A 229,466-nucleotide genomic window follows, 5' to 3' on the forward strand; every position below is an offset into this window, starting at 1 on the left:
CCGAATACCTACAAGTGCCGAGCATGGGAGACACACGGCGGGTGCTAACGTCCGTCGTGAAAAGGGAAACAACCCAGACCGTCAGCTAAGGTCCCAAAGTTATGGTTAAGTGGGAAACGATGTGGGAAGGCTTAGACAGCTAGGAGGTTGGCTTAGAAGCAGCCACCCTTTAAAGAAAGCGTAATAGCTCACTAGTCGAGTCGGCCTGCGCGGAAGATGTAACGGGGCTCAAACCATACACCGAAGCTACGGGTATCACTTAGGTGATGCGGTAGAGGAGCGTTCTGTAAGCCTGTGAAGGTGAGTTGAGAAGCTTGCTGGAGGTATCAGAAGTGCGAATGCTGACATGAGTAACGACAATGGGAGTGAAAAACTCCCACGCCGAAAGACCAAGGTTTCCTGCGCAACGTTAATCGACGCAGGGTTAGTCGGTCCCTAAGGCGAGGCTGAAAAGCGTAGTCGATGGAAAACAGGTTAATATTCCTGTACTTCTGGTTATTGCGATGGAGGGACGGAGAAGGCTAGGCCAGCTTGGCGTTGGTTGTCCAAGTTTAAGGTGGTAGGCTGAGATCTTAGGTAAATCCGGGATCTTAAGGCCGAGAGCTGATGACGAGTTGCCATTAGGCGACGAAGTGGTTGATGCCATGCTTCCAAGAAAAGCTTCTAAGCTTCAGATAACCAGGAACCGTACCCCAAACCGACACAGGTGGTTGGGTAGAGAATACCAAGGCGCTTGAGAGAACTCGGGTGAAGGAACTAGGCAAAATGGCACCGTAACTTCGGGAGAAGGTGCGCCGGTGAGGGTGAAGGACTTGCTCCGTAAGCTCATGCCGGTCGAAGATACCAGGCCGCTGCGACTGTTTATTAAAAACACAGCACTCTGCAAACACGAAAGTGGACGTATAGGGTGTGACGCCTGCCCGGTGCCGGAAGGTTAATTGATGGGGTTAGCTAACGCGAAGCTCTTGATCGAAGCCCCGGTAAACGGCGGCCGTAACTATAACGGTCCTAAGGTAGCGAAATTCCTTGTCGGGTAAGTTCCGACCTGCACGAATGGCGTAACGATGGCGGCGCTGTCTCCACCCGAGACTCAGTGAAATTGAAATCGCTGTGAAGATGCAGTGTATCCGCGGCTAGACGGAAAGACCCCGTGAACCTTTACTATAGCTTTGCACTGGACTTTGAATTTGCTTGTGTAGGATAGGTGGGAGGCTTTGAAGCGTGGACGCCAGTCTGCGTGGAGCCATCCTTGAAATACCACCCTGGCAACTTTGAGGTTCTAACTCAGGTCCGTTATCCGGATCGAGGACAGTGTATGGTGGGTAGTTTGACTGGGGCGGTCTCCTCCTAAAGAGTAACGGAGGAGTACGAAGGTGCGCTCAGACCGGTCGGAAATCGGTCGTAGAGTATAAAGGCAAAAGCGCGCTTGACTGCGAGACAGACACGTCGAGCAGGTACGAAAGTAGGTCTTAGTGATCCGGTGGTTCTGTATGGAAGGGCCATCGCTCAACGGATAAAAGGTACTCCGGGGATAACAGGCTGATACCGCCCAAGAGTTCATATCGACGGCGGTGTTTGGCACCTCGATGTCGGCTCATCACATCCTGGGGCTGAAGCCGGTCCCAAGGGTATGGCTGTTCGCCATTTAAAGTGGTACGCGAGCTGGGTTTAGAACGTCGTGAGACAGTTCGGTCCCTATCTGCCGTGGACGTTTGAGATTTGAGAGGGGCTGCTCCTAGTACGAGAGGACCGGAGTGGACGAACCTCTGGTGTTCCGGTTGTCACGCCAGTGGCATTGCCGGGTAGCTATGTTCGGAAGAGATAACCGCTGAAAGCATCTAAGCGGGAAACTTGCCTCAAGATGAGATCTCACTGGAGCCTTGAGCTCCCTGAAGGGCCGTCGAAGACTACGACGTTGATAGGTTGGGTGTGTAAGCGCTGTGAGGCGTTGAGCTAACCAATACTAATTGCCCGTGAGGCTTGACCATATAACACCCAAGCAATTTGCGTCGAACGACCAGATTGCGGTGTTGTGAAGACACAGTAAGCCGAAGATTTGTAACTCACGAACATCACATACCCGATTCGCTGGAGTGTCTGAACAAGACCTTCTGGCAACAGAATTTCTTGACGACCATAGAGCATTGGAACCACCTGATCCCATCCCGAACTCAGTAGTGAAACGATGCATCGCCGATGGTAGTGTGGGGTTTCCCCATGTGAGAGTAGGTCATCGTCAAGATTAAATTCCGAAACCCCTATCTGCATCTGCAGGTAGGGGTTTTGTCTTTGTGGGCCGAAAAGCTGCAGGCCCTCGGTCTGTACGCAGACCGTGATAAGGTTCCCCCCAAAATCCGCACAGCCCAAGGGATGCCCCATGCCGCATGCAAGCACGCTTCAACCGGGATTCATGGTCGTTCACGGCAACCACCTGGATGAACTGCGTGGCCTGGTGGTGAGCCTGATGCGGCGTTACCCGCTGGCACCCCTGGAAAACGAGATGGTGCTGGTGCAGAGCAACGGTATCGCCCAGTGGCTCAAGCTGGCCCTGGCCGAAGACCCGCAGGACGATGACCAGGGCGGTTGCGGCATCGCGGCCGCCATCGATGTGCAATTGCCTGGTAGCTTCATGTGGCAGCTGTACCGCCGGGTACTTGGCCGCGAAGAGATTCCTGAAACCTCCCCGCTCGACAAGGCGCCCTTGACCTGGCGCCTGATGCGCCTGCTGCCGGAAGTGATCAACCAGCCGCATTTCGAGCCGTTGCAGCGCTTTCTTACCGATGACAGCGACCTGCGCAAGCGCTACCAGCTGGCCGAGCGCCTTGCCGACCTGTTCGACCAATACCAGGTGTACCGTGCCGATTGGCTGAAGGACTGGGCAGCCGGACGTCACGTGCTGAGCAACGCTCGTGGCGACTCCCGTGCGCTGGCCCCCGCCAACTGCTGGCAGGCAGAGCTGTGGCGTGCCTTGCTGCTGGATGTGGGGGAGGAAGGCATGGCCCAGAGCCGTGCCGGCGTGCACCAGCGTTTCGTCGAGCGCATCAATGCACTGGAACAAGCCCCCAAGGGCCTGCCATCGCGGGTCATCGTGTTCGGCATTTCTTCGTTGCCGGCCCAGGCCCTTGAAGCGCTGGCAGGCCTGGCACGTTTCAGCCAGGTGCTGCTATGCGTGCACAACCCCTGCCGTCACCACTGGGCCGATATCGTCGCCGACAAGGACCTGCTGCGCCATCAGTACAAGCGCCAGCAGCGCAAGCAAGGCATGCCCAGCCTGATCGACGCCGACACCCTGCACCAGCATGCCCATCCGCTGCTTGCGGCCTGGGGCAAGCAGGGCCGGGACTACATCAACCTGCTCGACAGCTACGATGACCCGGGCAGCTATCGCAATGTGTTCAGTGACGGGCGCATCGACCTGTTCACCGAAAACGGGCAGGCCACTCTGCTCAACCAGTTGCAGGACGACATTCTCGAACTGCGCCCATTGGTCGAGACCCGCGCCTTGTGGCCCGCCGTCGACCCGGCCAAGGACCGCTCGGTGCGTTTTCATGTGGCCCACAGCGCGCAGCGCGAGGTCGAGATCCTGCACGACCAGTTGCTCGCCCGCTTCAGCGCCGATCCCGGTCTGCGCCCGCGCGACGTGATCGTGATGCTGCCGGACATCAACACCTATGCGCCCCACATCCGCGCCGTGTTCGGCCAGCTTGGGCGCAACGACCCGCGCTACATTCCCTTCACCCTGACCGACCAGGGCCAGCGCGGCCGCGACCCGCTGCTGATTGCCCTGGAGCACCTGCTCAAGTTGCCGGACAGCCGCTTCCCGGTGAGCGAGATTCTCGATCTGCTGGATGTTCCCGCCCTGCGTGCCCGCTTCGCGATCAAGGAAAGCGACCTGCCCACGCTGCACCGCTGGATCGAAGGGGCCGGCGTGCGCTGGGGCCTCAATGCACAGCAGCGTGCCGGCCTGGGCCTGCCCGATGACCTCGAGCAGAACAGCTGGCGATTCGGCCTGCGCCGCATGCTGCTGGGCTATGCGGTGGGCACGGGCGACAGCTGCGACGATATCGAACCCTATGATGAAATCGGCGGCCTCGATGCTGCCCTGATCGGCCCGCTGGTGGCCCTGCTCGATGCGCTCGAGGTGGCCCATGCCGAGCTCTCGCAGCCGGCACCGGCGGCGCAATGGGGCACGCGCCTGCATGCCCTGCTGCAGGTGTTCTTCCTGGCCGAAACCGAACACGATGACTACCTGCTGGTGCAACTGCAGGGCCTGTGCGAAACCTGGCTGCAAACCTGCGAGTCGGTCGGGCTCGAGGACGCCTTGCCGTTGACGGTGGTGCGCGAAGCCTGGCTCGCCGGCCTGGACCAGGGGCGCTTGTCCCAGCGCTTTCTGGCCGGCTCGGTGAACTTCTGCACCCTGATGCCCATGCGTGCCATCCCCTTCAAGGTGGTGTGCCTGCTGGGCATGAACGATGGTGACTACCCGCGTGCGCAGCCGCCGCTGGACTTCGACCTGATGGGCAGCGACTACCGCCCCGGCGACCGCTCTCGACGCGAGGACGACCGTTACCTGCTGCTCGAAGCCTTGCTGTCGGCGCGTGAGCAACTGTACGTCAGCTGGGTGGGCCGCAGCATTCGCGACAACAGCGAGCGGCCGGCGTCGGTGCTCATCGGCCAGTTGCGCGATCACCTCGCCGCCGGCTGGCGCAGCCCCAAGGCCAAGGCCGACGACCCTGTGGAGGGCGGTCTGCAACTGTTGCACGCCTTGACGCAGGAACACCCCCTGCAACCGTTCAGCGCCCGCTACTTCCACAAGCACAGCAACCTGTTCAGCTATGCCAGCGAATGGCGCGCCCTGCACCTGCCGCCAACGCAGCTGCCGACCGAGGCCGACCAACTGGAGCCTTTCGTGCCCGAAGAGCCCCTGAGCCTGACCTTGCTCCAGGACTTCATGCGCCACCCCGTTCGGCACTTCTTCAGCCAGCGCCTGAAGGTGTTCTTCGAAGCCGCCGAAGCCCCCCTGGCCGACGAAGAGCCCTTCGTGCTCGACGCCCTGCAGCGCTACAGCCTGAGCGAAAGCTTGCTGGGCGCAGCCCTGGCCGACCCCACCAACAGCACCGACGCCCTGCAGGCCCAGGCCCGTCGCCTGCAACGCAGCGGCATGCTGCCGCTGGCCGGCTTCGGTGAATGCCTGCAGGCCGAACTGATCGAGCCATTGCCCGACCTGCTGTTGCGACACGCTCAACTGCTCGGCCAATGGCCAACCCTGATCGACAGTGCGCTGCCGATCAGCTTCGAGTATCGCCAGTTGCGGCTCGAAGGCTGGCTGGGGCGGGTGTACCAGCGTGACGACCAGGCGCTGCTGAGCATCACCACCTTGCCCAACGGCATCAGCAGCGGCAAATCGCTCAAGTGGCACCGACTGGTGGCGACCTGGGTCATGCACCTGGCAGCGTGTGCCGTGGGGCACCGGTTGAGCAGCGCAGTGGTCGCCACCGACGTGACCCTGTTGCTCGACCCGCTGGAGCAACCGCGTGCCGCGGAACTGCTCGGCGATCTGCTGGTGGCCCGGCAGGCCGGCATGAATGCGCCGCTGCCGGTGGCGATCAAGACCGCCTTCACCTGGCTCGGCCAGAGTGACCCTGAAAAAGCCCTGGCGGCCGCAGCCAAGGCCTACGACGGCGACGGCCAGAACACCCGCGGCGAGCGCAGCGAAAGCACCGCACTGGCCCGGCAGTTCAGTGATTTCGCGGCGCTGACCGCGAGTGAAGAATTCGAGGGCTGGTGCGAGGCACTGTACCGGCCGATGTTCGAAGCCGCCTGGCAACGCCTGGGCAGTGAAGAGGCGCATCCATGACTGTCCACGCACACCAGCCGCCGCTGGCACTGACCTTCCCGCTGCACGGCAGCCAACTGATCGAAGCCAGTGCCGGCACCGGCAAGACCTTTACCATCTCGGCCTTGTACCTGCGCCTGGTGCTCGGCCATGGCGGCGAGCAGGGCTTCGGGCGCGAGCTGCTGCCGCCACAGATCCTGGTGGTGACCTTCACCGATGCGGCCACCAAAGAGCTGCGCGAGCGCATTCGCACCCGCCTGGCCGAAGCGGCGCGGTTCTTCCGTGGCGAACTGCCCGAAGCCGACCCCTTGCTGGTGCAACTGCGCGAGCACTACGCCCCGGACACCTGGCCCGCCTGCGCCAACCGCCTGGACGTTGCCGCGCAGTGGATGGACGAAGCCGCCGTCTCGACCATCCACAGCTGGTGCCAGCGGATGCTGCGCGAGCACGCGTTCGACAGCGGCAGCCTGTTCACCCAGACCCTGGAGACCGACCACAGCGAGCTGCTCGGCCAGGTCATGCGCGACTACTGGCGGCGCTTCTGCTACCCCATGCACGGCGAGGCCCTGGCCTGGGTGCGCAGCCACTGGAGCAGCCCCGAGGCATTGCTGCCCAGGGTGCGCGCGCTGTTCGGCCGCACGCGGAGCGAGGAAGACAGCGCCGACCCACAGGCGCTGATCGAAGCGGTGGTGCAACAACGTGCCGAACGGCTGCGCCAGCTCAAGGCGCCCTGGGCACAGTGGGCCCAGGAACTGCTGCAACTGTGCCATGCCGCACATGCCGCCAAGCAAGTGGACGGGCGCAAGATGCAGCCGCGCTATTTCGAACCCTGGTGCGAGAAGATCGCGGCCTGGGCCCAGGACGAGCAGGCGGTGGAGCTGGATATTGGCACCGGGTTCACCCGCTTCACCCCGCAAGGCATGGCCGAAGCCTGGAAGGGCGAGCCGCCCAGCCACCCGGCGCTGGATGCCATGCCCGGCCTGCGCCTGGAGCTGCAGGCGTTACCGACCCCGGACGCCCGCCTGCTCGAACACGCCGCCAACTGGGTGTCGAAACGCTTCGAGCAGGAAAAGCGCCGCCGCGCCGAAATGGGCTTCGACGACATGCTGCTGCGTCTCGACTCGGCCTTGGGCGGGACGGCCGGCGAGCGCCTGGCCGGGCTGATCCGCGAACAGTTCCCGGTGGCCCTGATCGATGAATTCCAGGACACCGACCCGGTGCAGTACCGCATCTTCCAGCGTATCTATCGCATCGAGGAGGACGTGCGCGAAACCGGGCTGTTCATGATCGGCGACCCCAAGCAGGCCATCTATGCCTTCCGCGGCGCCGACATCTTCACCTACCTGGGCGCCCGACGCGCCACCCACGGACGGCTGCACAGCCTGGATACCAACTACCGCTCAAGCCAGCCGATGGTCGATGCGGTCAACCATGTATTCATGCGCGCCGAACAGCGCGAGGCCGGTCGCGGGGGGTTCCTGTTCCGCGACGGCGCCGAGAACCCCGTCCCCTTCGTGGCGGTCAGGGCGCAGGGGCGCAAGGAGCACCTGCAGGTCGACGGGCAGCCCCTGGCAGCGCTCAACCTGTGGCACCTGGCAAGCGACGAGCCGCTGTCCGGCGCGGTCTATCGCCAACAGGTAGCCGCCAGCTGCGCCACCCAGATCGTCAGCCTGCTCAACGGCGGCCAACTGGGCACCAGCGGCTTTGTCCAGCCAGGCCAGGCGTTGCGTGGCTGTTTGCCATCGGACATTGCGATCCTGGTTCGCGACGGTCGCGAGGCCCAGCTGATCCGCGCCGAACTGGCCGCCCGCGACGTACGCAGCGTCTACCTGTCGGACAAGGACTCGGTGTTCGCCGCCCAGGAGGCACACGACCTGCTGGCGTGGCTCAAGGCCTGCGCCGAACCCGACAGCGAGCGCCTGCTCAAGGCGGCGCTGGCCAGCGTCACCCTCGACCTGCCGCTGACCCGGCTGGCCCAGCTCAACCAGGACGAGCGGGTGTGGGAACACTGGGTCATGAAGTTCCGCGACTATCGCCACCTCTGGCGCACCCAGGGCGTGCTGCCGATGCTGCGTCACCTGCTGCACGACTTCGACCTGCCCCAGGTACTGATGCGCCGCAGCGATGGCGAACGGGTGCTGACCAACCTGCTGCACCTGGCCGAGCTGCTGCAGCAGGCGGCCACCGAGCTGGACGGCGAGCAGGCGCTGATCCGCCACCTGAGCGAACACCTGGCCAGCTCCGGCCAGGCCGGTGAAGAACAGATCCTGCGCCTGGAAAGCGACGAGCAACTGGTCAAGGTGGTGACCATCCACAAATCCAAGGGGCTGGAATACCCGCTGGTGTTCCTGCCCTTCATCAGCACCGCCAAGCCGGTGGACGGAAAGCGCCTGCCCCTGGGCTGGCACGACGCTCAGGGCAATGCCCAGCTGACCCTGACCCCTGATGCCGAGCAGATCGCCCTGGCCGATGACGAGCGCCTGGCCGAAGACCTGCGTCTGCTCTACGTGGCCCTGACCCGTGCCCAGCACGCGTGCTGGCTGGGGGTGGCGGACCTCAAGCGCGGCACCGGCAAGGAGTCGCTGCTGCACCGCTGCGCGCTCGGCTACCTGCTGGGCGGCGGCGCTGTACTGCCGGCTTCCACCGCCCTTGAGGGCTGGCTGCAGGCATTGCAGGAAGGTTGCGCGACCATCCACAGCCAGGTATTGCCGATTGCCGACACCCAGCGCTACCAGGCCCCGCGCAACACCGCCGAGCTGCTTCCGGCCCGCCAGCCGCGCCGCCGCGCCGCAGAGAACTGGTGGATCGCCTCCTACAGTGCACTGCGCATCGGCGAGGAGCTGCTCACCGCCGACAGCTCCCAGGCCCAGCAACTGCTCGATGATGAACCGGCCGATCCGCAGGCCCTGCGCGAAGTCGTGGCGACGGGCGGCGACATCCACCGCTTCCCGCGTGGCCCCAACCCCGGCACCTTCCTCCACGGGCTGCTCGAATGGGCCGGTCACGAAGGCTTCGGCCAGGTGGTCGCGGCGCCCGAGCAACTGCACAAGACCGTGGCCCAGCGCTGCAACCGGCGCGACTGGACCGGCTGGATCAACACCCTCGGCAACTGGCTCGAACACCTGCTGAACGCACCGCTGCACCTGGCACCGGACAGTGCGCCGGTTGCCCTGGGCCAGTTGAGCCAGTACCAGATCGAGATGGAGTTCTGGTTCGCCAGCCATCAGGTCGACGTGCTGGCCCTCGACCGCCTGGTATGCACCCACACCCATGACGGCGCGGCCCGACCGGCCGCGCAGTCGGCGCTGCTCAATGGCATGTTCAAGGGCTTCATCGACCTGGCATTCGAGCACGACGGGCGCTACTACGTGGCCGACTACAAGTCCAACTGGCTGGGCACCGACGACCAGGCCTACAGCGAGCTGGCGATGGAGGGCGCGATCCTCGAGCATCGCTACGACCTGCAGTACGTGCTGTACCTGCTGGCCCTGCACCGTCAGCTGCGTGCCCGCCTGCCCGACTACGACTACGACCGGCATGTGGGCGGCGCGGTGTTCCTGTTCCTGCGTGGGGTGCACGCGGCCAGCCAGGGCTTGTACTTCATCAAGCCGCCGCGCGTGCTGATCGAGCGGCTCGATGCCCTGTTCAGCGGCGCAAGCGCACCGCAGCAACCTGATCTGTTTTCCGGAGACAGCGCATGAGCCGCACGTTCGACGACCTGTTGCCCACCCCTCTGGATGCCGGGCATCTGGCGGCCCTGGCGCCGTTGACGGTGGGCGCCGACCTGCTGGCGCTGCTCGATCGATGGGTCGAGCGCGGCTGGCTGCGAGCACTGGACCGCGCCTTCGTGGCTTTCCTCGGCGAACGCGACCCGCAGGCCGACCCGCTGGTGCTGTTGGCCGCCGCACTGGCCAGCCACCAGTTGGGGCACGGGCACGTGTGCCTGGACCTGGCCGAAACCCTGGCCGAGCCTGACTTTGCCTTGTCGTTGCCACCCGAGGGCGATGCCCTGGCCGGCCCCCTGCTGCTGCCTTCGCAACTGCTGGAGCGCCTCGATCTGGCCACCTGGTGCCAGCGCCTGCAAGGCAGCGCGCTGGTTGCCCTGGGCAGCAGCGAAGCGCAGGCTTCGCGCCCCCTGGTGTTGAGTGGGCAGCGCCTGTACCTGCGCCGCTACTGGGCCTATGAACGGCGCATCGACAGTGCCCTGCGCGAACGCCTGGAACAGGCCGAACCCACGCCCGCCGATTTGCGCGCCCGCCTGGATGCGCTGTTCGAAGGCTCGGCGCTGGCCGGTCAGGTCGACTGGCAGAAGCTCGCCTGCGCGCTGGCCACCCGCAGTGCCTTCAGCATCATCACCGGCGGCCCCGGCACCGGCAAGACCACCACCGTGGTGCGCCTGCTGGCCCTGTTGCAGGCCCCGGCCGTGGAGGTCGGGCGCCCGTTGCGTATCCGCCTGGCCGCACCGACCGGCAAGGCAGCGGCGCGTCTTACCGAATCCATCGGCCAGCAGGTGGAGCGGCTGGCCGTCAGTGACGCCGTGCGCAGCAACATCCCCAGCGATGTCTCTACCGTGCACCGCCTGCTGGGCAGCCGCCCGGGCTCGCGACATTTTCGTCACCACGCCGGCAACCCGTTGCCACTGGACGTGCTGGTGGTCGACGAGGCCTCGATGATCGACCTGGAAATGATGGCCAACCTGCTGGCGGCGATGCCGGGGCATGCGCGCCTGATTCTGCTCGGGGACAAGGACCAGCTGGCGTCGGTCGAGGCCGGCGCAGTGCTGGGCGACCTGTGCCGCGATGCCGAGGCCGGGCGCTACAGCGCTGCCACCCGCAGCTGGCTGGAGCAGGTCAGTGGCGAGTCGCTGGCCGGCAGCGGCCTGGTCGAGGGCGATGCCCAGCGCGACCCCTTGCCCCAGCAAGTGGTGATGTTGCGCCATTCGCGCCGCTTTGGTGAGGGCAGCGGTATCGGCCAGCTGGCGCGCCAGGTCAACGGCCAGCAGCCGGAGCAGGCCCGTGCGCTGCTCGAGCAAGGTCTTGCCGACGTGCACAGCCTGCGCCTGAGCGGCGAGCACGACCGCAAGCTCGACACCCTGCTGCTGCAGGGGCTGGGCCGCGGTGGCGACAGCCCGCAGGGCTATCGTGAGTACCTGCACCTGATTCGCCAGACCCGCCCGGCGCCGGATACCGCCGCTGACGATCCACGTTGGGAGGCGTGGGCACTGAAGGTGCTGCGCGCCTTCGAGCGCTTCCAGCTGCTGTGCGCGGTGCGCAAGGGCCCCTGGGGTGTCGAGGGCCTGAACCAGCGGGTCGGCAAGGTGCTGACAGCGGCCGGTCTGATCGATGGCGAACAGCTCTGGTACGAAGGTCGCCCGGTGCTGATGACGCGCAACGACTATGGTCTGGGCCTGATGAACGGCGATATCGGCATTGCCTTGCGCCTGCCGGACGCCCAGGCCTCCACACCGTTGCTGCGGGTGGCGTTTCCTCGGAACGATGGCCAGGGCGGCGTCAGATTCGTCCTGCCCAGCCGGTTAAGTCAGGTTGAAACCGTGTACGCCATGACGGTGCACAAGTCCCAGGGCTCGGAGTTCTCCCACACGGTTCTGGTGCTTCCCGACGCCTTGAACCCGGTGTTGACCAAGGAACTGATCTACACCGGCATCACCCGCGCCAAGGACTGCTTCAGCCTGATAGAGCCGCGCCAGGGCATTTTCGAGGAGGCGGTGCGGCGCAAGGTCAAGCGTATTTCCGGGCTGATGCTGGAACAGGTGTAAGGCGCCGGCGCAGGCGACGATTCGGCTGATCCGCCCTTGGAGGCGACCTCGCGGGAAAAGCAGGCGTTATGCTATCTTGCCCCCACGCAAGGCATGGTCTTAAGAGATTTCCTATATGAAGGTCGCCGCCCTTACACCGGGACGTGTAAAACGCTGGAGGCTCATGCTGCTGGCGGCGTTGGTGCTGGTACTTCCGCTGCACGGCATGGCCCAGGGCGCCGCAGCCGCCACACTGGCCGAGCAGCGGGCCAAGGCAGTGACCCAGGTGGTACTGGGTATCCTCAGTTACGCGCGCTGGCCGGTGGAACCCGAACAGCTGCGCCTGTGCCTGATCGGCCCTACCGAATATGCCGACGACCTGGTCAAGGGGACCACCCAGGCCACCGGCCGGCCGCTGACCGTACGTCGTCTGCTGGCGGGGGATCCGCGTATCCTCACCCAGTGCGATGCGGTGTACATCGGCAAGCTCAGTGGCGAGGCGCGCAGCCAGCTCATCAGCGCGATCAACGGCAAGCCGGTGCTGAGCATCAGCGAAGCGGATGACCCCTGTACGGTCGGCAGCCTGTTCTGCCTGCGGGTCAAGGACACCCAGGTGGCCTTTGACGTGAACCTCGACTCGGTGGCGCGCAGCGGCGTGCGCATCCATCCCAGCGTGCTGCAATTGTCGCGGCGCCGAGCGCTGCAGCCATGATCGGCTGGCTCAAGACACGCGAACGGACCACGTTGCGCGCGGTGCTCAGCCGCGGGCACCTGGGCGTGGCGTTGCTGGCCATCGGGCTGGCCGGCATCTCGCTGACCGTGCTGGGGGTGCTGGCATTGCGCGTCTATGCCAACCACAACCTTCACCTGATTGCCCGTTCGATCAACTACACCGTCGAGGCCGCGGTGGTGTTCAACGACAGCAGCGCCGCCAACGAAGCCCTGGCGCTGATTGCTGCGGCCGAGGAAGTGGCCAACGTCAAGGTCTTCGACGATGCGGACCAGTTGCTGGCCAGTTGGGAGCGCAGTGAAGGCGGCATGCTCGACCAGCTGGAGCTCAAGATCGCCCGGACCCTGCTCGAAGAGCCGATCCGGCTGCCGGTGGTGCACCAGGGCCAGCAGGTGGGGCGCATCGAGCTGGTTGGCCAGGGCGGCAGCCTGATGCGCTTTCTGCTCAGTGGTCTGGCGGGCATTCTGCTGTGCACGGCGCTCAGCGCGGTAAGTGCCCTGTACCTGTCGCGCCGGCTGTTCGCCGATATCGTGGGGCCCCTGCGCGGGCTGGCCAGCGTGGCCCATGCGGCGCGGCGCGAACGCAGCTTCGACCGGCGCGTGCCCTCCACCCAGATCGCCGAACTCAACGAGCTGGGCAACGACTTCAATGCCCTGCTCGACGAAATGGAAGCCTGGCAAAACCACCTGCAGAGCGAGAACGAGACCCTGGCCCACCAGGCCAGCCACGACAGCCTGACCGGCCTGCCCAACCGGGCGTTCTTCGAGGGCCGCCTGAGCCGCAGCCTGCGCAACGCGATCAAGCATGGCGACGGGCTGGCGCTGCTGTTTCTGGACAGCGACCGCTTCAAGGAAATCAACGACAGCTACGGCCATGCCGCAGGCGACGAGGTGCTGGTCGCCGTGGCCAGCCGGGTGCGTGCGCAGCTGCGCGAGCACGACCTGGTGGCGCGTCTGGGGGGGGACGAATTTGCGGTGCTGCTTACCCCTCTGCATCGCTTCGAGGATGCCCAGCGTATCGCCGACAAGATAGCCGCCAGCATGAGCCTGCCTATCCGCCTGCCGGACGGCCAGTGCGTCGTTACCTCGTTGAGCGTAGGCATCGCAGTGTTTCCCGATGACGGCCGTACCCCGGCCGAGTTGCTCAATGCCGCCGATGCGGCGATGTACCAGGCCAAGCGTCACACCCGTGACGGGCCCCAGTCGGCAGAGGCGGAGTTCTCTGCGTCCAGCGCAAAAACAGGAGCTGAACCGTGATTCACCTGACTCGATACCTTCGCTTGCACCTGGCCTGTCTGGCCCTGGCCCTTTTCGCCCTCGGCGGCTGCCAGACCCCGCCGCCCAAGGGCCTGACCCCCGAGCAGATAGCCGTGCTCAAACAGGAGGGGTTCACCCCCACCGACGAGGGCTGGACCTTCGGCCTGTCCGGCAAGGTGCTGTTCGGCAGCGACCTGGATGCACTCAACACCCAGAGCCGCGAGATCGTCGAGCGTATCGGCAAGGCGCTGCTGTCGGTGCACATCGAGCGGGTGCGGGTGGATGGCCATACCGATTCGTCCGGCAAGGCCAGCTACAACGAACAGCTGTCGGCGCGCAGGGCGGCCAGTGTGGCCAGGGTGCTGGTGGGCGTGGGCATGCGCCCCGAGAACGTCGAGACCCGCGGCCTTGGCAGCCGCGAGCCGGTGGCCAGCAACGACACCGCCGCCGGCCGCACCGAAAACCGCCGCGTGGCGATCGTGGTCGCCTCCGACTAGTCGGCAAAACTCATCGTGTGCGACTCGCCCATCAGCAGGGGCGCGTTGCGCTCGGTCACGTCGCGGATGTAGTCCCACAGCAGCGTGATGCGCTTGAGCTTGCGCAGGTCTTCCCGGCAGTACATCCAGAACTGCCGGGTAATCTCCACTTCCCCCGGCAGCACCGGCACCAGCCGCGGGTCCTGTGCGGCCAGAAAACACGGCAGGATGGCCAGCCCGCGACCCTGCTGGGCCGCCACGTACTGGGCGATCACGCTGGTGCTGCGCAGGTGTGCGGTGGCGGTGGGCAGCAGGTTGGCCAGGTACAGCAGCTCGGAGCTGAATGCCAGGTCGTCCACGTAGCTGATGAACGGGTGCCGGGCCAGGTCGCTGCTGCGCAGGATCGGCTCGTGGTTGTCCAGGTAGTCGCGGGTGGCGTACAGGCGCAGGCGGTAGTCGCACAGCTTGCAGCACACATAGGGCCCGTGTTCCGGGCGCTCCAGCGCGATCACGATGTCGGCCTCGCGTTTGGACAGGCTGATGAAGTGCGGCAGCGGCAGGATATCCACCGAGATCGCCGGGTAGGCATCGACGAAGTGGCTCAACTGCGGGGTGATGAAGAAGCTGCCGAAGCCTTCGGTGCAGCCCATGCGCACATGCCCCGACAGCGCCACGCCCGAGCCGGACACCTGCTCGCAGGCCATGTGCAGGGTGCTCTCGATGGCCTCGGCATAGCTGAGCAGGCGCTGCCCCTCGGCGGTGAGCACGAAGCCGCTGGTGCGCGACTTTTCGAACAGCAACGTGCCCAGCGCCACCTCCAGCGAACTGATGCGCCGCGACACCGTGGTGTAGTCCACGCCCAGGCGCTTGGCGGCGCTGCTGGCCTTGCGCGTGCGCGCCACTTCGAGGAAGAACTTGAGGTCGTCCCAGTTCAGCGACCCCAGGGATGTGATGTTTTTTTGCATGTTGGTCCGGCTTTTATGTGCGTTCTTATTAGAAGTTTGCACATCTATACTCCAATTCAGCCCAGGACCCAAGCACCGTCGCGGCTGCCGCGTCGGCGTTTCTCTCCCTAACAATAAATCCAGGAGAACCCCTCATGAACGCATCCCTCACGCCCGGCCAGACCAAGGTCGACAGCGTCAAGCTGCTGATCGACGGCCAGTGGGTCGAGTCGAAAACCACCGAATGGCGCGACGTGGTCAACCCGGCCACCCAGCAGGTGCTGGCCCGCGTACCCTTTGCCACCGCCGAAGAAGTCGATGCCGCCATCGCTGCCGGCCAGCGTGCGTTCAAGACCTGGCGCGACACCCCGATCGGCGCGCGCATGCGCATCATGCTCAAGCTGCAGGCGCTGATCCGCGAACACTCCAAGCGCATCGCCGTGACCCTGAGCGCCGAGCAGGGCAAGACCATCGCCGACGCCGAAGGCGACATCTTCCGCGGCCTTGAAGTGGTCGAGCATGCGTGCTCCATCGGCACCCTGCAGATGGGCGAGTTCGCCGAGAACGTGGCCGGCGGCGTCGATACCTACACCCTGCGCCAGCCCATCGGCGTGTGCGCCGGCATCACCCCGTTCAACTTCCCGGCAATGATTCCGCTGTGGATGTTCCCGATGGCCATCGTGTGCGGCAACACCTTCGTGCTCAAGCCGTCCGAGCAGGACCCGCTGTCGACCATGATGCTGGTGGAGCTGGCGCTGGAAGCCGGTGTGCCGGCCGGCGTGCTCAACGTAGTGCACGGCGGCAAGCAGGTGGTGGATGCGCTGTGCACCCATACCGACATCAAGGCGATCTCGTTCGTCGGCTCCACCGAGGTCGGTACCCACGTGTACAACCTGGCCGGCCAGCACGGCAAGCGCGTGCAGTCGATGATGGGCGCCAAGAACCACGCCGTGGTGCTGCCCGACGCCAACCGCACGCAAACCCTCAATGCCCTGGTAGGTGCCGGTTTCGGCGCTGCCGGCCAACGCTGCATGGCCACCTCGGTGGCGGTGCTGGTGGGCAAGGCCCGCGAATGGCTGCCGGAGCTCAAGGCCCTGGCCGCCAAGCTCAAGGTCAACGCCGGCAGCGAGCCTGGCACCGATGTGGGCCCGCTGATCTCCAAGCGCGCCAAGGAGCGTGTGCTGGGCCTGATCGAAAGCGGCATCAAGGAAGGCGCCACCCTCGAACTCGATGGCCGCGACGTGCAGGTGCCCGGCTACGAGCAGGGCAACTTCGTCGGCCCCACGCTGTTCTCCGGCGTGACCACCGACATGCAGATCTACACCCAGGAAATCTTCGGCCCGGTGCTTGTGGTGCTGGAGGTCGACACCCTCGACGAGGCCATCGCGCTGGTCAACCGCAACCCGTTCGGCAACGGCACCGGCCTGTTCACCCAGAGCGGCGCCGCGGCGCGCAAGTTCCAGAGCGAGATCGACGTGGGCCAGGTGGGCATCAACATTCCGATCCCGGTGCCGGTACCGTTCTTCAGTTTCACCGGTTCGCGCGGCTCCAAGCTGGGTGACCTGGGCCCCTACGGCAAGCAAGTGGTGCAGTTCTACACCCAGACCAAGACCGTCACCGCGCGCTGGTTCGACGACGACAGCGTCAACGATGGCGTGAACACCACCATCAGCCTGCGTTAAGGAGTCGACCATGCGTATTGCATTCATCGGGCTGGGCAACATGGGCGCGCCGATGGCGCGCAACCTGATCAAGGCCGGCCATCAGCTCAGTCTGTTCGACCTGAACAAGGACGTACTGGCAGAGCTGGCCGAACTCGGCGGGCAGATCAGTGCCTCGCCCAAGGACGCGGCCAGCGCCAGCAAGCTGGTCATCACCATGCTGCCGGCCGCTGCCCATGTGCGCAGCGTGTACCTCAACGAAGACGGCGTGCTGGCCGGCGTACGCGCCGGTACCCCGGTAGTGGACTGCAGCACCATCGACCCGCAGACCGTGCGTGCGGTGCATGCAGCGGCGGCCAGGCAGGGTGTGGACCTGGCCGATGCACCGGTGTCGGGCGGCACCGGCGGCGCGGCGGCGGGTACCCTGACCTTCATGGTCGGCGCCAGTGAGGCGCTGTTCGCCACCCTGCAGCCGGTGCTGGCGCAGATGGGGCGCAACATCGTGCACTGCGGCGAGGTGGGTACCGGGCAGATCGCCAAGATCTGCAACAACCTGCTGCTGGGCATCTCGATGATCGGCGTGTCCGAGGCCATGGCCCTGGGCAATGCCCTGGGCATCGACACCAAGGTGCTGGCCGGCATCATCAACAGCTCCACCGGGCGTTGCTGGAGTTCGGACACCTACAACCCGTGGCCGGGCATCGTCGAGACGGCGCCGGCATCACGCGGGTACACCGGTGGCTTTGGTGCGGAGCTGATGCTCAAGGACCTGGGGCTGGCCACCGAGGCGGCGCGTCAGGCGCACCAGCCGGTGATTCTGGGCGCGGTGGCGCAGCAGCTGTACCAGGCGATGAGCCTGCGCGGGGAGGGTGGCAAGGACTTCTCGGCGATCATCGAGGGCTACCGCAAGCCCGAGTAGAAAGCATCGCGGGTCAAGCCCGCTCCCACAGGGACTGTGCTGTACCTGTGGGGGCGGGCTTGACCCGCGATCGAGTGCGCAGCACTCGCCTGGCCCTCAAGCCCACCAGTACCGTACAAAGTGAAAGAACACCGGCGCCGCGAAACATACCGAATCCATGCGGTCCAGCATGCCGCCGTGCCCCTCGATCATGTGCCCCCAGTCCTTCACCCCGCGGTCACGCTTGATCGCCGACATCACCAGCCCGCCAAAGAAGCCCATGACGTTCACGGTCAGCGCCATCAGCGCCGCCTGCCAGAAGGTGAACGGGGTGATCCAGAACAGCGTCGCGCCGATCAGCGTGGCCAGCGCCACACCGCCCAGCAACCCCTCCAGCGTCTTGGACGGCGACAGCCGCGGCGCTACCTTGCGCTTGCCGAACAGCTTGCCGCACACGTACTGCAGTACATCGGAAATCTGCACCACCAGAATCAGCCAGGCGATCAACAGCAGGTTGCGCCCCTCGAACCCGGGGATATCCAGCGTCATCAGGGCCGGTACCGACGACAGGCAGTACACCGCGATCATCAGCCCCCACTGCACCTTCGAGGCCCGCTCCAGAAAGCGCGTGGTATCGCCGCCGAAACTGGCCAGGATCGGCAGCAGCAAGAACAGGTACACCGGGATGAAGATGCTGAACAACCCGTACCAGTCCATCGCGATCAGCAGGTACTGCACCGGCAGCGCCACATAGAACGCCGCCACCAGTGCCGGGTAGTCGCCACGCCGGGTGGGCGTGAGGGTGAGGAACTCGCGCAGCGCATAGAACGACACGCAATAGAACAGCAGGATGACCCCCAGCTTGCCGAACACGAAGGCCAGGCCGATCACCAGCACCATCACCCACCAGGCATTGATGCGCGCATTGAGGTTGTCGATGACCGCGTGCGGGGCCGGGCCCGCGCGCCATTTGAGCAGGCGCCCGATCAGGCTGGCGAGCAGCAGCAGGCCACCGATACCGGCAAACAGCAGAAGTGTGTTGTGGTCCATCTCAGGATTCCTTGGGGGCCAGGGCCAGCAGGGCAAGGCGTGCCCGTTCCAGAAACGCGTGCTTGCTGTCATCGGGCAAGCGTTGCAGCGGCTCGCCGAAGCTCAGGGTGCACAGCAGCGGCAGGGGCAGGGCACGGCCCTTGGGCATCACCCGGTTGAGGTTGGCGATCCACACCGGGATCACCTCCACCTCGGGGTGGGCACTGGCCAGATGGAACAGCCCGCTCTTGAACGCCAGCAAGGGCTCGTCGCCCAGGTTGCGCGTGCCCTCGGGGAAGAAGATCAGTGAGTCGCCCTGCTCCAGCGCCGCATGGATCGGCTGCAAGGGGTCGCTCTGGGCCTCGCTGTGCTGGCGGTCGATCAGTACGCCGTTGAACACCCGGTTGATCAGAAATTGGCGAATGCCCGGTTTTTGCCAGTAATCGGCCCCGGCCACCGGGCGGGTGTGCCGGCGCAGTTCCTGGGGCAGCGAGGCCCAGATCAGCACGAAGTCCCCGTGGCTGCTGTGGTTGGCGTAGTACAGGCGTTGCACCGGCTGCGGTGTACAGCCCAGCCACAGGGCGCGGGCGCCCGTGATCAGGCGGGCCACCGAGGTGATGCCGAAGGCGGTGAGGGCGGCTAGCATGACGAGGTCCTTATCCGACGAGAGAAAGCCAGGGCAGGCACAGTATGCCGGCAATCGCCAGCAGTACCTGCACGCCAAGGCACAGCAGTTGCTGGCGCATCAGGCGCAGTGCGGCCCGGCTGCGCGCCTGCCAGTCGCGGTCGTCGACCGGGGCGGGCTTGAGCCCCAGGTCGAACAGCGCCTGGTCCAGCACGCGGGTAGTTGGCGACAAGGTTGCGGCCTGGGTGGCCAGGTGCGCGAACAGCTCAGCGTCCAGCGCAACACGCATGCCCCAGTATTTTTGCAGCAGGCCGGCTGCCAGCAGCATTACGCACAACAGGGCGCCAATCACAGGGGCCGGCGCGCCGGCAAGTGGCGCCAGGCCATAGGCCAGCGCCAGCAGGCTGATGCCGTCCGACAGGCGTTCCACCTGGCGCCCGCGCCGCAACAGGCTGGCCACCAGCGCCAGGTGGGTCTGGCTACTCACAGGCCGCCCCCCGCCGGCAGGCTGTCGATCACCTGGCGGTGCGCCGGGTGCAGCACGACCCCGGGGCGGGCCTGGGCGATCAGTTGCTGGGCCTGCTGCGCGTTCTGGCAGCGCCCGCCGAGTACCAGCCAGGCGGCCACGGCGCAGGCACTGCGCGAGTAACCCAGGGCGCAGCACACCAGTAGCGGGCCCTGCTGGCGCAGTCGCTCGATGGCCTGGGCCGCCTCGCGGCAACGTTCGGCACTGGGCACCACCAGGTCCAGGCAGGGCAGGCTGCAATAGGCCTGGCCCGGCGTGTGTGCCGCCGGCAGTTCTGCACACAGGTCGACCACCGCAGCAAACGATGCCGCCTGACCTCGTGCAGGCACCCGCCCCAGGTACACCCCCTCGCACACCTCGTCGGCCTGTGGATGGCGGCGCGTCCACCAACGCGAATTGAGCCAGGCGCCGATCAGGTACGGCGCCAGCAGCCAGCGCGCGGCATACGACAACTGGCCGCTCGGGTCTTTCTGAAACCCCTCGGCGCCCAACACGGCATAGTTGAGCGCCACCATCAGCAGTGCGAGGGCGGGCCACAACAGCAACAGGGCGATACCGCCGGCATACAGCGCCAGCCCACCCAGCACGGCGCTGCCCAGCGCGTAGTACGCGGCCAGGCGCCAGCGCCGGCGGTCACGGGTCGGCTGCAGGCTGCCCAGTACCGGCCGGCCCTCCACGGGCCACAGCCACACACACAGCGCGCCTGCCACTGCGCCACTGGGCACGTCGATGAAGTGGTGCTGCCAGGTGGTCAGCACCGACAAACCGATCAACCCCATCCAGCCATGCAGCAGCCAGCGCATCAGCCGCCCACGGGTGTGCCGGGCGAACATCGCCCAGATGATCACCAGCAGCGCGATGTGCAGCGAAGGGGCCTGGTTGAACGGCTTGTCGAAGCCCATCAGCACATCGAACAGCCAGCCGAACACGCCCTGCAGTTCAGGGCGCTCGAAGGTGAAGCGCAGCGGCCACAGCAGAAAGCCGGCGATGCAGATCAACTGTGCGCTCAGCAGGCGCAAGGCATGCCGGTCCATCTCCAGGCGGCTGAGCGGCAGCAGGAAGGACAACCCGTACAGCAGGTCGATGGACCAGTACGGCAGGATGGTCCACGGCCACAGCGGGATGCTGCTTTCCCAGGCGAACACCAGGCTGCCGACGTCGCTGCGCCCGGCGGTGAAGGTGTTGCTTAGGCCATAGCTCAAGAAGAACAGCGGCCCGAGCAACAGCAGCCAGAGCACGCCGCGCCGGATCAGGCCCGGCTCGCGCACTGTGCTCATTCAGCAACTCGCTGGGCCAGGCTGACGCTGAAGATGCCCCACTCGTCGATGCGCTGGCACACCTTGCGAAAGCCTGCCGCTTCCACCAGCTGGTCCATCTCCACCTGGCTGCGCCGACGCATCACCCAGGCCTGACCGGCGCGGTGGCTGGTCAGGGCGCGGGCGATCATCTCCAGCTGCGGGTGCCACGGCTGGCCGGTGTATACCAGGTAGCCGCCCGGCGCCACGGCCTGGGCCAGGCCGCCCAGCGAGTCGCCGACCATCTGGTTGCTGGCGAACAGTTCATACAGCCCCGATACCACCGCCAGACTCGGACGCGGTTCAAGGGTGGCCAGGCTCTGCGCATCGAAGGCATCGCCCTGCACGAAGCGGGCGATGTCGGCCAGGCCTTTGTGTTCGATCAGCGCCGTGCCTTCGCGCACGTTGAGCTCGCTGTAGTCGCGCAGCAGGATCGAATCCGGGCGCTGCTCCAGGCCCTGCAGGGCTTCGAGAATGTAGCGGCCATGGCCGGCGGCGATGTCGACGATATGCACCGGTGCGCCTTGTTCGCGCAGGCGCTCGATGGCCAGGCGCAACAGCTCTTCCACATGCAGCTTGCGCTGGCGGATGCCCTTCCAGCCGATGGCGTCGAGGTAGTTGCGGTCGATCATGCGGCCCAGCTTGCCCTTGCCGGTGGCCTGGTTGCGGTAGACGTAGTCCAGCGTGCTGCCCGAATCGAAACCGGTGTCGAAGCCCAGTTTGACCCCGCTCGACAGGCCCTTGCCCAGGCGCAGGCCGGCGCGGGTTGCGCGCCAGTACAGGTCGGCCGGCGAGTTGTGCGGCAGCGGCGCGGCCAGGCTTTCGGCCTCGGCGCAGCTGGCGCCGAGCTGGTCGGCATCGAGCAGCGACGGGCGCTGGGGCGCCACGCTGAAGCAGTGCTCCACGAAGCGCCGGATACGCGCCAGCGCATGCCCGCGATCACGCTCGCCGAGGGTGTCGTGGAAGAAGCCGGGCAGCACGTGCTTTTCCTTGTGCACGCTGCCCAGGCGCTCGAAGAACTGCTCCTGCGGCTGGCGCTTGACCACGAAGTCGGCGCCGGAAATCAGCAATTGGGTCGGCACCTGGATCGCCTGGGCATCGGCCACCACGCGATCGGCAGCTTCGTACAGCCCAAGCAGCATGTTCACCGAAATCGGCCGGCTGATCAGTGGGTCGTTTTCATACGAGGCGATGCGCTCGGGGTCGTGGCTGAGCAGGCGCGGCTTGACGTAGCTGTTGACGAAGAAGTTGCCGCGCCAGGCGCGCATCAGCTTGAGCCCCGGGCGGGCGAACGGCACGTACAGCTTGACCTTGAAGGCCGGCGAGGCGAGCACCAGGCAGCGCACCTTCGGCGCATAGTCATGCGCCCAGGTTGCGATCAGCACGGCGCCGACGCTTTGCGCCAGCACCGCCATGTCCTGTTCGTCGATGGCATGCTCGCGGGCGATGTGCTCGATGAAGGTCTGCACATCGCGCACGCTGCACGCGAAGCTCGGGCTGTCGCCACGGGCCCCGGGCGACTCGCCATGGCCACGGGCGTCCCAGGCGAAGAAGTCATGGCCGGGCAGGTCGAGTTCATCCACCAGGTGGGCCATGCGCCCGCCGTGTTCGTGGCCACGGTGGAACAGCACCACGGCGCGGCGCGGCTGGCCGGGCTGGCGGTTGGCCGGCCAGTGGCGGTAATGCAGCTCTACGCCGTCATGGGTGGTGAAATGCAGGGATTGCGCGGTGCGCATGGCAAATATCCTTATCTGGCTCGGAGGGCTTCAGCGGGGTTGCGCCAGGCCTCGGCTCACCCGGTTGTAGAGGGTATGAAGCGACAGCAGCAGCACCACCAGCAACACGCCGTTGAGCCACGCTGCGCTCAGCAGGCCGGTGGCCACGCCGGCACCGAGCACACCGAACACGAAGGCACGGTCGCTCTTGCCCATCGGGCCGTCATAACGGCGTTCGGCGCCTACCAGGGGGCCCATCACCCCGGCGTATTCGCTCACCAGCGCGGCCAGCACCACAATCACCACCAGCGCCGGCGACACGCCCGGCAGCAGGGCGAAGGGCAGGTACAGTGCGCTGTCGGCGACCACGTCGCACAGCTCGTTGAGGTAGGCACCCAGGCGTGACTGCTGGCCGAATTCCCGGGCGAGCATGCCGTCGATGGCGTTGAGCGCCATGCGCAGCAGCATCCAGGCCGGCACCAGGGCGAACAGCCAGGTGATGTGCGGTGCGGCGGCCAGCAGCAGGCCGAGCGCCACACTGACCGCCGCGGCGGCGACCGTCACCTGGTTGGCAGTTATGCCGCGCTCGTACAGACGCTTGACCATAGGGCGCAGCAGCGCCTGGAAGCGCGGTTTCAACTGGTAGATCGACGGCACGGAAAACTCCCTTTACGGCTCGTAGGCACGGCATTGTCTTGTTACATAGCGGTGCGCGAAGGCGATTGTGGGTGGATTGTCCCTGCCGGGGCAATAGCGCCTGCCGACAAGCTTTGCAGAAGTGTGCGCGTGTGCCCGGGAAGCGCCGAAAAATTGCGGCTGCACAGGCGCAGCTGGCGTTGTGCCCAGGGTTCGTCCAGCGCCAGGCTGTGCAGCACCAGCACCCCTTGCCAGCGTTGCACGGCAGCCTGCGGCACGATGCCCAGGCCTGCGCCATGGGCCACCATGCGTATCACCCCGTCGAAGCCTTCGGCACGTACCCGCACCTGCAGCCGGCGCCCCAGGTGCAGGGCCTGTTCCTCCAGGTACAGGGCCAGGGCGCTGTCTGCCTGCAGGCCGACATGGCCATGTTCAAGGGTGTCGGCAAAGCGCAGGTGCGGGTGGCTGGCCAGCGGGTGATCCGGCGCCATGATCAGCACCAGCGGGTCGTCGCGAAACGCCACGCTCTGCAGGTGCTCGCTGGCCACGGCATTGGAGATGATGCCCAGGTCGGCCTCGCCCTGGGTGATCGCCTGCACGATACGCAGGCTGGGCAATTCGACCACGTCCACGTCGATGGCCGGGTGGCGGGCCAGAAACGTCGCCAGCAGTTCGGGCAGGTACTCGGTCAGCGCCGCGGTGTTGCACAGCAGCCGCACCTGGCCCTGCAACCCCTGGGCATACTGGCCCAGGTCGAATTGCAGCCGCTGCACCTGCTGGCCGATCTGGCGCGCATGGTTGACCAGGGCTTGGCCGGCGGCCGTGGGTTGCACGCCGCGCCGGTTGCGCTGCAGCAGCGGTACGCCCAGCGAGCTTTCCATGGCGCGAATGCGCGCGCTGGCCGCCGGCAGCGACAGGTGGCTGCGCTGGGCGCCGGCGGTGATGTTGCCGCACTCCACGGTGTGCAGAAACAGTCGTAGGTCAATCAGATCGAAATGCATGAGCCTCTGCCTGGGCAATAGTCTGGCTCAGTATATGGCAACTGTTCAGGGACGTGCGGGCAGGGCAGCATGGGCCCATGACGACTTTATTCGGCTTCTATCAGGCTATCGGCCCGGCGCTATCGCTGCTGGTTGTGCTTACCTTCGTGCTGGCAGGCACGGTCAAAGGCGTGATCGGCCTGGGCCTGCCCACCGTGGCCATGGGGTTGCTGGGGCTGGCTATGTCACCGGCGCAGGCTGCCGCGCTGCTGATCGTGCCGTCGACGGTCACCAACCTTTGGCAGCTGGCGGCGGGTGGCCACTTGCGTGCATTGCTGCGCAGGCTCTGGCCGATGCAATTGATGATCTTCATCGGTACCTTGCTGGGCAGTGTCTGGCTGGGCATCGACAGTGGCGCGTGGGCGGCGCACGCATTGGGCGCGGCGTTGCTGGTGTATGCGCTGTACGGCCTGTGCCACCCAGGCCTGCACCTGGCCCCCCGCCACGAGCGCTGGCTGGGCCCGCTGTGCGGGTTGGTGACGGGCATCATCACCGCCGCCACCGGGGTGTTCGTGATACCGGCCGTACCGTACCTGCAGGCCCTGGGCCTGCACCGTGAACAGATGGTGCAGGCGCTGGGCCTGTCGTTCACCGTCTCGACCCTGGCGCTGGCCGTGGGCCTTGCCGGGCAGGGCGCACTGGGCGGCGAGGCGCTGGGGGCCTCGCTGGTGGTGCTGATACCGGCATTGCTGGGCATGTGGCTGGGCCAGTGCCTGCGTCAGCGCATCAGTGCCGTGCTGTTCAAACGCTGCTTTTTCATCGGCCTGGCGCTGCTGGGCGCCCATCTGGCGCTCAACGGCTAGCCGAGGACGGGCTGAGCATCTCGATCAACTGGATGTCGAAGTCGCGCTCAAGGTATTCCATGCGCCGCTCGGCAAACTGCTGCATGTGCGGCAGCGCCGAATGCACATCCAGTGCGGCCTTGCTGGCCCAGATTTCGTAGAACACGAACAGGCTCGGGTCCTGCCGGTCGCGCAGCATGTGGTACTCGATGCAGCCGGGCTCGGCACGGCTGGGTTCTACATAGCTGCGAAACAGCGCCTCGAACTCCTCGGCCTTTTCGGGGCGGGTCTTGGCTTTGAGGATGAAACCGTAGGGTTCGCTCATGGGGAGGTTCCTGTAAAAAGTGAGCCAATCTTATTTCAACAATAAGCGCTGAATTCGTGCTTTTTGGTCAAAAGCGTTTTGCCCGCGCGAGGGTATTTCCGCTGCGCTGAACTGATTAATCTGCCGCCATCACATTCACCGGGCCGCCCCTTCTGTTGGCCGCCCCGAACACACATGAGGCAGATGATGAAGAAGATCCTGTTGCTCAACGGCGGCAAGCAGTTCGCCCACTCCGATGGCCGCCTGAACGAGACCCTGCACGAGGCCGCGCTGGCGTTTCTCGACCGCGCCGGTTTCGACGTCAGGAGCACCTACATCGATGGCGGCTACGACGTTGCCGAAGAAGTGCAGAAGTACCTCTGGGCCGACGTGGTCATCTACCAGATGCCCGGTTGGTGGATGGGCGCGCCGTGGACCGTCAAGCAGTACCTGGACGAAGTGTTCACCGCCGGCCACGGCAGCCTCTACGCCAGCGACGGGCGCACCCGCTCCGATGCGTCGAGCAAGTACGGCAGCGGCGGCCTGATCCAGGGCAAGCAGTACATGCTGTCGCTGACCTGGAACGCACCGCAGGAAGCGTTCGACGATCCGGCGCAGTTTTTCGAAGGCAAGGGCGTGGACGCGGTGTACTTCCCGTTCCACAAGGCCAACCAGTTCCTGGGCATGAGCGGTCTGCCGACCTACCTGGCCACCGACGTGATGAAGAACCCCAACGTCGAGGCTGCCGTGGCCGGCTACGAGCAGCACCTGGCCCGGGTTTTCCACACTGGCGCCTGATGAAGGGTTGCGCGGGCAACGCCAAGCGGCTATCTATCACGGCTGAACGCCACACCAGGGAACAGCCGTGAAAGCCAGGTCCGATGAATTGCAGATGTTCGTCTCGGTCATCGAGTGCGGCTCTATTTCCGCCGCCGCCGAACAGGGCGGGCAGACCCCGTCGGCCATCAGCCGCAGCCTGTCGCGGCTGGAGGCCAAGCTGGGCACCACGCTGATCAACCGCACCACGCGGCGCATGGACCTCACCGAAGAGGGGCGGTTTTTCTTCGAGCGTGCCAAGGCCATCCTGCAACAGATGGACGAACTCGAAGAGCGCCTGAGCCTGCACCGCCAGACCCCGTCCGGGCGCCTGCGCATCAATGCGGCGGCGCCGTTCATGCTGCATGCCATCGTGCCCTGGGTGGGGGAGTTCCGCCAGCTGTACCCGGATATCCAGCTGGAGCTCAACACCGACGACCTGATCATCGACCTGCTCGAACAGAGCACCGATATCGCCATCCGCATCGGCGAGCTGGCCGACTCCAGCCTGCACGCCCGCTCGCTGGGGTGCAGCCCGCTGCATGTGCTGGCCAGCCCCGCGTACCTTGCGCGGCGCGGTACGCCACGGCATGTGGAGGAACTGGCCGGGCATTCGCTGCTGGGCTTCACCCAGACCGAAACCCTCAATCACTGGCCGCTGCGCCACACCGAAGGCGACCGCCTGGCGATCCGCCCCGACCTGTGCGCCTCCAGCGGCGAAACCCTGCGCCACCTGGCGCTGGCCGGCGAAGGCATTGCCTGCCTGTCGCACTTCATGACCCACGAAGACCTCCAGGCCGGCCGCCTGCAACTGGTGCTGGCCGAGGCCAACAGCGGCTATCGCCAGCCGATCAATGCGGTGTACTACCGCAACTCGCAACTGGCCCTGCGTATCCAGTGCTTTCTGGATTTCATCCAGCACAAGCTGTCGATCTACGCCTGCTGAAAACCGCAGGCGGCATTTGAAAAATCCCTGGGCATGCGCCTTAATGGTTGTTCGATAAAAACAACACCAAGGAAACCCGCATGCGCACTCTGATGTTTCGAACGCTGACCTTGAGCGCTGCGATCGTCGCCAGCTCATCAGCCTATGCCGTGACGCTGGACGGCGGCGCGGTGGCCGCGCCCGATCAATATGGTGCACAGGTCGCCGCCGACATCCTCAAGAAGGGCGGCAACGCAGTGGACGCCGCGGTGGCCACTGCCTTCACCCTGGCCGTTACCTACCCCGAGGCCGGCAACATCGGCGGCGGCGGTTTCATGACCCTGTACATGGATGGCAAACCCTACTTCCTCGACTACCGTGAAGTGGCGCCCAAGGCGGCCAGCCGCAACATGTACCTGGACGACAAAGGCGAGATCATCGAGAACCTCAGCCTGGTGGGCGCCCGGGCCGCCGGGGTGCCGGGCACGGTGATGGGCCTGTGGGAGGCGCACCAGAAGTTCGGCAAGCTGCCCTGGGCCGAGCTGCTGACCCCGGCGGTGGGCTACGCGAAGAACGGCTTCAAGATCGCCGCCAAGCAGTACCAGTACCGCGAAGATGCCCAGGGGCTGTTCAAGGACAGCACCAACTTCAACGACTATTTCGGCAGCATGAAGGTGGGCGAGACCTTCAGGCAGCCCGAGCTGGCGCAGACCCTGGAGCGCATTGCCGACAAGGGTGTGAGCGAGTTCTACCAGGGCAAGACCGCCGACCTGCTGGTGGCGCAGATGCAGGCCGACAAGGGCCTGGTCAGCAAGGAAGACCTCAAGGACTACAAGGCCGTGTGGCGTGAGCCGATGGGCATCGAATGGCGTGGCAACGTGGTCTACACCGCGCCGCTGCCCAGCTCGGGCGGCATCGCGCTGGCGCAGTTGCTGGGCATAAAGGAAAACCGCGCAGCCGACTTCAAGGGTGTCGAGCTGAACTCGGCACGCTACATCCACCTGCTTTCGGAAATCGAGAAGCGTGTGTTCGCCGACCGTGCCGACTACCTGGGCGACCCGGCGTTTTCCAAGGTGCCGGTGGCGCAGCTGATTGCCAAGGACTACCTGGCCAAGCGCGCGCAAGAGGTCAACCCGACCGCCATCTCCGACACCGCCAAGGTGCGCCCTGGGCTGGAGCCGCACCAGACCACGCACTTCTCCATCGTCGACAAGCAGGGCAACGCGGTCAGCAACACCTACACCCTGAACTGGGACTACGGCAGCGGCGTGGTGGTGAAGGGCGCGGGCTTCCTGCTCAATGACGAGATGGACGACTTCAGTGCCAAGCCGGGTGTGGCGAACGCCTTCGGTGTGGTCGGTGGCGATGCCAATGCCATCGAGCCGGGCAAGCGCATGCTGTCGTCGATGGCCCCGAGCCTGGTGACCCGCGATGGCAAGGTCACGCTGGTGCTGGGTACGCCGGGTGGCTCGCGGATCTTCACCTCGATCTTCCAGGTGCTCAACAACCTGTACGACTACAACCTGCCGCTGGAGAAGGCGGTGGCGGCGCAGCGTGTGCACCACCAGTTGCTGCCCAAGGACACTATCTACTACGACGCCTATGCGCCGCTCGATGGCAAGGTGGCCGAGGAACTGAAGAAGATGGGCTACACCCTGGAGGACCAGGGCTGGGAGATGGGCGATATCCAGGCGATCCGGGTGACGGGTTCGGCGCTGGAAACCGCGTCTGACCCGCGTGGACGCGGGGTGGGGCAGGTCGTCAAGTAAGGGCTGACAGCATCGCGGGCCAAGTCCGCTCCCACAAGGTTTCGCTGAACCTGGTGGGAGCGGGCTTGACCCGCGATGGTTACGCCGTCCGATGCGGTCAGACGCGGAAGTGGCTGACCAGCATCTGCAACTGATTGCCCAGGCGCGCCAGCTCGACGCTGGATGCCGCCGTCTCCTGGCTCGCCGCCGCCGTCTGCTCCGACACATCACGCACGTTCAGGATGCTGCGGCTGATCTCTTCGGCCACCGCGCTCTGCTGCTCGGCCGCCGCAGCGATCTGCTGGTTCATCGACTGGATGTTAGACACCACGCGGGTGATGTTCTCCAGCGAGGCACCCGCCTTGCGCGTCAGCTCCACGCTGCTGTCGGTCAGGCTGCGGCTGCCATGCATCACGTTGGCCACCTGCTGGGTGCCGCTTTGCAGGCCCGCCACCAGCACCTCGATTTCCTCGGTGGACTTCTGGGTGCGCTGCGCCAGGCCGCGCACTTCATCGGCCACCACGGCAAAACCACGCCCGGCTTCACCCGCCCGTGCCGCTTCGATCGCGGCGTTGAGCGCCAGCAGGTTGGTCTGTTCGGCCACCGACTTGATCACGTCCATCACGCTGCCGATCTTCTGGCTTTCCTGCTGCAACTGGCCCATGGCCTCGGTGGAACGGTTGACCTCGACCGCCAGGCGCTCGATCTGCGCGATGGCCTGGGCCACCACCTGGTCACCGGCGCGGGCCTGGCCGTCGGCGTCGGTGGCGGCCTCGGACGCCTGCTCGGCATTGCGCGCCACTTCCTGCACGGTGGCCGCCATTTCGTGCATGGCGGTGGCCACCTGGTCGGTCTCGACCTTCTGGCTGTTGACCCCGGCGTTGGTCTGCTCGGTGACCGCCGACAGCTCTTCGGCCGCGCTGGCGATCTGGGTCACGCCGTCACGGATGCCGCCGATCAGGTCGCGCAGGGTTTCGCCCATGCGCTGGATGCCTTGTTGCAGCACGCCCAGTTCGTCACGGCGGGTGACGCGCAGGGTGTGGGTCAGGTCGCCGGTGGCGATCTTCTCCACCACTTCCAGGGTTTCGCGCAGCGGGCGGGTGATCTGGCGGGTGATGATGATCGCCGCCAGCACGCCGAACAGCAGCGCCGCCAGGGTGCTTGCCAGTTGCCAGGTACGCGCCTGGGCACTTTCGAGGTCGCGACGTTGCAGCTGGATGGCGTACAGCTCATCGCTCAGGCGCACGATGTCGTAGCCCTGGGTGGTCATTTCCTTGCGCGCCTCGCCGATCGCCGTGTTGGCGGCCTTGAAGCTGCGCACCGCTTCGGCGTAGTGCAGGGTGGCGGCCTCGAGCGGTCGGGCACGAGCATCGGTGGCGGCCAGCTGGCGGGTTTCGGCCAGGGTGGCGTCGAGCTGGCGGGCGGCGACCTGTTCGGTTTCCGGGGTGAGGTCGGCGATGTAGCCGCGCACCTCGAAGCGGGCCAGCAGCAGGTGCTGGCGTACGGTGGTCAGGCGCTTGAGATGTTCCAGGCGCTCGCTGTCACTCTGGCCAGAGGACAGGCTGTCGGCCAGCAGGGTTTCCATCAGGGCACCGGCCTCATTGGCGGTAACGCCCATGCTGCGGCGCGCTTCGCCACCCTGCTTGTAGGCGCTGCGCATCTTGGCCAGGGACACCTCGTAGGCGGCGACCACCTGCGCCTGTTCGCGCAGCAGCTTGACGTTCTCCGGGCTCTTGAAGGTGTTCAGCAGGTTCTGCTGGCGGGCCTTGAAGGTATCCAGCTTGGCCTGGACATTCTGCGCGAGCTTGTCGTCACCGTCGGCAATCATGTACTGCAGGCGGGCGATGCGCAGTTCGGTGAGCTCGTTGTTGAGCTGGGTGATGTCGCTCATCCAGTTGCTGCGGTCGATCAGACCGCCCAGGCTGGTCCAGCCGGTCAGGGCCAACAGGCCGGTCAGCAGCAGCACCAGGCCGAAGCCCAGGGCGAGTTTCAGGTTGACGCTGATATTGGCAAACCAGCTGTTCATGCGATCCCTCCAGGATTCTGTGCGCTCTTTGATCTAAATCGCTGGAGGTTGTTTTTCTTGGAGGCCAGCTGACGTGAGCTGCCTTTATCGGCGGGATGTTGCAGAGCTGAAACGCTTTTTCTCCAATTCCGACGAAAACCATCAACAAAATGTTTAGGGTGTTTGCGCCAGGCCGCAAACACCCCATTACAGGCGTCAGAGTCTGCTGGCGCCAAAGGTGTCGCACTGGTTGAGGTCGCCCTTGGCGAAGCCGGTCTTGAACCAGCGCACGCGCTGCGCGGAAGTGCCGTGGGTGAACGAGTCGGGCACCACGCGGCCCTTGCTCTGCTGCTGCAGGCGGTCATCGCCGATCGCGTTGGCGGCGTTCAGGGCCTCTTCGATATCGCCCGGCTCCAGCCAGTTATGGCGTTGCTGTGCCTGGTAGGCCCACACGCCGGCCAGGCAGTCGGCCTGCAGTTCCTGACGTACCAGCAGGCCGTTGTCGCCTTGCAGGCGCTGGCCGCTGCGACGGGCCTGGTCGATCCTGGCTGACACCCCCAGCAGGGTCTGCACATGGTGGCCGACCTCGTGGGCGATCACGTAGGCCTGGGCAAAGTCGCCCGCTGCCGCGAAGCGGGTTTCCATCTCCTTGAAGAAGCTCATGTCCAGGTACACCTGCTGGTCGGCCGGGCAATAGAACGGGCCGGTCGCCGACGAGGCAAAGCCACAGGCGGAGTTGACCTGACCGCTGAACAGCTTGAGGGTCGGGTCCTTGTACTGGCGCCCGGCCTGGGCAAACAGGGCGCGCCAGGTGTCCTCGGTGTCGCCCAGGATGCTGGCGACGAACTCGGCCTGTTCGTCGCCGGCCGGTGGTGCCTTGCGCTCGCCGGTGCTTGCCGGCGCGCTCTGTTCGCTCATCTGCCCGCTCAGCTGGCCAAGGATCTGCATCGGGTCCTGCCCGGTCAGCAGGCCGATCCCCACGATCAGTACCACCGCCGTCAGGCTCAGGCCCTTGCCGCCCAGGCGCATGCCACCACCACCGCCGCCTTCACCGCGAGCGTCGACCACGTTGTCGCTGCGCCTGCCTTTTCGCCAGAGCATGAGCGTTCTCCCAAGCTTGAAATATGAAGATAAAGATTAGTCCACCCGGCCCGGCGGCGTCAGCGCTTTGGACATAACCATACGGTTATGGGTTCAAGGGTTCTTTTCAATGTTCGCCGGTGCATGCCTCGGCCACACTGCCCATCACTCCTGCCCGTACAGGCCTCCAAAAATCCAATAAGAGGAGAACGGCATGTCTGCACAAGACACCAGTCGTTTCGTTATCCGTGATCGGAACTGGCATCCGAAAGCCCTTACCCCCGACTACAAGACCTCCGTCGCGCGCTCGCCTCGCCAGGCGCTGGTGAGCATTCCACAGTCCGTCAGCGAAAGCACTGGGCCGGATTTCTCCCACCTGAAATTTGCCGAGCACGACAATGACCTGCTGCTGAACTTCAACCACGGCGGCCTGCCCATCGGCGAGCGCATCATCGTGGCCGGGCGCGTGTGCGACCAGTATGGCAAGCCGATCCCGCACACCCTGGTCGAAATGTGGCAGGCCAATGCCGGCGGCCGCTATCGCCACAAGAACGATCGCTATCTGGCGCCGCTGGACCCCAACTTCGGGGGTGTGGGGCGCGCGCTGACCGACAGCGAGGGCTACTACAGTTTCCGTACCATCAAGCCGGGCCCGTACCCGTGGCGCAACGGCCCCAACGACTGGCGCCCGGCGCATATCCACGTGTCGATCAGCGGCCCGTCGATTGCCACGCGTCTGATCACCCAGCTGTACTTCGAAGGCGACCCTCTGATCCCGATGTGCCCGATCGTCAAGTCGATCGCCAACCCGGACGCGGTACAGAGCCTGATCGCCCGGCTCGACATGGCCAATGCCAACCCCATGGACTGCCTGGCCTACCGCTTCGACATCGTTCTGCGCGGCCAGCGCAAGACCCACTTCGAAAACCGCTGAGGAGCCCCGCCATGCCTATCGAACTGCTGCCGGAAACCCCATCGCAGACCGCCGGCCCCTACGTGCACATCGGCCTGGCCCTGGAAGCGGCCGGCAACCCGACCCGTGACCAGGAAATCTGGAACCGCATGGCGCGCAGCGATGCGCCCGGCGAGCACATCCTGCTGATCGGTCACGTCTACGACGGCAACGGCCACCTGGTGCGCGACTCGTTCCTGGAGTTCTGGCAGGCCGACGCGGCCGGGCAGTACCACAGCGAATTCAACCTGGAACAACCGTTCAACAGCTTCGGACGCACCGCCACCACCTTCGATGCCGGTGAATGGACGCTGCAGACGGTCAAGCCCGGTGTGGTCGCCAATGCCGCCGGCGTGCCGATGGCACCGCATATCAATGTCAGCCTGTTCGCCCGCGGCATCAACATCCATCTGCACACGCGGCTGTACTTCGACGACGAGGGCCAGGCCAATGCCAAGTGCCCGGTGCTCAACCTGATCGAACAGCCACAACGCCGCGAGACCTTGGTCGCGCGGCGCTGCGAAGTGGATGGCAAGCTGGCCTACCGTTTCGATATTCGCATCCAGGGTGAAGGCGAAACGGTGTTCTTCGATTTCTGAGGCCGCCTAGCGGGGCACCGGGTTCAGGTCGAAGTGGTTGCGCTGGTACTGGAACAGCAGGCAAGGCTCCTTCTTGGCGGTCATCTTGCAACCGCTCTCATGTTCCAGCCCGGCCGGCAACTGGTAGTACGAACCGGCCGGGTACTCGGTCTCGACCAGCTTGCCGTTCTTGTCCTTGATGCGGGCGTAGAACACGCCGCTCAGCACCACGGTCGGCAACGTCTCGGTGTGGGTGTGGTAGCCATTGTTCACACCGGGCCGGAAACTGACGAAGGCCTCGTAGGCACCATTGCCCAGGATGTCGCCCTGCACGTTGGCGTAGGTGACGTTGTTGTTGGTGCCCGGTACCACTTTCCAGGTCAGCGCATTTTTCGGCAGGGAGATGAGTGGGGCGGTGCAGTAGCAGACCGCAGCCACGGCGGTAGTGGCGCAAGCTGCCAGCAGCAAGCCGGCGGCGGTAACTCGAAGTGCTTTCATGGTTGAAACCCTCTGATGAACAATCGAAAGAAGGTTAATCAAACAACGAACGCACAAATACGGCAGAAGCAGCCCAGAACCTGTGTGCTTCTTGCACAGATCACATCTTGATTTCCCATCGTGGTTCAGTGTAGTACGCCCGCGCATACTCGACCAATGCCCGAACCTTGGGCGCCAGATAGCGGCTTTGGGGGAACATCGCGTACACGTGCCGGGAGGGCTGCTGCCATTCGGGCAGCACCTGTACCAGGCGCCCGTCGAGCAGGGCGTCATGCACGATGAAGCGGTCGAAGCTGGCGATACCCAGGCCGGCAATGGCCGCCGCACGCAACGCCATCGGCGAGTTGGCGCTCAGCCGGCTGGGCATTGCCACGTCCAGGCGCTGCCCGTCGGGCCCCTGCAGGCTCAGCCGTTGCGGCTGGGCCAGGCGGTTGTAGCCGAGCAACGCATGCTCGCCCAGGGTGTGCGGTTCGATGGGGGCCGGCCAGCGCTGCAGGTACGCAGGGGCGGCTACCAGCACGACTTCGCTGACGGCCAGTTGCCGGGCCACCAGGTTGGAGTCGGGCAGGTGGGTGGTCACCCGCAGGCACACATCGACCCCTTCTTCGAGCATGTCCACAAAGCGGTCGGTGCAGATGAGCTCCACCTGCAACTGGTCGAAGCGCTCGACGAAGTCCGGTAGCCAGCGCCCCAGCTCCAGTTCACCGAATGCCGTGGCCACGCTCAGGCGCAGGGTGCCTGTGGGTTGCTGCTGGTGTTCGGAAATCTCCAGGCTCATGGCTTCGAGCTGCTCCAGCACCTGCACGCAATGGCGGTAGCACAGTGCGCCGGCTTCGGTGACGTGCAGGCGCCGCGTGGTGCGGCTGAGCAACTGGGTGCCGAGGTGGCGCTCCAGGTTCTTGACCTGGCGCGACAGCACGGTGTGCGATTGCCCGGTCAGGGCGGCAGCGGCGCTGAAACCACCACTCTCTACCACGCGGCGAAACGCCTGCATCGCGCTGATCTGGTCCATGGTCGGCTGGCTTTCATGAAGGAGTCGGGTCGCCAGTCTAGCAGCAGCCGGCGCGCCTACTCGTAGGCACTGATCCCGGCAATGTGCCGCCCGGCGATGTAGCCGAAGGTGGTCGCCGGCCCCAGATTGATCCCGCCCGCCGGGTAATGCCCGCCCATGATGCTGAGCATGTCGCTGCCGGCGGCATACAGGCCGGCAATCGGCTGCTGCTGTGCATCCAGTACCTGGGCGTGGGCATTGGTCCTGAGCCCGGCAAAGGTGCCGAAGCAGCCCGGCTCCACCTTCACCGCATAGAACGGCCCCTGCTCGATGGGCGCCACGCACGGGTTGGGCCGGTGCAGCGCATCGCCCTGCTTGCGGTTGTAGGGCGTGCTGCCACGGCCGAACTGCGGGTCTTCGCCGTGGCGCGCATGGCGGTTGTAGTCGCTGAGCGTGGCACTCAGGCCCTGGGGGTCGATGCCGCAGGCGATGGCCAGCGCCTCGATGCTGTCGCCGCACTTGAGGTAGCCGCTGCGAATGAAGGGCTCCACCGGCAGTGGGAAGGGCCGGGAGATGCCCAGGCCGTAGCGGCGCTGAAAGGCGTGGCTGCAGATCAGCCACGAGGCCACCTGCTCGCCGGGCGCGCTGGCGACCATTGCGCTCACGTAGTCGTAGTAGCCGTTGGCTTCGTTGACGAAGCGCTTGCCGTTGGCCAGCACACCGATGATGCCGGGCTTGGCACGTTCGATGATGTGCGGGAAATGGCCGAAGCTGCCGTCCTTGTACGGCACTTTCGACACCGGGGCCCAGGCCACCGGGCTTGCCAGGTCGTCGACCACGTGTGCGCCCACGCTCTCGCCCAGGCGCAGGCCATCGCCGCTGGCGCCCAGCGGCGGCAAGGCCAGGTGCTCATGCCCGGTGGGGGTACGCGGGAACAGCGCCTTGCGCCGCTCGATATCGTTGGGGAAGCCGCCGGCTGCCAGCACCACGGCCTTGCGCGCATGAATGCTCACGTCGCCGTTGGCCGTCTGCACCACCGCCCCCGTCACCCGGCCAGCGTTGTGCAGCAGGCGCTGCGCCGGGGCCGATGCCCACAGCAGCACGCCGAGGTCTTCGGCCGACTTGGCCAGGCGCGCTATCAGGGCCACGCCGTTGACCAGCTGCATCGCCCGGCCGTAGCGTGCGAGGTCGAGCAGATGGCGTGCCAGGCGCTTGCCCACATGCAGCAGCGAGCGCCACGAACGGGTCAGGGTGAGAAAGGCGGTAAGGTCCTTGCCGGCCATGATCGGCATGCCCATGAATGAGGTTTCGCGCATCGTGCGGCGCAGCTGCCTGAGCAGCTTGCCGACCTTGCGCCCGTCATACGGTGCGGCGATCACCGAGCGCCCGCCCGTGCCGGCCCCGGGCGTGTCGCCGTGGATATCGGCAATGCCGTTGCCGTCGGCGAACTGCAGGGCGGTATGGCGTTCGAAGAACGACACCATGTGGGGCGCCGCCTCCAGGAACGCATCGATCATCGCCGGTTCGAAGCGTTCGCCCAGTTCGTGTTGCAGGTAGGTGCGCGGCAGCGAACGGTCCTCGACGATGCCGGCGCGCTGTGCCAGCGGGTTGCACGGTACCCACATCCAACCGCCGGACCAGGCCGTGGCGCCGCCGAACACCGGGTCCTTTTCGACCACGATGACCTTCTGCCCGTGAAAGGCGGCGGTCACCGCGGCGCTCAGGCCGGCAGCGCCGGAGCCGATGACCAGGACATCGCAGTCCACCGGGCGGGGGGTAGGGGTGTGGGCAGTCATGCTGGGTCCTCGCAGTGCACGCAATTATTATTTTGGAACGAAGTTCCATATTCTATGATTGCACGTCGGCTGCCAAGGTCGTCGCCTGCAAAGTTGGGCGAAGATCGAACAGTGGTTTGCGCTTTGCCCGGCGCTCTTTAGAATCGGCGAAATTTTCAGGGACCGTGACTATGGCCGGCAGTCAGATCGAACGTGCTTTCAGCCTTCTCGAAAGCCTCACCAGCGAGCCGCGCGGGCTGCCGATGCAGACCCTGGCCGAGCAGCTGGACATCCCCAAGAGCGCGACCCATCGCATGCTCGCCGAGCTCATGCGCCTGGGCTACGTGCGCCAGAACCCGGAAAACAGCCGGTACCTGCTGAGCACCAAGCTGGTGGGCATGGGCTTTCGCTACCTGGCCCAGAGCGGTGCCGACATCGTCCAGCCGATTCTCGACCAGTTGGCCGCGCAGACCGGCGAGCTGGTGCGGCTGGGGATCATCGACGGCGAGCGCCAGGTGTGGATCGCCAAGGCCCAGGGCGCCCGCTCCGGCCTGCGCTACGACCCGGACATGGGGCGTGAGGCGCCGCTGTTCTACAGCGCCTCGGGGCATGCCTGGCTGGCCAGCCTGAGCGATGCCCAGGCGTTGCTGCTGGTGGAGCGCCAGGGCGTGGGCCGGCGCGAGGACTTCGGGCCGAACGCGCCGGCTTCCAATGCCCAGCTGCTGGAACGCCTGCGCATGGCGCGGGAACTGGGTTATGCGTGGGTGGTGGAGAGTTCGGCGCTGGGTACGTCGGCGTTGGCGGCGGTGGTACGTCACCCGCAGGATGGGCATGTGGTCGGGGTGTTGAGCGTGGCCGGGCCGACCGCGCGCCTGAACGAGGCGCGCCTGCACGAGCTGGCGCCGGCGTTGCTGGCGGCGGCGGCCGAGCTGTCGGCGGCCAGCCCGGCGTCGGAGCTGTTTGCCTGAGGACCGCTTCGCCGGCAAGCCAGCGAAGCGGCCCTCAGGCAAACAAAGGCAGTTTTGCGGAGCGCAAAGCTGTTTTTTTGTACTTGCATTGAAATTGGAACTAAGTTCTAAATAATGCAAATACAACAACGCACCCGAGACTCCTCCATGAACCCACGTGTCATGTCCCTGGCCGCCCTCACTGTCCTTGAGCTGTCCCCACCCCGGATGGTCGAAGTCGCCGCCCGGGCCGGCTACAGCCATGTCGGCCTGCGCCTCGAGCCGGCCACCCCCGAAGAGCATCACTTCCCGCTGGCAAGCGACGCCGGCCTGCGCCGGCAGACAGCCGAGCGCCTGCGCGACACCGGCATCCGGGTGCTCGATGTGGAGATTCTGCGGCTCAAGCCCGACACCCTGGTCGCCAACTTCGAGGCCCTGCTCGCGGTGGGCGCCGACTTCGGTGCCAGTGAGCTGCTGGTTGCCGGCAACGACCCGGATGAACAGCGCCTGACCGACAACTTCGCGGCGCTGTGCGACCTGGCCGCGCCGTATGGCCTGCACCCGCACCTGGAGTTCATGCCGTGGACCGATGCCAAGGACCTGACCCAGGCCACCCGCATCGTCGAAAACGCCGGGCGCGCCAACGGCTGCGTGCTGGTCGATGCCTTCCACTTCGATCGCTCGGCGTCGCGCCTGGAAGACCTGCGCCGCCTGCCGGTCTCGCGCATCCGCTACGCGCAACTGTGCGACGTGGCGGGCCCGCGCCCCGACGACATGGCCGAGATCCTGCGTCAGGCGCGTAACGAGCGACGTTTTCCAGGGGATGGGGAGTGCGACCTGAACGGGTTGCTGCACAGCTTGCCGGCCGACCTGCCGCTGAGCCTGGAGATCCCCACGCGCCAGTTGCTGGAGCAGGGGGTGAGTGCGCTGCAGCGCGCGCAGTGGGCGCTGGAGAAGGCCCGCAAGGTAATGAACGCCGGCTCCCTGTAGGAGCCAGCGTTGCTGGCGAAGGGCTGCATTGCAGCCCGGGCTTACGCCTCGACTGTCGGGATCCTGCGCGGTGCCATGAAATACATCCACAGCAGCGCGATGAAATACATCGCCGGAATCATGGTGAACAGCACGGTGTAGTTGTTGTTGGTGCTGGTCAGCACATGCCCCACGATCTGGGTCATGAACATCCCCCCGGTGGCCGCGCACATGCCGCCAAAGCCGAACACGGTGCTCATCATGTGCTTGGGCGTGTAGTCCATCACCAGGCTCCAGATGTTGGCGGTCCAGGCCTGGTGCGCGGCAATCGCCAGGGAAATGGCCAGTACCGCCACCCACAGGCTGCTGGCGCCTGCGGCGAAGATCACCCCGACGATGGTGGTGGCGAACAGCAGCATCGACAGCAGCCGCGCCTTCACCGGCGCCATGCCGCGACCGATCATGAACGAGGACAGGATCCCGCCACCCACGCTGCCGAAGTCGGCACTGAGGTAGATCACGATCAGCGGGATGCCCATCTGCGTGACGCTGATGCCCAGGTTGTACTGCTGGTTCAGAAACGGCGGCAGCCAGTACAGGTAGAACCAGAACACCGGCGCGGTGATCGAGTAGGCCAGGGCAAAGGCCCAGGTGCCGCGCATGCGCAGGATACGGGTGAACGGCACGGCCGCCTGTTCAGGCTCGACCTCGCTCTGGATGTACGCCAGTTCCGCCTTGCTCACGCTCGGGTGGTTTTCCGGGTTGAAGTACTTCAGGCCCCAGAACGTGGCCCACACCAGGCCCAGCGCGCCCATGGCCATGAACGCCGCCTGCCAGCCCCACACGGTGAGGATCAGCGGCAGCAGCATCGGGGTGAACATGGCGCCGACGTTGGTGCCGGCGTTGAAGATGCCGGTGGCCACCGCCCGCTCGCCCGCCGGGAACCACAGCCGGGTGGTCTTCACGCAGGCCGGGTAGTTGGCCGCTTCGGTCAGGCCGAGGATGAAGCGACAGACCATGAAGCCCACCGCCGAGGTGGCCAGGCCGTGGGCGCCAGTGGCCAGGCTCCACAGCAGCACCGCGCAGAAGAACACGCGCTTGACGCCGATGCGGTCGATCAGCCGGCCCTGCAGCACGAAGCCGATGGCGTAGCCCACCTGGAACCAGAAGTTGATGTTGGCGTAGTCCATCGCCGTCCAGCTCATTTCCTTGGCCAGGATCGGCTGCATCACGCCCAGTGCGGCGCGGTCGATGTAGTTCAGGGTGGTGGCGAAGAATACCAGCGCCAGCATCACCCAGCGGGTCTTGCCGACGCCCATGGCGCCACGGATCTTGTCGCCGATACCGGCGTGCGGGGTACTGGCCGATGGCTGGGCCAGGGGAGTGCTTTGGCTGTGGATCATGTGGTGATTACCCGTATTTTTATGTTTATGGGTCAAGCCAGGATGACACGCGGTACACCAGTCGACTACGGCAGGTTCGTCGGTGCTTTTGGCAAGATGCTCGTCTGCCCGGTGGTAAGAAATGGTGCGCATTGGTCAAAAAAGGGTCAATTGATCTGGGCGGGTACTGGGCGATAATCGCACACAAAACTAACCAGTTCGTACCTTTTGATTGAGCTAGGATAAACCCCAGCCAATAATTCGTGCAGCTGGGCACTGCCTGCCCGTTGGAGCCTGAAGATGCAGCGTTCGATTGCCACCGTGTCCCTGAGCGGCACCTTGCCGGAAAAACTCGAAGCCATTGCCGCCGCCGGATTCGACGGCGTGGAGATCTTCGAAAACGACCTTCTCTACTACGACGGCAGCCCCCGCGAGATTCGCCAGCGCTGCACCGACCTGGGGCTGGACATCACCCTTTTCCAGCCGTTTCGCGATTTCGAGGGCTGCCCGCGCGGGCGCCTGGCGCGCAACCTGGAGCGCGCCGAGCGCAAGTTCGAACTGATGCAGGAACTGGGCACCGACCTGGTGCTGGTGTGCAGCAACGTGTCGGCCGACGCGCTGGGCGGCCAGCAACTGCTGGTCGACGACCTGAGCCTGCTGGCCGAGCGGGCCGCCGCCCACGGTGTGCGCATCGGCTACGAGGCGCTGGCCTGGGGGCGGCACGTGAACACCTGGCAGCAGGTGTGGGACATCGTGCGCCAGGCCGATCACGCCAACCTGGGCATGATCCTCGACAGCTTCCACACCCTGTCGCTCAAGGGCGACCCCAGCGCCATCGCGCAGGTGCCGGGGGACAAGATCTTCTTCGTGCAGATGGCCGATGCGCCGATCCTGGCCATGGATGTGCTGGAGTGGAGCCGGCATTTTCGCTGCTTCCCGGGGCAGGGCGAGTTCGACCTGCCGGGGTTTCTGGCGCCGATTCTGCAGGCCGGCTATCGCGGGCCGCTGTCGCTGGAGATCTTCAACGACGGTTTTCGTGCCGCGCCGCCACGGGCCAATGCCGCCGACGGCCTGCGTTCGCTGCTGTACCTGGAGGAAAAGACCCGTCAGTTGCTCGAACGCACCGCACCGCTGGCCGACCCTGAGCTGCTGTTCGCGCCGCCGCCGGCCAGCAGCTGCGATGGCATCGAGTTTCTCGAGTTTGCGGTCGACGACGCCTCGGGCGCCAAGCTGGGCAACTGGCTCGAAGGCCTGGGCTTTGCCCGTGCCGGCAAGCATCGTTCGAAGAATGTGAGCCTGCTGCGCCAGGGCGAGATCAACCTGATCCTCAACGCCGAGCCCTATTCGTTCGCGCACAACTTCTTCGAAAGCCACGGCCCGTCGCTGTGCGCCACGGCGATCCGGGTCAGGCACAGCGCCCAGGCGCTGGCCCGGGCGGTGGCCTATCACGGCCAGCCCTATCGTGGCCTGGTGGGGCCCAACGAACGTGAGCTGGCAGCGGTACGCGCCCCCGACGGCAGCCTGATCTACCTGGTGGACCAGGGCGCGGACGGACGCACCATCTACGACACCGACTTCAGCCTCAGCGAGCAACCGGCCCATGGCCTGGGCCTGACCCGCATCGACCACATGGCACTGGCCCTGCCGGCCGACAGCCTGGACAGCTGGGTGCTGTTCTACAAAAGCCTGCTCGACTTCAGCGCCGATGACGAGGTGGTGCTTCCCGATCCCTATGGCCTGGTCAAGAGCCGCGCCCTGCGCAGCCAGTGCAGTTCGATCCGGCTGCCGTTGAACATCTCCGAAAACCGCAACACAGCGATTGCCCACGCGCTGTCCAACTACCGCGGCTCGGGCGTGCATCACATCGCCTTCGACTGCCAGGACATCTTCGCCGCCGTCAAGCGCGCCAAGGAAGCAGGCGTGGCGCTGCTCGATATCCCGCTCAACTACTACGACGACCTGGCGGCCCGGTTCGACTTCGACGATCAGTTCCTGAGCGAGCTGGCCTACTACAACGTGCTGTACGACCGTGATGCCCAGGGCGGCGAGCTGTTCCACGTATACACCGAGCCGTTCGAGGAGCGCTTCTTCTTCGAGGTGCTGCAGCGGCGCAATGGCTACAGCGGTTACGGCGCGGCCAACGTCGCGGTGCGCCTGGCAGCGATGGCCAAGGCGCGCAGCGGCGGGCTGCGGCATGCCAAGCTGTAACGTGTCAGCGCCCGTCAGGCTTTCTTCTGGCGCACCCCGGGGCCATAATCGCGCGGTTAACCGACTGGTCAAGAGCCCCGTATGACGACAACTCCAGCACCCTTGGCGGCACCTGCCGAGGCGCCGCGCAAGAGCCGCAAGAACAATCCTGAGAAAACCCGCGAGAACATTCTGCAGGCGGCCATCAGCGAGTTCGTGCAGCAAGGCCTGGCCGGTGCTCGGGTCGATGCGATCGCCGAGCGCACCCAGACCTCCAAGCGCATGATCTACTACTACTTCAACAGCAAGGAGCAGCTGTATGTGGAGGTGCTGGAGAAGCTTTACGGCGATATCCGCAGCACCGAAAGCAACCTGCACCTGGCTGAACTGGAGCCGCGCCAGGGCATTCGCCGGCTGATCGAGTTCACCTTCGATCACCATGACCGCAACGTCGACTTCGTGCGTATCGTGTGCAACGAAAACATGCATCACGGCGAGTACGTCAAGCAGTCGGCCGCGATCCGCTCGATGAACAAGACGGTGCTCACCGCGCTGGACGAGATACTCCAGCGCGGGGCTGCCGAGGGGGTGTTCCGCCAGGGCCTGACGGCGCTGGACGTACACCTGCTGATCAGCTCGTTCTGCTTCTATCGCGTGTCCAACCGGCACACCTTTGGCGAGATCTTCCAGGTGGATTTCGAGGACAAGGCGCTCAAGGACAAGCACCGCGAGATGATCTGCGAGTCGGTGCTGCGCTACCTGCAGGCGTGATGCCGGGGAGCCTCCAGTCGCCGGCAGGGCCGGCACCTGCGGGTTGACCACCCTGTACAGGTGCCGGCTAAGCGTTCAATCCCCCAGGCTGTTGAAGTGCCCGATCATGCGCTGTGCATCCGGCACCACGCCGCTGAACAGCTCGAAGGCCTTCACCGCCTGAAACACCGCCATGTTGGCCCCGTTGAGCGTGCGGCATCCCAGTGCCCGCGCCTCGCGCAGCAATAGGGTCTCCAGCGGGAAGTACACGATCTCGGCCACCCACATTTCGGCGCGCAGCAGCGCCCTGGGCACCGGCATGCCCGGCAGCTTGGCCATGCCCATGGGGGTGGTGTTGACCAGCCCGCAGGCCTGGCCCATGGCCGCTTGCAGGTCATGCCCGCAGCGTGCCGGGCTGCCCTCGAAATGCTGGTTGAGGTTGTCTGCCAGTGCCTGGGCCCGGGCGGGCTCCACATCGAAGAGCGTCAGCTGGGTCACCCCTTCGCTGAGCAGCGCATGGGCCACCGCGGCACCCGCACCGCCTGCGCCCATCTGCACCACATGACGGCGTGAAACATCACCCAGGCCACGCCTGAAACCTTCGGCAAACCCCAGGCAGTCGGTGTTGTGGCCGATGCGTCGACCGTCCTTGAGCACCACGGTGTTCACCGCGCCGATACCACGCGCCTCGGGCGACAGCTCGTCGAGCAGGGGCACGATCGCCTGCTTGCACGGGAAGGTGATGTTGAGCCCGGTAAAGCCCATGTACTCGGCCGCGGTCAGCAGTTCTTCGAGGGCGCTGCTGTCCAGCTTCAGCTGGTCCAGGTCGATCAGCCGGTACAGGTAGTTGATGCCCTGGGCGGCGGCTTCGTGCTCGTGCAGGGCCGGGGTACGCGAGGCCTGGATGCCGGCGCCGATCAGGCCGGCGAGAATGCCGGAAGGGGAGGCCAAACTCATCGGTAAAACTCCATTGTTGTTCTTGGCAGGGGGAGGGAGCGTCACGACTAAAATGTACTGACTGGTTAATAGGGTCAATCGGGACGGGCCGTGCATTGATCGTTTCTGTTCGCTGATCGAACAAGCTGTGCTAAACCTGTTGTTTTGCACGGCACCACGGAGGGCGACATGGCGGCGCAGTTCGAAGAGATGCGGGACGTTCACGACACCTGGCCGGGCCTGGCCAGCCTGACCCAGTCTGTTTTCGCCGGGTTGGGCGCCAGGGGCTTCAGGAATCCGTTCCGGCTCGAGCGCTCTACAGCCACCTGCCTGCTGTTGATCGACGGCTTGGGCTGGAACCTGCTCAAGGCGCACGCCGAGCATGCACCGTTCCTGGCCGCGCTGATGCAGCCCGACAGCCACTTCAAGGTCGGCTTCCCGGCCACCACTGCCGCCAGCCTGGCCGCCGTGACCTCCGGCATGGGCAGCGGTGCGCATGGCATCGTGGGCTGCGATTTCGCCCTGGATGCACATTCGGTGTTCTCGCCGCTGTCATGGACCACTGCGGCCGCGCAGACGGGCAGCGTGCCGACCGCGGCGCCTGTCGCGGCCTCCTTCATCGTGCCGCAGACCGCCTGGGAAGACGCGGCCGCCCAGGGCGTACAGATCAGCACGGTCATGCTCGGGCGCTTTGCCGACTCGGACTTCACCCGTGCCATCTACAAGGCCGGCGGCATCCTTGCCGCGCCGGCCTACGATGCCTATCCCGAGCTGGTGCGTAGCGCACTGGAGGTGGAGGCGCCAGCCTTCTGCTTTGCCTATTTCGGTGACCTGGACTTTGCCGGGCACCTGTATGGGCCGGGCTCGCCCGACTGGTGCAGGCAACTGGAGATTGCCGATCAGCTGGCCCGCGACATTGCCGGGCGCCTGCCGCGCTCGGCGCGCATGCTCGTGATTGCCGACCACGGCATGCTCGACCTGGACCGCGCCCAGGTGCATGACTTCGATACCGACAGTGCCTTGCAGGACGGGGTGCGGGCGATGGCCGGGGACATCCGGGCGCGCTACCTGTACACCCACGAGCATCAGCAGGACCGCGTGCACGAGCGCTGGCAGAACCGCCTGGGGGATGAATACCGGGTGTTGAGCAAGGCCCAGGCGATTGGCGCGGGGTTGTTCGGGGACGTGATGCTGAGCCAGGCCGAGGGGCGTATCGGGGACCTGATCGTGGTTCCGACCGGGGCCGGCGGGATCATTCGCAGCGTGGAGGAGAAGCACCCCAGCCAGTGGCGCGGGCACCATGGGGCGTTGACGGACGCGGACCAGGTGGTGCCGCTGTTGATGTACTCAGATTAGGGCCATCGCGGGTCAAGCCCGCTCCCACAGGTACCCCACTGCCCTTCAGAGCCGTGACATTCCTGTGTGAGCGGGCTTGACCCGCGATAGAACACCGCCGATCCGGGCCTAGCGCCGAACCAGCAGCACCCCGCTTTCCATATGGTGCGTATACGGGAACTGGTCAAACAGCGCACACCGCTCGATACGGTGCGTATCGCTCAACTGCTCGATGTTCGCCGCCAGTGTCTCGGGGTTGCACGAGATGTACAGGATGTTATCGAAGCGCCGGGTCAGCTCGCAGGTGTCCGGGTCCATGCCCGCGCGCGGCGGGTCGACGAACACGCTGCCAAAGGCATAGCTTTTCAGGTCGATGCCTTCCAGGCGCCGGAACGGCCGCACCTCGTTCAGGGCCTCGGTCAGCTCTTCGGCCGACAGGCGCACCAGGCGCACGTTATCCACGCCGTTGTCGTCCAGGTTGTGCAGCGCGGCGTTCACCGAGGTCTTGCTGATCTCGGTGGCCAGCACCTTGCGCACCCGCGTGGCCAGCGGCAGGGTGAAGTTGCCGTTGCCGCAGTACAGCTCCAGCAGGTCGTCCTCGCGCTCGCCCAGGGCCTCGTAGGCCCAGTTGAGCATCTTCTGGTTCACCGTGCCGTTGGGCTGGGTGAACGCGCCTTCTGGCTGGCGATAGCGGAAAGTGCGCCCGCCCACGGCCAGCTCTTCAACCGCATAGTCACGGCCGATCACCACGCGCTTGCCCTTGGAGCGCCCGATGATGCTCACGCCCAGGTCGGTCGCCAGTTGCCGGGCAGCGGCTTCCCAATGCTCGTCCAGTGGACGGTGGTAGCACAGGGTGATCATCGCGTCGCCCGCCAGGGTGGTCAGGAACTCCACCTGGAACAGTTTGAAGCTCAGCGCCGAACTGGCCTGCCACGCCGCCTTGAGCTGCGGCATCAACTGGTTGATGCGCTGGCTGGCGATGGGGAAGTCGTCGATCAGGATCGCCTGGTGCTTTTCACCCGGGGCGAACATCGCGTAGTGACGCTGCTCGTTCTCGCGCCACAGGCGAAACTCGGCGCGCAGGCGGTAATGCTCGCGCGGCGAGTCGAACACCGCCGGCTCCGGTGCGCCGAATGGCGCCAGCAGTGCGCGCAGGCGCTCGACCTTGGCCTCAAGCTGCGCGGTGTAGGTAGTCGGGTCGTAGACGGAACTCATGCGGCGTACCAGCCCAGCTTGATCACGAACAGGATGGAGAGCACCACCAGCGCCGAGTTCAGTTCATGCCGGCGGCCCGAGATCAGCTTGATCACGGTCCAGGAGATGAAGCCGAAGGCGATGCCGTTGGCAATCGAATAGGTCAGCGGCATGGCCAGCGCGGTGACCACCACCGGGGCGGCCTCGGTCACGTCGTCCCAGTTGATTTCCGCCAGGCCCGAGGCCATCAGCACGGCGACGAACAGCAGTGCAGGCGCGGTTGCGAAGGCCGGCACGCTGCCGGCCAGCGGGGCGAAGAACAGTGCCAGCAGGAACAGCCCAGCCACCACGATGGCGGTCAGCCCGGTGCGTCCGCCAGCACTCACGCCGGCCGCCGATTCGATATAGCTGGTGGTGGTCGAGGTGCCCAGCAGCGAGCCGGCCATGGCCGCGGTGCTGTCGGCGATCAGGGCGCGGCCCATCTTCGGCATGTGGCCGTCCTTGCCCATCAGCCCGGCGCGCTTGGCCACGCCGATCAGGGTGCCAGAGTTGTCGAACAAGTCGACGAACAGGAAGGCGAAGATCACGCTGATCAGGCCGACATCCAGTGCGCCCTTGATGTCCAGCTGCAGGAAGGTCGGGGCCAGCGAGGGCGGCATCGACACGATGCCGTTGAACGGGGTGTAGCCCAGGCCGATGGAGGCGACGGTGACCGCCAGGATGCCGATCAGCACGGCGCCGCGTACCTTCATCGCCTCGAGCGCGACGATCAGGAAGAAGCCCAGGGTGGCCAGTACCGGTGCCGGGTTGCGCAGGTCGCCCAGGCCCACCAGGGTGGCCGGGTTGTCGACCACGATGCCGGCGTTGTGCAGGGCGATCAGCGCCAGGAACAGGCCGATGCCGGCGGCAATTGCCGAACGCAGCGGCAGCGGAATGCTGTTGACGATCCATTCGCGGATGCGAAAGATCGACAGCAGGAAGAACAGCACTGCCGAAATGAATACCGCCCCCAGTGCCACCTGCCAGGTGTGGCCCATGTGCAGCACCACGGTGTAGGTGAAGAAGGCGTTCAGGCCCATGCCCGGCGCCAGCGCGATCGGGTAGTTGGCGATCAGCCCCATCACCGCCGAACCGATGGCGGCAGCCAGGCACGTGGCGACGAAGATCGCGCCCTTGTCCATGCCGGTCTCGCCGAGGATGCTCGGGTTGACGAACAGGATGTAGGCCATGGCCAGGAAGGTGGTGACCCCCGCCAGGATTTCGGTGCGCACGTTGGTATTGTGCGCTTTCAGTTGAAACAGCCTTTCCAGCATGCCAGCTCCCCGTGGCGCACTGCGGCGCCTTGAATGTTCGACCCCATCAGCAAAGCACAGACTGTACCGGACACGGGGTGCCGGACTGAGTGATTTTTGAATGGGCCGCAAAAAAGCCGCGCATCATATCAGCAAGACCGCCACTTTTGGACCAGGACCATGACCGTGCAGCTGATTCACTACGATGCGCTGACCCCGGCCCAGCGCGCAGGCCTGCCCGGCATCGAGGTGCTGGCGGCGCAGCGGGCGTTTTGCGGTGACATCGAGGGCGCGCTGCATACCCTGCTGAACCGGCCCGGCGACGATGTGCGCGGGCTGGCGCTGCTGGTGGGGGGCGTGCCGCAGGGCTTCCTGCTGCTCAAGCGTGGTGCACACCTGCCGCCGTGGGCCCGCCATGATGCGGCCACCTTGCATGCACTGCAGGTGGACTGGCGGGCGCAGGGGCAGGGGCTTGGCCGCTGGTGCCTGGCGGCGCTGCCGGCGCGGGTGCGGGAAGTGTGGCCGCAGGTGCGTTGCCTGCAACTGTCGGTGGATACCGACAATCAGGCGGCGTTGAGGCTGTACCGCGCGGCGGGGTGGGTGGACAGCGGCGAGGGGTATCGCGGGCGGGTGGGGTATGAGCGGCAGATGACCCTGATGCTTTGATCTGGCTGGCCTCATTGCGGGTCAATCCCGCCCCCACAGATTCAGTGAGGCCCTGTGGGAGCAAGCTTGACCCACGATTGGGTACGCGCGGTCAGCCCTTTTTCTGGGTATGCATGTGATCGCGCCCCGCCAGCGTCGGGAACAGCTTGATCCACACGCCCGTCACCACCAGCGTGCCCACCCCGCCCAGCACCACCGCCGGCACGGTGCCGAACCAGTGCGCCGTGACCCCGGACTCGAACTCGCCCAGCTGGTTCGAGGCGCCGATGAACAACCCGTTCACCGCGCTTACCCGACCACGCATCTCGTCCGGCGTCTCCAGTTGCACGAACGCGCTGCGGATCACCATGCTGATCATGTCCGCCGCGCCCAGCACCGCCAGCACGCCCAGCGAGAACCAGAACGAGGTCGACAGGCCGAAGGCAATGGTCGCCACGCCAAAGACCCCCACCGCCGTGAACATCACCCGCCCGACCCTGCGCTCGATGGGGAAGCGCGCCAGCCACACCGACATCAGCAGCGCCCCCACCGCCGGCGCCGAGCGCAACAGGCCCAGGCCCCACGGGCCGGTCAGCAGGATGTCCTTGGCGAACACCGGCAGCAACGCCGTGGCGCCGCCCAGCAGCACGGCGAACAGGTCCAGCGACACCGCGCCGAGCACGTCCGGGCGGCTGCGAATGAAGCGAATGCCCGCCAGCAGCGATTCCAGGCTCGCCCGGCTCCGGTTGGCCGGCTGGCGGGCGGCGCTCAGGCGCAAGGTCAGGCAGCAGGCGATCACGTACAGCACCACGGTCGGGCCATACACCCACACGCTGCCAAACGCATACAGAAAGCCCCCCAGCGCCGGCGCGACGATGGTCGCCGACTGCATGGCCGAGGCCGACGCGGCCACTGCCCGCGGGAACAGCGCCGAGGGCACCACGTTGGGCAGCAACGCCTGGGTGGCCGGCATCTCGAAAGAGCGCGCACTGCCCAGCAGGAACGCCAGCACGAAGATCAGTTCGCGGGTCACGCTGTGGGTGCTGCTGCCCACCACCAGCGCCAGGGCGATCAGCGCCTGGGCGAACTGGCACAGCGCTGCCACCCGGCGCCGGTCATAGCGGTCGGCCACATGCCCGGTGTGCAGCATGAACAGCACCCGCGGGGCGAATTCCACCAGGCCCACCAGGCCCAGGTCGAGCACGTTGCCGGTCAGCTGATAGAGGTGCCAGCCGATGGCCACGGTGAGCATCTGGAAGCCGCTGGCAGTGAAAATTCGCGCGCACCAGAACGCCAGGAAGGGGCGGTGATGGCGCAGCAGGAGCGGGGCATGGTCTGACATGTGCGATACAGAGCCTTTGCGGGGGCGGCGGGGCAGATTATCACCAGTTTGTAACAGCAGGTTGCGAAAGCCGTCATCCCCGTGCGGTAGGCGCACCGATTCGTGTGTGCGTAAAGGGGGTGAGGCAACCGGTCACGCGGCAAACCACCACACAACCATGCGGCCCGTTCAGGACTATGCTTTCAGGCAATCGTTGACCTGGATCAATTGTTGTTTTTGCAACTGTTTCAAATGCAACGATGTGGCCGGAGGGCCGAATTCCCTGCGATTGCAAGTTTTCAGAACAATTCCAACTCGCCGCACTCAATGACGTAGGGGCAGTTGGCGCCAAGGCCGTGACCCTGACGCCGGATAACCTGACAGAGGAAGCACTATGTTCGGATTAGAGGCTCTAGATCTCGCCCGAATCCAGTTTGCGTTTACGATCTCTTTCCACATCCTGTTCCCGGCCATCACCATCGGCCTGGCGAGTTACCTGGCGGTGCTCGAAGGCCTGTGGCTCAAGACCCACAACAGCGTCTACCGCGACCTGTACCACTTCTGGTCGAAGATCTTTGCCGTCAACTTCGGCATGGGCGTGGTCTCCGGCCTGGTCATGGCGTACCAGTTCGGCACCAACTGGAGCCGCTTCTCGGACTTCGCCGGCTCGATCACCGGTCCGTTGCTGACCTATGAGGTGCTCACCGCGTTCTTCCTCGAAGCGGGCTTTCTGGGTGTCATGCTGTTCGGCTGGAACAAGGTCGGGCGCGGCCTGCACTTCTTCGCCACCATCATGGTCGCCGTCGGCACGCTGATCTCCACCTTCTGGATCCTGGCGTCCAACAGCTGGATGCAGACCCCGCAAGGTTATGAAATCGTCAACGGCGTGGTGATCCCGGTCGACTGGTTCGCGGTGATCTTCAACCCGTCCTTCCCCTACCGCCTGGCGCACATGGCCACGGCAGCATTCGTGGCCACGGCCTTCTTCGTCGGCGCCTCGGCCGCCTGGCACCTGCTGCGCGGCAAGGACAACCCGGCGATTCGCAAGATGCTCTCGATGGCCATGTGGATGGCGCTGATCGTGGCGCCGGTGCAGGCGGTGATCGGTGATTTCCACGGGCTCAACACCCTCAAGCACCAGCCGGTGAAGATCGCCGCCATCGAAGGCCACTGGGAAAACGTCGGCGACGAGCCGACCCCGCTGATCCTGTTCGGCATCCCCGACATGAAGAACGAGACCACCCACTTCAAGCTGGAGATCCCGGCGCTGGGCAGCCTGATCCTGACCCACAGCCTGGACAAGCAGGTGCCGGCGATGAAGGAGTTCCCGCCTGAAGACCGGCCCAACTCCACCGTGGTGTTCTGGTCGTTCCGCATCATGGTCGGGCTGGGCATGCTGATGATCGCCGTGGGCCTGTGGAGCCTGTGGCTGCGCAAGCGCGGCACCCTGTACAGCTCGCGCCCGTTCCTCTACCTGACCCTGTGGATGGGCCCGTCCGGGCTGATCGCAATCCTGGCCGGCTGGTTCACCACCGAGGTCGGTCGCCAGCCGTGGGTGGTGTACGGGCTGATGCGTACCGCCGATGGCGTGTCCAACCACAGCTATGCGCAACTGGGCATCACCCTGGTGATGTTCGTGGTGGTGTACTTCGCGCTGTTCGGCGCGGGGCTCGGCTACATGATGCGTCTGGTGCGCAAGGGGCCGGAAACCGGCGAGGGCGACGAGCCGACCCATGGCGGGCCTGGCCAGCAACGCACCCCGGCGCGGCCGTTGTCGGCTGCCGACGACGACCATGCCGACGACCACGCCAGCCTGAGCAAGGGGAACTGACTCATGGGTATTGATCTTCCGCTTATCTGGGCCGTGATCATCATCTTCGGCATCATGATGTACGTGGTGATGGACGGCTTCGACCTGGGCATTGGCATCCTGTTTCCCTTCGTCAAGGGCGAGCGCGACCGCGATGTGATGATGAACACCGTCGCCCCGGTCTGGGACGGCAACGAGACCTGGCTGGTGCTGGGCGGGGCGGCGCTGTTCGGCGCCTTCCCGCTGGCCTATGCGGTGGTGCTCTCGGCGCTGTACCTGCCGTTGATGCTGATGCTGATGGGGCTGATCTTCCGTGGCGTGGCCTTCGAGTTCCGCTTCAAGGCCAAGGCCGACAAGCGCCACCTGTGGGACAAGGCGTTCATCGGCGGCTCGCTGGCCGCAACCTTCTTCCAGGGCGTGGCACTGGGCGCATTCATCGAAGGCTTCAAGGTGGTCGAACGCAACTACGCAGGCGGCTCGCTGGACTGGCTGACGCCGTTCAGCCTGTTCTGCGGGGTGGGGCTGATCGTGGCCTATGCCTTGCTCGGCTGCACCTGGCTGATCATGAAGACCGAAGGCCCGTTGCAGAGCAAGATGCATGACCTGGCACGCCCACTGGCCTTCGTGCTGCTGGCCGTGACCGGTGTGGTGAGTATCTGGACGCCGCTGGCGCATCCGGACATCGCCACGCGCTGGTTCAGCCTGCCCAACCTGTTCTGGTTCCTGCCGGTGCCGATCCTGGTGCTGGTCACCCTGTACGGGCTGGTGCGGGCGGTGGCACGCCATGCCCACTACACCCCGTTCCTGCTGACGTTGGTGCTGATTTTCCTGGGCTACAGCGGGCTGGGCATCAGCCTGTGGCCGAACATCATCCCGCCGTCGATCTCGATCTGGGACGCCGCAGCGCCGCCGCAGAGCCAGGGCTTCATGCTGGTGGGCACGCTGTTCATCATCCCGTTCATCCTGGGCTACACCTTCTGGAGCTACTACGTGTTCCGCGGCAAGGTGACCCACGACGACGGCTATCACTAGGAGGGCCTGGCAATGACTGGCAAAGACACCTTCGAACCGGAGAAAAAGCCGCTGATGCAGCGCCTGGGCTGGCTGCTGCTGATCTGGGCAGTGAGCGTGGCAAGCCTGGCCGTGGTGGCCTGGCTGATGCGGATGTTCATGGCGGCGGCGGGCTTGAGTACCCACTGAGCCAAGGTATTTCCCATCCCGCCCTGGGCGGGTTTACACCCTGCGCCGCGTGAGCTGCGCAGGGTTTTTTTTGCCTGTCTCGGCCGCCCGGCGCAGGAGCCGCTTGCCGGCGAAGGTGTCGGCTCCGTACCCGGCCTACTTGCGCGCCTTGAGCACCACGAACTTCGGCGTGGCTGCCACCTGCTCCACTCCCCGGAACAATCGCGCCAGCTTGCTGTGATAGCCCAGGTGCCGATTGCCCACGATGTACAGCGCCCCGCCCGCCACCAGTGCCTCGCGTGCCTGCTGGAACATGCGCCAGGCGAGAAAGTCCCCCACTACCTGCTGCTGGTGAAACGGCGGGTTGCACAGCACCACGTCCAGGGACTGCGGTGCCTGCCCGGCCAGCCCGTCGTCGGCGCGCACCGTCACGGCTCGCTCGCCCAGCGCCGCCTGCCAGTTCTGCTCGGCCGACTGTACCGCCATGTACGACTCGTCCACCAGGGTGTAGTGCGCCTGCGGGTTGGCCAGCGCGCTGACGATGCCCAGCACGCCGTTGCCGCAGCCAAGGTCGGCCACCCGCGCATCGCCCAGGTCGCGGGGCAGATGTGGCAGGAAGGCACGAGTACCGATATCCAGCCCTTCGCGGCAGAACACATTGGCGTGGTTCACCAGCTCCAGCGGTGGTTGCTCCAGCTTATAACGGGTGGGGTAGGGCGAGGCTGCCGCCGCCCTGGGCTCGGCCGTGGCGATCAGCAGGCGCGCCTTCTTGCGCGCCAGCGATGCCTGCACCGGGCCGATGTACTTCTCCAGCAGGTCGCCGGCTGCCCGTGGCAGGTGCTTGATCATCGCCCCGGCGATTACCTGCGCGCCGGGTGCCAACTGGCCCTGCAGCCGGATCAACTGCTCTTCGAGCAGCGCCAGGGTCTTGGGTACGCGCACCAGCACCCGGTCGAACGGCCCCTGCCAATGCTGGCTGGCGGCGATGAAGGGCACGCTGTCGAATGCCTGGCCATTGCGCACCAGGTTCTTCTCCAGTGCCAGCCGGGCCAGGTAGGAGTCGCCGCTGCCCAGCACCTGGGCATGGGCGCGCAGGCTGATGGCCAGCGCGCCGAAGCTGTCGTTGAGTACCAGTACCCGGCTCGTGGCAGGCAGCGCCTGCGCGGCCAGGTGTTCGAGCAGGTACTCGTCGGCCGCGTCGAAGGCCTGCAAGGGGTCGTTGGCGTATTCGGGCTGGCGAAGCAGCTCGAGCTCGGCGAAGGGGGTGATCAACAGGGGCATGGCGTAGGGCTCTGGGCTTTGGCGCGCGCGCTGGGGCTTGGCGCTGGACGGGCGCAGATTCTACAGCGTTTTTGCAGGTGGGGAGGGGGGTGTTGGCGAGCAGAACCTCAGATCAACCCGTACTGGGTGGCGATGGCGACCGCGCTGGTCTTGTTGGTGGTGTTGAGTTTGCTGGTGATGCTGCGGATATGAAAATTGACCGTGCTTCTGGACAGCGTGAGGATGCAACTGATGTCTTCGGCAGTCTTGCCGGCAGCGGTCCACTGCAGCACCTCGCGTTCCCGGGGCGAGAGTGCCTGCACACGGGCCTTGGGCGGATGCAACTTGGCAACCATCAGGGTGTGCAGCAGGTTGCACAGCCACAGGGTCTGGGCCGACTTTTCGTACAGTTCCGCCATGCTCACTTCGCCCTGCCGGCGTGATACGCACAGCACGCTTTCGTTGCCGCGCAGGTCCTGGGTGCCCTGGCTCCAACCATGGCACAGGCCATGTTCGCACGCCGTCTGTCGCAACTCGGGGGCTTGCTTGTACAACTGCGGGGACCACAGCACCGGCATGTTCGAATGATGGCAATGCACAAGCACCGGGTCGATGCGCTCGTACTCGTTCTTCTTGTAGAGCTCGTTCCATTCGGCCGGGTAGTTGTTGAACATCATGACCTGCGGGCCTTCGGCGACCGTCCTGCCGTTCAGGCGGTATGCCAGAAACTCCATGTCCAGTTGCTCGGCCAGTGACAGTGCAGTGGCAAACATCTGTTGCTGGTTTTCCTCCTGCGTCAGTTGTTGCAACTGCTCCTGCTTCCAATATGGCATTTGAGCCTCCGTGCACCTTTGCAATTTAGTCACCCTGGATCGAGTGTAGGAAAAGTCGCACGTTGTTCTAGGTTTTTTTTGCTATAGCACTGTTCCAGTGCTCTACATAAAAATAGGGTTGTACAACCCGCGTTACATGTTTTGTTACGTGGTTGAAACACATGAGCGTAATGCCATTACATCGCGGCGGTGTTTATCCCGTCAGCTTTGCGCGACACTGTGTTTACCTGAATTGTGGAGCACACCATGACTGCCAGTGCGGAGAAGTTCACCCGCCAGACCCTGCTCGATGTCCAGCCGCTGACCCCCAACCTGTTCAGCCTGCGCGTAACCCGTGATCCCGGTTTTCGATTCCGGGCCGGCCAGTTTGCTCGCCTGGGCGTGACCCGTGCCGATGGCAGCGTGGTGTGGCGGGCGTACTCGATGGTCTCGTCGCCGTTCGACGAGTACCTGGACTTTTTCTCGATCGTCGTCCCCGGCGGCGAGTTCACCAGTGAGCTGAGCCGGCTGCGCGAGGGTGACCAACTGTTGATCGACCGCCAGGCGTTCGGTTTCCTGACCCTCGATCGCTTCGCCGACGGGCGGGACCTGTGGTTGCTGGCGACCGGTACCGGCATTGCACCCTTCATGTCGATACTGCAGGACTTCGAAGCCTGGGAGCGGTTCGACACCATCAAGCTGGTCTATTCGGTGCGCGAAGCCAGGGAGCTCGCCTATCAGCAGGAGATCGCCGGCCTGGAGCAGCGCGACTACCTGGCCGAACATGCGGGCAAGCTGCAGTTCATTCCGGTGGTCACCCGCGAGCAACACCCGGGTGCGCTGAACGGGCGTATCACCACCCTGATCGAGAACGGCGAACTGGAGCGTGCGGCCGGCCTGGCGCTGACCCCCGAACATTCGCGGGTGATGCTCTGCGGCAACCCGCAGATGATCGACGACACCCGCCAGGTGCTCAAGGCGCGTGATCTTCAACTGAGCCTCAGCCGCCGGCCGGGCCAGGTGGCGGTGGAAAACTACTGGTAGACAGCACAACGGCGCCCGAAGGCGCCGTTACGGTCAGGCAGGCCCGATTCAGGGCTGCTGGTTCTGCGCCTTGAGCAGGTCGCGAATTTCGCCCAGCAGTTCTTCTTCCTTGGTGGGTACCGGCGGCAGGGTCGGGGCCACCGCTTCTTCGCGCTTGAGGCGGTTGATCACCTTCACGCCCATGAAGATCGCGAAGGCCACGATCAGAAAGTCGATCACCGTCTGGATGAACTTGCCATAGGCCAGCACCACCGCCGGCGCGTCACCCTCGGCCGCCTTGAGCACCACCGCCAGATCACTGAAGTCCACTCCACCGATCAGCAGGCCCAGGGGTGGCATCACCACATCGCCAACAAACGATGAAACGATTTTGCCGAACGCGGCGCCGATGATGATACCGACGGCCATGTCGACCACGTTGCCCTTGACCGCGAAGGCCTTGAATTCACTGATCACGCCCATGGTTTATTCCCTGTAACAGATGAGATTGGTCATCGCAGTGTAAATCAGCTATGCGCTTCATGCTCCGCGTTGCAGTAAAAGACCCCGGCTATGCCGAATAGTTTTGTCGCCCAGGCGGCGCCCCGCAGCTGGGTCGGCTCGGCTATCATGGCCCCTTTTTCCAGGAGACTGCCCCATGGCCAAGGCCAAGCGCATGTACGGCTGCACCGAGTGCGGCGCGACCTTTCCCAAGTGGGCGGGCCAGTGCGGCGAATGCGGCGCGTGGAACACCCTGGTCGAGACCATGATCGAAAGTGGCGGCGCTGCGGCGCCTGCCGGGCGCACCGGCTGGGCCGGGCAACAGGCGCAGATCAAGACCCTGGCCGAGGTCAGTGTCGAGGAGATCCCGCGTTTCAGCACCGCCAGCGCCGAGCTGGACCGCGTGCTCGGTGGCGGCCTGGTCGATGGATCGGTGGTGCTGATTGGTGGTGACCCGGGCATCGGCAAGTCCACCATCCTGCTGCAGACCCTGTGCAACATTGCCACGCGCATGCCGGCGCTGTACGTCACCGGGGAAGAATCCCAGCAGCAGGTGGCCATGCGTGCCCGTCGCCTGGGCCTGCCGCAGGATCAGTTGCGGGTGATGACCGAGACCTGCATCGAAACCATCATTGCCACCGCGCGGGTCGAAAAGCCCAAGGTGATGGTGATCGACTCCATCCAGACCATCTTCACCGAACAGTTGCAGTCGGCGCCCGGTGGCGTGTCGCAGGTACGCGAGAGTGCCGCCTTGCTGGTGCGCTATGCCAAGCAGAGCGGCACGGCGATCTTCCTGGTCGGCCACGTGACCAAGGAGGGCGCGTTGGCCGGGCCGCGGGTACTGGAACACATGGTCGACACCGTGCTGTATTTCGAGGGCGAGTCCGACGGTCGCCTGCGCCTGCTGCGCGCGGTGAAGAACCGCTTTGGTGCGGTCAACGAGCTGGGCGTGTTCGGCATGACCGACCGCGGCCTCAAGGAAGTCTCCAACCCGTCGGCGATCTTCCTCACCCGTGCCCAGGAGGAAGTGCCGGGCAGCGTGGTGATGGCCACCTGGGAAGGTACCCGGCCGATGCTGGTGGAGGTGCAGGCGCTGGTGGATGAAAGCCACATGGCCAACCCGCGCCGTGTGACCCTGGGCCTGGACCAGAACCGCCTGGCCATGTTGCTGGCGGTGCTGCATCGCCATGGCGGCATCCCCACCCACGACCAGGATGTGTTCCTAAACGTGGTGGGCGGGGTCAAGGTACTGGAGACCGCGTCGGACCTGGCCTTGATGGCGGCGGTGATGTCGAGCTTGCGCAACCGCCCGCTGCCACACGACCTGCTGGTGTTCGGCGAGGTGGGCCTGTCTGGTGAAGTGCGCCCGGTGCCGAGCGGGCAGGAGCGCCTGAAGGAGGCCGCCAAGCACGGCTTCAAGCGCGCCATCGTGCCCAAGGGCAACGCGCCCAAGGAAGCGCCGCCGGGGCTGCAGGTGATTGCGGTGACGCGCCTGGAGCAGGCGCTGGATGCGTTGTTTGAATAAAATGTAATCAATTTGCCATGATGGCAAATTGACGCCATAGTTCTGTCTCTCTACTATCGCGCCTTCGTTTTTTGCTTCCAGGGATGCGAAGATGGCGTTTTTGGTGTCTGGCACAAAGCTGTCCTGCTTCTGGCTGTTGTTGGGCATCCTTGCTGGCCCTGTATCGGCCGCAAGCTTGCCGGGTGACCAGGAACTGATTCGCGAGCGTCGGGGGTGGTTGCTTGAAGAGCAGCAGCGGCGACTGCAGGAACTCAAGGAGCTGCCTGGCAGCACCGCCCCTACCCAGACTGCACCGGCGCCGGCCGATGCCCGCTGCTTTCAGATCGACACCATCGAGCTCAAGGGCGCCGACAGCCTCTCGAGCGCCCAGCGCAGCCGCGTGCTGCAGCCCTACATCGGCCAGTGCCTGGGCGTTACCCAGCTCAATGAAGTGCTCAAAGCCATCACCAACCTCTACATCGACAAGGGCTGGGTGACCAGCCGCGCCTACCTGCCGCAACAGGACCTGTCCTCAGGACACCTGCAGGTGCTGGTGGTGGAAGGGCGACTGGAAGGTCTGCGCGGTGCCGATGACAGTCAGCTGTCCGCACGCGAGCTGGGCATGACCTTTCCTGGCCGTGAAGGCGAACCGGTCAACCTGCGTGAAATCGAACAGATGGTCGACCAGCTCAATCGCTTGTTGTCGAACAAAGCACAGATGGAACTGAGCCCCGGTGCTGCCGTAGGAGGCAGTACAGTGCTGGTGCGCAATACCGCACAGAAACCCTGGCGCGCAGCGATCTCGCGCAACAACAACGGGCAGAAGAGCACCGGCGAGCAGCAGGTCAACCTGGGCTTCGAATGGGACAGCCCGCTGGGCCTGGCCGACCAACTGGTGCTGCGCGGTGGCCACGATGTGGTCAGTGACCACGCTGTCGGTTCGAAGAACGGCGTGCTGTTTTACAACCTGCCGTGGGGCTGGTGGAACTTCACCTACAGCTATAGCGAAAGCGAGTACCGCGCGCTCGGCCAGGGCAATGGCTAGAGTTGTCAGCAATTAGTGATGATTTTGCCTACCCGATTAGATCGTTAAATGGTCTAGATAATTTTTGGGGTTAGAGATTTTGGCCGTGTACGGGTACAGAATTAAGAATGTTGACGAAGGTTACGTTGGGATATACCTGGATTTTGGTGGTTGCGGACTTAGTCTTATTGTGTCTGATCAATGCTTGTCGATTGTAGAGGGGTGATGCAATATTTGGATGGCGAGATTTCGATCCGGCTTCTGGTACCAGACTCAATGATCCCGCAACTGGTTATGTAGCCAAAGATGGTTCTTACGTTGTGCGGAATGACCGGACTGGTGCGATCGTGCAGGTATCGGATAAGAATGATAAAAATTGGGTCGCGCCATGGGACTAAATGTAATGAACGAATTTATATTTCTGGGTGCGGGGCCGGAGCCCACTAGGTTTTGGGGTGAAACGCCGTTATTTAACTTAATTGATGGGCATAAATTACTAGTTTTTTGCGATGAACACGATGCAGCCGTACTCGGAATCGAGGGGTTTAAAGTCATTGGAGATAAAAGAGTGCCTGACATGGATTGTATTGCGGATTTTTCTGCCCTGGCTATGACTGCCGGAGAGCTATTCCCGGCTGAGTCTAGAAAATCGGCCAAGTACTTCCTAAGTACGATTTCAGACCCTGATATGCTATTGGAGTTCGTTTTAGTTAAAGCTTGACGGTGCAAAAGGGGCTGCAGACACTCTGGCTACGCTGAGTCAAGGCCAAAAAAGAGCTGTCGGAAAAATTGACAATATTCTTAATAATTTCAAGAATAGTGATATTACGGGTACCTTAAAGGATATGGCTGGTAATCCTGTTCCGAAGCCTGGCGGTTGTTATCGGGATCACCCAAGGATACTCCGATCAACTTGCCGAAAAGCGGCGGCCGGCCAAGCATTCTGCGGCGCGTGGCGCTGATTGCCGAAAGAAAGTCCCAGGCACAGCGTTTTGAGGGCTTTGTCGCCCGTTCTTCCGTGTTACGCGCGTAACTCGCCCATACTCATTAGCTTTTTTCGAGCCATCCACAGGTTCGACAGAGCGAACAGCGTGGTCAACTGAGCCGTGTTCTTCATCAGCCCTCGAAAGCGCACTTTCACGTAACCAAATTGCCGTTTGATCACCCGAAACGGATGCTCAACCTTGGCCCGTGTCTGAGCTTTGCAGTACTCAATTTTGCGCTTGGCTTTGTAAAGCAGGCTGCGTTTGTTCAGCTTGGAATACGTGCTGCGGCGCGCGGCGACTTGCCAGATTACTCACGACTTTCATGCTCTTCGCGCTTCTCGACACCGGTGTATCCGGCGTCTGCATACACCGTGCTTTCTTCGCCATGCAACAGCTCGGCGACCTGTGTGACATCGGCCACATTGGCTGCGGTGCCATGGACGTGATGAACCAGGCCGGACTCAGCATCGACGCCAGCGCCTGGGACAGGTCGGCACTGTCGGCCAGCGCGTTGCCGGCATGCAGCCCATGACGGTCAGGGCCGCGTCCAGCAGGCGAGCGGTACGAGGAACAACAGGGTGGCCGGGCATACGTGCCATGTGTGCGTCCTTTGCAGGGGTATCGAGGGCGAGGATGATCACAGAGAGACCATGCTTGTGCCGTCAGGCCTTCCCGTCTCGGTGCCCCCACATTCAGTCGCTTTCCGATGGCCAACAGGCACACACAAAAAGGGCCGGTGCACGTCACCAGCCCTTCCTCATCAACCGAGCACTATCAATGCTCAGCCACCGTCTCTCGCCTCACTATCTGCCCCCCATGCTCATCCTTCTCCAGCAACGGAATCTCCTTGCCCTCGGCATCGAACAGCTTGCCGTCTTCGAAGTAGTCGCCGTCACGCAGCCCGGAAATGTCCGAGTAGTTCAGCGTGCGCTCGGAGGCGGCCACGAACACCGACTGATGATCGGAGTTGCCGGTCTTGAAGTGGTTGAACACCAGGTTCAGCAGAATCGCCATGATCGCCGACGAACTGATGCCGGAGTGGAAGATGGTCTCGAACCAGTTCGGGAACTGCGCGTAGAAGTTGGGCGCGGCAATCGGGATCATGCCGAAGCCCAGTGAGGCGGCCACGATGATCAGGTTCATGTTGTTGCGGTAGTCCACCTTGGACAGCGTGCGGATACCACTGGCCGCCACGGTGCCGAACAGCACGATCCCCGCGCCACCCAGTACCGAGGTCGGTACGGCGGCAATCACCCGGCCCATGATCGGCAGCAGGCCCAGCACCACCAGGATCACGCCACCGGTGGCCACCACGTAGCGGCTCTTCACCCCGGTCACGGCCACCAGGCCGACGTTCTGGGCGAATGCGCTCTGGGTGAACGAACCGAAGATCGGCGCCAGGATGCTCGAGGCCATGTCGGCACGCAGGCCATCGCCCAGGCGCTTGGAGTCGACCTTGGTGTCGATGATCTCACCTACCGCGAGGATGTCGGCCGAGGTTTCCACCAGGGTCACCATGATCACGATGCACATCGACAGGATGGCCGCGATATGGAAGGTCGGCATGCCGAAGTGGAATGGGGTAGGGAAGGCCACCAGCGGACCTTCGAGCACCTTGCTGAAATCAGCCATGCCCAGCGACCAGGCGATCAGGGTGCCGAACACCATCGCCAGCAGGATCGACAGCCGCGAGATCGCCGCGCTGCCCAGCTTGCTCAGTATCAGCACGATCAGGAAGGTCACCGCCGCCAGGCCGATGTTGGACATGCTGCCGAAGTCCGGTGCCTTGCTGTTGCCGCCCATGACCCAGCGCGCCGCGACCGGCATCAGGGTCAGGCCGATGGTGGTGATCACGATGCCGGTCACCAGTGGCGGGAAGAACTTGGTGATGCGCGAGAACACCGGGGTGATCAGAAACCCGATCAACGAGGCCGCCATCACCGCGCCCAGCACCCCCGGCAGGCCGCCGCCGCCCTCGCTGCTGAGAATCGCGCCCATGGTGGCCACGCCGGCAAACGAAACGCCCTGTACCAGCGGCAACTGGCAACCGAAGAACGGCAGGCCCAGGGTCTGCAGCAGGGTCGCCAGGCCACCGGCAAACAGCGATGCGGCAATCAGCAGGCCGATGTCGGCCGGGCCCAGGCCGGCCGCCTGGCCGAGAATCAGCGGTACCGCGACGATACCGCCGTACATGGTGAGTACGTGTTGCAGCCCGTACGCCAGGTTGGCGCCGAGCCCCAGGTTCTCGTCTTCAGGACGTGATGCCGTGGACGTGTCGGGGGAGGACGTAGTCATGGGAGCAGGTTCTCTGTTTTATTGTTGTGGCGCTACTGTAGACAACTCGTGCCATTCATTGCCAGAACAATTGTATACAATTTTTAGATTGGCATAGGAACAGTCAGGTCATTGGTTTGGGTGCAGGCGTGGATGCAGTTATCGTTCCAACACGCAGCACCAGGCCCGCCAGGGCTGGGTCCGGTGGCATGAACGGCTGTTTGAAAGCTGTCTGGGTGGACAGGAAGGCGGGGCGGGGTCAGGTCGGTAGCGGGCTAAAAGATTTCAAATGTCGATGAGTTGATGGAATTCGCGCTCCAGTTCGGTGCGATCGGCCAGGTTGAGCTCCACCAGGCGGCACAGGTGCTCCAGCGAATCGAGGTCGATGTGCTCGCAGATAAACCCCAGCTGGGTGTCGTCGACATGGCGCAGTTCCACCGTCATGGTGACAAACGCCTCTTCACCCAGGCGTATCTGCGCAGCGAACGGCCGCTCGAGGTCGGCGTCCCAGGCCTTGGGCGCCTCGATCAGCAGGCCCTTGAGCGACAGGTCGAGCAGGTTGACCGGCCAGCGTCGTTCGCCCTGGAGCAGTTCGGTCGGTGCATCGAAGGGTATGCGCTGGAAGCGCCGGCGTTCTGGGTGATCGCTCATGGTGGAGGCCCTTTGCAGTAGAACCTGGCTGGAACCTGACTGACTATAGCTCAGGGCTTGCCAGCATGATCGCGAACGCGCATAACGAGACTGTGGGCGGGGCTGCAGGCTCTAGACCAAAGCAAGTATGGCAATGCGCCAAGACTCGCCCTAGACTCGATGGGCGGTCTTTCATATCCACTAGCTGGAAGCAAACCATGAACAACAATAATAGCCTGCTACGCCATATACCATGGCTGCTGCTGGCAGTCCTGGGGGCCTGTGCGCTGGGTGTGGTTGCCCTGCGCCGTGGCGAAGCGATCAACGCCTTGTGGATTGTGGTTGCCTCGGTAGCCCTCTACCTGGTCGCCTACCGTTACTACAGTCTGTTCATCGCCACCAAGGTGATGCAGCTGGACCCGCGCCGGGCCACCCCGGCGGTGCTCAACAACGATGGTCTGGACTACGTGCCGACCAACAAGCACATCCTGTTCGGTCACCACTTCGCGGCCATCGCCGGCGCTGGCCCGCTGGTGGGCCCGGTACTGGCTGCGCAGATGGGCTATCTGCCCGGTACGCTCTGGCTGATTGCCGGCGTGGTACTGGCCGGTGCAGTGCAGGACTTCATGATCCTGTTCCTGTCCACCCGCCGCAACGGTCGCTCGCTGGGCGACATGGTGCGTGAGGAAATGGGCCGCATTCCGGGCACCATCGCCCTGTTCGGCTGCTTCCTGATCATGATCATCATCCTTGCGGTGCTGGCGCTGATCGTGGTCAAGGCCCTGGCCGAAAGCCCATGGGGCATGTTCACGGTGATGGCGACCATCCCCATCGCGATGTTCATGGGCGTTTACATGCGTTATATCCGCCCGGGCCGCATCGGCGAGATCTCGCTGATCGGTGTGGTGCTGCTGTTGCTGTCCATCTGGCTGGGGGGCCTGGTGGCCGCCGATCCGGTGTGGGGCCCGGCGTTCACCTTCACCGGCGTGCAGATCACCTGGATGCTGGTGGGCTATGGCTTCGTCGCCGCCGTGCTGCCGGTATGGCTGGTGCTGGCGCCGCGTGACTACCTCTCCACCTTCCTTAAGATCGGTACCATCATTGCCCTGGCCATCGGCATCCTGGTGCTGGCGCCCGAGCTGAAGATGCCGGCGCTGACCCAGTTCACCGACGGCACCGGCCCGGTGTGGAAGGGCACCCTGTTCCCGTTCCTGTTCATTACCATCGCCTGTGGCGCGGTATCGGGCTTCCATGCGCTGATCTCCTCGGGCACCACGCCCAAGCTGCTGGACAACGAAGTCAACGCCCGCTACATCGGCTATGGCGGCATGCTGATGGAGTCGTTCGTCGCGATCATGGCCATGGTTGCCGCCTCGGTGATCGAGCCGGGCGTGTACTTCGCTATGAACAGCCCGGCCGCGGTGGTCGGTGCCGACGTGGTGTCGGTGGCGCAGACAGTCAGCAGTTGGGGCTTTGCCATCACCCCCGAGCAGCTCGAGGCGGTCGCCCGGGACATCGGCGAGCACACCGTGCTGGCCCGTGCCGGTGGTGCGCCGACCCTGGCGGTGGGTATCGCACAGATCCTGCACCAGGTACTGCCGGGTGAAAACACCATGGCGTTCTGGTACCACTTCGCGATCCTGTTCGAAGCCCTGTTCATCCTCACTGCGGTAGACGCTGGTACGCGTGCCGGGCGCTTCATGCTGCAGGACCTGCTGGGCTCGTTCGTGCCGGCGCTCAAGCGCACCGAGTCGTGGGGCGCCAACCTGCTCGCTACCGCCGGCTGTGTGGCGTTGTGGGGCTACCTGCTGTACCAGGGCGTGATCGACCCGCTGGGTGGCATCAACACCTTGTGGCCGCTGTTCGGCATCTCCAACCAGATGCTGGCCGGTATCGCGCTGATGCTCGGCACCGTGGTGCTGATCAAGATGAAGCGCCAGCAGTACATGTGGGTCACCCTGGTGCCGGCGGTATGGCTGCTGATCTGCACCACCACCGCAGGCTTCATCAAGCTGTTCGACCCGAACCCGGCGGTAGGCTTCCTGGCCCTGGCCAACAAGTACAGCGCGGCGCTGGACGCCGGTCAGGTACTGGCCCCGGCCAAGGACATCGCGCAGATGCAGCACGTGATCTTCAACGCGTACACCAACGCGACGCTGACCGCGCTGTTCCTGTTCGTGGTGTTCAGCATCCTGTTCTTCGCGCTCAAGGTCGGTATCCGCGCCTTGAACAAGAAAGAACGTACCGACAAGGAATCGCCGTTCCAGGCCTTGCCGGACGCGTAAACCAAGAGGATTGCAGACATGTTCAACGATCTCGGTCGACTGGGTAAGTACCTGGGGCAGGCAGCCCGCCTGATGGTCGGCATGCCCGACTACGACAATTACGTCGAGCATATGCAAACCCGGCACCCCGACCTGCCGCCGATGACCTACGAGGAGTTCTTCCGGGAACGCCAGGAGGCTCGCTACGGCGGCAAGGGCGGGCCCAAGTGCTGTTGAAAGACGGCACCGCCCGCGTGTGACAAACCTGTGGGAGCCCGGGCAGCCGGGCTCCCACAGTCATTTCAGTGTTCAGGAGATTTTCCGTGCAACCCATTCCCGTCACCGTGCTCAGCGGTTTTCTGGGGGCCGGCAAGACCACCTTGCTGCGTCACCTGCTCAAGGCCGAGCACGGCCTGAAAATCGCCGTGATCGAAAACGAGTTCAGCGACGCCGGCATCGACACCCAACTGCTGGGCGACGAACCGGTGCAGGTCATGACCCTGGCCAACGGCTGCGTGTGCTGCACCATCCACACCGACCTGACCAAGGCGCTGTTCCTGCTGCTGGAGCGTCTGGACAGCGGCGAAATCGCCTTCGACCGGCTGGTGATCGAGTGCACCGGCCTGGCCGACCCGGCACCGGTGGCGCAGACCTTCTTCATCGACGAAGAGCTGCGCGAGCGCTACATCCTCGACGGCATCATCACCCTGGTGGATGCCGCGCATGCCGACCTGCACCTGACCCAGACCATCGCCCAGGCCCAGGTCGGGTTTGCCGATCGCCTGCTGGTGAGCAAGACCGACCTGGTCGATGCGGCCGCGTTCGAGGCTTTGAGCCAGCGCCTGGCGCGGATCAACCGACGTGCGCCGATCCGTGTGGTGGACAACGGCAGGATCGACTTGGCCGAGCTGCTGGATGTGCGCGGGTTCAACCTCAACGCCAGCCTCAACCTGCGGCCTGTTGTGGCGGCGGGCAACAGCCTGGACCGGATCTCCAGCATGGTGCTGCGTACCGATGTGCCGCTGGATATCGACCGGCTGAGCGAGTTCATGAACCAATTGCTGGAGGCGCATGGCAAGCAGCTATTGCGCTACAAGGGCGTGTTGAACATTGCTGGCGAGGATCGGCGGCTGGTGTTTCAGGGCGTGCTGAAGCTCTATGGCTTCGACTGGGATACCGAGTGGGCCGAAGGCGAACAGCGCGAGAGTGTGATGGTGTTCATTGCCGATGACCTGCCCGAGGCGAAGATTCGCGAGGGGTTCGAGGCCTTGGGTCGCCCCTGAGGGCCCATCGCGGGTCAAGCCCGCTCCCACAGGTTTACTACCCATCTGGAGGGCTATGAAATCCTGTGGGAGCGGGCTTGACCCGCGATGCCACAAAAAAGCCCGGCTGGGAGCCGGGCTTTTTCACATCAGGTACCTGCGATCAGTTGCCGTACACCGGCAGCTTGGCGCAGATGGCCTTGACCTTCTCGCGAACGGCGTCGATCACCGCTTCGTTGTTCAGGTCGTCCAGGATGTCGCAGATCCAGCCCGCCAGTTCCTTGCACTCGGCTTCCTTGAAGCCGCGAGTGGTCACGGCCGGGGTGCCGAAGCGCAGGCCGGAAGTGACGAACGGGGAGCGTGGGTCGTTTGGCACGGAGTTCTTGTTGACGGTGATGAAGGCTTTGCCCAGGGCAGCGTCTGCGTCCTTGCCGGAGATTTCCTGCTTGATCAGCGACAGCAGGAACAGGTGGTTTTCAGTACCGCCCGACACCACGTCGAAGCCGCGCTCGATGAACACGCCGGCCATGGCCTGGGCGTTCTTCACCACTTGCTGCTGGTAGGCCTTGAACTCAGGCTGCAGCGCTTCCTTGAAGCAGATCGCCTTGGCCGCGATCACGTGCTCCAGCGGGCCGCCCTGGGCGCCCGGGAATACGGCGGAGTTCAGCTTCTTCTCGATGTCGGCGTTGGCACGGGCCAGGATCAGGCCGCCACGTGGACCGCGCAGGGTCTTGTGGGTGGTGGTGGTGACCACGTCGGCGAACGGCACCGGGTTCGGGTACACGCCAGCGGCGACCAGGCCAGCCACGTGGGCCATGTCGACGAACAGGTAGGCACCGACCTTGTCGGCGATTTCGCGGAAGCGCGGGAAGTCCAGCACCTGCGAGTAGGCCGAGAAACCGGCCACGATCATTTTCGGCTTGTGCTCGACCGCCAGGCGCTCGACTTCGTCGTAGTCGATCAGGCCGTTGGCGTCGATGCCGTACTGGATGGCGTTGTACAGCTTGCCCGAGGACGACACGGCCGCGCCGTGGGTCAGGTGGCCGCCGTGGGCCAGGCTCATGCCCAGGATGGTGTCACCGGCCGACAGCAGGGCCAGGTAGACGGCAGCGTTGGCCTGGGAGCCGGCGTGCGGCTGCACGTTGGCGTAGTCGGCGCCGAACAGCTGCTTGGCGCGGTCGATGGCCAGTTGCTCGACCACGTCGACGTATTCGCAGCCACCGTAGTAGCGCTTGCCCGGGTAGCCTTCGGCGTACTTGTTGGTCAGTACCGAGCCTTGAGCTTCCATCACCGCAGGGCTGGTGTAGTTTTCCGAAGCGATCAGCTCAATGTGCTCTTCCTGGCGCTGAGCTTCTTGCTCCATGGCGGCAAAGAGATCGGCGTCGTACTTGGCAATGGTCAAATCACGGCTGAACATGGCGGTCCTCAAGGATCGTGCTGAAATAGGCGGGCATTCTACCTCATCGGCTTTTGTCTGGCATATGAAAGGGCATCATGTCGCAGACAAGCGGGGCTCATTCAGGCTCGGTGTGAACTTATCGCGGGTCAAGCCCGCTCCCACAGGTCTGTTATCCGCTCTCGGGGGCCGAGAACATCCTGTGGGAGCGGGCTTGACCCGCGATGCGTCATTCGAACATGAACAACGTTTCGTTGCTGAATTGCGCCTCGAACTGGTTGGCCGGCATCGGCCGCCCGAACAGGTAGCCCTGCACCTCGTCGCAGCCGTGCTCGCGCAGAAACTCCAGTTGCTCATGGGTCTCCACACCCTCGGCGATCACCGCCAGGTTCAGGCTGTGGGCCATGGCGATGATGGCGCGGGCGATCTGCGCATCCTGCTCGCCCTCGGGCAGACCGTCGACGAAGGTGCGGTCGATCTTGAGCACGTCGATGGGGAACTGCTTGAGGTAGTTGAGCGACGAGTAGCCGGTGCCGAAGTCGTCCACCGCAATGCTCAGCCCCAGATTCTTCAGGCTGTCGAGGATCACCATCGCCTCGTTGACCTCGCGCATCAGGATGCTTTCGGTCAGTTCCAGCTCCAGGCACGCCGGCGGCAGCCCGGTATCGGCCAGGATGGTGGCGATGCGCGTGCCCAGTTGGCCATCGGAGAACTGGCGCGCCGAAATGTTCACCGACACCTTGGGCACTCGCACCTTGGCCTGGTGCCAGGCCTTGAGCTGGCGGCAGGCTTCGCTGATGACCCAGTCGCCCACGTCCACCACCAGCCCCAGTTCCTCGATCACCGGGATGAAGTCGCCCGGCGGCACCAGCCCGCGGCGCGGGTGGCGCCAGCGCAGCAGGGCCTCGGCACCGGTCAGGCGCTTGCCGTCGCCGCTGAACTGCGGCTGATAGTAGAGGATGAACTCGTTCTGCTCCAGCGCATGACGCAGGTCGCTTTCCAGCTCCAGGCGCTCCAGCGCACTGGCGTTCATGTCGGCCTGGTAGAACTGGAAGTTGTTCTTGCCGCGCTCCTTGGCGTGGTACATCGCGGTGTCGGCGTTCTTCATCAGCTGGCTCAGCTCGCTGCCATCCTGCGGGCTGAGGGCGATGCCGATGCTGGCAGTGACGAAGAACTCGCGGTTCTCCAGCACGAACGGTCGCACCAGGCTGCCCAGGATCTGCTCGGCCACGTGGATCGCGCGGTTGAGCGCGATTTCGCGGGTGGCCTTGGGTTGCAGCAGCAAGGTGAATTCGTCGCCGCCCATGCGTGCCACGGTGTCGTCGTCGTGTACGCAGTCGAGCAGGCGTTCGGCCATGTCCTTGAGCATGCGATCGCCCGCGGCATGCCCCAGGGAGTCGTTGATCGGCTTGAAACGGTCCAGGTCCAGGAACATCAGCACCACCCAGGCCTTCTGCCGCTCGGCCTGCTGCAGCGCGGTGTGCAGGCGGTCCTGGAACAGCGTGCGGTTGGGCAGGTGGGTCAGGGCGTCGTAGTAGGCCAGGCGGTGAATGCGCTGTTCGCTGGCCTTGCGCTCGCTGATGTCGGTGAAGAAGCACACGTAGCTGGCCAGGTCACCCTCGTCGTCGAGTACCGCGGTGATGCCGACCCACGCCGGGTAGTGCTCGCCGCTGCGGCGCTTGAGCCAGACCTCGCCCTCCCAGGTGCCGCGCTGGTGCAGTTGCTTGAGCACGTAGTTGAGGTGGGCTTCCTGCTGTTCGTCGACGGTGAGCAGGCTCGGCAACTGGTCGAGCACGTCGCTCACCGCGTAGCCGCTGACCCGGCTGAAGGCTTCGTTGGCCTGCACGATGTAGCCGGCCGGGTCGGTGATCAGGATCGCCGAGGTGGAATGCTCGAACACCGTGGCGGCCATGCGCAGGTCTTTCTCGGCGCGGCGTTGCTGGCTGATGTCGCGGCCGACGCCCAGGATGCCCTCGAAATGGTTGTGCTCGTCCCACACCAGTACTACGCGCAGCTCGATCGGGATCTTGCGGCCGTCGGCGCGCAGACAGTCGAACAGGAACAGCTGGGTGGTCACCTCGGTGCGCAGGCGCTCCAGCGCGGCGGGTTCCTCGAGGGCCCGCTTGACCCGTTCGAACAGGGTGAACACGCCGGTCAGCTGCGCCGGGTTGGCAATGGTCGACTGCCAGCCGTTGGCGAAGATCCACGGCACGTCGTAGCCCAGTACCGTCTGCACCGAAGGGCTGACGTAGTTGAGCTGCAACTGCGGGTCGGTGGAGAAGATCACGTCGCTGATGCTCTCGGCGAGCATGCGGTAGCGCTGCTCGCTGTCGCGCAGCGACTCGCTCGCCTCGATCTGGTCGGTGACGTCCTTGCCCACCCCGATGATGCGCAGCACCGTGCCGTCAGGGTCGCGGGTCAGGGCCTGTTCGCGAATGTCGTAGCGCCGCCAGCTCTGGTCGTGGTGAAGAAAACGCAGTTGGCAATGCAACTGCTCCACATAGCCGCTCTGGCGCTGCTGCTGGCGCATCTGGCGAAACAGCTCGGCGTCCTGCGGGTGCAGCAGCACTTCCCAGAAATACTCGCCCATCTGCGCCAGCTCGCTGCGCGAATAGCCCAGGGTCTGGCCCAGGTGGCGGTTGCTGAAGATCATGCGCAGGCTGTGCACATCCTGCACGTACAGCTGGTCGGGCACGGTGCGCACCACGTCCGACCAGAAGCTTTCGCGCTCCAGCAGCGACAGCTCCACGCGCTTGCGGCTGGTGATATCGCTGATGCTCAGGATCACGGCCTGGTAGTCACGCCGTGCCTGGGGGAAGCGCACCATCAGCCACAGGTGCTGGTCCTGGCCCTGGGGGTCGCTGAGCCGCACTTCCAGCTCCAGCAGGCGCAGGTCCTGCACCACTGCCTCGACCAACTGCATGCCCACCCCGTCGGCGCCCGGCGAGTGGCCTTCGATCAGGCGCTGCCAGGCGCTCTCGCAACAGCCGGCGCCCAGCAGTTGCAGGGCCACCTGATTGACTTCGGTAACTTTCAGCTCGCCCAGCAGGCTGTGGCGCAGCGATACATCCCGGGCCAGGCGCTGGGCCAGCTCGGCTGTGCTGCGCAGGCGCAGGCGTTCCAGCAGTTCGGTCAGCCCCGACAGGTCGAGTACGCACAAGGCCACGCCCGTGCCTTCGAAGATGTCCTGATAGCGTCGCCGACCTTCCTGCAGGGCGCGGTGACGGCGGCGCATGCTGATCAGCGCCAGCAGCGGGATCAGCGCGCACACCAGGCCCAGCACGCACTTGCCGATCAAGGCCGGCAGCAGTTGCTGGCGGCTGTAGGCGGCATCGAACAGGCCGCGCAGTTGCCAGTCGCTGTTGTCCAGGTACGCCAGCAGCACGCTTTGCGGCGGCTCGATGCTGGCGTCGCGCGCATCGAGCGGCGGCGCGTGGCGATCGATGACCTGAGCCGTGCGGCTGTTTTCCAGCAGCCACAGCGGTGGCGCGGCGTGGTCCAGGGGTTGGCTCAGTTGCTGGTAGTACTCCGGGGCCAGGCGCAGCAGCCAATAGCCACGGGTGTCACTGTCGGGGTGCTGCAGCAGCAGGTAGACCAGGCTGTTGTCGTCGCTGTTGCTGAAGTAGTACGGGCGCTCCTGGCCCAGGTGCAGCAGCTCCTGGAGCGCCTTGCGGTCGGCACTGATACCCGCGCTGTCGCGCAGCAACGCGCCCTGGGCGTCCACCCACACCAGGCTGCGCAGGGCGGGCAGGCGTGCGTGCAGGTGTTCGAGCAGCGGCGGCAGGTCGGTGACGGCCGGTGCGGCAGGGTAGGGTTGCAGCAGGGTGAGGGCTTTTTGCGCGTTCAATGCCAGGCTCAGGTTGAGCTGGCTGGCCAGTTCGGCACTTGCATCCAGGCTCTGCTGGCGGCGATCGGCCTGGGTATGGCGGAACTGTTCGAACACCTGCCAGAACAGCAGCGCGAGCAACAGCAGCACCAGTATGGCCAACGCGCCTTTGAGCGAGCCACGCAAGGGCGAACCGGACGCACTCGTGGCTTTGCGCGGGGATGAAGGCTGAGTCAGATTGGTCAAACGCTGTTCCTGCGTGAGGCTGTGGCAGGTGATCGCTACGCAGCGACAAGCGGCGCAGTGTGCGGTAGTCCTGTCGCATCCCGGTTCCAGGCGCGCACTATAAGCTGCACGCCCGAAGGGCGGCTAGCATGCCTTGAAGTGTGGCAAAGTGCCAGTCCTGTTCGTCAGCGGAATGGTTTCCTGCTTTTTGATACAAATTGCACACGCTGTGTTGATTGCAATGTGCCATTTCCCTAACTAGGATGTGCCCCCTCACTTAAGGCAGCGAACCCACGGATGGGTGTTTGACGCTGTTTTGGTAGGCCCCGTACCGCCTGGGCTTTTTCGGTCGGCGCGGGGCCTGCAGTCCAACTACAGGCCAAGGATGTCCTACTCAAGCAAGTTGCACGCTCGTTACCACGAGGTTGCCCGGCAGGCTGTATCACCAGACTGTTTTGCGGGCGAGGACGTGCGTTTTTCCAGTGAGTACGAAGCACTGGAAGGCGAGTTGAACAAGGCTCAGTCCGTTCACGAGAGCGGCCAGATCGACTGGCTCCGCGTGCTCGAGAACAGCGAGACGCTGCTGCGCACACAGTCCAAGGACCTGCGGGTTGCCGCCTGGTTGACGTGGGCGTTGTATCAACGCGAATCCTTCCCGGGCCTGCTGGCCGGCGTGGGGCTGTTGCAGCACCTGTGCGAGCAGCACTGGGCGCAGGTGCACCCGGCCAAGCCACGCACGCGGGCCGCGGCCATCGGCTGGCTGGTGCCGCGCCTGGAGCAGGTACTGGGTGAAAACGTCGCGATCAAGGAGCAACTGGCGCTGTTCCGCCGCCTGGTCGACAGCCTGCAGGCGCTCGATGCAGCCCTGACCACGCACCTGGGCGATGAGGCGCCGCTGTTGCTGCCGTTGTGCCGACGCCTGTCGAGCATGGTGCAACGTGCTGCCGACAATCAGCCCGAACCCGGTGCCGTGGGCGCGGTCGTGGCCCAGGTCAAGCAGGCCGCCACCCAGTTGCTCACCCCCGGCGCCCCCGTCGACAGCGAAAAAGACGCGCACAAGGTGTTACGCACCCTGCAGGATGGCGCTCGACCGTTATCGAACTGGTGGCTCAAGCAGAAGGCCACCGACGTGCGCGCCTTGCGCCTCAACCGCACGCTGCTGTGGTTGCAGATCGACGCGGTGCCCGAGCGCAATGCCGAACAGGTGACCGTGCTGCGCGGGTTGCCGGTCGACCGCCTGAAGATCTACCAGGAACGCTTTGCCAACGGCCAGTACGCCGACCTGCTGATGGAGCTCGAGGCCAGCCTGGCCAAGTCGCCGTTCTGGTTCGACGGCCAGCGCATGGTCTGGGAGTGCCTGCTGGAGCTCAACGCCGAGCAGGGCATGCGCGAGGTGGAGTTCCACTTCGCGCAACTGCTGCAGCGCCTGCCCGGGGTGGTGGAGCTGCGCTTTCATGACGGCACGCCGTTTGCCGACCCGGCGACGCGGGGCTGGATCAACGCCAGCGTCATGCCGCACCTGCAGAGCACCAGCGCACCGCGCAAGGTCGAGACCGACCTCGCGACCAGCCTGCCACCCTGGGAGCTGGCCCTGGAGGCGGTGCTGCCCGTGCTGCGCAAGGACGGCCTCAAGCCTGCCGTGCAGATACTCAAGCAGGGCATGCAGGCGGCTCAAGGCGGGCGTGTGCGCTTTTTCTGGCAGCTCAGCCAGGCGCGGCTGTGCTTTCTGGCCAAGAAGTACGAACTGGCCAAGACCCAGCTCGAAGCCCTAGATCACGAACTGCAACAGGCCGGCCTGCATCAGTGGGAGCCGGACCTGGCACTGGAAGTACTGCGTCTGCTGCACAGCTGTTGTGAGCTGCTGCCGCAGAACCACGCCGTGCGCGAACGCAAGGATGAGGTTTATCGCAGGCTGTGCCACCTCGACCTCGAAGTGGTACTCGACTAGGCCCCCGGGCCGCAAACGCAAGGAGAAAAGCCATGGCCAAAGAAGGCTCGGTAGCCCCCAAGGAACGCATCAACGTCACGTTCAAACCTGCCACGGGCGGCGCCCAGGAAGAAATCGAACTGCCCTTGAAGCTGCTCGCGATCGGTGACTACACCCAGCGTCCGGACGAACGCAAGGTAGAGGACCGCAAGCCCATCAGCATCGACAAGATGACGTTTGACGAAGTGCTCGCCAAGCAGGAGTTGAGCCTGACCCTCAGCGTGCCCAACCGCTTGCAGGACGACGAAAGCGCCAGCGATGAGCTGGGCATCAGCCTGCGGGTCAACTCCATGAAGGACTTCAACCCGGCCAGCCTGGTCGAGCAGGTGCCAGAGCTCAAGAAGCTGATGGAACTGCGCGATGCGCTGGTGGCACTCAAGGGCCCGCTGGGCAACGCACCGGCTTTTCGCAAGGCCATCGAAGGCGTGCTCGCCGACGATGAGTCGCGCACCCGCGTACTCGGCGAACTGGGCCTGAGCGCCACGCCGACCACCGACGCTTGAGCCTCCCCCGTCAAGGAAGAACACCATGAGCACCAGCGCAGCACAGCAAACCAGCAGCACCGATGGCGAGTACAGCATTCTCGACAACATCATCGCGCAAACCCGCCTGACGCCCGACGATGAAGCCTATGACATTGCCAAGCGCGGCGTGTCGGCCTTCATCGAAGAGCTGCTCAAGCCGCACAACGACGGCGAACCGGTCAAGAAGGCCATGGTCGACCGCATGATCGCCGAGATCGATGCCAAGCTCAGCCGCCAGATGGACGCGATTCTCCACCACCCCGACTTCCAGTCGCTGGAGTCGGCCTGGCGTGGCCTGCAGTTGCTGGTCGACCGCACCAACTTTCGCGAAAACATCAAGATCGAAATTCTCAACGTCTCCAAGCAGGACCTGCTGGACGACTTCGAGGACTCGCCCGAAGTCATGCAGGCCGGTCTCTACAAGCACATCTATACCGCAGAGTACGGCCAGTTCGGTGGCCAGCCGGTGGGCGCGATCATCGCCAACTACTTCATGTCGCCCAGCTCCCCCGACGTCAAGCTGATGCAGTACGTCTCCAGCGTCGCGTGCATGTCCCATGCGCCGTTCATCGCCGCTGCCGGTCCGAAGTTCTTCGGCCTCGAAAGCTTCACCGGCCTGCCGGACCTCAAGGATCTCAAGGACCACTTCGAAGGCCCGCAGTTTGCCAAGTGGCAGAGCTTTCGCCAGTCCGAGGACGCGCGCTACATCGGCCTCACCGTGCCGCGCTTCCTGCTGCGCAACCCTTATGACCCGGAGGAAAACCCGGTCAAGTCGTTCGTCTACAAGGAAACCGTGGCCAACAGCCACGAGCACTACCTGTGGGGCAACACCGCCTATGCGTTCGGCACCAAGCTGACCGACAGCTTCGCCAAGTTCCGCTGGTGCCCGAACATCATCGGCCCGCAGAGCGGTGGCGCGGTGGAAGACCTGCCGCTGCACCACTTCGAAAGCATGGGCGAGATCGAGACCAAGATCCCCACCGAAGTGCTGGTGTCGGACCGCCGCGAGTACGAGCTGGCCGAGGAAGGCTTCATTTCCCTGACCATGCGCAAGGGCAGTGACAACGCCGCCTTCTTCTCCGCCAGTTCGGTGCAGAAACCCAAGTTCTTCGGCATCAGCGCCGAGGGCAAGGCCGCCGAGCTGAACTACAAGCTCGGTACCCAGCTGCCGTACATGATGATCGTCAACCGCCTGGCCCACTACCTCAAGGTACTGCAGCGCGAGCAGCTGGGCTCGTGGAAGGAGCGCACCGACCTGGAGCTGGAACTCAACAAGTGGATCCGCCAGTACGTGGCCGACCAGGAGAACCCGAGCGCCGAGGTGCGTGGGCGTCGTCCGCTGCGCGCGGCCCAGATCATCGTCAGCGATGTGGAAGGGGAGCCGGGCTGGTACCGGGTCAGCCTCAACGTGCGCCCGCACTTCAAGTACATGGGCGCCGACTTCACCCTGTCGCTGGTCGGCAAGCTGGATAAAGAGTAAGCGGGGGCGCGTACATGAGCGGATATGGCAGCCTTTTCGAGCGTCTGGGCGGCGAAGCCGACAAGCGTCGCGGCTGGAGCCGCGAGAGGGCTGCCATGGCCTCGGTGGCGGTGCACCTGGGCAAGATGCTCAGTACCCGTGCGGGCAGCGTGCAGACGCTGCCCGATTACGGGCTGGCAGACCTCAATGACATGCGCCTGAGCCTGCATGACGCGCTGAGCCAGGCGCGTCAGGCCATCGAGCAGTTCATCGAAGCCTACGAACCGCGCCTGACCAATGTGCGCGTGGTGTCGCTGCCGCGTGATCACGATCAGCTCAAGCTGGCTTTCAGCATCGAAGGCCTGCTTGAGCTGGACGGGATCAAGCGTCAGGTCAGCTTTTCCGCGCGCCTGGAGGGCGGCGGGCAGGTGCAGGTCAACTGAGACGCGCACCGCGCTGCCGTCTCGCGAACAGGACGTTCCTGAGCATGCAAAACAGGTAACCGAGCATGTCCTTCAATCATTACTACCAGAGCGAGCTCACCGCGTTGCGCCAGCTGGGGCGACGCTTTGCCGAGCGCAGCCCGGCCCTGGCGCCGTTTCTGGGGCAGGCCGGGCGCGACCCGGACGTGGAGCGGCTGCTCGAGGGCTTTGCCTTCCTCACCGGGCGCCTGCGCCAGAAGCTCGATGACGAACTGCCCGAGCTGAGCCATTCGCTGATGCAGTTGCTGTGGCCCAACTACATGCGCCCGCTGCCGGCGTTCAGCATCCTGCAGTTCGACCCGCTGGGCCAGTCCGGCCCGCCCTTGCGGGTGGCGCGCGATACACCGGTCGAGAGCCAGCCGATCGATGAGGTGCGCTGCCGTTTTCGCACCTGCTACCCCACCGATGTCATGGCCCTGGACCTCACCGCGCTCAATTACTCGGTAAAGGGTGATGGGGCGCTGCTCAGCCTGCGCCTGGAGATGAGCTGCGACGGGCATGTCGGCGAGCTGGAACTGAGCCGCCTGCGCCTGCACCTGGCAGGCGAGCGCTACATCAGCCAGATGCTCTACCTGTGCCTGCTGCGCAACGTGGAAGGCATCGAGCTGGTGCCACTGGGGGGCGATGGCAAGCCGCTGGTGCGCGCCAGTGGCGAGAACGTGACAGTGCGCCTGGCTGGCAACCGTATCCAGCCGGTCGGCTTCGCCGAGGAAGAGGCGCTGATTCCCTACCCGCTGAACACCTTTCGCGGTTACCGCTACCTGCAGGAGTACTTCGCCTTCCAGGACAAGTTCCTGTTCGTCGACCTCGACGGCCTGGAGGCACTCAAGTCCCTGGGCACGGAAACCCTCAAGCAGATGCGCGGGCTGGAGATACGCTTCGACATCCGCAGGGGCGGCATCCAGCGCATGCGCCCCACGCTGGACAACGTCAAGCTGTACTGCACCCCTATCGCCAACCTGTTCCAGCACGATGCCCTGCCGATTCGCCTGGATGGCAAGCAGGACGAATACCTGCTGCTGCCCGCCGAGTACGACCTGGAGAACTGCGGGGTGTTCTCGGTGCACAGCGTGACCGGCTGGAAGCCCGGCGGCGTGGGCTACCAGGCCTATGTGCCGTTCGAGTCGTTCGAGCACGACCCCAGTTTCGACGTGCCGCAGACCAGCCCGCACTACAGCATTCGCCAGCGCTCCTCGCTGTTGCATGACGGCCTGGACACCTACCTGAGCTTCGGAATACGCGATACCCGCACCCACGAGACGCTGTCCATCGAGCTCACCTGCACCAACCAGAACCTGCCGCGCCGGCTCAAGCTGGGTGATATCGACCAGCCGTCCGAGCAGACCCCGGAGTTCCTCACCTTCCGCAACATCACCCCGGTCACGGCCAGCTACGCACCGCCCCTGAACCGGGACTTCCTGTGGAAGCTGATCAGCAACATGTCGCTCAACTACCTGTCGCTGGCCAACGTCGATGCGCTCAAGGTGATCCTGGAAACCTACGACCTGCCGCGCTACTACGACCAACATGCCGAGAAGGTCAGCAAGCGCCTGCTCGGCGGGCTCAAGTCGATCCGTCACGAACATGTCGACCGACTGCATCGCGGCCTGCCCCTGCGCGGGCTGCGCACCGAACTGACCATCGACCCGCAAGGCTACATCGGCGAAGGCGACCTGTTCGTGTTCGCCTCGGTGCTCAACGAGTTCTTTGCCCTTTATGCCAGCCTCAACTCGTACCACGAGTTGCGTGTCAGAAGTACCCAGGGAGAGGTGTACCAATGGACACCACGTATGGGCCTGCAGCCCCTGCTTTGAGCGGGCTGAGCCACGCAATACGCGAGTATTCGCTGTTTCAGGCCGTGCTGCTGGTCATCGACCGGCTGCGCGAGTTCCATCCGCACCTGAGCGAAGAGGAACTGTACGACCAGCTGGAGTTCCAGGCCAATCCGAGCCTGGGCTTTCCGGGCAGCGACGTCGATCGCGTCGAGTTCTTCGACGACCGCGGGCAGATGCGTGCACGCCTGCGTTTCAACCTGATCGGCCTGTGCGGCGCCAGCTCGCCGCTGCCGGCGTTCTACGTGGAGCAGGCGCTGGGCGATGGCGAGGACGGCAACACGACCCGGCAGTTTCTCGACGTGTTCCACCATCGGCTACAGCGCCTGATGCTGCCCATCTGGCGCAAGTACCGTTATCGCGCACGCTTCCAGAGCGGGGCGATGGACCCATTCTCGGCGCAGCTGTTCGCCCTGATCGGGCTGGGTGGCGAGCACATTCGCGAGGCCCGCGAACTGAACTGGAAGCGCCTGTTGCCCTACCTGGGCCTGCTGAGCCTGCGTGCCCACTCGGCGGCATTGATCGAGGCGGTGCTGCGCTACTACTTCAAGCATGCGCAGCTGGTCATCGAGCAGTGCATCGAACGTCGCGTGGTCATCCTGCAGGAGCAGTGCAATCGCCTGGGGCGCGCCAACAGCCTGCTGGGCGAGGACGTGGTGCTGGGCGAGCGGGTGCGTGATCGCAACGGCAAGTTCCGCATCCACATCACCCAGCTCGACTGGCAGCGCTTTCACGAGTTCCTGCCGATCGGCTTCGGCTATCAGCCGCTGTGTGCCCTGGTGCGTTTCACCCTGCGCGACCCGCTGGACTACGACATCCGCCTGGTGCTGCGCCAGGAAGAGATTCGCGAGCTGCGTATCGGCCAGGACAACGCCTGCCGTCTGGGATGGACGAGTTGGCTCGGTCACGAACGCGCCGATGGCGTGGTGACCCTGGGAAGCAAAATTCATTAAGGACCGATGAACATGATCACCGTAGACCTGCAACAACTCATCCAGGCGCTGGACGCCGACACCCGTCGTGACCTGGAGCGCTGCGCCGAACGTTGCGTGGCACGTGGCGGCAGCAGGATCCTGGTCGAGGACCTGCTGCTGGAATTGCTCGATCGCCCCGAAGGCCTTCTTGAACGGGCCTTGCACGACGCCGACGTGGCGCCGGGCGAACTGCGCGCCACCTTGCAGGTGCAGCTTGAACACAGCGCTTCGCGCAACCCGGTGTTCGCCCCCGAACTGGTGCAGTGGCTGCAGGATGCGCTGCTGGTGGCCAACCTCGAACTGGGCAGCAGCCAGGTCGAACAGGCTGCGCTGATCCTGGCGCTGCTGCGCAACCCCGTGCGCTATGCCGGCAGCCATTACCAGCCGCTGCTGGCCCGCCTGAACATCGAGCGCCTCAAGGGCTTCGCCCTGGCGTCCCGGCCGGTTGCAGCGCAGGGTGCCGCGGGCGGCCAGGGCGAGTCGATGCTGCAGCGCTTTACCCACAACCTCACGCAGCAGGCCCGCGACGGCCGACTCGACCCGGTACTGTGCCGCGATCAAGCGCTGCGCCAGATGATCGACATCCTTGCCCGGCGGCGCAAGAACAACCCCATCGTGGTGGGCGAGGCCGGTGTGGGCAAGACCGCCATCGTCGAGGGCCTGGCGCTGCGCATTGCCGCCGCCGAAGTGCCGCCGGCACTGCGCGGGGTAGAGCTGCTGGCGCTGGACATGGGCCTGCTGCAGGCCGGCGCCAGCGTCAAGGGCGAGTTCGAGCGACGCCTCAAGGGCGTGATCGACGAGGTCAAGGCCGCGCCCCGACCGGTCATCCTGTTTATCGATGAAGCCCACACCCTGATCGGTGCGGGCGGCAACGCCGGCGGTTCGGATGCGGCCAACCTGCTCAAGCCTGCACTGGCGCGGGGCGAGCTGCGCACCATCGCCGCCACCACCTGGAGCGAGTACAAGAAGTACTTCGAGAAGGACCCGGCCCTGGCCCGGCGCTTTCAGCCGGTACAACTGCACGAGCCGACAGCGGACGAGGCGGTGACCATCCTGCGCGGCCTGGCCCAGGTGTATGAGAAGAGTCACGGTATCTACCTGCGCGATGATGCGGTGGTGGCGGCGGCGCACATGTCGGCGCGCTACCTGGCCGGGCGACAGTTGCCGGACAAGGCGGTCGATGTGCTCGACACCGCTTGTGCCCGGGTGCGCATCAGCCTGGCCGCCGCGCCGCAACGCCTGGAACGCCTGCGTGCCTCGCTGGCCGAGGGCGAGCGGCAGGTGCAGGCGCAGCAGCGCGACGCCGAAGCCGGCGTGGGTATCGACCAAGAGGCGCTGCACCTGTTGCAGGCGCAACTGCGCAGCGACCAGGCCGACCAGCAGGCCGTGCAGGCGCGCTGGGAACAGCAGCGCGCGCTGGCCGAGCAGGTGCTGGACCTGCGCCGGCAGTTGGCCGAAGCCCGCGAGCAGGGCAATGCACGGGATGACGTGGCCTTACTGCAGGCCAGCCTGGAGACCACCCGCAGCCTGCTGGAAGCGGCGCAGGCCGAAGAGCGCCTGGTCAGCTTCGAAGTGTGCCCGCGCCTGGTGGCCGAAGTGATCAGTGCCTGGACCGGCGTGCCGCTGGAGCAACTGGCCCGCGAGCACAACGCCAGGATCATGCGCTTTGCCGAAGACCTGCGTGCGCGTATCCGTGGTCAGGAGCAGGCCGTGCAGGCACTGGACCGCTCGATGCGGGCCAACGCAGCCGGCCTGGCAAAGCCCGATGCGCCGGTCGGGGTGTTCCTGCTGGTGGGGCCCAGTGGCGTGGGCAAGACCGAAACGGCCCTGGCCCTGGCCGACCTGCTGTATGGCGGCGAGCGCTTCATCACCACCATCAACATGTCCGAGTTCCAGGAGAAGCACACCGTGTCGCGGCTGATCGGCGCGCCGCCCGGTTACGTCGGCTATGGCGAGGGCGGCATGCTCACCGAGGCGGTGCGCCAGAAGCCCTATTCCGTGGTGCTGCTGGATGAGGTCGAGAAGGCCGACCCGGACGTGCTGAACCTGTTCTACCAGATCTTCGACAAGGGCGTGGCCAACGACGGCGAGGGGCGCGAAATCGACTTTCGCAACACCCTGATCCTGATGACCTCCAACCTGGCCAGCGAGCAGATCGCGAGCCTTTGCCAAGGCGCCGAACGGCCCTCTGCCGAGCAGCTGGAACAGGCCATACGCCCCGCCTTGAGCAGGCATTTCAAACCGGCCTTGCTGGCGCGCATGCGTGTGGTGCCGTACTACCCGGTGAGCGGCCCGGTGCTGCGCGAGCTGGTCGAGATCAAGCTGCAGCGCTTTGGCCAGCGGCTGCTGCGCCGGCAACTGGGTTTCACCTATGCCCCGGCGCTGGTCGAGCACCTGGCCGAGCGTTGCACCCAGGGCGACAGCGGCGCGCGGCTGATCGACCACCTGCTCGACCTGCACCTGATGCCGCAGGTGGCTGACCGGCTGCTGGCAGCGATGGCGGCCGGGGAGTCGTTGCAGCAGGTGCATGCCACGCTCGATGGCGATACGGGCGTGAGGTGCGAGTTTGCCTGAGGTGGGGGTGATGTTCACCCACGTGCCGCAGCCCTTGCGTTATGCCGAAGCCCTGTTGACGCACTTCGCCAGCCTGTCGCGTACGGGCCGGGAACCCGCGCTGCAGGAGCGCTTCGTGCAGGCGGTGGCCGAGCTCAGCGGTTGCGAACTCAGTCAGCTGTACCTGCTCGATGCCACCCACACTTCGCTGAGCCTTGCCGCCGAATGGCTGGGCGGGGCCTTGCAGCCGCGTGCTGCCGCCAGCGTGCCGGTGGATTACAACGGCGAGCAACTGCTGCAGTTCGCGCTGTGCCAGAACCGTTCGGTAAGCCTTGCCGACCTGCCCGCCAGCCTGCTCGACACCAGTTTCCTGCCGGTGCTGCACAGCCCCTGGCAGTCGCTGCTGTGCGTACCGCTGCTCAACCCGCACCAGGCCATCGCCGGGCTGCTGCTGTGTGCCAGCCGCACCAGCGTCGACCTGGGCGGCTTTGCCCAGTCGCTGGGACAGCTGGGGGCGTTCGTGCTGGTGCAAATGGAGTTGCTGCAACGCCTGCACCAGCCCGAGGTGGCGCCGGCGCCGCTGCCCGCCACGCGCGCAGGCGCCACCGACTACGGGCTGATCGGCAACAGCGCCGCGATGCGCCAGGCCTACCAGCTGATCAGCAAGGTGCTGCACAGCCCCTACACCGTCCTGCTGCTGGGCGAGACCGGCACCGGCAAGGAGGTCGTGGCCCGGGCGATTCACGACTACGGCCCGCGCGGTACCCGGCCGTTCGTGGTGCAGAACTGTGCGGCCCTGCCGGAGAACCTGCTGGAGAGCGAACTGTTCGGGTATCGCCGGGGCGCCTTCACCGGCGCACTGCGCGACCGCCCTGGCCTGTTCGATGCCGCCCACGGCGGCACCCTGCTGCTCGACGAGATCGGCGACATGCCGCTGTCGCTGCAGGCCAAGCTGCTGCGCGTGCTGCAGGAGGGCGAGATCCGCCCGCTGGGTTCCAACGACACCCACACCATCGATGTGCGCATCATCGCCGCCACCCACCGCGACCTGGCGGTGCTGGTCAGCGAAGGGCGCTTTCGCGAAGACCTGTACTACCGGCTGGCGCAGTTCCCCATCGAGTTGCCGGCCCTGCGTCAGCGCGGCGGCGATGTGCCAGTGCTGGCCCGGCATTTCTCTGCCAAGGCCTGCGAGTTTCTGGGGCGCAAGCCCCTGCAGTGGTCGCCGGCGGCACTGGCCTACCTCGACGGGCTCGCCTGGCCGGGCAACGTGCGTGAACTCAAGGGCCTGGTGGAGCGCGCGGTGTTGCTGTGCGACGGCGAGTGCCTGCTGCCTGAGCATGTTGCCCCGGCCAGCGAAGTACCGTCGGGGGACAGCGGGCTGAACCTGCGTGATCGCCTTGAAAACGTGGAGCGCCACTGGCTGCTCGACTGCCTGCGCAAGAACGCCGGCAACCAGACCCTGGCCGCACGCGAGCTGGGCCTGCCGCGGCGCACCCTGCTGTACCGCCTGGGGCGGCTGAACATCAACCTTGGCGAGTTCGAAGGTTGAGCGGCCATGGCGAGCAATGCTGCATTTTCCCTTACAACCGTGCGCTGCCCCCGGCGGGCGGCGCCCCGTGCAATGCCCACCGATGGAGATCTGCAAATGTCTGTTCGTCAATGGCCCGCCTTGCTGCTGGCGCTGATCGTGCTCAGCGGCCTGGGCGGCTGTAGCGGCAATTACAAATTCAACGACGACACCTATCGCCCGCTGGGCGATCCGCAGGCAGCCAACCGCGGCAAGTGAGTGCAAGGAGCATCAACATGGAACTGGTTCTTGAAACGCAGGGACGCAGCAAGACCTTCACCCGTGCAGGCGGCGTGATCGGGCGCGACGAGGCGTGCGACTGGGTCATCAGCGACCCGCAGCGGCATGTCTCCAAGCGACATGCGCTGGTCACCTGTCAGGAGGGCGTGTTCTTCCTCACCGACATCAGCAGCAACGGCACCCGCGACGGACGCAGCGGTGCGCAGCTGCGCAAGGGGCAGGCGCAGCGAATCGAGCAGGACAGCGTGTACCTGCTGGGCGGCTTCGAGGTGCGCGCGCGCCTGGCCACCCGCACCGCAGCCGATGTCGAGGTCGGCCTGCCCAGCGCCGCGGGCAGCATCATCCCTGACGACGCCTTTCTTGAGCTGGACCCGTTCCATGCCCTCGACCAGCAGGACGTCGAGCCTTCGCCCCTCGACGCACTGAGTGCACTCGACACGGTTGCACCGGTGGCCCGCCAGCGCCCCGACTACGCGCGCATAGACATGGAAAGCCTGCTGGTACCCAACCTGGTGGCGCAGCCCGAACCCGACGATGAACCACAGGCGGCGCCGGCACCTGCATGTAACGAACGGTTCTGGGCAGCCTTTGGCACCGCCCTCGGGGTCGATCTGGGCGGGCTCGACCCTGGCGCCCGTGAAGCCCTGGCGATCAAGGCGGCCGGCCTGCTCAAGCAGAGCATCGGCGGCGTGCAGCAAAGCCTGCGCACCCGCAGCGAACTGAAGAACGAGTTGCGCCTGGCCCTGACCACCTCCCACCGCGCCAGCCACAACCCGTTGAAGTCGAGCGCCGATGCCGGCCAGGCGCTGGGCCTGTTGCTGCACCCGGCCGCGCCCGGCCAGCTCCCTGCGAGCCAGGCACTGACCCAGGCCTACCGCGACCTGCAGGCGCATCAGGTGGCGATGCTGACGGCCTGTCGCGCTGCGCTGCAGGGTGTGCTTGAGCACTTTTCGCCACGCCAGCTGGGCCTGCAGTTCGAGCGCGGCCGGGCACCGCTGCTGCGGACTGCCGGCAGCCAGTGGCGCGCCTACGTGCGCTACCACCAGGCCCTTGGCCAGGACGATGAATGGAGCGAGCGCCTGCTGGCGCGCGACTTCGCCCAGGCCTACGCCGAACAGGTTCGCCTGATCGGTACCCTTCACACCGACGCTCAAGGATGATCCCCATGCTGCGCTGCAAGACCTTTCTCTCCACCGGCCTGATGGCGCTGGCGCTATTGCTGGCCGGTTGCTCCGCGCTGTCGCCGTACTCGGAACTGACCAAGCTGCAACTGACCCTCGACGCCGGTGACCAGCTCAACCCGGACCTCAATGGCCGGCCCTCGCCGATCGTGGTGCGCCTGTTCGAACTCAAGCACCCGGTGGCCTTCGAGCATGCCGACTTCTTCAGCCTGTACGAGCGGGCCAAGGAATCCCTGGCGCCAGACCTGGTGGTCAGCGAAGAGCTGGAGCTGCGCCCCGGTGAGCACGTGACGCTGCGCCTGAGCGTGGAACCTGGCAGCCGCTACGTCGGCGTGCTGGCGGCCTACCGCGACCTGGAGCAGACCCAGTGGCGCTACGTGGTCCAGATCACCCCGCAGGCACTCAACAGCGCCAGCCTGACGCTGGACCAGGCCGGCATTCGCAACAGCAACGCCACACTGGCCCGGACGGAAAACTGATCATGCATGTGCACAAAGTCATTTGGCAGGAAGGCATGCTGCTGCGTCCGCAGCACTTCCAGCACAACGATCGCTACTACGATTACCAGATGAAAACCCGCACCCAGCTGCTGGGCAGCTACAACTGGGGTTTTCTCAGCCTGGAGATCGACCAGCAGTTCCTGAGCATGGGCAAGCTGGTGGTCAGCCAGGCCAGCGGTGTGCTGCCCGACGGCAGCCTGTTCGAGCTCAGCAGCAACATCGAGCCGCTGGCCCTGGACATACCGCCCAACACCGGCAACACGCCGGTGTTCCTGGCACTGCCGCTGGTGACCGGCAACCACATCGAGACCCGGCGACTGGAGCAGTCCGATGTGCTGGCGCGCTACATCGCCTACGAGACCCCGGTCAGCGACTCCAACGCCGGTGACGACATCAACAGCGACATCAGCTGTGCACGGCCGGACTTTCGCCTGCTGCTGGGCGAGCAGCAGGGCGATCAGGCCTACGTCAAGCTCAAGCTGTGCGCCGTGCTCGACACCACCCCGGACGGCGTGATCAGCCTGGACCCCGAGTTCGTGCCGACCTTCATTCACACCCACGCGTCAAGCTACCTGCTGTCGTGCCTCAAGGAGGTGATCAGCATGCTCGGCCACCGTGGCGACACCATTGCCGAGCGCATCCGTTCCAACGGCAAGGTCGGCGGCGCGGAGGTGGGCGACTTCATGATGCTGCAACTGATCAATCGCACCGAACTGCTGCTGCGTCACTACCTGGGCCTGGACCAGCTGCACCCCGAGGAGCTGTACCGCACCCTGCTGACCATGCTGGGGGACCTGGCGACCTTTGCCAGCGACACCAAGCGCCCGCGTACCGACAGCCGTTATCAGCACAGCGATCAGGGCGCGAGCTTTCGCCGGCTGATGGACGGCATACGCGAGGTGCTGTCGATGGTGCTGGAACAGCACGCCATCGAACTGGACCTGCAAACCCGCCAGTACGGCATCCTGGTGGCCGCCGTGCACGACCAGACGCTGCTCGCCTCGGCCTCGTTCGTACTGGCCGCCAGCGCCAACTGCGACAGCGAGACCCTGCGCACGCGCCTGCCCTCGCACCTCAAGGTCGGCCCGGTGGAACGTATCCGGCAACTGGTCAACCTGCACCTGCCTGGCATCAAGGTGGTGCCGTTGCCGGTGGCGCCGCGGCAGATCCCGTTCCATTCCAACAAGACCTACTTCCTGCTCGAATTCAACGCCGAAGACCAGGCCCTGCTGGAGCGCTCCGGTGGTTTTGCCTTCCACGTCTCGGGCGAGTTCGCCGAGCTCGAACTGAAATTCTGGGCCATCAGGAACTGACCGCATGCACAAGGACATCGAACACCGTCAGGACGACAAGACCGTGCTGGTGGACCGCCAGGGCCAGGCGCCCAGGCAGGTTCCGCTGACCGATGGGTTGGCCACGCCGCGCCTGGAGCAACTGGAAGACCGGATGATCTACTCGGCCCGCCTGGGCCCGGCCGAGGCCATCAACATCAGCCTCAACACCCTGGTGGCAGCCGCCTCGGACCTGCTCTCGCACGTGGTGCGGCTCAAGCACAGCGACAGCCGCGAAGACCTCGACGCCCTCAACCAGACCCTCACCCATGGCATCAAGCTGTTCGAGGCCCATGCGCTGCACAACGGCGCCGAGCCCAGCCAGGTGATGACCGCGCGCTACGTGCTGTGCTCGGTGCTTGACGAGGCCGTGGTCACCACCTCCTGGGGCAACGAGAGCGAGTGGGCGCAGATGAGCCTGCTCAGCACCTTTCACAACGAGACCTTCGGTGGCGAGAAGTTCTTCCAGCTGCTCGATCGTCTGTCGAAGAACCCGGTCAAGCACCTGCCGATGCTGGAGCTCATGTACCTGTGCCTGTCGCTGGGGTTCGAGGGCAAGTACCGCGTGATGGTACGCGGCATGCTCGAACTCGAAGGGATTCGCGACGCCTTGTTCCGCCAGGTGCGGCAACTGCGCGGGGATGCCCCGCGCGAACTTTCGCCGCAGTGGGAAGGGCTCAACGACCAGCGTCGCAGCCTGGTGCGGGTGGTGCCCTGGTGGATGGTCACGCTGTTCGCGCTGATCTGCCTGGTGGTGATGTATTCGGGGTTCGCCTGGGTGTTGGGCGAGCAGCGCGAGGCCGTGCTGCAACCTTTTCAGCAGCTTGACCCGGAAACGGTCCAGGCGCAGCAGTAGAACAGGGACGTGTGATGAAAAACTTCTTCAAGAAAGTCGGCGATTTTTTGCGCAAGACGTGGGTATGGACGCTGTTGCTGGTGTTGTCGCTGGTACTGCTGGTGTGGTTCGTGGGGCCGCTGCTGGCAGTCGACGACCACCGCTTCTGGGCCTCGGCTACCTCGCGCCTGCTGACCATCAGTGCGCTGTTCCTGTGCTGGGGGCTGGGCATGGTGTTCGCCAGCTGGCGCGCCGGGGTGCAGAAAAAGGCTGTCGAAGAGAGCGAGGACGGCCAGGAACGCCTGCGCCGTGAAGCGCGCATCGACGAGGACCACAAGGAACTGCGCAGCCGCTTCAGCGAGGCGTTGCGTACGCTCAAGGGCTCGAGCCTGTATGGCGGGCGCAGCGAGCGCTGGCGCAACGACCTGCCCTGGTACTTGCTGATCGGCCCCCAGGGCAGTGGCAAGACCAGCCTGCTGGACTTTTCCGGCCTGGAGTTTCCGCTCAACAAACTGGACCGCCAACTCACCCGCGACACCCGCGGTACGCGCCATTGCGACTGGTATTTTGCCGACCACGCGGTGTTGATCGACACCGCCGGACGCTACCTGACCCAGGAAACCGCCGAGGTCGACGCCAGTGCCTGGCGTACCCTGCTCAACCTGCTGCGTCGACGCAGCCGCAGCCGGCCGCTCAACGGCGTGCTGGTCAGCGTGCCGGTCGAGCTGCTGCGCAGTGGCGACGAGAAGGGCCTGGAAAACCTGGCGCGCCAGGTCCATGCGCGACTGCAGGAAATCCAGCAGACCCTGCATGTCCAGGTGCCGGTGTACCTGGTGCTGAGCAAGGCCGACCAGTTGCAGGGCTTCGACGATTTCTTCGACCAGCTCAGCCGTGAAGAAAGCGACCAGGTACTGGGCAGCACCTTCACCAAGGCGCAGAACGGCACCGATGTGGCCGTGCTGCGCCAGGCCTTCGAGGCGCTGCTGCGGCGCCTCAACAGCCAGGTGATCATGCGCATGCACCACGAGCGCGATACACAGCGGCGCGCGCGCATCCTCGACTTCCCGCACCAGCTGGCGCAGATCGGCGAGCAGCTGTGCCTGTTCGTCGACATCGCCTTCACCGGCAATCGCTACCAGCGCGCCAGCCAGCTTCGCGGGTTCTACCTCACCAGTGCGCCGCACCTTGTCCAGCAGTTGGACCCGGACACCGCCAGCATCGGGGCCAGCCTGGGCCTGCCCAGCACGGTGCTACCCACCTTGCGCAGCGGGCGTTCGCGGTTCATCCATCACCTGCTCAGCCGGGTCATCTTCCCCGAGGCCGACCTGGCCGGCCTCGACCAGCGCGAGCGGCGACGCATCGACTGGGGGCAGCGCGCACTGTATGTCGGCGCGCTGGGCGTACTGGTGTGCTGCGGGTTGCTGTGGGCGGGCGGTTTCAGTGCCAACCACGACCGCCTCGAGCAACTGCGCGGGCTCGGTCAGGTGTGGGCCGGGCAGCGTGCAGCGCTGACCCCGCAAAGCGATGCCATGGCCGCGCTCAAGCCGCTGGACAGCAGCTATGCCGCGACCCAGGTATTCCCGCCTTCGGGTGATGCGTCACTGCATGAGCGCCTGGGCCTGTACCAGGGCGAGCAGAGCAATCCGTTGCTTCGCAGTGCCTACGAACAGGACCTGCACACCCAACTGCTGCCACGGGTGGCCAAACAGCTCGAAGGGCAGATTCGTGGCAACCTGCGCGACCGTGAGCGCCTGCTCAACAGCCTGCGTGCCTACTTGATGCTGAGCATGCCCGACCGCCGCGAAGCCGCCTGGCTGCAGGAGTGGGTAGCCGCTGACTGGTCGCGCCGCTACGCGGGCAACACGGCGGTGCAAAACGGGCTCAACGGGCATTTCGAACGCCTGCTGCAACTGCCATTCAGCTACCCGCTGGACCCGCAACTGGTGGCCCAGGCACGCAAGGTGCTGCGCAGCGAATCGCTGGTCAACGTGGTGTACCGGGTACTGCGCGAGCAGGCCAGCAGCCTGCCCGACTACCGCCTCAGCCAGCACCTGGGCCCCCAGGGCGGGCTGTTTTTCGGCACCGACTACGTGATTCCGGGGTTTTACACCCAGCAGGGCTACGAGCAGTATTTCTCGGTACAGGGCTCGACCCTGGTCAGCGAACTGCTGCGTGACAACTGGGTCCTGGGTGAGGGCAGCGGCATCAGCGACATGGACATGCGCCGCCTGCTGGTAGGATTGGAACAGCTGTACTTTCGCGACTACGCCAACCACTGGAGCGAAGCTGTCGGCCAGGTCGGCCTGCAACCGTTCGGCGATGCCGGCGAGGGCGCCGATCAGCTCGCCGGGCTCACCTCGGCCAACTCGCCGGTACTTCAACTGCTGGTGCAGGTGCGCGACAACACCCGTTTCGAGCCCGTGCCGGGCAGCACCGATGAGCCCGCCGAGGCACCGGCCAGCGACCCGGCCCAGGGGGTCAAGCTGGGCAAGAAGGCCAACACGGCGGTCGCCGTGGCCGGCAAGGTCCAGGGCGCCCTGGCGAGCAAGCCCGCCGTGGCGGCCAAGCCGCTGCCCGACACCGCGAAGAAGTCCCTGCAGCGGCGTTTCGAAGCCCTGCATCGGCTGCTCGACGAAAACAATGGCCCCTCCGCCGACCTCACCCCGGCGCTGCAGGCGCTCAACGACCTGCAACTGCAGATGGCTGGCCTCGCGCGCGCCAGCCAGCCGGAGCAGATGGCCTTCGAGCTTGCCAAGACCCGCATGGGGGGCCAGCGCGATGCGCTCAGCGCCCTGCGCAACGCCTCCGGGCGTCTGCCGAGACCGCTCAATGGCTGGTTCAACCTGCTGGCCGAAGACAGCTGGCGGCTGGTACTCAACGATGCCTACCAGTACGTCAACGAGCGCTACCAGAGCGAGCTGTACGGCTTCTACGGTGAGTCGATCCAGCAGCGCTACCCGTTCGATGCCCACAGCACCAGTGACGTGGCGATCAACGACTTTCGCGAGTTCTTCAAGGCCCAGGGCATCGCCGAGCGCTTCTTCGACACCTACCTGCGCCCGTTCATCAGCGGCGATCCGGGCAGTTACCGCCTGCGCAGCATCGACGGCCAGAGCCTGCCGATCTCGCGGGTCTACCTGGACCAGATGGCCAGGACCCAGACGATTCGCCAGAGCTTCTTCGCCGAGAACCCGGCGCAGCCGCAGGTGCAGTTCAGGCTCGAGCCCTACACCCTGGACTCGGCGGTGAGCCGCGCCGAGTTCCGCTTTGGCGATCGGCAGCTGGACTATCGCCACGGCCCGGTGGTGCCCATGACCTTCAACTGGCCGACCGATGCACAGGACGGTCGCGCAAGCCTGGTGCTCGAACGCATGGTCGAGCGCCCGATCGGCATCGAGAAGAACACCGGGCCGTGGTCGCTGTTCCGCCTGTTCGACCTGATGCAGACCGAGTACCTCAAGGGCCGCGACGTGCTGGTGCTCAAGGCCGAAGTGGGCGGGCTGCGGGCCAACTACCTGCTCAGCAGCCAGCGTGCGCCCAACCCTTTCGACGTTGGCGTGTTACGCGGCTTTCGTCTGCCGGGGTCGCTCTAGATGCAGGTTGGAGCACGCTGGCGCAGCGCGGCGCGCACGGATGCTGGCAAGGTGCGCATGCGCAACGAGGACGCCTTTCTGGAGTGCCCGGCGCAGGGCCTGTGGGTGGTGGCCGATGGCATGGGCGGCTACCGCGGTGGCGACCTGGCCAGCCAGCTGATCGTCGCCAGCCTGGCCGAGTTGCCGGCCCATGGCAGTTTTGACGAGCGCCTGGAAGGGGTGCGCGGGTGCCTGCATTGGATCAACCGGCGCCTTGGCCAGGAACTGACCGTCACGGATGCACATCACGACAGCATCATGGGCAGCACGGTGGTGGCGCTGCTGCTCGAGGGCGAGCGTGCGGCGTGCATCTGGGCCGGCGACAGCCGCTGCTACCTGTGGCGCCAGCAGCGTCTTTACCAGCTGTCACGCGACCATTCGTTGCAGCAGCAGTTGATCGACCAGCGTCAGATGAGCGCGGAGCAGGCGCGGGCGCAACCGGGCGCTCGCGCCCTGACCCGCGCCCTTGGCGCCAGCGAGCAGCTGACCCTGGAGGTGCTGGAGCTGCAGGTATACCCGGGCGATGCGTTCCTGCTGTGCAGCGACGGCCTGTATCAGGAACTGAGCAGCGATGCCCTGGGCAAGGCATTGAGCCTGGCGTCGGCGCAGGTCGCGCTGGAGCGGCTGTTCGAAGGGGCATTGCGCGGCGCGGCGGGGGACAACCTGACCGCAGTGGTGATTCGCCAATGAGCAGGCACCAGCCCGACCTCGGTGCCTTGCTGGCCACCGAATCCCGCGACGCCAACCTCACCTATTTCGCCTTCGTCAACGGCCAGTTGGCCGCCCCGGCGCCCGCTGCGGCCAAGCGCAAGGGGCGCCGCACAGGCAAGAAAAAGCCGGCGCCGACACCGCCGCTGGTGCCGCTGCCGCAGGTGCTGGCCGGGCGCTATCGGCTCGAACGCCTGCTCGGTGCCGGCGGCATGGGCATGGTCTATCGCGCCCGCGATCTGCTGCGCGAGCAGTTCGGTGACCCGCAGCCCTGTGTGGCGATCAAGCTCGTGAGCGAGGCGCTGGCCGCCTCGCCGGATGCCAACGCGCTCCTGTTCAGCGAGTTTGCCCTGACCCGGCACGTGGCGCACCCGCAGGTGGTCAACCTGTACAGCTTCGAGATCGACCCGCCGAGCCAGCGCGCCTTCATCACCCTGGAGCTGCTGCGCGGGCCGGCACTGGACAAACTGCTGTGCGAGCAACCGCTGGGCCTGCACGGGCAGGCGTTGAACGCCATCGTGTTGCCGCTGCTGGAAGCCCTGGCCTGCTGCCATGCCCGGGGCGTGTTTCACGGTGACCTCAAGCCGAGCAACGTGATGCTCGGCGAAGATGGCGTGCGCCTGTTCGATTTTGGTCTTGGCCAGGCCGATGCCGGTGTGCTTTCGGGGCTGGCCCACCTCAGCCGCGAGCGCTTCAACGCCTGGACGCCCGGCTACGCAGCACCGGAACTACTTGAACACGGCACGCTGGGTGCAGCGGCGGATATGTATGCGGTGGCCTGCCTGATCTACGAGCTGGCCAGCGGCAAGCATCCCTATCGGCGCCTGCCTTCAACTCAGGCCCGCGCCGAGCAGCTCGATCGCACGCTGACGCGCCCGTCGAACCTGCCCACGCACTGCTGGCCTGCGCTGAAAAATGCGCTGGCGTTCGACCCTGCCCAGCGCACGGTCAGTGCGCGGCAACTGCAGGAGGCGATGGCGTCGAAAGGGGGCTATTGGGGGCGTGTTTTTTCGCTTTTCAAGCGCTGAAAATCTACCCTGCCGTTTTTACCAACTGCGCAACTTCTTGCGCACTCAAATGTGGATAACCCTGTGCATACATTTCCCTAGGCCTTTGGGATAAAGGCCTACAGACGAGTGCGCAACTTCTTGCACAGTACTGCGCAAGAAGTTGCGCACTTTTTCGGGTTTTCTCGCGTAAAAGTGCTCAAAAAACGTACAGCAAAAACACAAGCCACTGATTAATAACAACTAAATTTCAGTTGGCACGGGTCTTGAAGTGTCTCCTTGCAGTCGCACGGCATTTTTCGCCTGTCCGGCTTCACTTTCTGCAAGGAGCAAACCCCCATGGCAACACCTGCCTACATGTCCGTCACCGGCACCAAACAAGGCCTGATCACCGCCGGTGCCTTCACCGCCGATTCGGTCGGCAACACCTACCAGGAAGGCCACGAAGACCAGGTCATGGTCCAGGGCTTCAACCACGAAGTGATCATCCCGCGCGACCCGCAGTCCGGTCAGCCGACCGGCCAGCGCGTGCACAAGCCGGTGGTCATCACCAAGGTCTTCGACAAGGCGTCGCCCCTGCTGCTGGCCGCGCTGACCTCCGGCGAGCGCCTGACCGAAATCGTCATCCACTGGTACCGCACCTCGGCGGCCGGCACCCAGGAGCACTATTTCACCACCAAGCTCGAAGACGCGATCATCGTCGACATCAAGGACTACATGCACAACTGCCAGGACCCGGCCAACGCGCACTTCACCCACCTCGAAGACGTGCACTTCACCTACCGCAAGATCACCTGGACCCACGAAGTGTCCGGTACCTCCGGCTCGGACGACTGGCGTACCCCGGTCGCCGGCTAAGCCTGCGTTAGTTCACTGCCCCGGCCAGCCAGCATGGCCGGCCGGGGCAGCCTGTCACCCCAGTTTTTGCAGCGGGAGGAACATCGGATGTTCTCAGCGGCCAACCAGCCCCATTTCACCCTGACCCTGGACGGGGTCGACAGCGACTTTCAGGTGCTGTCGTTCAGCGGGCGCGAAGCGCTCAGCCAGCCGTTCGAATTCGAACTGGAGCTGGTCAGTGAACGGGCGTCGCTGAACCTCGAATCCCTCCTGCACACGCTCGCCTTCCTGCAGCTGTCGCCCAGCGGCAGCGGCATTCACGGGCTGATCTACAGCGCCGCGCAGGGCGAAGCCGGGCGGCGCCTGTCGCGCTACCGGCTGGTGCTGCGCCCGCAGCTGGCGTACCTGGCGCACCGCATCAACCAGCGCATCTTCCAGCACAAGACGGTGCCGCAGATCATCGCCCAGGTGCTCGAGGAGCACGGCATCCTCGCCAGCGACCACCGCTTCGTGCTCGGCGCGGTGTACCCCGAGCGGGTGTACTGCGTGCAGTACGACGAGTCCGACCTGCACTTCATCCAGCGCCTGTGCGAGGAGGAGGGTATCCACTACCACTTCCAGCACAGCCCGCAGGGCCATGCGCTGGTGTTCGGCGACGACCAGACCGTATTCCCCACGCTGGCCCCGGTGGCCTACCAGCAGGACACCGGGCTGGTGGCCGACGTGCCGGTGATCAAGCGCTTCGGCCTGCGCCTGGCCACGCGCACCAGCCGCACCACGCGGCGCGACTACGACTTCACCAAACCGCGCATCCAGCTTGAAAGCGACGCCGACAGCGGTGCCGCGCCGGACCTGGAAGACTACGACTACCCGGCGCGCTTCAGCGACCGCGCGCGCGGCAAGCACCTGGCCACCCGCGCGCTGGAGCGCCACCGCAGCGACTACCGCCTGGCCGAGGGCCGCAGCGACCAGCCGAGCCTGGTCAGCGGGCATTTTCTGAGCCTGACCGAACACGCCAACCCGGCGTGGAACGACCTGTGGTTGCTCACCGAAGTGCTGCATGAAGGCAAGCAGCCGCAGGTGCTCGAGGAGGTGATCAGCAGCGACGTCACCGACCTCAAGGACGACTTTCACCAGGGCTATCGCAACCGCTTCTGCGCCACGCCGTGGGACGTGCCGTACCGTCCGCCGCTGAGGCATCCCAAGCCCAAAGTGCTGGGTGCGCAACGTGCGGTAGTGACCGGCCCCGAAGGCGAGGAGATCTATTGCGACGAGTACGGCCGGGTCAAGGTGCAGTTCTTCTGGGACCGCGAAGGCCAATCGGACGACAAGACCACCTGCTGGATGCGCGTGGCCTCCAACTGGGCCAGCCAGAGCAGCTTTGGCGCCATCTCGCTGCCGCGTGTGGGCATGGAGGTGCTGATCACCTTTCTGGAAGGCGACCCCGACCAGCCGCTGATCACCGGTTGCCTGTACCACGGCGCCAACCTGCCGCCGTACCGGCTGCCCGATTTCAAGACCCTGGCCACGGTCAAGAGCAAGGAATACAAGGGCAGCCGCAGCAACGAGCTGCGCATCGACGACACCACCAGCGAGATCAGCATCGCCCTGCGCAGCGACCACGGCGCCAGCGCGATCAACCTGGGCTACCTGACCCATCCGCGCCCCTCGGGCGGCCAGCCGCGGGGCGAGGGTTTCGAGCTGCGTACCGACCGGCATGGGGCGATCCGTGCGGCGGCGGGTTTGCTGCTGACCACCGAGCCGCGCCATCACGAAGCCAAGCACCACAAGGACCTGCCCGAGACCGCCGAACGCCTGGCCACCGCCAGCGAGCAGCAGGACGGCTTCGGCCAGCAGGCACGCGAGGTGCAGGCGCAGGAGTCGGGCGATCAGGACGAGGTGGCCAAGGCCCTGCATGCCCAGCACCAGGGCATCGTCGGCAGCGGCCCGACCAACCAGAGCGCCAACGAATTTCCCGAGTTCAGCGAACCGCACCTGGTGCTGGCCAGCCCGGCGGGCATCGCCCTGACCACCCCGCGCTCGACGCATGTCGCGACCGGTGAACACCTGGCGTTGAGCAGCACCGGGCATACGAGCCTGTCGATCGGCAAGCGGCTGCTGGCCAGTGCCAGCCAGGGCATGCGGCTGTTTGTGCAGAACATGGGCTGGCGGCTGATCGCCGTATCAGGAGATATCGACTTCCGGGCCCTGAAGAACAGCATCAACCTGCTGGCCAAGCTCGACATCACTGCCAATGCCGACCGCATCACCCTCACCGCCAAGACCGAACTGGTACTCCAAGGCGGCGGCAGCGCCACCACTTTCAACGCCGGCGGCATCACTCACGTAACTACCGGGCCCTATACCGCGCACGCGGCGAACTTCGCCCATGTGGGGCCCAAGAGCCTGGCCGGGACCTTCCCCGAGCCGCCGAAACCGGGCAAGGGCGATCTGGAGTTGCTGTACCAGTACGCCAACAGCAAAGGCGTGAAAACCGGCGACTACAACGTGACCGACGCACTGGGCAAATCGATCAAGGGCACGCTCGACGCCGACGGCTTCAACCTCGCCAGCGGTGCCGCCCTCGGCCCGCTGTGGGCCGACTTCGGCCTGGACCCGGCTGACACCTGGGCCGAGGCCAGCCACTTTGGCGCCAGCACGTGGCCGCTCAGCCCCTCACTCGACGATATCGCACCCGGCCAGCAATCAGTGGTCGGCGAGGTGCTGGGCGCGGCCAGGGATGGCCTGGAGAAAGGCAAGGCACTGGTGCAGCAAGGCATGGACAAGGGCAAAGGACTGGTACAGGACGTTATGGCACAAGGAAAGACAATGGCCCAGGGCCTCATGGGCCCCGGTGGCTCTGCAGTGATGGACGATGGCAAGGCGCTTGCGGGCAGCGGGTTGCAACTGGCCAGAAGTGGCCAGGCGGCCTTGCAGCAGGCACAGCAGGTGGGCGCTGCACTCAAGGGCGAGCCTGCCGCGATGGCCGGCCTGGCCAGTAGCGTGGTGCCCGGCGCAGCGGCGTCGCTGGAAGCGGCAAGGGCGCTCAACACCTTGCCCGGTCTGGCCCAGCCGACCTTGCCGAGCAGCCCGGCCAAGGCTCTGGCCAGCCGCGAGGTGCTGGCATGAGCGAGTCCGCCAAACCCCGCGAACCCCAGGTCGCGGTCGCCCCGCTCAACACCATCGACGCCAAGGACGTGGGCCGCGGCGCCGCCGAATTCGACGCCTGGCTGCAATCGATCAGTGGTGGCACCGTCACCCTGGAACGCATCAAGTCCGTGGCCGGCGCCTTGCCGGTGGTGGGCAACATCATGGCCCTGGTGGATGCACTGGGGGACGTGGTCACCCTGGTCAAGAGCAAGCAGCGCGAGGTGCTGGACTGGGTCAGCCTGGGCATCAACCTGATCGGCGTACTGCCGGCACCGCCGACCATGGCGGCCGCGCGCATGAGCCTGCGCCCGACGTTGTTCCTGGTGCGCCAGGAGCTGCGCAACAGCGCCAAGATGCTGCTGGGCGACTCGCTGATCCAGGTGCTGATTGGCCATTTGAACGCCACCATCGCCGGCACCATCGACGATTTCGTCACCCAGGCCAAGCCCAGGCTGGCCGAGATTCTTGACGCGGCGGGTGCGAAGGGCACCCAGATGCTCGGCGAAATCGCCGACGGCCTGGACGCCGTGGCCACCGGCCAGCTCGATGCCAGGAGCGACCGCACGGCGATGAGCCAGCAGTTGTCTGCGGCTGGCGACCAGCTCACGCACAGCCCCAGGGCGGCGATCAGGAATATCTTCGGTGCGATGCACAGTGCCTGCAAGGCTGCGGGCAAGGGGGTGGTGAACAGCGCCGTGAGCAAGTTGGTGTCGGATGACATCAAGGCTCAGGTACTGGCCCAGACCGGGCAGTTGCGCAAGCTGGGGCCGGAGTTGGTGCGCCAGTTGAACAGGCTGGCGGACCCGTCGCTGGCGATGAGCATCGGTTCGATGCTCAATGTGCTGGACGGCGCCGTGAAGGGCTTTCGCAAGCGCAACAAGAACGGGCAGTCGGGCGTGAGCAAGCCAGGCACCGTGACCCAGGTGGAGCGGGAGAAACCCAAGGGGGAGCTGGGGGCGACGGCCAGGCAGCATGAGGCCGTGGCTTCGACCAGCCCGCTTCCAGATACCTGCCCGATCCCGCGCCCAGCGCCCAAGGCGCACTCAGGCAACCACATCAGCTTTGCCCTGGGTTCGGAATTCATCATCCATACCGACTTCAGCCTGCCGGGTGCATTTCCCATCGAGTGGCAGCGTATCTACCACTCGCGCCTGGCCGAGTACGACCAAGGTAACCTGGGCGCTCGCTGGGTCACGCCGTTCACCACCTGCATCGATGTGGTCGGCACGGGTCTGCTGTTTCACGACTACGATGGCCGTAGCCATGCGTTCGACCTGCCCAAGGTCGAGAAGGCGCAGTACAACGCTATCGAAGACCTGCTGCTGGTTCGCAGTCGTGAAGACGAACTGGTGATCTGCCGCGGCTTCGTGCGCAAGGAACACTATCTGCGCGTGGGCGAGCGCTACTACCTGCAGAAGATCCTGCTGCAGAACGATGCCGGCTGCATGCTGCATTACGAGCATCGACACGAGGGCCGGCCGGTACTGTCCGACATCATCACCTTTCAAGGCGACATGAGTGATGTGATGCGTCACCTTGGCACCCTGATCGATGACCATGGCCGTATCACCGGCCTGTGGGAAATGCGTGATGGCCAACCGCTACGCCAACTGTGTGCCTATCACTACGATGCCCATGGCGACCTGGTCGCCGCACAGGATGAACACGCAGGCACCTGGCACTACCACTATCAAAATCACCTGGTGACCCGTTACACCGACCGTACCGGCCGGGGCATGAACCTGGAGTGGAAGGGCAGTGCGTTCGATGCCAAGGCCATCCGCGAATGGGCCGATGACGGCAGCTACGAGTTGCGCCTGGAGTGGGACAGCAACATTCGCCTCACCTACGTCACCGACGCCCATGGCCAGGAGACCTGGTACTACTACGACATCCTTGGACATCTGTACCGTGTGCGTTACCCCGACGAGCGCTCGGAGTGGATCTTTCGCGACGAGCGCAAGCACATCGTTCGGCATGTCCACGTCGATGGCAGCGAGGACCGTTACGACTACGACGAGCAAGGCAACGTGGTGCGGCATATCCGTGCCGACCACAGCCAGGTTCACTTTGCCTACGATGACCGTCGTCGCCCGATCAGGATCCGCGACGCCGAGGCCGGTGTTTGGGAACGCCAGTACGACCTCAAGGGCAACCTCAGCGAAACCGTCGACCCGCTGGGCAACAAGACCGAGTTCGCCTACACACCCTCCGGTCTGGTCAAGGCGATCAAGGACGCCAACGGCAACGAAAAGGCGCTGGTGTACAACGACGCCGGGCAACTGGTCGAGTACACCGACTGCTCGGGCAAGACCAGCAAATGGGCCTATGACGATATCGGGCAGTTGGTGCAGTTCACCGATGCCGCCGGCAACAAGACCCAGTACACATACAAGGCCGGCCAGCTCGCCCTGGTCATCCACCCGGACAAGACCGAAGAGCGCTTCGAGCGCGATGCCGAGAGTCGCCTGCTGGCCCACGTCGATGCCCTCGACCGCTGCACCACCTGGACCTACACCGTCGCTGGCTTGCTGGCCGAGCGTGTGGATGCGGCCGAGAACACTCTGCGTTATCGCTGGGACAAACTGGGCCGCCTCACGGGCCTGGAAGACGAAAACGAAAGCCACGCCAGTTTCCGCTACGACCCGGTCGGCCGTCTGCTAGAAGAGAGCGGCTTCGACGGCCTCACCACGCGCTACCAGTACGACACGAACACTGGGCGCCTGACCTCCACCCACGTCGGGCAACGCCGCCTCGACGTCACCTTCGATCCCGTCGGCCGTCTCATTTCCCGCGTGGCCAGCCAGGGTGACCAGCGCGAGGAAGAAACCTTTGCCTACGACGGCAACGGCAGGCTGATCCAGGCCATCAACGCCGCGAGCAAACTGCAGTGGTTCCATGACGAGGCCGGCAACCTCGTTCGTGAACACCAGCACTACCTGGCCACCGGCACCCCGATGGTCGCGGTGTGGCAGCACGAGTACGACGCCCTCAACCTGCGTACCTCCACCACTCGTCCGGACGGGCACAAGGTCAGCTGGCTGACCTACGGTAGCGGTCATCTGTTGGGCATGACGGTCGATCACCATGAGCTGCTGGCCTACGAGCGCGATGACCTGCACCGCGAGGTTGTGCGGCATCAGGGCAACAGGTTGAGCCAGACTCAGGCGTGGGACCCGGCGGGGCGCCTGCAGGAACAGCTGCTGGGCAGCCAGGACGGCAAATCGACCCTGCTCAAGCGTGAGTATCAGTACGACGCGGTAGGCCAGCTGACCGACATCCACGACACCCGGCGTGGTCATCTGGCCTACCAGTACGACCCGATTGGCCGCCTGTTACAGGCCACCAGCCGCCTGGGCGTGGAGACCTTCGCCTTCGACCCGGCCGGCAACCTGCTGGATGACAAGCACCACGAGCCGACGCGGCCGCTGGAGCGCACGCCAAAGCGCAACCGTTTGATGGACAACCTGCTGCGCGAATATGCGGGCACGCACTACACCTATGACGAGCGGGGCAACCTGAGCCACCGGTTGCACAACGGTGTGCAGGCCCGGTTCACCTGGGACCTGTTCGACCGTTTGCAGGCTTACAGCGACGACAAGCTCAAGGTCGAGTACAGCTATGACGCCCTTGGGCGTCGGTTGCACAAGCACTCGACGGCGCATTACTGGAACAAACCTGAAGCCGGTACTGGCTGGAACCAGCTTGAGCGAGCCAAGCGCCAGCGCGAGCTGAACTGCGGCTTCACCCTGTTCGGCTGGGACGGCGACACCCTCGCCTGGGAAAGCTCGCCTGCGCAGGATGAAGGTGACACCGGGCGCACGGTGCACTACCTGTACGAACCCGGCAGCTTTGTGCCGGTGGCGCAGGCTCTGCGCAAGGCCCCGATACGGTTGTACAAGGAGCCGGACTGGAGCAACCGCCCCTACGACATCGACCAGGACCCGCTCTGGCAGCAAGCGGCCTCGCCACAACCCTTTGATGCGATTGCCTGGTACCAGTGTGACCACCTGGGTACGCCGATGGAGCTGACCGACCACAACGGCGACGTGGCGTGGTCGGCGCAGTACAAGGCGTGGGGCGAGGTGAAACAAGAGCGTTCGGCCTGGGCGAAACAGGTGGGGTTGAACAACCCGATCCGCTTCCAGGGCCAGTATCACGACCATGAGACTGGACTGCATTACAACCGGTATCGGTACTATGATCCGGCGGTTGGGCGGTTTGTTGGGCAGGATCCGATTGGCTACTTGGGTGGCTTCAATCTCTATAGGTATGCTGGAAATCCAATAAATTGGACTGATCCGTTAGGTTTATGTGCAGGTAAAAAAATATCCAGTGTCGGATGCCCCACCCGACAACTCGCAGATGACGCACACGCGGTGCTGGATCCTACAGCGCAAAGATTTAAGTCCACTGCTGTCGGGGTGATGCCTGACGGCAGTATGGGGATAGCGTCAAGCGATAAGAAAGTCCCAAGAGTTCAACGGGAATTTGCTGAGGAAAAAGGTTTGGCTGTTGTAAATGGAGTTGGACATGCTGAGGAAACCCTTATCAATGCTGGAGCTACTCATGTGGATGCCAACAGGGGAGTATGCTTGGACTGTGAAACCATGATGCGAGATGGAAAAGTGACTACTGATACACCTTTTACTGGAAAGAAAAGTAAGCGGAGGCTGTAATGAAATTTAGCTATGATTTGTTGTTTGGGTTGCCAGATGAGAAAATTGCTTTGTTCTGTTTGTTAGGCGCTCAAAGGATGGAGGGTATATATGATAAGTTTTGCAAAAAATACTTGGATGGTGTTAATGCTAATTCGGATGCGCTGAGGGAGTTATTTGAACTTCTTGAAGGTGGGGGGAAGAGTCGGTTGGAGTTAATTTATAATAGGGTGTATTCCGCTATCCCGGATACAGAAGATTATGATGATGAACTGGCCGATCAAGCCCAGTGTGCAATAATCAGTACGTCCTACTGTATTTCATACTTAGTGGAAAAAAATAGAGAGATGGCACGTTTTGCGGTTGAAAAAATTTTTGACGCAATTGATGTGTTGGGAGAAGATGTTGGTATGTTTATTGCGGCTGAAGTAAGTTGGTGTGAAGAGTTGATAAATGATTTGAGTGCAGCAGATTTGAGTGATAATGCTTTCGTTGAGTGTTTGGTGGTGAGGAATTTGGGGCACTCGATTCCGGTAGTTTGAGTTTGAAGTCGAGGTATTTTTTAAAGGTATTAAGCTGCTCTTTCCGATGTTGATTAAAGGGAAGTAATTGGTACGTGAGTGGTGATGCAGGTGGCGGTTAAGTATCTGGCACTCTAAGCGAGCTAGTGGTCTTGGAGGATATCAGATGCTACGGGGTATCGGGGATGTGTCGATTTATTGTCACTGTCGTGGGCATCTGGCGTTCAATCCTCAGAAGCTACTTGCTCATCTTGAAAAATTTTAGGCCGTTCTCGGCGCGTTATCAGTGGAGGGAAGTAGACCCACTGGGGGCTTCTGGATGGTGGCTGAGTAGCTGCTAATAGGTCATCGGGCAACTGACCGACACCCCTGACACCCGGCGTGGTCATCTGGCCTACCAGTACGACCCGATTGGCCGCCTGTTGCAGGCCACCAGCCGCCTGGGGGTGGAGACCTTCGCCTTCGACCCTGCCGGCAACCTGCTGGACGACAAGCACTACGAACTGACGCGGCCGTTGGAGCGCACGTCAAAGCGCAACCGTTTGATGGACAACCTGCTGCGCGAGTATGCGGGCACGCATTACACCTATGACGAGCGGGGCAACCTGAGCCACCGGTTGCACAACGGTGTGCAGGCCCGGTTCACCTGGGACCTGTTCGACCGCTTGCAGGCTTACAGCGACGACAAGCTCAAGGTCGAGTACAGCTACGACGTATGACTGCGGATAAGAGGGGTCAGCTTATGAAGGAACAGAATATCCGGGATGAGGGCGGAACGTTCATTCATGATAGAAGTACAAAAAAACTTGTACCTGTTATGGGGGTTTCAGAGGTTGTTAGGCTGCAATGACAATAAAAAATAATTTTGCTGTTTGGGGGGCGGTGAGTGAATTGGCTTCCGCTTATAAGAAAATGAATAGTGAAAATGAGATGGTGGATGATATCGAGTCTCAGGAGCTTGTGAGGGAGGCGATAGCTGCTAAGTATGATTTTTTTATCGAAATGGGCTTTTGCTTGTAAATCCATTTTCGGAAGAAGGGGAGCTTATAGATAGGGTGTATAGGAGAAAAGATTTTTCTGATGAAGGATTTGAGCTATGTCGGAAAAAGGTACCAGCCTGGATGAGAAGTAAAGCGTCAAAGAAAAATCCTCCGGATATTTCTGCACTTGAAAAAGCCCTGAAGGACATGAGGGGGGCTTAATTGCGCAAGGTGTATGCGCAAATTTCGGAAAGTATGGCGGAAGAAATGGCCATGAGTGGGGAATGAAAGGGTTCACTTGAACGTTGCCGTTAATTACACGCCCTGATGTTGACTGCACCGCTACTAGGGTCTGTATGAAAAGTCTTGAGACGAAGGTCAGGCAAGACGAAAACAGCCTAGGAGGCGGAGTTTACGGGCTGTAAATGAGCATTCCGAGGTTCAGCATCGCCGAGTATCAAGGCTTTTCATACCGATCCTAGAACGACGTCAAGCTCAAGGACTAGTACAGCTATGACGCCCTTGGGCGACGGTTGCGCAAGCACTCGACGGCGCATTACTGGAACAAACCTGAGGCCGGTACCGGCTGGAACCAGCTCGAGCGAGCCAAGCGCCAGCGCGAGCTGAACTGCGGCTTCACCCTGTTCGGCTGGGACGGCGACACCCTCGCCAGGGAAAGCTCGCCTGCGCAGGATGAGGGCGATACCGGAAAAACGGTGCACTACCTGTATGAACCGGGCAGCTTCGTGCCGGTGGCACAGGCTCTGCGCAAGGCCCCGATACAGTTGTCTCCGCCTGGAAATATCAAAAGCGGGCATGGCCCGGGTGCGGTTCACATTCCGCCAAACCAAGTCCCTAAAGAATGGAGCGTCATTCCCCCAGGGGCTGAACCATCACAACCGATAAGAGGTTAATAAGTGCTTAACGAAGCAGCAAGGAAAATATTCGATGACTATTATGGTTTTGATGATGGTTTGATCAAATCATTTGAATATGATTTTTTTCACGCGGATGCACTGAGAATAAAAATAGATGTGTATGCTAGGAACTATGAGCTCGAAGGTGATGTGTGGCGAACTGTTCGAATAATTATTGATGATGTCAGTGAGGTTCGGTCTGTGTTCGAAGCGGGTGCTTTTAATGTTATTTGCTCTCGTGTGAAGCTATTGAATTTTGATGGTAAATGGTGTGTTGAGGTCGATGGGGACTTTGGTGGTATCCCTATATCGCTGGAAGCAATTAGAAACTATAGTACGTGCTACGTTGTAGGGGAGAGGGTGGAAGTGCTGGAGGTCGATGGATAACGTAGCGGCTTAATATCGGATGCTGTTTGGGAGTGGCTGGTTAAAGTTGTTTTCACATTAACTGGAAGGGTTAGTTAGGTTTGCTGGAGGATTGGGTCGATTTCACGATGGTATCGTGAACACTTTTAGTGTGAGTTTACGCGGCACGGTACAGCTGCGTCAGGTCATGGCCACCTTCTAGATCCTCCCGGTAACTTCAAGAGTGCACATGGATCCGGCGCGGTACATGTTCACCCAAGCAAGGTTCCAGACGGTTGGAGTATTATTCCACCTGGCACCAAGCCTTCGCAGCCATTAGGTGGTTGAAATGTTTAATGAAGACGCAGTTGGGCTTGTTGACGGATTTGATCGATTCAATGATGGAGTAATGAAATATTTTAAGTATGAATTCTTGGGGGACGGTACGCTTTCTGTGCATATCGAATTCTGCGCCCGTGATTACAGGATTGAGGGGAATGTATGGAAAAGGGTCAGGGTGATTGTTGCTCACGTTGACGAAGTTCGTTCTACATTTTCTGGTGGGCAAACAAATGTTGTATGCTCCGGTGTCAAGCTTTTGAAATTCGGTGAGGTGTGGTGTGTTGAGGTGGATGGAGATTACGGGCCAAATGATCCATCTTCTCTTGAATAAATTAGAAAGTACGGTTCTTGCTACATAACTGGCGATACTGTCGAGGTGGTTGAGGTTGAGTGAGTTGTATTTTTTGTGCTCGGACGTGGCGCAGGTTAAAGCAGTTACTGGCATGTGAACGAAAATACAAGCGACCTCATGCAGCGTGATCGACCAGGCCATAGCGTGCCAAGGAGTTGGATCTCAAATTCTGTTACATGATGGAGCCGTTTCAGGGTGTTACCGATCTGGCATATTCGCAGGACAGCGCAGTGTCCTCAGACGTGTTGATAACATGCTGAATTACCCCTGGCGGGACGATGATCTTCTGGACGTGAGTCAGGGCCACCAATACAGTGCTCAACGCGGGATTCTTGTAGCCTCCAGTGATGGATTTCGAAGCCGAATGTCAAAAACGCGTGTCATCGGCACAACGCTTTCTGCAATCGCTTCTGCAGAGAAGGAACTGAACAGAACGTTCCCCACATCCTTTTCCCGCTGGCTGCTTGCCAACAATGGACGGTCACTGGGTGGCCTGGTGGTGTTCCCCGTGTTCGACAGCCGAGACCCGAGGAAGACCTGGGACTCGATCGTCCGAAATTACACCGCAGGGTGGCAGACGTGGCTGGAAAATTTCTCGCAATCGCCTGAGCGTTTTGCACCGCTGTTGCCCTTCGCAGAGTTTGGAACAGGTGATTATTATTGCTTCGATTATGACGCGCAAGGCGCCTCAGGCGAGCCTGCCGTGGTGTTGTGGGATCATGAAACGGGCAGTGCCCGCCGTGTTGCGGATGACTTTGAGCAGTGGCTGAGTAGCGTTGATCCTGCTCCTTAACGATCATTAGTAGCCCTGGATGGCTTGAATGTATGACAGCGGCTATGAGGATCTGGGCTGCCCAGCGTGATACCCGCTCGATGACGCCCGCCTTCCCACGACATGCAACGGCATGTTGATGTTCAGCCCTCTTCCAATCAGGCACCATCGGACGTGAGTGCAAAGGCCTGCACCTCCACACGTAATACATCCCATCACACAAGGACGGACCCACCTCATGAAAGACATTGTTCGCCTGGGCGATGCCACCACCCACGGTGGCGTGGTACTCGAAGCCTTTTCCAACACCAACCTCAATGGCAAGCCGATTGCCGGGGTAGGGCACAGCGTCAGTTGCCCCCTGTGCAAAGGGGTATTTCCCATTGCCGAGGGCAGCAGCACCTACAGCGTCGGCGGTACGCCCGTGGCGCTGGATGGCATGAAGACCGCCTGCGGCGCCGCGCTGATCGCCAGTGGCCCCAAGGGCGCAGTCATCAGCTAGGCATTGCCCGCAACGTGCACTTTCCCCCCCGGCCGCACCGCCAGTCGCGACGATGGCCGGGGTACCCAATTGTGTCTACAATCAGCTCCTTTGATTGACCTACTTACTGGAGCTCACGTTTTGGCTCAATACGTCTACACCATGCATCGGCTGAGCAAAGTTGTGCCGCCGAAGCGGGAAATCCTCAAGAACATTTCGCTGTCCTTTTTCCCCGGCGCCAAGATCGGCGTGCTCGGCCTCAACGGTTCGGGTAAATCCACCCTGCTGAAAATCATGGCCGGCGTCGACACCGAGTTCGACGGCGAAGCGCGTCCGATGCCCGATCTGAATGTCGGCTACCTGCCGCAAGAGCCGCAACTGGACCCCACCAAGACCGTGCGTGAGGTGGTCGAAGAGGCCGTCAGCGTGATCAAGGACGCCCAGGCCCGCCTGGACGAGGTCTACGCCGCCTATGCCGACCCGGACGCCGACTTCGACAAGCTGGCCGCCGAACAGGCCAAGCTGGAAGCGATCCTGCAGGCCAGCGACGGTCACAACCTCGAGCGCCAGCTGGAAGTCGCCGCCGACGCGCTGCGCCTGCCGGCCTGGGACGCCAAGGTCGAACACCTGTCCGGTGGCGAGAAGCGCCGCGTGGCCCTGTGCCGCCTGCTGCTGTCGGCCCCCGACATGCTGCTGCTCGACGAACCGACCAACCACCTGGATGCCGACTCGGTCGCCTGGCTGGAGCACTTCCTGCACGACTTCCCGGGCACCGTGGTCGCTATTACCCACGACCGTTACTTCCTGGACAACGTCGCCGGCTGGATTCTGGAACTCGACCGCGGCGCCGGTATTCCTTACGAGGGCAACTATTCGGGTTGGCTGGAAGCCAAGTCGGACCGCCTGGCCCAGGAGTCCAAGCAGCAGTCGGCCCATGAAAAGGCCATGAAGGAAGAACTGGAATGGGTGCGCAAAGGTGCCAAGGCCCGCCAGTCCAAATCCAAGGCGCGTCTGCAACGCTTCGAAGAAATGCAGTCGCAGGAATTCCAGAAGCGCAGCGAAACCAACGAGATCTACATCCCGGCCGGCCCGCGCCTGGGTGACAAGGTCATCGAGTTCAAGAACGTCACCAAGGGCTACGGCGACCGCGTTCTGATCGACAACCTGTCGTTCAGCATGCCAAAAGGCGCCATCGTCGGTGTGATCGGCGGTAACGGCGCCGGTAAATCGACCCTGTTCCGCATGCTGATGGGCAAGGAGCAACCGGACTCGGGTAGCATCGAGATCGGTGAAACCGTGCAACTGGCCTGCGTCGACCAGAGCCGCGAAGACCTGGACGGCGGCAAGACCGTGTTCCAGCAGATCTCCGACGGTTCCGACCAGATCCGCATCGGCAACTACGAGATCCCGGCGCGTACCTACGTGGGGCGCTTCAACTTCAAGGGCGGCGACCAGCAGAAGTTCGTCAAGGACCTCTCCGGTGGTGAGCGTGGCCGCCTGCACCTGGCGTTGACGCTCAAAGAGGGCGGCAACGTGCTGCTGCTCGACGAACCGTCCAACGACCTCGACGTCGAAACCCTGCGTTCGCTGGAGGAAGCCCTGCTGGACTTCCCGGGCGCCGCTATCGTGATCTCTCACGATCGGTGGTTCCTTGACCGTGTGGCTACCCACATCCTGGCCTACGAAGACGATTCGCAGGCGGTGTTCTTCGAAGGCAACTACACCGAGTACGAAGCCGATCGCAAGAAACGCCTGGGTGAAGCCGCTGCCCAGCCGCACCGGGTACGGCACAAGAAACTGGCATGACCTTCACGGTCTTGCACTGAAACGGGGCCTTCGGGCCCCGTTTTTTTTGCTTGAAATACGCTTCGCATGCTTCGTCGGCAAGGCCGGCTCCTACAGGGTTGTGCGGCCTGCTGTAGGAGCCGGCTTTGCCGGCGAAGGTGTATACATTTATAGAAATGCACCATTTATTTCCATAAAAACGACATTTTGCCCTGTTGCGGTGCGAGTGGTTCTTGGTAAAGTCCTGAAAAAACTAATAAGTCCAACTCTATCTGGTGAATGTCTAAATGATCGAATCCGTCGAAGACTTCCTCGCACGCCTGCAAAAACGCGACCCTGCCCAGCCCGAGTTCCATCAGGCCGTGGAAGAGGTACTGCGCAGCCTGTGGCCCTTCCTCGAAGCCAACCCGCACTACCTGCAGGCCGGTATTCTCGAACGCATGGTCGAGCCGGAGCGGGCCATTCTGTTCCGTGTATCGTGGGTCGACGACAAGGGCAGGGTGCGTGTCAACCGTGGCTACCGCATCCAGATGAGCAGCGCCATCGGCCCATACAAGGGCGGCCTGCGTTTCCACCCTTCGGTGAACCTCGGCGTGCTGAAGTTCCTGGCCTTCGAACAGGTACTCAAGAATTCCCTCACCTCGCTGCCCATGGGCGGCGGCAAGGGCGGCTCGGACTTCGACCCCAAGGGCAAGAGCGACGCCGAAGTCATGCGCTTCTGCCAGGCATTCATGAGCGAGCTGTACCGCCACATCGGCGCCGACCTCGACGTGCCGGCCGGTGACATCGGCGTAGGTGGTCGCGAAATCGGCTTCCTGTTCGGCCAGTACAAGCGCCTGGCCAACCAGTTCACCTCGGTGCTGACCGGCAAGGGCATGAACTACGGCGGCAGCCTGATTCGCCCCGAAGCCACCGGCTACGGCTGCGTGTACTTCGCCGAAGAAATGCTCAAGCGCGACGGCCTGCGCATCGACGGTCGCCGTGTGGCCATCTCCGGCTCCGGCAACGTGGCGCAATATGCCGCGCGCAAGGTCATGGACCTGGGCGGCAAGGTCATCTCGCTGTCCGACTCCGAGGGTACCCTGTACTGCGAAGCCGGCCTGAACGATGCGCAGTGGGATGCGCTGATGGAGCTCAAGAACGTCAAGCGCGGCCGCCTGAGCGAGCTGGGCGGCGAGTTCGGCCTGGAGTTCCGCGCCGGCCAGCGCCCTTGGAGCCTGGCCTGCGACATCGCCCTGCCGTGCGCCACCCAGAACGAGCTGGACGCCGAAGACGCACGCACCCTGCTGCGCAACGGCTGCATCTGCGTGGCCGAAGGCGCCAACATGCCGACCACCCTGGACGCCGTGGACCTCTTCATCGAGGCCGGCATCCTGTTCGCCCCGGGCAAGGCCTCCAACGCCGGCGGCGTGGCCGTCAGCGGCCTGGAGATGTCGCAGAACGCCATGCGCCTGCTGTGGACGGCCGGCGAGGTGGACAGCAAGCTGCACAACATCATGCAGTCGATCCACCATGCCTGTGTGTACTACGGCGAAGAGAACGGCCGCATCAACTACGTCAAGGGCGCCAACATCGCCGGCTTCGTCAAGGTTGCCGACGCCATGCTGGCCCAGGGCGTGGTCTAGGCCTGCGGCTCGATGGCGACGACCTCGATCAGTTGATCACCCGCCGGTCGTCGCCACAGCACCTCGTCACCGGGCGCTGCCCCCAGCAGTGCCCGGCCCAGGGGTGACCCCCAGTTGATCAGGCCACTGGCGGCATAGGCCTGGTCTTCGCCGACCAGTTGCACTTCATGCTGGTGGCCTTCTTCATCGACAAACACCACCCGGCTACCGATCTGCACCTTGCTCTGCGAGGTGGCGGGTGCGGCCACCTGGGCGCTCTGCACGCGGGCGCTGAAGTAGCGCAGGTCGCGCTCGACCTCGGCCAGGCGTTGTTTGTCGGGGTCGCCCAGCAGCGTGCTGCGCAGGGTCTCCAGTTCGCTGACCCGCTGCTTGAGCAGGGTCAGGCCCTGGGCGGTGACGTGGTTGGGTTGTTCGCTGATGCGCCGCTCTACCGGTTGATTGGCCTGATCGGCGGCCTGGTCTTCGTTGACGAATGCTCGGCTCATGGTTGGCCTCCTTTGTAGGAAGACCATGATGCGCGGTCACCGGTTGCATCGAATGTTCGAGGGCGACCTATTGGCGTCGATAGGCGCGGGCGGCGTCGCGGTCCTTTTCCTGCTGCCACTGCTGATCGCGCTCGTCCCAGTGGCGGCTGCGGTAGGTGTCCTGGTCCTGGCTCTGCTGCATGGCCTGGCACTGGCGAAAGCCGTCGTCCCAGCCGGTCTCGTACTGGCGGTCGTGCAGATAGCGCGGCACGTCCTTGCGAAACTCGCCCATCATCACGCCTGCGGCCTGGTGGCCGCTGCTGCAACCGGCCTGGAAGCCGTCGGCGTAGGGGGCAGGGTAGCCTTGCTCGATCAGTTGATCGTGGGTGCTGGCGCAACCGCCCAGCATCATTGCCACCAGTACCCAGTGCCCGCGCATGTTCGAACTCTCCACCTGTTGGGGGGAAGTCTAGGTGCTGGTGTGTGCAAGAGAGGTCAAAAAGATGTCAAACAATTGGATCGCATCGCGGGTCAAGCCCGCTCCCACAAGGTTTCTCACTGCCCTTGTGGGAGCGGGCTTGACCCGCGATGACTTCAGTAGTTGTACCACTTCACCTCGAGCATCACCTCGTTCTGCGCCGTCGCCAGCTGGCTGAACTCGCGCCTGGCACTCAGGCGCAGGCCCAGGTTGCGCGACAGTTCCCACTGCTGGTTGAGGCTCAGGCTGCGGCGGACCTCGCCATTGGTGAAGTAGTCGCCCTTGGCCTCCAGGCTCAGGTTGCCCAGCCCGTTGCGCCACAGCACGCCGGTGTTGAACCCTGCCGCGGGTGCGATGAACCCGGCAAAGTCATTGTTGTGCTCCACCCGCACCGTGCCCAGGGCAAACCCGAGCATGTCCTGGCCCAACTGCCAGGTGCCCCCGGCGCCGCCATTCACATGGCTGACCAGCACCTCGTTCTCATGCTTGCCCAGCACCCGTTCCAACCCGCCGGCCACCTGCCACGACCACGGCTTGAGCAGGTCGTTGCGCGGCGTCAGCGAGCGGAACGTGGCCAGGTCCAGGCGCTGCACCTGCCAGTCGTTGTGTTCGTACTGGCGCACCTTCAGTTGCAGGATCTCGATCTGCGCCCCCAGCGGGAAGCCGTAGGCGTTGTCGTTGAGGTCGTGATAGGCCATGCGCAGCCCGTACTCGGCAAAGGCCCGGTCTTCTCGGGTACCCACGCCCAGCTGCCAGGTGCGCGACTCGTGGCCGTCCTCCGGCAGCCCGGGGCGTTCGATCTGCAACGGCGGTGGCGGGTTGCGGTTGATCGCGCGCAGCAACTCGAAGCTGCGCCTGGCCCGCTCCGGGTCGCGCTCCAGGCCATTGGCGCGGTAGCGCTCCAGGCGATAGGCGGCGTCCTGCACCAGCGCCTGGCGCTCGCGCGGCAGCTCGGTGAAGGCGGGGCTCTGCAGTTGCGCGGTGTCGGCGCTCACGGCCAGCACCTGCTGCTGTTCGGCATGGTCCAGCGGTTTGGCCCGCTCCAGCAGCTCGCGCTCGCGCGATGGGCGGTAGTCGGTACGCGCCACCAGCCCGGACTGTTTCACCGCCTTGACCGTGTCGGTGGGGATCGCCGTGAGCGGGAACTGCGAGGTCAGGTCCAGGCTCGGCCGTGCCACCTGCAGCAGTTCGAGCAGGCGATACGAGCAGTTTTCGTCGAAGAAGAAATAGTCGAACTGGATCTGCTTGAGTTCCCAGATGTGCTCGACCATGCGCCCGGTTTCCTCGGGCGTGAGGTTCAGCCGGTATTCCCACAGGTCGCGGTTTTCCAGGCTGCGGTACTCGGACAGCTTCTCCTGGTAGGGCACCAGCGCGAACAGGCCGGGGTAGCCGCCCATCAGGCCCTTCCAGGCATACAGGATGCTGTTGTCGTTGCCCTCGATGTAGGCGCCGAAGTTGATCGCGTAGCTCAGCAGTGCGGTGTTGTCGCTCTGCACGTCGGCCTGGTCGATACGCAGCAGCGTGTGCCCGAACATCGACGAGGGGCTGTTCAGGTAGGCCGCCGGGAAGATCATCACCGCGCTGTGCGGCGACACGTCCGAGTACCACTGGGTGTAGGCCTTGCAGTCCGGCGCCGGCAGGTCGGTGAGCTGCAACTGCTCGCGCAGCCAGCGGGTGCGCGCCGGGAATACGCATTGCGCGTGCTGGTCGCCCAGGCTGGCCGGGGCGTACAGCGCCTCATAGGTGGCGCGCAGTTCCTGGTCAGGGTGGTGCGCACCGTCCTTGGCCAGGAAGAATTTGGGGTCGTCCACGTAGCTGCGCCATCCGCCCAGCTTGGCGGTTTCGTAATGGCCCAGGGAGATCCAGTAGCGGTCGTTGGCCAGTGCGTGCAGACGAGCATCGTCCAGCACGGTGGCAGCGTGCAGCGGGGCGCAGGCACAGAGCGCCAGGTAGGCAAGGCGTTTGAGCATGTCGGGCAACTACGTCTGAATGATGCCGATAGAGGCGGGCAAACAAACCCGCCCCGTGGTCGGGGCGGGTGTGCCGAGCTTAGGCCGGGGTTGCGTATTTGGCCAGACGGGCGTCGCTTTTCAGGACGGCGAGGGTGTTGGTGTGAACATCTTCAGCGGTAGCGTCGGCTGTGGTGAAGATTTCCTGGAAGTGCTGGTGGGTCACGGCCGCGAAGTGCGCACGGTCTTCCGGTGCGACGCCCAGTACCACCGCGTAGGTGGTCAGTGCTTCGCCCTGGCCTTGCGCCATGTCTTCGGACAGCTCGTTCATCATGCCATTCATGGCGAACCAGGATTTGCCGCCATAGGTCAGCGACGCATTGGTGGAGCAGCCGTTGGTGCCCGAGGTCATGCCGAAGGTGGCGTTGCCCGAGGTACCGTTGGTGGTGGATGCGAGGAAGTGAGCCGGCGTGCCGCGTTGGCCCTCGAACAGCATGTTGCCCCAGCCGCAGTCCGGGCCGCCTGGCGCCTGGGCCATGGCGTTGAGCGAAACCGCGGTGAACAGAGTACCCAGAAGAATCCGTTTCATAGCATTGTTCTCTTTCTGATGTTCAAACCAAAGGTCAGGGTTATCTGGCATGTCTGTAGGACTAGTTGCCAGGACGGGTCGGTTGTTTACCCAGCCGCGCAGTTTGGAGTTTAGGCACGATCTAAGGGTTCCGTGATTAATTGCAAAAGATTGCTTGAAATAATTGACGCGGAGCAGGTTTTCGACCCTGCGCGCTAAAGCGTTGAAGAGCCTTGCAAGCCGGGCGCAGGCGGCGCCAGAATGCCGTCATCCGCCCCGCCGAAGTAAGGAAGCCCGATGCCCGATCCTGTTGCTGCGAGCCTGCGTCTTGCGCCCGAAGCCCTGACCCGGCCGTTTTCCGCTGAACAGTTCGATTTTTCCACCACCAATGATCTGGAGCCCTTTCGCGGTGTGCTAGGCCAGGAACGTGCAGTCGAGGCCTTGCAGTTCGGCGTCGCCATGCCACGCCCCGGTTACAACGTGTTTGTCATGGGCGAGCCGGGCACCGGCCGCTTCTCGTTCGTCAAGCGCTACCTCAAGGCAGAAGGCAAGCGCCTGCAGACGCCGTCCGACTGGCTGTACGTCAACAACTTCGACGAGCCCCGCGAGCCCAAGGCGTTCGAGCTGCCGGCCGGCAGTGCCGGGGCCTTCATCGCCGATATCGGGGGCCTGATCGACAACCTGCTGGCGACCTTTCCGGCGGTGTTCGAGCACCCGTCCTATCAGCAGAAGAAAAGCGCCATCGACCGCGCCTTCAACCAGCGCTACGACCGTGCCCTGGATGTGATCGAGCGCGCCTCGCTGGAAAAGGACGTGGCCCTGTACCGCGACAGCAGCAACGTCGCCTTCACCCCCATGGCCGATGGCAAGGCGCTGGACGAGGCCGAGTTCGCCCAGTTGCCTGAGGCCGAGCGCGAGCGTTTCCACGAGGACATCGCCGCGCTGGAAGAGCGCCTCAACGAAGAGCTCGCCAGCCTGCCGCAGTGGAAGCGCGAGTCGAACAACCAGCTGCGCCAGCTCAACGAAGAAACCATCACCCTGGCCCTGCAGCCCTTGCTGGCCCCGCTGTCGGAGAAGTACGCCGAGAACGCTGCGGTGTGCGCCTACCTGCAGGCCATGCAGGTCAACCTGCTGCGCACCGTGGTCGAGCAACTGGTCGACGACAGCAAGACCGACGCGGTGGCGCGCAAGATGCTCGAAGAGCAGTACGCCCCCAGCCTGGTGGTCGGCCATCACGCCAGCGGCGGCGCGCCCGTGGTGTTCGAGCCGCACCCTACCTACGACAACCTGTTCGGCCGCATCGAATACGGCAACGACCAGGGCGCGCTGTACACCACCTATCGCCAGTTGCGCCCGGGGGCGCTGCACCGCGCCAATGGCGGGTTCCTGATTCTGGAAGCCGAGAAGATGCTCGGCGAGCCGTTCGTGTGGGATGCGCTCAAGCGCGCCCTGCAATCGCGCAAGCTGAAGATGGAGTCGCCGCTGGGCGAGTTCGGTCGCCTGGCCACCGTCACCCTCACCCCGCAGATGATCCCGCTGCAGGTCAAGGTGATCATCATCGGCGCCCGCCAGCTGTACTACGCGCTGCAGGACCACGACCCGGACTTCCAGGAGATGTTCCGGGTGCTGGTGGACTTCGACGAAGACATTCCCATGGTCGAGGAGAGCCTGGAGCAGTTCGCCCAGTTGCTCAAGACCCGCACCAGCGAGGAGGGCATGGCCCCGCTGACCGCCGATGCGGTGGCGCGCCTGGCCACCTACAGCGCCCGCCTGGCCGAGCACCAGGGGCGCCTGTCGGCGCGCATCGGCGACCTGTTCCAGCTGGTCAGCGAGGCGGATTTCATTCGCCACCTGGCCAACGACGAGATGACCGACGCCGGGCACATCGAGCGGGCCCTCAAGGCCAAGGCCACGCGTACCGGGCGGGTATCGGCGCGGATTCTCGACGACATGCTGGCCGGGATCATCCTGATCGACACCGAAGGCGCGGCGGTGGGCAAGTGCAACGGCCTGACCGTGCTGGAGGTGGGCGATTCGGCGTTCGGCGTGCCGGCGCGGATTTCCGCCACGGTGTACCCGGGCGGCAGCGGCATCGTGGATATCGAGCGTGAGGTCAACCTGGGCCAGCCGATCCACTCCAAGGGCGTGATGATCCTCACCGGGTACCTGGGCAGCCGCTATGCCCAGGAGTTCCCCCTGGCCATTTCGGCCAGCATCGCGCTGGAGCAGTCCTACGGCTATGTGGATGGCGACAGCGCATCGCTGGGCGAGGCCTGCACGCTGATCTCGGCCCTGTCGAAAACCCCGCTCAAGCAGTGCTTTGCGATCACCGGCTCGATCAACCAGTTCGGTGAAGTGCAGGCGGTGGGCGGGGTCAACGAGAAGATCGAGGGCTTCTTCCGCCTGTGCGAGGCTCGTGGCCTGACCGGTGAGCAGGGCGCGATCATCCCGCGGGCCAACGTGGCCACGCTGATGCTCGACGAGCGCGTGCTGCAGGCGGTGCGCGCCGGGCAATTCCATGTGTACGCAGTCAGCCAGGCCGACGAGGCCCTGAGCCTGCTGGTGGGCGAGCCGGCCGGGCAGCCGAACGAGGAGGGCGAATTCCCCGAGGGCAGCATCAATGCGCGGGTGGTCGAGCGGTTGCGGGTGATTGCCGAGATGATCAGCGAAGAGGACCTCAAGGAAGCCGAGAAGGAGCAGGCCGAAGAGGCGCTGGCGCAGGTGAAGCCTTCCTGACCGCGGTGGGTTCTTCGCCCGTAATGCCGGCTCCCACACGTGGGAGTCGGCATTACGGGCGAAGGGGGCAGTTCGGCGCACGGCACATGACCGCTCGGCGCCGACCGCTTGTCGCCGGCGGATTTCTTCTATCCTCAAGGCATGGACCGTCGTGCGCAAAAGGATCGAAACCAGCCTGGCCACAGGCTACGCAACGCCTCACCGAGGACCGTCGCCATGCCGCGTACCCTCAGCCTTACCCGTCAATGCCTGGGCCTGGTGACCCGCATTGAGTGCCGTATCCGCCCGCTGGCCGGTGACACCGGCATGTGGACACTGCTGTTCGCCGCCGGCATGGCCGGCGAGCAACCCTCCGCGATCAAGGCCCAGGGGCCGTTTCACGGGCCGTTCGTGGCCGAGTCGGTGCTCAGCGCGATTGTCGACAGCCTGACCCTGCACGGCTACCAGGTGGCCGACGACCCGCAGATCTGGTGCGTGCACCTGCAGGCGCAGCTGCGTCGCATCAACGGCGAACGGGTTCACCATGTGGGTGACCTGCAGTCCAACCCCGACACCTGAGCCGACCGGATCATCCACTGGCCTGTGGCAGCGTGTCGCGGGCTTTTCCTGTCACAGGTGGCTGCTATACTCGCGCTCGTTTTTTTCCAGCCACCTGGTGATCTGCTCAATGGAACGCTTTATCGAAAATGCGATGTACGCCTCGCGCTGGCTGCTCGCACCCATCTATTTTGGCCTGTCCCTGGGGCTGCTGGCGTTGGCGCTGAAGTTCTTTCAGGAGATCTTCCATGTGCTGCCCAACGTCTTCTCGCTGGCCGAGTCCGACCTCATCCTGGTACTGCTGTCGCTGATCGACATGGCCCTGGTGGGCGGCCTGCTGGTGATGGTGATGATCTCGGGCTACGAGAACTTCGTGTCGCAGCTGGATATCGCCGAAGGCACCGAAAAGCTCAACTGGCTGGGCAAGATGGACTCTTCCTCGCTGAAGATGAAGGTGGCCGCCTCGATCGTGGCGATCTCCTCCATCCACCTGCTGCGGGTGTTCATGGACGCGCGCAACATCGAGACCCAGTACCTGATGTGGTACGTGATCATCCACATGACCTTCGTGGTCTCGGCGTTCGCCATGGGCTACCTGGACAAGATGACCAAGCACTGACCTGCGGGGTATCACGCCTTGTCAGCCGCCCGTCCGGTGCATAACGGACGGGCGGTTGCGTTTCTGGCTTGTGCTTTGGTCGATGCTGTACAAAAAATGAACGGCCTGTGGAATGTTCCAGTAGCGAGGTATCGCAATGAACCTGCATGAACTGAACAGCGAGGCCAGGGCCGGCCGGGTGGACGAACTGAACCTGATCGCCATCGAAGGGGGGGACTTCGTGCTCGAGGCCCGGGTCAAGGGCAAGGCGCACCCGTTGCTGGATGCCAAGGGGGTACGTCTCAAGGTGCACTCGGTGGTCGATGGCCAGCGCCTGCTCAATGGCTTGCCCGCCGTGCCGTTGCACCTGGTGCACTGGTCGGTGCAGGACGAGATGTGCGGCCTGCACGGCACCCCCGAAGAAGACCTCAAGGTGCCGATGCCGCGACGTACTGCCTGGTAGCTGAACTGCTTTGCCGCAGTGTGCTAGGCTGCTTGCCCTTTTCACAGCGGGCGCGGCTTTTGTGCGCCCTGTAGCGGAGCAGAAACATGTCCGAACTCAACCTGTCCACCGACGAAACCCGCGTCAGCTACGGCATTGGCCGTCAGCTGGGTGGCCAGCTGCGTGACAACCCGCCACCGGGCGTCAACCTGGACGCGATACTGGCCGGTCTGACCGACGCCTTCAATGGCCAGGCCAGCCGCGTCAGCGAAGAAGACCTGTCGGCCAGCTTCAAGGTCATCCGTGAAATCATGCAGGCCGAAGCGGCTGCCAAGGCCGAAGCGGCCGCTGGCGAAGGCAAGGCCTTCCTGGCCGAGAACGCCAAGCGTGACGGCATCACCACCCTGGCCTCGGGCCTGCAGTTCGAAGTACTGACTGCCGGTGAAGGCGCCAAGCCAAGCCGTGAAGACAGCGTGCGCACCCACTACCACGGCACCCTGATCGACGGCACCGTGTTCGACAGCTCCTACGAGCGTGGCCAGCCGGCAGAATTCCCGGTCGGCGGCGTGATCGCTGGCTGGACCGAGGCCCTGCAACTGATGAACGCGGGCAGCAAATGGCGCCTGTACGTACCGAGCGAGCTGGCTTACGGCGCCCAGGGCGTTGGCAGCATCCCGCCGCACAGCGTGCTGGTGTTCGACGTCGAGCTGCTGGACGTACTGTAATACCTCTTCGCCGGCAAGGCCGGCTCCTACAGGGTCAGCGCGTACCCGTGTAGGAGCCGGCCTTGCCGGCGAAGCGTTTTCAGTTCCACTGCGCGCCACCCCCAGGGCGCAACGCCCGGGCATAGCAGAACAGGAACAGATTCCTCACCAGCTCCTTGAGCACCACAGGCTCGCTCGAATTCAACCCGTGAAGATCCAGGTCGCCCTGGTCGCGCAGTTCGCCCAGCGCGTCTTCTTCGAGCACGGCGCATACCTCGCCGGTTTCGCGGTGCAGGATGCGCAGGTACGGATGGGGGCGGTCAAGCCAGGCGTCTATCAGATAAGTCATGGCTATTCTCCTTGAAAGCGTTCAATGAGAATAATTCTTATTATCAAAATAGCAAGTGACTATTGGATTTTTCTTGCGATTACCGCCGGGCGGTAGGGTCGAGGCTGCGAGTGCAGCCCCGGGCAGGCAGGGGTCAGACCTTGCGCACGAATTCCGATTTCAGCTTCATCGGGCCGATGCCGTCGATCTTGCAGTCGATGTCGTGGTCGCCGTCGCACAGGCGGATGTTCTTGACCTTGGTGCCAACCTTGACCACCAGCGAGGTGCCCTTGACCTTGAGGTCCTTGATCACGGTGATGGTGTCGCCGTCCTGCAGGACGTTGCCCACCGAATCCTTCTTCACCGCTTCGTCGCTGGCCGCTTCGGCTTCACCGCTGGCCGACCACTCGTGGGCGCACTCGGGGCAGATCAGCTGGCTGGCGTCTTCGTAGGTGTATTCGGAGTTGCATTTGGGGCAGGGTGGCAAAGTGCTCACTACGGTTCCTCAGGACTACGTGCAGAAAACCCACATTGTATAGGGTTTTGCCGGCCAGAGGAAAAGCAGGCCCATCGAGCGATGGGCCGGGCAGGGGATCAGTGCGTGCGGGCGACGGCGAACTCGCTGAGTTCGACCAGCGCATCGCGGTATTCGCTGGCCGGCAGCACGTCCAGGCAGGCGATGGCACGGGCCACGTAGTCACGCGCCATCTGTGCGGTGTACTCCAGCGCGCCAGCGGCCTCCACTGCGTTGCGGATGCTCTCCAGGTCTTCAAGGCCACCTTTCTGGATGGCCTGGCGCACCAGCGCCGCCTGCTCGGGGGTGCCTTCGCGCATGGTGTAGATCAGCGGCAGGGTCGGCTTGCCTTCGGCCAGGTCGTCACCGACGTTCTTGCCCAGGGTCTCGGCGTCGCCCTTGTAGTCGAGCAGGTCGTCGACCAGCTGGAAGGCCACGCCCAGGTGGTCGCCGAAGGTACGCAGGGCTTCGCGCTGTTCATCGCTGGCGCCGGCCAGTGCGGCGGCGCTGTGGGTGGAGGCTTCGAACAGCATGGCGGTCTTGCCGCGGATGACGTCCATGTAGACTTCCTCGGTGGTGCTGGCGTCGCGAATGCGCGACAGCTGCAGCACTTCACCCTCGGCAATCACGCGGGTGGCCTTGGAGAGGATCTGCATGACCGGCATCGAGCCCAGCTCGACCATCATCTCGAACGAGCGCGAGTACAGGAAGTCGCCCACCAGCACGCTTGGCGCGTTGCCCCACAGGGCATTGGCGGTGGAGCGGCCACGGCGCATGCCCGACATGTCGACCACGTCGTCATGCAGCAGGGTGGCGGTGTGCAGGAACTCGATGGTGGCTGCCAGCAGGCGCAGGTCGTCGCCTTCGCGGCCCAGTGCCTTGCCGCACAGCAACACCAGCAGCGGGCGCAGACGCTTGCCCCCGGCCGAGGTAATATAGTCGCCGATTTTCGATACCAGCGGCACACGCGAAGTCAGCTGCTTCTTGATGATCTCGTCAACGGCGCTGAAGTCGTCCGCTACCGCACGGTAGAAAGCTTGGGGTTGCATCGGCCACAGGTGCTCCATAAGGGTTGCGCGGCATGCTAGGTTGCGGGTCCCGGCGTGTCAAGGCGCACTGCCCGTGGGGTCAATGGCCACACTTGCAAGGCAAAGCTGGCTTGCGTACAATCGCGCACCCTGAACTTCCTGGGCAGCACCTGCCTTACGCAATTGCACTGGGCCGTTCCAGCCCTATGCAGCCATGCCAGCCAATACTCTTCCTATAAAGAGCTGGGTGAGCAGGATTATCGGAGAAATACCCATGTACGCAGTAATTGTTACCGGTGGCAAGCAGTACAAAGTCGCCGAAGGTGAATACCTGAAAATCGAAAAACTGGAAGTCGCCACTGGCGAATCCGTGACTTTCGACCGCGTTCTGTTGGTTGCCAATGGCGACGACGTGAACATCGGCGCTCCAGTCGTTGCTGGTGCCAAGGTTGTTGCTGAAGTGATCTCGCAAGGTCGTCACGACAAAGTGCGCATCATCAAGTTCCGCCGCCGTAAGCACCACATGAAGCGTATGGGCCACCGCCAGTGGTTCACCGAAATCAAGATCACCGGTATTTCGGCTTAATCGCCCAAATCCCCATTTCTGGAGAATTGAACCATGGCACACAAAAAAGCTGGTGGTAGTACCCGTAACGGTCGCGACTCAGAAGCCAAACGCCTTGGCGTGAAGATGTATGGCGGCCAGGCTATCATCCCGGGCAACATCATCGTGCGTCAGCGCGGCACCCAATTCCACGCTGGCTACGGCGTTGGCATGGGCAAGGATCACACCCTGTTCGCCAAGATCGCGGGTAAGATCAAGTTCGAAGTAAAAGGCGCCTTCGGTCGTCGTTACGTGAGCGTCGTTGCCGAGTAATCGCGCGATCGCTGGAAAAGCCCTGTCTCGCGACGGGGCTTTTTCGTTTGTGGGGTGAGTCTCTTGCAAAGCTGTTTGTATGGGCTGCCGGCGCTGGTGTTCTGGCCGTATCGGGGCCGCCGCGCTCACTTTTGCAAGAGCCTTATGTCTTTGTGTCACTCAGCTCGTCCAACTGACGAGAGGCGGTTTTTATGAAGTTTGTTGACGAAGTATCGATCAAGGTCAAGGCCGGTGACGGCGGTAACGGTTGCATGAGCTTCCGCCGCGAGAAGTTCATCGAGAACGGTGGCCCCAACGGTGGCGATGGTGGCGATGGCGGCTCGGTGTACATGGTTGCCGACGAAAACCTCAACACCCTGGTCGACTACCGCTACACCCGTCACTTCGAGGCCCAGCGCGGCTCCAATGGCGGCAGCACCGACTGCACCGGCAAGAAGGGCGACGACCTGATCCTGCGCGTGCCGGTCGGCACCACCGTGATCGACGCGGGCACCCAGGAAGTGATCGGCGACCTGGTCAAGGCCGGTCAGAAACTGATGGTGGTGCAGGGCGGCTGGCACGGCCTGGGCAACACCCGTTTCAAGTCCAGCACCAACCGTGCACCACGCCAGACCACCCCGGGCAAGCCCGGCGAACAGCGTGACCTGAAACTGGAAATGAAAGTGCTGGCCGACGTCGGCCTGCTGGGCTTGCCCAATGCCGGCAAATCCACCTTCATCCGTTCGGTGTCGGCCGCCAAGCCGAAAGTCGCCGACTACCCGTTCACCACCCTGGTGCCGAACCTGGGCGTGGTCAGCGTCGACCGCTGGAAGAGCTTCGTCATCGCCGACATCCCCGGCCTGATCGAAGGCGCTTCGGAAGGCGCCGGCCTGGGTATCCGCTTCCTCAAGCACCTGGCGCGTACCCGCCTGCTGCTGCACCTCGTCGACCTGGCCCCGCTGGATGAAAGCAGCAGCGCCGACGCCGCCGAAGTCATCGTCAACGAGCTGACCCGCTTCAGCCCGTCGCTGGCCGAGCGTGACCGCTGGCTGGTGCTGAACAAGACCGACATGCTGATGGACGACGAGCGCGACGAGCGCGTCAAGGAAGTGGTCGAGCGCCTGCAGTGGGAAGGCCCGGTGTACGTCATCTCGGCGATCTCCAAGCAGGGCACCGAGCAGCTCAGCCGCGACATCATGCGCTACCTCGAAGACCGTGCCGACCGCCTGGCGGCCGACCCGGCCTACCGCGACGAGCTGGCCGACCTCGACCAGCGCATCGAAGACGAGGCCCGTGCCCAGCTGCAGGCCCTGGACGACGCGCGCGCCCTGCGCCGTACCGGCGTCAAGAGCGTGCACGACATCGGCGACGATGATGACGATGACGACTGGGAAGACGACGAAGACGGCCCGGAAATCATTTACGTGCGCGACTGATTCGTTGCAGTACACTAAACGCCGCTTTTTCAAGCGGCGTTTTGGTATCTAAAGATCTCTATAGGTTGGAAGAAGATGCGGAGCAAGGTGACGGGTGCGCAGCGCTGGGTCGTGAAAATCGGCAGCGCGTTGCTGACGGCGGATGGCAAGGGCCTGGACCGCGCGGCGATGGGCGTGTGGGTCGAGCAGATGGTGGCCCTGCATGAGGCAGGGGTCGAGTTGGTGCTGGTCTCTTCGGGGGCCGTGGCTGCCGGCATGAGCCGCCTGGGCTGGAGCAAGCGACCGAGTGCGATGAACGAGCTGCAGGCTGCCGCCTCCATCGGCCAGATGGGCCTGGTGCAGGCCTGGGAGTCGAGCTTTGCCGAGCATGGCCGGCACACCGCGCAGATCCTGCTGACCCACGACGACCTCTCCGACCGCAAGCGTTACCTCAACGCCCGCAGCACCCTGCGTACCCTGGTGGAGCTGGGCGTGGTACCGGTGATCAACGAGAACGACACCGTGGTCACCGACGAGATCCGCTTCGGCGACAACGACACCCTGGCCGCACTGGTGGCCAATCTGGTGGAAGCCGACCTGCTGGTGATCCTCACCGACCGCGACGGTATGTTCGATGCCGACCCGCGCAACAACCCCGAAGCCCAGCTGATCTACGAGGCGCGCGCCGATGACCCGGCGCTGGACGCCGTGGCCGGCGGCACCGGTGGCGCACTGGGGCGTGGCGGCATGCAGACCAAGCTGCGTGCGGCGCGCCTGGCCGCGCGGTCGGGGGCGCACACCATCATCGTCGGCGGTCGCATCGAGCGCGTGCTCGACCGCCTCAAGGCCGGCGAGCGCCTGGGCACCTTGCTCTCGCCCGAGCGCGGCATGCTCGCGGCACGCAAGCAATGGCTGGCCGGGCACCTGCAGACCCGCGGCACCCTGGTGCTGGACGCCGGTGCGGTGCAGGCCTTGCGCCAGGCCAACAAGAGCCTGCTGCCGGTGGGCGTCAAGACCGTGCAGGGCAGTTTCCGGCGTGGCGAGATGGTCGTGTGCGTAGGGCCGGACGGCCTTGAAGTGGCCCGCGGCCTGGCCAACTACAGCGCGCTGGAAGCGCAGAAGATCATCGGCCAGTCATCCGAGGCCATCGAGGCCGTGCTGGGCTACAGCGCCGAGCCGGAACTGGTGCACCGCGACAACCTGATTCTGGTATGAGGAAATGAGCGTGATCAAAGGGATTTTTGCAGCCGCCTTGCTGGCCTTGCCGATGCTGGCCGGTGCCGAGGAAATCGGCCAGGTGTCGACGGTGTTCAAGTTCGTCGGGCCCAACGACCGCATCGTGGTCGAGGCGTTCGACGACCCCAAGGTGGAGGGCGTGACCTGCTACCTGTCGCGCGCCAAGACCGGCGGCGTGAAGGGTGGGCTGGGGTTGGCCGAAGACCGTGCCGAGGCGTCGATCGCCTGCCGTCAGGTGGGGCCGATCCGCTTCAAGGGCGAGCTCAAGGATGGCGATGAAGTGTTCAAGGAGCGCACCTCGCTGGTGTTCAAGACCATGCAGGTGGTGCGCTTTCTGGACAAGAAGCGCAACACGCTGGTGTACCTGGTGTACAGCGACCGCCTGATCGAAGGCAGCCCGCAGAACGCGGTGACGGCGATTCCGATTCTGCCTTGGGCAGAATAAGACCGCGTTGAATCCATCGCGGGTCAAGCCCGCTCCCACAGGTTCAATGATGTCCTCTGTGGGAGCGGGCTCGACCCGCGATGGGGCCCGAAGGGCCCCCAAGGCCGTCAGATCGACGCCGGCTCAACCTCCACTTCCCGCACCTCGACCTTCACCTGATCGCGACGGCTGATGTACTTCCAGTCCGCCTCGTCGATGTAGATCCCGTTCGGCCCGCTACCGCCCTCCAGGTCGATCGCCACGTGCGCCGATACCTGCGGCTTCACGCTCGCCAGAATCGGCACGAAGCCCAACTGCAGGCTGGTCTCCAGCAATGCCGCCTGGTTGCGTTCGTCGATGTCGGCCGCCTCGTCCAGGTAGTACGGCAGGCGCACGCGCCCGGCCTGGTCGCGGTCCATCAGGTGCAGCAACAGGTACATGTTGGTCAGCGCCTTGATGGTCATGGTGGTGCCGTTGGAGGCCGCGCCATCGATGTCGGTATGGATGATCGGCTGGCCGCCTACCTTGGTGATCTCGAACGCCAGCTCGAACAGGTCCTTCAGGCCCAGCTGGTTGTGGTTGGCTGCCACCAGCCGCGCCAGGTACTCCTTGGCCTCTTCGTTCTTGTTGTCCTGCTCGGCGCTCTGGCTCAGGTCGAACACCGACAGGGTCTCTCCTTCCTCGTACTGGCCGGCACTGTGGATGATCTGGTCGATGTGCTTGAGCGCTTCCTTGTTCGGCGCCAGCACGATGCGAAAGCTCTGCAGGTTGGATACCTGGCGCTTGTTGATCTCGCGGTTGAACAGTGCCAGCTGGTGCTCGAGGCTGTCGTAGTCGCTGCGGATGTTGCGCAGGGTACGCGCGATGTCGGTCACCGCCGCGCGCCGCGCCTTGCCCAGGGTCAGGGCTTCGTCGGTACGGTGCGCATAGGCGTTGATCAGCAGCTGCAGGCGGCGCTCCATGTCGTCTTCGCTGTCGAACTTGGCCACGCCCTTGAGGCGTACCTGGGCGTACAGCGCCTCGATCTGGCCATCCACTCGCAGCAGGCCCTGCCAGCTGTCCTGGTAGTCGTTGAGCAGCGGCAGCAGGTTGTCCATGGAGTCGTCGACCGGGTCCATGAACGGCGTGCCGAACGGCAGGTCGGCCGGCAGCAGCTGGCGACGGCGCAGGGCGTCGTCGAGGGTACGCTGCTTGGCCTCCATGTCGGCGATTTGGCGACCGACCAGTTGCAGCTTGGCCGACAGTTGCTGCACGCGCTCGGTGAACGCGTCGCTGGAGCGCTTGAGCTCGTCCTGGGCCGCCTCCATCTGCGCCAGCTGTTCCAGCTTGTCGCCTTCCTCGGCCGACAGGGTCTGGGTACGGCGGTAGTCTTCCAGGGCCTTTTGCGCATCCAGCACCTGCTGGTACAGCGCTTCGGTCTGGGTCTTGCTCGCGGCGCGGTCGGCGGCCACGGCCTGCTGGGTCTTGAGCTGCTTGAGCTCTTTTTCCAGGCGCTCCTTCTGGTCGCGCAGCGCGGCGCGGTCGGCCAGAGCCTGCAAGGCCGGCGGCTCGATATGGCTGAGGTCGATGGACAGCCCCGGCGCCTCGAAGCGCTCGCCCTTGAAGCCGTCGAGTACCGCTTCCAGAGACTTGACCCACACGTCGCTGTCATCCAGCTCAATGCCGCGCTCGCCCAGCGGCAGGCTGAACAGCGCACCGTTGAACAGGCGCATCAGGCGCTCGACGTCCTGCTGCGAGAACTCTTCGCGCAGGCGTGCATAACTGTTGTTGTCGGCATGGTCGAGCTGCTGCTTGACCGACTTCAGGCGTTTCTCCAGGTCGCGCAGGCGCTCTTCCAGGTCCTCGGCGCTGAACTGGCGCGACTGCGCCAGGGCACCGGCCAGTTCGTCGTGGGCGTCCTTGGCGGCCAGCAGCTGCTGCTCCAGCACCTTGACGTCATCCACCAGCGCGAAGCGGTGCTTGAGCACCGACAGTTCGCCCAGCCAGCGCTGGATACCGGTCATTTCGCGTTCCAGGCGCATCAGCTCCTGGGTGCCGCCGCGCTGGTTGTTCTGCAGCGCGTCCTGCTCGTGGCTGTAGTGCTCGGCCTGCAGCACCAGTTCTTCCTTGCGTGCGCCGGCGTAGTCCTGCCAGGTGCCGAGCAACTGGTCGAGCAGCGGTGACAGGCGGTGCAGCTTGCCGCGCAGGATGTCGCGCTGGGCCACGCCATTGGCCAGGGCCTCGACCAGCGGGCCGGCGGCTACCAGCGAGTTGTAGTCCTGTTCCATGCGCCGCACGTCGCGGAAGGCTTCTTCGCAGGCAGCGATGTAGTCGACGCTGCCCGAGCGCAGGCTGTGCTCGAACGCATCGAGGAACAGCTGCTTGAGCTTGGCCGCGGTAATCTCGCGCATGTGCAGCAGGTTGATGAACAGGGCGCGGAAGGTCTTCAGGCTCTGCTCGCTGGTGGAGCGCAGCGGAATCAGGGTCAGGTCCAGCGGCACCGAGGTGTGCCCGCCCACCAGCAGCCGGCGCAGTTCGTCGGGCTTGAGCTCGTAGGCTTTCAGGCCGTTGCGCTCCAGGTTGGTGAACAGCTCCTTCTGGCGCAGGCAGGTGTCGTTCTTCTGGTAGTGGCCCAGGTCCAGCTCGCCGGCATAGGCGAAGAACTGGTGGCCGAAGCCGCCGCCAGGGCCGCGCCCGACCACGCCGATCACGTGCGGGCCGTGGGGCAGGTTGACCTCGCAGAGGATGTAGCTGGTGTCGCTGGCGAAGTAGAAGCGGCGTGACTGCTCCAGGCTGTACTTGCCGAAGCTCATGTCCGACATGCGCGCCAGGATCGGGAACTGCAGGGCGTTGATCGACGCACTCTTGCCCAGGTTGTTGGCGCCGTACACCGACAGCGGGTGCTCCAGCGGGAACAGGCCCAGGCTGTAGCCGGCGGTGTTGAGCAATGCAAAGCGGCGAATGCCGTAGCGGTCCTGGCTCATGCGTCAATCTCCTGTTGCTCTTGGGCAATGGCACGGGCCAAGGCGTCTTCTTCGCTTTCCTCGAACGGGCTCAGGTCGAGCGGGTCGTCGGTCCTGTTCAGCTCTTCAGGGGTTTCTTCCACCACCAGCACCGGGGTCGGCAGCGGCAGGGCACTGTGCAGGCTGGCGGCCAGGTCGCGGTCCTGCTGCACCGACAGGCACACGTCGAGGAAGCGGTGCATCGGCGGCAGGAAGCGGTAGATGCCGTTGTCTTCGCTGGCAAAGCCGAGCTGGGTCATGCGGCGCATGATCTTCTCTTCCAGCTCGTCGGGGGTCTGCACCTCGGCCTGCAGGAACAGGTCGCGGTACTTTTCCAGCAGCGAGGGCAGCTCGTCGCGCCCCAGGCTGCCGCCGTCGAGCACCGACATCGGGTCGCGGCCCTGGTCGGCCAGGTGCTCCACCAGGATGAAGGTGAACAGCGACAGGCGCTGGGCGGTCTTGTTGACCTGGGCAGCAGCCAGTTCCGGCACGAAGTAGTAGAAGCCACGGGTGTCGCACACCAGTTCGAAGCCCAGGGCCTTGAACAGGCCGCGGTACTGGTCCTGGAAGTTCGACAGCTGGGCGTACAGCTCCGGGTCGCGCCGGCTGATGTGGAAGCCCTTGAACAGCTCGCGGAAGATCGGTGCGAGCTGGGACAGTTCGGAAAGATCAAGATGCATGGGTAGGGCTCGCAGTAGGCTCGGGCGACGGTTCGCGGCTTGAAGTCAGGGCGAACGAGCGCAGGCTGACCAGGTGTTCCTGAGTGGTGTACTCGCGGCGCTCCAGGCGCGCGCGGGTAAAGCGTTTTTCCCGCGACAGGCGCGAGAACCAGTACAGCAGTTCGTCGGTGGCGCCTTCGGGCTCCTGCTCCAGCAGCCACACCATCAGGTCGGGCAGCGGCAGGGCGTCTTCGCAGCGTTCGAGCATTTCCTTGACCGTGCGCGGTGCACGCGGCGCGGCGCCCTTGTGGCTCTTGTGCGCCTTGGGGAACTGCGCCGGCTTGGCTTCGAAGCGGGCCAGGGCATACACGTAGGCCTCGACCTGGCTGGCGCTGCCGAGGAAGGTGCTCTGCGGGCGGGTGAACAGCGGCATGGCCGCCTGCGGCACGGCGTCGATGCCCTTGCGCCGGATCACCGACAGCGCCAGTGCGGCGCCACGGGTCACGGCGTTGTGCCGGCGTGCCTCTTCACGCAGCGGCAGCAGCAGCTCGCGGGCGTGGCGCAGGGTCAGCTGGGCGCTGGTCTGCATCTCGAGGATGCGCGCGTGGGTGCGCAGCAGCATGTCGTCATCGACCAGGTGGCCCAGTCGCGCCTGCTCGCCCAGCAGGCGCAGCAGCACGGTCTCGACCTTGCGCACGCCCTGTTCGAAGGCGCCGTCGGCGTTCACCAGCTGGATCATCGGCTCGACGTATTCGTCCCAGGTGGCCAGCACTTCGGCGTAGCGCTGGCGCAGCGGGATCTGCCGGTCGCTGGTCTTGGCCCGCTCGGCCACCGCCACCAGCGCCTGCTCGTCGTTGTCGAGTTTTTTCAGCACGTCACGCACGCGCATGTCGAGCAGACGCAGCTGGCGCGCCAGGTCGTTGCCGTCGCGGATGTCGAAGGCGTCCTGGATATGCCCGGCCAGTCGTTCGAGGTGGCGCAGGTAGGCTTCGATCTCCAGGCACAGGCCCAGGCGGTGCTCGCGCCGCAGGTAGGCCAGGAAGTCGTGGATCTGGGCGTTGAGCTCGAAGCGGTTCGGGCTCTTGGCCACCGGGACCAGGATGTCCAGGCGAATCCACACGTCCAGCAGGTTGGTGATGTCCTGGGGCGTACTGTCGAGCTGTTGTGCTGCCAGTTGCCCGCGCAGCTCGGCCAGGCTCAGGGTGCCCCCGTCGAAGCGCTCGCACAACGGCTCGAGCAGGGCCCAGTGTTCGGCTAGGGCGCGCAGGACGCGCTTGGGTTCGATCATTGGCGGGTCGACTCGCTGCCAAGTAAAAGCGCCGATTGTACTGCATCAGGGGGGGATCGATTCACCCCCTGATCGTTTGCCGGTGTTGTCGGGCGGTTTTGTACCTGCAACGGCGGCGTAACGGCGGTAGAATGCTCGCCCCGACTTATCCACAGATGGCCGCCCTTTGCTTACCGAGTCCCGCCGCCGCGCCTACCTGAACGCCATGCAAGTGGTGCACTGGCTGCCGCGTGCCGAACTGCCGTTCGCCGCGCCATCGCGCCCCGAGCTGCTGCGGGTACCCGAACCGCTGGTCGAGGCGCCTGTGGTGCTGCCGGCAGTGGTGGCCAAGGCGTCTGCACCGGCTGCCAAGCCGGCCGAGCGGCCAAAAATCGAGATTCCGCGACCGACGGTCAGCGCCAAGCCGGCCAGCAAGCCGGTGCTCGATGCCGAAGAAACCGCCGCCGTGGTCAAGCCAGCGCTGGTACCGCCGCCCCGCTTTGCCTTGCAGTTGCTGCGTGCCGGCGATTGCCTGGTGCTGGTGGAGCTGGTCACCGGTCAGCCATTCCAGAGCCGCGACCCGTCCTACCTGCTGCTCAAGGACATGCTGCGCGCCGCCGGCCTGCCCGACAGCCCGCAGATCATCGGCGAGCCGGTACGCTGGCCGTTGCTGGTGCGCGGCACTCTCGACCAGGGCCCGCTGGCGGCGCGTGATTTTGTCCAGGGTTTCATCCAGGCCCGCCTTGAAGAGGCGCCCTGCAGCTGTCTGTGGCTGGTCGGCCTGCCGGCGGTGCGCTTTGCCGGTGAAGCCGACGAGCAGGCGTACTACCGCGAATTGCCGGTGGAGGGCCTGGGCAACTGCTGGGCCTTGCCTGGCCTTGAACTGTTGATGGACGAGCCCGCCCGCAAGGCGCACGTCTGGCAAGCCATGCGCCGGCTGATGGCGCGCTGGAAACCACGCAATGAGTGACAACATCAGTTTTCGCCGCATGACCGAGGCGGATCTGGATGCCGTGCTGAAGATCGAATACGCCGCCTTCAGCCACCCGTGGACCCGGGGGATCTTTCTCGACGGGCTGAAGAACTACGAAATCTGGCTGATGTTCGAAGGCCAGCAGCAGGTGGGCCACGGCGTGATCAACGTGATCATCGACGAGGCGCACCTGCTCAACATCACCGTCAAGCCCGAAAGCCAGGGCCGTGGCCTGGGCCTGCGCCTGCTCGAAGAGCTGATGAAGCGCGCCTACGCCAGCAACGGCCGCGAGTGCTTCCTCGAAGTGCGCGCCAGCAACCAGTCGGCGTATCGCCTGTACGAGCGCTTCGGCTTCAACGAGATCGGCCGGCGACGCGACTACTACCCGGTGGCGGGTGGGCGCGAAGACGCGCTGGTGATGGCCTGCACGCTGTTCGAAGAATAACCCTTCAGCGCTCGCGCTTGCCGTCCAGCGGGTCGCGACGCGCCAGTTCGGCCTCGTCCAGGCCGTTGCCGCCGCCAATGTCATCTTCGTCGACTACGCTCAGGTCCCAGTCGGCCGGGTGGTCGCCGCCGACTTCATCGGCTGAGCGGGCGCCGTCTTCGGGGATCAGGGTTTCGGGCGTCAGGTCATCGTCGCTGGGGTCGTAGTGCGTGTCGGTCACCGGTGGGTCTTGATCGAAGTCCAGCGGCTGCACCGAGCCCATCTGGTCCTCGATGGTATCGATCGGTACGGGTTCCGGGGCATGCGGCGGGCGATGTGATTCGGTCATGTCTATTCTCCTGCGGGTGGCCTGTAAGGGGTGGACCGGCCACTGGCGGGAAGATTCAAAGGCGTGACCCGAACGGGGTGGCGCCAGTCACACATGCGCATTCCCATGAGGCTTGACCATGCACGATCTACAAGAACTGATTGATAACAACGCGCGCTGGGCCGATGCGATCAAGCAGGAAGATCCGGACTTCTTCGCCAAGCTGGCGCGTCAGCAGACTCCGGAATTCCTCTGGATCGGCTGTTCGGATGCGCGGGTGCCGGCCAACGAGATCGTCGGCATGCTGCCGGGCGACCTGTTCGTGCACCGCAACGTGGCGAACGTGGTGCTGCACACCGACCTCAACTGCCTGTCGGTGATCCAGTACGCGGTGGACGTACTCAAGGTCAAGCACATCCTGGTGACCGGGCACTACGGTTGCGGCGGCGTGCGGGCCTCGATGCAGGACCGTCAGCTGGGCCTGATCGACGGCTGGCTTCGGGCGATTCGCGACGTGTACTACGAGCATCGTGTGGAGTTGTCCAAGCTGGCGACCGAGGAAGAGCAGGTCGACCGCCTGTGCGAGCTGAACGTGATCCAGCAGGTGGCGAACGTGGGGCACACCAGCATCGTGCAGAACGCCTGGCATCGCGGGCAGAGCCTGTCGATCCATGGGTGCATCTACGGGATCAAGGACGGCCTGTGGAAAAGCCTGAACACCACCATCAGCGGGTTCGAGCAGCTGCCGCCGCAGTACCGGTTGCGTCCGCAGGACTGACCGCCCATTGGCTGTTGCAGGAGCCAGCCTGGCTGGCGAAGGCCGCGCTACCTGTCCGTGGTGCGGCCTTCGCCGGCAACGCCGGCTCCTACAGGCTGCGTAACGCCCGCGTCATCACCCCCGTATTGCACTTGGCATGGGCCTGCTCCGGCGTCATCTGGCGTACCGTGCGGAAAAACAGCCCGCAGGTCTGCTTCTTCTCCTTCACCTGCCATTTTTGCGTGCATGCCCCCAGCGTGGCACTTGCATCCGCCTTCGGGTTGCGCCCCATTCCCGCCTGCCAGCACGCCGCGCTCAAGTCCTGCCCCATCATCCGCAAACCCGCCGCATCGGCCTTGTCCGGGTCGTTGTCGTTGTTCTTCGGGTCGGCGGCGTACCAGATCGCGCTCGGGTGATTTGCGCCCAGCACCGGCACGTTGCGCCCAGGCACCGGGCTGATGCTCACCAGCCCCAGTACCTTCACCTCTGGCCCGTACTGCTGCTGCACCCAGCTGCGCACCGGCGCACCGAACGCCACCATCGGCAGGCTGGCGCCGTCAGCGGCCGCAGTCATGTCCCTGACCATGCGCACCTGGTAGTCGGTGAAATACCCGTACACCCCTTCAAGGTCCTTGCCGGCACTGGCTGGCGCGGCAATCGGTGCGATGTCCACGATGGTCTGGTAGGCCGGGGTGTGTTGCGCCGGCACGCCGTTGAAGGTCAGCAGCTGTGCCCAGCGGTCGGTGGTGTTGGAGCGCAGGTAGTCCTGGGCCTGTGTCAGCGAGTAGTCCGGCGGAAAGTGCAGCAGCTCGATGCTGCGCCGGTTCTCCAGGGCCATGCCCAACGGCAGGAACAACGCCCAGTTGTACGCCCACTTGCCCTCGCGATTGAGCCGGTCGGCACCTGCATAGGCCAGTTCGCCGCTGTCGAGCAGGGCCTTGAGCGGGGCAGCGTAGGTGGTCGGTACGCCGCTGATGTCGGCATGCAGCTGGTCGTGCTCGCGACGCACCGTCACCGTGGCGGTCGGGTAGCCATCGCGCTGCACGCTCTGGGTCAGGTAGTGCTCCACGGTGCGCTCCAGCGACCAGTCGCGAAAGCAGATCACCCCGCAGTTGTTGGGGTAGGCGAATAGGCGGGTCACGCGCTGCGCATCGCCCAGCGGTACGCGGGCGTCGGCCAGCACGGCGCTGCTGGCGGCAAGGGCGATCAGGCCCAGGGCAAAAGGTGTACGCATGTTCAACTCCTTGTCGATGAACTCCCGATGTGCGGAAGGCTTGCCATACTGGGGTAGTTCTCAGGACGAGGGGAAGGGGGCAGGACCATGAAGGGGTATCCGGGCATTGCACTGTTCGCCGGGCTGTTGAGCGTGTTGCCGGCCCACGCCGACGAGCGCGACCTGTGGTCGTTCGCGCAGTGGACGGGCAGCCACGATACGCGCGCGTTTCGCGAAATGCTGGTGCAGGCGCGGCTGTATGGGGTAGTGCCGTTGTACCAGCTGCTGCGCTCGGCCAGCGACTGGCGTCTGTGCAACGCCGAGCCGTTCGCCGTGGCGCCGCCCGACCAGTGGCCGGCGGTACGCTCGACCCTGCACTTGCTCAAGACCCTGGGCGAGCAGCAGCGCCTGAAAACCTACGAAGTGGTCTCGGCCTATCGCAACCCCACCCTCAACCGCTGCGCCGGTGGTGCCCGCGACAGTGCGCATACCCGCGCCTTCGCGGTCGACCTGCTGCTGCCGGCGTGGGCCGATCCGCGACCATTGTGCGAGTTCTGGCAGACCCAGGGCCAGGCCTGGAACATGGGGCTTGGCCGCTACCCGTCGGGGCGCATCCATATCGACACCGCCGGCTACCGCACCTGGGGCGGCGACCTGAGTGCCGACTCGTCGTTTTGCCCGCGCCTGGCGCCCAGCTCCTGAACAGCTCGGCGATGGCGGGGCGAGGAACTCCTGGGCCCCGCAAGGTACGGAAGTAGTTCACCCCCTGCACATCAACCCGCCCCGAGGAATCGCCCCATGCTCGAATCGACCTGGACTGCGCTCAAGCATCATCAGCGTGTGCGCGAGATTGTCGTGGTGCTGGCCAACTTCGGCGCCCAGGACGTGCTGTTCCGCCTGGGGCTGGGCAGGCTGCTGGGGGAGGCCGAAACGGTGGCCGGCCTGCCCGCCGACGAAGGCACCCCGCAACGCGTGCGGCGGGCGCTGGAGGCGCTGGGCCCGACCTTCGTCAAGCTCGGGCAGATCCTCTCCAGCCGCAGCGACATTTTGCCGGCGGCATGGATCGACGAGTTGCAGGCCCTGCACAGCAGCGCCGCTACCTTGCCCTGGGCGCAGCTGCAGGCCCAGGTGCTCGAAGACCTGGGCGCCGAACTGGACCAGGTATTCGCCGAGTTCGACACCACCCCGCTGGCGGCGGCGTCCATGGCCCAGGTGTATCGGGCACGCCTGCTCGGGGGCGAGGAGGTGGTGGTCAAGGTTCAGCGTCCGGGGCTGCGGCGCAAGATGACCGCCGACCTGCAGCTGCTCGAAAGCGTTGCGCAACTGGTCGAGCAAAACACCGCCCTGGCCGACTACCAGCCGCGCAAGATGGTGCGGCAACTGGCCCGGGCCATGCTCGAAGAGCTGGACTTCACCCAGGAAGGCAGCCACTGCGACGCGGTGGCGGCCAATTTCGCCAGCCAGCCGCACATCGTCATTCCGCGCATCTACTGGGCCCACAGCAGCGAGCGGCTGCTGGTGCAGCAGTACCTGCCCAGCCATACCCCGCTGGAGCGCGAGGCGCTGATCGAGCAGGGCCTGGACCCGAGCCTGCTGGCCAGCCGCGGCGCCGCCGCGTTCATCAAGATGCTGCTGGAGGACGGGCTGTTCCATGGCGACCCGCACCCGGGCAACCTCAAGGCCATGGACGACAACCGCGTGGGCTTCATCGACTTCGGCATGGTCGGGCGCCTTGGCGAGCGCCGTCGGCTGGAGGTGATGACGTTCATGCGCGCCCTGACCGAGGGCAACAGCGATGCACTGGTGACGGTACTGGTGGACTGGAACGACGACGGCGTGCGCAACATGCCCGCCATCGAGCAGGCTGCCGGCGAGTACATGGCGCGTCACGGCGGCAAGGCGCTGAAGATGGGCGCGCTGATCGAGGATTTTCTGGGGCTGATGCGCGAATACCGCCTGCTGCTGCCGCCCGACCTGCTGGTGCTGTTCAAGGCCCTGGTGACCGCCGACGGCGTACTGACCCGGCTGGACCCGCAACTGGACCTGGTGGCCACCGCCAGACCGGCGATCAGGGCTCAGCTCAAGGCGCAGCTGAGCTGGAAGATTGCCAGGCGCCTGGGGCTCGATGGCCTGGAACTGGGACGCGGCCTGCTCGGTGAATTGCCGCAGCTGACGCGGCTGCTGGTGAACCGCTTCAAGCATGGTGTGCTGGAGATGCGCGTCGATGTGCCGGGGCTGGAGCGCCTGGAGCGTTCGTTGCGCCTGGCCTCGACGCGGCTGTCGCTGGCGTTGCTGATCAGTGCGCTGGTGATTGCCTTCGGCCCGCAGATCGCCGCTGCCGGGCCGGTGTGGCTGGGCTTGCCCGCCGTCAGCTGGCTGGCGGCGATCGCCACCCTGGGCGGCTTGCTGGCGTTTTTGCGCAGCCTGTTCAAGAGCCCGTGAGCCAGTCGGCAAAGCGCCGCTGCGCCGTGCCGGCAGCGAAGGGCTCGGGGCTCAGCAGGTAGTAGGCCGAACCGTCCTCGGTGAACCCGTAGGGTGCCACCAACTGCCCGCTGTCGAGCTCGTCCTGCACCATCATGCGCGAGGCCAGCGCCACGCCCAGCCCGGCCAGGGCGGCCTGGATGCACAGGTAGAAGTGTTCGTAGCCGGCGCGGCTGCTGCCCCTGGCCGACTGGCCGCTCAGGCGCAGCCAGTGCTTCCAGGCGTCGGGACGGGTGGCGCTGTGCAGCAGGCGGGTACCGGCAAAGCCCTTGTCGGGCAGTGCCAGGTCGGCGCGACACACCGGCCCTACTGCCTCGTTGCAGAGCTTGAGGCTGTGCAGGCTGGCATCCCAGTGGAAGTCGTCGCGGCGCAGCGCCAGGTCGATGCCGCTGCGGGCAAAGTCCACCGGCCCGCCGGCGGCCACCAGGTGCAGCTGGATGTCCGGGTGCGCGGCATGGAACGCCGGCAGCCGCGGGATCAGCCACTTCATCGCGATGGTCGGCTCGCATGACAGCACCAGCACGTTGTCGCGGGCCTGCTGCAGGCGTTGCACGCTGGCGTGCAGCTGCTCGAACACCGACAGGGTGGTGTCGTGCAGGGCGCGCCCGGCCGGCGTGAGGAAAATGGCGCGGTTGCGCCGCTCGAACAACTGCACCCCCAGGGATTCTTCCAGCAGACGCACCTGACGGCTCACCGCACCGTGGGTGACGTTGAGCTGTTGGGCGGCGCGCACGAAGCTTTCGGTCTGGGCGGCGACGTCGAAATAGCGAAAGGCGGCGAGGGCGGGCAGTTTCATATGTGTGAGGAAAACTAGCGGATTTGCGCCACTATAAATCGCTTTTTTGCCGTGCTGAAGCTTTCGATAATGGCGCTGCGCAGAATCATCTGCGTCATTTCATGGAGTATCGACGGTGGGTGAATTGCTGGCGGTGGCCTTGATTACCGTGTTGGCGGTGATCAGCCCGGGGGCGGACTTTGCCATGGTGACACGCAGCAGCTATGCGTTTGGCAGGCGCAGCGGATTGCTCGCCGCCCTGGGGATTGCCTGCGGCGTGCAGGTGCATGTGGTGTACACGGTGCTGGGGGTGGCAGTGCTGATCAGCCAGTCGCCGGGGCTGTTCATGGCCATGAAGGTGGTGGGAGCAGGGTACCTGATCTACCTGGGGTATCGGTCGCTGCGCACTCGTGCGCCGGTGGCCCTGGAGGGCGCGGCGGGGGTGACGGGGCGCGGTGCATGGGGGGCGTTCGCATCGGGCTTTCTGACCAATGCGCTGAACCCCAAGACCATGCTGTTCGTGGTCAGCGCCTACAGCCAGGTGGTGCAGCCGGGGGCCTCGCTGGGGCTCAACTTTGCCTATGGGGCGTTCATGTCGCTGGCGCATTGGGTGTGGTTCAGCCTGGTGGCGCTGTTCTTTTCGCGGGAGGCGTTGCGCCAGGCGATGCTGCGCCGCCAGCGCATGGTGGACCGGGTGATCGGGGTGGCGTTGATCGGCCTGGGGGTGGCGGTGGTGTTCGTGAATGTGCGCTGAGCGCCTGGCCGCTGCGCTGGCTAGCCAGCGAAAGGCGCACCACCGATCCCGCCATTGCATCTCCCACCAGCGGCGCCATAAGATATAACCATTCTCATTTAGTGCCGCCGACATGAAAGCCACCCCACCCGCCGACAGTCTCGCTTCGTTGTACAAGGGCTACCACGGCTGGCTGCTGGTGTGGCTGCGCCAACGCCTGGACTGCCCGCACAACGCTGCCGACACGGCCCAGGACACTTTCATGCGCCTGCTCAGCGCCGGCAGCTATGTGGCCCCGCGCGAGCCGCGGGCGTTCCTGGCCACCGTGGCGCGGCGTCTGCTGATCGACCGCGGGCGCCGGCAGAAGCTCGAACAGGCCTACCGCGAAGCGCTCGCCCGGCACGTCGAGTACCTCGACCAGGCACCTTCTCCCGAGCAGATGCTTGCCGCCCTCCAGGCCCTGGAGCACATCGCCCGCGCCCTCGACCTGATGAGCGTGCGTGCCCGCGAAGTGTTCATCCTGCGTCACCTCGAAGGGCTCAGCCATGCCGAGATCGCCGCACGCCTGAACGTCTCGACCAAGACGGTGCAGAACCACCTGGTGCAGGCCCTGCTGCACTGCCACGCTGCCACAGATCCTGCCCTGTGAACCTGCCTGCGGCCACCCTGCGCAAGGCTGCCGAATGGCTGGTGCGCCTGGACGACAGCGCCAGTGCCGGCGACCAGCAGGCCTTCGAGGCATGGCTGGCCAGCGACCCGCAGCACCTGGAGGCCGTGCGCCAGTTGCAGGGCAGCCTCGCGCCCCTGCGTGAACTGCCCCGTGCACCGGCCCGCGCGGCGCTCAAGCGCATTGCGCCGCAACCCCGTGGCAAGCGCGCGCTCAAGGCGCTGGCAATCAGCCTGGGCCTGCTGCTGCCGGCCGGCCTGGTGCTGCAGCACTATCCGCCGGCTTATCTGATGGCCGATATCCGTACCGGCAGCGGCCAGTGGGCTACACAGCAATTGCCGGACGGCAGCCGCATCAGCCTGGATGGCCGGTCGGCGGTCGACCTGCAGTTCGACGCCCAATCGCGCACCCTGCGCCTGCTCAGCGGCGAGATCCTGCTGGATGTGGCCAAGGACGCCAGTCGCCCGTTCCGCGTGGTCACCGAACACGGCAGCATCCGTGCCCTGGGCACCCGCTTCATGGTCGAGCGCAGCGAGCACAGCACACGCCTGGCCATGCTCGAGTCGAGCACCGAGGTCAAGAGCGCCGGCAGCAGCCGCACGGTCAGCGCCGGCCAGCAGGTGCGCTTCGACGCCACTGGCATCCAGCCACTCCAGGCGGTCGACGCCGCCGGGCTGGAGCAGGCCTGGGCCAGCCACCAGATGATGGTCAAGGAGCAGCCGCTGGGCGAGGTGCTGGAGCGCCTGGCACGCAATCACGGCGGCTACCTGCTGTTCGATGCCAAGGCGCTGGCGCACCTGAACGTGACCGCCGTGTTGCCCGCCGACGACAGCGAGCGGGCGTTGCGCCTGCTGGCGCGCAGCTTCCCGATCCGGGTGCAGCACTACACCCCGTGGGTCACGCGAGTCACTCCTGAATAGAAATCCTTATCAAACGCTTCCAGTTCCCGTTACCTGTGCGTCCTTGTATTAGCCAATACATCGGAGAGTCGGGAACATGCCTTCACACAAGCCCCTCAAGCCCAGCCGCGCCCTGGCGCTGGCGGTTCATCTAGCCCTCGGCACGCTGCCGCTGCTGGCCCTGCAGCCGGCGCATGCGCAACAGCAGGTGCAGCGCTATGCCATCCCGGCCGGGGCGCTGGGCGACGTGCTGAGCCGTTATGCCCGCGAGTCGGGGGTGGCCATTTCGTTCAATGCCGGCCAGGTCGCCAACCTGTCCAGCGCCGGGCTGCAGGGCAACTATGCCCTGCAGGACGGCTTCGCCGCGCTGCTGTACGGCCACGGCCTGCAGGCCCAGGCCAGCAGCGACGGCTACGTGCTGGTGGCGCTGCCGGCGGCCAACGGCGCGGTGGAGCTGGGCGCCACCAGTATCAACGGGCAGGTGCTGGGGAGCACCACCGAGGGTACCGGCTCCTACACCACCGGGCCGATGCAGACGGCCACCAAGCTGCCCCTGAGCATCCGCGAAACCCCGCAGTCGGTGAGTGTGATCACCCGCCAGCGCATGGACGACCAGGACATGCAGAGCCTGGAAGATGTGCTCAAGAACACCCCCGGCATGTCCATGACCAAGGACGGCCCGCAGCGCCCGACCTTCTATGCTCGCGGCTTCACCGTCGAGAACCTGATGAACGACGGGCTCTCCAACGACCTGTCGCATTACCTCTCGCGGGACATGAACTCCACGCCCGACATGGCGATCTACGACCACGTCGAGGTGGTGCGCGGCGCCACCGGCCTGATGCAGGGCTCGGGCACGCCATCGGCGGCGATCAACATGGTGCGCAAGCGCCCCACGGCCGACCCGCGCCTGAGCATCACCGGCAGTGCCGGCAGCTGGGACAACTACCGCACCGAGGTCGACGGCTCCGGCGCGCTCAACGACAGCGGCACCCTGCGCGGCCGGATGGTCACCGCCTACCAGACCCGCAACAGCTTCCAGGACGTGGCCGATACCGAGCGCTCGGTGTTCTATGCCATCGGCGAGGCCGACCTGAGCGACAACAGCACCTTCACCCTGGGGCTGTCGAACCAGAGCGTCAACAACACCTCCACCTGGGGCGGCCTGCCCACTGGCATCGACGGCAGCGACCTGCACCTTTCGCGCTCCACCTACCTGGGCAACGACTGGGAATACTGGGACCAGGACAACACCACCCTGTTCAGCCGCCTGGACTATCGCCTGGACAACGACTGGAAGCTGCTGCTGGCGGCCAGCCGCACCTGGTCGAAGCTCAAGATGCTCGGCAGCATGACCGAGCGCATGGGCGATGAGGGCGAGGTGTTCGGCCAGTACCTGGGGCAGTATCACTACGACGACGAGCAGAGCAGCTATGACGCCTATGCCACCGGGCCGTACCAGTTGCTGGGGCGTACACACGAACTGGTAGTCGGGGCCAGCCGCCGCGAGCTGACCTTCGAGGGCAAGGGCAACTACAGCGACGACCTGATCGGCATGAACATCCATGCCTGGGACCCCGGCAGCCTGCCCAAGCGTCGCCTGGACCTGAACTACTGGCACCAGGACCGCGAAACCTCGCAGACCGGCACCTACGTCACGTCGCGCTTCAACCTGGCCGACGACCTGAAGCTGATCGTGGGCGGGCGCCTGGACTGGTACGACAGCGAATCCCAGACCCGCAACGGCACGCGCCTGGGCAAGCCTGTCAACGTGAGCGTCACGCGCAACCTGACCCGCTACGCCGGGGTGATCTACGACCTGGATGCGCAGCATTCGGTGTACGTGAGCTACACCGACATCTTCAAGCCGCAGTCCGAGCAGGACGCCAGCGGCAGCGAACTCAAGCCGATCGAGGGCAAGAACTACGAGGTGGGGATCAAGGGCGAGTACTTCGACGGCGCATTGAATGCCAGTGCCGCGGTGTTTCGCATCGACCAGGAGAATCGCGCCAAGACCCTGGAGCGCTACCAGTGCTCCGACCTGGTGCCCAGCTGCTCCGAGGCGGCGGGCAAGCTGCGCAGCGAGGGTATCGAGCTGGAAGTGAACGGCACCGTGCTGCCGGGCTGGGAACTGGGCGCGGGCTACACCTTCGCCCAGGTCAAGTACGTGAAGGACGGCGACCCGGCCAACGAGGGACGGCTGTTCGACACCGACATCCCGCGGCACGTATTCAAGGCGTTCACCACCTACCAGCTGCCGGGCGAGCTCGAGCGCTGGAAGGTCGGCGGCGGGGTGTACCGGCAGAATGCGATCTACAACAAGGGTGACAACTGGTACGCCACCGACAGCACCTACCGCATCGAGCAGGATGCCTACACCTTGGTCGACCTGATGCTCAGCTACAAGGCCTCCGAGCACCTGGACGTGCGCCTGAACGTGAACAACGTGTTCGACACCAGGTACTACCAGAGCATTGCCACCAACACGGTGTATGGCGGCAACTTCTACGGTGACCCCCGCAATGCGATGCTGACGTTGCGCTGGTCGCTCTGAAAGGATCAGGCCGGCTCCTGCGGGCGTGCAGGGGCCGGCCTTGCCGGCGAAGCGGCCGGCACTTTTCTTCAGACATGAAAAAAGGGCCTACCTTTCGGTAAGCCCTTTTTAGTACTTGGTGGCTACACAGGGACTTGAACCCCGGACCCCAGCATTATGAATGCTATGCTCTAACCAACTGAGCTATGTAGCCAAGTGGCGCGCATTATTCGCTCGAAACGATGTTGTGTCAACACCCAATTTCAAAAAATTTAACGCCCGATCAACCGCTTAGCCAAAAACCCCTCAGAACCTGTAGGTGAAGTTGGTCATCACGTTGCGTGGTGCGCCGTAGGTGCCGTACAGGCCGGCCATGCTGTAGTACTCGCGGTCGAACAGGTTGTTCAGGTTCACCGAGGCCTCCAGGTGCTCGTTGATGTCGTAGCGCGCCATCAGGTTGGCGATGGCATAGCTGCCCTGGGTGAAGGTGTGCAGGTCGTTGCCCACCTTGCTCTGCCAGTTCACGCCACCGCCCACGGTCACCTTGTCCAGCACCCCCGGCAGGCGATAGCTGGTGAAGGTCTTGAGGCTGTGACGCGGCAGCACGGTGTTGATGCGCTCGTCCTGGTTGTCGGTGGTCAGGGTATAGGCATACCCCGCCGACGCCTGCCAACCCTCGGCCAGTTCGCCGTTGATCTCCATCTCGATGCCTTTGGAGGTGGTGTCCTGCTTGGCCTCGTACACGTTGTCGTGCTGCCAGATCGCCAGGTTGTCCTGTTCGAGCTTGAACACCGCCACGCTGGAGTTCAGCTTGCCGTCGAAGTGGCTGCCCTTGATGCCCATCTCGTAGCCGATGCCCTGCATCGGGTCGATGGGCTTGAATTGCGCGTCCTGCACCCACGACCCCTGCGGGTTGAAGATCTTGGTGTAGCTGGCATACAGCGACCAGGTGTCGTTCAGGTCGTACACCACCCCGGCATAGGGGATGAACACGCCGGTTTCCTTGCGGTCGGTGTTGCTGCTGGCCGCGCCATAGGGGCGGTCCTCAGTCTTGCGCTCCCAGTCGATCAGGCGGCTGCCCAGGATCAGGTTCAGGTCGTCGCTCAGGTGCAGGCGGGTGGTGAGGTAGGCGGCGTACTGGTTTTCTTCCTGTGACGACTTGCCGCTTTCGGTAAACGGCGGCTTGGGCTGCTTGCCGTCCCAGTCGAAGATGTTGTCGATCGACGCACCCGGGGTGGCGTTGTAGTCGTAGCGCCAGCCGCCCCACTCGGGCACGCTCTGGCTGAACTGCGACAGGGTCACGCCGCCGATCAGTTCGTGCTCGCGCTCGAACAGGCGGAACGGGCCGGTCACGTACAGGTCCAGGTTGTCCTGGCGCGGGGTGCCAGAGAAGCGCACCGGCAGCTGGCTCATGCCGCTGCCATCCGGGTTCAGATCGCCCATGACGAAGCCGAACAGCTCATCGAACTTGTTTTCCGAGTGGCTGTACTCGAGCTTGCCGCTCCAGCCGTTGCCCAGTTGCTGCTCCACCGAGGCGAAGTAGCTGGTCTGTTCGTGGTCGTTGTACGACCAGGTGGGTGCGCTGTTGATCGAGCGGCTGAGGTTGCTGCGCTCACCGTTGCTGAACCGGGTGGGCAGGCCGCTGCGCAGCGGCGAGTCGACGTCGGTGCGCAGGTAGCTCAAGCCCAGGGTCAGCAGGGTGTCTTCGCTCAGGTCGAATTCGGTGATGCCGTACAGCAGCTGGGTGTCCTGCTTGTAGCGGTCGACCCAGGCCTTTTCGGTCTTGTAGTCGGCCACCAGGCGGCCGCGCACGTTGCCGCTTTCGGTCAGCGGGCCGGACACGTCGAAGCCGCTGCCGTAGCGGTCCCAGGTGCCGGCCGAGCCGGTGATGCTGGCCTGGCCCTCGTAGGTGGGGCGCTTGCGGATCAGGTTGATGGTCGCCGACGGGCTGCCCATGCCGCTGATCAGGCCGCTGGCGCCGCGCACGATCTCCACCCGGTCGTACATCGCCATGCTTTGGGTGTAGTTGTCCATGCGCGTGGTGGTAGGCACGCCGTCCACTTCGTAGTTCTGGATCACGAAGCCGCGCGAATAGTAGCTGTCGCTCTCGGCGCCCAGGCCGTCACGGGTGACGATGATGCCCGGGGTGGCTTCCAGGGTGTCGGTCAGGGTGCTCAGGCGCTGGTCGTCCAGGCGCTGGCGGGTCATCACGGTCAGCGCCTGCGGGGTTTCCCTGGGCGTGAGGTTCAGGCGCGTCGAACTGCTGGAGGAGTAGGTGGTGTACAGCCCGGTGCCTTCGGTGGTCGAGCCTGGCGCCTTGCCCGAAATGCTCACGGCATCCAGTTGCAGGCCGCTGCCCAGATCCACCGGCAGCTCGATCAGGAAGCTGTTGGGGTTGGGCTGGCTCAGCCGTGCGCTGCTGCCGGTGAGGGTGCGCAGCGCCTGTTCGGCGGTGTACTGGCCCTGCACCTCGGGGGACACGATGCCCGCTACCTGGTTGGCGTCATAGATCACCTGGTAGCCGCTTTGCGCGCTGAACAGCTCGATGGCATCGACCAGCGACTGCGTCGAGATATGGAAATCGATGCGTTGCGTCTGGGCCTGAGTGGCCTCGGCGGCCTGCACGGCGGCGCCTGGCAGCAGCGCCAGCAGGCTGGCGGCCAGGATCGCGCTGGCCAAGGGTCGACGGGTGAATGCGACGTCACGTGGGTACTGCATGGTTCCTCCCCCAAGAAGGTGCAAATGGTAATGCTTCTTATGTTGGGGGTGTGACGCAGCAGAAACGGGAATTACCGCGCCGCCGGCAAAATATTTTCAGCGCACGATCAGCCAGTGCCCCAACACGGCATCGGCACGCAGTTTCTGGCTGCTGAGCAGGGCATCGAGGGCGCTGTCGGCCTGGTCCAGGTTGAAGCTGCCGCTGACCCGTCGCTGGCCGGCGGCCTCGTTGAGCAGCACCAGGCGGGTGCCCTTGTAGGTGGCCAGCTGTTCGAGCACCTGCTGCAACGGCACATCGCGCACCCGCAGCTGACCGTCGCGCCAGGCCAGCAGGCGTTCGGCATCCACCGTCTGCGGCGCATCGAGCCGTTCGCCGTGCAGGGTCAGGCGCTGGCCGGGGCTCAGGCGCTGGCGCTGGCTGGCGGTGCTGACCTCGACGCTGCCGCTGAGCAGCACCACGTCATCGTGCTCGCCACGGCTGACCGAAAAGCGCGTGCCCAGCACCTGCACCCGGGCCTGGTCGACCTCCACCACGAAGGGCCTGCCGTCGTGCACCACGTCGGCGAACACCCGGCCCTGGCGCAGGCGCACGGTGCGGGTGTCGCCGTCGAGGTCGATGTCCACCGCGCTGGCGCTGTCCAGGCGCAGGCGCGAACCGTCGGCCAGTTGCACCTCGCGGCGCTCGCCGGCGGCGGTGGCGTAGTCGCTGCCCAGGGTGTGCAGCGAGGGCACCAGCAACCCGCTCAGGCCGGCGCCCAGCAGCAGGCTGGCGGCGGCCGCATACAGCGGCCAACGGCTTTTCTTGGCGCGGTGCCGGTCGGCCTTGCGCACCCGGTGGGCGGGCAGCTCCAGGGTCTGCCAGAGCTGTTCGACGGCGGCCAGCGCGGCGGCGTTCTGTGCGTCGTGCACCCAGGCGTCGAAGGCGTCGCGTTCAGTGGGCGTGAGGTCATCGGCACGGCGCCGGGTAAACCAGTGCAAGGCCTGCTGTTCGCGTTCAGCGCTGGGGGAGTGATCGGGCGTCATTCGGCTTCGTTCGGCTGGCGCGCGTGCAGGGCGGCGGCCGCGCAGTGGCTCAGGGCTTTGTTCAGGTGGCGCTCCACGGCGCGGGGCTCCAGGCCCAGGCGTGCGGCGATGTCCTTGTAGCTCATTTGCTCGACCCGGGCCAGCAGAAACACCTCGCGGGTGGGCGAGGGCAGGCCGTCGATCAGGCGCTCCAGATGGTCGAGGGTATTGCCGGCCACGGCGCTGCGCTCGGGGCTGGTGTCGGTGAGCAACTGGTCGAGGGCCTGCTCGTCGCTGACCCCGCGCACCTGGTTGCGGCGCGCGTGGTCGATGCTCAGGTTGCTGGCGATGCGGTAGAGGAAGGCGCGCAGGTTGCCGACCTCGCTGCGCTCGCTGTGCATCAGGCGCACGAAGGCGTCCTGCAAGAGGTCGCGCGCGGTCTCCCGGCAGCGCACCCGACGGGTGAGAAAGGCCAGCAGCTCGTTGCGGTGACGCTGGTAGAGCAGCGTCAGGCTTCGGTCTTCCTGATTGTCGGGCATGGAGTGGTCGGGGCTCGCTATTGGTGTGGGAGCGGGCTTGACCCGCGATGCAGTCACCGCGCATGTGCCTGGCTCCGCGGCGATGCAATCGCGGGTCAAGCCCGCTCCCACAAGTGCTCGCGATGCTAGCGTTACTGAGAATTATTAACAAGTAGCCCACCTCACTGAAAAGAATAGTGCGCTTGCTAACGAATTCTGGATAATTGGATCCCGACCACCCGATGGACGTTTTCCCATGGCCTTGAGCACCGCCCCGTCAAGTACGCCCGCCAGCACCGGCGCGCCCAGCCAGAGCAGCCCGCTGGTGATGCGCATCATCGCTGCCTGTGCGCTGGCGCACCTGATCAACGACCTCATCCAGGCGGTGCTGCCGTCGATCTACCCACTGCTCAAGGCCAACTACGGGCTGAGCTTCACCCAGGTGGGGCTGATTACCCTGACCTTCCAGATCACCGCCTCGCTGCTGCAACCGGCCGTCGGTTTCTATACCGACCGCAAGCCGATGCCCAACCTGCTGCCCCTGGGCACCCTGTGCACCCTGGTGGGCATCGTGATGCTGGCGTATGTCGGCAGCTTCCCGATGATTCTGCTGGCTGCGGCACTGGTGGGCATCGGCTCCTCGACCTTCCACCCGGAAACCTCGCGTATCGCGCGCCTGGCCTCGGGCGGGCGCTTCGGCCTGGCGCAGTCGACCTTCCAGGTCGGCGGCAATGCCGGCTCGGCGTTCGGGCCGCTGCTGGCTGCCGCCATCATCATCCCGTTCGGCCAGGGCAACGTGGTGTGGTTCGGCCTGTTCGCGCTGTTTGCAGTGATCGTCACCTACGGCCTGAGCCGCTGGTACCGCGGCCACCTGGCGCTGTTCAAGGCCAAGGCCGGCCAGGCCGCCACCCACGGCCTGAGCCGCAACCGGGTGATCGGCGCGCTGGTGGTGCTGGGCCTGCTGGTGTTCTCCAAGTACTTCTACATGGCCAGCCTGACCAGCTACTTCACCTTCTACCTGATCGAGAAGTTCGACCTGTCGGTGGCCAGTTCGCAGCTGTACCTGTTCCTGTTCCTGGGGGCGGTGGCTGCCGGGACCTTCTTCGGCGGGCCGATCGGCGATCGCATCGGCCGCAAGGCGGTGATCTGGTTCTCGATTCTGGGCGTGGCGCCGTTCACCCTGGCGCTGCCGTATGCCGACCTGTTCTGGACCAGCGTGCTCAGCGTGATCATCGGCTTCATCCTGGCTTCGGCGTTCTCGGCCATCGTGGTGTACGCGCAGGAGCTGGTGCCGGGCAACGTGGGCATGATCGCGGGGATCTTCTTCGGCCTGATGTTCGGCTTTGGCGGTATCGGCGCGGCGCTGCTGGGCTACCTGGCAGACATTCACGGCATCGAGTACGTGTACACGTTGTGTTCGTACCTGCCGCTGTTCGGGCTGCTGGCGATTCTGCTGCCGTCCACGCGCAAGCGCTGACAGCGCGCCGGCCAGGCGTCGATGCGATTGACGCCTGGCCGGGGTTTCACCTAGAGTGCCGGCCTTCCTTTTCCTGTAGTCGACCCATGAAACGTTTCTCCCGTCCTTGCGCAGCAAAGCCGCCGGTAGTCCAGGCCCTGCTGTGCGACTGGCCGTGCGATACGGTGCTCAAGCGTCGGCGCAGCGTCCTGTTCGCCTTCACCTTTTCTCCTCCGCGCGCCTGAACTGACCGTCGCTTTCAGAACACAGTCATGTTGATGCCTGCGCGCATGTGCGCGTCGGCGGGTTTCGGAGTTGTAGATGAACACGCGTTTGCTGGCGGGCCTTCTGTTCGCCGTTTCGATCGTAGGGTTGAGCCTGGGCGCCACCCTGCCACTGGTTTCCCTGCGCCTGCTCGATGCCGGGGCCAGCACCCTGCACATCGGCATCCTGTCGGCCGCGCCCGCTGCCGGCATGATGCTCTCGGCGTTCCTGGTGGACGCCTGCTGCCGCCACCTCACCCGGCGCACCATCTACCTGCTCAGCTTCGGCCTGTGCGCCCTGAGCGTGGGGCTGATCGAGTGGGCGTTCGACTCCACCTGGCTGCTCGGCCTGCTGCGCCTGGGCATGGGCGTGGGCATGGGGATCGCGATCATCCTGGGCGAATCCTGGGTCAACGAACTGAGCGAAGAGCACAACCGCGGCAAGGTCATGGCGCTGTACGCCACCGCCTTCACCGGTTGCCAGATGCTCGGCCCGACCATGCTTGCGCTGTTCGGCACCCATAGCCCCTGGGTGATCATCGTGGTCAGCGGCTGCTATGCCCTGGCCCTGGCGAGCATCGTGTGGACAGTGCCCAACGACTATGTGGAGCACGGTGACGACGGCGAGAAGAGCTTTACGCTGGGCGGCTTCTTTCGTGTGGCGCCGGCCCTGTGCATGGGCGTGCTGTTCTTCTCGTTCTTCGATGCGGTGATTCTCTCGCTGCTGCCGGTGTACGCCACCAACCACGCCTATGCGGTGGGCGTGGCGGCGCTGATGGTCACGGTGATCCTGACCGGCGACATGCTGTTCCAGTTGCCGCTGGGCTGGCTGGCCGACCGCTGCGAGCGCACCACGGTGCACCTGGTGTGCGGCGTGGTGGCGATGCTGATCGGCCTGGCGCTGCCGTGGCTTATCCAGGTGCAGTGGCTGCTGTGGCCGGCGCTGGTGCTGCTGGGGGCGGTGGCGGGCGGGGTGTATACCCTGGCGCTGGTGCTGATCGGCCAGCAGTTCAAGGGCCAGGACCTGGTCACGGCCAATGCCAGCGTCGGCCTGTTGTGGGGTGTGGGCAGCCTGGTGGGGCCGCTGGTCAGTGGCGCGGCCATGGACGTCGCGCCCCATGGCCTGCCGATGGCACTGGCGGCGATGGCCGCGCTGTTCGTGTGCTTTGCCCGCAGCTCGCGGCGCAAGGCCTATGCGGCCCGCACCGCGCAGTAGCGGCCGGCCTCAGAAGCTTGCGCGCAGGGTCAGCGAGACGTTGCGCGGGTCGCCGTAGTAGTACCCTGTGGCCGTGGCGCCCACCTTCTTGTAGTAGTGCTTGTCGAACAGGTTGTTGGCGTTGAGCTGCAGCGAATAGTGCTGGTTGAAGCGGTAGCCCAGCAGCGCGCTGTACACCGCATAGCCGCTTTGCGAGGCCACGGCATTGCCGTTGCGCGAGTAGATGTCGCTTTGCGCACTGACCCCGCCACCCACGGTCCAGGCGTCGTATGCCCCCGGCAGGCGATAGCTGGTGAACAGCTTCAACTGGCGCTTGGGGTCGGTGGGGCGCAGCACGTTGCCGGTGTTGCTGAGGGTGTCCTTGAGGTACTCGGTGGTGGTGTAGGTGTAGCCGCCCGACACCTGCCAGCCGGGCAGCACTTCGCCGGTCACTTCCAGTTCGAACCCTTCGCTGCGGTTCTTGCCGGCGGCCACCTTGCAGTGGCCGCTGGTGTAGTTGGGCAGGCACGGGTCGGGGCTGCCCAGGTCATCCAGGGCGTTGCCCACCTGGTAGATGCGGAACACCGCCAGCGAGGTGTTGAGCCTGCCATCGTAGAACTCGCCCTTTATGCCCAGCTCGTAGGCTTCGCCAGTGACCGGGTCGAGCACCGCGTTGGACGCATCGGTGGCGCTTTGCGGGTTGAAGATCTCGGTGTAGCTGCCGTACAGGCTCAGGTTGCTGTTCAGGTCGTAGATCAGCGCCGCATACGGCACGATCTCGCGGTCGACGCTGTACTTGCCTGAGGTCTTGAGGTTGTTTTCCTGCTCGTAGTCGTACCAGTTGATGCGCGCGCCGATCACCGCGGTCAGCGGGTCGGCCAGCGAGATGCGCCAGGTGGCGTGCGCCGCCTGCTGGGTGGTGCGGGTCATCACCGGCTTTGCGCTGATGTTGATCGACGGCTCGGGCAGGCTGGTCTTGGGGTCCCATTCGCGAATGTCGAACACCCCGGAGGCCGTGAAGTTGGTGGCCGAGGCAGTGGAGTCGTTGCGGATGCGCTCCACGCCCACCATCAGTTCGTGCTCGCGGCCCAGCAGCTGGAAGGGGCCGTTGAGGGTGGCGCTGAGGTTGGTCTGCTCGCTTTCGCCGCCGTCGCCCTCGGTCACCTGGTAGTTCATCAGGTAGGGGTTGGTGGTGCTGGCGCGGGTGAAGTAGGTCTGCTTGAAGCCGTGGTCGTCGAGGCGAAACTGCGTGCGGGTGCCCGATACCTTGAGCGTCCAGTCGTTGTCGAACACATGCTCGAGTTCGGCGAAGGTCTGCAGGTTGCTGCGGTTCCAGCGGTTCCAGTCGGCGCCCAGGTAGGTGCTGCGCGAGAGCTTCAGCGGCGAGCCATCGAAGTTGGCCGGCAGGCCGCCCCACGAGCCGGTGGCCTCCAGCTCGGTGTATTCGATGCCACCGGTGAGTGTGGTGCGTTCGCCCAGGTCGGCGGCCAGCACGCCGTAGAACACGTTCTTGCGCTCCATGCGGCTGTCCTGGAACGAGTCCTTGTCATCGTGCACGGCGATCATGCGGCCTCGGATCGCGCCGTTGTCGGTCAACGCGCCCGACAGGTCGGCCACGTAGCGCTGCGCATCCCAGGAGCCGGCGGTGACGCTGGCCGAGGCCTGGAAGTCCCGGGTAGGGCGCTTGCGCACCAGGTTGACGGTGCCCGAGGGGTTGCCCGCGCCGCGCAGCATGCCGGTGGCGCCGCGCAGGATCTCGGCGCGGTCGATGATCGCCGAGTCACTCTGGATGAACGAGCCGCCGCCACTGCCTTGCACCACGGTGGCGCCGTCATACTGGATGGCGTCGATCTGGTAGCCGCGCGAGTAGTAGGTGACGCGCTCGCTGTCGACGTAGTCGACCACCACACCCGGGGTTTGCTCCATCAGGGTGGTGAGGTTGGTGATGTTCTGGTCGTCCAGGCGCTGGCGGGTCAGCACCGACACCGATTGCGGCGTGTGGCGCAGGGTCTGGGGCATCTTGCCGATGGTCACCGCACCGGTGGTGTACGAGCCGCTGTGCTCGGTGGTTTCGCCCAGGCGGTCGCTGGAGATGCTGGTGGCACCCAGCTCCAGGGCGTCGCCGATGTCCACCGCCGGCAGCAGCAGGAAGCTGTTGGCCGACTTCTGCTGCACCTGCACGCCGCTGCCCTGCAACAGCAGCGCCAGGGCCTGGGCGTTGTCGTGGCTGCCGGACACGCCGGCGGTGGTCTTGCCCTGCAGGCTGGCGGCGTCATACGACAGGTTCAGCCCACCCTGGCGGGCCATCTGCTCAAGCGCTGCGTCCAGGGGCCCTGCGGGAATGTTCCAGCGTTGCACCTGCTGGGTGGCCGCAGGTGCGGCAGCGCCCAGCAACGGCGCAGCGGCGGCGCTCAGGGCCAGGCCGAGCAAGGCGCCACGCACGGCGCGCTGAAGGGGATCGGGGCGGGCAACACTGGGGTGGATCATTCGGGGCTCCTGAGAAGAGACAGACGTTTCGCCTTTATCCCTACAGGCCGAAGCTGAATGAGAAACCACCTCATTTATTTTTCAAACAGATTCAAGCCGGGCTGACACTGACCCAGTAGCGGGTGCGGTAGTCGATGCGAATCGGCAGTGCTTCGGCCACCAGCGCCAGGATCTGGTCGGTGTCGGCCAGCTGATAGGTGCCGAACACCTTCAACCCGGCCACCGCCTCGGCGCAGCGCAGCACGCCGGGGCGGTAGCGCGACAGCTCGGCGATGAACTCGCCCAGGGGCATCCGCTGCACGCTGAGCACGCCTTCGCGCCAGCCCCACGGGTCGGCGTGAGTCACGGCCGGGCCGACCTGGCCGTTGGCGCTGTACAGCAGTTGCTCGCCGGGGCGGGCGATGCGCGGCGCGGTGCCGTTGCCGGGGTACAGCGTCACACTGCCCTGGCGCACCGCCAGCAGGGTGCCGTCGGTACGTTCGCGTACCAGCAATTGCGAGCCTTGCGTTTGCAGTACACCGTCACGGGTGGTCACGCGCAGTGGGCGTGGGTCGTTGCCGGTATCGATGGACACCTCGCCCTGGATCAAGCTCAGCGCGCGCAGGTCGGCCGCGAAGCGCAGGTCGATGGCGCTGGCGGTGTTGAGCTGGATCACGCTGCCGTCGTTGTTGTGGAAGGTGCGCCGCTCACCGGTGGCGGTGTGTTTGTCGGCCAGCAGGGTGGGCAGCCCGAGCGGCTCGCGACCGACCCAGCCCAGGGTGCCGGCGGCGCCGAGCAGGCCCAGCAGTTTGAGGCTGTCGCGCCGGCTGATGCTGCGTCGCTGCGTGCCCTCCAGGGTGCGCCGACTGAGCTCGCGGGGCAGGCTGCTGAACTCCTCGCTCATGGCCTGGACCTGGGCCCAGGCCAGGGCGTTGTGCGGGTGCTGGTCGAGCCAGCGACCAAAGGCCTGTTCGGCCGGTACGGTGGGCGTGTTGTAGCGCAGTTGCACCAGCCATTCGATGGCCTGGTCGACGTGGGCCTGGCCCGGTGCTGGCTCAGCCCCGGGCATGGCGCAACCGATAGCAGACGCCCATGGCCTTGGCCAGGTCGCGCTCCACCGTGGCGCGGGACACACCCAGCTGTTCGGCGATTTTCGGGCAGCTCATGTCGTCCAGTTGCGCGTGCAGAAACACCTGGCGCACCCGTGGCTTGAGCTGCATCAGCAGGCGGTCGAGGCGTTGCAGGGTATCGAGGATCATCCAGCGCTGTTCTTCGCTGGGCGCGTGCGCGGCGGGCAGGTGGGCCAGGCTTTCGAGGTAGGCCTGTTCCAGGGCGCGGCGACGAAACTGGTCGATCATCAGGCCGCGGGCGATGCTGCTCAGGTAGGCACGCGGCTGCTTGAGCGGGTGCGCGTGGCGAGCCTTGAGCAGGCGCACGAAGGTGTCCTGGGCCAGGTCGGCGGCGTGGGCGTGGCAGCCAACGCGGCGTTGCAGCCAGGTGTTGAGCCAGGAGTGGTGGGTACGGTAGAGCAGGTCGACCTCGGACGGAGGGAGCGTGTCGCTGGTGGGCATCGTCGGTCGGGGCCTGCGCGAAAGAAGTGATTGTGAATCGTTCGCATTCTATGCGGGGAGCAGGGCGCGATGCAATTGGTGGGCGTGCGGGCCGCTTTGCCAGCCGTTCTTCAGCCAGCCACCCGCAATCCCGAGCTCGCCCGCACCTGCAACTGCGGCGCCAGAATGATCGACTCCACCGCTTCACCCTTGATGCGCTTGAGCAGCAACTCCACCGCATGCCGACCCATCTCGGCCAGCGGCAGGCGCACGCTGGTCAGCGGCACGATCAGTTCGTTGGCCAATGGTGTGTCGTTGAAACCCACCACGGCGATGTCCTTGCCCGGCTCCAGGCCCTTGTCCCGCGCGGCGCCCATCAGGCCGATGGCCAGAAAGTCGTTCACCGCGAAAAACGCCTGGGGGCGCGGGTTCAACCCCAGCAGGTACTCGCCCTGCTTGTGCCCGGTGAGGCTGTCGAACGGGCCATTGAGCGTCCACTCCGGGCGCAGGGTAATGCCCTGTTCGCGGTAGTACCGGGTAAAGCCGCGGGTGCGGTCGGCACCGGTGGAGGCGTGCCGCTCGCCCGCCAGGATCGCCACGTCGCGGCAGCCCAGGCGGTACAGGTGCTCGGCCGCCAGCCAGCCGCCCAACTCGTCATCGCTGCCCGCCGTGAGGTGCCCGGCAATCTGCCGGCTGACCAGCACGTAGGGGATGTGCTTGCGCCCCAGCAGCTCCAGCAATGGCTGCTGCTCGCCCACATGCGAGTCGCCCACGATCAACCCCGCCACCGAGCGGCGCAGGGCATGCTCGGCCCGCGCCAGCTGGCGGGGTTGCTGATCGTCGGTATTGGACACGAAGGTCAGGTAGCCAGCCTGTTCGGCGGCGGCGTCGATGCTGTCGTAGATGGTCGCCATCACCAGGTCGGTAAGGCGCGGCATGAGCACGCAGATCTCCTGGCTTTTGCGCAACTTCAGGTTGGATGCCTGCGTGTTCGGCCGATAATCCAGCTCTTTCGCCAACGCGCGAATACGCGCCACCACCTCGGCCGATGCCGCGCGCTCGACCCCGGCAGGGTCGCCATTGAGCACCCGCGACACGGTGGAAACGTGCACCCCGAGGGCGGTTGCCATGGACTTCAAGGTGGCAGGGCGTGATGGAGTGGGCATGTTCGAGGGGCTTCCAACCGTGGCTGATTTCGGGGCGCGATTCTAACCCAATCGACGGCTTGTCTCGGCAAACAACCTTTACCCAAACGATTGACTAAATGTTTTTGTGTGAATACATTCGCTCAACCCAAACGTTTGGGCAACACAATAAAAATACGCCGGACGCGGCCGCATTTTTGACTTCTGCCATCACTTGAAGAGTCAGATCCCTATGAACAACCCACCCGTTCCGCGCTTTCGCTACCAGATTTTCTTCCTGATCATGCTGATGGCGCTGCTCAACTACATCGATCGTGGTGCCATTTCGTATGCCTCGGCCAGCATTCTCCCCGAGTACGGTTTCGACAAGGCCGACTGGGGCAACGTGCTGGGCTATTTCGGTTACGGCTACATCGTCGGTGCGTTGATCGGCGGCATCCTGGCCGACCGTTTCGGCGCCAAGCGCGTATGGCTGATCGCCGGCGGCACCTGGTCGATCTTCGAGATCGCCACCGCCTTTGCCGGCGACATGGGCCTGGCCTTCATGGGCGGTTCGGCCATGGCCGGCTTTGCCACCATCCGCGTGCTGTTCGGCTTTGCCGAAGGCCCGGCGTACTCGGTGATCAACAAGAGCGTGGCCAACTGGGCCACGCCCAAGGAACGCGGCTTCGTGGTCTCGGTGGGCCTGCTCAGCACACCGCTGGGCGCCTTGCTCACCGCCCCGGTGGCGGTCGGCCTGCAGACCCTGACCGGCGACTGGCGCAGCATGTTCGTGGTACTGGGCGTGGTCAGCCTGGCGCTGCTGATCTTCTTCATGACCCGCTTCACCAACACCCCGGATGAAAACCCGCGGGTGTCCGAGGCCGAGCGCGAGTTCCTGCGCCAGGAGCGCGCCGCTGCCGCCAACGCCAGCACCCCGACCACCAGCGTCGCGCCGATCTGGCACTTCTTCAAGAACAAGGACCTGCTGCTCAATGCGGTGGGCTACTTCTCGTTCGTGTACGTCACCTTCCTGCTGCTGACCTGGACCCCCAAGTACCTGCAGGACGAGTTCCACTACAACCTGTCGTCGCTGTGGTACATGGGCATGATCCCGTGGACCGGCGCCTGCTTCACCGTGCTGCTGGGCGGCAAGATCTCCGACCTGCTGCTGCGTCGCACCGGCAACCTGAAGGTGGCGCGCAGCTGGCTGGCCGCAACCTGCCTGCTGCTGACCACGCTGTGTTTCATGCTGGTGTCGCAGGCCCAGACCGTATGGGGCGTGATCGCCCTGATGACCCTGGCCAACGCCCTCAACGCGCTGCCCAACTCGGTCTACTGGGCCGTGGTGATCGACACCGCGCCATCCAACCGCGTCGGTGCCTACAGCGGCATGACCCACTTCATCGCCAACACCGCCTCGTTCATCGCGCCGATGCTCACCGGCTACCTGACCGTGCGCTATGGCTACTCGTCGATGTTCGTGGCCGCCGCCGTGGCCACGGCCCTGGGCATGAGCGCGATGCTGATGGTGCGCCCCGGCAGCCGGCAGGTTGTCCCTTCCCCTACACCTGCAACGGTTTGATGGAGTTGCCTGTATGAACCTGGCCAAGCCAACCCACACTGGATACTTTTTTGGCCTGTCGGTCGGCGACCTGGCGCGGCGCCTGCGCGCCGGCAGCCTGACGAGTGTCGAGCTGACCCAGGCCGCGCTCGACAGCATCGAGCGCCTGAACCCGGCACTGAATGCCTTTGTCGCCGTGGATGCCGAGGTGTCGCTGGCGCAGGCGCGCAAGGCCGACGAACTGTTTGCCCAGGGCCTGGACCTGGGCCCGCTGCACGGCATACCGGTAGCGATCAAAGACAACATCGACACCTTCGACCACGTGACCACCTATGGTTCGGCGCACTTCGAAGGCTTTCGCCCCACGCAGGACGCCCTGTGCGTGCAGCGCCTGCGCGAGGGCGGCGCGGTAATCGTGGGCAAGACCCTGACCCACGAGTTTGCCTATGGCCCCACCGGCGACCGCTCGCTGCAGGGCGCGGCGCGCAACCCGTGGGATGCGCGCTGCATCACCGGCGGTTCGAGCGCCGGCAGTGCAGCGGCGGTGGCCAGCGGCATGGTGCCGCTGGCGCTGGGTACCGACACCGGCGGCTCGATCCGCATTCCGGCGGCGTTGTGCGGCGCGGTCGGCTTCAAGCCGTCGTTCGCTGCCGTGCCGCTGGACGGGGTGTTCCCGCTGTCGTCGAGCCTCGACCACGTGGGCCCGATTGCCAACCATGTGGACGATGCCCGGGTAGTGTTCGAAGTGATCGCCGCGCGTACCTGCGCGCCGGCCACGCTGCGTCGCCCGCTGCGTGTAGGCTGGATCGAGCCGGGCACTTTCGGGCCATTGGACGCCGACGTTCAGGGGCAGGTGTACCAGGCTGCGCAGCAGCTGTTTGGCGATGCACTGGAGCAGACCGGCGAGCTGGAACCGTTGGTGGCGCAGCTCAAGGACACCTTGCTCACCCTGCAGCGCGCCGAGGCCTACGACGTGCATGCCGAGCGCATGCAGACGGCGCCGCAGCTGTTCGAGCAGGAGGTGCGCGAACGCCTTGAGCTGTCACGCGAGGTCAGGGGCTGGCAGTACATTCGCGCCCAGGCCGGCCAGGCTCGGCTCAAGGCGGCGATGGCGCGGCTGTTCGAGCGTTATGACTTCCTGGTCTCGGCCAGCGTGCCGATCACCGCGACGCCGGTGGATGCGCGCGAGGTACAGGTGGGTGAGCAATGTATCGACGTGCGTGCTGCAGTGCTCAGTTACACCAGTGCCTGGAACCTCACCGGCCTGCCGGCCATCAGCCTGCCGGCAGGGCAGGTGCGGGGCATGCCGGTGGGGCTGCAGGTGATCGGTGCGGCGGGTGCCGACGATCAGCTGCTGCAGTTGCTGGCGCAGCGCTACGTTCGCACTTGATGCAGCCTCAGAACGTCCACTTGGCATTCACCATGGCATTGCGCGGTTCGCCGTAGGAGCCTGAGTTGAAGGTGCCCAGGCCGTCGTAGTAATGGGTGTCGAACAGGTTGTTGAGGTTCAGGCCGACCGTGAGGTGTTCATCCACCGCATAGTTGGCCAGCAACCCGACCACCCCGTAGTCACCCTGGTGTGCCTTGGTGCCGTAGGTGCCGTTGACCGCGTAGATGTCGCTCTGCCAGACCAGGTTGCCGCCCACGGTCAGGCGGTTCAGCTGCCCCGGCAGGCGGTAGGTGGTGCCGAGCTTGAACAGGTTCATCGGCTGGTTGGTTTCGACCCGATTGCCGTCCTTGTCGTGGGATTCACGGTAGGTATAGCCGCCGATGATGTTCCAGCCCGGCAACACTTCGCCGGACACTTCGGTTTCGATGCCGCGCGTGGTGGTACCGGCAATGGCCCGGTAGATTTCGCGCCCTTGGGGGGACTCGCCGACGTACTGCGGGGTGTTTTTCTGCTGCACTTCGAACAGTGCCAGGCTCGCATTCAGCGCACCGTCGTAGAACTCGCCCTTGATGCCCAGTTCGTAGTTGTCGCCTTGCAGCGGCTCCAGCGAGGTGTTGCTGGCAGTCTTGTAGTAGGTCTGCGGCTGGAAGATGTTGGTGTAGCTGGCGTACACCGAGAAGGTGTCGTTCAGGTCCAGCACCACACCGGCATACGGGGTGACCACGCCGGATTTTCTGGTACGGTCGCGGCTGGTGCTGGCGCCGGTCAGTTCGTCGCTGCTGTCGTCTTTCTGGTCCCACCAACTGACCCGGGTGCCGAGGATGATCGACAGCGGGTCATAGGGTTTGAGGCGCAGGGCCGTGTAGGTGCCCGACTGGCTCAGGCGGGTCAGGCTTTCTTCGGTCTTGGACAGGTGCGGCTTGCCGCCCGGGTTGCCATCCCACTGGTTGATATCGTCGACCGCCGGGTTGGCACGTTGATAGGTCGGGTAGTTGAGGTGGGTGTAGGCGATGTTGGCACCCACCACCAGTTCATGCTCGCGCCCACCCAGCTCGAACGGGCCGCTGGCGTACAGGTCGGCGTTGTCCTGGGTCTGGTAGCTGTCCAGGCGGTTGATGTACATCGACACGCCGGCGCCGGTCTGCGGGTCGGGCGCCCCGGCACTGGCCGAACCGGTCACGCCGCGGCGGTAGGCGTACTGGTGGCTGTAGGACGCCTTGAGGCTCCAGTCGTTGGCGAGTTTCTGCTCCAGCACGCTGGTGAAGTTGTACTGGGTGTTGTCCAGGTAGCTCCAGCGGGCTCCGGGGTTGAACGAGCGGGAAAAGTTCGTCGCGCTGCCATTGTTGTTGAACAGCGGAATGTGTCCGAAGCTGACCCCGTCGGAGTTGTTGTTCTGGTAGTCCAGGCTCACGCGTAGCAGGGTGCTTTCGCTCAGGTCGAAATCCAGTGCGCCGTAGATCACGCGCTTGTCGGTCTTGTACCAGTCGACGAACGAGTTGGCGGTTTCATAGGCGCTGACCAGGCGGCCGCGCACCGCACCCGAGTCGGTCAGCGGGCCGGCGACGTCGAATTCGCCCCGGTAGCGGTCCCAGGCCCCGGCTTCTCCCGAGACGTAGCCCTGGAAGTCCGCCGTGGGCCGCTTGCGCACCAGGTTCAGGGTGGCCGAGGGCGAGCCCGCACCGCTGAGCAGGCCGGTGGCACCGCGCACCACTTCGACACGGTCGTAGATCGCCATGTCCGACAGGGTGCTGGTGAATTGCTGCGACTCGTTGGCCACCTGGGTCGGGATGCCGTCGTACTGTATGTTCTGGATCTGGAAACCGCGCGAGTAGAAGGTATAGCGGTCGCTGTCGCGGTGGTTGCTCGACAGGCCGGGGGTGAACTTGACCACATCGTCGAGCGAGGCAAGCTTGTGGTCGTCCAGTACCTGGCGCGGGATCACGGTGACCGACTGCGGGGTTTGGCGCAATGACAGGCCGAGCTTGGTGGCGGTGCGGGTCTGGCCGGTGGTGTAGGCGCCGGTGTTCTCGGTGGTCTCGCCCAGGCCTGCGCCGTTGATGCTGGTGGCGCCCAGTTCCACGGCGTTGCCGGTGGGGGCGGTGATCAGCTGGTAGCGGTTTTCGCCAGTGCGCACCACGCTCAGGCCCGTGCCGGCAAGCATGCCGTGCAGGGCCTGCTCAGGGGTACTTGCACCGGTCACGGGCCGGCTCTGTTTGCCGGCGGTCAGGGCGGCGTCGCTGGCCAGGTAGATACCGGCCTGGCTTGCCAGCTGGTTCAACTGGCTGGCCAGGGGGCCGGCGGGGATGTCCAGTGGCGCGGCGGTGGCGGCGCCGCTGGCGAGTGCAATGAGCAGGGCCAGGGGGCGTTTCAACAGGGCAGGGGCAGAGGCGAGTGGCATGCAGAATCCTTCGGGCGCGCAGGGGTGAAAGGGTGTTCTCCTCTAATTCGAATGAGCCGCAAAAACCGGAAGCACCTGACGCTTTTTATTTTTCGGCAGGCTCCAGGGTCACCCACCAGTCGAAGCGTCGCGACACTCGCACCGGCAAGGCGCTTTCGAGCATGGCAAGCACCTGGTCGGTATCGTTGAGCGGGTAGGTGCCCATGACCCTTAACGATGCGATCAGCGGGTTCACCGCCAGGTGCCCGCGCCGATGGTCGGCCAGCTCTGCAATGAAATCCCCCAGTGGCATGTCCTGCGCCACCAGCAGGCCTTGGCTCCAGGCCTGGCGTTGGGCGCAGGCCGGCGTGGTGGCGGCCATGGTGCTGGCATCGAAGCCCAGGCCCTGCCCCGCATTGGCCACCCGCTGTATTGCGCTGGCGGCACAGGTGGCGCGTACCGCGCCGTCGTACACGTTGAGCAGGGTGCGGGCGCCCTGCTGGCGCACACTGAAGCGCGTACCCAGGGGCACCAGGCTGCCGGCCCGGGTCTGCACCTGGAAGGGCCGCGCCTCAGCGGCGGTCTCGATCAGCACTTCACCGCTGTACAGGGTCAGCAGCCGGCGCTGCCCGTCCAGTTGTACATCCAGGGCGGTGGCGCTGTTGAGCCACAGGAGGGTGCCGTCGGCCAGCACCTGGCGACGTACCTCGCCCACTGCGGTGGTGGTGCCGGCAGTGAGCGCTTGCAGGTCGTCCACCCAGTGGCGTTGCCAGCCCAGCCAGCCCAGCGTCGCCCCACCGCTGAGCACGCACAGGCTGCTTAGCACCTGGCGGCGGGAGCGTTGCGTGCGCCGCAGGCTGGCGAGCGTCTGATGCGCCGCCCCGGCTTGCGGTTGCAGGCTGTCGAAGCGCTGGCTGATGCGCTCCACGTAGGTCCAGGCGATACGATGCTGTTCCTGTTGTTCCAGCCACTGTTGCCACTGGCCCCGCAAGGCCGCATCGGCTGGCGCGGCGCGCAGGCGTGCGAACCAGTCGGCGGCCTGCTCCAGGGTGGCAGAGTCCAGGGCCGCGCTCACAGCAAGGCCCCGTCCAGCTCCACTTCCAGCAGCAGGCACTGGAGCATGGCCTGGGCCATGTACTTGGTGACCGTGCGTTCGCTTACACCCAGCTGCGTGGCGATCTGGCGATAGTTCAGGCCCTGCAATTGCGCCAGGCAAAAGGCTTCGGCCACAGGTGCCGGCAAGCGTTCGAGCATGGCCTGCAATTGGCCCAGGGTCTCCAGGATCAACGCCTGGTGCTCTTCGGAGGGGGCGATGCGTTGCGGCTGGTTGGCCAGCGTCTGCTGCCACGCACGCTCGACCTGCTTGCGGCGCTGGAAATCCACATACAGGTGTTTGGACACCGTACTCAGGTAGGCCCGCGCATGCCCGTCGCTACTGAACTCGCGCGGTTGCGCGAGCAGGCGCAGGAATACGTCGTGGGCCAGCTCTGCGGCATCGTGCACGTTGCCCAGACGCCGCGCCAGCCACTGCTGGATCCAGCCGTGATTGTCGCTGTAGAGGCTGGCCACGTTGGTACGGTAGCCGCAAGGAGGGGAGGTCATCGTGTGGCGCCCGTACCGAATGAGAATGGTTATCAAGTATATTCAGCCGGCGGGCATTGAGCAATCAGCGCAAGCAAGGGGCTGGCTTGCGCTGATGGGGGTCAGATACGTGCGAGTGCCTGGGCCAGGTCTGCGCGCAGGTCATCGAAGTCTTCCACGCCTACCGACAGGCGCACCAGGGCGTCGCCAATGCCCAGTTGCGCGCGCGTCTGCTCGGGGATGGTGGCATGGGTCATGATCGCCGGGTGCTCGATCAGGCTTTCCACACCGCCCAGGCTTTCGGCCAGGGCAAAGATCTGTACCTGTTCCAGGAAGCGTCGGGCACCGGCCAGGTCGGTAGCCAGGTCGAGCGAGATCATCCCGCCAAAACCGTGCATCTGCTGGCGCGCCAGGGCGTGCTGCGGGTGCGAAGGCAAGCCGGGGTAGTACACACGCGCCACCTGCGGTTGCTGTTCGAGCCACTGCGCCAGCGCCAGGGCATTGCTGCAGTGGCGCTCCATGCGCAGGGCCAGGGTCTTGACCCCGCGCAAGGTGAGGAAGGCATCGAACGGGCCGGCGATGGCGCCCACTGCGTTCTGTATGAAGCCCAGGCGCTCGGCCAGCTCGGCGTTGTCACCCACCACGGCAATGCCGCCGATCACGTCCGAATGCCCGTTGAGGTACTTGGTGCTCGAGTGCACCACGATGTCGAAACCCAGTTCCAGCGGGCGCTGGATCCATGGGCTGGCAAAGGTGTTGTCGGCCACGCAGAGGATGCCGCGTGCACGGCAGAGGCGTGCGATGGCCGCCAGGTCGCTCAGGCGCAGCAGCGGGTTGCTCGGGGTTTCGATGCACACCATGCGCGTGTCGTCCTGCAACGCTGCCTCGAACGCGGCAAGGTCGGACAGGTCGACGAAGCTGAAGCGGTGCCCGGCGCTGCGCCGACGCACCCGTTCGAACAGGCGGAAGGTGCCGCCGTACAGGTCATTGCCCGAAACGATGTGGGAGCCGGCATCCAGCAGTTCGAGCACCGCCGAGATCGCCGCCAGCCCGGAGGCGAAGGCGAACGCCTGGGTGCCGCCCTCCAGATCGGCCACGCAGCGCTCCAGTGCCCAGCGCGTGGGGTTGTGCGAGCGCCCGTAGTCCAGGCCCTTGTGCACGCCGGGGCTCTGCTGGATGTAGGTGGAGTTGGCATAGATCGGCGGCATCAGCGCGCCGGTGGATGGGTCGGGCGATTGCCCTGCATGGATCACGCGGGTGGCGAAGGCGGTCTTGTCGTGCTGGGTCATGGGAGTGCTCTGCGCAAGTGGTTAAGCATATCGACACGGGTGATCAGGCCGTGAAAGCCCGAGGCGTCGGCAATGATCGCCACCAGGCCACGGTCCAGTTCGGCCTGCAGCGCCGCCAGGCTGGCAGACGGCGGCAGGGTTTCCAGCTGGTCGGTCATGGCGCTGGCCACGCTCAGGGAGAAGTGCGACGGGTCTTCATGCATGCCCAGCAGGATGTCGGATTCATCGATCACGCCCACCAGGCGCTGGCCGTCGACCAGCACCGGCAATTGCGACACGTCGGCCAGGCGCATGCGCTGGAAGGCAGTGAGCAGGGTGTCGTCGGGGCGCACGCTGATCACCCGGCCATCCTCGAAGCGGCGCGCGATGAGGTCGCGCAGGTCGCCGTAGCGGGTGCGCTGCAGCAGGCCCTGGTCGGTCATCCACTGGTCGTTGTAGACCTTGGACAGGTAGCGCGTGCCGGTGTCGCACACAAAGCTGACCACCCGCTTGGGTTCGGTCTGCTCGCGGCAGTAGCGCAGCGCGGCGGCCAGCAGGGTGCCGGTGGAGGAGCCGCCCGGAATGCCTTCGGCGCGCAGCAGCTGACGCGCATGCTCGAAGCTTTCTTCGTCGCTGATCGAGTAGGCCTGGCGCACGCTGGAGAGGTCGGCGATCGAGGGCACGAAGTCCTCGCCGATGCCTTCCACTGCCCACGCCCCAGGCGTGATCAGGGTGCCGCTGCGGCTGTACTCGGCCATCACCGAGCCCACCGGGTCGGCCAGCACCATGGCCAGGCCCGGCTGTACGCGCTTGAAGAAACGGGTCAGCCCGGTAAGGGTGCCGGCCGAGCCCACGCCGACCACGATGGCGTCCACATCGTGCTGGGTCTGCGCCCAGATTTCCGGGGCGGTGCTGGTCTCGTGGGCCAGCGGGTTGGCGGGGTTGTTGAACTGGTCGGCGAAGAACGCATCGGGGATGTCCGCCGCCAGCCGTGCGGCCACGTCCTGGTAATAGTCGGGGTGGCCCTTGCCGACGTCGGAGCGGGTGATGTGCACCTCGGCGCCCATGGCCTTGAGGTGCAGCACCTTCTCGGTGGACATCTTGTCGGGCACCACCAGCACCACCCGGTAGCCCTTGGCCCGCCCGACCAGCGCCAGGCCCAGGCCGGTGTTGCCGGCGGTGGCCTCGACGATGGTGCCGCCGGGGCGCAGGCGCCCGTCGCGCTCGGCGGCATCGATCATGGCCAGGCCGATGCGGTCCTTGATCGAGCCGCCGGGGTTCTGTGATTCGAGTTTGAGGAACAGTGTGCAGGGGCCGGTATCGAAGCGGCTCACCTGCACCATCGGGGTGTTGCCGATCAGGGCAAGTACGGCGGGGTTCGAGGCGTTGGGCATGACGTCATCTCGCTTCGGGGTCGTTTGACCTTAGGCGCAGATCAGGGGCCTCGCAACCCTGTCCGGCCAGCCGGTTGCGCCTCCAGGCGCAGCGCTGTCGATGTCTTTACATGAGCAGAACTTGATTTGATGTGAAATTAAATGAGTTTGTCTCATTCTGCGGCCCTGACGACAATGGCTGCCATCACCCCCTAAGGAGAGCATTGTCATGGCATTGGCCCACTCACTCGGATTCCCCCGTATCGGTCGCGACCGCGAACTGAAAAAGGCGCAGGAAGCGTTCTGGAAAGGCGAGCTGGACGAGGCGGGCCTGCGTGCTGTGGGCAGCGAACTGCGCAAGGCCCACTGGGCCCTGCAGCGCCAGGCCGGCATCCAGTTGCTGCCGGTGGGCGATTTTGCCTGGTACGACCAGGTACTGACCCATTCGCTGATGTTCGGCGTGGTGCCCGAGCGCTTTCGCCCGCAGCACGGCAAGGCCACCCTGCAGACCCTGTTCGGCATGGCGCGTGGCGTCAGCGACAGCTGTTGTGGCGGTGCGCATGCCCAGGAGATGACCAAGTGGTTCGACACCAACTACCACTACCTGGTGCCTGAATTCAGCGCCGACCAGCAGTTCAGCCTGGGCTGGGAACAATTGTTCGAGGAAGTGGCCGAGGCCAGGGCCCTGGGCCACGACGTCAAGCCGGTGGTGATTGGCCCGCTGACCTACCTTTGGCTGGGCAAGACCAAGGGCGGCGACTTCGACAAGCTCGAGCTGCTCGAGCGCCTGCTGCCGCTGTACGGCGAGATTTTCCAGCGCCTGGCGGCACAGGGTGTGGAGTGGGTGCAGATCGACGAGCCGATCCTGGCGCTGGACCTGCCGCAGGCGTGGAAGAACGCCTTCGAGCGTGCCTACAACCTGATCCAGCGCGACCCGCTGAAAAAGCTGGTTGCCACCTACTTCGGTGGCCTGGAGGAGAACCTGGGGCTGGCAGCCAACCTGCCGGTCGACGGATTGCACATCGACCTGGTGCGCGCCCCCGAGCAGTACCCGACCATTCTCGACCGCCTGCCGGCCTACAAGGTGCTGTCGCTGGGTGTGGTCAACGGCCGCAACGTGTGGCGCTGCGACCTGGACAAGGCCCTGGCCGTGCTGCAGCACGCCCATGAACGCCTGGGCGAGCGCCTGTGGGTGGCGCCGTCGTGCTCGCTGCTGCACAGCCCGGTAGACCTGGGCCGTGAAGACGCCCTCGATGCCGAGCTCAAGAGCTGGCTGGCCTTTGCCGTGCAGAAGTGCGAGGAAGTCGCGATCCTGGCCCATGCCCTCGACCAGCCCGAGGCGGCCCCGGTGGTGCAGGCCCTGGCCCGCAGCCGTGCAGTGCAGGCCAGCCGCGCTGCCTCCACGCGCATCCACAAGCCGGCGGTGCAGGCCCGTGTGGCCGCCATCAGCGAGAAGGACAGCCAGCGCCACTCGCCCTTTGCCACGCGAATCGCCCGCCAGCGTGCCCGCCTGAACCTGCCGCTGTTGCCGACCACCACTATCGGTTCGTTCCCGCAGACCGGTTCCATTCGCCTGGCACGCCAGTCGTTCAAGCAGGGCAAGCTGAGCGAGGGCCAATACGTGGAGGCGATGCACAGCGAGATTCGCCACGCCGTGCAGGTGCAGGAGCGCCTGGGCCTGGACGTGCTGGTGCACGGTGAAGCCGAGCGCAACGACATGGTCGAGTACTTTGCCGAGCAGCTCGATGGGTACGTGTTCACCCGCTTCGGCTGGGTGCAGAGCTACGGTTCGCGCTGTGTGAAACCGGCGGTGATCTTCGGCGACCTGAGTCGACCGCATGCCATGACGGTGGAGTGGATCCGCTACGCACAGGGCCTGACCGACAAGGTGATGAAGGGCATGCTGACAGGGCCGGTGACCCTGCTGATGTGGTCGTTCCCGCGTGAAGATGTGTCGCGCGAGGTGCAGGCGCGGCAACTGGCGCTGGCCATCCGCGATGAAGTGGTGGACCTGGAGGCGGCCGGCATCAAGATCGTGCAGATCGACGAGGCGGCGTTTCGCGAGGGCCTGCCGCTGCGCCGGGCGCAGTGGCAGCAGTACCTGGACTGGGCTACCGAAGTGTTTCGCCTGTGCGCCTCGGGCGTGCGCGACGAAACCCAGATCCACACCCACATGTGCTACAGCGAGTTCAACGATGTGATCGAATCGATTGCCGCCATGGATGCCGACGTGATCACCCTCGAAACCTCGCGTTCGGACATGGAACTGCTGGAGGCATTCGAAGCCTTCCACTACCCGAACGAGATCGGCCCGGGGGTTTACGACATCCACTCGCCCCGGGTGCCGGAGGCTTCGGAAATGGCCGAGCTGCTGCGCAAGGCTGCCCGGCGCATTCCGGTCGAGCGCCTGTGGGTCAACCCGGACTGCGGCCTGAAGACCCGCGGCTGGCCGGAAACCGAGGCGGCGCTGGCGAACATGGTGAGTGCTGCCGGCTTGTTGCGCAACGAGCTGGGATGATCGTTCGAGGCTTGTTGGCCGCCACCACGACCTGTTGGCGAACGAACAAGCCTGGCAACGCCGATCCTGCAGGCCATGGCCTGCAGGATCGGCGTTGTATCAGCGTGTGCCCGCTACCGCACGGGCACGTGCCGCGTGCAGCTTCTTGTAGCTGTCGATCAGGCGCAGGTGACGGTCCAGACCTTCGAGCTTCATGCTGGTGGGGGTCAGGCCGTAGAAACGCACGCGGCCATCCACCGAGCCCAGTACGGCATCCATGCGCTCGTCCCCGAACATGCGCCGGAAGTTGACGGCGTAGTCTTCAAGCGCCATCTCGTCGTCCAGCACCACTTCCAGCACCACGTTCAACGCCTGGTAGAACAACCCGCGCTCGACGGTGTTGTCGTTGTACTGCAGGAAGGTCTCCACCAGCTCCTTGGCCTCCTCGAAACGCTCCAGCGCCAGGTGAATCAGCAGCTTGAGCTCCAGGATGGTCAACTGACCCCACACCGTGTTGTCGTCGAACTCGATGCCGATCAGTGTGGTGATGTCGGTGTAGTCGTCCAGTTCGCTGTCTTCGAGGCGCTCGACCAGCGCTTGCAGGGCGTCATCGTCCAGGCGGTGCAGGTTGAGGATGTCGGCACGGAACAGCAGCGCCTTGTTGGTGTTGTCCCACACCAGGTCGTCGACCGGGTAGATCTCCGAGTAGCCCGGTACCAGGATGCGGCAGGCGGTGGCACCCAGGTGCTCGTACACCGCCATGTACACTTCCTTGTCCATGCCTTCGAGGATGCCGAACAGGGTGGCAGCTTCTTCGGCGTTGGAGTTTTCACCCTGGCCGGAGAAGTCCCACTCGACGAACTCGAAGTCGGCCCTGGCACTGAAGAAGCGCCACGACACCACGCCGCTGGAGTCGATGAAGTGCTCGACGAAGTTGTTCGGCTCGGTCACCGCCTGGCTTTCGAAGGTCGGCTGCGGCAGGTCATTCAGACCCTCGAAGCTGCGCCCTTGCAGCAGCTCGGTGAGGCTGCGTTCCAGCGCCACTTCAAAGCTTGGGTGCGCGCCAAACGAGGCGAACACGCCGCCGGTGCGCGGGTTCATCAGGGTCACGCACATCACCGGGAACTCACCGCCCAGCGACGCATCCTTGACCAGCACCGGGAAGCCCTGGGCCTCCAGGCCCTGGATGCCGGCGAGGATGCCGGGGTACTTGGCGATGACGTCCTGCGGCACGTCGGGCAGGGCCAGCTCGCCTTCGAGGATCTCGCGCTTGACCGCGCGCTCGAAGATCTCCGACAGGCACTGCACCTGCGCCTCGGCCAGCGTGTTGCCGGCGCTCATGCCGTTGCTCAGGTACAGGTTTTCGATCAGGTTGGACGGGAAGTACACCACCTCGCCATCGGACTGGCGCACGAAGGGCAGGGCGCAGATGCCACGCTCGGTGTTGCCCGAGTTGGTGTCGTACAGGTGCGAGCCACGCAGTTCGCCGTCGGGGTTGTAGATGTCGCGGCAGTGGGCGTCGAGGATCTCGGCCGGCAGCGCGTCCTTGCGGCCCGGCTTGAACCAGCGCTCGTCGGGGTAGTGCACGAAGTCGGCGTTGGCGATGTCCTCGCCCCAGAACTGGTCGTTGTAGAAGAAGTTGCAGTTCAGGCGTTCGATGAACTCGCCCAGTGCCGAGGCCAGTGCGCCTTCCTTGGTTGCGCCCTTGCCGTTGGTGAAGCACATGGGTGAATGCGCATCGCGGATGTGCAGCGACCAGACGTTGGGCACGATGTTGCGCCACGAGGCGATCTCGATCTTCATCCCAAGCCTGGCGAGGATGCCCGACATGTTGGCGATGGTCTGTTCCAGCGGCAGGTCCTTGCCGGCGATCACGGTACGCGTCTGCGCCTGGGCGTCCAGCATCAGCAGGGCCTGGGCGTCGGCATCGAGGTTGTCGACTTCCTCGATCACGAACTCGGGACCGGTCTGCACCACCTTCTTCACGGTGCAGCGGTCGATGGAACGCAGGATGCCCTGGCGGTCCTTGGCCGAGATGTCGGCCGGCAGCTCGACCTGGATCTTGAAGATCTGGTTGTAGCGGTTTTCCGGGTCGACGATGTTGTTCTGCGACAGGCGAATGTTGTCGGTGGGGATGTTGCGCGTTTCGCAGTACAGCTTGACGAAGTAGGCCGCGCACAGGGCCGAGGAGGCCAGGAAATAGTCGAACGGGCCGGGTGCCGAACCATCGCCCTTGTAGCGGATGGGTTGGTCGGCCACCACCGTGAAGTCATCGAACTTGGCTTCAAGTCGAAGGTTGTCGAGAAAATTGACCTTGATTTCCATGCGGGAATACCGTGCTGAAAGTGCGAAACGAATTGGCCGCCATTATCCGGCTTTTTGCCCGGAAGTCTTGGCATGTCACCCGAAGGCGTGACCGACACCGGTAAAAACAAAACCCCCTGAGGCGTAAACGCTCAAGGGGTTTGGTGTGCGTCGGGCGTCGTGGCGACCCGGCTCGGGGCTTAGACGTTGAAGCGGAAGTGCATCACGTCGCCATCCTTGACGATGTAGTCCTTGCCTTCCAGACGCCATTTGCCGGCTTCCTTCGCGCCGCTTTCACCGTTGTACTGGATGAAGTCGTCGTAGGCGACCACTTCGGCACGGATGAAGCCCTTTTCGAAGTCGGTGTGGATCACGCCGGCCGCCTGAGGCGCGGTGGCGCCCACGCGAACGGTCCAGGCCCGCACTTCCTGCACGCCGGCCGTGAAGTAGGTCTGCAGGTTGAGCAGCGAGTAACCGGCACGGATCACGCGGTTCAGGCCTGGCTCTTCGAGGCCCAGGGCTTCGAGGAACATGTCTTTCTCTTCACCGTCTTCCAGCTCGGCGATCTCGGCTTCGATCTTGTTGCAGACCGGTACCACGATCGCGCCCTCTTCCTCGGCAATGGCCTTGACCACGTCCAGGTGCGGGTTGTCTTCGAAGCCGTCTTCGGCAACGTTGGCGATGTACATCACCGGCTTGCTGGTCAGCAGGTGGAAACCGCGTACCAGCGCCTTCTCGTCGTCGGCCATGGTCTTCATCAGGCTGCGCGCCGGCTTGCCTTCGGTGAAGTGCGCAATCAACTTCTCGAGGATGGCCTTTTGTGCCAGGGCATCCTTGTCGCCGCCCTTGGCGTTGCGCGCGACCTTCTGCAGTTGCTTCTCGCAGCTGTCCAGGTCGGCGAAGATCAGTTCCAGGTCGATGATCTCGATGTCGCGCTTGGGGTCGACGCTGTTGGAGACGTGAATCACGTTCTCGTCTTCGAAGCAGCGGACCACGTGGGCGATGGCATCGGTTTCACGGATGTTGGCCAGGAACTTGTTGCCCAGGCCTTCACCCTTGGACGCACCTGCCACCAGGCCGGCGATGTCGACGAACTCCATGGTGGTCGGCAGCACGCGGTTGGGCTTGACGATCGCAGCCAGGGCATCCAGACGTGGGTCGGGCATCGGCACGATGCCGCTGTTCGGCTCGATGGTGCAGAAGGGGAAGTTTTCTGCCGCGATGCCGGATTTGGTCAAGGCGTTGAACAGGGTGGACTTGCCGACGTTGGGCAGGCCGACGATGCCGCAATTGAAACCCATGGTGAATCCCTCTTCGTGGAGTCAGGCCTTTTGGCTGTGCAGCTCTCTCATCGCACGCGTCCAATCGCCGGCGAGGATGTCCGGCAGCACGCCGAGGGCAAAATCGATACTGGCATCGAGTTTTTCCTGCTCGGCGCGGGGCGCCTTGCCAAGGACAAAACCGGACACCTTGGTGCTGTCACCCGGGTGGCCGATGCCAAGCCGCAGACGGTGAAAGTCTTTGTTGTTGCCCAGCTGCGCGATGATGTCGCGCAGGCCGTTGTGCCCGCCATGGCCGCCGCCTTTCTTGAGCTTGGCGACGCCGGGGGGCAGGTCGAGTTCGTCGTGGGCCACCAGGATGGCATCTGGCGGGATGCGGAAGAAGTTCGCCAGTGCAGCAACGGCCTGGCCGCTGCGGTTCATGTAGGTGGTGGGGATCAGCAGACGAACGTCCTGGCCCTGATGGCTGAATTTAGCCGTCAGGCCGAAATACTTGCGGTCAGCGGTCAGGTTGACGCGCTGGGCGCTGGCAATGCGTTCCACGAAAAGAGCCCCTGCGTTATGCCGGGTCTGTTCGTATTCGGGGCCGGGGTTTCCCAGGCCGACGATCAGTTGGATGGCGGTCACGTCAGGGGCTCTTCCTTGGAGTTGTGGGTTGCAGCGCGGGGCTGCAACCCGGTCAACGCCGGCGTGTCGAGTGGATTACTCGGCAGCGCCTTCTGCTTCAGGCGCAACACGCGGAGCGTGAACGTTTGCAACAGCCTTGTCATCACCGTGGGCCAGAGCGACGAACTCTACGCCTTTCGGAGCTTTGAGGTCCGACAGGTGGATGATGGTGCCGATTTCGGCCTTGGCCAGGTCGACTTCGATGAACTCAGGCAGGTCTTTGGCTTCGCAGGAAACTTCGATCTCCGACACTACGTGGGAGATTTCGCCGCCTTTCTTGACCGGTGCTTCTTCGTTGACGAAGTGCACAGGAACGATAGCGGTCAGTTTCTGGCCAGCAACAACGCGCACGAAGTCGGCGTGCATGATGAACTGCTTGGCTGGGTGACGCTGCAGGGCCTTGACGATGACGTTCTGCTTGGTGCCGTCAACGTTCAGTTCGATCACGTGGCTGAAGGCAGCTTCGTTTTCGAACAGCTTGGCGATTTCCTTGGCCACGATGGTCAGGGATTGCGCTTCTTTGTCACCACCGTAGACAACGGCAGGGATTTGGGCGGCGAGACGACGCAGGCGGCGGCTCGCACCTTTCCCCAGGTCGGTACGCGCTTGGGCGTTCAGAGTGAAATCAGTCATGTTGTTTCTCCAAAATAGCCAGACCCCGGCGGCGTTTGCGACCAGCGCCAAACCGGGGAGGGCAAAAAAGCCCCGCCCCAACAACCAGTGCTGGGGCGGGGCGCTTTACGTCAACGTGATCTCGCGAGGGCCAGGCCCTCAGCGGAACATCGCGCTGATCGATTCTTCGTTGCTGATGCGGCGAACCGCTTCGGCCACGACCGGTGCGATATCCAGTTGACGGATACGGTCACAGGCTTGTGCTGCAGCGGACAGCGGGATGGTGTTGGTCACCACCAGTGCGTCCAGCACGGAGTTTTCGATATTCTCGATCGCGCGACCCGACAGGACAGGGTGCGTGCAGTAGGCGTAAACCTTTGCCGCGCCGTGTTCTTTCAGGGCCTTGGCCGCGTGGCACAGGGTGCCGGCGGTGTCGACCATGTCGTCGACGAGAATACACGTACGTCCTTCGACGTCGCCGATGATGTGCATCACTTCGGAGTGATTGGCCTTCTCGCGGCGTTTGTCGATGATACCCAGATCGACGCCCAGGGACTTGGCAACAGCACGTGCACGCACGACGCCGCCGATGTCCGGGGACACGATCATGAGGTTCTCGAAACGCTGGTCTTCGATGTCATCCACCAGAACGGGGGAGCCGTAGATGTTATCTACCGGAATATCGAAGAAACCCTGGATCTGGTCAGCGTGCAGGTCGACGGTGAGAACACGGTCGATCCCGACGACGGTGAGCATGTCGGCAACCACTTTGGCGCTGATAGCTACACGCGCCGAACGCGGACGGCGATCCTGGCGGGCATATCCGAAGTAAGGAATCACGGCAGTGATTCGAGACGCTGAGGAGCGGCGGAAGGCATCGGCCATCACTACCAGTTCCATCAGGTTATCGTTGGTTGGCGCGCAAGTCGGCTGAATAATGAAAACGTCTTTACCACGAACATTTTCATTGATCTCAGTGCTGATTTCGCCGTCGGAGAACTTACCGACAGAGACGTCACCGAGAGGGATATGCAGCTGACGTACGACACGCCGAGCCAGATCGGGGTTAGCGTTCCCCGTAAAGACCATCATCTTGGACACGCGCAGTACCTGAAGGCTGAGGGTATACCTGGATGAGTATAGGAAAATGGCAGGGGCGGCTGGATTCGAACCAACGCATGGCAGGATCAAAACCTGCTGCCTTACCGCTTGGCGACGCCCCTGTATCTGTTGCTGCGAGTACCTGATACTCGATTCCTAGAGCAGACCTTGCAGCGTGCGATGCAACATTGAGATGTTGCTTCCTTTAGCCACAAACCCTGTTTGGGTCTCTGTAAGAAGGGCCAAAACTTTATCAGCTTCAGCTTTGCTTGGGAAGGCCCCAAACACACAACTTCCAGTTCCGGTTAGCCTAGCATCCGTGAATTTACCTAGTAAATTCAGTGAGTTACGTACTTCCGGGTAACTCTGCTCTACTACCGGTTGGCAGTCATTACGACTGTTTCCCTTGGGAACGGGGCGCATCTTAATGGGCGGTGAATTACGTGTCAACAACGGATGCGAAAAAATTTCTGCTGTACTTACAAATACTTGCGGTACCAGCACGACGTACCAGGGTTCCTCGGGGTCGACGGGGGTGAGCTTCTCGCCCACGCCTTCGGCAAACGCCGCGTGCCCGCGCACGAAAACCGGCACGTCGGCGCCCAGTGTCAGGCCCAGCTCGGCCAGCTGGTCTTCGCTGCAGCCAAGCTGCCAGAGGTGGTTGAGACCGAGCAGGGTGGTGGCGGCATCCGAACTGCCACCGCCGATGCCGCCGCCCATGGGCAGTACCTTCTTCAGGTAGATGTCCACGCCCAGGGGGCAGCCGGTCAGTTGCTGCAGCTTGCGCGCCGCGCGCACGATCAGGTTGCTCTCGTGGGGCACATCCTTGAGGTCGCTGTGCAGGATGACCTGGCCGTCGTCGCGCAGGTCGAAACTCAGTTCGTCGGCATGGTCCAGAAACTGGAACAGCGTCTGCAGCTCGTGGTAGCCGTCGTCGCGGCGGCCGAGAATGTGCAGCATCAGGTTGAGCTTGGCCGGGGCCGGCAGGGTCAATCGGCTCATCATCAATGCCCCAGCTGGCGCGGTTGCCATTCCTTGACCACCACGGTCACGTCGAGGTCCTGGCCGTGCAGCTTGAGGCGCTCGGGCAGCCAGTAGCCGTTCTGTTCGGTGTAGCTCAGGTACTCGACGCTCCAGCCGTCCTGCTTGAGGCTGGCCAGGCGGCTGTCGCCGTCCAGGGTCAGCTGGCTCTTGCTGTCGGGGGCGGGCAGGCCGCGTACCCACCACACCAGGTGCGATACCGGCAGCTCCCAGCCCAGTTGCTCGGCCAGCAGGCTTTCCGGGCTTTGTGCCTCGAAACGGCCCTGGTTGGCCACTTCCAGCACCACCTGGCCCGGACGGCCGGTAAGCCGTGCGGCGCCGCGACCCAGCGGGCCGGACAGGCGAATGTCGTAGTAGTCCTGGCGTTGCAGCCAGAAGAGGGTGCCACTGCCGGAGTCTTTCGGTGCGCGGATGCCCACCTTGCCGTTGATCTGCCAGCCGTCGAGGGTACTCAACTGCTGTTTGTGTTCACGCCACAGTTGCGCGTTGCCCTGGCCCTGCACGGCCTCGCGGGAGCCGAAGCTGGAACAGCCGGCAAGCACGGCGATCAGGCTGAAGGTGATGAAATGGCGCAGTAACATAAGCTTATAGAGTCTCGGATCCGGTCAGGCGCAAGACGGTCTTGCGCAGAATAGGGCTGTCGGGCTGGCCTTCGAAGGCCTTGGCCCAAACCTGGCGGGCTTCACGACGCTTGCCGTTGGCCCACAGCACTTCGCCCAGGTGCGCCGCGACCTCGTGGTCGGGGAAGCGCTCCAGGGCCTGGCGCAGCAGGCGCTCGGCCTCGTCCAGGTTGCCCATGCGGTAGTTGACCCAGCCCAGGCTGTCGAGCACGGCCGGGTCTTCGGGGTTGATCTGCAGGGCTTTCTCGATCAGGCCCTTGGCTTCGGCATAGCGGGTGGTACGGTCGGCCAGGGTGTAGCCCAGCGCATTGAGCGCCATGGCGTTTTCCGGTTCGCGTTGCAGGATGCTGCGCAGGTCCCTTTCCATCTGGGCCAGGTCGTCGCGCTTCTCGGCGAGCATGGCACGGCTGTACAGCAGGCTCAGGTCGTCCGGGTACTGCCGGATCGCTGCCTGCAACACCTGCATGGCCTGGGCGTCCTTGTCATTGTTGCCAAGGGTTTCGGCCTCGATCAGGTACAGCTGGATCGCGTAGTCCGGCTGCGCCTCGCGGGCTTCGGCAAGGCGCCGGCTGGCCTCGTCGGTGCGCCCGTTGGCAATCAGGATGTCGGCCTGGCGCAGTTGCGCGGGCAGGTAGTCGTTGCCAGGGCCGACCAGGGCGTACTCGGTCAGGGCCGCTTCGGAATCGTTGCGCTCTTCGAAGATGCGCCCCAGGTTCAGGTGCGCCGCATCCACGTGGCTGTCGCGCTCGATCAGTTCCTGCAGGTAGCTGGTGGCTTCGTCGAGCGCCTTGGCCTCGATGCTCACCAGCGCCAGCGAATAGCGCAGTTCGTCGTCTTCGGGGTATTGCTGCAGCAGGTTGGCGAACTCGACCTTGGCGTCGTCGATGCGGTCCTGCTCCACCAGGGTGCGCGCGTAGGTCAGGCGCAGGCGCTTGTCGTCGGGGTTGCGGGCGATGGCCTTGCGCAGCAGCGGCAGGGCTTCGGGGCCGCGGTCGAGCGATTGCAGCAGGCGCGCACGCAACAGGATCGGGGCAATTTCACCGTCCGCCGGCGGGTGGGCTTCGAGCAGCGCCAGGGCGGCCTCGGACTTGCCGTCCTGCTGTAGCAGCAGGGCCTTGCCGAACACCAGCTGGCTGTTGTCGGGGTACTTTACCAGCAGGCGGTCGAAACTTTTCTGCAGGCCGTCGCGGGTGTCCTGGTCGGTTTCGGCCGCCGACAGCGCGAGAAAGTCGAAATGCGTGTCGCCCTGACCCTGCAGCACCTTCTCCATGAACACCATCGAATCGTCATAGCGTCCGCTGCGCGCCAGCTGGATGGCGGCGGCGCGTTGTGCGTCGAGGTTCTCGGGGTCGTTCCTGGCCCATATCAGTGCGGTATCGAGGGCGGCCTGATCGGCGCCCAGGTACTCGGCAATGCGAAATGCCCGCTCGGAAATGCCCGCGTCCTGGGTCTTGATCGCCTGGGTGACGTAGTTGTCCAGGGCGATATCGAAGCGGTTGCGCTGCCCGGCGAGCTCGGCGGTCAACAGGCTGTACACCGTGTCCTGGGTGAACGAGCCGTACACCGTGGGCTTCTTGGCCTCGGCGACCGTGGCCGCATCGTCGGCAGGCGCCGTGGCGTCCCGGGCGCCCGGGGTCAGCGTCTGGCAACCCTGGAGCAAGGCAAAGGCGAGGAATAACGCGGAAGATCTATTCATAGGGAGGATTTGGGCGGCTTACCTGCGGTCGGATCATCATGACACAAGGATCATGGCAAACCCATCGTCGATGGGGCTTTTGGATACAGACTATAAGAGACAATAACGAGCGGTGGTTGTTCTCTATCCGGCGAAGTAGGACAATTATCGGCTTCTCGTCACAATCAGCGACCTTGAATGGCCTTTCTTGCCCTCGGTATCAACCATAAGACTGCCTCGGTAGACGTACGCGAGCGCGTGGCGTTTACGCCCGAGCAGCTGGTCGAAGCCTTGCAGCAGCTGTGTCGACTGACCGCCAGCCGCGAAGCTGCGATCCTTTCGACCTGCAATCGCAGCGAACTGTACATCGAACAGGATCACCTGGCGGCGGACAGCGTACTGCGCTGGCTGGCCGATTATCACAAGCTGAGCCTGGATGAACTGCGCGCCTGCGCCTATATCCATGAAGATGATGGCGCCGTGCGGCACATGATGCGGGTGGCCTCCGGGCTCGACTCGCTGGTGCTGGGCGAGCCGCAGATCCTCGGCCAGATGAAATCGGCCTATGCCGTGGCGCGCGAGGCCGGCACCATCGGCCCGCTGCTGGGGCGCCTGTTCCAGGCGACCTTCAGCGCCGCCAAGCAGGTGCGTACCGATACCGCCATCGGTGAAAACCCGGTGTCGGTGGCATTTGCCGCCGTGAGCCTGGCCAAGCAGATCTTCAGCGACCTGGGCCGCAGCCAGGCCCTGCTGATCGGTGCCGGCGAAACCATCACGCTGGTGGCGCGACACCTGCACGAGCAGGGCGTGCGCCGCATCGTGGTGGCCAACCGCACGCTGGAGCGCGCCAGCACCCTGGCCGAGCAGTTCGGTGCCCATGCGGTGCTGCTGTCGGACATCCCGCAGGAGCTGGTCAACAGCGATATCGTGATCAGTTCCACTGCCAGCCAGTTGCCGATCCTGGGCAAGGGCGCGGTCGAGAGTGCGCTCAAGCAGCGCCGTCACAAGCCGATCTTCATGGTCGACATCGCCGTGCCCCGCGACATCGAGGCGCAGGTGGGCGAGCTGGACGACGTGTACCTGTACACCGTCGACGACCTGCATGATGTGGTGGCCGAAAACCTCAAGAGCCGCCAGGGCGCCGCCCAGGCCGCCGAAGAGCTGGTCACCGTGGGCGCCGAGGACTTCATGCTGCGCCTGCGCGAGCTGGCTGCGGTGGATGTGCTCAAGGCCTACCGCCAGCAGAGCGAGCGCCTGCGCGACGAAGAGCTGCAAAAGGCCCAGCGCCTGCTGGCCAACGGCAGCAACGCCGAAGAGGTGCTGGCGCAGCTGGCCCGCGGCCTGACCAACAAATTGCTGCACGCGCCGAGCGTGCAACTGAAAAAGCTGTCTGCCGAAGGCCGCCTCGATGCGCTGGCCATGGCCCAGGAACTCTTTGCCCTCAACGAGGGCTCCACGGATAAAACCCCGCAATGAAAGCGTCGCTGCTGAATAAACTGGACACGCTCCAGGACCGTTTCGAGGAATTGACCGCCCTGCTGGGTGACGCCGAAGTGATTTCGGACCAGACGCGCTTCCGTGCCTACTCGCGCGAATATGCCGAGGTCGAGCCCGTGGCACAGACCTACGCGCAGTGGCGCAAGGTGCAGGCTGACCTGGAGGGTGCCCAGGCCTTGCTCAAGGACAGCGACCCGGACCTGCGCGAAATGGCGGTCGAAGAAGTACGCGAGGCCAAGGAGCAACTGGCCGCTATCGAAGGGCAACTGCAACGCATGCTGCTGCCCAAGGACCCCAACGACGGGCGCAACGTGTTCCTCGAGATCCGTGCCGGCACAGGTGGCGACGAGGCGGCGATCTTCTCCGGCGATCTGTTCCGCATGTACTCGCGTTATGCCGAGCGTCGCGGCTGGCGCCTGGAAATCCTCTCCGAGAACGAGGGCGAGCACGGCGGCTACAAGGAAATCATCGCCCGCGTCGAGGGCGACAGCGTGTATGGCAAGCTCAAGTTCGAGTCTGGCGCACACCGCGTGCAGCGGGTGCCGGAAACCGAGTCCCAGGGCCGCATCCACACCTCCGCGTGCACCGTGGCGGTGCTGCCCGAGCCCGACGAGCAGGTGGCCATCGAGATCAACCCGGCCGACCTGCGGGTGGACACCTACCGCTCCTCCGGCGCGGGCGGCCAGCACGTGAACAAGACCGACTCGGCCATTCGCATCACCCACTTGCCCACCGGCATCGTGGTCGAATGCCAGGAAGAGCGCTCGCAGCACAAGAACCGCGCCCGTGCGATGTCCTGGCTGTCGGCCAGGCTCAACGACATGCAGACCAGTGCCGCGCAGAACGCGATCGCCAGCGAGCGCAAGCTGCTGGTGGGCTCGGGTGACCGCTCCGAGCGTATCCGTACCTACAACTATCCACAGGGCCGGGTGACCGATCACCGCATCAACCTGACCCTGTATTCGCTGGATGAAGTACTGGCGGGCGGCGTCGATGCGATCATCGAGCCGCTGCTGTCCGAATACCAGGCCGATCAACTGGCCGCACTGGGTGAGTAAATGACCATCATTGCCAGCCTGCTGCGCGGGGCGCAGCTACCCGACTCGCCCACCGCGCGCCTGGATATTGAGCTGCTGCTGGCTGCGGCCATCGGCAAATCGCGCAGCTACCTGCACACCTGGCCCGAGCGCATCGTCAGCAGCGAAGCGGCCGCGACCTTCGCCACCTACCTGCAGCGGCGCAGCGAAGGCGAGCCGGTGGCCTATATCCTCGGCCAGCAGGGCTTCTGGAAGCTTGACCTGGAAGTGGCCCCGCACACGCTGATCCCGCGGCCGGACACCGAGCTGCTGGTGGAGGTCGCCCTTGAGCTGCTGCCGGCAACGCCATTGCAGGTGCTCGACCTGGGCACCGGCAGCGGCGCCATTGCCCTGGCCCTGGCCAGCGAGCGCGGCGGCTGGCAGGTGACGGCCGTCGACCGGGTGCCCGAAGCCGTGGCCCTGGCCGAGCGCAACCGCCAGCGTTTGCAGCTGGACAACGCCAAGGTGCTTGCCAGCCACTGGTTCGACGCCCTGCCAGGGCAGCGCTTTGCGCTGATCGTCAGCAATCCGCCCTACATCGCCGAGCAGGACCCGCACCTGGCGGCCGGCGACGTGCGCTTCGAGCCCAGCAGTGCGCTGGTGGCCGGCAGCGACGGGCTCGACGACCTGCGCCAGATCATCACACAGGCCCCGCAGCACCTGCTGCCCGGCGGCTGGCTGCTGCTGGAACATGGCTATGACCAGGCTGCAGCGGTGCGCGAACTGCTGGCGCGACACGGGTTCGAGCAGATCCAGAGCCGTACCGACCTTGGCGGCCATGAGCGCATCAGCCTCGGGCGCCTGGCATGCTGAACGACGAGGAGCTGTTGCGCTACAGCCGGCAGATCCTGTTGGCCCAGGTGGATATCGACGGGCAGTTGCGCCTCAAGGGCAGCCGGGTACTGATCGTCGGCCTGGGCGGCCTGGGTTCGCCGGTGGCGCTGTACCTGGCGGCGGCCGGGGTCGGCGAGCTGCACCTGGCCGACTTCGACACGGTCGACCTGACCAACCTGCAACGCCAGGTGATGCACGACACGGCCGCCGTGGGCCTGAGCAAGGTCGATTCGGCCATGGCCCGGCTGCAGGCGATCAACCCGCAGGTCGCCCTGGTTGCCCATCGCCAGGCCCTGGATGAAGACTCCCTGGCCCAGGCGGTGGGGGCGGTCGACCTGGTACTGGACTGCTGTGACAACTTTGCCACCCGCGAGGCGGTGAACGCTGCCTGCGTCGCGGCCGGCAAGCCGCTGGTCAGCGGTGCGGCCATTCGCCTGGAAGGCCAGCTGTCGGTGTTCGATCCGCGCAACCCGCTCAGCCCCTGCTACCACTGCCTGTACGGGCATGGCAGCGAAGCCGAGCTGACCTGCAGCGAAGCCGGTGTGCTCGGCCCGCTGGTAGGCCTGGTGGGCAGCCTGCAGGCGCTGGAGGCCTTGAAGCTGCTGGCCGGGTTTGGCGAGCCGCTGGTGGGTCGCCTGCTGCTTGTCGATGCCCTGGGAACGCGGTTTCGCGAGCTGCGGGTCAAGCGCGACCCGGCCTGCAGCGTGTGTGGCGCCGGCCATGCGTGAAGCGCCTGTCGGGGTGTTCGATTCCGGCGTGGGCGGGCTGTCGGTGCTGGCGGAAATCAGCCGCCTGCTGCCCGACGAGTCGCTGCTGTATGTGGCGGACTGCGGGCATATTCCCTATGGCGAGAAGTCGCCCGAGTTCATCCGCCAGCGCTGCCGCCTGGTAGCCGAGTTCTTTCAGCAACAGGGCGCCAAGGCCATGGTGCTGGCCTGCAACACCGCCACCGTGGCGGCGGTGGCCGATCTGCGCGAGCGCTACCCGCATTGGCCACTGGTGGGCATGGAGCCGGCGGTAAAGCCGGCGGCAGCGGCCACCCGCAGTGGCGTGGTAGGGGTGCTGGCAACCACCGGCACCCTGCAGAGCGCCAAGTTCGCCGCGTTGCTGGATCGCTTTGCCAGCGACGTTCGTGTAGTTACCCAGCCGTGTCCGGGGCTGGTGGAACTGATCGAGGCGGGCGACCTGGACAGCCCCGCGCTGCGCCAGTTGCTGCAGGGCTATGTCGAGCCGCTGCTGGCCGCCGGCTGCGACACCCTGATCCTGGGCTGCACCCATTACCCCTTCCTGAAACCGCTGCTGGCGCACATGGTGCCGCCGGCTGTGGCCATCATCGATACCGGCGCTGCCGTGGCCCGGCAACTCCAGCGTTTGCTGGGTGAACGGGACCTGCTGGCCCGCGGCCCGGCGCAGCCTGCGCAGTTCTGGACCAGCGGCAGTCCGGCACATTTGGTAAAGATTCTGCCGATGTTGTGGAATAAATCTGACAGTGTGCGAAGCTTCGACTTGTAAAAAAACTGTGAAAAATGCATTTTTTTCCTGAACTATCGTACTACTGCCGATTTCTATTCAATCGTCTGATGAGACACAAAACCACAACAGCATTTAGGAAAAGGGACGTTTCTCATGAAGAAACTGCTTTGCTTGGCTGCGATTGCAGCCGTTACCCTGGGGCACTCTTTCACCGCAAACGCCGCTGACGCCTCGTTTTCCGTAGGGCAGACCGGTGATTCGACCATGGTCTATCGCCTTGGGCTGCAGTCCAACTGGGACGCCAGCTGGTGGCAGACCAGCGTCGGCCGCGTGACCGGCTACTGGGACGGTGCCTACACCTACTGGGACGGCGACAAGACTTCCAGCAACCACAGCCTCTCGTTCGCGCCCGTGTTCGTCTACGAGTTCGCCGGTGAGTCGGTCAAACCCTACATCGAGGCGGGTATCGGTGTAGCGGCCTTCTCCAGCACCAAGCTTGAAACCAACAAGCTCGGCTCGTCGTTCCAGTTCGAAGACCGCATCGGGTTCGGCTTGCGTTTCGCGGGCGGACACGAGGTAGGCGTGCGTGCCATCCACTATTCGAACGCGGGCCTGCAAAGCCCCAACGATGGCGTGGAAAGCTATTCGCTGCACTACCGCATGCCGCTCTGACGGTCGGCCGGTACCCTGCACCACGAAAAAGGCCCTGACTTGCGTCAGGGCCTTTTTTCATTTTGGCAGCGGCCACAGCTCATTGACCGCCAGCGCCTGCAGGGTCAACTGCTGCGGGCGTTCGCCCAGGCGTTGCAGGATGGCGCTGGCAGCCGAACTGGCGTCCCACTCATCCGGGATGGCAGTGGGTGTGTTCATGGCCTGTGCAGGTGTCTGAGGGGCCACGATGGTCAGGTCGATGCCGTGTGCGACCAGCAGGGGGCGGGCGTCTTCGAACAGTGACGCGATGCTGTTGGCAGGGCGCCGCGGCTGGCCGGGCTCGCCCAGCTGCAGGGCAGAGTACGCACTGAGAATCCCCACCACCTGCGGGGCGCGCCCCTTGTCCAGAAGGGGGAGCGCGCCTTCGAGGCAGTGCGAGGCGGCGGCCAGGTTGCTTCGCACCACGTCCTGCAGCAGTGTCTGGGTAATCGGCAACGGCAGGTAGTCGCAGGTGCCGGCGTTGACGATCAGGCCGTCGATGGCCTGCCATTGCTCGGTCAGGGTGGCGCAGGCGCGCCTGGCCTGCGGCAACTGGTGCAGGTCGCCGGCAAGCACAAGGACCCTACCGGGATAGTCGGTCTCAAGGGGGTGTGCATCGTCGCGATTGCGAACACTGAGCGCCACCTTGCAGCCCTGTTCAAGCAGCGCCTCTGCCAAGGCATGCCCAAGTCCGTTGCTGGCACCGGTAATCCAGATGCGCCGAGGTCGATCACTGCTCAAGATCCTTTCCTCAATCGTTGCGTTTAGGTAAGTGTTTGAACGCATCCAGTGCGCGTTGTCGACTAGAACTTAAGTCTACAATTGCATGAGGATAGACATCTATTGCAAACAAATCGTTCTGGACATTGGGTAAATGGACGGCCTTGTGGTCCAGGTTGCCGCGTTCAGGCAGCCAGTGCTTCAGAAATCGCCCTGCAGGGTCGAAGCGTTGTGACTGGCTCACCGGATTGAAGATCCGAAAGTAGGGCACGGCGTCGGTACCGGTCGAGGCGCTCCACTGCCAGCCGCCGTTGTTGGCGGCCAGGTCGCCGTCGATCAGGTGGCGCATGAAGAAGCGTTCGCCTTCACGCCAGTCGATCAGCAGGTTCTTGGTCAGAAACATGGCCGTGACCATGCGCAGGCGATTGTGCATCCAGCCTGTGGCGAGCAACTGGCGCATGGCCGCATCCACGATAGGGATGCCGGTGCGGCCCTGTTGCCAGGCCAGCAGGTCCTGTGGCGCGTTGCGCCAGGGCAGGGCTTCGGTATGTGACTTGAAGGCACGGTGGCGGGAAACCTGCGGGTAGCCCACCAGGATGTGCTTGTAGAACTCGCGCCACAGCAGTTCATTGATCCAGGTGATGGCGCCGGCATTCCCGCTGTCGAATTCGCCGAAGTTGCAGGCCAGGGCGGCATGCAGGCACTGGCGGGGGGAGATCACCCCGGCGGCGAGGTAGGCCGACAGCTGGCTGGTGCCAGGCACGGCAGGAAGGTCGCGCTGTACCGGATAATCCTCGATGGCCTCGTCGACAAAGCGCGCCAGGCGGCGCGCGGCTTCATCCTCGCCTGCCGGCCACAGCGTGCGCAACGCGTCGGGCGGCGTCTCGAAGCCGGCCACCTGGGTGGGGACGGTGTCGCTGGCAATGGCCAGCCGGGCCTGGGCTGCCGGCGCCGCTACCCGTGAGGGAAGCCCCAGGTGAAGCCGTTCGTAGCACACCTTGCGAAACTGGCTGAACACCTGGAAGTAACCGCCGCTGCGGGTCAGGATGCTGCCGGGCTTGAACAGCAACTGGTCCAGGTAGCTGTGCACCTGGATGTCGGCCTGGCGCAATGCCTGCTGCACGGCCTGATCGCGACGTTGTTCGTGTACCCCGTATTCCTCGTTCAGGTGCACGGCACTGACCGCATGTTGCCTGCACAGCGCGAGCAGCACCCGAGGCGCATCGGCCCACTGGTCGGCATGCACAATCAGCAGGGGAATGTTCAGGGCGTCCAGTGACTGGCGCAGGCTGTGCAGGTTGCGCAGCCAGAAGTCCACCTTGCACGGGGCGTCGTCGTGGGCGAGCCACTGCCCGGGGCTTACCAGCCACACCGCCAGGGTGGGCCCGCGCGAGCAGGCAGCGGCCAGCGCAGTGTTGTCGTGAACGCGCAAGTCGTTGCGCAGCCAGATCAGTTGCATACGAAATCCTGTGAATGTGGGGGAGACGTCAGGTGGCCAGCAGGCCCAGCAACAGGGCGGGCAGCGCCACCACAGAGGACGGCAGATGCACGTTGCCTGCCTGCAGGCCCGCCGCCTCGGCATGCTCCTTGTAGAGCGCGGCCATGCTGCCCAGCAGCAGGGTCGGCAGATCGATCGCATTGAGGCTGCGCTGCAGTTCACGCGGATCGAGCGCCGCGTTCAGGCACATCACCAACGCACAGGGTTTGAGCTGCTGCACGGCAAACGCCAGCTCTCTAGGTGGCAGCGGCCAGTCGAATACCTCGACCGCGCAGCCGGCATCACTGAGCAGCCAGGCGCACAGCCACAGCTGCGGGTCGAATGGCAGGGCCGAGGCGTTGACCAGCAGGGCGGGCGCGGCGTTCAGCTGACGATTGTTGTGATACACCCGCACGCCAAGTTTGCTGCGCAGCCAGGTATGGAAGAACACCTGCTCCATGCGGGCGGCAAAGTGCCCGTGCCAGCGGGTGTCGAGTTCTTGCAGCAACGGCAGCAACAGTTGCTCGCACAGGGTGGCGGCGGGGTAGAGGGCCATGGCCTGGTTGAACAGCTGGTCGAGTCGGCGTTCGGCCAGTTGCGCGATGCAGTCGACCAGTTGCAGGCGCAGGGTGTGCCAGTCGTCGTTGCCGGGTGCGGGTTGCACTGCAGGGGAGGTGTCGAGCAGCGGCTTGACCTGGCCCACCGCGATTCCGCGGTTGAGCCATTGCAGAATCTGCTGGATGCGCTGCACGTGTGCGGCGCTGTAGAGCCGGTGACCCTTGCCGGTGCGCTGCGGCACGATCAGCCCGTAGCGACGCTCCCACGCGCGCAGGGTCACGGGGTTGACCCCGGTCAGGCGGGTGACTTCACGAATGGGCAGCAGGTCGTCTTCAGATGGCATTGCGCAGGCTCAGGTTTTCCGGGTGCGGTTGCAGATAGACCTGCTGCATGAGGTAGGGGTCGGGGTGGCGGCGCAGGTGGTGCTTGAGCAGGGTCAGCGGCACCACCAGCGGGACGATGCCGGCCTGGTACTGCTCGATCAGGGCGCGGATTTCCTGTTTGTCGCGGGGGTCGAGAAACCGGCGCAGGTAGCCGCTCAGGTGCATCAGCACGTTGCCGTGGGTGCCGCGACTGGCGCAGCGGCTCAGGGCGCTCATCAGCTGGCTGAAATACCGTGGGCCGATCTGGGTGGGGTCGTCCTGGCGCTGCATGCTGCCCAGCAACTTGCCGAGCACCTTGTACTGCTGGGGGTTGTGCGCCATCAGCTGGTACTTGTAGCGCGAGTGGAAGGCGATGAGGGCATGCCGACTGAGCCCGCCTGCCAGCAATTGCTGCCAGTCGGCGTATGCATACACGCGGGTGATGAAGTTTTCCCGCAGTACCGGATCGCACAGCCGGCCATCCTCTTCGACCGGCAGGTCGGGGCGCTGGGCGCAGAACCGTGCGGCGTACAGGCCGCGACCGCCTTCGGTGGCCGGGTAGCCGTTGGCCTGGTACACCTTGACCCGTTCCAGGCCGCAGGATGGCGATTTCTGCATGAAGATGTAGCCGCAGATGTCGGTCAGTTGCCCGGCCATTTCTGCGCCGTAGGCATCCAGTGCCTGGCTGACGTCCAGGCTGGCATCGCGGCTGCCCACGGCCCTGGGGTTGGCCGGGTCACCGGTCAGGCGGATGGCCTGGCGAGGTGTGCCCAGGCCGATGGCGACCTCGGGGCAGATGCCGATGAAGTCGAAGTGTTCGGCCAGCACTTCATTGCACAGGCGCGAGGCCTTGTGCCCGCCGTTGTAGCGGACCTCTTCGCCGGTCAGGCATGCACTGATGGCAATCTTTGGTCTGGTGGCCGCCATGGTCGCTCTCGACTGAAATTTGTACAGAAACAAAATTATGTACAGCTTCGCTCATCATAGATAACGCGTTGTACAAGTCAAATGTTCTGTACAGCTTCAGCTGGTGCAGGGGTCATTCCAGGTGTTCGAGCAGGCGCCGCGCCGCTTCCTGGCCGCTGAGCCATGCGCCCTCGACGCGCCCCGACATGCACCAGTCGCCGCAGGCGTACAGGCCCAGGTCGGCATCGGCCAGGGCGCCCCATTCATGGCTGCTGCTCGGGCGGGCATACAACCAGCGATGGGCCAGGGTGAAGGTGGGGGCCGGCACGGCGCAGCCCACCAGTTCGGCGAAGTTGCCCAGCAGGTGCTCGATCACTGCCTCGCGCGACAGGTCGATGTGTTGCTTGCTCCAGCTGGCCGTGGCGTGCAGAACCCAGGTGTCGAGTTTTTCGTCACGCCCGGGCTTGCTGCGGTTGCGCGCCAGCCAGTCGAGGTCGCAGCCCTGCACGAAGCAGCCCTGCATGGGGGTGTCCAGGGGCGTATCGAAGCCCAGCGCAATGGCCCAGGTGGGCTCCATCTGCACGCTGGCGGCCATGCCGGCCAGCTTGGTGGTGGCGCTGAGCAGCTGCGTGGCCTGGGGCGCCGGCACCGCAATGATGACGCGGCTGAACGGCCCGTGGCTGCCGCCCTCGGTGTCCTGCAGGTGCCAGTACTGCTTGCCGCGGAACACCTCGGCAATGCGGCAATTGAAGTTGACGGTGACATCCTTGAGCAGGCCGCGGGTGATGGCGCTCATGCGCGGTACACCCACCCAGCGGAACTGCTCGTCCGGCGAGGGGGTCAGCTGACCTTCGCGGTAGTTGTACAGTTGCGGCTTCCATTCGGCCGCCCAGCCCTTGGCCTGCCAGGCCTGGACCTGTTCGACGAAACGTCGGTCGCGGGCCGTGAAGTACTGCGCGCCCAGGTCCAGGGCGCCGGCTTCGCTGCGTTTGCTGGCCATGCGTCCGCCACTGCCGTGGCCCTTGTCGAACAGGTGCACGGTGTGCCCGGCCTTCTGCAGGGCCTGGGCGGCGGACAGGCCGGCGATGCCGGCACCGATGATTGCGATAGGAACAGTCATGATGGCCTCTTCGAACCTTTTGGAAACAGCCTACGCTGCCCGACAAGCCTGTACAATATCTACAGCTTGTATAAGATGATTCCGCTCGACGTTGCAGGTTGGCCTATGTTTATCCGAGAGCGTTCGGTCAAAAAAGTGCCTTGAACTTAAAAATAGACCAGCGCGCGCCATGTGAGGACACAGCCATGCATATATTGCTGACCGGTGGTACGGGCCTGATCGGCAGACACCTTTGCCGCTTCTGGCAGGACAAGGGTTATCGCCTGACGGTGTGGAGCCGGCGTCCGGCGCAGGTCGCTCAGGTGTGCGGGGCAGGGGTGCGCGGCATTGCCCGGCTCGACGAACTGGGCGAGGAGCCGGTGGACGCCGTGGTCAACCTGGCTGGTGCGCCGATTGCCGATCGCCACTGGACGTCGCACCGACGCGCACTGCTGTGGGCCAGCCGCATCACCCTCACCGAGCAGTTGATTGCCTGGCTGCAAGGCCGGCAGCAGCGTCCTGCGGTGCTGATCTCGGGGTCGGCGGTGGGGTGGTATGGCGATGGTGGTGAGCGCGAGCTGACCGAGCTGTCGCAGCCGGTCAAGGAGGACTTTGCCAGCCAGCTGTGCATTGCCTGGGAAGAAACCGCGCTGCGCGCCGAGGCCCTGGGCATGCGGGTGGTGCTGGTGCGTACCGGGCTGGTGCTGGCGGCCGAGGGCGGCTTTTTGTCGCGCCTGCGCCTGCCGTTCAAGCTCGGGCTGGGCGGGCCGATTGGCAGTGGTCGCCAGTGGATGCCGTGGGTCCATCTGGACGACCAAATCGCCCTGATTGATTTTCTGTTGCAGCGCGAGGATGCCAGCGGTCCTTATAATGCCTGCGCGCCGGAGCCGGTGCGCAACCGCGAATTTGCCCGACGCCTGGGGCGCGCGCTGCACCGCCCGGCGTTCATGCCGTTGCCGGCGCTGGTGCTGCGCGCCGGGCTCGGCGAACTGTCGGTATTGCTGCTGGGTGGCCAGCGGGCGCGCCCGGTGCGCTTGCTGGCGGCAGGCTTCACGTTCCGTTACAACGATGTGCAATCGGCGCTGGATGACTTGTCCGCGCGCCTCTGAAAAGGATGTTGCATGACCGATCATGCTCTGCTGCTGGTCAACCTGGGTTCACCGGCTTCCACTTCCGTCGCCGACGTGCGTCGTTACCTCAACCAGTTTCTGATGGACCCGTATGTGATCGACCTGCCGTGGCCGGTGCGTCGCCTGCTGGTCTCGCTGATCCTGATCAAGCGTCCGGAGCAGTCGGCCCACGCCTATGCCTCCATCTGGTGGGAGGAAGGCTCGCCGCTGGTGGTGCTGACCCGGCGCCTGCAGCAGGCCATGGGCGCGCACTGGGCCCATGGCCCAGTGGAAATCGCCATGCGCTATGGCGAGCCTTCGCTGTCCACGGTGTTGCAGCGTCTGGCCGGCCAGGGCGTCACCAAGGTGACCCTGGCGCCGTTGTACCCGCAGTTTGCCGACAGCACCGTGACCACCGTGATCGAGCAGGCCAAGGCCGTGGTGGCCGAGCACAAGCTGGCATTGCAGATGCCGGTGCTGCGTCCGTTCTATGACCAGCCGCTGTACATCGACGCGCTGGTGGCCAGTGCCAGGCCGTACCTGGAGCAGGGCTTCGATCACCTGCTGCTGAGCTTTCACGGTTTGCCCGAGCGGCACCTGAAGAAACTCGACCCTACCGGTTCGCATTGTTTCCAGAATGCCGACTGCTGCCGCAACGCTTCGCCCGAGGTGCTGGCGGTGTGTTATCGCGCGCAGTGCCTGCGTTCGGCACAGTTGTTCGCGCAGAAGATGGGCCTGGCCGAGGGCCAATGGTCGGTGTCGTTCCAGTCGCGGCTGGGCCGGGCCAAGTGGATCGAACCCTACACCGAGGCGCGCCTGGACGAGCTGGGCAAGGCAGGCGTCAAGAAGCTGCTGGTGATGTGCCCGGCGTTCGTGGCCGACTGCATCGAGACGCTGGAAGAAATCGGCGATCGCGGGCGCGAGCAGTTTGTCGAGGCGGGCGGGCAAGAGCTGGTGCTGGTGCCGTGCCTGAATGATCACCCGCAGTGGGTGGAGGCGCTTACGCAGTTGTGTGAGCAGGCGGGTTAGGTAGTGCAGCGTTCGCCGGCAAGGCCGGCTCCTACAGGTTTGCGCGAACCCCTGTAGGAGCCGGCCTTGCCGGCGAAGCGTTTCAGATCAAGGCAAATGGTCGTCCAGCACCTTGTTCTTCCAGCCGTCATTACCCGGCAGCAGCAGGTTGAGCGCAATGGCCACCACGGCGCACAGCGCGATACCCTTCAGGCCCCAGTCGTCCGGGCCGGTACCGGTGCCGACCAGCACACCGCCAATCCCGAACACCAGGGTCACCGAGACGATCACCAGGTTGCGCGCTTCGCTCAGGTCGATCTTGTGGCGGATCATGGTGTTCATGCCCACTGCCGCAATCGAGCCGAACAGCAGGCACAGGATGCCGCCCATCACCGGCACCGGAATGCTCTGCAGCAACGCGCCGAACTTGCCGACGAAGGCCAGGCTGATGGCGAACACGGCCGCCCAGGTCATGATCTTGGGGTTGTAGTTCTTGGTCAGCATCACCGCGCCGGTCACTTCGGCGTAGGTGGTGTTGGGCGGGCCGCCGAACAGGCCGGCGGTGGTGGTGGCGATGCCGTCACCCAGCAGGGTGCGGTGCAGGCCGGGCTTTTTCAGGTAGTCGCGACCGGTCACGCTGCCCACTGCAATCACGCCGCCGATATGCTCGATCGCCGGGGCCAGGGCCACCGGTACGATGAACAGGATCGCCTGCCAGTTGAAGGCCGGCGCGGTGAAGTGCGGCAGGGCCAGCCAGGGGGCGGCGGCGATCTTGGCGGTGTCGACCACACCGAAGTAGAACGACAGGCCAAAGCCCACCAGCACCCCGGCAATGATCGGCACCAGGCGGAAGATGCCCTTGCCGAACACCGCCACGATGAGGGTGGTGAGCAGCGCCGGCATCGAGATCATCATCGCGGTGCTGTAGGGCAGCAGTTCGGCGCCGTCGCCGGCCTTGCCCATGGCCATGTTGGCGGCAATCGGCGCCATCGCCAGGCCGATCGAGATGATCACCGGGCCGATCACCACCGGCGGCAGCAGGCGGTCGATGAAGCCGGTGCCCTTGATCTTCACGGCCAGGCCCAGGAAGGTGTAGACGAACCCGGCCGCCATCACCCCGCCCATGGTCTCGGCCAGGCCGAACTGGCCCTTGGCGAGAATGATGGGGGTGATGAAGGCAAAGCTGGAGGCGAGGAATACCGGCACCTGACGGCCAGTGACCACCTGGAACAGCAGAGTCCCCAGGCCCGCAGTGAACAGCGCAACGTTGGGGTCGAGGCCGGTAATCAGCGGCATCAGCACCAGCGCGCCGAATGCCACGAAGAGCATCTGCGCGCCGGAGACGACCTGGCGCCAGAGCGGGTCGTTGAACTCGTCCTGCATGTTCAGGTGTCCTTCTGCTTGGTGCCGAAGATCTTGTCGCCTGCATCGCCCAGGCCGGGAATGATGTAGCCGTGTTCGTTCAGGCGTTCATCGATCGAGGCGGTGTAGATGTGCACGTCGGGGTGTGCACCCTCGACCGCCGCGATGCCTTCGGGCGCTGCCACCAGCACCATGGCGCGGATGTCCTTGCAGCCGGCCTTCTTCAGCAGGTCGATGGTGGCGATCATGGAGCTGCCGGTGGCCAGCATCGGGTCGATGATCATGGCCAGGCGCTCGTCGATCTCGGGTACCAGTTTTTCCAGGTAGGTGTGCGCTTCGAGGGTTTCCTCGTTGCGGGCAACGCCCACGGCGCTGACCTTGGCGCCCGGGATCAGGCTGAGCACGCCGTCGAGCATGCCGATACCGGCGCGCAGGATCGGCACCACGGTGATCTTCTTGCCGGCGATCTTCTCGACCTGTACGGTGCCGCACCAGCCTTGAATGTCGTAGCTTTCCAGCGGCAGATCCTTGGTTGCCTCGTACGTCAGGAGCGCGCCGACTTCCTGGGCGAGTTCGCGAAAATTCTTCGTGCTGATATCGGCGCGGCGCATCAGGCCGAGCTTGTGACGGATCAGCGGATGGCGGATCTCACGGGTTGGCATAGGGAAAGGCTCCGGGGGGCGGGCAAAAAAACCGCGCTAGAGTAATCTATTCGGCCGCAGGTGTCCTATAGGCATTGTGCACGTTAGTCCATAAATGCTTGATCTGATGCGTGAGGGTGCGTACCTTTGCCCGCTTTTCTCAACCGCAGCCCCCTGGAGAGCGTCATGTCCGCTGATCTCGAGCATATCCGTCAAGTCATGCGTGAAGCAGACTGCCTGCACAGCGAAGCCGAAGTCGAAGCGGCGATTGCCCGTGTGGGCGCGCAGATCACCGCCGACCTGGCCGACCGCAACCCGGTGGTGTTCTGCGTGATGAACGGTGGCCTGATCTTCTCCGGCAAGCTGCTGACCCATTTGCAGTTCCCGCTGGAGGCGTCCTACCTGCATGCCACGCGCTACCGCAACCAGACCAGCGGCGGTGACCTGTTCTGGAAGGCCAAGCCCGAAGTGTCGTTCATCGATCGAGAAGTGCTGATCATCGACGACATCCTCGACGAAGGGCACACCCTCAGCGCCATCATCGACTTCTGCAAGCATGCCGGTGCCAAGGCGGTGTACAGCGCGGTGCTGGTGGACAAGGACCACGACCGCAAGGCCAGCCCTGACCTGAAGGCCGACTACTGCGGTTTGAGCTGCGTTGACCGCTATGTGTTCGGCTACGGCATGGACTACAAGGGCTACTGGCGCAATGCGGCAGGTATCTATGCCGTGAAGGGCATGTAAAACCGGGTGGGAGCTGACTTGGCCCGCGAAAGGGGCGATGCGGTATCAGCTATTTGCGGTGCCTGCATCGCGGGTCAGGCCCGCTCCCACAAGAGGCCATCAGCTTCGTACATTTCTCATGCTAGAGTGCCAGGCCGCCCCCAAGGAGCCTGCCATGCGCGCCATCCTCGCCCTCCTGCTGCTGACCAGCCTGCCCCTGGCCGCCGCGCCGCTGCACAGCCAGTTCCTGCCGCCCGACGACCTTACCCTGCGCCAGGAAACCCCCGAAGCCCAGCAACTGCTGCAGGTGACCCAGTATTCGGTGGTGGTCGGCAACCAGCGTCAGTCCAACCAGCAACCGATACCGGTCACGGCACCGGTGCTGATGCGCCTCAAGGGCAAGCCCCTGAACAAGGGCGCCACCATCAGCGAGGTGCTGATCAGCTTCGACGGCGAAGGCAAGAGCCTGCGCAAACCGGCGTTCGACGCCAAGAGCCGCACCCTGACCCTCAACTATCCCGCCAGCCAGTATCGGGTGATTCTCGACCTGCTGCGCAACGACACCCTGTACGTGCAGTTCCTCAGCTATGCCAACGGTCATATCTGGGCCGATGTGCACACCGGCACCCTACGCGCGCGTTGAGCCACAGCGCTGCCGGGGGGTAAACTGCCGGCCCGTGAAAAATGTCCGTGATGGTTCAGTTGGAGTCGGCAATGCGTAAAGACAAGAAGCAAGTGATTGGTGATGAGATCAGCGACGACTACATCAAGTCGTTTCTCCAGTTCGAACCGGCCGATGCCAGCTCGCCCTCGCACCACAAACTGATCAAGGCCTATCGCGGCCTGCGCATCGATGACTTCGAACGTTTCGTCGGCTTCTTCGTCGAGGCCGGATACGATGTGGACGGCAAGGACGAGCACGGCAACACCTTCGCCCAGGTGATCGGCGACCAGCGCAATGCGCCCGAGTACATCGAGATCATCGACAGCGCCCGCAAGTGAGTACATCGCAGCCATGAAAAAACGCCCCGAGGGGCGTTTTTTCATGCATCACGCTTACGCGTAGCTTTGCGTCGGCTGGTTCTCGACCAGGCCCAGGGCCTCGTCGTTCTGCGCGCTGATCTTGTGGTACAGCGCAGCGTCGGTCGCCAGGACCTTCTCCCGTGCCGGGAAGATCTCGTTGAGCTTGGCCGCCCAGGCGCCCTTGGCCTGCTCGGGGAAGCAGCGTTCGATCAGTTCCAGCATGATCGACACGGTGACCGAAGCACCCGGCGAGGCGCCCAGCAGGGCGGCCAGCGAGCCGTCCTTGGCCGCCACCAGTTCGGTACCGAACTGCAGGATGCCGCCTTTTTTCGGGTCTTTCTTGATGATCTGCACCCGTTGCCCGGCCACTTCCAGGCGCCAGTCTTCGGCCTTGGCTTCAGGGTAGAAGCGACGCAGCGATTCCAGGCGCTGTTCCATCGACTGCATCACCTCGCTGACCAGGTACTTGGTCAGGTCGAAGTTGTCGCGGGCCACGGCCAGCATCGGCCCGATATTGCCCAGGCGCACCGACAGCGGCAGGTCGAGGAACGAGCCGTGCTTGAGGAACTTGGTGGTGAAGCCGGCGTACGGGCCGAACAGCAGCGAGGTCTTGCCGTCGACGACGCGGGTATCCAGGTGCGGTACCGACATCGGCGGCGAACCCACGGCGGCCTGGCTGTAGACCTTGGCCTGGTGGCGCTTGACCACCTCGGGGTTGTCGCAGCGCAGCCACTGGCCGCTGACCGGGAAACCGCCGAAGCCCTTGCTCTCCTCGATGCCCGACAGCTGCAGCAGCGGCAGGGCCGCGCCACCGGCGCCGAGGAACACGAAGCGGGCATCGACGTCGCGGCTGCTGCCGCTGTTGACGTCCTTGATGGTGACGGTCCAGCCGCTGCCGTTACGGCGCAGGCCGGTGACCTTCTTGCTGTACTTGACCTGCGACTCGGGGGTGTCGGCCAGGTGCTTGAGCAGCTTGTTGGTCAGGGCGCCGAAGTTGACGTCGGTGCCTTTCATCACGCGGGTGGCGGCGATGTGCTGGTCGGCGGGGCGGCCCGGCATCATCAGCGGCATCCACTCGTTCATCAGCGCCTTGTCTTCGGTGTATTCCATCTCGGCGAAGGCGTGGTGAGGCTTGAGCGATTCAAACCGCTTTTTCAGGAACGCGACGCCCTTGTCACCTTCGACGTAGCTCAGGTGCGGGATCGGGTTGATGAAGGCACGCGGGTTCTTGAAGGCGCCCTTTTTGCTCAGGTAGGCCCAGAACTGCCGGGATACCTCGAACTGGGTATTGATGTGTACCGCTTTCTTGATGTCGATGCTGCCGTCGGCGGCCTGCGGCGTGTAGTTCAGCTCACACAGCCCGGCATGGCCGGTCCCGGCGTTGTTCCACGGGTTGGAACTTTCCGCGGCACCCGAATCCATCAACTCGACGACTTCCAGCTTCATCGCCGGGTCGAGTTCCTTGAGCAGTACGGCCAGGGTGGCACTCATGATGCCGGCCCCTACCAGTACTACATCGACTGCTTCGTTCTGCGCCATTAACGCGTCTCCAAAAATCTTCAGCACCAAATTGACAGCATGGCTCCCAGGCTTGGCCGGGATTTCCATGTCCGCTACTTCGCAGGTTTTTCAACTTCCGCGGACACCACCAACCGGGCTTTGCGTTGCCTATGAACGCATTTTACCGCCCGTGCGGCAATTCGACTTATGGTCAAGGTGTCCATCGTGCGCTATGGACCGGCCTTAGTCACCCATCGCAGATGAGTGCTGTTGCCAGCTGTTTGGGGCTTTCAGGGACGCAGTTGCTGCTTTTACACATGCCAGACTGTTCATTGCTCGCCACACTCTCGTGAAGTTGTGAAAACCGTTTTTTCACGCTCTTTTGGAGTCGTGAACCTCAAAAAGGGTGTGCACGATGGCAAACCCGGCAGGTTCAGGCAGAGCAGAGCGCCGAAGGAACGCGGGCACACCAGCTTGGCAAGACCTGTGTGGGCGGCTCTCTGTGGGCGATTCGGGGATGCCGATGCAATGGCATTGGCGGTGCTGCGAGGCCCGATCAGGAGACGTCCTTATAATCGGGGGGAGATTATAACGAGGTCGCGGGCAGAAACGATCTTTATTAACGACTTTTGTTGCGCTTTGCTTCGCCGGCCACGCCGTGGCGGGCTGGCCTGCAGGGGGCAGGCGGCTGAACAGAGCGCTCACCGGCGCAGATGGGCAGTCTACGCGGTCGATGATGAAACGATTGTGACAGTGGCTGGCCCCGATGGCTGGGGTGGTCCCGGGTGGTTATACTGGCGACCTTTGCTGCTATTCCTGGAGAGATGAGCATGTTGCAACGTTTGTTGTTCGGTTTGATCGCTGTCACCAGCCTGACCCTGGTCGGTTGTGCCCACAGCCCGCAACAACTCAGCCCGCAACCCAAACTCACTGCCCAGCTCGCGCCCGTGGGTCGTGGCCAGCCGGTGGTGGTCAAGGTGGTCGATGGTCGTCCTTCGCAAACCCTGGGTACCCGCGGCGGGCTGTACCCGGAAACCAGCGCCATCACCGTGAACGGCAATGACATCGTGCCCAAGCTGCAGGCCCAGGCCGAGGCAGCGGTGCGCCTGCTGGGCTTCACGCCCACGGCGAACGCCTACAACGCCCCGCAGCTGACCGTGACCCTGGCCGAGCTGAAGTACCAGTCGCCCAAGGAAGGCCTGTACGTGACCGAGGCCACCATTGGCGCCACCTTCCGTGCCGACGTGTCCAATGCCAACCGCCGCTACAGCGGTCGCTACGGCGCCTCGCTGGACCAGCGCTTCGGCATGGCGCCCAACCAGGAAACCAACACCAAGCTGGTGGGTGACGTGCTCAGCGACGCCCTGACCCGCCTGTTCAAGGACCCGACGGTCGGTCAGGTACTGGGCGAGTAAACCCGCTGACGGCAAACGAAAAAGCCCGATGCCTCGTTGCAGGCATCGGGCTTTTTAGTGGGCGTGACCTGCTCAGGCGGCTTCGACGTAGAAGTCCAGCAGGCTGATGCCGGTGCCCTGGTCGACCTCCGGCAGGTCATGGTGGACATGCCCGCCAAGTGCGCAGTACACCAGCCACTGGCGGTCCTGGACGTTGAACGCCAGGCCGTCGATCAAGGCCTGTTGTTCATCGCTGGGGGCGATCAGATAGAGGCGGTCCTGGTTTTCGGCGTGCAGCATGACAAGCTCCCTGAGTGTTGAAGGGCAATAGAGTGGCTTGTCGGGATGACGAACGTGTGACGGCCGGATTTAATTGTCATCGGTCGCAAAGTACGAGAGAGCCGCTGGCGCTTGGGTAGAATGCGCGGCGTGTCGAGGTCTGGTTTTTAATCGAGGTTGTGCGATGTCGTTGCAAATGATGTGGGGGCTGCTGGCGGCCCACCCGGCCAAGCTGATCAATGTGCTGGCCTTGTTGATTACCTGCCCTGGCGGGTTGCTGTTGCAAGCGGCGCGGCGTCGTGGCGTGCAGGCGCTGGCGGGGCTGGCGCGTGATGAGGTGATGGTGGAGGGGATGAACCTGCGGGTGAACCGGTTCTACTACATCCTGGGGTTTTCGTGCCTGGCGATGGCGCTGCTGCTGTCGTGGTTCAGTACCTGGATCTGAGGTGAAGCCATCGCGGGTCAAGCCCGCTCCCACATGTTCTGCACTGTACTCAAGGCCAGTGATATCCCTGTGGGAGCGGGCTTGACCCGCGATACGGGCGACGCGCTCTAGAGCGCCAACCCCGCCTTGACGCGATACTGGTTGCGCACCGGCATCGCATACTGCAGCACCAGGTACGGCTGGTGTTCCACCGGGCAGGCATCCAGGCGCCGCTGCCACTCGGCCTGGGCTCGGGCCAGCTCATCGGCCGGGAACACCTCGGCGGCCCTGGGCACCTGCAACTGCGGGTCGGCATCGGCCCACTGTGCATACGCCAGGTAATGCACCGGGAACAACCGGTAGCCACCCAGTATCTGCCGATCGATTTCCGCCGCCAGCTGCTTGGTGTCTTCGAAGTACTCGCTCACCGGCGGGGCGAAGTTGATGTGCACGCGACCTTTGTAGCCGGTAATGCCCTGGGCGATGCTCACGTCATCCTCGCCAGGCGCCTTGCTGTAGGTGCCGGTGGTGGCGCGGATGTACAGCTCGCGGGCCTTGGCCTGGTCGCACGGGTCGTACTCGTAGCTGATCGACACCGGGCTCAGGTTCAGCGACTGGATCACCGCGCCGAACGGTTCGTCCTTGCGGCTCATGTGGAACATCTTGAGGATCGCCGAATCGGTGCGGTCGTCACCATCCTTGGCGCGGCCCTCGGCCTGGGCGATCCAGATCGAGGCGCAGTCGTTGCGGATCGAGTGGTTGATGTAGGCCGACAGCAGCTGATAGGCCGCCAGCTTTTCGCGCCGCCCGGTGATCGAGCGGTGCACGATGAAGCTCTTGTTCAGGCGCATCATGTCGCTGACGAACGGCTTTTGCAGCAGGTTGTCGCCGATCGCGATGCGCGGGGTCGGCAGGCCGGCGTGGTACACCGCATAGTTGACGAAGGCCGGGTCCATCACGATGTCGCGGTGGTTGGCCAGGAACAGGTAGGCACTGCCGGACTTGAACTGCTCGACACCGGTGTAGGTCACCCCGTCGGTGGCGCGGTCGATGGTGTGGTCGACGTAGTATTCGACCTTGTCCTGCAGGGTCGATACGCAACTGACCCCGGCAAATTCCTTGCGCAGGCGCCGAGCGATCAGCGGCTTGAGCAGCCAGCCGAAGGCCCCGGCCATGCGCGGGAAGCGAAAGTGGGTGAGGATATCCAGAAATGCCGGGTCGCTGAGCAGGCGCGCCAGCACGGCGGGCACCTCGGCGTCGTTGTACGGTCGGATGGCATCGAATTCGCCCATCATGCTCTCTTGTTGGAAACGGCTAGGGTAATAGTAGGGCTGCGGACTGAAAAACGGCTCAGACACCGGCAAGGCCTGTAAATAGACCGGCAATTATACGCACAAGTCACCTGGGAGACTGCGATGGTGGAATCTGCTTTCTATGATTGTCCTTACTGCGGTGAGCAAGTGGAAACCACCGTTGACCTGTCCGGTGGCGACCAGAGCTATATCGAGGACTGCCAGGTCTGTTGCCGGCCGATCGTGTTCGTGCTGCAGGTGCATGGCGAGGAGTGGATGCTGGACGTCAAGCGCGAGGACGAGTGATGCAGCGTATCTACGAGCCGGAAAGTCTGCTGGAGGCCGAGCTTCTGATCGGCATGCTGCGCAGCGAAGGGATCAAGGCGCACCTGAGTGGGCGCGACCTGATGGGCGCCGTGGGCGAGCTGCCGATGCAGGGGCTGCTGGGCCTGGCGGTGCCCGATGCGCAGGCCGAATACGCACGCCAGCTGATCGCCGCGTACAATGGCGCCCAGCCGCTTCCTGGCGACGAGCCGGAGAGTCTTCCGGGAATACTGATTTGCTAGGTTTTGCTCATGTGTGGACGTTACGCCCTGTTTCGCTGGTCTTCGGCGTTTGCCGCGCTGCCCGGGTTTCCGCCTGACCAGCAGGCGCAATGGAACATCTCGCCCGGCGCCTCGGTGCTGATCCAGCGTCAGCGCGAAGGCCAGCTGGAGCTGGCGCGGGCGCGCTGGGGGCTGACCCCGGCGTGGCTGACCGACCTGTCGCGCACCCCGGCCCAGGCGCGCGCCGAGACCCTGGCCGAGCAACCGATGTTTCGCGAAGCGTTTCGCCTGCGCCGTTGCCTGCTGCCGGCCAACGGCTTCTACGAGTGGCGCGGCACGGCGCGCAAGCGGCCGTACTGGCTGACGCCGGGCGAGGGGTCTTCGCTGTTCTTTGCCGGCGTGTGGGAGGCCTACCCGGTGCAGGACCAGGTGTGGCTGAGCACGGCGGTGGTGACCCAGGCCGCGGTCAACCAGCGCCGGCCGCTGATTCTGGATGCGGCAGGGCAGGCCGCGTGGCTGGACCCGCAGACGCCGCTGGTGAAGTTGCAGGAATTGCTCGCTGGCCCGCAGGCCGCCTTGCGTGAACGGGTGCTGGCGAACCTGGTGAATGATCCGAAGTTGAATGCGCCGGAGTGCCTGACCCCGGCGTAAGTGGTGAGCCCTTCGCCGGCAAGGCCGGTTGCTACAGGCACTGCATGCCCCTGTAAGAGCCGGCCTTGCCGGCAAAGCTTCTGGCTCAGACGCGAAACTGATTGATCAACCGCCGCTGCTGCTCCGCCAGCTTGGTCAGCTCCGCGCTCGCCGCGCTTGACTCATCCGCCCCGCCAGCCACTTCGTTGGCCACCTGGCCGATATTGATCACATTGCGGTTGATGTCCTCGGCCACTGCGCTCTGCTCCTCCGCCGCGCTGGCGATCTGGGTGTTCATGTCGTTGATCACCGACACCGCCCGGGTGATGCTCTCCAGCGCCTGGGCCGCCTGCGCCGCCTGTTGCACGCTGACTTCGGTCTTGCCCTGACTGTCCTCCATTACCTGCACCACATCCCGTGTGCCCTGCTGCAACTGCTGGATCATCTGCTGGATCTCTTCGGTAGCCTGCTGGGTCTTCTGCGCCAGGTTGCGCACTTCATCGGCCACCACGGCAAACCCGCGTCCCTGTTCACCGGCTCGCGCTGCCTCGATGGCCGCGTTGAGCGCCAGCAGGTTGGTCTGTTCGGCAATGGCACGAATCGCCACCAGGATCGCGTTGATGTTCTCGCTGTCGCGCGCCAGGGCCTGTACCACACCCACCGCACGGCCGATCTCCTCGGCCAGGGCGCTGATCGAGGTGGAGGTGTTGCGCACGATCTCCAGGCCCTGGTTGGCGGCCTGGTCGGCATTGCTGGCCGCTTGCGCCGCATGGGTGGCATTGCGCGCCACGTCCTGGGCGGTCGCGGTCATTTCATGCACCGCAGTGGCCACCAGGTCGATCTCGGCCATCTGCTTGTGCACGCCCTGGTTGGTGCGAATGGCGATGTCGGCGGTGTGCTCGGACGAGTCGCTGACCTTCTGTACCGACACCACCACCTGGCTGATCATTGCCTGCAGCTTGCTCAGGAATGTATTGAAGCCACGGGCGATGGCGCCCAGTTCGTCGGCGCGATCACTGCTCAGGCGCCGGGTCAGGTCACCTTCGCCCTGGGCGATGTCGTCCAGCATGCCGACCATCTGGCGCAGCGGCCGGGCGATACCGTGGGCCAGCAGCCAGATCACCAGCAGGCCAAGCCCGGCGATGCCCAGGCCGACCACGATCATGCCGGTGAGGTCGGTGCTACGCTGGGCGCTCATTTCGCGCTGCAGCGCGTCGAGGTCGGCCATCACCGCGCTGACCGGCAGTTGCAGCAGCAAGGTCCAGCGCGAGGCGGTGTTGCCCACGGCAAATGGCACGAACAGCTCGATCTGTCCGCTGGCATGGTCGATTTCGTAGTGCAGCGCCTTGCCCGACAGGTTGCCGAGCACCGCCACTTCATTGGGTTGCAGCACATCGCTGGCTTTTTTGCCGAACGTGCTCGCATCCTTGGTGTAGGCCACCACGCGTCCGTTGTTGGACAGCAGCGCCATCTCGCCCGCGCCGTCATACAGCTGGGCGTCGGCGGCCTTGAGCATATCCTGGATGAAGTTCAGCGACAGGTCGGCGGCGGCGATGCCCTGGAACTGGCCGTTGACCATGATCGGCTCGACGAACGAGGCCAGCATCACGGTCTTGTTGCCCACCTGGTACGGGGCCGGGTCGATGGCGCAGGCCTTGCCGGTCTCCTTGGAACACAGGTAGTACTCGCTGGTGCGCACGCCTGTGGGCAGCAGGGTACGGTCGTCCACATCCTGGAGTTTGTCGAGGGTCAGGCTACCGTCGTCGTTACGGTACCACCACGGCAGAAAGCGCCCGCTCTGCGGGTTGACGCCCGCCAGCGTGCTGCCTGCATAGCGGGCATCATCGTGGTCCAGCGCATTGGGCTCCCAGCCCACGTAAACGCCCAGCAACAGCGGGTTGTCCAGGGCGGTCTGCCTGAGCAGGGCGATCATCTGTTCGCGTTCGAGCTTGAGCTGCGGGTTGCCGGCAGCATCCTGCATGCCGATCAGGGCATTGGTGGTGGCCAGGCCGCGGGCGATCAGCAGCGGCGCCTCGAGGCTGCGCTGGATCTGGCTGACCTGGGTCTGGGCCAGGGCCGTCAGGCGTTGCTCGATCACTGCCTCGAACTGTTGCTGGGTGCGGTTGTGCACCAGCGTCTGGGTGCGGGCACCGGAATACACTGCGTATAGCACCAGTGCTGCAACGATGCTCAGCACGATGGCACCGGCCAGCGCGGCCACGGAAAACTGGATCGACTTGAACTTCATGGGAGCTCCGAGCGCAAAGAGGGTCGCCTGTCTGGGCGTTATCGGCGCGCCGGGGGCAAAGCATGAGTGTGGCGATGCAATTCTTCGCGAACGGCTGTAGCGCGTTTATGATGCGCGGCCTAGGATACGCCGCATGTTCGAAGGGAGTGTTTTCATGCGTAGATCAGTTGTTATCGGTGCCTTGAGCGCCAGTGTGCTGCTGGCCGGTTGCCAGGCCGTGAACACCACCAGTGGTGGAGCGGTGGGCGTGGAGCGCAAGCAGTACATGTTCAGCATGCTGTCGACCGATGAGGTCAACCAGATGTACGCGCAGTCGTACCAGCAGACCCTGGGTGAGGCATCCACCAAGGGTATGCTCGACAAGACCAGTGCCACCGCCAAGCGGGTGCAGGCCATTGCCGATCGGCTGATCGTGCAGGCGCCGAAGTTCCGCCCCGATGCGGCGCAGTGGAAATGGGAAGTCAACCTGATCAAGAGCGACGAGCTCAATGCCAACTGCGGCCCGGGTGGCAAGATCATTTTCTATACCGGCCTGATCGACAAGCTCAAGCTGACCGACGACGAGATCGCGGCGGTGATGGGCCACGAGATCGCCCACGCCCTGCGCGAGCATGGTCGCGAGGCGATGTCCAAGGCCTATGGTGTGGAGATGGCGCGCCAGGGCGCAGGTGCCCTGTTCGGCCTGGGCCAGGACAGCCTGGCGCTGGCCGACACCGTGGTGCAGTACAGCATGACCTTGCCCAACAGCCGCAGCAACGAGAACGAAGCCGACCTGATCGGCCTGGAGCTGGCGGCGCGTGCGGGCTACAACCCGAATGCGGCGATCAGCCTGTGGAACAAGATGACCGAAGCGTCGGGTGGTTCGCAGCCTGAGTTCATGAGCACTCACCCGGCTTCGAGCAGCCGTATCGCGTCGTTGCAGGCGGCGATTCCCAAGGTGATGCCGTTGTACGAGCAAGCCAGAAAATAGCGCCGTGACCTTCGCCGGCACTGCCGGCTCCTACCTGAACCTGTAGGAGCCGGCCTTGCCGGCGAATGCTTCACACGCTAGCCGGTATCAGCCCACCCACCCGCTGACCTTCATCGCCGAATACACCGCCACCAGCGCCAGCACCACGAATGCCGTGGCCGCCAGGCGACGGATCAGGGTCAACGGCAGCTTCTCGGCGGCAAAATTGCCCGCGAGCACCACCGGTACGTTGGCAATCAGCATGCCCAGGGTGGTGCCGATGATCACCATGATCAGGTGCGGGTACTGCGCCGCCAGCATCACCGTGGCCACCTGCGTCTTATCGCCGATCTCGGCAATGAAGAACGCGATCAGCGTGGTCAGGAACGGGCCGAAGCGCCGCGCCGTACTGGCTTCATCGTCATCCATCTTGTCCGGCACCAGGGTCCACAGGGCCGTGGCGGCAAAGCTTGCGGCCAGGATCCAGTGCAACGTGGCCTCCGAGAAGAAACTGCCGAACCACGCACCCACTGCACCGGCCGCCGCATGGTTGGCCAGGGTCGCGGCAACGATACCGGCGATGATCGGCCAGGGTTTGCGAAAGCGTGCAGCGAGGATGAGCGCGAGCAGTTGCGTCTTGTCGCCGATTTCGGCGAGCGCAACGATGGCGGTGGGGACCAGCAATGATTCCAGCATCAGGATTCCTACGGGGGCGGGTCGACACGGCTATGACACGTACAGCCTTCCCGCCCCGGGTAAGGTGTGCGTGTCATAGGTCTTGTCAAACCCTGGATCCGTCTGTGCGGACCGTGGGTCGTACGCGCCATGGTCTGAGGACCAAGTATGTTGACGCGTACCGGGCGAGCTGGGTGCTCGCGGGAGACTACTCCCCTAGGACGGAGCGGATTCTGCCTAGGCAAAACCGTTTGGGCAAGCGAAGTTTTTAAGTTCGTGTGGCCTGGTAGATCCGAAAGCCTTGTCCCTCGTCGCGAATCATGCAGTTGCCCAAGGCGCCTTCGATGAGCGGTTGGTACCGCAGGAAGCTGTTGGCCACAAGCCGAAGTTCGCCGCCTTTTTTCAGATGATCGGCCGATTTTTTCAGCAAGGTTTCCGAGGCGTGGTAATTGGTGTGAACCCCGGTGTGAAACGGCGGATTGCTCAGGATCACGTTCAGCTCGCGGGGCGCGGCATCGATGCCGTCACCGGCGATGACCTCCCCCTCCAGGCCATTGGCGGCCAGGGTCAGGCGGCTGCTGGCCACGGCGAAGGCATCCACGTCCAGCAGCGTTACCCGGCTTTGTGGGTAGCGGCGCTTGATCGCCGCGCCGAGTACGCCCGCGCCGCAGCCAAAGTCCAGCACATGGCCCACGGGCAGTTGCTCGAGGTTATCCAGCAGCAGCGCGCTGCCGCGGTCCAGCCGGCCATGGCTGAAGACCCCGGGCAGGCTCACGATCTGCAGCGGGCCTTCGGCCAGTGGCAGTTCGAATCGTTGCGCCAGGCTTTCCAGCGGCTGCGCCTCTGGCGGGGTGTCCACCGTGACCTGCCACAGCTGGCAATGGCGTGCACTGTCGAGCTTGCGCGGCTTGCCGAAGGCGTGCAGCTGCTTGGCCGCACCCTCGATACCCCCGCGCTTTTCACCCACCAGGTACAGCTGGCGCCCACCCAGGCGCGAGGCCAGGGCATTGAGCAGGTAGTTGGCCAGATCGCGGGACTTGGGCAGAAACAGCACGGCGCCGTCGAAAGCCACCGGCGGCACCTCCACGCCATAGTGACTGCGCCCGGCAAATCGCGCCTCGAGCGCGGCCTGGTCGCCGGCGTGCCAGCTCCAGGCGCGGGCATCGGGCAGGCTGCCCAGCAGGTCGTCGGCGGGCAGGCCGGCCAGCAACACGGGGCCTTTGAACAGCTCGGCCTGACGGAGCAACACTTCACTACGCGGGTCCATGGTCGGCGCCCCTCTGCAAAAAGTCGCGAATTCTAGCAGAACTCAGCTGACCACTCGGCGCGGGTTGCCCTGCAGGAAGGCTTCGGCGTTCTCGGCCAGTTGGCCGACGATGCGCTGGCGCGCCTCGACCGCGCCCCAGGCACTGTGCGGGGTGACCACAAGGCGCGGGATATCGCCTGCCAGCAGGGGGTTGCCATTGACCGGAGGCTCCACGCTGAGCACGTCGGTGGCGGCGCCACCCAGGTGCCCGCTGCGCAGTGCGTCGGCCAGCGCCTGCTCGTCGATCAGCCCGCCACGGGCGGTGTTGACCACGAACGCGCCGGGCTTGAGCAGGGCCAGCTCGGCGGCGCCGATCATGTTGCGGGTGCTGTCGTTGAGCGGGCAGTGCAGGGTCAGCGCATCCACCTGCGGCAGCAGCTCGGCCAGGCTCAGGCGATCATCGCGGGCCGGGCGGCCGGGCAACTGGCCGGACAGCACGCGCATGCCGAAGGCTTCGGCCAGGCGCGCCACCGCACCGCCAAGTTCGCCGTGGCCGAGCAGGCCGAGGGTCTTGCCCTCCAGTTCGACGATGGTAAAGTCGAGCAGGCAGAACTGCCTGGCCTGGGCCCATTTGCCGTCGGCCACCGCCTGCTGGTAATCGGGCAGGCGAGTGGCCAGCGCCAGCAACAGGGCCAGGGTGTGCTGCGCCACCGAGGGCGTGCCGTAGCCCTGGCAGTTGCTGACCACGATGCCTTGGGCGCGCGCGGCCTGTAGGTCGACGTTGTTGGTGCCGGTGGCCGACACCAGGATCAGCCTGAGGTCGGGGCAGGCGGCGAGGGCGGCGGCGTCCAGGTGCACCTTGTTGGTGATCGCCACGCTCGCGCCCTGCAGACGCTCGGCCACCTCGTGGGGGGCAGTGGCCGGGTGCAACTGCAGTTCATCGAAGCAGCCGCGCAGGCGGCTCAGGTCGAGGTCGCCCAGGTCCAGGGAGCTGTGGTCGAGGAATACAGCGCGGCGCAAGGTCATGGGGCAGGCTCCTGGGGTGTGGTTTGAGCAGGTAGTGGGGCATTAGAGCCTGCATCGCCGTGGGCGTAAAGCCAGGCATCCGGCTGCACGAGAGGTGACTGTGCCGATTCACTTGTAACTGTATCTTTCAGAACTGCCAGGCAGTGGGTAAGGTACGCCACCCGATCGTTTGCCAGGAGCGTCACCCCATGTACTGGGCAGAATTTCTCACCGTTGCGCTGATCCACCTGCTGGCCGTGGCCAGCCCCGGCCCGGACTTTGCGGTGGTGGTGCGCGAAAGTGTTACCCACGGTCGGCGCGCCGGTACCTGGACCGCCTTCGGCGTGGGCACGGCGATCTTCCTGCATGTGGGCTATTCGCTGCTGGGCATCGGCCTGATCGTGTCGCAGTCGATCATGCTGTTCAACGTGCTCAAGTGGCTGGCTGCGGCCTACCTGGTGTACATCGGCATCAAGGCCCTGCGTGCCCGCCCGGCGCCTGCCGGCAGCGAGAGCGTGCAGGTCTCGACCGTGGCGCGCACCCCGCGTGCCGCCTTTGTGGCAGGGTTCATGACCAACGGCCTGAACCCCAAGGCCACGCTGTTCTTCCTGTCGCTGTTCACGGTGGTGATCAACCCGCACACGCCGCTGCTGATACAGGCCGGCTACGGGGCCTACCTGGCGCTGGCCACCGGCCTGTGGTTCTGCCTGGTGGCCCTGCTGTTCAGCCACGCCCGCGTGCGCTCCGGCTTTGCGCGCATGGGCCACTGGTTCGATCGCGGCATGGGCGCGGTGCTGGTGGCGCTGGGTATCAAGATCGCCTTCACCGAGATGCACTGAGGCGGTTGATGGCCATTGGCCTGTCATCCCTGCGGGCGCGCAAATCATTCCTTTGGCTGATTTGAGCGCCCCCGTCCCGTTCTAGAGTAAGCGCCGTATTGCCATGCCTGCGTACTCGAAAAAGGGACTCCCATGCTGCAAACCAGGATTATCGCCCCCGCTGCGGGCGCTTACGAATACCCGCTGCTGATCAAGCGCCTGCTGATGTCGGGCAGCCGCTACGAGAAAACCCGCGAGATCGTGTACCGCGATCAGCTGCGCTACAACTACCTGACCCTGAGCGAGCGCATCGCGCGCCTGGCCAACGTGCTCACTGCAGCCGGGGTCAAGGCCGGCGACACCGTGGCGGTGATGGACTGGGACAGCCATCGCTACCTGGAGTGCATGTTCGCCATCCCGATGATCGGCGCGGTGGCCCACACCATCAACGTGCGCCTGTCGCCCGAGCAGATCCTCTACACCATGAACCACGCCGAAGACCGCTTCGTACTGGTCAACAGCGATTTCATCGGGCTGTATCAGTCCATCGCGCCGCAACTGACCACGGTCGAGAAGACCCTGCTGCTCACCGACGGCCCCGACAAGCATGCCGAACTGCCGAACCTGGTGGGCGAGTACGAGCACCTGCTGGCGGGCGCGGCCACCACCTACGACTTCCCCGACTTCGACGAGAACTCGGTGGCCACCACCTTCTACACCACCGGTACCACCGGCAACCCCAAGGGCGTGTATTTCACCCATCGCCAGCTGGTGCTGCACACCCTGGGCGTGGCTATCGTGACCGGCAGCATCGACAGCATCCGCCTGCTGGGCACCGATGATGTGTACATGCCCATCACCCCGATGTTCCACGTGCACGCCTGGGGCATCCCCTACGTGGCCACCATGCTCGGGCTCAAGCAGGTCTACCCGGGGCGCTACGAGCCGGAGATGCTGTGTCAGCTGTGGCGGGACGAAAAGGTCACCTTCTCGCACTGCGTACCGACCATCCTGCAGATGCTGCTCAACGCCAAGGGCGCGCAGGGCCAGGATTTCGGCGGCTGGAAGATCATCATCGGCGGCAGCTCGCTCAACCGCGCCCTGTATGAGTCGGCCAAGGCCCAGGGCATCCAGCTCACGGCGGCCTATGGCATGTCGGAAACCTGCCCGCTGGTGGCCTGTGCCCACCTCAACGAAGAGCTGCTGGCTGGCAGCGACGACGAATGCATCAGCTATCGCATCAAGGCCGGCGTGCCGGTGCCGCTGGTGGAGGCCGCGGTGATGGATGCCGAAGGCGGCTTCCTGCCGGCTGACGGCGAGTCCCAGGGCGAACTGGTGCTGCGCGCGCCGTGGCTGAGCATGGGGTATTTCCGCGAACCGGAGAAAGGCGCCGAGCTGTGGCAGGGCGGCTGGCTGCACACCGGGGATGTGGCGACCATCGACAGCATGGGCGTGGTCGATATCCGCGATCGCATCAAGGACGTGATCAAGACCGGCGGGGAGTGGGTGTCGTCGCTGGCCCTCGAAGACCTCGTCAGCCGCCACCCCTCGGTGCGCGAAGTGGCGGTGGTGGGTGTACCCGATCCGCAGTGGGGCGAGCGTCCGTTTGCCCTGCTGGTGGTGCGTGAGGGCACCAGCATCGACGCCCGCGAGCTCAAGGAGCACCTCAAGCCCTACGTGGAGCTGGGCATGATCAACAAGTGGGCAATCCCCAGCCAGATCGCCCTTGTTACCGAAATTCCCAAGACCAGCGTGGGCAAGCTGGACAAGAAGCGCATCCGCGTCGACATCAGCCACTGGCAGGCTAGCAACAGCGCATTTCTGTCCACCCTCTGAAGGCTGGCCGGTCGCGCCCTGGCGGGTGCGACCCTCGCGCCAGACACCTGCGCGCCTTGTCAAAGCGAAAAAATAGGCCATCCTTGCCGCTGCCCGCGCAGTTGGCGAGCGAATCAGCTCTTTGGGTGTAGTACCAACGTGCAAATCACACTTTAGAGGGATCAAGCACAGGTACCTGCTGGCTATAGTCGGGTCAGGGGATTTTTAGGGACGGGGGCCCGCGCAAATGACTGCGCACTGCCACGTTGGTCGACCAGCAGGCGTATTCACGTCGGTCGTTCGATGCGTTTCTCAAAGGACTCACTGCCATAAAAATAAAGTACATGGAGTAGCGTCGATGACATCAGTAAATCTGTTCTGGCGCCGGGCGAAATTGCCATTGGCCGTCAGCCTCGCTTCTACGCTCGCCGGCCCTGCATTCGGCGTCAGTTTCAACATCGGTGAAATCGAAGGTCAGTTCGACTCGTCGCTGTCCGTGGGGGCCAGCTGGTCGACGGCCAAGCCGAACCAGAACCTGATCGGCGTCAACAACGGCGGCAAGGGGCTGTCGCAGACCTCCGACGACGGCCACCTGAACTTCAAGCGCGGCGAGACCTTCTCGAAGATCTTCAAGGGCATCCACGACCTGGAGCTCAAGTACGGCGACACCGGCGTGTTCGTGCGTGGCAAGTACTGGTACGACTTCGAACTCAAGGACGAACACCGTCAGTTCAAGGATATCAGCGACTCCAACCGCAAAGAGGGCGCCAAGTCGTCCGGTGCCGAGCTGCTCGACGCCTTCGTCTACCACAACTACTCGATTGGCGAACTGCCGGGTTCGGTGCGTTTCGGCAAGCAGGTGGTGAGCTGGGGTGAAAGTACCTTCATCGGTGGTGGCATCAACTCGATCAACCCGATCGACGTTTCCGCGTTCCGCCGCCCGGGTGCCGAGATCAAGGAAGGCCTGATCCCGGTCAACATGTTCTACATCTCCCAGAGCCTGACCGACAACCTGTCGGCCGAAGCCTTCTACCAGCTGGAATGGGACCAGACCGTCGTCGACAACTGCGGCACCTTCTTCTCCCAGCCGGACATCATCGCCGACGGTTGCACCGACAACCTGCGCGTATTGTCCAGCAGCCGCACCATGACCCCGGCACAGATCGCCGGCCTGGCCAACTTCGGCGTGGACGTGAACGAGGAAGGCATCAAGGTGGCGCGCGGCCCCGACCGCGATGCCCGTGACAGCGGCCAGTTCGGTGTTGCCCTGCGCTACATGTTCGAACCGCTCAATACCGAGTTCGGCGCCTACGCCATGAACTACCACAGCCGTGCGCCGATCTTCAGCGCCACGGGGGCTTCTGCACAGGCCTACGCCATTGCCGGCATGGTCGACCCGCGCACCGGCGCCGCCATCGTGGCGGGCAACTCCAAGTACTTCGTCGAGTATCCCGAAGACATCCGCCTGTACGGCCTGAGCTTCTCCACCACCCTGCCTACCGGCACCGCGTGGAGCGGTGAAATCAGCTACCGGCCGAACGCACCGGTGCAGCTGAACACCACCGACATCCTGTACGCCGGGGTCACCCAGCTGGGCGGCACGTTCGGCAATGCCTCGCTGCTCAAGGGCCAGGCCGATACCGACCTGCACGGCTACAAGCGCAAGGAAATCACCCAGTTCCAGACCACCCTGACGCACTTCTTCGACCAGGTGATGGGCGCCAGCCGCATGACCGTGGTAGGTGAAGTGGGCGTGACCCACGTGGGCGGCCTGGAAAGCGCCGACAAGCTGCGCTACGGCCGCGATCCGGTGTATGGCCCTGGCCCGCTGCCGGATACCTTCGGCCTCAACACCTGCTCGGACATCCTCAACGCCGGCACCATCGGTGGCGCCGCGCCTGGCGGTGGTTCCTCCGCCAACCGCAGCCGCAAGTGTGAAAAGGACGGCTACACCACCAGCACCTCGTGGGGCTACCGTGGCCGCGTGATCTGGGACTACAACGATGTGTTCGCCGGGGTCAACCTCAAGCCGAGCGTGGCCTGGTCGCATGACGTGTCCGGCTACTCGCCCGGCCCGGGCGGCAACTTCGAGGAAGGGCGCAAGGCGGTCAGCCTGGGCCTGGACGCCGAATACCAGAACACCTACACCGCGAGCCTGTCGTACACCAACTTCTTCGATGGCAAGTACACCACCGTGGATGACCGCGACTTCATCGCCCTCAGCTTCGGCGTGAACTTCTAAGCACTGATCCGGGAAGACCAAGATCATGAAAGCAACCAAGAGTCTGTTGAAAATCGGTGTGCTGAGCCTGTCGCTGCTCGCCACCGGCGTGATGGCGGCGGTGTCCGCCGACGAAGCCGCCAAGCTGGGCACCAGCCTGACCCCGATGGGCGCCGAGAAGGCCGGCAATGCCGACGGTTCGATCACCGCCTGGCAGCCCCTGAGCACCACGGCCGGTTCGGTCGATGCCAAGGGCTTCCTGTCCGACCCGTACGGCAACGACAAGCCCAAGTTCACCATCACCGCGCAGAACGTCGACCAGTACAAGGACAAGCTGTCCCCTGGCCAGTTGGCCATGTTCAAGCGCTATCCGGACACCTTCAAGCTGCCGGTGTACCCGACCCAGCGTGGCTCCACGGTGCCGGACTCGGTGTTCGCCGCCATCAAGAAGAACGCCACCACCACCAACCTGGTAGCTGGCGGCAACGGGCTGGAGAACTTCCAGATCGCGATTCCGTTCCCGATCCCGAAAAGCGGTGTGGAGGTGATCTGGAACCACATCACCCGCTACCGTGGCGGTGGCGTCACGCGTGTGGTGAACCAGGCCACGCCGCAGCAGAACGGCAGCTACAGCATGGTGAAGCTCGAGGAACAGTTCATGTTCCGCGATCGCCTGAAGGATTTCGATCCGGCCAACCCTGGCAACGTGCTGTTCTACTTCAAGCAGAAAGTGACCGCCCCGCCGCGCCTGGCCGGTACCGTGCTGCTGGTTCACGAGACCCTCGACCAGGTCAAGGAGCCGCGCAAGGCCTGGATGTACAACGCTGGCCAGCGCCGCGTGCGCCAGGCCCCGCAAGTGTCGTATGATGGCCCGGGTACCGCCGCTGACGGCCTGCGTACCTCCGACAACCTGGACATGTTCAACGGTGCGCCGGACCGCTACGACTGGAAGCTGGAAGGCAAGAAGGAGATGTACATTGCCTCCAACAGCTACAAGCTCGATTCGACGAGCCTCAAGTATGCCGACATCATCAAGCCGGGGCATATCAACCAGGACCTGACCCGTTACGAGCTGCGTCGCGTGTGGCATGTGGTGGGCACCCTGAAGCCGGGCCAGCGGCACATTTATGCCAAGCGTGACTTCTACATCGACGAAGACACCTGGCAAGCGGCCGTGATCGACCAGTACGACGGCCGCGGCCAGCTGTGGCGGGTATCCGAGGCACATGCCCAGGACTACTACAACAAGCAGGTGCCGTGGTACACCCTGGAAGCCATCTACGACCTGCAGTCGGGCCGTTACCTGGCGCTGGGCATGAAGAACGAAGAGCAGAAGGCCTACAACTTCGACTTCACTGCCAGCAAGGCCGACTTCCAGCCGGCAGCGCTGCGCCAGGATGGTGTGCGCTGAGTTAGAACCTCCTCCGTGTGATCCCCAGAACGCCCCGGCTTGCCCGGGGCGTTTCTGTGTGTGGCCCGACAACAGGCCGGGAGGGGCAATGCGGGATGAATTGCGCGCAATGCCGCGCTTCGTGAGTTTTTGTCGCTTTTTGTTGTAGTCTTTTTTCCGACCTCTGCGCCAATCATCTTCAAATGTGCCGTTTAAAGCGCTAGTCTCGGCGGGTCTGTTCTGCCGAAGACTTCCAACTAAAACGAGCCGGCCATGACTGATCTGTCGCGTATGCAAGGGTTCGCCAGCCAGGCCATCAGCGCTGTGGAGGGCCGCTTCTACCGTCCACCACTGCCCGAGGGGCACGTGCCGCGCCCGCGGCTATGCCAGCGCCTGCACGCCGGCCTTAGCGGTCGACTGCTGCTGGTTTCGGCGCCCGCCGGTTTCGGCAAGAGCTCGCTGGCCGTGGAGTTCTGCCAGAGCCTGCCCGCCTCGTGGGGCAGCCTGTGGCTGGGGCTGAGCCAGCGCGACAGCGACCCCGGGCGCTTTCTGGAACGCCTGCTCGAAGGGCTGCAGCAGTTCTGCCCGGACCTGGGCAACCAGGCCCTGGGCCTGCTCAAGATGCGCCAGCGGCACCAGCCTTTTGCCTTCGAGGAGTGGCTCGACAGCCTGCTCGACGAACTGGCCCTGCACCTGCACCCGCAGAACCCGCTGCTGCTGGTGCTCGACGACTACCATCTGGCCCAGGGCCCGGTGCTCGACCGCTGCCTGCAGTTCTTCCTCAATCACTTGCCGCCTGGCCTGGTGCTGCTGGTCACCAGCCGCCAGCGTCCCGACTGGCACCTGGCGCGCCTGCGCCTGTCGCAGCAGTTGCTCGAACTCACCGAACAGGACCTGCGCCTGAGCCCCGAGGAATCCCTGGCCGTGCTCGACCAGCACCCCACCACGCTGCGTGGCCAGGCCCTGGACAACCTGATTCAACGCAGCGATGGCTGGGTCGCCGGCCTGCGCTTCTGGCTGCTGGCCGCCTCCGAGGCGGGGGTCGACACCGCCTTGCCCCACGCCCTGCATGGCGGCGAGGGGCTGATCCGCGACTACCTGCTCGAAGAAGTCATCGACTGCCTGCCGCCCGAGGTGCAGGCGTTTCTCTACGACACCGCCTGCCAGGAGCGTTTTTGCGCCGACCTGTGCGATGCCCTGCGCGAAAGCCACGACAGCGCGCAGATACTGCGTTACCTGAAGGCACACCAGGTGTTTCTGGTACCGCTGGACGAGCAGGGTCAATGGCTGCGTTATCACCACCTGTTCTCCGACCTGCTGCGCACCCGCCAGGCCAGCCAGCCGCTGGCCAGCCTGCACCTGCGCGCGTGCCGCTGGTTCCACGCCCAGGGCCTGCTCGACGAGGCGGTGGAGCAGGCCCTGCGCGCCGGTCACCTGGACGTGGCGGCCAACCTGGTGCAGAACCTGTCCGAAGAGCAACTGCTGGCCGAACAGAACGTCGGCATGCTGCTGCGCTGGAAGATGGACCTGCCCGACAGCCTGCTGATCAGCACCCCGCGCCTGATCGTGCTGTACAGCTGGGCGCTGGGGCTGGCCTGCCAGCTGGATGCGGCCGAGGAACTGGTCAGCCACCTCAGCCGGTTCCTGCCGGCGCCTTCGGCCACGGCGCAGAAGTCCATGCTGGCGCAATGGCTGGCCCTGAGCGGAATCATCGCCCGCGGTCGCGGCGACCGTCTGAAAACCCGCTCGTACTGCCAGCAGGCGCTGCGCAGCCTGCCCACCAAGCGCTACGGCCAGCGCCTGATGTGCCTGTCCACGTTGTCCAACCTGGCCATCGCCGAGGGCGATTTCTGGCACGCCCGTGGCTGGAACCGCGAGGCGCTGGAGCTGGCACGGCGGGTCGGCAACCCGTTGTTCGAGGCCCTGGCCCACTACGATCGCGCGCGGGTGCTGCATGCCCGTGGCGAGGTCCTGCGTTCGATGGAGGAGGTGCGCCACGGCCTGCAACGCCTGCAAGGGCTGTCGGCCCAGCGCCTGTACGCGGCGCGTGCGCGCCTGGCGCTGTACGAAGGCTACCTGCTGGTCGCCGGGCTGCAGCCCCAGGAAGGGCGTGCGCGCTTGCGCGCCGGGCTGGTGGAAGCGCGTGCCTGTCGCGACATCAGCGTGCTGATCGGGCATTGTGTGCTGGCCACCCTGGACGGACGCGAGGGGCGTTTTACCGAGGCCTTCTGCGAGCTGGCCGAGGCCGAGCGCCTGATGCATATCTGGGACGTGCCGCCGGTGTTCTATCTGGCCATGATCACCCTGGTCAAATGCGAGCTGTGGCTGGCCCAGGGGCGCATGGACCTGGCCGAATCCTGGCTGCTGCGCCTGGGCCAGACCTACGGTGGCGAACGTGCCGCCGTCGCACCGGAGTTCCATCCGCTGCTGCCTTTGCACATCGAACTGCAGCAGGCCCTGCTGGAACAGGCCCAGGGGCGTACCGCACAGGCCGCACAACGCCTGCAGGCGCTGACCGAGCACGGGCGCAGCAATGGCGGCCAGCTGCTCGGCACCACCGCGGTGTGTCAGCATATCGGCCTGTTGCTGGCGAGCGGTGCTGCAGAGGCGGCCGTGGTGTTGCTGCCCCAGGCCCTGGAGGCCGCGCAGGGGGGCGTGCTGCAACCCTTCCAGCGGCTGCTGGAAGATCACCCCGAGTGGATGCGCGAGCAGTTGCTGGCCCAGCCGGCGGGGCCGGTGCAGGCGCGCCTGCTGTCGCTGTTGCCGGTGGTTGATACCCCGCCGGCCCCCGGGGCGGGCACCGAGGCTCTGAGTGCGCGAGAGATGTCGGTGCTCAAGCTGATCGCGCTGGGGTGCTCCAACCAGCAGATCAGCGAGCAACTGTTCATTTCGTTGCACACCGTCAAGACCCACGCCAGCCACATCAACAGCAAGCTCGGCGTCGAGCGCCGCACCCAGGCGGTCGCCCGGGCCAAGGCGCTGGGCCTGTTGTAGCACGGCAGTCGGCCAAGTATGATGGCATCGCGCCATCACGCTTGGCGCGTTGGCTTCATGCCGCATGCTTGCGGCGCCTCAAGCAAAGTGCACGTGCTGCCGATAGCCTTTCCGAGGCCTGCAGCCGTTGACGTTGCTTGCCAAGCAGCATGCGCTGGCGATGATCGTCGCGCTGCTTGCGTCCTGAAGCCGAGCCTGTCCCTGTAGGCGCCTTGGCGCCGCTCTTCTTTCTTCCAAGTCAGGTTTTGTGGATGTTGGTGTATAGCCAAAAAAGTTTTCTGATCGTCGATGACTTCACCGACTTCCGCACGTCCGTGCGTTCGATGTTGCGGGAAATGGGTATCCGCGACGTCGATACCGCCGAGAGCGGCGAGACGGCGATTCGCATGTGCGGGCAGAAGCGCTATGACTTCATCCTGCACGACTTCCACCTGGGCGACGGCAAGAAGAACGGCCAGCAGGTGCTGGAAGACCTGATGATCGACAAGCTGATCAGCCACGAGGCGATCTTTGTCATGGTGACGGCCGAGAGCAGCCAGGCGGTGGTGCTCAGTGCCCTGGAGCACGAGCCGGACGCCTACCTGACCAAGCCCTTCAACCGCCTGGGGCTGACCCAGCGCCTGGACAAGCTGGTACAGCGCAAGACCCTGCTCAAGCCTATCTTGCAGGCGTTGGACCGTGGCCGACCGGCCGAAGTGCTGCTGGCCTGCGACAACCTGTGCAAGCAGGACCCGCGCTTCGCGCCGCTGTGCCTGCGCTACCGTGCCGACGCCCTGGGCGCCCTCAACCGGCATGAAGAGCTGGAGCGCTTTCTCAAGGCGATCCTGGCCAACCGCCCTACGCCATGGGCATACGCGGCGTTGGGCAAGCTGCTGTTCAAGCGCGGCCAGGCCGTCCAGGCCAAGGAAATCTACGAACAGGCGATCAAGGCGTTTTCGATGATGCCCGGCCTGTACGACGGCTTGGCCGACGTGCTGGCTGCCGCAGGTGAAACCCGCCGTGCCCAGTCGGTGCTCGAAGAGGCCGTACGCCTGTCGCCGCTGGCGGTCCGCCGGCAGATGCAACTGGGCAAGCTGGCCCTGGGCAACGCCGACTTCGACACCTCGTCGCGGGCCTATCGCCAGGCCGTGAGCCAGGGCCAGAATTCGCGTTTCAAAGACCCTGAAAGCAACCTGGGCCTGGCCCAGGCGCTGATCCAGAAGAACGTGGGCAACGGCCTGGATGCACGCACACGGGTGGAGCTGAACCAGGTGCTGGGCGATGTGGCCAAGGAGTACACCGACGACCAGGGCCTGCAGGTACGTGCGCGCTTGATCAAGGCCACCGGCCTGGCGCAGGCGGGCGATGCCGAGACGGCCGCCAAGCTCACCGAGGCGGCGGTTGCGCGGCTGGAGAACATGGACCAGTTCTTCTCGGCCGAAACCGCCCTGGCAGTGGCTGCGCAGTTGCAGCAACTGGGTCAGGAGGCGGCGGGCACGGCCATCCTCAAGAACTGCGTGGAAGTCTACGGTGACGACGCGAGCGTGATGCAGAGCATCGCCAAGCTGACTGACGACCCGACGATTCTGGGCGCCGGCAACGAAGCCGTCGACCTCAACCGCCAGGGCGTGCGCAGCTATCAGGCCGGCAAGGTCGGCGAGGCGCTGGAGCAGTTCCGTCGCGCGCTGGCGTTGCAGCCCAAGAACATCAGCATTGCGCTGAACACTGCCCAGGCGCTGCTGCGCATGGCCGGGGAAAACCCCTCGAGCGCCGCGCTCGAGGAATGCCGCGCGTGCCTGGCCAAGGTGGCGGGCATTCCCAATACCGATCCGCGCTACGAGCGCTATCGAAAACTGCGTATCCGGGCGGTGGGCTCATGAGCAACGATTCCCAGGGGCTGGATTTTTCCACGGTGATCGCCTCCACCGTACACGACATGAAGAACTCCCTGGCGATGCTGATGCAGGCGCACAGCCAGTGGCTGTCGCGCCTGCCGGCCGCCCAGGCGCAAGGCCCGGAGCAGGCGGTGGTGGAGCACGAGTTCGCGCACCTCAACGGCATGCTCGTGCAGCTGCTGGGGCTGTACAAACTCGGGGTCAATCAGTTGCCCATGTGCCCCGACTACCATGACCTGGACGACTTCATCGGCGGCCTGCTGGCGTCCAATCAGCCGATCATCGACAGCCGCGAGATCATTGCGCGCTACGAGATCGATGCCTTCAACCCGCTGGGCTTCTTCGACCGCGAGCTGGTCGGTTCGGTGATCTCCAACGTGATCAACAACGCCATCCGCTATGCCGGGCACGCCTTGCTGGTCACGGTGGCGGAGCAGGGCGAGCAACTGGTGCTGAGCATCAATGACGACGGCCCGGGTTATCCACAGGGCATGATCGACCGTCAGGCCGACTACGTGCAGGGCATCAACCTGCACACCGGCAGCACCGGGTTGGGCCTGTACTTCGCTGAACGCATTGCTGCGCTGCACGAGCGCAACGGTGTGCGCGGGCGCATCGAGATCGCCAATGGCGGTGCCCTGGGCGGCGGCCTGTTCCAGCTGTACCTGCCCTGAGCCAGCCGCCGGTCGGCCAGGGCGTTGCACCAAAGTCTACAAATTAAACGGTTAGTACATAAAATCCCGTAACATAGGCCACCTGCATTTCTTGTGTCCCGGTTCGCGTCTTCGTCGCTGACCGGGTGGTGATCTATTGTCTTTCGGGAGGGCCGTTTGAGCCTCTTTTCGCGTTTTCCGTTCAGCCCCCTCGCGTTTGCCGTGGGCCTTTCTTCCAGCCTGCTGGCGTGTGCGGTGCAGGCCGATGCATTCGACAACCTTGTCGACAGCCCGACCCTGAGCGGCGACTGGGGCGGCAGCCGCTCACGCCTGGAGGCGAGCGGCGTCAAGCTCACCGGCGAATATGTGTCGGAAACCATGGGCCTGGTCAGCGGTGGCCTCAAGCACGGTGCGCGCTATGCGCAGCAGGTCCGCCTGGGCGCCACCTTCGACCTCGAGACATTGCTGGGCGAGGCGGATGCAGGCACGGTCCAGCTGACGATCAATGACCGGCGCGGCAACAGCGCCTCGCAAGACCTGGTGGGCAACCGGCTGCCGGTGCAGGAGATCTACGGCGGGCTGTACACGCGCCTGAGCGAACTGAGCTATGCGCGCAGCCTGTTCACCGACGACCTGAACGTCAAGCTCGGCTGGATGGCCATGGGCAATGACTTCGGCGGCATGGGCATCCTCACCAACTTCGTCAACGCAGGTTTCTGCGCGCACCCGCTGAGCATGTCCGGTGGCAGTGGCTGGGGCAACTACCCCACGGCGCACTGGGGCATGGAGCTGAAATACCGCATCAGCCCCGAGTGGACGGTGCAGACCGCCTGGTTCAACGTGAACCCCGAGACCAACAGCGCCTCGTCCAAGGCCTTCGACCTGACCTCCAGCGGCACCACCGGGGCCATCCTGCCGGTGGAGCTGATCTACAACAACCTGGCTACCTATGATGGGCAGTACAAGCTCGGCTGGTATTACGACACCTCCGACACTGCGCGCATCGGCCAGCCCGACAGCAAGGCGGCGGGGCGTCACGGTGCCTATGTCCTGGTCGATCAGATGGTATGGCGTTCGGATTCGACCCGGGGGCGCAGCGTACGCCTGTTCGCGCAGGCCACCGACACCGACACGGCCACTTCGCCGTTCTCGCACTGGTACGCGGCCGGTGCGGTGCTGAGCCGACCGTTCGCTTCGCGCGAGCATGACAACGTGGGGTTGGCATACGGCCGTGCGGTGTTCAACTCGCGCAGCCGCGATGTCCAGATCGCCAACCTGGAGCGCGGTGGCGACCTGGCCCAGGCGCAGAGTGTCAGCAACCTGGACATGGGCGAGCAGTTGGTGGAACTGAGCTACACCGCCCAGGTAACCCGCTGGCTGACGGTGCGCCCGAGCGTGCAGTACGTGATGGAGCCGGGTGCATTTTCCGGCAAGGACACCCAGGACGCGTTGCTGGCCGGCGTACAGGTGAAGGTGCAGTTCTGATGGAGTGAGCGCGATGCGCTTGTTCGCCGGGAGGCTGACCCCTGCACAGGACTGTAGGAGCCAGCCTTGCTGGCGAAGAGGGGTGCATGACATCATCCCGCGCCCAGATCGCCCAGGATGGCCTGCCTTCATGCTTCGCACTTCACTGCTTGCCCTAGCTCTGTTCTCCTTCCCGGTTTTCACCTACGCAGCCCCTTCGGCCTCGGACAAGAGTTGCAGCGGTGACGATTATGTCTGCCCCGACTGGATGCCGACCCAGGGCCAGGTGCAAGACGCCATGGCTGACTTCACCCGCAAGCTTCACGCCAGTGGCCGGATGACGTCGCCGATCAAGGTGCTGGGCCGCATAGAAGTCTCCACCGTCTCTTGCGCATCGATGGGCCCGGACCGCGATTCGAACTTCATCTGCGGTGCCGAAGTACGCCTGCTCGGCGACGGCGGGCAGACCCACCACGTGCAATCGTCCTACACCATGCGGCTTTCCGAGTCGAACCGGTTCAGCGTCTACTCGCAGGGCGAATGGGTTGAGTTGTGACGCGAATCGTGGCTGACTGCGCGCTCTTTTTCATCGAGCCCCTGCCGTAGCCATGAGTGAACTCACCGTCGAACTGATCCCGACCGGCCCTGAACACATCGAGTTGATCCGCAACCTCTACCAGTTCTATGCCTACGAGTCTTCGGACTGGGAGCAGGAAGACGTCGAGGTGGACGGCCGTTTCTACATCCACGACGAACACCTGGCCCGCTACTGGCAGGAGCCGCAGTGGAGCGCCAACCTGATCCTGGTCGATGGCTACATCGCCGGCTTCCTGCTGGTCGAGCGCAGCGAACTGGCCGGGCTGGACGCACAGGAGCTGGCCGACCTGTTCATTCTCAAGCGCTACCGGCGCAAGGGCATCGGCCAGGCATTGGCTACCCAGGTGCTGATGAGTGGGGAAGGTGACTGGCTGGTGCGCTTCTATGACCAGGATGAAACCTCACAGGCGTTCTGGCGCAGCGTGCTCGACAACCTGCCACGGCCGGTGCAGGCCATCGAACTGGATGATGAGGGCGAGTTGCTGAGCTTTTTGATTACGCGGGCGGTCATGCACTGAAGCCGCTGATAGCCTGGTCCGACACGGTGGTGCCTGTTGCCTTCGACCAGCAAGGGCGCGCATTGCTAAAACCAGGGCTCCTGCAATGAACTACAGTTTGCTCCGAGGGAATTTTTATCGCAGCTCGCGTTCCAAGCCTGGCAGGGAACCGCCGTCGGTCCGCTGCATACACGAATTCTGTAGGAGCTTGTCCATGTTCACCATGCGTCGTCTGATTATCGTCGCTACTGCTGCTGCCCTGATGACTGGCTGCGCCAGTCAGAACCCCTATGACAACCAGGGCCAGGCGCAAGGCTCCACCGGGATGAGCAAGACCGCCAAGTACGGCGGCCTGGGCGCATTGGCCGGTGCCGTTGCCGGTGCCGCCATCGACCACAACAACCGTGGCAAGGGTGCGTTGATCGGCGCCGCCGCGGTGGGCGCCGCCGCCGCCGGCTACGGCTACTACGCCGACCGCCAGGAAGCGGCACTGCGCGAGAGCATGGCCAACACCGGTGTCGAAGTGCAGCGTCAAGGCGACCAGATCAAGCTGATCATGCCGGGCAACATCACCTTCGCCACCGACTCGGCGAGCATTGCACCAAGCTTCTACGCGCCGCTGAACAACCTGGCCAACTCGTTCAAGCAGTTCAACCAGAACACCATCGAAGTGGTCGGTTTCACCGACAGCACCGGCAGTCGCCAGCACAACATGGACCTGTCGCAGCGTCGTGCACAGGCCGTGAGCACCTACCTGACCTCCCAGGGCGTCGACCCTTCGCGCGTGAGTGCGCGTGGCCTGGGCCCGGACCAGCCGATCGCGAGCAACGCCGATGCCAACGGGCGTGCGCAGAACCGTCGGGTGGAGGTGAACCTCAAGCCGATTCCTGGGCAGCAGTACCAGTAATTCTTTTCGCCAGCAATGCTGGCTCCTACAGGGGGCTCAAGCCGTTGTAGGAGCCGGCCTTGCCGGCGAAGGGCTCACTGCTGGCGCATCCGCTCCAGCCGTTCATCCTTCTCTTCCCACAACCGGTTGATCCACTGCTGGAACGCCAGCCTGTAGGCTTCATCCTGGTCGTAGCTGCGTCCCAGGAATTCCTTGGGAATCGCCAGCGCCTCGAACGTCACCTCCACCCGCGCCACTCGCCCGCACAGCAGGTCCCAGAAGCCCGGTGTGCCCTGCGGGTAATGGATCGTCACGTTGATGATCGACTCCAGTTGCTCGCCCATCGCATCCAGCACGAAGGCAATGCCGCCCGCCTTGGGTTTGAGCAGGTGCCGGAACGGCGAACCCTGTTCGGCATGCTTGGCGGGGGTGAAACGCGTGCCTTCGGCAAAGTTGAAGATCGCCGTGGGCTTGCCACGGAACCTGGCGCAGGTACGGCGCGTGGTCTGCAGGTCCTTGCCCTGTTTTTCTGGGTGCTTGGCCAGGTAGGCCTTGCTGTAGCGCTTCATGAACGGAAAGCCCAGCGCCCACCAGGCCAGGCCGATCACCGGCACCCAGATCAGCACCTGCTTGAGGAAGAACTTGAGCGGTCGGATGCGTCGGTTGAGCACGTATTGCAGCACCATGATGTCCACCCAGCTCTGGTGGTTGCTGGTCACCAGGTAGCTGTGCTGGTAGTCCAGCCCGGCCAGCCCCTCGATGTCCCAGCGGGTGCGCCCGACCAGGTTCATCCAGCCCTTGTTGTTGCTGATCCAGGCTTCGTGGATGTGCCGCATCAGTTCGTCGGTGACGCGCTGCGCGGCGGCAAAGGGCAGGCACAGCTTGAACAGGCTGACGATGAACAGCGGTGTGCAGCACAGGATGGTGTTGGCGGCCAGCAGCAGCGAGCCGATGACTCCGCGCACGGGCGCGGGCAGAAAAGCGAGCATGGTCAGTTATCCAGCGAGCGGTTGGCCTGAATCGCGGTCAGGGCAATGGTGTAGACGATGTCGTCGACCTGGGCGCCACGCGGCAGGTCGTTGACCGGCTTGCGCAGGCCCTGCAGCATCGGCCCCAGGCTCACGCAATCGGCGCTGCGCTGCACGGCCTTGTGGGTGGTGTTGCCGGTGTTCAGGTCGGGGAACACGAACACCGTTGCGCGTCCGGCCACCTTGCTGTTGGGCGCCAGCTGGCGGGCGATGTCCTGGTTGGCGGCGGCGTCGTACTGCAACGGCCCATCGATCTGCAGGCCACGCTGGGTTTCCTGGGCCAGCAGGGTGGCCTCGCGCACCTTCTCGACCTCTTCGCCGCTGGCCGAATCGCCACTGGAATAGCTGATCATCGCCACCCGCGGGGTAATGCCGAAGGCTTCGGCCGAATCGGCGCTTTGCAGGGCAATTTCGGCCAGCTCGCCGGCAGTGGGGTGCGGGTTCATCACGCAGTCGCCATACACCAGCACCTGCTCGGGGAACAGCATGAAGAACACCGACGACACCAGGCTGCAGCCGGGGGCGGTCTTGATCAGTTGCAGGGCCGGGCGGATGGTGTTGGCGGTGGAGTGCACCAGGCCCGAGACCAGGCCGTCGACCTCGTCCAGGGCCAGCATCATGGTGCCGATCACCACCGGATCTTCTAGCTGCTGCTCGGCCATCGGCGCGTTAAGGCTCTTGCTCTTGCGCAGGCTGACCATAGGCTCGACGTAGCGCTCACGGATCAGGTCCGGGTCCAGAATCTCCAGCCCCTCGGGCAGGCTGATGCCCTGGGCGCGGGCCACTGCCTGTACGTCCTCGGGCCTGGCCAGCAGCACGCAGCGGGCGATGCCACGGGCCTGGCAGATGGCGGCGGCCTGCACGGTCATCGGCTCGGCGCCTTCGGGCAGCACGATGCGCTTGTTGGCCTGCTGGGCACGCTGGATCAGCTGGTAGCGGAACACCGCAGGCGACAGGCGCATCTCGCGCGGGGTGCCGCAGCGCTGGTTGAGCCAGTCGGCGTCCAGGTGGCTGGCCACGAAGTCGGTGATGATCTCCGCACGCTCGCGGTCGTCCACCGGGATTTCCTTGTTCAACTGGTTCAGCTGGTTGGCGGTGTCGTAGGAGCCGGTACTCACCGACAGCACCGGCAGGCCGGCCAGCAGGGCGCCCTGGCACAGTTCGAGGATGCGCGGGTCGGGCTTGCTGTCGCTGGTCAGCAGCAGGCCGGCCAGTGGCACACCGTTGATCGCCGCCAGGCTGACGGCCAGGATGATGTCGTCGCGATCACCCGGGGTCACCACCAGCGTGCCGGGCTTGAGCAGCGGCACGGTGTTGGCCACGGTGCGGGCGCAGATGATGATCTTGTTCATGCGCCGGGTTTCGTAGTCGCCGGCGTTGAGTACCTGGGCACCGAGCAGCTCGGCCACGTCGCGGGTGCGCGGGTCGTTGAGCCCGGCCTGGAACGGGATGCAGCCCAGCAGGCGGAACTCGCCGCTGCGCAGCAGGGGCGAATGCTTCTGCAGGCGGCTGGCGAAGGTGTCCATCGGTTCGTCGCTGCGCACCTTGTTGAGGATCACGCCCAGCACCTTGGGGTCGCGCGGGCCGCCGAACAGCTGGGCCTGCAGCTCGACACGGCCCGACAGCTCGGCCAGCACGTCGTTTTCCGGCGCCGATACAAGGATCACCTCGGCGTCCAGGCTCTTGGCCAGGTGCAGGTTGACCCGTGCGGCGTAGCTGGCATGGCGGGTCGGCACCATGCCCTCGACCACCAGCACGTCCTTGCCGATGCAGGCCTGCTGGTACAGGGTGATGATCTCTTCGAGCAGTTCGTCCAGCTGGCCATCGCCGAGCATGCGTTCCACATGCGCCAGGCTCAGCGGTTGCGGCGGCTTGAGGCCGTGGGTGCGGGCGACCAGTTCGGTGGAGCGTTCCGGGCCGGTGTCGCCGGGGTGGGGCTGGGCGATCGGCTTGAAGAAGCCGACCTTGAGTCCGGCGCGTTCCAGTGTGCGCACCAGGCCCAGGCTGATGGAGGTCAGGCCGACACCAAAGTCGGTCGGCGCGATGAAAAATGTCTGCATGCGAGCTTCTCGAAGTGAGCTGTTGCAAAAGAATCAATTGCCAAGGGTAGCGCTATCGACCCCCTGAGCGCACCAGCCGCAGGCAAATGGCTGGCCGATTCGTTGCTGGCGCAGGTCTGCGTCCAGCACCCAGCCACGCGACTGCCACGGCGGTTCGTGGCGCAGGTGCTGAGTATGCCCGCACGACAGTTCGACCACCCAGTGGCCATGCTCGTCCTGATGAAAACCCAGCACCCGGCTGGGAAAAGCGGCTTCCCGTTTGTCCGGGTTGCGTTCGCTTTCAGGCGATGCGTTGGTTACACTTGTTCGTTCTACATTCTTATGCAAAAGGTCTCGCCCCATGCCGATCGCCGCCAACAAGGCTGTCTCCATCGACTATACCCTGACCAACGACGCTGGTGAGGTCATCGATAGCTCCAACGGCGGCGCGCCGCTGGTTTACCTGCACGGTGCAGGCAACATCATTCCGGGCCTGGAAAAAGCCCTGGAAGGCAAGGATACCGGCGCCGAGCTGGACGTTGCCATCGAGCCGGAAGACGCCTACGGCGAATACCTGGCCGAACTGGTCAGCACCCTGAACCGCAGCATGTTCGAAGGTGTCGACGAGCTGGAAGTGGGCATGCAGTTCCACGCGTCCGCGCCTGATGGCCAGATGCAGATCGTGACCATCCGTGACCTGGACGGCGACGACGTGACCGTCGACGGCAACCACCCACTGGCTGGCCAGCGCCTGAACTTCAAGGTCAAGGTCGTTGCCGTGCGTGATGCCAGCGAAGAAGAAATCGCCCATGGTCACGTGCATGGCGAAGGTGGCCATCAGCACTGATTTCTGCGCTAAGCTCAGAAGGTCGCTAAGGCGCCCGGGCAAGTCTGTCGTGTTCTCCCAGGAGGCAGACGGCTTGGCCGGGCGCTTTTTTAGTGGGCAGCATTTGTTGCGCCAGCCGGGACCGATGCCGGTAACTGGCCGGGAACTGGAAAGGGGAGTACGTCATGAGTGCATTTCACGACCTGAAATTGCAGGCGCTGGATGGCCAGGAGTTGCCATTGGCGCCGTTCAAGGGGCAGGTGGTGCTGGTGGTCAATGTCGCCTCCAAATGTGGCCTGACCCCGCAATATGCGGCGCTGGAGAATCTCTACCAGCATTACAAGGACAAGGGCTTCAGCGTGCTGGGCCTGCCGTGCAACCAGTTTGCCGGGCAGGAGCCGGGCAGCGAGCAGGAGATCGCCCAGTTCTGCAGCCTGAACTACGGGGTGAGCTTCCCGCTGGGCAGCAAGCTGGAGGTCAACGGCCCGGAGCGGCATCAGCTGTACCGCCTGCTGGCCGGTGAAGGCGCCGAGTTCCCGGGGGATATCACCTGGAACTTCGAGAAGTTTCTGGTAGGCAAGGACGGCCGCGTGCTGGCGCGCTTTGCGCCGCGTACTGCGCCGGATGATGCCACGGTGGTGCAGGCTATCGAGAAAGCCTTGGCCTGACGTGCCCCTTCGCCGGCAAGGCCGGCTCCTGCAATGGATGCACCGTCGTATGCAGGAGCCGGCCTTGCCGGCGAAAAATCCACCCCGATCACCGCTATCAATAGTACTGGGGTCAGCGACAATCCCGCCCTATGCTCAGGCGCCATCCCTTTCCCAGGAGCGCCGAATGCCTGCTCAAGCCCTGTTCACCCCCTTCAAGCTGGGCGCCCTCGAGCTGCCGACCCGTGTGGTCATGGCACCGATGACCCGAACCTTCTGCCCCGGCGGTGTGCCTCATGCGCAGGTGGTCGAGTATTACCGCCGCCGCGCCGCTGCCGATGTCGGCCTGATCATCACCGAAGGCACTACCGTCGACCACCCGGCCGCCAACGGTTACCCCAACGTGCCGCGCTTTCATGGTGAAGATGCCCTGGCGGGCTGGAAGAAGGTCGTCGATGCCGTACACGCCGAAGGCGGCAGGATCGTGCCGCAACTGTGGCACGTGGGCAGCGTGCGCCGCCTGGGTACCGAGCCGGACGCCAGCGTGCCGGGTTACGGCCCCAGCGAAAAACTCAAGGATGGCCAGGTGGTGGTGCACGGCATGAGTCATGCCGACATCCGCGACGTGATCGAGGCGTTCGCCCAGGCTGCCCGCGATGCCAAGGCCATCGGCATGGATGGCGTCGAGATACATGGCGCACACGGCTACCTGATCGACCAGTTCTTCTGGGCCACGAGCAACCAGCGTAGCGATGAGTACGGCGGCGACCTGGCCGGCCGCTCGCGCTTTGCCATCGAGCTGGTGCAGGCGGTACGCGCCGCCGTAGGCCCGGACTTTCCGATCATCCTGCGCTTCTCGCAATGGAAGCAGCAGGACTACAGCGCCCGCCTGGTCGACAACGCCGAGGCGCTGGGCGAGTTCCTGCGCCCGCTGGCCGACGCCGGCGTGGATATCTTCCACTGCTCCACGCGTCGCTTCTGGGAGCCTGAGTTCGAAGGCTCGGACCTGAACCTGGCTGGCTGGGCCCGCCTGCTCACCGGCAAGCCCACCATCACCGTGGGCAGCGTGGGCCTGGATGGGGAGTTTCTGCAGTTCATGGTCGACACCGACAAGGTGGCGCAACCGGCCAGCCTGGAGAAACTGCTGCAGCGCCTGGGCGACCAGGAGTTCGACCTGGTGGCCGTAGGGCGTGCCTTGCTGGTGGATGCCCAGTGGGCGGCCAAGGTGCGTGAGGGGCGCGAGCAGGACATCCTGCCGTTCAGCCGCGAGGCGCTGACGAGCCTGGCTTGACCAGCAGCGCCGCATCGACGCGGCGCTGAGACGGTGCCGGTGCCTGTTCGCAGGCGCCGCGCAGGTGCGCCTCGAACTGTTCGACGATGGCCGGCCAGCCCTGGCGGCTGGCATGCTGGCGGGCATTGAGGCGCACCCGGCGCAAGGTCTCGCTGTCTTCCAGCAGCCAGCTGGCGGCATCGATGAAGGCCTCTGCATCCCCCGGCATGGCCAGTGCGCCACTGTGCCCATGACGAATGTGCTGGGCTGCTGCGGCCTCGTCGTAGGCCACCACCCCAAGGCCGGAGGCCAGCGCCTCCAGCACCACGTTGCCGAAGGTTTCGGTCAGGCTCGGGAACAGGAAGATATCCCCCGAGGCGTAGTGTTCGGCCAGGCATTCGCCGCGCTGTACCCCGCAGAACACTGCACCTGGCAACTGCTGCTCGAGTGCGCCGCGCTGCGGGCCGTCCCCCACCACGATCAGGCGCAGGTTGCGCAGGGGGTAGGCCTTGCGCAGGGCGTCCAGGCACTGGCCGAGCAGGCCCAGGTTCTTCTCGGTGGCCAGGCGCCCCACATGCAGCAGGGCGATGTCGTCGGGCCCAAGGCCCCACTGGTCGCGCAAGCTCTGGCGGCGCCGGGCCGGGTTGAACAGGCTGCTGTCGACCCCGCGCGACAGCAGGGTCAGGCGTTCGAAGCCGCGCCGCTGCAGCTCCAGGCGCTGGCTGACGCTGGGCACCAGGGTGCTGTGGCAGCGATGGTGGAAGCCGCGCAGGTAACGGGTGACCAGCCGCGTGAGCAGGCCGAAGCCGTACTGGCCGGAGTACTGCTGGAAGTTGGTGTGAAAGCCGCTGACCACCGCGATGCCCAGGCGCCGCGCCGCCCGCAGTGCACTCAGGCCCAGTGGCCCCTCGGTGGCGATGTACAGCACGTCCGGGCGGTCGCGGCGCCAGCGGCGCAGCAGCTTGTGCATCGACACCTGCCCCCATTGCAGGCCGGGGTAGCCGGGCAGGGGCCAGCCACGGCACAACAGCAGGTCGGCCTGCGCAGGGCCGGCGGCATCGCCGGCCTGGCGCGGGCGCACCAGCTCCACCCGGTGGCCGCGCAGGCGCAGGCCTTCGTGCAGGCGGCCAAGGGTGTTGGCCACGCCATTGATTTCGGGTGGGAAGGTTTCGCTGACAAGGGTTATGTGCAGGGCGGCGGGACTGGTCATGGGAGGATTTTCCGAGGTGCCGATTGCGCCCGGATGACAGCAAAATGACGGATACATGACGCCCGATCATTGGCGCTTTTGCGCTGTGAAAATAAGCTTGGCCGGCGCCTCAAGAATGCCGCATCGCCAGCCGATGAAGTTGCATTCGAATGAGACTTTCGCTCCAGGAGCGGTGATGTTCAACAGCAAACTGAAACAAGAAAATGCCAGGCTGCGCGAAGAGCTGATGACCATGGAGCAGGTCAAGTGCAGCCTGGACAGCGAGATGCTGGTGCTGCAACTGGACCCCCAGGGCCGCATCGAAGCGGTCAACGGCAACTTCGAGAAAGAGATGCGCTACAGCAGCCAGCAGCTGCTGGGCCGCAACATCGAAGAGATCGTGCCGGCGCATGTAAAGCCGCTGGATTTCTACCAGCGCATGAAACAGGCGATCAACCGCGGCGAGCACCTCAACGGCGCGTTTCGCCTGCTGCGCGGCAACGGCGAGGAAGCCTGGCTGCGCTCGATCCTGCAGCCGGTCAAGGGCAGCGACGGGCGCCTGCGCTACTTCACCCTTCACTCCAGCGACCTGACCCGCACCATCGAGACGTCACGCGAGCACGAGAGCCTGATCAAGGCCCTGATGCGCTCCACGGCAGTGATCGAGTTCAACCTCAATGGCGAGGTGCTGGCGGCCAACGACCGCTTCCTCAAGACCATGGGCTATTCCCTGGAGCAGGTGCGCGGCAAGCACCACCGCATGTTCTGCGAGCCGGAAGAGTACAACTCGGCGCATTACCAGCAGTTCTGGGAAAAACTGCGCCGTGGCGAGTTCGTGGCCGAGCGCTTCAAGCGCATCGATGCCCATGGCCGCGTGGTCTGGCTGGAGGCGTCGTACAACCCGATCATCGACGCCCATGACGTGCTGTACAAGGTGGTCAAGTTCGCCACCGTGATCACCGACCAGGTCAACCAGGAAGCGGCGGTGGCCCACGCCGCCGACATCGCCTACACCACGTCCCTGGACACCGACTCCAGTGCACGTCGCGCCACCGAGGTGGTGACCCAGACGGTCGAGGTCATGCGCGGCCTGGAGACGTACATGCAGCAGGCCGCCGACGGCATCGAGGCGCTGGACAAGCAGTCCCAGGTGATCGGTTCGATCATCAAGACCATCAGCGACATTGCCGGGCAGACCAACCTGCTGGCGCTCAATGCGGCCATCGAAGCCGCGCGTGCCGGCGAGCAGGGTCGGGGTTTTGCGGTGGTGGCCGACGAGGTACGGCAACTGGCCTCGCGCACCAGCAGCGCCACCGAGGAAATCGCCCGGGTGGTGCAGCAGAACGCCCAGTTGGCCAAGGCGGCGGTCGACATCATCGACAACAGCAAGCGCCAGGCCGAAGAGGGCCTGTCGCTGGCCGGGCAGACCGGCACGGTGATCGTCGAGATTCAGGACGGCGCGCAGAAGGTGGTGGACGCGGTCGGCCAGTTCTCCAACCAGCTGGCGCCCTGACGGCGCGGTGGCGGCGGCCTTGCACCGTCGCCCCGGCAACCGTCAGCCGCGTTCGCGCACCCAGAACAGCGTGGCACCGGCGATGGCGGCAGGCATCATCACGATGTTCACGAACGGGATCAGCAGCACCAGGTACACCGAGCCGCCAAAGCCCAGGCTCTGCCAGCGCTTGGCGCGCAGCCAGGCGAGCATGTCCTGCCAGCTCATCTTGTTGTTGTCCGCCGGGTAGTCGATGTACTGGATGGCCATCATCCAGACACCGAACAGCAGCCACAGCGGTGCGGCCACGATGTTGACCACCGGGATCCACGACAGGATGAACAGCGCCAGGGCGCGCGGCACGAAGTAGCCCAGCTTGCGCAGTTCGCGGCTCAGGGTGCGCGGCACCATGGCGGCCAGTTCGCCCCAGCTGAAGGCCGGGAACGGGTCGGTGCCACGTACCACCACCTCGACCTTTTCGGCCAGAAAACCGTTGAACGGTGCCGCGATGATGTTGGCCAGCATGGTGAAGGTGAAGAACACCATCAGCACCACCAGCACCACGAACAGCGGCCACAGCACATAGTTGAGAAAGCTCAGCCAGCCCGGCAGGGTCGGGATCAGCGAGTCCACCCACAGGCTGAACTGGTGACCGGCAAAATAGATCAGGCCCACGAACAGCAGCAGGTTGACCGCCAGCGGCAGCAGTACGAACAGGCGCAGGCCCGGGCTCAGGACCAGTTTCAGGCCCTCGCGCAGGTATTGGGGGCCAGACAGGACAGGGGCTTGCATAAAAGGCTCCGAGCGGTGGTAAACGCGCCGACCTTACCGAGTTTGACGCCTGGGCGAAAGCGCGGCGAAATGCGCGCAACCCCCGGTAACAAAACCCTGTCGATCATTTAATAGGCAAAGCGGCCGGTGCTCGGCAGGTGAATAGAGGTCGTCTATAAGGTGGATTGTCTAAGGATATTTCCTTAATCTCTGCCTCCTCGTTACAGTCGCACCAATTTCACGGTTTCCAGAACCTGCGGCCAAAAGCCTTCCCCAAGTGCTTCGCGGGTTCTTTTTTATTCCAGCCGGTGCCCCCGGCGTCATGTGGCTGGCTCGCCAGCTCGACAGGAGCGTTTCATGTCTGAAGTTCGTCATTCGCGAGTGATCATTCTCGGTTCCGGCCCTGCCGGTTACAGCGCCGCCGTGTACGCGGCCCGTGCCAACCTCAAGCCGCTGCTGATCACCGGCATGCAGGCTGGCGGCCAGCTGACCACCACCACCGAAGTCGACAACTGGCCGGGCGATGCACATGGCCTGACCGGCCCTGCGCTGATGCAGCGCATGCAGGAGCATGCCGAGCGTTTCGAGACCGAAGTGGTGTTCGACCACATCAACGCCGTGGACCTGGCCAACAAGCCGTTCACCCTCAAGGGCGACAGCGCCACCTACACCTGCGACGCACTGATCATCGCCACCGGCGCCAGCGCGCGCTACCTGGGTCTGCCGTCGGAAGAGGCGTTCATGGGCAAGGGCGTTTCGGCCTGCGCGACCTGTGACGGGTTCTTCTACCGCAACAAGCCGGTGGCCGTGGTCGGTGGTGGCAACACTGCCGTCGAGGAAGCCCTGTACCTGGCCAACATCGCCAGCAAGGTGACCCTGGTGCACCGCCGCGAGACCTTCCGCGCCGAGAAGATCCTGATCGACAAGCTGCACGCCCGCGTGGCCGAAGGCAAGATCGAGCTCAAGCTCAACGCCACCCTGGACGAAGTGCTGGGCGACAACATGGGTGTGACCGGTGCGCGCCTGAAGAACAACGACGGCAGCTTCGATGAAGTGAAGGTCGACGGCGTGTTCATCGCCATCGGTCACACCCCCAACACCTCGCTGTTCGAAGGCCAGCTGGCGCTCAAGGATGGCTACATGGTGGTCAACGGCGGGCGTGACGGCAATGCCACCGCCACCAGCATCGAGGGCGTATTCGCCGCCGGCGACGTGGCCGACCACGTGTATCGCCAGGCAATCACCTCGGCCGGTGCCGGCTGCATGGCGGCACTGGATGTCGAGCGTTACCTGGACGGCCTGCAGAACGCTTCGTTCTGATTGGCCCCTTCGCCGGCAAGGCCGGCTCCTACAGGTTCATGCACAACCCTGTAGGAGCCGGCCTTGCCGGCGATGTTTCTTACAGGCTCAGGCGCATCGACAGGTCCACTGCCTTCACATCCTTGGTCATTGCCCCAATCGAGATGTAGTCCACCCCCGTCTCGGCAATTGCGCGCAACGTGCTTTCGCTGATCCCGCCGCTGGCTTCCAGCTTGGCCTTGCCGGCATTGAGGCGCACCGCCTCGCGCATTTCGTCCAGGTTCAGCTCGTCGAGCATGACGATGTCGGCCCCGGCCTCCAGCGCCTGCTGCAGTTCATCCAGGCTCTCCACCTCGATTTCCACCGGCTTGCCCGGCGCAATGCGGCGCGCCGCAGCGATCGCTTCGGCAATCCCGCCGCTGGCGGCAATGTGGTTTTCCTTGATCAGAAACGCTTCGTACAGGCCGATGCGATGATTGTGGCAGCCGCCGCAGGTCACTGCGTACTTCTGCGCCAGGCGCAGGCCCGGCAGGGTCTTGCGCGTATCCAGCAGCTTGACCTGGGTATCGGTCACCAGGTCGGCCAGGTGCCGCGCATGGGTGGCCACCCCCGACAGCAGCTGCAAAAAGTTCAGCGCGCTGCGCTCGCCGGTCAGCAGCGAGCGGGCCGGCCCTTCCAGGTGGAACAGTGCCTGATTGGCCGTGGCCCGGTCGCCGTCCTTGACCTGCCAGTGCACCGCCACCCGCGGGTCGAGCTGACGAAACACCGCGTCCACCCAGGCCGTGCCGCTGATCACGCAGTCGTCGCGGGTAATGATGGTGGCCTTGGCCAGGCGCTCGGCAGGAATCAGCTGGGCGGTGATGTCGCCGCTGCCGACATCCTCGAGCAACGCACGGCGCACGTTGGCTTCGATTTCGGCGGTCAGGTCGGCGAGGCGTAGATTCGGCATGGTGGGC

The 229,466-nt window shown here is 64.6% G+C and carries 192 protein-coding genes, 2 tRNA genes, 2 rRNA genes, 7 pseudogenes and 1 riboswitch (1 of these 204 cut by a window edge); of the genes and pseudogenes, 120 read left to right on the plus strand and 83 right to left on the minus strand.

Going from position 1 to position 229,466, the window contains the following annotated elements; translation table 11 throughout:
- The 8 genes from KH389_RS03205 to yfiB all read left to right on the plus strand — a co-directional run.
- Positions 1-1,988: ribosomal RNA gene (locus KH389_RS03205) — 23S ribosomal RNA — on the plus strand; it begins 903 nt to the left of the window's first position.
- Positions 1,989-2,126: 138 nt separating this feature from the next.
- Positions 2,127-2,242 (plus strand): 5S ribosomal RNA (gene rrf, locus KH389_RS03210).
- Positions 2,243-2,377: 135 nt separating this feature from the next.
- Positions 2,378-5,857 (plus strand): exodeoxyribonuclease V subunit gamma, encoded by a 3,480-nt coding sequence (gene recC, locus KH389_RS03215; RefSeq protein WP_043860720.1) that lies wholly within the window; start codon positions 2,378-2,380, stop codon positions 5,855-5,857.
- Positions 5,854-9,537 carry an exodeoxyribonuclease V subunit beta gene (recB, locus tag KH389_RS03220; protein WP_213606870.1) on the plus strand — a complete coding sequence of 1,228 codons (3,684 nt, stop codon included), beginning with the start codon at positions 5,854-5,856 and terminating at the stop codon, positions 9,535-9,537. The genes recC and recB overlap by 4 nt, the downstream gene beginning before the upstream one ends.
- Positions 9,534-11,612 (plus strand): exodeoxyribonuclease V subunit alpha, encoded by a 2,079-nt coding sequence (gene recD, locus KH389_RS03225; RefSeq protein WP_213606872.1) that lies wholly within the window; start codon positions 9,534-9,536, stop codon positions 11,610-11,612. Before recB ends, recD begins: the two co-directional genes overlap by 4 nt.
- A gap of 115 nt (positions 11,613-11,727) precedes the next feature.
- Positions 11,728-12,303, plus strand: coding sequence for a regulatory sequestration protein YfiR (gene yfiR, locus KH389_RS03230; protein WP_043860717.1), 576 nt, complete (start codon positions 11,728-11,730; stop codon positions 12,301-12,303).
- The gene (gene dgcN / locus KH389_RS03235) at positions 12,300-13,577 is read left to right on the plus strand and encodes a diguanylate cyclase DgcN/YfiN (protein ID WP_043860716.1); all 1,278 of its coding nucleotides are present in this window, start codon (positions 12,300-12,302) and stop codon (positions 13,575-13,577) included. The genes yfiR and dgcN overlap by 4 nt, the downstream gene beginning before the upstream one ends.
- 5 nt (positions 13,578-13,582) lie before the next feature.
- Positions 13,583-14,074, plus strand: a complete 492-nt coding sequence (gene yfiB / locus KH389_RS03240) for an outer membrane lipoprotein YfiB (RefSeq protein ID WP_058540757.1) — start codon at positions 13,583-13,585, stop codon at positions 14,072-14,074.
- Here yfiB and KH389_RS03245 read toward each other — a convergent pair.
- Positions 14,071-15,018, minus strand: a complete 948-nt coding sequence (locus tag KH389_RS03245; protein ID WP_043860715.1) for a LysR family transcriptional regulator — start codon at positions 15,016-15,018, stop codon at positions 14,071-14,073. The genes yfiB and KH389_RS03245 overlap by 4 nt on opposite strands.
- Before the next feature lie 134 nt (positions 15,019-15,152).
- Here KH389_RS03245 and KH389_RS03250 point away from each other — a divergent pair, with 134 nt between their 5' ends.
- Positions 15,153-16,679 carry a CoA-acylating methylmalonate-semialdehyde dehydrogenase gene (locus tag KH389_RS03250; RefSeq protein WP_043860714.1) on the plus strand — a complete coding sequence of 509 codons (1,527 nt, stop codon included), beginning with the start codon at positions 15,153-15,155 and terminating at the stop codon, positions 16,677-16,679.
- A gap of 10 nt (positions 16,680-16,689) precedes the next feature.
- Positions 16,690-17,577 carry a 3-hydroxyisobutyrate dehydrogenase gene (gene mmsB, locus KH389_RS03255; protein WP_058540752.1) on the plus strand — a complete coding sequence of 296 codons (888 nt, stop codon included), beginning with the start codon at positions 16,690-16,692 and terminating at the stop codon, positions 17,575-17,577.
- Positions 17,578-17,673: 96 nt separating this feature from the next.
- On the opposite strand, the gene KH389_RS03260 is transcribed toward mmsB, so the two are convergent.
- From KH389_RS03260 to KH389_RS03290, 7 genes are read right to left on the minus strand one after another with little or no spacing between them, the layout of a single operon-like run.
- Complete coding sequence (locus KH389_RS03260; RefSeq protein ID WP_043860712.1) at positions 17,674-18,606, minus strand: phosphatidate cytidylyltransferase; 933 nt, start codon at positions 18,604-18,606, stop codon at positions 17,674-17,676.
- A 1-nt stretch (position 18,607) separates the two neighbouring features.
- Positions 18,608-19,231: a lysophospholipid acyltransferase family protein gene (locus tag KH389_RS03265; protein WP_058540751.1), complete on the minus strand. Its 624-nt coding sequence runs from the start codon at positions 19,229-19,231 to the stop codon at positions 18,608-18,610.
- 10 nt (positions 19,232-19,241) lie between these two features.
- Positions 19,242-19,697, minus strand: a complete 456-nt coding sequence (locus tag KH389_RS03270) for a hypothetical protein (protein WP_058540750.1) — start codon at positions 19,695-19,697, stop codon at positions 19,242-19,244.
- On the minus strand, positions 19,694-21,013 hold the full coding sequence (locus KH389_RS03275; RefSeq protein WP_058540749.1) for a phosphatase PAP2/dual specificity phosphatase family protein: 1,320 nt from the start codon (positions 21,011-21,013) through the stop codon (positions 19,694-19,696). The genes KH389_RS03270 and KH389_RS03275 overlap by 4 nt, the downstream gene beginning before the upstream one ends.
- On the minus strand, positions 21,010-22,767 hold the full coding sequence (locus tag KH389_RS03280) for a bifunctional alpha/beta hydrolase/class I SAM-dependent methyltransferase (RefSeq protein WP_058540748.1): 1,758 nt from the start codon (positions 22,765-22,767) through the stop codon (positions 21,010-21,012). Before KH389_RS03280 ends, KH389_RS03275 begins: the two co-directional genes overlap by 4 nt.
- 30 nt (positions 22,768-22,797) lie before the next feature.
- Positions 22,798-23,403: a CDP-alcohol phosphatidyltransferase family protein gene (locus tag KH389_RS03285; RefSeq protein ID WP_054916548.1), complete on the minus strand. Its 606-nt coding sequence runs from the start codon at positions 23,401-23,403 to the stop codon at positions 22,798-22,800.
- A gap of 41 nt (positions 23,404-23,444) precedes the next feature.
- Positions 23,445-24,383, minus strand: a complete 939-nt coding sequence (locus tag KH389_RS03290) for a LysR family transcriptional regulator (RefSeq protein WP_213606874.1) — start codon at positions 24,381-24,383, stop codon at positions 23,445-23,447.
- A gap of 77 nt (positions 24,384-24,460) precedes the next feature.
- On the opposite strand from KH389_RS03290, the gene KH389_RS03295 reads away from it, so the two are divergent.
- Positions 24,461-25,225: a sulfite exporter TauE/SafE family protein gene (locus tag KH389_RS03295; RefSeq protein WP_078481792.1), complete on the plus strand. Its 765-nt coding sequence runs from the start codon at positions 24,461-24,463 to the stop codon at positions 25,223-25,225.
- Here the strand turns inward: KH389_RS03295 and KH389_RS03300 are convergent.
- A complete protein-coding gene (locus tag KH389_RS03300; RefSeq protein WP_043860704.1) occupies positions 25,215-25,529 on the minus strand; it encodes a putative quinol monooxygenase in 315 nt (104 codons plus the stop codon). The two genes, KH389_RS03295 and KH389_RS03300, sit on opposite strands and share 11 nt — an antisense overlap.
- Before the next feature lie 186 nt (positions 25,530-25,715).
- On the opposite strand from KH389_RS03300, the gene mdaB reads away from it, so the two are divergent.
- The 3 genes from mdaB to ggt all read left to right on the plus strand — a co-directional run bounded on the left by mdaB (position 25,716) and on the right by ggt (position 29,018).
- Positions 25,716-26,306, plus strand: a complete 591-nt coding sequence (gene mdaB, locus KH389_RS03305; protein WP_054916551.1) for an NADPH:quinone oxidoreductase MdaB — start codon at positions 25,716-25,718, stop codon at positions 26,304-26,306.
- Between the two features lie 67 nt (positions 26,307-26,373).
- Positions 26,374-27,270, plus strand: coding sequence for a LysR family transcriptional regulator (locus KH389_RS03310; RefSeq protein ID WP_054916552.1), 897 nt, complete (start codon positions 26,374-26,376; stop codon positions 27,268-27,270).
- Positions 27,271-27,350: 80 nt separating this feature from the next.
- The gene (gene ggt, locus KH389_RS03315) at positions 27,351-29,018 is read left to right on the plus strand and encodes a gamma-glutamyltransferase (protein WP_043860701.1); all 1,668 of its coding nucleotides are present in this window, start codon (positions 27,351-27,353) and stop codon (positions 29,016-29,018) included.
- Positions 29,019-29,115: 97 nt separating this feature from the next.
- Here ggt and KH389_RS03320 read toward each other — a convergent pair whose 3' ends face one another.
- Both KH389_RS03320 and ypfJ read right to left on the minus strand, forming a co-directional pair.
- Positions 29,116-31,023: a methyl-accepting chemotaxis protein gene (locus tag KH389_RS03320; protein ID WP_043860700.1), complete on the minus strand. Its 1,908-nt coding sequence runs from the start codon at positions 31,021-31,023 to the stop codon at positions 29,116-29,118.
- Positions 31,024-31,218: 195 nt separating this feature from the next.
- Complete coding sequence (gene ypfJ / locus KH389_RS03325; protein ID WP_043860699.1) at positions 31,219-32,103, minus strand: KPN_02809 family neutral zinc metallopeptidase; 885 nt, start codon at positions 32,101-32,103, stop codon at positions 31,219-31,221.
- 193 nt (positions 32,104-32,296) lie between these two features.
- Between ypfJ and pcaH the strand changes: the two genes are divergently transcribed.
- Entirely contained in the window at positions 32,297-33,016 is a 720-nt protein-coding gene (pcaH, locus tag KH389_RS03330) for a protocatechuate 3,4-dioxygenase subunit beta (protein WP_043860698.1), read from the plus strand.
- An 11-nt stretch (positions 33,017-33,027) separates the two neighbouring features.
- Positions 33,028-33,633, plus strand: a complete 606-nt coding sequence (gene pcaG, locus KH389_RS03335; RefSeq protein WP_043860697.1) for a protocatechuate 3,4-dioxygenase subunit alpha — start codon at positions 33,028-33,030, stop codon at positions 33,631-33,633.
- 6 nt (positions 33,634-33,639) lie between these two features.
- Here the strand turns inward: pcaG and KH389_RS03340 are convergent, their stop codons facing one another.
- The 3 genes from KH389_RS03340 to KH389_RS03350 all read right to left on the minus strand — a co-directional run bounded on the left by KH389_RS03340 (position 33,640) and on the right by KH389_RS03350 (position 36,897).
- On the minus strand, positions 33,640-34,110 hold the full coding sequence (locus tag KH389_RS03340; protein WP_054916554.1) for a cupin domain-containing protein: 471 nt from the start codon (positions 34,108-34,110) through the stop codon (positions 33,640-33,642).
- Positions 34,111-34,210: 100 nt separating this feature from the next.
- Complete coding sequence (locus KH389_RS03345) at positions 34,211-35,122, minus strand: LysR family transcriptional regulator (protein ID WP_213606876.1); 912 nt, start codon at positions 35,120-35,122, stop codon at positions 34,211-34,213.
- Positions 35,123-35,178: 56 nt separating this feature from the next.
- Positions 35,179-36,897, minus strand: a complete 1,719-nt coding sequence (locus tag KH389_RS03350; RefSeq protein ID WP_213606878.1) for an FAD-dependent oxidoreductase — start codon at positions 36,895-36,897, stop codon at positions 35,179-35,181.
- A gap of 170 nt (positions 36,898-37,067) precedes the next feature.
- Here KH389_RS03350 and KH389_RS03355 point away from each other — a divergent pair, with 170 nt between their 5' ends.
- On the plus strand, positions 37,068-37,844 hold the full coding sequence (locus KH389_RS03355; protein WP_213606880.1) for an IclR family transcriptional regulator: 777 nt from the start codon (positions 37,068-37,070) through the stop codon (positions 37,842-37,844).
- 147 nt (positions 37,845-37,991) lie between these two features.
- Complete coding sequence (locus tag KH389_RS03360; protein WP_078481786.1) at positions 37,992-38,813, plus strand: sugar phosphate isomerase/epimerase family protein; 822 nt, start codon at positions 37,992-37,994, stop codon at positions 38,811-38,813.
- Positions 38,814-38,854: 41 nt separating this feature from the next.
- On the opposite strand, the gene KH389_RS03365 is transcribed toward KH389_RS03360, so the two are convergent.
- Complete coding sequence (locus KH389_RS03365; protein WP_043860691.1) at positions 38,855-40,195, minus strand: MFS transporter; 1,341 nt, start codon at positions 40,193-40,195, stop codon at positions 38,855-38,857.
- A gap of 279 nt (positions 40,196-40,474) precedes the next feature.
- On the opposite strand from KH389_RS03365, the gene quiC reads away from it, so the two are divergent.
- Both quiC and KH389_RS03375 read left to right on the plus strand, forming a co-directional pair.
- Positions 40,475-42,382 carry a 3-dehydroshikimate dehydratase QuiC gene (gene quiC / locus KH389_RS03370; protein ID WP_054916558.1) on the plus strand — a complete coding sequence of 636 codons (1,908 nt, stop codon included), beginning with the start codon at positions 40,475-40,477 and terminating at the stop codon, positions 42,380-42,382.
- Between the two features lie 81 nt (positions 42,383-42,463).
- Entirely contained in the window at positions 42,464-43,132 is a 669-nt protein-coding gene (locus KH389_RS03375; RefSeq protein ID WP_043860689.1) for a TetR/AcrR family transcriptional regulator, read from the plus strand.
- 75 nt (positions 43,133-43,207) lie between these two features.
- On the opposite strand, the gene KH389_RS03380 is transcribed toward KH389_RS03375, so the two are convergent.
- Positions 43,208-44,068, minus strand: a complete 861-nt coding sequence (locus tag KH389_RS03380) for a shikimate dehydrogenase (RefSeq protein WP_420831952.1) — start codon at positions 44,066-44,068, stop codon at positions 43,208-43,210.
- A 168-nt stretch (positions 44,069-44,236) separates the two neighbouring features.
- Between KH389_RS03380 and KH389_RS03385 the strand changes: the two genes are divergently transcribed.
- A complete protein-coding gene (locus KH389_RS03385) occupies positions 44,237-45,403 on the plus strand; it encodes an alkaline phosphatase family protein (RefSeq protein ID WP_088513889.1) in 1,167 nt (388 codons plus the stop codon).
- 108 nt (positions 45,404-45,511) lie between these two features.
- Here KH389_RS03385 and trmA read toward each other — a convergent pair whose 3' ends face one another.
- Together trmA and KH389_RS03395 are read right to left on the minus strand one after the other, a co-directional pair.
- Complete coding sequence (gene trmA / locus KH389_RS03390) at positions 45,512-46,597, minus strand: tRNA (uridine(54)-C5)-methyltransferase TrmA (RefSeq protein ID WP_043860686.1); 1,086 nt, start codon at positions 46,595-46,597, stop codon at positions 45,512-45,514.
- Complete coding sequence (locus tag KH389_RS03395; protein WP_043860685.1) at positions 46,594-47,889, minus strand: NCS2 family permease; 1,296 nt, start codon at positions 47,887-47,889, stop codon at positions 46,594-46,596. The genes trmA and KH389_RS03395 overlap by 4 nt, the downstream gene beginning before the upstream one ends.
- A gap of 159 nt (positions 47,890-48,048) precedes the next feature.
- On the opposite strand from KH389_RS03395, the gene KH389_RS03400 reads away from it, so the two are divergent.
- Positions 48,049-48,534, plus strand: coding sequence for a GNAT family N-acetyltransferase (locus tag KH389_RS03400; RefSeq protein ID WP_054916561.1), 486 nt, complete (start codon positions 48,049-48,051; stop codon positions 48,532-48,534).
- A 91-nt stretch (positions 48,535-48,625) separates the two neighbouring features.
- Here the strand turns inward: KH389_RS03400 and KH389_RS03405 are convergent, their stop codons facing one another.
- Positions 48,626-49,855, minus strand: a complete 1,230-nt coding sequence (locus KH389_RS03405) for an MFS transporter (protein WP_213606881.1) — start codon at positions 49,853-49,855, stop codon at positions 48,626-48,628.
- Positions 49,856-50,228: 373 nt separating this feature from the next.
- Between KH389_RS03405 and KH389_RS03410 the strand changes: the two genes are divergently transcribed.
- From KH389_RS03410 to KH389_RS03420, 3 genes are read left to right on the plus strand one after another with little or no spacing between them, the layout of a single operon-like run.
- On the plus strand, positions 50,229-51,665 hold the full coding sequence (locus tag KH389_RS03410) for a cytochrome ubiquinol oxidase subunit I (protein ID WP_043860578.1): 1,437 nt from the start codon (positions 50,229-50,231) through the stop codon (positions 51,663-51,665).
- Between the two features lie 3 nt (positions 51,666-51,668).
- Positions 51,669-52,676, plus strand: coding sequence for a cytochrome d ubiquinol oxidase subunit II (cydB, locus tag KH389_RS03415; protein ID WP_043860577.1), 1,008 nt, complete (start codon positions 51,669-51,671; stop codon positions 52,674-52,676).
- 12 nt (positions 52,677-52,688) lie between these two features.
- The gene (locus KH389_RS03420) at positions 52,689-52,844 is read left to right on the plus strand and encodes a DUF2474 domain-containing protein (RefSeq protein WP_043860576.1); all 156 of its coding nucleotides are present in this window, start codon (positions 52,689-52,691) and stop codon (positions 52,842-52,844) included.
- 135 nt (positions 52,845-52,979) lie between these two features.
- Here the strand turns inward: KH389_RS03420 and KH389_RS03425 are convergent, their stop codons facing one another.
- Entirely contained in the window at positions 52,980-54,104 is a 1,125-nt protein-coding gene (locus tag KH389_RS03425; RefSeq protein WP_104572302.1) for a methyltransferase, read from the minus strand.
- A gap of 107 nt (positions 54,105-54,211) precedes the next feature.
- Positions 54,212-54,916 carry an autoinducer binding domain-containing protein gene (locus tag KH389_RS03430; protein WP_078481820.1) on the minus strand — a complete coding sequence of 235 codons (705 nt, stop codon included), beginning with the start codon at positions 54,914-54,916 and terminating at the stop codon, positions 54,212-54,214.
- 246 nt (positions 54,917-55,162) lie between these two features.
- On the opposite strand from KH389_RS03430, the gene KH389_RS03435 reads away from it, so the two are divergent.
- Positions 55,163-55,939 carry a ferredoxin--NADP reductase gene (locus KH389_RS03435; protein ID WP_043860573.1) on the plus strand — a complete coding sequence of 259 codons (777 nt, stop codon included), beginning with the start codon at positions 55,163-55,165 and terminating at the stop codon, positions 55,937-55,939.
- 48 nt (positions 55,940-55,987) lie between these two features.
- Here KH389_RS03435 and mscL read toward each other — a convergent pair whose 3' ends face one another.
- The gene (gene mscL / locus KH389_RS03440; RefSeq protein ID WP_054916565.1) at positions 55,988-56,401 is read right to left on the minus strand and encodes a large-conductance mechanosensitive channel protein MscL; all 414 of its coding nucleotides are present in this window, start codon (positions 56,399-56,401) and stop codon (positions 55,988-55,990) included.
- Between the two features lie 175 nt (positions 56,402-56,576).
- On the opposite strand from mscL, the gene radA reads away from it, so the two are divergent.
- The 4 genes and pseudogenes from radA to KH389_RS03460 all read left to right on the plus strand — a co-directional run bounded on the left by radA (position 56,577) and on the right by KH389_RS03460 (position 59,668).
- Positions 56,577-57,944 (plus strand): DNA repair protein RadA, encoded by a 1,368-nt coding sequence (gene radA / locus KH389_RS03445; RefSeq protein WP_054916566.1) that lies wholly within the window; start codon positions 56,577-56,579, stop codon positions 57,942-57,944.
- A gap of 91 nt (positions 57,945-58,035) precedes the next feature.
- Positions 58,036-58,965, plus strand: a pseudogene (locus KH389_RS03450) (ShlB/FhaC/HecB family hemolysin secretion/activation protein); the annotation flags it as partial.
- A 212-nt stretch (positions 58,966-59,177) separates the two neighbouring features.
- Entirely contained in the window at positions 59,178-59,345 is a 168-nt protein-coding gene (locus KH389_RS27655; protein WP_213607493.1) for a colicin E5-related ribonuclease, read from the plus strand.
- Between the two features lie 5 nt (positions 59,346-59,350).
- Positions 59,351-59,668: a hypothetical protein gene (locus KH389_RS03460; RefSeq protein WP_213606885.1), complete on the plus strand. Its 318-nt coding sequence runs from the start codon at positions 59,351-59,353 to the stop codon at positions 59,666-59,668.
- A gap of 300 nt (positions 59,669-59,968) precedes the next feature.
- Here KH389_RS03460 and KH389_RS03470 read toward each other — a convergent pair.
- The 3 genes and pseudogenes from KH389_RS03470 to KH389_RS03480 form a co-directional block, all read right to left on the minus strand.
- Positions 59,969-60,408: pseudogene (locus tag KH389_RS03470) on the minus strand (IS5 family transposase); the annotation flags it as partial.
- Between the two features lie 299 nt (positions 60,409-60,707).
- On the minus strand, positions 60,708-62,228 hold the full coding sequence (locus KH389_RS03475; protein ID WP_054916569.1) for a nucleobase:cation symporter-2 family protein: 1,521 nt from the start codon (positions 62,226-62,228) through the stop codon (positions 60,708-60,710).
- A gap of 264 nt (positions 62,229-62,492) precedes the next feature.
- A complete protein-coding gene (locus KH389_RS03480; RefSeq protein ID WP_058540734.1) occupies positions 62,493-62,858 on the minus strand; it encodes a PilZ domain-containing protein in 366 nt (121 codons plus the stop codon).
- 197 nt (positions 62,859-63,055) lie between these two features.
- Between KH389_RS03480 and KH389_RS03485 the strand changes: the two genes are divergently transcribed.
- The 3 genes from KH389_RS03485 (at position 63,056) to yjiA (ending at position 66,384) form a co-directional block, all read left to right on the plus strand.
- Positions 63,056-65,122: a carbon starvation CstA family protein gene (locus tag KH389_RS03485; RefSeq protein WP_043860566.1), complete on the plus strand. Its 2,067-nt coding sequence runs from the start codon at positions 63,056-63,058 to the stop codon at positions 65,120-65,122.
- Positions 65,123-65,140: 18 nt separating this feature from the next.
- A complete protein-coding gene (locus KH389_RS03490) occupies positions 65,141-65,338 on the plus strand; it encodes a YbdD/YjiX family protein (RefSeq protein WP_043860565.1) in 198 nt (65 codons plus the stop codon).
- A gap of 86 nt (positions 65,339-65,424) precedes the next feature.
- Positions 65,425-66,384 (plus strand): GTPase, encoded by a 960-nt coding sequence (gene yjiA, locus KH389_RS03495; protein ID WP_058540733.1) that lies wholly within the window; start codon positions 65,425-65,427, stop codon positions 66,382-66,384.
- A 142-nt stretch (positions 66,385-66,526) separates the two neighbouring features.
- On the opposite strand, the gene glyA is transcribed toward yjiA, so the two are convergent.
- Together glyA and KH389_RS03505 are read right to left on the minus strand one after the other, a co-directional pair.
- A complete protein-coding gene (glyA, locus tag KH389_RS03500; protein WP_043860563.1) occupies positions 66,527-67,780 on the minus strand; it encodes a serine hydroxymethyltransferase in 1,254 nt (417 codons plus the stop codon).
- Between the two features lie 208 nt (positions 67,781-67,988).
- A complete protein-coding gene (locus KH389_RS03505) occupies positions 67,989-71,831 on the minus strand; it encodes a sensor domain-containing protein (protein ID WP_100634980.1) in 3,843 nt (1,280 codons plus the stop codon).
- Positions 71,832-72,195: 364 nt separating this feature from the next.
- Between KH389_RS03505 and tssA the strand changes: the two genes are divergently transcribed.
- The 29 genes and pseudogenes from tssA (at position 72,196) to gdhA (ending at position 109,387) form a co-directional block, all read left to right on the plus strand.
- The gene (gene tssA, locus KH389_RS03510; RefSeq protein WP_043860561.1) at positions 72,196-73,758 is read left to right on the plus strand and encodes a type VI secretion system protein TssA; all 1,563 of its coding nucleotides are present in this window, start codon (positions 72,196-72,198) and stop codon (positions 73,756-73,758) included.
- 32 nt (positions 73,759-73,790) lie between these two features.
- Positions 73,791-74,300 (plus strand): type VI secretion system contractile sheath small subunit, encoded by a 510-nt coding sequence (tssB, locus tag KH389_RS03515; RefSeq protein ID WP_043860560.1) that lies wholly within the window; start codon positions 73,791-73,793, stop codon positions 74,298-74,300.
- Positions 74,301-74,325: 25 nt separating this feature from the next.
- Positions 74,326-75,801 (plus strand): type VI secretion system contractile sheath large subunit, encoded by a 1,476-nt coding sequence (gene tssC, locus KH389_RS03520; RefSeq protein WP_043860559.1) that lies wholly within the window; start codon positions 74,326-74,328, stop codon positions 75,799-75,801.
- Positions 75,802-75,815: 14 nt separating this feature from the next.
- Positions 75,816-76,223, plus strand: a complete 408-nt coding sequence (tssE, locus tag KH389_RS03525) for a type VI secretion system baseplate subunit TssE (RefSeq protein ID WP_043860558.1) — start codon at positions 75,816-75,818, stop codon at positions 76,221-76,223.
- 65 nt (positions 76,224-76,288) lie between these two features.
- Positions 76,289-78,076, plus strand: coding sequence for a type VI secretion system baseplate subunit TssF (gene tssF, locus KH389_RS03530; protein ID WP_054916573.1), 1,788 nt, complete (start codon positions 76,289-76,291; stop codon positions 78,074-78,076).
- Positions 78,040-79,047 (plus strand): type VI secretion system baseplate subunit TssG, encoded by a 1,008-nt coding sequence (gene tssG / locus KH389_RS03535; protein WP_043860556.1) that lies wholly within the window; start codon positions 78,040-78,042, stop codon positions 79,045-79,047. Before tssF ends, tssG begins: the two co-directional genes overlap by 37 nt.
- A gap of 6 nt (positions 79,048-79,053) precedes the next feature.
- Positions 79,054-81,642 carry a type VI secretion system ATPase TssH gene (gene tssH, locus KH389_RS03540; protein ID WP_213606886.1) on the plus strand — a complete coding sequence of 863 codons (2,589 nt, stop codon included), beginning with the start codon at positions 79,054-79,056 and terminating at the stop codon, positions 81,640-81,642.
- Positions 81,643-81,652: 10 nt separating this feature from the next.
- Complete coding sequence (locus tag KH389_RS03545; protein ID WP_213606887.1) at positions 81,653-83,170, plus strand: sigma 54-interacting transcriptional regulator; 1,518 nt, start codon at positions 81,653-81,655, stop codon at positions 83,168-83,170.
- Positions 83,171-83,266: 96 nt separating this feature from the next.
- The gene (locus KH389_RS03550) at positions 83,267-83,407 is read left to right on the plus strand and encodes a hypothetical protein (protein WP_043860553.1); all 141 of its coding nucleotides are present in this window, start codon (positions 83,267-83,269) and stop codon (positions 83,405-83,407) included.
- Between the two features lie 17 nt (positions 83,408-83,424).
- Complete coding sequence (tagH, locus tag KH389_RS03555) at positions 83,425-84,588, plus strand: type VI secretion system-associated FHA domain protein TagH (protein ID WP_213606888.1); 1,164 nt, start codon at positions 83,425-83,427, stop codon at positions 84,586-84,588.
- Positions 84,589-84,593: 5 nt separating this feature from the next.
- Positions 84,594-85,088 (plus strand): type VI secretion system lipoprotein TssJ, encoded by a 495-nt coding sequence (gene tssJ, locus KH389_RS03560; RefSeq protein ID WP_043860551.1) that lies wholly within the window; start codon positions 84,594-84,596, stop codon positions 85,086-85,088.
- Positions 85,089-85,090: 2 nt separating this feature from the next.
- Complete coding sequence (tssK, locus tag KH389_RS03565; protein ID WP_213606890.1) at positions 85,091-86,422, plus strand: type VI secretion system baseplate subunit TssK; 1,332 nt, start codon at positions 85,091-85,093, stop codon at positions 86,420-86,422.
- A 4-nt stretch (positions 86,423-86,426) separates the two neighbouring features.
- Positions 86,427-87,296, plus strand: a complete 870-nt coding sequence (icmH, locus tag KH389_RS03570; RefSeq protein ID WP_058540725.1) for a type IVB secretion system protein IcmH/DotU — start codon at positions 86,427-86,429, stop codon at positions 87,294-87,296.
- Positions 87,297-87,310: 14 nt separating this feature from the next.
- Positions 87,311-90,868 (plus strand): type VI secretion system membrane subunit TssM, encoded by a 3,558-nt coding sequence (tssM, locus tag KH389_RS03575; protein WP_213606892.1) that lies wholly within the window; start codon positions 87,311-87,313, stop codon positions 90,866-90,868.
- The gene (locus tag KH389_RS03580; RefSeq protein ID WP_054916580.1) at positions 90,869-91,597 is read left to right on the plus strand and encodes a PP2C family protein-serine/threonine phosphatase; all 729 of its coding nucleotides are present in this window, start codon (positions 90,869-90,871) and stop codon (positions 91,595-91,597) included.
- Positions 91,594-92,643, plus strand: coding sequence for a serine/threonine-protein kinase (locus KH389_RS03585; RefSeq protein WP_213606894.1), 1,050 nt, complete (start codon positions 91,594-91,596; stop codon positions 92,641-92,643). Before KH389_RS03580 ends, KH389_RS03585 begins: the two co-directional genes overlap by 4 nt.
- 318 nt (positions 92,644-92,961) lie before the next feature.
- Positions 92,962-93,480: an Hcp family type VI secretion system effector gene (locus KH389_RS03590; protein ID WP_043859617.1), complete on the plus strand. Its 519-nt coding sequence runs from the start codon at positions 92,962-92,964 to the stop codon at positions 93,478-93,480.
- 87 nt (positions 93,481-93,567) lie between these two features.
- Positions 93,568-96,588 carry a type VI secretion system Vgr family protein gene (locus tag KH389_RS03595; protein WP_213606895.1) on the plus strand — a complete coding sequence of 1,007 codons (3,021 nt, stop codon included), beginning with the start codon at positions 93,568-93,570 and terminating at the stop codon, positions 96,586-96,588.
- Positions 96,585-101,288 carry an RHS repeat-associated core domain-containing protein gene (locus KH389_RS03600; RefSeq protein ID WP_244988677.1) on the plus strand — a complete coding sequence of 1,568 codons (4,704 nt, stop codon included), beginning with the start codon at positions 96,585-96,587 and terminating at the stop codon, positions 101,286-101,288. The genes KH389_RS03595 and KH389_RS03600 overlap by 4 nt, the downstream gene beginning before the upstream one ends.
- Positions 101,288-101,809: a hypothetical protein gene (locus KH389_RS03605; protein WP_088515253.1), complete on the plus strand. Its 522-nt coding sequence runs from the start codon at positions 101,288-101,290 to the stop codon at positions 101,807-101,809. The genes KH389_RS03600 and KH389_RS03605 overlap by 1 nt, the downstream gene beginning before the upstream one ends.
- Positions 101,810-102,138: 329 nt before the next feature.
- Positions 102,139-102,501 (plus strand): annotated as a pseudogene (locus KH389_RS03610) (hypothetical protein); the annotation flags it as partial.
- A gap of 133 nt (positions 102,502-102,634) precedes the next feature.
- Positions 102,635-102,808 (plus strand): hypothetical protein, encoded by a 174-nt coding sequence (locus KH389_RS03615; protein WP_213606896.1) that lies wholly within the window; start codon positions 102,635-102,637, stop codon positions 102,806-102,808.
- Between the two features lie 466 nt (positions 102,809-103,274).
- Positions 103,275-103,556 (plus strand): annotated as a pseudogene (locus tag KH389_RS03620) (hypothetical protein); the annotation flags it as partial.
- A gap of 129 nt (positions 103,557-103,685) precedes the next feature.
- Positions 103,686-104,072, plus strand: coding sequence for a hypothetical protein (locus KH389_RS03625; RefSeq protein ID WP_143516660.1), 387 nt, complete (start codon positions 103,686-103,688; stop codon positions 104,070-104,072).
- 307 nt (positions 104,073-104,379) lie between these two features.
- The gene (locus KH389_RS03630) at positions 104,380-104,703 is read left to right on the plus strand and encodes a hypothetical protein (RefSeq protein ID WP_213606897.1); all 324 of its coding nucleotides are present in this window, start codon (positions 104,380-104,382) and stop codon (positions 104,701-104,703) included.
- A gap of 274 nt (positions 104,704-104,977) precedes the next feature.
- Positions 104,978-105,517 (plus strand): SMI1/KNR4 family protein, encoded by a 540-nt coding sequence (locus KH389_RS03635; RefSeq protein ID WP_244988678.1) that lies wholly within the window; start codon positions 104,978-104,980, stop codon positions 105,515-105,517.
- 217 nt (positions 105,518-105,734) lie between these two features.
- A complete protein-coding gene (locus KH389_RS03640; RefSeq protein ID WP_054916267.1) occupies positions 105,735-105,998 on the plus strand; it encodes a PAAR domain-containing protein in 264 nt (87 codons plus the stop codon).
- Positions 105,999-106,118: 120 nt separating this feature from the next.
- Positions 106,119-107,783, plus strand: a complete 1,665-nt coding sequence (gene ettA, locus KH389_RS03645; RefSeq protein WP_043860207.1) for an energy-dependent translational throttle protein EttA — start codon at positions 106,119-106,121, stop codon at positions 107,781-107,783.
- A gap of 266 nt (positions 107,784-108,049) precedes the next feature.
- Positions 108,050-109,387, plus strand: a complete 1,338-nt coding sequence (gdhA, locus tag KH389_RS03650; protein WP_043860208.1) for an NADP-specific glutamate dehydrogenase — start codon at positions 108,050-108,052, stop codon at positions 109,385-109,387.
- On the opposite strand, the gene KH389_RS03655 is transcribed toward gdhA, so the two are convergent.
- The 4 genes from KH389_RS03655 to KH389_RS03670 form a co-directional block, all read right to left on the minus strand.
- Positions 109,384-109,872 (minus strand): GreA/GreB family elongation factor, encoded by a 489-nt coding sequence (locus tag KH389_RS03655; protein WP_213606898.1) that lies wholly within the window; start codon positions 109,870-109,872, stop codon positions 109,384-109,386. The two genes, gdhA and KH389_RS03655, sit on opposite strands and share 4 nt — an antisense overlap.
- 67 nt (positions 109,873-109,939) lie before the next feature.
- Positions 109,940-110,290, minus strand: coding sequence for a hypothetical protein (locus tag KH389_RS03660; protein WP_043860210.1), 351 nt, complete (start codon positions 110,288-110,290; stop codon positions 109,940-109,942).
- Between the two features lie 155 nt (positions 110,291-110,445).
- Positions 110,446-112,299 carry an Lnb N-terminal periplasmic domain-containing protein gene (locus KH389_RS03665; RefSeq protein WP_213606899.1) on the minus strand — a complete coding sequence of 618 codons (1,854 nt, stop codon included), beginning with the start codon at positions 112,297-112,299 and terminating at the stop codon, positions 110,446-110,448.
- 79 nt (positions 112,300-112,378) lie between these two features.
- Positions 112,379-112,867 carry a DUF3015 domain-containing protein gene (locus KH389_RS03670; protein ID WP_043860212.1) on the minus strand — a complete coding sequence of 163 codons (489 nt, stop codon included), beginning with the start codon at positions 112,865-112,867 and terminating at the stop codon, positions 112,379-112,381.
- A gap of 276 nt (positions 112,868-113,143) precedes the next feature.
- Between KH389_RS03670 and KH389_RS03675 the strand changes: the two genes are divergently transcribed.
- The 5 genes from KH389_RS03675 to KH389_RS03695 all read left to right on the plus strand — a co-directional run bounded on the left by KH389_RS03675 (position 113,144) and on the right by KH389_RS03695 (position 117,884).
- Positions 113,144-115,582 carry a Lon protease family protein gene (locus KH389_RS03675; RefSeq protein ID WP_043860213.1) on the plus strand — a complete coding sequence of 813 codons (2,439 nt, stop codon included), beginning with the start codon at positions 113,144-113,146 and terminating at the stop codon, positions 115,580-115,582.
- 216 nt (positions 115,583-115,798) lie between these two features.
- The gene (locus KH389_RS03680; protein ID WP_043860214.1) at positions 115,799-116,140 is read left to right on the plus strand and encodes a PA4575 family protein; all 342 of its coding nucleotides are present in this window, start codon (positions 115,799-115,801) and stop codon (positions 116,138-116,140) included.
- A 109-nt stretch (positions 116,141-116,249) separates the two neighbouring features.
- Positions 116,250-116,738, plus strand: a complete 489-nt coding sequence (locus KH389_RS03685; RefSeq protein ID WP_043860215.1) for a TIGR00645 family protein — start codon at positions 116,250-116,252, stop codon at positions 116,736-116,738.
- Between the two features lie 136 nt (positions 116,739-116,874).
- Positions 116,875-117,180 (plus strand): DUF6482 family protein, encoded by a 306-nt coding sequence (locus tag KH389_RS03690; protein ID WP_043860216.1) that lies wholly within the window; start codon positions 116,875-116,877, stop codon positions 117,178-117,180.
- Positions 117,181-117,266: 86 nt separating this feature from the next.
- Positions 117,267-117,884 (plus strand): BamJ family beta-barrel-assembly machinery protein, encoded by a 618-nt coding sequence (locus KH389_RS03695; RefSeq protein ID WP_043860217.1) that lies wholly within the window; start codon positions 117,267-117,269, stop codon positions 117,882-117,884.
- A gap of 79 nt (positions 117,885-117,963) precedes the next feature.
- Here the strand turns inward: KH389_RS03695 and KH389_RS03700 are convergent, their stop codons facing one another.
- From KH389_RS03700 to KH389_RS03710, 3 genes are all read right to left on the minus strand, one after another.
- Positions 117,964-118,212: a PA4570 family protein gene (locus tag KH389_RS03700; RefSeq protein ID WP_043860218.1), complete on the minus strand. Its 249-nt coding sequence runs from the start codon at positions 118,210-118,212 to the stop codon at positions 117,964-117,966.
- Positions 118,213-118,345: 133 nt separating this feature from the next.
- Positions 118,346-118,687, minus strand: coding sequence for a zinc ribbon domain-containing protein YjdM (locus KH389_RS03705; RefSeq protein ID WP_043860219.1), 342 nt, complete (start codon positions 118,685-118,687; stop codon positions 118,346-118,348).
- A 98-nt stretch (positions 118,688-118,785) separates the two neighbouring features.
- Complete coding sequence (locus KH389_RS03710) at positions 118,786-119,754, minus strand: polyprenyl synthetase family protein (RefSeq protein WP_054916263.1); 969 nt, start codon at positions 119,752-119,754, stop codon at positions 118,786-118,788.
- Positions 119,755-120,007: 253 nt separating this feature from the next.
- Here KH389_RS03710 and rplU point away from each other — a divergent pair, with 253 nt between their 5' ends.
- The 5 genes from rplU to KH389_RS03735 all read left to right on the plus strand — a co-directional run bounded on the left by rplU (position 120,008) and on the right by KH389_RS03735 (position 123,685).
- Positions 120,008-120,319, plus strand: coding sequence for a 50S ribosomal protein L21 (gene rplU, locus KH389_RS03715; protein ID WP_038614793.1), 312 nt, complete (start codon positions 120,008-120,010; stop codon positions 120,317-120,319).
- A 33-nt stretch (positions 120,320-120,352) separates the two neighbouring features.
- A complete protein-coding gene (gene rpmA, locus KH389_RS03720; protein WP_010225698.1) occupies positions 120,353-120,610 on the plus strand; it encodes a 50S ribosomal protein L27 in 258 nt (85 codons plus the stop codon).
- Between the two features lie 191 nt (positions 120,611-120,801).
- Positions 120,802-122,025, plus strand: coding sequence for an Obg family GTPase CgtA (gene cgtA / locus KH389_RS03725; RefSeq protein WP_043860221.1), 1,224 nt, complete (start codon positions 120,802-120,804; stop codon positions 122,023-122,025).
- A gap of 75 nt (positions 122,026-122,100) precedes the next feature.
- Positions 122,101-123,219, plus strand: coding sequence for a glutamate 5-kinase (proB, locus tag KH389_RS03730; RefSeq protein ID WP_043860222.1), 1,119 nt, complete (start codon positions 122,101-122,103; stop codon positions 123,217-123,219).
- 4 nt (positions 123,220-123,223) lie between these two features.
- Complete coding sequence (locus tag KH389_RS03735; RefSeq protein ID WP_043860223.1) at positions 123,224-123,685, plus strand: CreA family protein; 462 nt, start codon at positions 123,224-123,226, stop codon at positions 123,683-123,685.
- 107 nt (positions 123,686-123,792) lie between these two features.
- On the opposite strand, the gene mksF is transcribed toward KH389_RS03735, so the two are convergent.
- Genes mksF through mksB form a run of 3 tightly spaced genes read right to left on the minus strand, consistent with a single transcriptional unit; the run spans position 123,793 to position 128,592 of the window.
- Positions 123,793-126,627, minus strand: a complete 2,835-nt coding sequence (mksF, locus tag KH389_RS03740) for an Mks condensin complex protein MksF (RefSeq protein WP_054916262.1) — start codon at positions 126,625-126,627, stop codon at positions 123,793-123,795.
- Entirely contained in the window at positions 126,624-127,325 is a 702-nt protein-coding gene (mksE, locus tag KH389_RS03745; RefSeq protein WP_043859813.1) for an Mks condensin complex protein MksE, read from the minus strand. The genes mksF and mksE overlap by 4 nt, the downstream gene beginning before the upstream one ends.
- Positions 127,315-128,592: an Mks condensin complex protein MksB gene (mksB, locus tag KH389_RS03750; RefSeq protein WP_043859814.1), complete on the minus strand. Its 1,278-nt coding sequence runs from the start codon at positions 128,590-128,592 to the stop codon at positions 127,315-127,317. Before mksB ends, mksE begins: the two co-directional genes overlap by 11 nt.
- Positions 128,593-128,758: 166 nt before the next feature.
- Here mksB and KH389_RS03755 point away from each other — a divergent pair, with 166 nt between their 5' ends.
- Together KH389_RS03755 and rimI are read left to right on the plus strand one after the other, a co-directional pair.
- Entirely contained in the window at positions 128,759-129,541 is a 783-nt protein-coding gene (locus KH389_RS03755; RefSeq protein WP_043859815.1) for a hypothetical protein, read from the plus strand.
- Complete coding sequence (gene rimI / locus KH389_RS03760; RefSeq protein ID WP_043859816.1) at positions 129,534-129,989, plus strand: ribosomal protein S18-alanine N-acetyltransferase; 456 nt, start codon at positions 129,534-129,536, stop codon at positions 129,987-129,989. Before KH389_RS03755 ends, rimI begins: the two co-directional genes overlap by 8 nt.
- Positions 129,990-129,993: 4 nt before the next feature.
- On the opposite strand, the gene KH389_RS03765 is transcribed toward rimI, so the two are convergent.
- The gene (locus tag KH389_RS03765; protein ID WP_123752262.1) at positions 129,994-130,317 is read right to left on the minus strand and encodes a serine kinase/phosphatase; all 324 of its coding nucleotides are present in this window, start codon (positions 130,315-130,317) and stop codon (positions 129,994-129,996) included.
- Positions 130,318-130,435: 118 nt separating this feature from the next.
- Here KH389_RS03765 and can point away from each other — a divergent pair, with 118 nt between their 5' ends.
- Positions 130,436-131,074, plus strand: coding sequence for a carbonate dehydratase (gene can, locus KH389_RS03770; protein WP_043859818.1), 639 nt, complete (start codon positions 130,436-130,438; stop codon positions 131,072-131,074).
- An 88-nt stretch (positions 131,075-131,162) separates the two neighbouring features.
- On the opposite strand, the gene KH389_RS03775 is transcribed toward can, so the two are convergent.
- Positions 131,163-132,287, minus strand: coding sequence for a hypothetical protein (locus KH389_RS03775; protein ID WP_213606900.1), 1,125 nt, complete (start codon positions 132,285-132,287; stop codon positions 131,163-131,165).
- 87 nt (positions 132,288-132,374) lie between these two features.
- Between KH389_RS03775 and KH389_RS03780 the strand changes: the two genes are divergently transcribed.
- Complete coding sequence (locus KH389_RS03780) at positions 132,375-132,968, plus strand: YcbK family protein (protein ID WP_054916259.1); 594 nt, start codon at positions 132,375-132,377, stop codon at positions 132,966-132,968.
- A gap of 96 nt (positions 132,969-133,064) precedes the next feature.
- Entirely contained in the window at positions 133,065-134,708 is a 1,644-nt protein-coding gene (locus tag KH389_RS03785) for an ABC1 kinase family protein (protein ID WP_078481778.1), read from the plus strand.
- Here the strand turns inward: KH389_RS03785 and KH389_RS03790 are convergent.
- The gene (locus tag KH389_RS03790) at positions 134,695-135,543 is read right to left on the minus strand and encodes a LysR substrate-binding domain-containing protein (protein WP_043859822.1); all 849 of its coding nucleotides are present in this window, start codon (positions 135,541-135,543) and stop codon (positions 134,695-134,697) included. The genes KH389_RS03785 and KH389_RS03790 overlap by 14 nt on opposite strands.
- A gap of 115 nt (positions 135,544-135,658) precedes the next feature.
- Here KH389_RS03790 and KH389_RS03795 point away from each other — a divergent pair, with 115 nt between their 5' ends.
- The 4 genes from KH389_RS03795 (at position 135,659) to KH389_RS03810 (ending at position 140,375) form a co-directional block, all read left to right on the plus strand.
- Positions 135,659-136,276 carry a LysE family translocator gene (locus tag KH389_RS03795; protein ID WP_078481780.1) on the plus strand — a complete coding sequence of 206 codons (618 nt, stop codon included), beginning with the start codon at positions 135,659-135,661 and terminating at the stop codon, positions 136,274-136,276.
- Between the two features lie 112 nt (positions 136,277-136,388).
- Positions 136,389-136,904, plus strand: coding sequence for a sigma-70 family RNA polymerase sigma factor (locus KH389_RS03800; protein WP_043864306.1), 516 nt, complete (start codon positions 136,389-136,391; stop codon positions 136,902-136,904).
- Complete coding sequence (locus KH389_RS03805) at positions 136,901-137,842, plus strand: FecR family protein (RefSeq protein ID WP_244988679.1); 942 nt, start codon at positions 136,901-136,903, stop codon at positions 137,840-137,842. The genes KH389_RS03800 and KH389_RS03805 overlap by 4 nt, the downstream gene beginning before the upstream one ends.
- A gap of 76 nt (positions 137,843-137,918) precedes the next feature.
- A complete protein-coding gene (locus tag KH389_RS03810; protein ID WP_058540622.1) occupies positions 137,919-140,375 on the plus strand; it encodes a TonB-dependent siderophore receptor in 2,457 nt (818 codons plus the stop codon).
- A gap of 116 nt (positions 140,376-140,491) precedes the next feature.
- On the opposite strand, the gene KH389_RS03815 is transcribed toward KH389_RS03810, so the two are convergent.
- From KH389_RS03815 to KH389_RS03830, 4 genes are all read right to left on the minus strand, one after another.
- Positions 140,492-140,568, minus strand: a tRNA-Met gene (locus KH389_RS03815).
- 92 nt (positions 140,569-140,660) lie between these two features.
- Positions 140,661-143,072 carry a TonB-dependent siderophore receptor gene (locus KH389_RS03820; RefSeq protein ID WP_213606901.1) on the minus strand — a complete coding sequence of 804 codons (2,412 nt, stop codon included), beginning with the start codon at positions 143,070-143,072 and terminating at the stop codon, positions 140,661-140,663.
- Positions 143,073-143,168: 96 nt separating this feature from the next.
- Positions 143,169-144,095 carry a FecR family protein gene (locus tag KH389_RS03825; RefSeq protein WP_058540624.1) on the minus strand — a complete coding sequence of 309 codons (927 nt, stop codon included), beginning with the start codon at positions 144,093-144,095 and terminating at the stop codon, positions 143,169-143,171.
- Positions 144,092-144,613, minus strand: a complete 522-nt coding sequence (locus KH389_RS03830) for an RNA polymerase sigma factor (protein ID WP_054916253.1) — start codon at positions 144,611-144,613, stop codon at positions 144,092-144,094. Before KH389_RS03830 ends, KH389_RS03825 begins: the two co-directional genes overlap by 4 nt.
- A 235-nt stretch (positions 144,614-144,848) precedes the next feature.
- On the opposite strand from KH389_RS03830, the gene KH389_RS03835 reads away from it, so the two are divergent.
- Positions 144,849-146,069 (plus strand): MFS transporter, encoded by a 1,221-nt coding sequence (locus KH389_RS03835; RefSeq protein WP_213606903.1) that lies wholly within the window; start codon positions 144,849-144,851, stop codon positions 146,067-146,069.
- Positions 146,070-146,369: 300 nt separating this feature from the next.
- The gene (locus KH389_RS03840) at positions 146,370-147,527 is read left to right on the plus strand and encodes an MFS transporter (RefSeq protein WP_043864312.1); all 1,158 of its coding nucleotides are present in this window, start codon (positions 146,370-146,372) and stop codon (positions 147,525-147,527) included.
- Positions 147,528-147,536: 9 nt separating this feature from the next.
- Here the strand turns inward: KH389_RS03840 and KH389_RS03845 are convergent, their stop codons facing one another.
- The 4 genes from KH389_RS03845 to KH389_RS03860 form a co-directional block, all read right to left on the minus strand.
- Positions 147,537-149,993, minus strand: a complete 2,457-nt coding sequence (locus KH389_RS03845; protein WP_213606905.1) for a TonB-dependent siderophore receptor — start codon at positions 149,991-149,993, stop codon at positions 147,537-147,539.
- A gap of 91 nt (positions 149,994-150,084) precedes the next feature.
- Positions 150,085-151,041, minus strand: coding sequence for a FecR domain-containing protein (locus tag KH389_RS03850; RefSeq protein WP_213606906.1), 957 nt, complete (start codon positions 151,039-151,041; stop codon positions 150,085-150,087).
- Positions 151,028-151,543, minus strand: a complete 516-nt coding sequence (locus tag KH389_RS03855; protein WP_043864315.1) for a sigma-70 family RNA polymerase sigma factor — start codon at positions 151,541-151,543, stop codon at positions 151,028-151,030. Before KH389_RS03855 ends, KH389_RS03850 begins: the two co-directional genes overlap by 14 nt.
- Before the next feature lie 110 nt (positions 151,544-151,653).
- Positions 151,654-152,652 (minus strand): LacI family DNA-binding transcriptional regulator, encoded by a 999-nt coding sequence (locus tag KH389_RS03860; protein ID WP_229589130.1) that lies wholly within the window; start codon positions 152,650-152,652, stop codon positions 151,654-151,656.
- A gap of 247 nt (positions 152,653-152,899) precedes the next feature.
- Here KH389_RS03860 and KH389_RS03865 point away from each other — a divergent pair, with 247 nt between their 5' ends.
- Positions 152,900-154,231, plus strand: coding sequence for an MFS transporter (locus KH389_RS03865; protein WP_043864317.1), 1,332 nt, complete (start codon positions 152,900-152,902; stop codon positions 154,229-154,231).
- Between the two features lie 13 nt (positions 154,232-154,244).
- A complete protein-coding gene (locus KH389_RS03870; protein ID WP_058540628.1) occupies positions 154,245-155,600 on the plus strand; it encodes an amidase in 1,356 nt (451 codons plus the stop codon).
- A 7-nt stretch (positions 155,601-155,607) separates the two neighbouring features.
- On the opposite strand, the gene KH389_RS03875 is transcribed toward KH389_RS03870, so the two are convergent.
- The 5 genes from KH389_RS03875 to KH389_RS03895 form a co-directional block, all read right to left on the minus strand.
- Positions 155,608-157,998, minus strand: a complete 2,391-nt coding sequence (locus KH389_RS03875) for a TonB-dependent siderophore receptor (RefSeq protein ID WP_043864319.1) — start codon at positions 157,996-157,998, stop codon at positions 155,608-155,610.
- A gap of 85 nt (positions 157,999-158,083) precedes the next feature.
- Positions 158,084-159,052, minus strand: a complete 969-nt coding sequence (locus tag KH389_RS03880) for a FecR domain-containing protein (protein ID WP_238596461.1) — start codon at positions 159,050-159,052, stop codon at positions 158,084-158,086.
- Complete coding sequence (locus KH389_RS03885) at positions 159,049-159,579, minus strand: sigma-70 family RNA polymerase sigma factor (RefSeq protein ID WP_043864320.1); 531 nt, start codon at positions 159,577-159,579, stop codon at positions 159,049-159,051. Before KH389_RS03885 ends, KH389_RS03880 begins: the two co-directional genes overlap by 4 nt.
- A 101-nt stretch (positions 159,580-159,680) precedes the next feature.
- Entirely contained in the window at positions 159,681-160,847 is a 1,167-nt protein-coding gene (locus tag KH389_RS03890; RefSeq protein WP_104572250.1) for a trans-sulfuration enzyme family protein, read from the minus strand.
- Complete coding sequence (locus tag KH389_RS03895; RefSeq protein WP_043864322.1) at positions 160,844-162,220, minus strand: pyridoxal-phosphate dependent enzyme; 1,377 nt, start codon at positions 162,218-162,220, stop codon at positions 160,844-160,846. The genes KH389_RS03890 and KH389_RS03895 overlap by 4 nt, the downstream gene beginning before the upstream one ends.
- Before the next feature lie 208 nt (positions 162,221-162,428).
- Here KH389_RS03895 and metE point away from each other — a divergent pair, with 208 nt between their 5' ends.
- Positions 162,429-164,717 (plus strand): 5-methyltetrahydropteroyltriglutamate--homocysteine S-methyltransferase, encoded by a 2,289-nt coding sequence (gene metE, locus KH389_RS03900; protein WP_213606907.1) that lies wholly within the window; start codon positions 162,429-162,431, stop codon positions 164,715-164,717.
- A gap of 99 nt (positions 164,718-164,816) precedes the next feature.
- On the opposite strand, the gene KH389_RS03905 is transcribed toward metE, so the two are convergent.
- From KH389_RS03905 to KH389_RS03945, 9 genes are all read right to left on the minus strand, one after another.
- Positions 164,817-167,021 (minus strand): OsmC domain/YcaO domain-containing protein, encoded by a 2,205-nt coding sequence (locus tag KH389_RS03905; RefSeq protein WP_213606908.1) that lies wholly within the window; start codon positions 167,019-167,021, stop codon positions 164,817-164,819.
- A gap of 179 nt (positions 167,022-167,200) precedes the next feature.
- A complete protein-coding gene (gene ychF / locus KH389_RS03910) occupies positions 167,201-168,301 on the minus strand; it encodes a redox-regulated ATPase YchF (RefSeq protein WP_054916246.1) in 1,101 nt (366 codons plus the stop codon).
- A gap of 21 nt (positions 168,302-168,322) precedes the next feature.
- Positions 168,323-168,907: an aminoacyl-tRNA hydrolase gene (gene pth, locus KH389_RS03915; RefSeq protein ID WP_043864326.1), complete on the minus strand. Its 585-nt coding sequence runs from the start codon at positions 168,905-168,907 to the stop codon at positions 168,323-168,325.
- Positions 168,908-168,982: 75 nt separating this feature from the next.
- On the minus strand, positions 168,983-169,579 hold the full coding sequence (locus KH389_RS03920) for a 50S ribosomal protein L25/general stress protein Ctc (protein ID WP_043864327.1): 597 nt from the start codon (positions 169,577-169,579) through the stop codon (positions 168,983-168,985).
- A 138-nt stretch (positions 169,580-169,717) separates the two neighbouring features.
- Complete coding sequence (locus tag KH389_RS03925) at positions 169,718-170,659, minus strand: ribose-phosphate pyrophosphokinase (RefSeq protein ID WP_010225730.1); 942 nt, start codon at positions 170,657-170,659, stop codon at positions 169,718-169,720.
- Positions 170,660-170,706: 47 nt separating this feature from the next.
- A tRNA-Gln gene (locus tag KH389_RS03930) sits at positions 170,707-170,781 on the minus strand.
- Positions 170,782-170,815: 34 nt separating this feature from the next.
- Positions 170,816-171,664, minus strand: coding sequence for a 4-(cytidine 5'-diphospho)-2-C-methyl-D-erythritol kinase (gene ispE, locus KH389_RS03935; RefSeq protein WP_043864328.1), 849 nt, complete (start codon positions 171,662-171,664; stop codon positions 170,816-170,818).
- A complete protein-coding gene (lolB, locus tag KH389_RS03940; protein ID WP_043864329.1) occupies positions 171,664-172,281 on the minus strand; it encodes a lipoprotein insertase outer membrane protein LolB in 618 nt (205 codons plus the stop codon). The genes ispE and lolB overlap by 1 nt, the downstream gene beginning before the upstream one ends.
- A gap of 4 nt (positions 172,282-172,285) precedes the next feature.
- Positions 172,286-174,016: a tetratricopeptide repeat protein gene (locus tag KH389_RS03945; RefSeq protein ID WP_054916245.1), complete on the minus strand. Its 1,731-nt coding sequence runs from the start codon at positions 174,014-174,016 to the stop codon at positions 172,286-172,288.
- Between the two features lie 177 nt (positions 174,017-174,193).
- Here KH389_RS03945 and hemA point away from each other — a divergent pair, with 177 nt between their 5' ends.
- The 6 genes from hemA (at position 174,194) to KH389_RS03975 (ending at position 179,547) form a co-directional block, all read left to right on the plus strand.
- Complete coding sequence (gene hemA, locus KH389_RS03950) at positions 174,194-175,471, plus strand: glutamyl-tRNA reductase (protein ID WP_043864331.1); 1,278 nt, start codon at positions 174,194-174,196, stop codon at positions 175,469-175,471.
- Positions 175,468-176,550 carry a peptide chain release factor 1 gene (gene prfA / locus KH389_RS03955; RefSeq protein WP_054916244.1) on the plus strand — a complete coding sequence of 361 codons (1,083 nt, stop codon included), beginning with the start codon at positions 175,468-175,470 and terminating at the stop codon, positions 176,548-176,550. Before hemA ends, prfA begins: the two co-directional genes overlap by 4 nt.
- Entirely contained in the window at positions 176,551-177,381 is an 831-nt protein-coding gene (gene prmC, locus KH389_RS03960; protein ID WP_123752284.1) for a peptide chain release factor N(5)-glutamine methyltransferase, read from the plus strand.
- Positions 177,375-178,130, plus strand: a complete 756-nt coding sequence (locus KH389_RS03965) for a molybdopterin-synthase adenylyltransferase MoeB (protein ID WP_043864334.1) — start codon at positions 177,375-177,377, stop codon at positions 178,128-178,130. Before prmC ends, KH389_RS03965 begins: the two co-directional genes overlap by 7 nt.
- Positions 178,123-178,914 (plus strand): glutamate racemase, encoded by a 792-nt coding sequence (gene murI, locus KH389_RS03970; protein WP_213606909.1) that lies wholly within the window; start codon positions 178,123-178,125, stop codon positions 178,912-178,914. Before KH389_RS03965 ends, murI begins: the two co-directional genes overlap by 8 nt.
- A gap of 114 nt (positions 178,915-179,028) precedes the next feature.
- On the plus strand, positions 179,029-179,547 hold the full coding sequence (locus KH389_RS03975; RefSeq protein WP_043864335.1) for an acyloxyacyl hydrolase: 519 nt from the start codon (positions 179,029-179,031) through the stop codon (positions 179,545-179,547).
- Between the two features lie 57 nt (positions 179,548-179,604).
- Here the strand turns inward: KH389_RS03975 and KH389_RS03980 are convergent, their stop codons facing one another.
- From KH389_RS03980 to KH389_RS04000, 5 genes are all read right to left on the minus strand, one after another.
- Positions 179,605-180,306, minus strand: coding sequence for an SDR family NAD(P)-dependent oxidoreductase (locus KH389_RS03980; RefSeq protein WP_160296671.1), 702 nt, complete (start codon positions 180,304-180,306; stop codon positions 179,605-179,607).
- A 10-nt stretch (positions 180,307-180,316) separates the two neighbouring features.
- Positions 180,317-181,744 (minus strand): deoxyribodipyrimidine photo-lyase, encoded by a 1,428-nt coding sequence (phrB, locus tag KH389_RS03985; protein WP_213606910.1) that lies wholly within the window; start codon positions 181,742-181,744, stop codon positions 180,317-180,319.
- Positions 181,745-181,772: 28 nt separating this feature from the next.
- The gene (locus KH389_RS03990; protein WP_043864337.1) at positions 181,773-182,663 is read right to left on the minus strand and encodes a MerR family transcriptional regulator; all 891 of its coding nucleotides are present in this window, start codon (positions 182,661-182,663) and stop codon (positions 181,773-181,775) included.
- Complete coding sequence (locus KH389_RS03995; RefSeq protein WP_054916238.1) at positions 182,653-183,609, minus strand: YbgA family protein; 957 nt, start codon at positions 183,607-183,609, stop codon at positions 182,653-182,655. Before KH389_RS03995 ends, KH389_RS03990 begins: the two co-directional genes overlap by 11 nt.
- A gap of 112 nt (positions 183,610-183,721) precedes the next feature.
- Positions 183,722-184,708 carry an NAD(P)/FAD-dependent oxidoreductase gene (locus KH389_RS04000; protein ID WP_213606911.1) on the minus strand — a complete coding sequence of 329 codons (987 nt, stop codon included), beginning with the start codon at positions 184,706-184,708 and terminating at the stop codon, positions 183,722-183,724.
- A 185-nt stretch (positions 184,709-184,893) separates the two neighbouring features.
- Here KH389_RS04000 and KH389_RS04005 point away from each other — a divergent pair, with 185 nt between their 5' ends.
- The gene (locus KH389_RS04005; protein ID WP_213606912.1) at positions 184,894-185,796 is read left to right on the plus strand and encodes a TIGR01777 family oxidoreductase; all 903 of its coding nucleotides are present in this window, start codon (positions 184,894-184,896) and stop codon (positions 185,794-185,796) included.
- 12 nt (positions 185,797-185,808) lie between these two features.
- A complete protein-coding gene (gene hemH / locus KH389_RS04010) occupies positions 185,809-186,825 on the plus strand; it encodes a ferrochelatase (protein WP_043864341.1) in 1,017 nt (338 codons plus the stop codon).
- Between the two features lie 87 nt (positions 186,826-186,912).
- Here hemH and KH389_RS04015 read toward each other — a convergent pair whose 3' ends face one another.
- A complete protein-coding gene (locus KH389_RS04015) occupies positions 186,913-188,187 on the minus strand; it encodes a uracil-xanthine permease family protein (protein ID WP_043864342.1) in 1,275 nt (424 codons plus the stop codon).
- A 2-nt stretch (positions 188,188-188,189) separates the two neighbouring features.
- Complete coding sequence (gene upp, locus KH389_RS04020) at positions 188,190-188,828, minus strand: uracil phosphoribosyltransferase (RefSeq protein ID WP_054916236.1); 639 nt, start codon at positions 188,826-188,828, stop codon at positions 188,190-188,192.
- A 165-nt stretch (positions 188,829-188,993) separates the two neighbouring features.
- Here upp and KH389_RS04025 point away from each other — a divergent pair, with 165 nt between their 5' ends.
- From KH389_RS04025 to KH389_RS04035, 3 genes are all read left to right on the plus strand, one after another.
- Positions 188,994-189,551, plus strand: a complete 558-nt coding sequence (locus KH389_RS04025; RefSeq protein WP_043864344.1) for a hypoxanthine-guanine phosphoribosyltransferase — start codon at positions 188,994-188,996, stop codon at positions 189,549-189,551.
- Between the two features lie 154 nt (positions 189,552-189,705).
- A complete protein-coding gene (locus KH389_RS04030) occupies positions 189,706-190,173 on the plus strand; it encodes a hypothetical protein (protein WP_054916235.1) in 468 nt (155 codons plus the stop codon).
- A 71-nt stretch (positions 190,174-190,244) separates the two neighbouring features.
- The gene (locus tag KH389_RS04035; RefSeq protein WP_054916234.1) at positions 190,245-190,532 is read left to right on the plus strand and encodes a PA4642 family protein; all 288 of its coding nucleotides are present in this window, start codon (positions 190,245-190,247) and stop codon (positions 190,530-190,532) included.
- Positions 190,533-190,586: 54 nt separating this feature from the next.
- On the opposite strand, the gene mqo is transcribed toward KH389_RS04035, so the two are convergent.
- On the minus strand, positions 190,587-192,092 hold the full coding sequence (mqo, locus tag KH389_RS04040) for a malate dehydrogenase (quinone) (RefSeq protein WP_043864347.1): 1,506 nt from the start codon (positions 192,090-192,092) through the stop codon (positions 190,587-190,589).
- A 791-nt stretch (positions 192,093-192,883) separates the two neighbouring features.
- Between mqo and KH389_RS04045 the strand changes: the two genes are divergently transcribed.
- Entirely contained in the window at positions 192,884-193,468 is a 585-nt protein-coding gene (locus KH389_RS04045) for a YajG family lipoprotein (protein WP_043864348.1), read from the plus strand.
- A gap of 72 nt (positions 193,469-193,540) precedes the next feature.
- Here the strand turns inward: KH389_RS04045 and KH389_RS04050 are convergent, their stop codons facing one another.
- Positions 193,541-193,747: a hypothetical protein gene (locus tag KH389_RS04050; RefSeq protein WP_213606914.1), complete on the minus strand. Its 207-nt coding sequence runs from the start codon at positions 193,745-193,747 to the stop codon at positions 193,541-193,543.
- Between the two features lie 163 nt (positions 193,748-193,910).
- Between KH389_RS04050 and KH389_RS04055 the strand changes: the two genes are divergently transcribed.
- Entirely contained in the window at positions 193,911-194,171 is a 261-nt protein-coding gene (locus KH389_RS04055; RefSeq protein ID WP_213606916.1) for a hypothetical protein, read from the plus strand.
- A 107-nt stretch (positions 194,172-194,278) separates the two neighbouring features.
- On the opposite strand, the gene KH389_RS04060 is transcribed toward KH389_RS04055, so the two are convergent.
- Positions 194,279-195,442, minus strand: a complete 1,164-nt coding sequence (locus KH389_RS04060; RefSeq protein WP_043864351.1) for a 1-acyl-sn-glycerol-3-phosphate acyltransferase — start codon at positions 195,440-195,442, stop codon at positions 194,279-194,281.
- 123 nt (positions 195,443-195,565) lie between these two features.
- On the opposite strand from KH389_RS04060, the gene KH389_RS04065 reads away from it, so the two are divergent.
- From KH389_RS04065 to KH389_RS04075, 3 genes are read left to right on the plus strand one after another with little or no spacing between them, the layout of a single operon-like run.
- Positions 195,566-195,748, plus strand: coding sequence for a CPXCG motif-containing cysteine-rich protein (locus tag KH389_RS04065; protein ID WP_054916232.1), 183 nt, complete (start codon positions 195,566-195,568; stop codon positions 195,746-195,748).
- Positions 195,748-196,008, plus strand: coding sequence for a putative signal transducing protein (locus KH389_RS04070; protein WP_054916231.1), 261 nt, complete (start codon positions 195,748-195,750; stop codon positions 196,006-196,008). The genes KH389_RS04065 and KH389_RS04070 overlap by 1 nt, the downstream gene beginning before the upstream one ends.
- Before the next feature lie 9 nt (positions 196,009-196,017).
- The gene (locus KH389_RS04075) at positions 196,018-196,638 is read left to right on the plus strand and encodes an SOS response-associated peptidase (protein ID WP_043864354.1); all 621 of its coding nucleotides are present in this window, start codon (positions 196,018-196,020) and stop codon (positions 196,636-196,638) included.
- Positions 196,639-196,723: 85 nt separating this feature from the next.
- Here KH389_RS04075 and KH389_RS27660 read toward each other — a convergent pair whose 3' ends face one another.
- Positions 196,724-197,566 (minus strand): methyl-accepting chemotaxis protein, encoded by an 843-nt coding sequence (locus KH389_RS27660; RefSeq protein WP_404940702.1) that lies wholly within the window; start codon positions 197,564-197,566, stop codon positions 196,724-196,726.
- 60 nt (positions 197,567-197,626) lie between these two features.
- Positions 197,627-198,865 (minus strand): annotated as a pseudogene (locus KH389_RS27665) (cache domain-containing protein); the annotation flags it as partial.
- 154 nt (positions 198,866-199,019) lie between these two features.
- On the opposite strand from KH389_RS27665, the gene KH389_RS04085 reads away from it, so the two are divergent.
- Positions 199,020-199,835 (plus strand): M48 family metallopeptidase, encoded by an 816-nt coding sequence (locus tag KH389_RS04085; RefSeq protein ID WP_043864476.1) that lies wholly within the window; start codon positions 199,020-199,022, stop codon positions 199,833-199,835.
- Between the two features lie 87 nt (positions 199,836-199,922).
- Here the strand turns inward: KH389_RS04085 and KH389_RS04090 are convergent, their stop codons facing one another.
- The 3 genes from KH389_RS04090 to KH389_RS04100 all read right to left on the minus strand — a co-directional run bounded on the left by KH389_RS04090 (position 199,923) and on the right by KH389_RS04100 (position 202,761).
- Positions 199,923-200,510, minus strand: a complete 588-nt coding sequence (locus tag KH389_RS04090; RefSeq protein WP_043864356.1) for a TMEM165/GDT1 family protein — start codon at positions 200,508-200,510, stop codon at positions 199,923-199,925.
- An 87-nt stretch (positions 200,511-200,597) separates the two neighbouring features.
- Positions 200,598-200,719, minus strand: a riboswitch (yybP-ykoY riboswitch).
- Between the two features lie 38 nt (positions 200,720-200,757).
- Positions 200,758-201,756, minus strand: a complete 999-nt coding sequence (locus KH389_RS04095) for a class I SAM-dependent methyltransferase (protein ID WP_058540649.1) — start codon at positions 201,754-201,756, stop codon at positions 200,758-200,760.
- Between the two features lie 42 nt (positions 201,757-201,798).
- The gene (locus KH389_RS04100; protein WP_213606918.1) at positions 201,799-202,761 is read right to left on the minus strand and encodes a 2-hydroxyacid dehydrogenase; all 963 of its coding nucleotides are present in this window, start codon (positions 202,759-202,761) and stop codon (positions 201,799-201,801) included.
- 188 nt (positions 202,762-202,949) lie between these two features.
- Between KH389_RS04100 and KH389_RS04105 the strand changes: the two genes are divergently transcribed.
- The 11 genes from KH389_RS04105 to KH389_RS04155 all read left to right on the plus strand — a co-directional run bounded on the left by KH389_RS04105 (position 202,950) and on the right by KH389_RS04155 (position 217,970).
- Positions 202,950-203,579, plus strand: coding sequence for a LysE family transporter (locus KH389_RS04105; RefSeq protein WP_043864359.1), 630 nt, complete (start codon positions 202,950-202,952; stop codon positions 203,577-203,579).
- 132 nt (positions 203,580-203,711) lie between these two features.
- Positions 203,712-205,394, plus strand: coding sequence for a fatty acid--CoA ligase (locus tag KH389_RS04110; RefSeq protein WP_213606920.1), 1,683 nt, complete (start codon positions 203,712-203,714; stop codon positions 205,392-205,394).
- 337 nt (positions 205,395-205,731) lie between these two features.
- Entirely contained in the window at positions 205,732-207,615 is a 1,884-nt protein-coding gene (locus KH389_RS04115) for a DUF1302 domain-containing protein (RefSeq protein ID WP_043864361.1), read from the plus strand.
- Positions 207,616-207,640: 25 nt separating this feature from the next.
- Entirely contained in the window at positions 207,641-209,005 is a 1,365-nt protein-coding gene (locus tag KH389_RS04120) for a DUF1329 domain-containing protein (RefSeq protein WP_043864362.1), read from the plus strand.
- Positions 209,006-209,257: 252 nt separating this feature from the next.
- A complete protein-coding gene (locus KH389_RS04125; RefSeq protein ID WP_213606922.1) occupies positions 209,258-211,978 on the plus strand; it encodes a winged helix-turn-helix domain-containing protein in 2,721 nt (906 codons plus the stop codon).
- Between the two features lie 251 nt (positions 211,979-212,229).
- Positions 212,230-213,837, plus strand: a complete 1,608-nt coding sequence (locus KH389_RS04130; RefSeq protein ID WP_043864364.1) for a tetratricopeptide repeat-containing response regulator — start codon at positions 212,230-212,232, stop codon at positions 213,835-213,837.
- Positions 213,834-214,526 carry a sensor histidine kinase gene (locus KH389_RS04135; protein ID WP_054916226.1) on the plus strand — a complete coding sequence of 231 codons (693 nt, stop codon included), beginning with the start codon at positions 213,834-213,836 and terminating at the stop codon, positions 214,524-214,526. Before KH389_RS04130 ends, KH389_RS04135 begins: the two co-directional genes overlap by 4 nt.
- Before the next feature lie 156 nt (positions 214,527-214,682).
- Positions 214,683-215,990, plus strand: a complete 1,308-nt coding sequence (locus KH389_RS04140) for a carbohydrate porin (RefSeq protein ID WP_213606924.1) — start codon at positions 214,683-214,685, stop codon at positions 215,988-215,990.
- Between the two features lie 130 nt (positions 215,991-216,120).
- Positions 216,121-216,525 carry a hypothetical protein gene (locus KH389_RS04145; protein WP_078481528.1) on the plus strand — a complete coding sequence of 135 codons (405 nt, stop codon included), beginning with the start codon at positions 216,121-216,123 and terminating at the stop codon, positions 216,523-216,525.
- A gap of 52 nt (positions 216,526-216,577) precedes the next feature.
- Positions 216,578-217,084, plus strand: coding sequence for a GNAT family N-acetyltransferase (locus KH389_RS04150; protein ID WP_054916224.1), 507 nt, complete (start codon positions 216,578-216,580; stop codon positions 217,082-217,084).
- Between the two features lie 193 nt (positions 217,085-217,277).
- On the plus strand, positions 217,278-217,970 hold the full coding sequence (locus tag KH389_RS04155) for a YiaD family glycine zipper/OmpA-like lipoprotein (RefSeq protein ID WP_043864368.1): 693 nt from the start codon (positions 217,278-217,280) through the stop codon (positions 217,968-217,970).
- Between the two features lie 74 nt (positions 217,971-218,044).
- Here the strand turns inward: KH389_RS04155 and KH389_RS04160 are convergent, their stop codons facing one another.
- From KH389_RS04160 to KH389_RS04170, 3 genes are read right to left on the minus strand one after another with little or no spacing between them, the layout of a single operon-like run.
- Positions 218,045-218,938 (minus strand): acyltransferase, encoded by an 894-nt coding sequence (locus KH389_RS04160; RefSeq protein WP_054916274.1) that lies wholly within the window; start codon positions 218,936-218,938, stop codon positions 218,045-218,047.
- Positions 218,939-218,940: 2 nt separating this feature from the next.
- The gene (gene pta / locus KH389_RS04165; RefSeq protein ID WP_213606926.1) at positions 218,941-221,037 is read right to left on the minus strand and encodes a phosphate acetyltransferase; all 2,097 of its coding nucleotides are present in this window, start codon (positions 221,035-221,037) and stop codon (positions 218,941-218,943) included.
- Positions 221,038-221,070: 33 nt separating this feature from the next.
- Positions 221,071-221,379 carry a DUF3565 domain-containing protein gene (locus KH389_RS04170; RefSeq protein WP_043864371.1) on the minus strand — a complete coding sequence of 103 codons (309 nt, stop codon included), beginning with the start codon at positions 221,377-221,379 and terminating at the stop codon, positions 221,071-221,073.
- Here KH389_RS04170 and KH389_RS04175 point away from each other — a divergent pair.
- From KH389_RS04175 to KH389_RS04185, 3 genes are all read left to right on the plus strand, one after another.
- Positions 221,378-221,863, plus strand: a complete 486-nt coding sequence (locus KH389_RS04175) for an FKBP-type peptidyl-prolyl cis-trans isomerase (RefSeq protein ID WP_043864372.1) — start codon at positions 221,378-221,380, stop codon at positions 221,861-221,863. The two genes, KH389_RS04170 and KH389_RS04175, sit on opposite strands and share 2 nt — an antisense overlap.
- A 164-nt stretch (positions 221,864-222,027) precedes the next feature.
- The gene (locus KH389_RS04180) at positions 222,028-222,510 is read left to right on the plus strand and encodes a glutathione peroxidase (RefSeq protein WP_043864373.1); all 483 of its coding nucleotides are present in this window, start codon (positions 222,028-222,030) and stop codon (positions 222,508-222,510) included.
- Positions 222,511-222,676: 166 nt separating this feature from the next.
- Complete coding sequence (locus KH389_RS04185) at positions 222,677-223,780, plus strand: NADH:flavin oxidoreductase (protein WP_213606928.1); 1,104 nt, start codon at positions 222,677-222,679, stop codon at positions 223,778-223,780.
- On the opposite strand, the gene KH389_RS04190 is transcribed toward KH389_RS04185, so the two are convergent.
- Entirely contained in the window at positions 223,749-224,969 is a 1,221-nt protein-coding gene (locus KH389_RS04190; RefSeq protein WP_043864375.1) for a glycosyltransferase family 4 protein, read from the minus strand. The genes KH389_RS04185 and KH389_RS04190 overlap by 32 nt on opposite strands.
- Before the next feature lie 265 nt (positions 224,970-225,234).
- Here KH389_RS04190 and KH389_RS27670 point away from each other — a divergent pair.
- Positions 225,235-225,870, plus strand: a pseudogene (locus tag KH389_RS27670) (PAS domain-containing protein); the annotation flags it as partial.
- 228 nt (positions 225,871-226,098) lie between these two features.
- Positions 226,099-226,461, plus strand: a pseudogene (locus KH389_RS27675) (methyl-accepting chemotaxis protein); the annotation flags it as partial.
- Positions 226,462-226,503: 42 nt separating this feature from the next.
- On the opposite strand, the gene cysZ reads toward KH389_RS27675, so the two are convergent.
- Positions 226,504-227,232, minus strand: a complete 729-nt coding sequence (cysZ, locus tag KH389_RS04200; protein ID WP_054916276.1) for a sulfate transporter CysZ — start codon at positions 227,230-227,232, stop codon at positions 226,504-226,506.
- A gap of 336 nt (positions 227,233-227,568) precedes the next feature.
- On the opposite strand from cysZ, the gene trxB reads away from it, so the two are divergent.
- Positions 227,569-228,531, plus strand: coding sequence for a thioredoxin-disulfide reductase (gene trxB / locus KH389_RS04205; protein WP_043864378.1), 963 nt, complete (start codon positions 227,569-227,571; stop codon positions 228,529-228,531).
- A 79-nt stretch (positions 228,532-228,610) separates the two neighbouring features.
- Here trxB and nadC read toward each other — a convergent pair whose 3' ends face one another.
- Positions 228,611-229,459, minus strand: a complete 849-nt coding sequence (gene nadC, locus KH389_RS04210; protein WP_213606930.1) for a carboxylating nicotinate-nucleotide diphosphorylase — start codon at positions 229,457-229,459, stop codon at positions 228,611-228,613.
- Positions 229,460-229,466 lie beyond the last annotated feature (7 nt).

Source organism: Pseudomonas qingdaonensis, from assembly GCF_018398475.1.
Classification (GTDB): Bacteria; Pseudomonadota; Gammaproteobacteria; order Pseudomonadales; family Pseudomonadaceae; genus Aquipseudomonas; species Aquipseudomonas palmensis.

Excerpts from the sequence above, each read along its gene's own strand:
- recC (WP_043860720.1), top strand. The coding sequence starts at position 2,378 with ATGCCGCATGCAAGCACGCTTCAACCGGGATTCATGGTCGTTCACGGC.
- recB (WP_213606870.1), top strand. The coding sequence starts at position 5,854 with ATGACTGTCCACGCACACCAGCCGCCGCTGGCACTGACCTTCCCGCTG.
- recD (WP_213606872.1), top strand. The coding sequence starts at position 9,534 with ATGAGCCGCACGTTCGACGACCTGTTGCCCACCCCTCTGGATGCCGGG.
- yfiR (WP_043860717.1), top strand. The coding sequence starts at position 11,728 with ATGAAGGTCGCCGCCCTTACACCGGGACGTGTAAAACGCTGGAGGCTC.
- dgcN (WP_043860716.1), top strand. The coding sequence starts at position 12,300 with ATGATCGGCTGGCTCAAGACACGCGAACGGACCACGTTGCGCGCGGTG.
- KH389_RS03245 (WP_043860715.1), bottom strand. The coding sequence starts at position 15,018 with ATGCAAAAAAACATCACATCCCTGGGGTCGCTGAACTGGGACGACCTC.
- KH389_RS03250 (WP_043860714.1), top strand. The coding sequence starts at position 15,153 with ATGAACGCATCCCTCACGCCCGGCCAGACCAAGGTCGACAGCGTCAAG.
- mmsB (WP_058540752.1), top strand. The coding sequence starts at position 16,690 with ATGCGTATTGCATTCATCGGGCTGGGCAACATGGGCGCGCCGATGGCG.
- KH389_RS03260 (WP_043860712.1), bottom strand. The coding sequence starts at position 18,606 with ATGGACCACAACACACTTCTGCTGTTTGCCGGTATCGGTGGCCTGCTG.
- KH389_RS03265 (WP_058540751.1), bottom strand. The coding sequence starts at position 19,231 with ATGCTAGCCGCCCTCACCGCCTTCGGCATCACCTCGGTGGCCCGCCTG.
- KH389_RS03275 (WP_058540749.1), bottom strand. The coding sequence starts at position 21,013 with ATGAGCACAGTGCGCGAGCCGGGCCTGATCCGGCGCGGCGTGCTCTGG.
- KH389_RS03280 (WP_058540748.1), bottom strand. The coding sequence starts at position 22,767 with ATGCGCACCGCGCAATCCCTGCATTTCACCACCCATGACGGCGTAGAG.
- KH389_RS03290 (WP_213606874.1), bottom strand. The coding sequence starts at position 24,383 with ATGCATTTCGATCTGATTGACCTACGACTGTTTCTGCACACCGTGGAG.
- KH389_RS03295 (WP_078481792.1), top strand. The coding sequence starts at position 24,461 with ATGACGACTTTATTCGGCTTCTATCAGGCTATCGGCCCGGCGCTATCG.
- KH389_RS03300 (WP_043860704.1), bottom strand. The coding sequence starts at position 25,529 with ATGAGCGAACCCTACGGTTTCATCCTCAAAGCCAAGACCCGCCCCGAA.
- mdaB (WP_054916551.1), top strand. The coding sequence starts at position 25,716 with ATGAAGAAGATCCTGTTGCTCAACGGCGGCAAGCAGTTCGCCCACTCC.
- ggt (WP_043860701.1), top strand. The coding sequence starts at position 27,351 with ATGCGCACTCTGATGTTTCGAACGCTGACCTTGAGCGCTGCGATCGTC.
- KH389_RS03320 (WP_043860700.1), bottom strand. The coding sequence starts at position 31,023 with ATGAACAGCTGGTTTGCCAATATCAGCGTCAACCTGAAACTCGCCCTG.
- ypfJ (WP_043860699.1), bottom strand. The coding sequence starts at position 32,103 with ATGCTCTGGCGAAAAGGCAGGCGCAGCGACAACGTGGTCGACGCTCGC.
- pcaH (WP_043860698.1), top strand. The coding sequence starts at position 32,297 with ATGTCTGCACAAGACACCAGTCGTTTCGTTATCCGTGATCGGAACTGG.
- pcaG (WP_043860697.1), top strand. The coding sequence starts at position 33,028 with ATGCCTATCGAACTGCTGCCGGAAACCCCATCGCAGACCGCCGGCCCC.
- KH389_RS03340 (WP_054916554.1), bottom strand. The coding sequence starts at position 34,110 with ATGAAAGCACTTCGAGTTACCGCCGCCGGCTTGCTGCTGGCAGCTTGC.
- KH389_RS03345 (WP_213606876.1), bottom strand. The coding sequence starts at position 35,122 with ATGGACCAGATCAGCGCGATGCAGGCGTTTCGCCGCGTGGTAGAGAGT.
- KH389_RS03350 (WP_213606878.1), bottom strand. The coding sequence starts at position 36,897 with ATGACTGCCCACACCCCTACCCCCCGCCCGGTGGACTGCGATGTCCTG.
- KH389_RS03355 (WP_213606880.1), top strand. The coding sequence starts at position 37,068 with ATGGCCGGCAGTCAGATCGAACGTGCTTTCAGCCTTCTCGAAAGCCTC.
- KH389_RS03360 (WP_078481786.1), top strand. The coding sequence starts at position 37,992 with ATGAACCCACGTGTCATGTCCCTGGCCGCCCTCACTGTCCTTGAGCTG.
- KH389_RS03365 (WP_043860691.1), bottom strand. The coding sequence starts at position 40,195 with ATGATCCACAGCCAAAGCACTCCCCTGGCCCAGCCATCGGCCAGTACC.
- quiC (WP_054916558.1), top strand. The coding sequence starts at position 40,475 with ATGCAGCGTTCGATTGCCACCGTGTCCCTGAGCGGCACCTTGCCGGAA.
- KH389_RS03375 (WP_043860689.1), top strand. The coding sequence starts at position 42,464 with ATGACGACAACTCCAGCACCCTTGGCGGCACCTGCCGAGGCGCCGCGC.
- KH389_RS03380 (WP_420831952.1), bottom strand. The coding sequence starts at position 44,068 with ATGAGTTTGGCCTCCCCTTCCGGCATTCTCGCCGGCCTGATCGGCGCC.
- KH389_RS03385 (WP_088513889.1), top strand. The coding sequence starts at position 44,237 with ATGGCGGCGCAGTTCGAAGAGATGCGGGACGTTCACGACACCTGGCCG.
- trmA (WP_043860686.1), bottom strand. The coding sequence starts at position 46,597 with ATGAGTTCCGTCTACGACCCGACTACCTACACCGCGCAGCTTGAGGCC.
- KH389_RS03395 (WP_043860685.1), bottom strand. The coding sequence starts at position 47,889 with ATGCTGGAAAGGCTGTTTCAACTGAAAGCGCACAATACCAACGTGCGC.
- KH389_RS03400 (WP_054916561.1), top strand. The coding sequence starts at position 48,049 with ATGACCGTGCAGCTGATTCACTACGATGCGCTGACCCCGGCCCAGCGC.
- KH389_RS03405 (WP_213606881.1), bottom strand. The coding sequence starts at position 49,855 with ATGTCAGACCATGCCCCGCTCCTGCTGCGCCATCACCGCCCCTTCCTG.
- KH389_RS03410 (WP_043860578.1), top strand. The coding sequence starts at position 50,229 with ATGTTCGGATTAGAGGCTCTAGATCTCGCCCGAATCCAGTTTGCGTTT.
- cydB (WP_043860577.1), top strand. The coding sequence starts at position 51,669 with ATGGGTATTGATCTTCCGCTTATCTGGGCCGTGATCATCATCTTCGGC.
- KH389_RS03420 (WP_043860576.1), top strand. The coding sequence starts at position 52,689 with ATGACTGGCAAAGACACCTTCGAACCGGAGAAAAAGCCGCTGATGCAG.
- KH389_RS03425 (WP_104572302.1), bottom strand. The coding sequence starts at position 54,104 with ATGCCCCTGTTGATCACCCCCTTCGCCGAGCTCGAGCTGCTTCGCCAG.
- KH389_RS03430 (WP_078481820.1), bottom strand. The coding sequence starts at position 54,916 with ATGCCATATTGGAAGCAGGAGCAGTTGCAACAACTGACGCAGGAGGAA.
- KH389_RS03435 (WP_043860573.1), top strand. The coding sequence starts at position 55,163 with ATGACTGCCAGTGCGGAGAAGTTCACCCGCCAGACCCTGCTCGATGTC.
- mscL (WP_054916565.1), bottom strand. The coding sequence starts at position 56,401 with ATGGGCGTGATCAGTGAATTCAAGGCCTTCGCGGTCAAGGGCAACGTG.
- radA (WP_054916566.1), top strand. The coding sequence starts at position 56,577 with ATGGCCAAGGCCAAGCGCATGTACGGCTGCACCGAGTGCGGCGCGACC.
- KH389_RS03460 (WP_213606885.1), top strand. The coding sequence starts at position 59,351 with ATGAACGAATTTATATTTCTGGGTGCGGGGCCGGAGCCCACTAGGTTT.
- KH389_RS03475 (WP_054916569.1), bottom strand. The coding sequence starts at position 62,228 with ATGACTACGTCCTCCCCCGACACGTCCACGGCATCACGTCCTGAAGAC.
- KH389_RS03480 (WP_058540734.1), bottom strand. The coding sequence starts at position 62,858 with ATGAGCGATCACCCAGAACGCCGGCGCTTCCAGCGCATACCCTTCGAT.
- KH389_RS03485 (WP_043860566.1), top strand. The coding sequence starts at position 63,056 with ATGAACAACAATAATAGCCTGCTACGCCATATACCATGGCTGCTGCTG.
- KH389_RS03490 (WP_043860565.1), top strand. The coding sequence starts at position 65,141 with ATGTTCAACGATCTCGGTCGACTGGGTAAGTACCTGGGGCAGGCAGCC.
- glyA (WP_043860563.1), bottom strand. The coding sequence starts at position 67,780 with ATGTTCAGCCGTGATTTGACCATTGCCAAGTACGACGCCGATCTCTTT.
- tssA (WP_043860561.1), top strand. The coding sequence starts at position 72,196 with ATGTCCTACTCAAGCAAGTTGCACGCTCGTTACCACGAGGTTGCCCGG.
- tssB (WP_043860560.1), top strand. The coding sequence starts at position 73,791 with ATGGCCAAAGAAGGCTCGGTAGCCCCCAAGGAACGCATCAACGTCACG.
- tssC (WP_043860559.1), top strand. The coding sequence starts at position 74,326 with ATGAGCACCAGCGCAGCACAGCAAACCAGCAGCACCGATGGCGAGTAC.
- tssE (WP_043860558.1), top strand. The coding sequence starts at position 75,816 with ATGAGCGGATATGGCAGCCTTTTCGAGCGTCTGGGCGGCGAAGCCGAC.
- tssF (WP_054916573.1), top strand. The coding sequence starts at position 76,289 with ATGTCCTTCAATCATTACTACCAGAGCGAGCTCACCGCGTTGCGCCAG.
- tssG (WP_043860556.1), top strand. The coding sequence starts at position 78,040 with ATGGACACCACGTATGGGCCTGCAGCCCCTGCTTTGAGCGGGCTGAGC.
- tssH (WP_213606886.1), top strand. The coding sequence starts at position 79,054 with ATGAACATGATCACCGTAGACCTGCAACAACTCATCCAGGCGCTGGAC.
- KH389_RS03545 (WP_213606887.1), top strand. The coding sequence starts at position 81,653 with ATGTTCACCCACGTGCCGCAGCCCTTGCGTTATGCCGAAGCCCTGTTG.
- KH389_RS03550 (WP_043860553.1), top strand. The coding sequence starts at position 83,267 with ATGTCTGTTCGTCAATGGCCCGCCTTGCTGCTGGCGCTGATCGTGCTC.
- tagH (WP_213606888.1), top strand. The coding sequence starts at position 83,425 with ATGGAACTGGTTCTTGAAACGCAGGGACGCAGCAAGACCTTCACCCGT.
- tssJ (WP_043860551.1), top strand. The coding sequence starts at position 84,594 with ATGCTGCGCTGCAAGACCTTTCTCTCCACCGGCCTGATGGCGCTGGCG.
- tssK (WP_213606890.1), top strand. The coding sequence starts at position 85,091 with ATGCATGTGCACAAAGTCATTTGGCAGGAAGGCATGCTGCTGCGTCCG.
- icmH (WP_058540725.1), top strand. The coding sequence starts at position 86,427 with ATGCACAAGGACATCGAACACCGTCAGGACGACAAGACCGTGCTGGTG.
- tssM (WP_213606892.1), top strand. The coding sequence starts at position 87,311 with ATGAAAAACTTCTTCAAGAAAGTCGGCGATTTTTTGCGCAAGACGTGG.
- KH389_RS03580 (WP_054916580.1), top strand. The coding sequence starts at position 90,869 with ATGCAGGTTGGAGCACGCTGGCGCAGCGCGGCGCGCACGGATGCTGGC.
- KH389_RS03585 (WP_213606894.1), top strand. The coding sequence starts at position 91,594 with ATGAGCAGGCACCAGCCCGACCTCGGTGCCTTGCTGGCCACCGAATCC.
- KH389_RS03590 (WP_043859617.1), top strand. The coding sequence starts at position 92,962 with ATGGCAACACCTGCCTACATGTCCGTCACCGGCACCAAACAAGGCCTG.
- KH389_RS03595 (WP_213606895.1), top strand. The coding sequence starts at position 93,568 with ATGTTCTCAGCGGCCAACCAGCCCCATTTCACCCTGACCCTGGACGGG.
- KH389_RS03600 (WP_244988677.1), top strand. The coding sequence starts at position 96,585 with ATGAGCGAGTCCGCCAAACCCCGCGAACCCCAGGTCGCGGTCGCCCCG.
- KH389_RS03605 (WP_088515253.1), top strand. The coding sequence starts at position 101,288 with ATGAAATTTAGCTATGATTTGTTGTTTGGGTTGCCAGATGAGAAAATT.
- KH389_RS03615 (WP_213606896.1), top strand. The coding sequence starts at position 102,635 with ATGACAATAAAAAATAATTTTGCTGTTTGGGGGGCGGTGAGTGAATTG.
- KH389_RS03630 (WP_213606897.1), top strand. The coding sequence starts at position 104,380 with ATGTTTAATGAAGACGCAGTTGGGCTTGTTGACGGATTTGATCGATTC.
- KH389_RS03635 (WP_244988678.1), top strand. The coding sequence starts at position 104,978 with ATGCTGAATTACCCCTGGCGGGACGATGATCTTCTGGACGTGAGTCAG.
- KH389_RS03640 (WP_054916267.1), top strand. The coding sequence starts at position 105,735 with ATGAAAGACATTGTTCGCCTGGGCGATGCCACCACCCACGGTGGCGTG.
- gdhA (WP_043860208.1), top strand. The coding sequence starts at position 108,050 with ATGATCGAATCCGTCGAAGACTTCCTCGCACGCCTGCAAAAACGCGAC.
- KH389_RS03655 (WP_213606898.1), bottom strand. The coding sequence starts at position 109,872 with ATGAGCCGAGCATTCGTCAACGAAGACCAGGCCGCCGATCAGGCCAAT.
- KH389_RS03660 (WP_043860210.1), bottom strand. The coding sequence starts at position 110,290 with ATGCGCGGGCACTGGGTACTGGTGGCAATGATGCTGGGCGGTTGCGCC.
- KH389_RS03665 (WP_213606899.1), bottom strand. The coding sequence starts at position 112,299 with ATGCTCAAACGCCTTGCCTACCTGGCGCTCTGTGCCTGCGCCCCGCTG.
- KH389_RS03670 (WP_043860212.1), bottom strand. The coding sequence starts at position 112,867 with ATGAAACGGATTCTTCTGGGTACTCTGTTCACCGCGGTTTCGCTCAAC.
- KH389_RS03675 (WP_043860213.1), top strand. The coding sequence starts at position 113,144 with ATGCCCGATCCTGTTGCTGCGAGCCTGCGTCTTGCGCCCGAAGCCCTG.
- KH389_RS03680 (WP_043860214.1), top strand. The coding sequence starts at position 115,799 with ATGCCGCGTACCCTCAGCCTTACCCGTCAATGCCTGGGCCTGGTGACC.
- KH389_RS03685 (WP_043860215.1), top strand. The coding sequence starts at position 116,250 with ATGGAACGCTTTATCGAAAATGCGATGTACGCCTCGCGCTGGCTGCTC.
- KH389_RS03690 (WP_043860216.1), top strand. The coding sequence starts at position 116,875 with ATGAACCTGCATGAACTGAACAGCGAGGCCAGGGCCGGCCGGGTGGAC.
- KH389_RS03695 (WP_043860217.1), top strand. The coding sequence starts at position 117,267 with ATGTCCGAACTCAACCTGTCCACCGACGAAACCCGCGTCAGCTACGGC.
- KH389_RS03700 (WP_043860218.1), bottom strand. The coding sequence starts at position 118,212 with ATGACTTATCTGATAGACGCCTGGCTTGACCGCCCCCATCCGTACCTG.
- KH389_RS03710 (WP_054916263.1), bottom strand. The coding sequence starts at position 119,754 with ATGCAACCCCAAGCTTTCTACCGTGCGGTAGCGGACGACTTCAGCGCC.
- rplU (WP_038614793.1), top strand. The coding sequence starts at position 120,008 with ATGTACGCAGTAATTGTTACCGGTGGCAAGCAGTACAAAGTCGCCGAA.
- rpmA (WP_010225698.1), top strand. The coding sequence starts at position 120,353 with ATGGCACACAAAAAAGCTGGTGGTAGTACCCGTAACGGTCGCGACTCA.
- cgtA (WP_043860221.1), top strand. The coding sequence starts at position 120,802 with ATGAAGTTTGTTGACGAAGTATCGATCAAGGTCAAGGCCGGTGACGGC.
- proB (WP_043860222.1), top strand. The coding sequence starts at position 122,101 with ATGCGGAGCAAGGTGACGGGTGCGCAGCGCTGGGTCGTGAAAATCGGC.
- KH389_RS03735 (WP_043860223.1), top strand. The coding sequence starts at position 123,224 with ATGAGCGTGATCAAAGGGATTTTTGCAGCCGCCTTGCTGGCCTTGCCG.
- mksF (WP_054916262.1), bottom strand. The coding sequence starts at position 126,627 with ATGAGCCAGGACCGCTACGGCATTCGCCGCTTTGCATTGCTCAACACC.
- mksE (WP_043859813.1), bottom strand. The coding sequence starts at position 127,325 with ATGCATCTTGATCTTTCCGAACTGTCCCAGCTCGCACCGATCTTCCGC.
- mksB (WP_043859814.1), bottom strand. The coding sequence starts at position 128,592 with ATGATCGAACCCAAGCGCGTCCTGCGCGCCCTAGCCGAACACTGGGCC.
- rimI (WP_043859816.1), top strand. The coding sequence starts at position 129,534 with ATGAGTGACAACATCAGTTTTCGCCGCATGACCGAGGCGGATCTGGAT.
- KH389_RS03765 (WP_123752262.1), bottom strand. The coding sequence starts at position 130,317 with ATGACCGAATCACATCGCCCGCCGCATGCCCCGGAACCCGTACCGATC.
- can (WP_043859818.1), top strand. The coding sequence starts at position 130,436 with ATGCACGATCTACAAGAACTGATTGATAACAACGCGCGCTGGGCCGAT.
- KH389_RS03775 (WP_213606900.1), bottom strand. The coding sequence starts at position 132,287 with ATGCGTACACCTTTTGCCCTGGGCCTGATCGCCCTTGCCGCCAGCAGC.
- KH389_RS03780 (WP_054916259.1), top strand. The coding sequence starts at position 132,375 with ATGAAGGGGTATCCGGGCATTGCACTGTTCGCCGGGCTGTTGAGCGTG.
- KH389_RS03785 (WP_078481778.1), top strand. The coding sequence starts at position 133,065 with ATGCTCGAATCGACCTGGACTGCGCTCAAGCATCATCAGCGTGTGCGC.
- KH389_RS03790 (WP_043859822.1), bottom strand. The coding sequence starts at position 135,543 with ATGAAACTGCCCGCCCTCGCCGCCTTTCGCTATTTCGACGTCGCCGCC.
- KH389_RS03800 (WP_043864306.1), top strand. The coding sequence starts at position 136,389 with ATGAAAGCCACCCCACCCGCCGACAGTCTCGCTTCGTTGTACAAGGGC.
- KH389_RS03810 (WP_058540622.1), top strand. The coding sequence starts at position 137,919 with ATGCCTTCACACAAGCCCCTCAAGCCCAGCCGCGCCCTGGCGCTGGCG.
- KH389_RS03820 (WP_213606901.1), bottom strand. The coding sequence starts at position 143,072 with ATGCAGTACCCACGTGACGTCGCATTCACCCGTCGACCCTTGGCCAGC.
- KH389_RS03825 (WP_058540624.1), bottom strand. The coding sequence starts at position 144,095 with ATGACGCCCGATCACTCCCCCAGCGCTGAACGCGAACAGCAGGCCTTG.
- KH389_RS03830 (WP_054916253.1), bottom strand. The coding sequence starts at position 144,613 with ATGCCCGACAATCAGGAAGACCGAAGCCTGACGCTGCTCTACCAGCGT.
- KH389_RS03835 (WP_213606903.1), top strand. The coding sequence starts at position 144,849 with ATGGCCTTGAGCACCGCCCCGTCAAGTACGCCCGCCAGCACCGGCGCG.
- KH389_RS03840 (WP_043864312.1), top strand. The coding sequence starts at position 146,370 with ATGAACACGCGTTTGCTGGCGGGCCTTCTGTTCGCCGTTTCGATCGTA.
- KH389_RS03845 (WP_213606905.1), bottom strand. The coding sequence starts at position 149,993 with ATGATCCACCCCAGTGTTGCCCGCCCCGATCCCCTTCAGCGCGCCGTG.
- KH389_RS03850 (WP_213606906.1), bottom strand. The coding sequence starts at position 151,041 with ATGCCCGGGGCTGAGCCAGCACCGGGCCAGGCCCACGTCGACCAGGCC.
- KH389_RS03855 (WP_043864315.1), bottom strand. The coding sequence starts at position 151,543 with ATGCCCACCAGCGACACGCTCCCTCCGTCCGAGGTCGACCTGCTCTAC.
- KH389_RS03860 (WP_229589130.1), bottom strand. The coding sequence starts at position 152,652 with ATGGCAACCGCCCTCGGGGTGCACGTTTCCACCGTGTCGCGGGTGCTC.
- KH389_RS03865 (WP_043864317.1), top strand. The coding sequence starts at position 152,900 with ATGAACAACCCACCCGTTCCGCGCTTTCGCTACCAGATTTTCTTCCTG.
- KH389_RS03870 (WP_058540628.1), top strand. The coding sequence starts at position 154,245 with ATGAACCTGGCCAAGCCAACCCACACTGGATACTTTTTTGGCCTGTCG.
- KH389_RS03875 (WP_043864319.1), bottom strand. The coding sequence starts at position 157,998 with ATGCCACTCGCCTCTGCCCCTGCCCTGTTGAAACGCCCCCTGGCCCTG.
- KH389_RS03885 (WP_043864320.1), bottom strand. The coding sequence starts at position 159,579 with ATGACCTCCCCTCCTTGCGGCTACCGTACCAACGTGGCCAGCCTCTAC.
- KH389_RS03890 (WP_104572250.1), bottom strand. The coding sequence starts at position 160,847 with ATGACCCAGCACGACAAGACCGCCTTCGCCACCCGCGTGATCCATGCA.
- KH389_RS03895 (WP_043864322.1), bottom strand. The coding sequence starts at position 162,220 with ATGCCCAACGCCTCGAACCCCGCCGTACTTGCCCTGATCGGCAACACC.
- metE (WP_213606907.1), top strand. The coding sequence starts at position 162,429 with ATGGCATTGGCCCACTCACTCGGATTCCCCCGTATCGGTCGCGACCGC.
- KH389_RS03905 (WP_213606908.1), bottom strand. The coding sequence starts at position 167,021 with ATGGAAATCAAGGTCAATTTTCTCGACAACCTTCGACTTGAAGCCAAG.
- ychF (WP_054916246.1), bottom strand. The coding sequence starts at position 168,301 with ATGGGTTTCAATTGCGGCATCGTCGGCCTGCCCAACGTCGGCAAGTCC.
- KH389_RS03920 (WP_043864327.1), bottom strand. The coding sequence starts at position 169,579 with ATGACTGATTTCACTCTGAACGCCCAAGCGCGTACCGACCTGGGGAAA.
- ispE (WP_043864328.1), bottom strand. The coding sequence starts at position 171,664 with ATGATGAGCCGATTGACCCTGCCGGCCCCGGCCAAGCTCAACCTGATG.
- lolB (WP_043864329.1), bottom strand. The coding sequence starts at position 172,281 with ATGTTACTGCGCCATTTCATCACCTTCAGCCTGATCGCCGTGCTTGCC.
- KH389_RS03945 (WP_054916245.1), bottom strand. The coding sequence starts at position 174,016 with ATGAATAGATCTTCCGCGTTATTCCTCGCCTTTGCCTTGCTCCAGGGT.
- hemA (WP_043864331.1), top strand. The coding sequence starts at position 174,194 with ATGGCCTTTCTTGCCCTCGGTATCAACCATAAGACTGCCTCGGTAGAC.
- prfA (WP_054916244.1), top strand. The coding sequence starts at position 175,468 with ATGAAAGCGTCGCTGCTGAATAAACTGGACACGCTCCAGGACCGTTTC.
- prmC (WP_123752284.1), top strand. The coding sequence starts at position 176,551 with ATGACCATCATTGCCAGCCTGCTGCGCGGGGCGCAGCTACCCGACTCG.
- KH389_RS03965 (WP_043864334.1), top strand. The coding sequence starts at position 177,375 with ATGCTGAACGACGAGGAGCTGTTGCGCTACAGCCGGCAGATCCTGTTG.
- murI (WP_213606909.1), top strand. The coding sequence starts at position 178,123 with ATGCGTGAAGCGCCTGTCGGGGTGTTCGATTCCGGCGTGGGCGGGCTG.
- KH389_RS03975 (WP_043864335.1), top strand. The coding sequence starts at position 179,029 with ATGAAGAAACTGCTTTGCTTGGCTGCGATTGCAGCCGTTACCCTGGGG.
- phrB (WP_213606910.1), bottom strand. The coding sequence starts at position 181,744 with ATGCAACTGATCTGGCTGCGCAACGACTTGCGCGTTCACGACAACACT.
- KH389_RS03990 (WP_043864337.1), bottom strand. The coding sequence starts at position 182,663 with ATGCCATCTGAAGACGACCTGCTGCCCATTCGTGAAGTCACCCGCCTG.
- KH389_RS03995 (WP_054916238.1), bottom strand. The coding sequence starts at position 183,609 with ATGGCGGCCACCAGACCAAAGATTGCCATCAGTGCATGCCTGACCGGC.
- KH389_RS04000 (WP_213606911.1), bottom strand. The coding sequence starts at position 184,708 with ATGACTGTTCCTATCGCAATCATCGGTGCCGGCATCGCCGGCCTGTCC.
- KH389_RS04005 (WP_213606912.1), top strand. The coding sequence starts at position 184,894 with ATGCATATATTGCTGACCGGTGGTACGGGCCTGATCGGCAGACACCTT.
- hemH (WP_043864341.1), top strand. The coding sequence starts at position 185,809 with ATGACCGATCATGCTCTGCTGCTGGTCAACCTGGGTTCACCGGCTTCC.
- KH389_RS04015 (WP_043864342.1), bottom strand. The coding sequence starts at position 188,187 with ATGCAGGACGAGTTCAACGACCCGCTCTGGCGCCAGGTCGTCTCCGGC.
- upp (WP_054916236.1), bottom strand. The coding sequence starts at position 188,828 with ATGCCAACCCGTGAGATCCGCCATCCGCTGATCCGTCACAAGCTCGGC.
- KH389_RS04025 (WP_043864344.1), top strand. The coding sequence starts at position 188,994 with ATGTCCGCTGATCTCGAGCATATCCGTCAAGTCATGCGTGAAGCAGAC.
- KH389_RS04030 (WP_054916235.1), top strand. The coding sequence starts at position 189,706 with ATGCGCGCCATCCTCGCCCTCCTGCTGCTGACCAGCCTGCCCCTGGCC.
- KH389_RS04035 (WP_054916234.1), top strand. The coding sequence starts at position 190,245 with ATGCGTAAAGACAAGAAGCAAGTGATTGGTGATGAGATCAGCGACGAC.
- mqo (WP_043864347.1), bottom strand. The coding sequence starts at position 192,092 with ATGGCGCAGAACGAAGCAGTCGATGTAGTACTGGTAGGGGCCGGCATC.
- KH389_RS04045 (WP_043864348.1), top strand. The coding sequence starts at position 192,884 with ATGTTGCAACGTTTGTTGTTCGGTTTGATCGCTGTCACCAGCCTGACC.
- KH389_RS04050 (WP_213606914.1), bottom strand. The coding sequence starts at position 193,747 with ATGCTGCACGCCGAAAACCAGGACCGCCTCTATCTGATCGCCCCCAGC.
- KH389_RS04055 (WP_213606916.1), top strand. The coding sequence starts at position 193,911 with ATGTCGTTGCAAATGATGTGGGGGCTGCTGGCGGCCCACCCGGCCAAG.
- KH389_RS04060 (WP_043864351.1), bottom strand. The coding sequence starts at position 195,442 with ATGGGCGAATTCGATGCCATCCGACCGTACAACGACGCCGAGGTGCCC.
- KH389_RS04065 (WP_054916232.1), top strand. The coding sequence starts at position 195,566 with ATGGTGGAATCTGCTTTCTATGATTGTCCTTACTGCGGTGAGCAAGTG.
- KH389_RS04070 (WP_054916231.1), top strand. The coding sequence starts at position 195,748 with ATGCAGCGTATCTACGAGCCGGAAAGTCTGCTGGAGGCCGAGCTTCTG.
- KH389_RS04075 (WP_043864354.1), top strand. The coding sequence starts at position 196,018 with ATGTGTGGACGTTACGCCCTGTTTCGCTGGTCTTCGGCGTTTGCCGCG.
- KH389_RS27660 (WP_404940702.1), bottom strand. The coding sequence starts at position 197,566 with ATGATCAGCCAGGTGGTGGTGTCGGTACAGAAGGTCAGCGACTCGTCC.
- KH389_RS04085 (WP_043864476.1), top strand. The coding sequence starts at position 199,020 with ATGCGTAGATCAGTTGTTATCGGTGCCTTGAGCGCCAGTGTGCTGCTG.
- KH389_RS04090 (WP_043864356.1), bottom strand. The coding sequence starts at position 200,510 with ATGCTGGAATCATTGCTGGTCCCCACCGCCATCGTTGCGCTCGCCGAA.
- KH389_RS04095 (WP_058540649.1), bottom strand. The coding sequence starts at position 201,756 with ATGGACCCGCGTAGTGAAGTGTTGCTCCGTCAGGCCGAGCTGTTCAAA.
- KH389_RS04100 (WP_213606918.1), bottom strand. The coding sequence starts at position 202,761 with ATGACCTTGCGCCGCGCTGTATTCCTCGACCACAGCTCCCTGGACCTG.
- KH389_RS04105 (WP_043864359.1), top strand. The coding sequence starts at position 202,950 with ATGTACTGGGCAGAATTTCTCACCGTTGCGCTGATCCACCTGCTGGCC.
- KH389_RS04110 (WP_213606920.1), top strand. The coding sequence starts at position 203,712 with ATGCTGCAAACCAGGATTATCGCCCCCGCTGCGGGCGCTTACGAATAC.
- KH389_RS04115 (WP_043864361.1), top strand. The coding sequence starts at position 205,732 with ATGACATCAGTAAATCTGTTCTGGCGCCGGGCGAAATTGCCATTGGCC.
- KH389_RS04120 (WP_043864362.1), top strand. The coding sequence starts at position 207,641 with ATGAAAGCAACCAAGAGTCTGTTGAAAATCGGTGTGCTGAGCCTGTCG.
- KH389_RS04125 (WP_213606922.1), top strand. The coding sequence starts at position 209,258 with ATGACTGATCTGTCGCGTATGCAAGGGTTCGCCAGCCAGGCCATCAGC.
- KH389_RS04130 (WP_043864364.1), top strand. The coding sequence starts at position 212,230 with ATGTTGGTGTATAGCCAAAAAAGTTTTCTGATCGTCGATGACTTCACC.
- KH389_RS04135 (WP_054916226.1), top strand. The coding sequence starts at position 213,834 with ATGAGCAACGATTCCCAGGGGCTGGATTTTTCCACGGTGATCGCCTCC.
- KH389_RS04145 (WP_078481528.1), top strand. The coding sequence starts at position 216,121 with ATGCTTCGCACTTCACTGCTTGCCCTAGCTCTGTTCTCCTTCCCGGTT.
- KH389_RS04150 (WP_054916224.1), top strand. The coding sequence starts at position 216,578 with ATGAGTGAACTCACCGTCGAACTGATCCCGACCGGCCCTGAACACATC.
- KH389_RS04155 (WP_043864368.1), top strand. The coding sequence starts at position 217,278 with ATGTTCACCATGCGTCGTCTGATTATCGTCGCTACTGCTGCTGCCCTG.
- KH389_RS04160 (WP_054916274.1), bottom strand. The coding sequence starts at position 218,938 with ATGCTCGCTTTTCTGCCCGCGCCCGTGCGCGGAGTCATCGGCTCGCTG.
- pta (WP_213606926.1), bottom strand. The coding sequence starts at position 221,037 with ATGCAGACATTTTTCATCGCGCCGACCGACTTTGGTGTCGGCCTGACC.
- KH389_RS04175 (WP_043864372.1), top strand. The coding sequence starts at position 221,378 with ATGCCGATCGCCGCCAACAAGGCTGTCTCCATCGACTATACCCTGACC.
- KH389_RS04170 (WP_043864371.1), bottom strand. The coding sequence starts at position 221,379 with ATGGGGCGAGACCTTTTGCATAAGAATGTAGAACGAACAAGTGTAACC.
- KH389_RS04180 (WP_043864373.1), top strand. The coding sequence starts at position 222,028 with ATGAGTGCATTTCACGACCTGAAATTGCAGGCGCTGGATGGCCAGGAG.
- KH389_RS04185 (WP_213606928.1), top strand. The coding sequence starts at position 222,677 with ATGCCTGCTCAAGCCCTGTTCACCCCCTTCAAGCTGGGCGCCCTCGAG.
- KH389_RS04190 (WP_043864375.1), bottom strand. The coding sequence starts at position 224,969 with ATGACCAGTCCCGCCGCCCTGCACATAACCCTTGTCAGCGAAACCTTC.
- cysZ (WP_054916276.1), bottom strand. The coding sequence starts at position 227,232 with ATGCAAGCCCCTGTCCTGTCTGGCCCCCAATACCTGCGCGAGGGCCTG.
- trxB (WP_043864378.1), top strand. The coding sequence starts at position 227,569 with ATGTCTGAAGTTCGTCATTCGCGAGTGATCATTCTCGGTTCCGGCCCT.
- nadC (WP_213606930.1), bottom strand. The coding sequence starts at position 229,459 with ATGCCGAATCTACGCCTCGCCGACCTGACCGCCGAAATCGAAGCCAAC.